The organism is Burkholderia sp. MS389 (assembly GCF_016899425.1).
Lineage (GTDB): Bacteria > Pseudomonadota > Gammaproteobacteria > Burkholderiales > Burkholderiaceae > Burkholderia > Burkholderia sola.
In genome coordinates this window covers 2,456,473-2,687,158 of record NZ_CP045995.1, presented here as the reverse complement: position 1 = coordinate 2,687,158, position 230,686 = coordinate 2,456,473, and the positions used below count along the sequence as shown (strand labels likewise).

General features: G+C 65.7%; 191 protein-coding genes, 1 tRNA gene, 2 pseudogenes and 1 riboswitch (1 of these 195 cut by a window edge). Of the genes and pseudogenes, 78 read left to right on the top strand and 116 right to left on the bottom strand.

The annotated features are described in order from the left end of the window. Positions 1-701, top strand: partial view of an AI-2E family transporter gene (locus tag GJG85_RS28390; protein WP_050017367.1) — the 3' portion only. 352 nt of this gene lie to the left of the window's left edge; 701 of the gene's 1,053 nt are visible here — the last part of the coding sequence; the start codon falls outside the window, past its left edge; the stop codon is at positions 699-701. Between the two features lie 43 nt (positions 702-744). Here the strand turns inward: GJG85_RS28390 and GJG85_RS35095 are convergent. From GJG85_RS35095 to GJG85_RS28365, 6 genes and pseudogenes are all read right to left on the bottom strand, one after another. Further along, positions 745-858: pseudogene (locus GJG85_RS35095) on the bottom strand (thioesterase); the annotation flags it as partial. Positions 859-942: 84 nt separating this feature from the next. After that, positions 943-1,959, bottom strand: a complete 1,017-nt coding sequence (locus GJG85_RS28385) for an NADP-dependent oxidoreductase (protein ID WP_050017368.1) — start codon at positions 1,957-1,959, stop codon at positions 943-945. Positions 1,960-1,996: 37 nt separating this feature from the next. Next, positions 1,997-2,785 carry an SDR family oxidoreductase gene (locus GJG85_RS28380; RefSeq protein WP_050017369.1) on the bottom strand — a complete coding sequence of 263 codons (789 nt, stop codon included), beginning with the start codon at positions 2,783-2,785 and terminating at the stop codon, positions 1,997-1,999. A gap of 521 nt (positions 2,786-3,306) precedes the next feature. Further along, a complete protein-coding gene (locus tag GJG85_RS28375) occupies positions 3,307-3,897 on the bottom strand; it encodes a phosphatase PAP2 family protein (RefSeq protein ID WP_050017370.1) in 591 nt (196 codons plus the stop codon). A gap of 80 nt (positions 3,898-3,977) precedes the next feature. Beyond that, the gene (locus GJG85_RS28370) at positions 3,978-5,294 is read right to left on the bottom strand and encodes an Nramp family divalent metal transporter (protein WP_050017371.1); all 1,317 of its coding nucleotides are present in this window, start codon (positions 5,292-5,294) and stop codon (positions 3,978-3,980) included. Continuing rightward, positions 5,243-6,307 carry a helix-turn-helix domain-containing protein gene (locus GJG85_RS28365; RefSeq protein WP_176015445.1) on the bottom strand — a complete coding sequence of 355 codons (1,065 nt, stop codon included), beginning with the start codon at positions 6,305-6,307 and terminating at the stop codon, positions 5,243-5,245. Before GJG85_RS28365 ends, GJG85_RS28370 begins: the two co-directional genes overlap by 52 nt. Positions 6,308-6,854: 547 nt before the next feature. Here GJG85_RS28365 and GJG85_RS28360 point away from each other — a divergent pair. Beyond that, positions 6,855-7,256 carry an OsmC family protein gene (locus GJG85_RS28360; RefSeq protein ID WP_069618571.1) on the top strand — a complete coding sequence of 134 codons (402 nt, stop codon included), beginning with the start codon at positions 6,855-6,857 and terminating at the stop codon, positions 7,254-7,256. 105 nt (positions 7,257-7,361) lie between these two features. On the opposite strand, the gene GJG85_RS28355 is transcribed toward GJG85_RS28360, so the two are convergent. Further along, on the bottom strand, positions 7,362-8,243 hold the full coding sequence (locus GJG85_RS28355; protein ID WP_050017374.1) for a Dyp-type peroxidase: 882 nt from the start codon (positions 8,241-8,243) through the stop codon (positions 7,362-7,364). Between the two features lie 489 nt (positions 8,244-8,732). Here GJG85_RS28355 and GJG85_RS28350 point away from each other — a divergent pair, with 489 nt between their 5' ends. Together GJG85_RS28350 and GJG85_RS28345 are read left to right on the top strand one after the other, a co-directional pair. Then, positions 8,733-10,595, top strand: a complete 1,863-nt coding sequence (locus GJG85_RS28350; protein WP_124553940.1) for an ABC transporter ATP-binding protein — start codon at positions 8,733-8,735, stop codon at positions 10,593-10,595. Positions 10,596-10,806: 211 nt separating this feature from the next. Beyond that, positions 10,807-11,520, top strand: a complete 714-nt coding sequence (locus tag GJG85_RS28345; protein WP_124631277.1) for a riboflavin synthase subunit alpha — start codon at positions 10,807-10,809, stop codon at positions 11,518-11,520. A gap of 18 nt (positions 11,521-11,538) precedes the next feature. On the opposite strand, the gene GJG85_RS28340 is transcribed toward GJG85_RS28345, so the two are convergent. The 5 genes from GJG85_RS28340 to GJG85_RS28320 all read right to left on the bottom strand — a co-directional run bounded on the left by GJG85_RS28340 (position 11,539) and on the right by GJG85_RS28320 (position 17,742). Then, positions 11,539-12,123, bottom strand: coding sequence for a hypothetical protein (locus GJG85_RS28340; protein ID WP_204384124.1), 585 nt, complete (start codon positions 12,121-12,123; stop codon positions 11,539-11,541). A gap of 77 nt (positions 12,124-12,200) precedes the next feature. Next, complete coding sequence (locus GJG85_RS28335) at positions 12,201-13,442, bottom strand: voltage-gated chloride channel family protein (protein ID WP_050017377.1); 1,242 nt, start codon at positions 13,440-13,442, stop codon at positions 12,201-12,203. Between the two features lie 79 nt (positions 13,443-13,521). Beyond that, positions 13,522-13,625: riboswitch (Fluoride riboswitch) on the bottom strand. A gap of 78 nt (positions 13,626-13,703) precedes the next feature. Further along, complete coding sequence (locus GJG85_RS28330; RefSeq protein ID WP_050017378.1) at positions 13,704-14,723, bottom strand: chemotaxis response regulator protein-glutamate methylesterase; 1,020 nt, start codon at positions 14,721-14,723, stop codon at positions 13,704-13,706. Beyond that, positions 14,720-17,035: a hybrid sensor histidine kinase/response regulator gene (locus GJG85_RS28325; protein ID WP_089489115.1), complete on the bottom strand. Its 2,316-nt coding sequence runs from the start codon at positions 17,033-17,035 to the stop codon at positions 14,720-14,722. The genes GJG85_RS28330 and GJG85_RS28325 overlap by 4 nt, the downstream gene beginning before the upstream one ends. Next, positions 17,032-17,742, bottom strand: coding sequence for a chemotaxis protein CheW (locus GJG85_RS28320; protein ID WP_050017380.1), 711 nt, complete (start codon positions 17,740-17,742; stop codon positions 17,032-17,034). Before GJG85_RS28320 ends, GJG85_RS28325 begins: the two co-directional genes overlap by 4 nt. Before the next feature lie 92 nt (positions 17,743-17,834). On the opposite strand from GJG85_RS28320, the gene GJG85_RS28315 reads away from it, so the two are divergent. Beyond that, positions 17,835-18,887, top strand: a complete 1,053-nt coding sequence (locus GJG85_RS28315; protein ID WP_089489114.1) for an RNA-guided endonuclease TnpB family protein — start codon at positions 17,835-17,837, stop codon at positions 18,885-18,887. Between the two features lie 64 nt (positions 18,888-18,951). On the opposite strand, the gene GJG85_RS28310 is transcribed toward GJG85_RS28315, so the two are convergent. The 7 genes from GJG85_RS28310 to GJG85_RS28280 form a co-directional block, all read right to left on the bottom strand. Continuing rightward, entirely contained in the window at positions 18,952-20,367 is a 1,416-nt protein-coding gene (locus tag GJG85_RS28310) for a CheR family methyltransferase (protein WP_089489113.1), read from the bottom strand. After that, a complete protein-coding gene (locus GJG85_RS28305) occupies positions 20,364-20,876 on the bottom strand; it encodes a chemotaxis protein CheW (protein ID WP_089489112.1) in 513 nt (170 codons plus the stop codon). Before GJG85_RS28305 ends, GJG85_RS28310 begins: the two co-directional genes overlap by 4 nt. Then, the gene (locus GJG85_RS28300) at positions 20,873-22,549 is read right to left on the bottom strand and encodes a methyl-accepting chemotaxis protein (RefSeq protein ID WP_050017383.1); all 1,677 of its coding nucleotides are present in this window, start codon (positions 22,547-22,549) and stop codon (positions 20,873-20,875) included. Before GJG85_RS28300 ends, GJG85_RS28305 begins: the two co-directional genes overlap by 4 nt. Before the next feature lie 124 nt (positions 22,550-22,673). Then, complete coding sequence (locus tag GJG85_RS28295) at positions 22,674-23,807, bottom strand: hybrid sensor histidine kinase/response regulator (protein ID WP_089489111.1); 1,134 nt, start codon at positions 23,805-23,807, stop codon at positions 22,674-22,676. A 474-nt stretch (positions 23,808-24,281) separates the two neighbouring features. Next, positions 24,282-25,865, bottom strand: coding sequence for a Na+/H+ antiporter (locus tag GJG85_RS28290; protein WP_050017385.1), 1,584 nt, complete (start codon positions 25,863-25,865; stop codon positions 24,282-24,284). Between the two features lie 228 nt (positions 25,866-26,093). Beyond that, entirely contained in the window at positions 26,094-27,527 is a 1,434-nt protein-coding gene (locus GJG85_RS28285) for an aldehyde dehydrogenase family protein (protein WP_204384123.1), read from the bottom strand. Between the two features lie 28 nt (positions 27,528-27,555). Continuing rightward, positions 27,556-29,196 (bottom strand): acetolactate synthase large subunit, encoded by a 1,641-nt coding sequence (locus tag GJG85_RS28280; RefSeq protein WP_089489109.1) that lies wholly within the window; start codon positions 29,194-29,196, stop codon positions 27,556-27,558. A 383-nt stretch (positions 29,197-29,579) separates the two neighbouring features. Here GJG85_RS28280 and GJG85_RS28275 point away from each other — a divergent pair, with 383 nt between their 5' ends. Both GJG85_RS28275 and GJG85_RS28270 read left to right on the top strand, forming a co-directional pair. Beyond that, on the top strand, positions 29,580-29,918 hold the full coding sequence (locus GJG85_RS28275; RefSeq protein WP_204384121.1) for a type II toxin-antitoxin system RelE/ParE family toxin: 339 nt from the start codon (positions 29,580-29,582) through the stop codon (positions 29,916-29,918). 3 nt (positions 29,919-29,921) lie between these two features. Continuing rightward, positions 29,922-30,221 carry an addiction module antidote protein gene (locus GJG85_RS28270; protein ID WP_050017389.1) on the top strand — a complete coding sequence of 100 codons (300 nt, stop codon included), beginning with the start codon at positions 29,922-29,924 and terminating at the stop codon, positions 30,219-30,221. Positions 30,222-30,274: 53 nt separating this feature from the next. Here GJG85_RS28270 and GJG85_RS28265 read toward each other — a convergent pair whose 3' ends face one another. The 5 genes from GJG85_RS28265 to andAc form a co-directional block, all read right to left on the bottom strand. Beyond that, positions 30,275-31,561 (bottom strand): DUF445 domain-containing protein, encoded by a 1,287-nt coding sequence (locus GJG85_RS28265; RefSeq protein ID WP_069618588.1) that lies wholly within the window; start codon positions 31,559-31,561, stop codon positions 30,275-30,277. Positions 31,562-31,672: 111 nt separating this feature from the next. Beyond that, on the bottom strand, positions 31,673-32,893 hold the full coding sequence (gene andAa, locus GJG85_RS28260; RefSeq protein WP_204384120.1) for an anthranilate 1,2-dioxygenase system ferredoxin--NAD(+) reductase: 1,221 nt from the start codon (positions 32,891-32,893) through the stop codon (positions 31,673-31,675). Next, positions 32,883-33,209 carry an anthranilate 1,2-dioxygenase ferredoxin subunit AndAb gene (gene andAb / locus GJG85_RS28255; RefSeq protein WP_124553930.1) on the bottom strand — a complete coding sequence of 109 codons (327 nt, stop codon included), beginning with the start codon at positions 33,207-33,209 and terminating at the stop codon, positions 32,883-32,885. The genes andAa and andAb overlap by 11 nt, the downstream gene beginning before the upstream one ends. A gap of 17 nt (positions 33,210-33,226) precedes the next feature. Continuing rightward, positions 33,227-33,703 (bottom strand): anthranilate 1,2-dioxygenase small subunit AndAd, encoded by a 477-nt coding sequence (gene andAd / locus GJG85_RS28250; RefSeq protein WP_006479528.1) that lies wholly within the window; start codon positions 33,701-33,703, stop codon positions 33,227-33,229. Between the two features lie 14 nt (positions 33,704-33,717). After that, entirely contained in the window at positions 33,718-34,989 is a 1,272-nt protein-coding gene (gene andAc / locus GJG85_RS28245; RefSeq protein WP_050017393.1) for an anthranilate 1,2-dioxygenase large subunit AndAc, read from the bottom strand. Positions 34,990-35,202: 213 nt separating this feature from the next. On the opposite strand from andAc, the gene andR reads away from it, so the two are divergent. Then, entirely contained in the window at positions 35,203-36,168 is a 966-nt protein-coding gene (gene andR / locus GJG85_RS28240; protein WP_089489106.1) for an anthranilate 1,2-dioxygenase regulatory protein AndR, read from the top strand. Between the two features lie 146 nt (positions 36,169-36,314). Here the strand turns inward: andR and GJG85_RS28235 are convergent, their stop codons facing one another. Beyond that, on the bottom strand, positions 36,315-37,205 hold the full coding sequence (locus GJG85_RS28235; protein WP_050017395.1) for a LysR family transcriptional regulator: 891 nt from the start codon (positions 37,203-37,205) through the stop codon (positions 36,315-36,317). Between the two features lie 91 nt (positions 37,206-37,296). Between GJG85_RS28235 and GJG85_RS28230 the strand changes: the two genes are divergently transcribed. From GJG85_RS28230 to catC, 3 genes are read left to right on the top strand one after another with little or no spacing between them, the layout of a single operon-like run. Further along, positions 37,297-38,430 carry a muconate/chloromuconate family cycloisomerase gene (locus GJG85_RS28230; RefSeq protein WP_204384119.1) on the top strand — a complete coding sequence of 378 codons (1,134 nt, stop codon included), beginning with the start codon at positions 37,297-37,299 and terminating at the stop codon, positions 38,428-38,430. Between the two features lie 32 nt (positions 38,431-38,462). After that, positions 38,463-39,365 carry a catechol 1,2-dioxygenase gene (gene catA / locus GJG85_RS28225; RefSeq protein ID WP_089489105.1) on the top strand — a complete coding sequence of 301 codons (903 nt, stop codon included), beginning with the start codon at positions 38,463-38,465 and terminating at the stop codon, positions 39,363-39,365. Between the two features lie 43 nt (positions 39,366-39,408). Continuing rightward, positions 39,409-39,699, top strand: coding sequence for a muconolactone Delta-isomerase (catC, locus tag GJG85_RS28220; RefSeq protein WP_050017398.1), 291 nt, complete (start codon positions 39,409-39,411; stop codon positions 39,697-39,699). Between the two features lie 99 nt (positions 39,700-39,798). On the opposite strand, the gene tssJ is transcribed toward catC, so the two are convergent. The 16 genes from tssJ to tssB all read right to left on the bottom strand — a co-directional run bounded on the left by tssJ (position 39,799) and on the right by tssB (position 61,498). Next, the gene (tssJ, locus tag GJG85_RS28215) at positions 39,799-40,317 is read right to left on the bottom strand and encodes a type VI secretion system lipoprotein TssJ (RefSeq protein WP_050017399.1); all 519 of its coding nucleotides are present in this window, start codon (positions 40,315-40,317) and stop codon (positions 39,799-39,801) included. A 13-nt stretch (positions 40,318-40,330) separates the two neighbouring features. Then, on the bottom strand, positions 40,331-41,434 hold the full coding sequence (tssG, locus tag GJG85_RS28210) for a type VI secretion system baseplate subunit TssG (RefSeq protein WP_239469003.1): 1,104 nt from the start codon (positions 41,432-41,434) through the stop codon (positions 40,331-40,333). Between the two features lie 17 nt (positions 41,435-41,451). Beyond that, entirely contained in the window at positions 41,452-43,266 is a 1,815-nt protein-coding gene (gene tssF, locus GJG85_RS28205; protein WP_089489104.1) for a type VI secretion system baseplate subunit TssF, read from the bottom strand. Between the two features lie 9 nt (positions 43,267-43,275). After that, a complete protein-coding gene (tssA, locus tag GJG85_RS28200; protein WP_089489103.1) occupies positions 43,276-44,859 on the bottom strand; it encodes a type VI secretion system protein TssA in 1,584 nt (527 codons plus the stop codon). Between the two features lie 8 nt (positions 44,860-44,867). Then, positions 44,868-48,656 (bottom strand): ImcF-related family protein, encoded by a 3,789-nt coding sequence (locus GJG85_RS28195; protein ID WP_204384118.1) that lies wholly within the window; start codon positions 48,654-48,656, stop codon positions 44,868-44,870. Then, positions 48,634-49,935 carry a hypothetical protein gene (locus GJG85_RS28190; RefSeq protein ID WP_235356299.1) on the bottom strand — a complete coding sequence of 434 codons (1,302 nt, stop codon included), beginning with the start codon at positions 49,933-49,935 and terminating at the stop codon, positions 48,634-48,636. The genes GJG85_RS28195 and GJG85_RS28190 overlap by 23 nt, the downstream gene beginning before the upstream one ends. 3 nt (positions 49,936-49,938) lie before the next feature. After that, positions 49,939-50,196: a PAAR domain-containing protein gene (locus tag GJG85_RS28185; protein ID WP_080334375.1), complete on the bottom strand. Its 258-nt coding sequence runs from the start codon at positions 50,194-50,196 to the stop codon at positions 49,939-49,941. A gap of 61 nt (positions 50,197-50,257) precedes the next feature. Then, on the bottom strand, positions 50,258-52,498 hold the full coding sequence (locus GJG85_RS28180; RefSeq protein WP_089489102.1) for a DUF2235 domain-containing protein: 2,241 nt from the start codon (positions 52,496-52,498) through the stop codon (positions 50,258-50,260). Further along, positions 52,491-53,282 carry a DUF3304 domain-containing protein gene (locus GJG85_RS28175; RefSeq protein ID WP_089489101.1) on the bottom strand — a complete coding sequence of 264 codons (792 nt, stop codon included), beginning with the start codon at positions 53,280-53,282 and terminating at the stop codon, positions 52,491-52,493. Before GJG85_RS28175 ends, GJG85_RS28180 begins: the two co-directional genes overlap by 8 nt. Before the next feature lie 122 nt (positions 53,283-53,404). Continuing rightward, on the bottom strand, positions 53,405-54,169 hold the full coding sequence (locus GJG85_RS28170) for a DUF3304 domain-containing protein (protein ID WP_089489100.1): 765 nt from the start codon (positions 54,167-54,169) through the stop codon (positions 53,405-53,407). A gap of 124 nt (positions 54,170-54,293) precedes the next feature. Then, positions 54,294-55,058, bottom strand: coding sequence for a DUF3304 domain-containing protein (locus tag GJG85_RS28165; protein WP_089489099.1), 765 nt, complete (start codon positions 55,056-55,058; stop codon positions 54,294-54,296). A gap of 124 nt (positions 55,059-55,182) precedes the next feature. After that, positions 55,183-55,923 (bottom strand): DUF3304 domain-containing protein, encoded by a 741-nt coding sequence (locus tag GJG85_RS28160; protein ID WP_089489716.1) that lies wholly within the window; start codon positions 55,921-55,923, stop codon positions 55,183-55,185. Positions 55,924-55,939: 16 nt separating this feature from the next. Next, entirely contained in the window at positions 55,940-56,932 is a 993-nt protein-coding gene (locus GJG85_RS28155; RefSeq protein ID WP_089489098.1) for a DUF4123 domain-containing protein, read from the bottom strand. After that, on the bottom strand, positions 56,932-59,283 hold the full coding sequence (gene vgrG / locus GJG85_RS28150; protein ID WP_089489097.1) for a type VI secretion system Vgr family protein: 2,352 nt from the start codon (positions 59,281-59,283) through the stop codon (positions 56,932-56,934). The genes GJG85_RS28155 and vgrG overlap by 1 nt, the downstream gene beginning before the upstream one ends. Positions 59,284-59,361: 78 nt before the next feature. Beyond that, complete coding sequence (gene tssC / locus GJG85_RS28145) at positions 59,362-60,912, bottom strand: type VI secretion system contractile sheath large subunit (protein WP_089489096.1); 1,551 nt, start codon at positions 60,910-60,912, stop codon at positions 59,362-59,364. A 73-nt stretch (positions 60,913-60,985) separates the two neighbouring features. Further along, positions 60,986-61,498: a type VI secretion system contractile sheath small subunit gene (gene tssB / locus GJG85_RS28140; RefSeq protein WP_050017873.1), complete on the bottom strand. Its 513-nt coding sequence runs from the start codon at positions 61,496-61,498 to the stop codon at positions 60,986-60,988. 580 nt (positions 61,499-62,078) lie between these two features. Here tssB and tssK point away from each other — a divergent pair. The 6 genes from tssK (at position 62,079) to tssE (ending at position 69,803) form a co-directional block, all read left to right on the top strand. Further along, on the top strand, positions 62,079-63,428 hold the full coding sequence (tssK, locus tag GJG85_RS28135) for a type VI secretion system baseplate subunit TssK (RefSeq protein ID WP_050017872.1): 1,350 nt from the start codon (positions 62,079-62,081) through the stop codon (positions 63,426-63,428). Next, entirely contained in the window at positions 63,428-64,183 is a 756-nt protein-coding gene (locus tag GJG85_RS28130) for a DotU family type IV/VI secretion system protein (protein ID WP_179233159.1), read from the top strand. Before tssK ends, GJG85_RS28130 begins: the two co-directional genes overlap by 1 nt. After that, positions 64,180-65,958, top strand: coding sequence for an OmpA family protein (locus tag GJG85_RS28125; protein WP_050017871.1), 1,779 nt, complete (start codon positions 64,180-64,182; stop codon positions 65,956-65,958). Before GJG85_RS28130 ends, GJG85_RS28125 begins: the two co-directional genes overlap by 4 nt. A gap of 90 nt (positions 65,959-66,048) precedes the next feature. Next, the gene (locus tag GJG85_RS28120; protein WP_006750272.1) at positions 66,049-66,534 is read left to right on the top strand and encodes an Hcp family type VI secretion system effector; all 486 of its coding nucleotides are present in this window, start codon (positions 66,049-66,051) and stop codon (positions 66,532-66,534) included. Positions 66,535-66,666: 132 nt separating this feature from the next. After that, complete coding sequence (gene tssH, locus GJG85_RS28115) at positions 66,667-69,384, top strand: type VI secretion system ATPase TssH (RefSeq protein WP_050017870.1); 2,718 nt, start codon at positions 66,667-66,669, stop codon at positions 69,382-69,384. Continuing rightward, positions 69,381-69,803: a type VI secretion system baseplate subunit TssE gene (gene tssE / locus GJG85_RS28110; RefSeq protein ID WP_050017875.1), complete on the top strand. Its 423-nt coding sequence runs from the start codon at positions 69,381-69,383 to the stop codon at positions 69,801-69,803. The genes tssH and tssE overlap by 4 nt, the downstream gene beginning before the upstream one ends. A gap of 10 nt (positions 69,804-69,813) precedes the next feature. Here the strand turns inward: tssE and GJG85_RS28105 are convergent, their stop codons facing one another. Further along, positions 69,814-70,599, bottom strand: coding sequence for an NAD(P)H-dependent oxidoreductase (locus GJG85_RS28105; protein ID WP_204384117.1), 786 nt, complete (start codon positions 70,597-70,599; stop codon positions 69,814-69,816). An 86-nt stretch (positions 70,600-70,685) separates the two neighbouring features. Here GJG85_RS28105 and GJG85_RS28100 point away from each other — a divergent pair, with 86 nt between their 5' ends. Continuing rightward, entirely contained in the window at positions 70,686-71,579 is an 894-nt protein-coding gene (locus GJG85_RS28100; RefSeq protein ID WP_050017868.1) for a LysR family transcriptional regulator, read from the top strand. A 137-nt stretch (positions 71,580-71,716) separates the two neighbouring features. Further along, the gene (locus GJG85_RS28095; protein ID WP_050017867.1) at positions 71,717-72,121 is read left to right on the top strand and encodes a DUF2471 family protein; all 405 of its coding nucleotides are present in this window, start codon (positions 71,717-71,719) and stop codon (positions 72,119-72,121) included. Between the two features lie 195 nt (positions 72,122-72,316). Here the strand turns inward: GJG85_RS28095 and GJG85_RS28090 are convergent, their stop codons facing one another. Beyond that, positions 72,317-74,350: an NADPH-dependent 2,4-dienoyl-CoA reductase gene (locus tag GJG85_RS28090; RefSeq protein WP_050017866.1), complete on the bottom strand. Its 2,034-nt coding sequence runs from the start codon at positions 74,348-74,350 to the stop codon at positions 72,317-72,319. Between the two features lie 75 nt (positions 74,351-74,425). Here GJG85_RS28090 and GJG85_RS28085 point away from each other — a divergent pair, with 75 nt between their 5' ends. Next, a complete protein-coding gene (locus GJG85_RS28085) occupies positions 74,426-75,508 on the top strand; it encodes an AraC family transcriptional regulator (protein ID WP_050017865.1) in 1,083 nt (360 codons plus the stop codon). A gap of 13 nt (positions 75,509-75,521) precedes the next feature. Here GJG85_RS28085 and GJG85_RS28080 read toward each other — a convergent pair whose 3' ends face one another. The 3 genes from GJG85_RS28080 to GJG85_RS28070 all read right to left on the bottom strand — a co-directional run bounded on the left by GJG85_RS28080 (position 75,522) and on the right by GJG85_RS28070 (position 77,844). Then, positions 75,522-75,971, bottom strand: coding sequence for a DUF126 domain-containing protein (locus GJG85_RS28080; protein ID WP_204384116.1), 450 nt, complete (start codon positions 75,969-75,971; stop codon positions 75,522-75,524). Beyond that, on the bottom strand, positions 75,964-77,211 hold the full coding sequence (locus GJG85_RS28075) for an aconitase X (RefSeq protein ID WP_050017863.1): 1,248 nt from the start codon (positions 77,209-77,211) through the stop codon (positions 75,964-75,966). The genes GJG85_RS28080 and GJG85_RS28075 overlap by 8 nt, the downstream gene beginning before the upstream one ends. A gap of 204 nt (positions 77,212-77,415) precedes the next feature. After that, a complete protein-coding gene (locus GJG85_RS28070; RefSeq protein WP_050017862.1) occupies positions 77,416-77,844 on the bottom strand; it encodes a MarR family winged helix-turn-helix transcriptional regulator in 429 nt (142 codons plus the stop codon). Between the two features lie 90 nt (positions 77,845-77,934). On the opposite strand from GJG85_RS28070, the gene GJG85_RS28065 reads away from it, so the two are divergent. From GJG85_RS28065 to GJG85_RS28050, 4 genes are all read left to right on the top strand, one after another. Next, positions 77,935-78,855, top strand: a complete 921-nt coding sequence (locus GJG85_RS28065; protein ID WP_050017861.1) for a LysR family transcriptional regulator — start codon at positions 77,935-77,937, stop codon at positions 78,853-78,855. 105 nt (positions 78,856-78,960) lie between these two features. Continuing rightward, on the top strand, positions 78,961-79,392 hold the full coding sequence (locus GJG85_RS28060) for a MarR family winged helix-turn-helix transcriptional regulator (RefSeq protein ID WP_011548253.1): 432 nt from the start codon (positions 78,961-78,963) through the stop codon (positions 79,390-79,392). 64 nt (positions 79,393-79,456) lie between these two features. Beyond that, positions 79,457-80,551, top strand: coding sequence for an HlyD family secretion protein (locus GJG85_RS28055; protein ID WP_204384115.1), 1,095 nt, complete (start codon positions 79,457-79,459; stop codon positions 80,549-80,551). Between the two features lie 13 nt (positions 80,552-80,564). Further along, positions 80,565-82,139, top strand: a complete 1,575-nt coding sequence (locus tag GJG85_RS28050) for a DHA2 family efflux MFS transporter permease subunit (RefSeq protein ID WP_050017859.1) — start codon at positions 80,565-80,567, stop codon at positions 82,137-82,139. 35 nt (positions 82,140-82,174) lie between these two features. Here GJG85_RS28050 and GJG85_RS28045 read toward each other — a convergent pair whose 3' ends face one another. Continuing rightward, entirely contained in the window at positions 82,175-83,227 is a 1,053-nt protein-coding gene (locus GJG85_RS28045; RefSeq protein ID WP_089489091.1) for an RNA-guided endonuclease TnpB family protein, read from the bottom strand. Positions 83,228-83,319: 92 nt separating this feature from the next. Between GJG85_RS28045 and GJG85_RS28040 the strand changes: the two genes are divergently transcribed. The 4 genes and pseudogenes from GJG85_RS28040 to GJG85_RS28025 all read left to right on the top strand — a co-directional run. Next, positions 83,320-84,762, top strand: coding sequence for an efflux transporter outer membrane subunit (locus tag GJG85_RS28040; protein WP_050017857.1), 1,443 nt, complete (start codon positions 83,320-83,322; stop codon positions 84,760-84,762). A gap of 298 nt (positions 84,763-85,060) precedes the next feature. Continuing rightward, complete coding sequence (locus tag GJG85_RS28035) at positions 85,061-86,380, top strand: EAL domain-containing protein (protein ID WP_050017856.1); 1,320 nt, start codon at positions 85,061-85,063, stop codon at positions 86,378-86,380. A gap of 324 nt (positions 86,381-86,704) precedes the next feature. Continuing rightward, positions 86,705-89,218 carry an EAL domain-containing protein gene (locus GJG85_RS28030; protein ID WP_204384113.1) on the top strand — a complete coding sequence of 838 codons (2,514 nt, stop codon included), beginning with the start codon at positions 86,705-86,707 and terminating at the stop codon, positions 89,216-89,218. A 56-nt stretch (positions 89,219-89,274) separates the two neighbouring features. Continuing rightward, a pseudogene (locus GJG85_RS28025) lies at positions 89,275-89,817 on the top strand (integrase core domain-containing protein); the annotation flags it as partial. A 70-nt stretch (positions 89,818-89,887) separates the two neighbouring features. On the opposite strand, the gene GJG85_RS28020 reads toward GJG85_RS28025, so the two are convergent. The 6 genes from GJG85_RS28020 to GJG85_RS27995 form a co-directional block, all read right to left on the bottom strand. Next, entirely contained in the window at positions 89,888-90,169 is a 282-nt protein-coding gene (locus GJG85_RS28020; protein WP_077179869.1) for a PAAR domain-containing protein, read from the bottom strand. A 9-nt stretch (positions 90,170-90,178) separates the two neighbouring features. Next, positions 90,179-91,066 carry a DUF4123 domain-containing protein gene (locus tag GJG85_RS28015; protein WP_089489088.1) on the bottom strand — a complete coding sequence of 296 codons (888 nt, stop codon included), beginning with the start codon at positions 91,064-91,066 and terminating at the stop codon, positions 90,179-90,181. Positions 91,067-91,103: 37 nt separating this feature from the next. After that, positions 91,104-93,284 (bottom strand): DUF2235 domain-containing protein, encoded by a 2,181-nt coding sequence (locus GJG85_RS28010; protein WP_050017853.1) that lies wholly within the window; start codon positions 93,282-93,284, stop codon positions 91,104-91,106. Continuing rightward, positions 93,281-93,904: a DUF3304 domain-containing protein gene (locus GJG85_RS28005; protein ID WP_124595204.1), complete on the bottom strand. Its 624-nt coding sequence runs from the start codon at positions 93,902-93,904 to the stop codon at positions 93,281-93,283. The genes GJG85_RS28010 and GJG85_RS28005 overlap by 4 nt, the downstream gene beginning before the upstream one ends. An 18-nt stretch (positions 93,905-93,922) precedes the next feature. Next, positions 93,923-96,445, bottom strand: coding sequence for a type VI secretion system Vgr family protein (locus tag GJG85_RS28000; RefSeq protein ID WP_239468958.1), 2,523 nt, complete (start codon positions 96,443-96,445; stop codon positions 93,923-93,925). A gap of 258 nt (positions 96,446-96,703) precedes the next feature. After that, positions 96,704-97,114 carry a TIGR02594 family protein gene (locus GJG85_RS27995; RefSeq protein ID WP_089489714.1) on the bottom strand — a complete coding sequence of 137 codons (411 nt, stop codon included), beginning with the start codon at positions 97,112-97,114 and terminating at the stop codon, positions 96,704-96,706. Between the two features lie 194 nt (positions 97,115-97,308). On the opposite strand from GJG85_RS27995, the gene GJG85_RS27990 reads away from it, so the two are divergent. From GJG85_RS27990 to GJG85_RS27980, 3 genes are all read left to right on the top strand, one after another. Next, positions 97,309-98,220: a LysR substrate-binding domain-containing protein gene (locus GJG85_RS27990; RefSeq protein ID WP_050017851.1), complete on the top strand. Its 912-nt coding sequence runs from the start codon at positions 97,309-97,311 to the stop codon at positions 98,218-98,220. 132 nt (positions 98,221-98,352) lie between these two features. Then, a complete protein-coding gene (locus tag GJG85_RS27985) occupies positions 98,353-99,669 on the top strand; it encodes an MFS transporter (protein WP_204384112.1) in 1,317 nt (438 codons plus the stop codon). 13 nt (positions 99,670-99,682) lie between these two features. Further along, positions 99,683-100,924: an amidohydrolase family protein gene (locus tag GJG85_RS27980; protein WP_204384111.1), complete on the top strand. Its 1,242-nt coding sequence runs from the start codon at positions 99,683-99,685 to the stop codon at positions 100,922-100,924. Between the two features lie 200 nt (positions 100,925-101,124). On the opposite strand, the gene GJG85_RS27975 is transcribed toward GJG85_RS27980, so the two are convergent. Continuing rightward, positions 101,125-101,478 (bottom strand): hypothetical protein, encoded by a 354-nt coding sequence (locus tag GJG85_RS27975; protein ID WP_239468957.1) that lies wholly within the window; start codon positions 101,476-101,478, stop codon positions 101,125-101,127. 415 nt (positions 101,479-101,893) lie between these two features. Between GJG85_RS27975 and GJG85_RS27970 the strand changes: the two genes are divergently transcribed. Together GJG85_RS27970 and GJG85_RS27965 are read left to right on the top strand one after the other, a co-directional pair. Continuing rightward, a complete protein-coding gene (locus GJG85_RS27970) occupies positions 101,894-104,098 on the top strand; it encodes an AAA family ATPase (RefSeq protein WP_204384110.1) in 2,205 nt (734 codons plus the stop codon). A gap of 594 nt (positions 104,099-104,692) precedes the next feature. Then, positions 104,693-105,811, top strand: coding sequence for a hypothetical protein (locus GJG85_RS27965; RefSeq protein ID WP_204384109.1), 1,119 nt, complete (start codon positions 104,693-104,695; stop codon positions 105,809-105,811). A 405-nt stretch (positions 105,812-106,216) separates the two neighbouring features. Here the strand turns inward: GJG85_RS27965 and GJG85_RS27960 are convergent, their stop codons facing one another. The 6 genes from GJG85_RS27960 to GJG85_RS27935 all read right to left on the bottom strand — a co-directional run bounded on the left by GJG85_RS27960 (position 106,217) and on the right by GJG85_RS27935 (position 114,204). Continuing rightward, complete coding sequence (locus GJG85_RS27960; protein ID WP_204384108.1) at positions 106,217-108,007, bottom strand: AAA family ATPase; 1,791 nt, start codon at positions 108,005-108,007, stop codon at positions 106,217-106,219. Positions 108,008-108,500: 493 nt separating this feature from the next. After that, positions 108,501-110,363 (bottom strand): methyl-accepting chemotaxis protein, encoded by a 1,863-nt coding sequence (locus GJG85_RS27955; RefSeq protein WP_204384107.1) that lies wholly within the window; start codon positions 110,361-110,363, stop codon positions 108,501-108,503. Positions 110,364-110,535: 172 nt separating this feature from the next. Next, a complete protein-coding gene (locus GJG85_RS27950) occupies positions 110,536-111,207 on the bottom strand; it encodes an OmpA family protein (RefSeq protein WP_204384106.1) in 672 nt (223 codons plus the stop codon). Positions 111,208-111,277: 70 nt separating this feature from the next. Continuing rightward, positions 111,278-112,042 (bottom strand): flagellar motor protein, encoded by a 765-nt coding sequence (locus GJG85_RS27945; protein WP_089436092.1) that lies wholly within the window; start codon positions 112,040-112,042, stop codon positions 111,278-111,280. Between the two features lie 13 nt (positions 112,043-112,055). Next, positions 112,056-113,303 carry a cyclic nucleotide-binding domain-containing protein gene (locus GJG85_RS27940; RefSeq protein ID WP_204384105.1) on the bottom strand — a complete coding sequence of 416 codons (1,248 nt, stop codon included), beginning with the start codon at positions 113,301-113,303 and terminating at the stop codon, positions 112,056-112,058. Between the two features lie 238 nt (positions 113,304-113,541). Beyond that, positions 113,542-114,204, bottom strand: coding sequence for a glutathione S-transferase family protein (locus GJG85_RS27935; protein WP_204384103.1), 663 nt, complete (start codon positions 114,202-114,204; stop codon positions 113,542-113,544). Between the two features lie 284 nt (positions 114,205-114,488). Between GJG85_RS27935 and phaZ the strand changes: the two genes are divergently transcribed. After that, the gene (gene phaZ, locus GJG85_RS27930) at positions 114,489-115,844 is read left to right on the top strand and encodes a polyhydroxyalkanoate depolymerase (protein WP_050018076.1); all 1,356 of its coding nucleotides are present in this window, start codon (positions 114,489-114,491) and stop codon (positions 115,842-115,844) included. A 200-nt stretch (positions 115,845-116,044) separates the two neighbouring features. Here phaZ and GJG85_RS27925 read toward each other — a convergent pair whose 3' ends face one another. From GJG85_RS27925 to GJG85_RS27910, 4 genes are all read right to left on the bottom strand, one after another. After that, on the bottom strand, positions 116,045-116,479 hold the full coding sequence (locus GJG85_RS27925; protein ID WP_050018075.1) for a cupin domain-containing protein: 435 nt from the start codon (positions 116,477-116,479) through the stop codon (positions 116,045-116,047). 82 nt (positions 116,480-116,561) lie between these two features. Then, positions 116,562-117,329, bottom strand: coding sequence for an ATP-binding cassette domain-containing protein (locus GJG85_RS27920; RefSeq protein ID WP_050018074.1), 768 nt, complete (start codon positions 117,327-117,329; stop codon positions 116,562-116,564). Between the two features lie 33 nt (positions 117,330-117,362). Beyond that, positions 117,363-118,076 carry an ABC transporter permease gene (locus tag GJG85_RS27915; RefSeq protein ID WP_089489082.1) on the bottom strand — a complete coding sequence of 238 codons (714 nt, stop codon included), beginning with the start codon at positions 118,074-118,076 and terminating at the stop codon, positions 117,363-117,365. Continuing rightward, positions 118,073-118,762: an ABC transporter permease gene (locus GJG85_RS27910; RefSeq protein ID WP_050018072.1), complete on the bottom strand. Its 690-nt coding sequence runs from the start codon at positions 118,760-118,762 to the stop codon at positions 118,073-118,075. The genes GJG85_RS27915 and GJG85_RS27910 overlap by 4 nt, the downstream gene beginning before the upstream one ends. Before the next feature lie 645 nt (positions 118,763-119,407). Here GJG85_RS27910 and GJG85_RS27905 point away from each other — a divergent pair. From GJG85_RS27905 to hutC, 3 genes are all read left to right on the top strand, one after another. Continuing rightward, positions 119,408-119,719, top strand: a complete 312-nt coding sequence (locus tag GJG85_RS27905) for a hypothetical protein (protein ID WP_080334418.1) — start codon at positions 119,408-119,410, stop codon at positions 119,717-119,719. Between the two features lie 135 nt (positions 119,720-119,854). Further along, positions 119,855-120,982, top strand: coding sequence for a porin (locus tag GJG85_RS27900; RefSeq protein WP_124554509.1), 1,128 nt, complete (start codon positions 119,855-119,857; stop codon positions 120,980-120,982). A 182-nt stretch (positions 120,983-121,164) separates the two neighbouring features. Further along, positions 121,165-121,860 (top strand): histidine utilization repressor, encoded by a 696-nt coding sequence (gene hutC / locus GJG85_RS27895; RefSeq protein WP_050018069.1) that lies wholly within the window; start codon positions 121,165-121,167, stop codon positions 121,858-121,860. Between the two features lie 15 nt (positions 121,861-121,875). On the opposite strand, the gene GJG85_RS27890 is transcribed toward hutC, so the two are convergent. Then, positions 121,876-123,117, bottom strand: a complete 1,242-nt coding sequence (locus tag GJG85_RS27890) for a glycosyltransferase (protein WP_204384101.1) — start codon at positions 123,115-123,117, stop codon at positions 121,876-121,878. 92 nt (positions 123,118-123,209) lie between these two features. Between GJG85_RS27890 and GJG85_RS27885 the strand changes: the two genes are divergently transcribed. Continuing rightward, a complete protein-coding gene (locus GJG85_RS27885; RefSeq protein WP_089489078.1) occupies positions 123,210-123,830 on the top strand; it encodes a TetR/AcrR family transcriptional regulator in 621 nt (206 codons plus the stop codon). Between the two features lie 250 nt (positions 123,831-124,080). Then, positions 124,081-124,434 carry a hypothetical protein gene (locus tag GJG85_RS27880; RefSeq protein ID WP_124631237.1) on the top strand — a complete coding sequence of 118 codons (354 nt, stop codon included), beginning with the start codon at positions 124,081-124,083 and terminating at the stop codon, positions 124,432-124,434. A 40-nt stretch (positions 124,435-124,474) separates the two neighbouring features. Here the strand turns inward: GJG85_RS27880 and GJG85_RS27875 are convergent, their stop codons facing one another. The 4 genes from GJG85_RS27875 to GJG85_RS27860 form a co-directional block, all read right to left on the bottom strand. Then, positions 124,475-125,302, bottom strand: a complete 828-nt coding sequence (locus tag GJG85_RS27875; protein WP_089489077.1) for an alpha/beta hydrolase — start codon at positions 125,300-125,302, stop codon at positions 124,475-124,477. Positions 125,303-125,411: 109 nt separating this feature from the next. Next, on the bottom strand, positions 125,412-126,329 hold the full coding sequence (locus tag GJG85_RS27870; RefSeq protein ID WP_050018064.1) for a LysR family transcriptional regulator: 918 nt from the start codon (positions 126,327-126,329) through the stop codon (positions 125,412-125,414). Between the two features lie 264 nt (positions 126,330-126,593). Then, the gene (locus tag GJG85_RS27865; protein WP_047901546.1) at positions 126,594-126,839 is read right to left on the bottom strand and encodes a DUF3717 domain-containing protein; all 246 of its coding nucleotides are present in this window, start codon (positions 126,837-126,839) and stop codon (positions 126,594-126,596) included. A gap of 264 nt (positions 126,840-127,103) precedes the next feature. Beyond that, entirely contained in the window at positions 127,104-128,639 is a 1,536-nt protein-coding gene (locus tag GJG85_RS27860; protein WP_124595218.1) for an amino acid permease, read from the bottom strand. A gap of 585 nt (positions 128,640-129,224) precedes the next feature. Here GJG85_RS27860 and GJG85_RS27855 point away from each other — a divergent pair. From GJG85_RS27855 to argG, 3 genes are all read left to right on the top strand, one after another. Continuing rightward, the gene (locus GJG85_RS27855; RefSeq protein WP_089489076.1) at positions 129,225-130,757 is read left to right on the top strand and encodes a sensor domain-containing diguanylate cyclase; all 1,533 of its coding nucleotides are present in this window, start codon (positions 129,225-129,227) and stop codon (positions 130,755-130,757) included. A gap of 178 nt (positions 130,758-130,935) precedes the next feature. Further along, positions 130,936-132,006: an FUSC family protein gene (locus tag GJG85_RS27850; protein ID WP_050018061.1), complete on the top strand. Its 1,071-nt coding sequence runs from the start codon at positions 130,936-130,938 to the stop codon at positions 132,004-132,006. A 317-nt stretch (positions 132,007-132,323) separates the two neighbouring features. After that, the gene (argG, locus tag GJG85_RS27845; RefSeq protein WP_050018060.1) at positions 132,324-133,661 is read left to right on the top strand and encodes an argininosuccinate synthase; all 1,338 of its coding nucleotides are present in this window, start codon (positions 132,324-132,326) and stop codon (positions 133,659-133,661) included. Positions 133,662-133,794: 133 nt separating this feature from the next. On the opposite strand, the gene GJG85_RS27840 is transcribed toward argG, so the two are convergent. The 9 genes from GJG85_RS27840 to GJG85_RS27800 form a co-directional block, all read right to left on the bottom strand. After that, positions 133,795-134,595 carry a hypothetical protein gene (locus GJG85_RS27840; protein ID WP_124631231.1) on the bottom strand — a complete coding sequence of 267 codons (801 nt, stop codon included), beginning with the start codon at positions 134,593-134,595 and terminating at the stop codon, positions 133,795-133,797. Positions 134,596-134,685: 90 nt separating this feature from the next. Then, positions 134,686-135,618, bottom strand: a complete 933-nt coding sequence (locus GJG85_RS27835) for a hypothetical protein (RefSeq protein WP_239468956.1) — start codon at positions 135,616-135,618, stop codon at positions 134,686-134,688. 551 nt (positions 135,619-136,169) lie between these two features. Next, a complete protein-coding gene (locus GJG85_RS27830) occupies positions 136,170-137,420 on the bottom strand; it encodes an IS256 family transposase (RefSeq protein WP_204384099.1) in 1,251 nt (416 codons plus the stop codon). A 27-nt stretch (positions 137,421-137,447) separates the two neighbouring features. Beyond that, positions 137,448-137,915 carry a VENN motif pre-toxin domain-containing protein gene (locus GJG85_RS27825; RefSeq protein ID WP_235356339.1) on the bottom strand — a complete coding sequence of 156 codons (468 nt, stop codon included), beginning with the start codon at positions 137,913-137,915 and terminating at the stop codon, positions 137,448-137,450. A gap of 101 nt (positions 137,916-138,016) precedes the next feature. Then, positions 138,017-138,280, bottom strand: a complete 264-nt coding sequence (locus tag GJG85_RS27820) for a hypothetical protein (protein WP_124595223.1) — start codon at positions 138,278-138,280, stop codon at positions 138,017-138,019. A 254-nt stretch (positions 138,281-138,534) separates the two neighbouring features. Beyond that, a complete protein-coding gene (locus tag GJG85_RS27815; protein ID WP_239469002.1) occupies positions 138,535-149,949 on the bottom strand; it encodes a filamentous hemagglutinin N-terminal domain-containing protein in 11,415 nt (3,804 codons plus the stop codon). A gap of 154 nt (positions 149,950-150,103) precedes the next feature. Continuing rightward, positions 150,104-151,024: a peptidyl-prolyl cis-trans isomerase gene (locus GJG85_RS27810; protein ID WP_124554501.1), complete on the bottom strand. Its 921-nt coding sequence runs from the start codon at positions 151,022-151,024 to the stop codon at positions 150,104-150,106. Positions 151,025-151,035: 11 nt separating this feature from the next. Then, complete coding sequence (locus GJG85_RS27805) at positions 151,036-152,862, bottom strand: ShlB/FhaC/HecB family hemolysin secretion/activation protein (RefSeq protein ID WP_204384095.1); 1,827 nt, start codon at positions 152,860-152,862, stop codon at positions 151,036-151,038. Continuing rightward, on the bottom strand, positions 152,862-155,000 hold the full coding sequence (locus GJG85_RS27800; RefSeq protein WP_239468955.1) for a filamentous hemagglutinin N-terminal domain-containing protein: 2,139 nt from the start codon (positions 154,998-155,000) through the stop codon (positions 152,862-152,864). Before GJG85_RS27800 ends, GJG85_RS27805 begins: the two co-directional genes overlap by 1 nt. A 244-nt stretch (positions 155,001-155,244) precedes the next feature. Between GJG85_RS27800 and GJG85_RS27795 the strand changes: the two genes are divergently transcribed. After that, a complete protein-coding gene (locus GJG85_RS27795) occupies positions 155,245-155,760 on the top strand; it encodes a shikimate kinase (RefSeq protein ID WP_089489073.1) in 516 nt (171 codons plus the stop codon). A 78-nt stretch (positions 155,761-155,838) separates the two neighbouring features. Here GJG85_RS27795 and GJG85_RS27790 read toward each other — a convergent pair whose 3' ends face one another. After that, positions 155,839-157,149, bottom strand: a complete 1,311-nt coding sequence (locus tag GJG85_RS27790) for an MFS transporter (RefSeq protein WP_050018244.1) — start codon at positions 157,147-157,149, stop codon at positions 155,839-155,841. Between the two features lie 169 nt (positions 157,150-157,318). Further along, positions 157,319-158,401, bottom strand: coding sequence for a tartrate dehydrogenase (locus tag GJG85_RS27785; RefSeq protein ID WP_050018246.1), 1,083 nt, complete (start codon positions 158,399-158,401; stop codon positions 157,319-157,321). Positions 158,402-158,509: 108 nt separating this feature from the next. On the opposite strand from GJG85_RS27785, the gene GJG85_RS27780 reads away from it, so the two are divergent. Then, the gene (locus tag GJG85_RS27780; RefSeq protein ID WP_089489072.1) at positions 158,510-159,430 is read left to right on the top strand and encodes a LysR substrate-binding domain-containing protein; all 921 of its coding nucleotides are present in this window, start codon (positions 158,510-158,512) and stop codon (positions 159,428-159,430) included. 225 nt (positions 159,431-159,655) lie between these two features. On the opposite strand, the gene GJG85_RS27775 is transcribed toward GJG85_RS27780, so the two are convergent. The 3 genes from GJG85_RS27775 to GJG85_RS27765 form a co-directional block, all read right to left on the bottom strand. Beyond that, positions 159,656-160,660 (bottom strand): LysR family transcriptional regulator, encoded by a 1,005-nt coding sequence (locus GJG85_RS27775; RefSeq protein WP_050014509.1) that lies wholly within the window; start codon positions 160,658-160,660, stop codon positions 159,656-159,658. A gap of 113 nt (positions 160,661-160,773) precedes the next feature. Then, positions 160,774-161,193, bottom strand: coding sequence for a hypothetical protein (locus tag GJG85_RS27770; RefSeq protein WP_050014507.1), 420 nt, complete (start codon positions 161,191-161,193; stop codon positions 160,774-160,776). Positions 161,194-161,313: 120 nt separating this feature from the next. Further along, positions 161,314-162,114, bottom strand: coding sequence for a helix-turn-helix transcriptional regulator (locus GJG85_RS27765; protein ID WP_050014505.1), 801 nt, complete (start codon positions 162,112-162,114; stop codon positions 161,314-161,316). 167 nt (positions 162,115-162,281) lie between these two features. Between GJG85_RS27765 and GJG85_RS27760 the strand changes: the two genes are divergently transcribed. Then, positions 162,282-162,908: a LysE family translocator gene (locus GJG85_RS27760; protein ID WP_089489071.1), complete on the top strand. Its 627-nt coding sequence runs from the start codon at positions 162,282-162,284 to the stop codon at positions 162,906-162,908. 13 nt (positions 162,909-162,921) lie between these two features. Continuing rightward, entirely contained in the window at positions 162,922-163,674 is a 753-nt protein-coding gene (locus tag GJG85_RS27755) for a class I SAM-dependent methyltransferase (protein ID WP_050014521.1), read from the top strand. A gap of 36 nt (positions 163,675-163,710) precedes the next feature. Here GJG85_RS27755 and rtcR read toward each other — a convergent pair whose 3' ends face one another. Beyond that, entirely contained in the window at positions 163,711-165,327 is a 1,617-nt protein-coding gene (gene rtcR / locus GJG85_RS27750; protein WP_050014502.1) for an RNA repair transcriptional activator RtcR, read from the bottom strand. A 339-nt stretch (positions 165,328-165,666) separates the two neighbouring features. Between rtcR and GJG85_RS27745 the strand changes: the two genes are divergently transcribed. The 3 genes from GJG85_RS27745 (at position 165,667) to GJG85_RS27735 (ending at position 167,136) form a co-directional block, all read left to right on the top strand. Next, a tRNA-Phe gene (locus GJG85_RS27745) sits at positions 165,667-165,739 on the top strand. Between the two features lie 21 nt (positions 165,740-165,760). After that, a complete protein-coding gene (locus GJG85_RS27740) occupies positions 165,761-166,018 on the top strand; it encodes a hypothetical protein (protein ID WP_124595474.1) in 258 nt (85 codons plus the stop codon). After that, positions 165,997-167,136, top strand: coding sequence for a slipin family protein (locus GJG85_RS27735; RefSeq protein WP_050014519.1), 1,140 nt, complete (start codon positions 165,997-165,999; stop codon positions 167,134-167,136). The genes GJG85_RS27740 and GJG85_RS27735 overlap by 22 nt, the downstream gene beginning before the upstream one ends. Before the next feature lie 79 nt (positions 167,137-167,215). On the opposite strand, the gene GJG85_RS27730 is transcribed toward GJG85_RS27735, so the two are convergent. Then, entirely contained in the window at positions 167,216-168,268 is a 1,053-nt protein-coding gene (locus GJG85_RS27730; RefSeq protein ID WP_204384094.1) for an RNA-guided endonuclease TnpB family protein, read from the bottom strand. A gap of 92 nt (positions 168,269-168,360) precedes the next feature. Between GJG85_RS27730 and GJG85_RS27725 the strand changes: the two genes are divergently transcribed. The 6 genes from GJG85_RS27725 (at position 168,361) to GJG85_RS27700 (ending at position 175,600) form a co-directional block, all read left to right on the top strand. Continuing rightward, the gene (locus GJG85_RS27725) at positions 168,361-169,584 is read left to right on the top strand and encodes an RtcB family protein (RefSeq protein ID WP_050014499.1); all 1,224 of its coding nucleotides are present in this window, start codon (positions 168,361-168,363) and stop codon (positions 169,582-169,584) included. Positions 169,585-169,639: 55 nt separating this feature from the next. After that, positions 169,640-170,455, top strand: a complete 816-nt coding sequence (locus GJG85_RS27720) for a nucleotidyltransferase domain-containing protein (RefSeq protein ID WP_089489067.1) — start codon at positions 169,640-169,642, stop codon at positions 170,453-170,455. Between the two features lie 262 nt (positions 170,456-170,717). Next, complete coding sequence (locus GJG85_RS27715) at positions 170,718-171,866, top strand: DUF1176 domain-containing protein (protein ID WP_200891625.1); 1,149 nt, start codon at positions 170,718-170,720, stop codon at positions 171,864-171,866. A 62-nt stretch (positions 171,867-171,928) separates the two neighbouring features. After that, positions 171,929-173,224, top strand: coding sequence for a nitrite reductase (locus GJG85_RS27710; protein WP_204384093.1), 1,296 nt, complete (start codon positions 171,929-171,931; stop codon positions 173,222-173,224). 192 nt (positions 173,225-173,416) lie between these two features. Next, the gene (locus GJG85_RS27705) at positions 173,417-174,712 is read left to right on the top strand and encodes an aminotransferase class I/II-fold pyridoxal phosphate-dependent enzyme (RefSeq protein WP_050014496.1); all 1,296 of its coding nucleotides are present in this window, start codon (positions 173,417-173,419) and stop codon (positions 174,710-174,712) included. A 162-nt stretch (positions 174,713-174,874) separates the two neighbouring features. Then, positions 174,875-175,600 (top strand): hypothetical protein, encoded by a 726-nt coding sequence (locus tag GJG85_RS27700; RefSeq protein WP_050014495.1) that lies wholly within the window; start codon positions 174,875-174,877, stop codon positions 175,598-175,600. Positions 175,601-175,622: 22 nt separating this feature from the next. On the opposite strand, the gene GJG85_RS27695 is transcribed toward GJG85_RS27700, so the two are convergent. From GJG85_RS27695 to GJG85_RS35090, 3 genes are all read right to left on the bottom strand, one after another. Continuing rightward, positions 175,623-176,126, bottom strand: coding sequence for a hypothetical protein (locus GJG85_RS27695; RefSeq protein ID WP_050014494.1), 504 nt, complete (start codon positions 176,124-176,126; stop codon positions 175,623-175,625). A gap of 63 nt (positions 176,127-176,189) precedes the next feature. Further along, on the bottom strand, positions 176,190-176,465 hold the full coding sequence (locus tag GJG85_RS27690; RefSeq protein WP_050014493.1) for a DUF4148 domain-containing protein: 276 nt from the start codon (positions 176,463-176,465) through the stop codon (positions 176,190-176,192). Between the two features lie 433 nt (positions 176,466-176,898). Further along, positions 176,899-177,228 (bottom strand): hypothetical protein, encoded by a 330-nt coding sequence (locus GJG85_RS35090; protein WP_235356240.1) that lies wholly within the window; start codon positions 177,226-177,228, stop codon positions 176,899-176,901. Between the two features lie 205 nt (positions 177,229-177,433). On the opposite strand from GJG85_RS35090, the gene GJG85_RS27680 reads away from it, so the two are divergent. After that, positions 177,434-177,721 (top strand): DUF4148 domain-containing protein, encoded by a 288-nt coding sequence (locus tag GJG85_RS27680; RefSeq protein WP_050014492.1) that lies wholly within the window; start codon positions 177,434-177,436, stop codon positions 177,719-177,721. Between the two features lie 79 nt (positions 177,722-177,800). Here GJG85_RS27680 and GJG85_RS27675 read toward each other — a convergent pair whose 3' ends face one another. From GJG85_RS27675 to GJG85_RS27655, 5 genes are all read right to left on the bottom strand, one after another. Continuing rightward, complete coding sequence (locus GJG85_RS27675; protein WP_204384092.1) at positions 177,801-179,225, bottom strand: heavy metal sensor histidine kinase; 1,425 nt, start codon at positions 179,223-179,225, stop codon at positions 177,801-177,803. Continuing rightward, complete coding sequence (gene irlR / locus GJG85_RS27670; RefSeq protein WP_006490455.1) at positions 179,222-179,905, bottom strand: heavy metal response regulator transcription factor IrlR; 684 nt, start codon at positions 179,903-179,905, stop codon at positions 179,222-179,224. The genes GJG85_RS27675 and irlR overlap by 4 nt, the downstream gene beginning before the upstream one ends. Further along, positions 179,905-183,117, bottom strand: coding sequence for a CusA/CzcA family heavy metal efflux RND transporter (locus tag GJG85_RS27665; RefSeq protein ID WP_204384091.1), 3,213 nt, complete (start codon positions 183,115-183,117; stop codon positions 179,905-179,907). Before GJG85_RS27665 ends, irlR begins: the two co-directional genes overlap by 1 nt. Positions 183,118-183,245: 128 nt before the next feature. After that, the gene (locus GJG85_RS27660; RefSeq protein ID WP_050014484.1) at positions 183,246-184,718 is read right to left on the bottom strand and encodes an efflux RND transporter periplasmic adaptor subunit; all 1,473 of its coding nucleotides are present in this window, start codon (positions 184,716-184,718) and stop codon (positions 183,246-183,248) included. A gap of 34 nt (positions 184,719-184,752) precedes the next feature. After that, the gene (locus tag GJG85_RS27655; RefSeq protein WP_050014482.1) at positions 184,753-186,063 is read right to left on the bottom strand and encodes a TolC family protein; all 1,311 of its coding nucleotides are present in this window, start codon (positions 186,061-186,063) and stop codon (positions 184,753-184,755) included. Between the two features lie 358 nt (positions 186,064-186,421). On the opposite strand from GJG85_RS27655, the gene GJG85_RS27650 reads away from it, so the two are divergent. Beyond that, positions 186,422-186,892, top strand: coding sequence for an OmpA family protein (locus GJG85_RS27650; RefSeq protein ID WP_080334287.1), 471 nt, complete (start codon positions 186,422-186,424; stop codon positions 186,890-186,892). A gap of 163 nt (positions 186,893-187,055) precedes the next feature. Here GJG85_RS27650 and GJG85_RS27645 read toward each other — a convergent pair whose 3' ends face one another. From GJG85_RS27645 to GJG85_RS27620, 6 genes are all read right to left on the bottom strand, one after another. Beyond that, positions 187,056-188,246, bottom strand: coding sequence for a phosphotransferase (locus tag GJG85_RS27645; protein WP_204384090.1), 1,191 nt, complete (start codon positions 188,244-188,246; stop codon positions 187,056-187,058). A 32-nt stretch (positions 188,247-188,278) separates the two neighbouring features. Further along, the gene (pnuC, locus tag GJG85_RS27640; protein WP_050014479.1) at positions 188,279-188,911 is read right to left on the bottom strand and encodes a nicotinamide riboside transporter PnuC; all 633 of its coding nucleotides are present in this window, start codon (positions 188,909-188,911) and stop codon (positions 188,279-188,281) included. A 59-nt stretch (positions 188,912-188,970) separates the two neighbouring features. After that, entirely contained in the window at positions 188,971-191,202 is a 2,232-nt protein-coding gene (locus GJG85_RS27635) for a TonB-dependent siderophore receptor (RefSeq protein WP_050014478.1), read from the bottom strand. A 626-nt stretch (positions 191,203-191,828) separates the two neighbouring features. Beyond that, complete coding sequence (locus GJG85_RS27630; RefSeq protein WP_050014477.1) at positions 191,829-192,032, bottom strand: DUF2970 domain-containing protein; 204 nt, start codon at positions 192,030-192,032, stop codon at positions 191,829-191,831. Positions 192,033-192,152: 120 nt separating this feature from the next. Continuing rightward, the gene (locus tag GJG85_RS27625; protein WP_050014476.1) at positions 192,153-194,216 is read right to left on the bottom strand and encodes a pyridoxamine 5'-phosphate oxidase family protein; all 2,064 of its coding nucleotides are present in this window, start codon (positions 194,214-194,216) and stop codon (positions 192,153-192,155) included. Between the two features lie 37 nt (positions 194,217-194,253). Beyond that, positions 194,254-194,898, bottom strand: a complete 645-nt coding sequence (locus GJG85_RS27620; RefSeq protein WP_050014475.1) for a glutathione S-transferase — start codon at positions 194,896-194,898, stop codon at positions 194,254-194,256. Positions 194,899-195,024: 126 nt separating this feature from the next. Here GJG85_RS27620 and GJG85_RS27615 point away from each other — a divergent pair, with 126 nt between their 5' ends. Next, positions 195,025-195,984: a LysR family transcriptional regulator gene (locus GJG85_RS27615; protein WP_124639324.1), complete on the top strand. Its 960-nt coding sequence runs from the start codon at positions 195,025-195,027 to the stop codon at positions 195,982-195,984. 24 nt (positions 195,985-196,008) lie between these two features. Here the strand turns inward: GJG85_RS27615 and GJG85_RS27610 are convergent, their stop codons facing one another. The 3 genes from GJG85_RS27610 to GJG85_RS27600 all read right to left on the bottom strand — a co-directional run bounded on the left by GJG85_RS27610 (position 196,009) and on the right by GJG85_RS27600 (position 197,354). Then, the gene (locus tag GJG85_RS27610; RefSeq protein ID WP_050014473.1) at positions 196,009-196,338 is read right to left on the bottom strand and encodes a type II toxin-antitoxin system RelE/ParE family toxin; all 330 of its coding nucleotides are present in this window, start codon (positions 196,336-196,338) and stop codon (positions 196,009-196,011) included. Further along, positions 196,335-196,607: a type II toxin-antitoxin system Phd/YefM family antitoxin gene (locus GJG85_RS27605; protein WP_050014516.1), complete on the bottom strand. Its 273-nt coding sequence runs from the start codon at positions 196,605-196,607 to the stop codon at positions 196,335-196,337. The genes GJG85_RS27610 and GJG85_RS27605 overlap by 4 nt, the downstream gene beginning before the upstream one ends. Positions 196,608-196,697: 90 nt before the next feature. Next, positions 196,698-197,354, bottom strand: a complete 657-nt coding sequence (locus GJG85_RS27600) for a TetR/AcrR family transcriptional regulator (RefSeq protein WP_124652072.1) — start codon at positions 197,352-197,354, stop codon at positions 196,698-196,700. A gap of 87 nt (positions 197,355-197,441) precedes the next feature. On the opposite strand from GJG85_RS27600, the gene GJG85_RS27595 reads away from it, so the two are divergent. Genes GJG85_RS27595 through GJG85_RS27585 form a run of 3 tightly spaced genes read left to right on the top strand, consistent with a single transcriptional unit; the run spans position 197,442 to position 200,933 of the window. Further along, positions 197,442-198,344, top strand: a complete 903-nt coding sequence (locus GJG85_RS27595; RefSeq protein ID WP_089489056.1) for an SDR family NAD(P)-dependent oxidoreductase — start codon at positions 197,442-197,444, stop codon at positions 198,342-198,344. After that, positions 198,341-199,942 (top strand): NAD(P)/FAD-dependent oxidoreductase, encoded by a 1,602-nt coding sequence (locus GJG85_RS27590; RefSeq protein WP_089489055.1) that lies wholly within the window; start codon positions 198,341-198,343, stop codon positions 199,940-199,942. The genes GJG85_RS27595 and GJG85_RS27590 overlap by 4 nt, the downstream gene beginning before the upstream one ends. Positions 199,943-199,949: 7 nt before the next feature. After that, entirely contained in the window at positions 199,950-200,933 is a 984-nt protein-coding gene (locus tag GJG85_RS27585) for an alpha/beta hydrolase (protein ID WP_050014468.1), read from the top strand. 57 nt (positions 200,934-200,990) lie between these two features. Here GJG85_RS27585 and GJG85_RS27580 read toward each other — a convergent pair whose 3' ends face one another. Continuing rightward, complete coding sequence (locus tag GJG85_RS27580) at positions 200,991-201,389, bottom strand: carboxymuconolactone decarboxylase family protein (RefSeq protein WP_050014467.1); 399 nt, start codon at positions 201,387-201,389, stop codon at positions 200,991-200,993. 364 nt (positions 201,390-201,753) lie between these two features. Between GJG85_RS27580 and GJG85_RS27575 the strand changes: the two genes are divergently transcribed. Both GJG85_RS27575 and GJG85_RS27570 read left to right on the top strand, forming a co-directional pair. Next, positions 201,754-203,721 (top strand): collagen-like triple helix repeat-containing protein, encoded by a 1,968-nt coding sequence (locus GJG85_RS27575; protein WP_204384089.1) that lies wholly within the window; start codon positions 201,754-201,756, stop codon positions 203,719-203,721. Positions 203,722-203,848: 127 nt separating this feature from the next. Beyond that, the gene (locus tag GJG85_RS27570; protein WP_204384088.1) at positions 203,849-205,132 is read left to right on the top strand and encodes an isoprenylcysteine carboxylmethyltransferase family protein; all 1,284 of its coding nucleotides are present in this window, start codon (positions 203,849-203,851) and stop codon (positions 205,130-205,132) included. 327 nt (positions 205,133-205,459) lie between these two features. Here GJG85_RS27570 and GJG85_RS27565 read toward each other — a convergent pair whose 3' ends face one another. Next, positions 205,460-205,708 carry a hypothetical protein gene (locus GJG85_RS27565; RefSeq protein ID WP_162484454.1) on the bottom strand — a complete coding sequence of 83 codons (249 nt, stop codon included), beginning with the start codon at positions 205,706-205,708 and terminating at the stop codon, positions 205,460-205,462. On the opposite strand from GJG85_RS27565, the gene GJG85_RS27560 reads away from it, so the two are divergent. Beyond that, a complete protein-coding gene (locus GJG85_RS27560) occupies positions 205,707-206,411 on the top strand; it encodes a histone acetyltransferase (RefSeq protein ID WP_179233156.1) in 705 nt (234 codons plus the stop codon). The two genes, GJG85_RS27565 and GJG85_RS27560, sit on opposite strands and share 2 nt — an antisense overlap. Before the next feature lie 52 nt (positions 206,412-206,463). Further along, complete coding sequence (locus GJG85_RS27555) at positions 206,464-207,036, top strand: NADPH-dependent FMN reductase (protein WP_050014460.1); 573 nt, start codon at positions 206,464-206,466, stop codon at positions 207,034-207,036. A 33-nt stretch (positions 207,037-207,069) separates the two neighbouring features. Here GJG85_RS27555 and GJG85_RS27550 read toward each other — a convergent pair whose 3' ends face one another. The 5 genes from GJG85_RS27550 to GJG85_RS27530 form a co-directional block, all read right to left on the bottom strand. Further along, complete coding sequence (locus GJG85_RS27550; protein ID WP_089489053.1) at positions 207,070-207,687, bottom strand: DUF2894 domain-containing protein; 618 nt, start codon at positions 207,685-207,687, stop codon at positions 207,070-207,072. After that, the gene (locus tag GJG85_RS27545) at positions 207,684-208,328 is read right to left on the bottom strand and encodes an OmpA family protein (RefSeq protein ID WP_050014458.1); all 645 of its coding nucleotides are present in this window, start codon (positions 208,326-208,328) and stop codon (positions 207,684-207,686) included. The genes GJG85_RS27550 and GJG85_RS27545 overlap by 4 nt, the downstream gene beginning before the upstream one ends. Before the next feature lie 3 nt (positions 208,329-208,331). After that, the gene (locus tag GJG85_RS27540) at positions 208,332-211,139 is read right to left on the bottom strand and encodes a DUF802 domain-containing protein (RefSeq protein WP_204384086.1); all 2,808 of its coding nucleotides are present in this window, start codon (positions 211,137-211,139) and stop codon (positions 208,332-208,334) included. 10 nt (positions 211,140-211,149) lie between these two features. Continuing rightward, entirely contained in the window at positions 211,150-211,956 is an 807-nt protein-coding gene (locus tag GJG85_RS27535) for a DUF3348 domain-containing protein (RefSeq protein ID WP_204384084.1), read from the bottom strand. Positions 211,957-212,382: 426 nt separating this feature from the next. Further along, a complete protein-coding gene (locus GJG85_RS27530; RefSeq protein WP_204384082.1) occupies positions 212,383-213,021 on the bottom strand; it encodes a LysE family transporter in 639 nt (212 codons plus the stop codon). A gap of 114 nt (positions 213,022-213,135) precedes the next feature. Between GJG85_RS27530 and GJG85_RS35085 the strand changes: the two genes are divergently transcribed. From GJG85_RS35085 to GJG85_RS27515, 3 genes are all read left to right on the top strand, one after another. Then, the gene (locus tag GJG85_RS35085) at positions 213,136-213,330 is read left to right on the top strand and encodes a hypothetical protein (protein WP_235356239.1); all 195 of its coding nucleotides are present in this window, start codon (positions 213,136-213,138) and stop codon (positions 213,328-213,330) included. 46 nt (positions 213,331-213,376) lie between these two features. After that, the gene (locus GJG85_RS27520) at positions 213,377-213,955 is read left to right on the top strand and encodes a hypothetical protein (protein WP_204384080.1); all 579 of its coding nucleotides are present in this window, start codon (positions 213,377-213,379) and stop codon (positions 213,953-213,955) included. 167 nt (positions 213,956-214,122) lie between these two features. Next, positions 214,123-215,502, top strand: a complete 1,380-nt coding sequence (locus tag GJG85_RS27515; protein WP_204384078.1) for an FAD-containing oxidoreductase — start codon at positions 214,123-214,125, stop codon at positions 215,500-215,502. Between the two features lie 81 nt (positions 215,503-215,583). Here the strand turns inward: GJG85_RS27515 and GJG85_RS27510 are convergent, their stop codons facing one another. Continuing rightward, the gene (locus tag GJG85_RS27510) at positions 215,584-216,477 is read right to left on the bottom strand and encodes an SDR family oxidoreductase (protein ID WP_050014515.1); all 894 of its coding nucleotides are present in this window, start codon (positions 216,475-216,477) and stop codon (positions 215,584-215,586) included. Between the two features lie 95 nt (positions 216,478-216,572). Here GJG85_RS27510 and GJG85_RS27505 point away from each other — a divergent pair, with 95 nt between their 5' ends. Next, entirely contained in the window at positions 216,573-217,430 is an 858-nt protein-coding gene (locus tag GJG85_RS27505; RefSeq protein ID WP_050014450.1) for a helix-turn-helix transcriptional regulator, read from the top strand. A gap of 166 nt (positions 217,431-217,596) precedes the next feature. On the opposite strand, the gene GJG85_RS27500 is transcribed toward GJG85_RS27505, so the two are convergent. Then, on the bottom strand, positions 217,597-217,980 hold the full coding sequence (locus tag GJG85_RS27500) for a hypothetical protein (protein WP_050014449.1): 384 nt from the start codon (positions 217,978-217,980) through the stop codon (positions 217,597-217,599). 360 nt (positions 217,981-218,340) lie between these two features. Here GJG85_RS27500 and GJG85_RS27495 point away from each other — a divergent pair, with 360 nt between their 5' ends. Further along, positions 218,341-218,862, top strand: coding sequence for a GNAT family N-acetyltransferase (locus GJG85_RS27495; protein WP_050014447.1), 522 nt, complete (start codon positions 218,341-218,343; stop codon positions 218,860-218,862). Between the two features lie 140 nt (positions 218,863-219,002). On the opposite strand, the gene GJG85_RS35080 is transcribed toward GJG85_RS27495, so the two are convergent. Continuing rightward, positions 219,003-219,140 carry a hypothetical protein gene (locus GJG85_RS35080; protein ID WP_235356241.1) on the bottom strand — a complete coding sequence of 46 codons (138 nt, stop codon included), beginning with the start codon at positions 219,138-219,140 and terminating at the stop codon, positions 219,003-219,005. Here GJG85_RS35080 and GJG85_RS27490 point away from each other — a divergent pair. Beyond that, positions 219,084-219,971: a helix-turn-helix domain-containing protein gene (locus GJG85_RS27490; RefSeq protein WP_235356238.1), complete on the top strand. Its 888-nt coding sequence runs from the start codon at positions 219,084-219,086 to the stop codon at positions 219,969-219,971. The two genes, GJG85_RS35080 and GJG85_RS27490, sit on opposite strands and share 57 nt — an antisense overlap. Positions 219,972-220,075: 104 nt before the next feature. Here the strand turns inward: GJG85_RS27490 and GJG85_RS27485 are convergent, their stop codons facing one another. From GJG85_RS27485 to GJG85_RS27470, 4 genes are all read right to left on the bottom strand, one after another. After that, positions 220,076-220,549 (bottom strand): DUF4440 domain-containing protein, encoded by a 474-nt coding sequence (locus GJG85_RS27485; RefSeq protein WP_089489051.1) that lies wholly within the window; start codon positions 220,547-220,549, stop codon positions 220,076-220,078. Between the two features lie 67 nt (positions 220,550-220,616). Continuing rightward, positions 220,617-221,471, bottom strand: a complete 855-nt coding sequence (locus GJG85_RS27480; RefSeq protein ID WP_124638434.1) for a DJ-1/PfpI family protein — start codon at positions 221,469-221,471, stop codon at positions 220,617-220,619. A 152-nt stretch (positions 221,472-221,623) separates the two neighbouring features. After that, the gene (locus GJG85_RS27475; protein WP_050014443.1) at positions 221,624-222,370 is read right to left on the bottom strand and encodes an SDR family oxidoreductase; all 747 of its coding nucleotides are present in this window, start codon (positions 222,368-222,370) and stop codon (positions 221,624-221,626) included. Between the two features lie 271 nt (positions 222,371-222,641). Beyond that, a complete protein-coding gene (locus GJG85_RS27470; protein WP_050014441.1) occupies positions 222,642-223,538 on the bottom strand; it encodes an IclR family transcriptional regulator in 897 nt (298 codons plus the stop codon). 294 nt (positions 223,539-223,832) lie between these two features. On the opposite strand from GJG85_RS27470, the gene GJG85_RS27465 reads away from it, so the two are divergent. From GJG85_RS27465 to GJG85_RS27435, 7 genes are read left to right on the top strand one after another with little or no spacing between them, the layout of a single operon-like run. After that, entirely contained in the window at positions 223,833-224,915 is a 1,083-nt protein-coding gene (locus GJG85_RS27465; RefSeq protein ID WP_050014439.1) for an ABC transporter ATP-binding protein, read from the top strand. Then, complete coding sequence (locus GJG85_RS27460; protein WP_050014438.1) at positions 224,916-225,896, top strand: ABC transporter permease; 981 nt, start codon at positions 224,916-224,918, stop codon at positions 225,894-225,896. After that, positions 225,893-226,687 carry an ABC transporter permease gene (locus GJG85_RS27455; RefSeq protein WP_050014437.1) on the top strand — a complete coding sequence of 265 codons (795 nt, stop codon included), beginning with the start codon at positions 225,893-225,895 and terminating at the stop codon, positions 226,685-226,687. Before GJG85_RS27460 ends, GJG85_RS27455 begins: the two co-directional genes overlap by 4 nt. Next, positions 226,687-227,034: a (2Fe-2S)-binding protein gene (locus tag GJG85_RS27450; RefSeq protein ID WP_089489047.1), complete on the top strand. Its 348-nt coding sequence runs from the start codon at positions 226,687-226,689 to the stop codon at positions 227,032-227,034. Before GJG85_RS27455 ends, GJG85_RS27450 begins: the two co-directional genes overlap by 1 nt. Then, positions 227,031-228,473 (top strand): NAD(P)/FAD-dependent oxidoreductase, encoded by a 1,443-nt coding sequence (locus GJG85_RS27445; RefSeq protein ID WP_176015507.1) that lies wholly within the window; start codon positions 227,031-227,033, stop codon positions 228,471-228,473. Before GJG85_RS27450 ends, GJG85_RS27445 begins: the two co-directional genes overlap by 4 nt. Continuing rightward, entirely contained in the window at positions 228,466-229,617 is a 1,152-nt protein-coding gene (locus GJG85_RS27440) for an FAD-binding oxidoreductase (RefSeq protein WP_050014434.1), read from the top strand. The genes GJG85_RS27445 and GJG85_RS27440 overlap by 8 nt, the downstream gene beginning before the upstream one ends. Next, positions 229,614-230,660 (top strand): ABC transporter substrate-binding protein, encoded by a 1,047-nt coding sequence (locus GJG85_RS27435; RefSeq protein WP_089489045.1) that lies wholly within the window; start codon positions 229,614-229,616, stop codon positions 230,658-230,660. The genes GJG85_RS27440 and GJG85_RS27435 overlap by 4 nt, the downstream gene beginning before the upstream one ends. Positions 230,661-230,686 lie beyond the last annotated feature (26 nt).

Genomic DNA, 230,686 nt, shown 5'->3' with positions numbered 1-230,686 from the left:
AGAACCTGCTGCAGAAATACGGGCTGACCAACATCCCGGGCATCCAGAAGAAGCTGACCGACGGCGCCGCGCAGATCAGCCAGTTCGCGGCCACCCAGGCGCTCAGCATCGGCCAGAACACGTTCCAGTTCGTCGTGAGCTTCGGCGTGATGCTGTACATGGTGTTCTTCCTGCTGCGCGATGGCGGCGAGATCGGCCGCCGCGTGCGCCGCGCGCTGCCGCTCGACGAAGAGCACAAGAACCTGCTGCTCGCGAAATTCACGACGGTCGTGCGCGCGACCGTGAAGGGCAACATCGCGGTCGCGCTCGTCCAGGGCGCGCTCGGCGGGCTGATCTTCTGGATCCTCGGGATCGAGGGCGTCGTGCTGTGGGGCGCGCTGATGGCGTTCCTGTCGCTGTTGCCCGCGATCGGCGCGAGCCTCGTGTGGGTGCCGGCCGCGCTCTACTTCCTGATGATCGGCGCGGTATGGAAGTGCGTGATCCTCGTCGCGTTCTGCGTCGGCGTGATCGGCCTCGTCGACAACCTGCTGCGCCCGATCCTCGTCGGCAAGGACACGAAGATGCCCGACTGGGTCGTGCTGATCTCGACGCTCGGCGGGATGGCGCTGTTCGGCATCAACGGCTTCGTGATCGGGCCGCTCGTCGCCGCGCTGTTCATGGCGAGCTGGGACATCTACGCGCGCGCCGAACAGGGCGAATGACGCGCGGCCGGCCGGCGATCCGCATGCGTGCGGACCTCGCCGGTCAAGGATGACGGATATGGATCACGACGGGCGCCACGGCGCCCGTTGCTTCATCCGCCGCATCCGTCATCACGCCGCCATACGGGCCGACGCGATGCGCGCGGCCCGGCGTCAGCCATGTGCAACTGCGGCCGGATTGATCGAACTCGGCTCGCTCGATACGCGCCCGCGGCCCGATCCGACAGGCGAGACGCGCCCGTCACGCGTCCGGATCGACGCGCAGCACCAGCTTGCCGCGATGGTCGCCGTCGAACAGGCGATTCAGCACGTCGGGCGCGTTTTCGAGACCGTCGGCCACGGTTTCCTCGGCCTTGAGCCGGCCGTCGCGCAGCCAGCCCGCGAGCGTCTGCACGGCTTCGCGGCTCTTGCGGTAGTCGAGGATCAGGAAGCCGCGCATCGTCAGCCGCTTCGAGATCAGCACGCCGACGTCGTCGGCCGCGCGGCCGCTGTTGTAGTTCGAGATCACGCCGCACAGCGCGACGCGCCCGCCGATCACCATCCGCGACAACACCGCGCGCATCACCTCGCCGCCGACGTTCTCGAAGTTCACGTGCACGCCGTCCGGCGTCGCCGCCTTCAGTTGCTGGCGGAAGTCGTCGGCCTTGTAGTCGACGGCCGCGTCGAAGCCGAGCGTCTCGGTCAGGTAGCGGCACTTGTCCGCGCCGCCCGCGATGCCGACCACCCGTGCGCCGTGGATCTTGCCGATCTGCCCGGCGATCGAGCCGACCGAGCCGGCCGCCGCCGACACGACCAGCGTTTCGCCCGGCTGCACCGGCGCGATGTCGGTCAGCCCGTAGTACGCGGTCAACCCGCTCATCCCGCACGCGCCGAGCAGCGTCGGCAGCGGCAGGCCCGAGTGCGCGGGCAGCTTCACGAGCTGCGCGGCCTGCTCGGCCGGCACCACCGCGTAGTCCTGCCAGCCGACGAGCCCCTGCACGAGGTCACCCTCCGCGAACCCCGCGTTACGCGACGCGATCACGCGGCCGATCCCGAGCGCGCGCATCACCTCGCCGATCGCGACGGGCGGCAGGTACTGCGGCACGTCGCTCATCCATACGCGGTTGGTCGGGTCCATCGACAGATACAGCACGCGCACGAGCACCTCGCCGTCGGCGAGCGCCGGCACCGGCGTCTCGACGAGCGAAAAATGTTCGCGGCCGACCCGCCCTTCCGGGCGCGTCTTCAATAGCAGCTGGCGGTTCACGGGTGTCGACATGCTGTTCTCCTCCAATCGTTGTGGTTCGGGATGCGCGTCAGACCGCGCACATGCCGCCGTCGATCACGAGTTCGGCGGCCGTCACGAAGCGGCTCTCGTCGGACGCGAGATACACGGCCGCATGCGCGACGTCGTCCGGCTCGCCGAGCCGGCGCAGCGGAATGCCGCGCGCGAGCTTGCGCGTCGCGTCGCGTTCGCCGAGCGACTGGAACAGCGGCTCGACGATCCCCGTGCGGATGAACGCCGGATGAATCGAATTGCAGCGCACGTCGATCTCGCGGCGCGCGCAATCGATCGCGACCGACTTCGTCAGCGACGCGACCGCCGCCTTCGATGCGTTGTACGCGGTGAAATCCGGTTCGACCTTGAACGCGGCGACCGACGAAATGTTGATGATCGATGCGGGATGGCTCTCGGCCAGATACGACAGCGCATGCTTGCAGCCGAGCACGATGCTCTCGACGTTGATCGCCATCACGCGGCGCCATTCGTCCAGCTCGATTTGCGCGGGCGAGCCGATCGAGCCGACGCCCGCATTGTTGACGAGCACCGACAGGCCGCCCATCGCATCGGTCGCCTGCACGAGCAGCGCCTGCCAGCGCGCTTCGTCGCGCACGTCCTGGGTCGCGGCGAACGCGACCGGCGTCGCGTGGCCCGCGTTGAGCTCCTGCGCGAACGCGTCGAGCACCGCCGCTTCCGCGATATCGGTCACGAACACGCGCGCGCCCTGCTCGACCATCCGGCGCGCGATCGCCCGGCCGAGGCCGCCCGCGGCGCCCGTGATGTATGCGCACTTGCCGGCGAGGCGCGGAGAAACGATTGTCATGTGTCTGCTCCTGTCTTGAATCGTCGTCGCGGAACGCTGCTGCGACGGGGTGTGCGTGCTTTCCGCGCCTTCAGTGCCGCTGCCGGCCGACGTGCGCCGATGGCCGGTGCGCCGACATGACGACGCGCCACACGGTTTCCGCGAGTATATCGAGACGAACGCGACGAACGCGACGCACGCGACGCACGCGTGCCCGGCCGGGCAGGCTGTCCGCGGTTGAACGACGGCCAGCGTACGCGAATGCACCCGATCGATGAAATGAATATTCGTTATGCCCGGTCATAGACAGCGTTGATGACTCGCGCATACCGGCACCGATGTGCGAGTCCACGCGCGCCGGTCGAGCGGACTGGCGAGCGGGTCGATTTTCGGGATGCCGGGCGTTGCGTCCGCACAACCGGGGAAGGCAATCGGGGAAATGAACCGGCGTGGCATCGTGCGACCCGCCGGAAAAACCGGAAAACGCCGGACGAACCCCAGCGGCAGAAAGGCGGCGCCGGCGCACCCGCCATCGGCACCGGTCAGAACCGGTCGCCCGACGGCGCGCGCACGAACGCGCAGAGCTGCGGCGAATGCGTGTCGATCATCTGCTGGAACGGCGCGCGGTGCCCGTACGCGATGCCCGACACCAGCAGCAGGCAGGCCGCCGCGACGCGCGGCGAGAACGCGCGCTGCCGCGCGCCGTCGTAGCCGCGCAGGAACACCAGCGCGACCAGCGCGCCGAGCATCCAGCCGGCGACGACTTCCGGCACGGTGTGCGAATGATCGAACACGCGCGCCACGGCCGTGATCGCGCCGACGGCCAGCCCGGCCGCGATGCCGGGCGCCCTGCCCGGCCGGAACGCCTGCCACAGCATCGACAGCGCGACCGTCCACACGGACGTCGACAGCATCGTATGGCCGCTGATCACGCGGAAATCGAATTGCGGAAGCTCGATCCCGCATCCGGCATAGAGAATCTTCGTCGCGCCGACGACGCCCATGCCGGCGGCCAGCAGCACGCCCCAGCGAACGGCGAGGCGCCAGTCGGTCAGCACGAGCCATGCCGCGCAGGTCAGCGCGATCGGCAAGGTCAGCGCGGCATCGCCGATATTGCTGATTTCACTCCACATAACGGACTTCGGGGTCGATCGAAAGGCCGCAGTTTACCGCATGCGCGCCGCACGCCTGTGTCAGCCTGTGACAGGCTGTATCAGCCCGCGACACCGGTAATCAGCAGCAGGTTCGTGCCGGTGATCACGGCGAACAGCGCCCATGCGGCCGCCTGCATCCCGCGGCCGATCGCGTGGTCGCCCATCGTGTTGCGGTCGCTGACCGAGCGGATCAGCGGCCACATCGCGAACGGCAACTGCAGGCTCAGCAGCACCTGGCTCCAGACGAGCAGTTGCCCGACCGAGCCGTCGCCGAGCCACAGCACGCCGATCAGCGCCGGCACGAGCGCGAGCCCGCGCGTGATCAGCCGGCGCTGGTAGCACGGGATCTTCGTATGCAGGAAACCGTCCATGATGACCTGGCCGGCGATCGTGCCGGTCAGCGTCGAGCTCTGCCCCGACGCGAGCAGCGCGATGCCGAACAACAGCGCGGCCGCGCCGCCGGCGATCGGCGTGATCAGCCGGTACGCCTGTTCGATGTCGGTCACGTTGTGCTGGCCCGTCGCATGAAACGCGGCGCCCGCGACGACGAGGATCGCCGCGTTGACGAGCATCGCGACGAACAGCGACACGCAGGTATCGATGCGCACGAGCCCCAGCGTGTCGCGGATCACGCCGCGCGCGCCGCCGACCACATGCCGCGTCTGCACGACCGACGAATGCAGATACAGGTTGTGCGGCATGATCGTCGCGCCGACGATGCCGAGCGCGAGCACGATCGCGTCCTTGCGATCGTGGCCCGGGTCGCCCGGCACGAGCCCGCCGATCACCGCGTGCCAGTCGGGCGGCGTGATCGCCACCTGCGCGACGAAGCAGAACGCCATCGTCGCGATCAGCCCGAGCACGATCGCCTCGATCTGCCGGAACCCCTTGCCCTGCAGGCCGAGCACGATCACCGTGTCGAGCGCGGTGAGCACGACGCCCCACGCGAGCGGCACGCCGAGCAGCAGCTTGAACGCGAGCGCGCAGCCGAGCACTTCCGCGATGTCGCACGCGATGATCGACACTTCGGCGGTGATCCACTGCACGACGCGGCCGACCCGGCCGTAGCGCTCGTAGCTGGCCTGCGCGAGATCCTTGCCCGCGACGAGGCCGAGCCGCGCCGCGAGCATCTGCAGGAAGATCGCCGCGAGGCTCGAGAACGCGACGACCCACAGCAGCGAATAGCCGAACTGCGAGCCCGCCTGGATATCGGTCGCCCAGTTGCCGGGATCCATGTAGCCGATCGCGACCAGCAGGCCGGGGCCGAAGAAACGCTTGAGCTTCTGCCAGCGCGGCGCGGCCGCGTCGATCGTGATGCTGCCCTTTACTTCCGACGGGCAGAAAGGGGCGGTGGCGGTAGAGGGGAGGAAGGGCATGGAAACCGGGAATCGAGGTCGCGACACGACGATTCTACGGGTATCCGTCCCGTTTTCCCGCGCGCGGTCGCGCACGCGTCGCATTCCGCCCCCTCGCCGTCGCAGCACGCGGCGGCCTGCCCGTCATCCGGGTCGGGCGACGCCGCGTCGTGCGCGAGGATTTTTTCCCGCTCGGCGACGCGAAATTCGGTCGGCGACATCAGCAGGCGCTGGCGAAACAGCTTCGCGAGCCGCTCGCCGCTGCCGAACCCGGTGCGCCGCGCGACCTTGTCGGCCGGCAGCGTCGTATGGATCAGCATGTGGCACGCCCGTTCGAGCCGCACGTGCTGGACGAACTCGGTCGGCGTCACGCCGATTTCCTTCTTGAAGCGCCGCAGGAAATTGCGCTCGCTCATCGCGGCCGCCTGCGCGGCGTTCGCGATCGAGATGCGGTTCACGCTCTGCGCGCGCAGCCGCTGCGCGGACATCCGGATCGACGGGCTCGCGCTCAGTTCGCGGAACGCCCACATCGACTGAACATAGCGCTGCTCGACCGGCCGCGCCATGTTGCTGGCGATCTCCCGCGCGGCGCCATCGCCGAGGTCCGCGCGGAACATGTCGAGCGCGGCGGCAAACACGTCGGTCTCGCCGGCCCGCGATTCGATGGTCGTGGCGGCGCGGCGCCGGGCGCTGCCCGGCCGCACGTCGATCGACGACGACGGCCGCTGCGTGGCGGCGAGCGCGGGCAGGTCCATCGCGTCGACGATCCAGCGCGCATGCTGGCGAATGTCGGCCAGGCGCCGTTGCAATGCGTCGTCCCAGTTGACGGCCGCGCGGTCGCCATGAAGATGAAAGAACGCGAGCGCGCGGCGGCTGTGTTCGTCGCCGAGCGGATCGGCCGCGATTCTCACGCCGGACGACGACTGCAACAGTCCTCCGCTTTCGGATACGTACTTGAGCTGGTAATCCACGCCGTACCCATGCAGGCGATTCGCCAGGTTGAAGGCCTCGCCGAGACGCGCGGCCTGGGCCAACGAAAACCCCGTACTCAAATAGATAATGACCCACCGCTGATCTGCTGCATTCACTGGCCAAGCCCCCGACTTGTTCGACTTCTTCTAATACCGTCGAACTGTCAGGCTTATATTTGGTTTGAATGCGTGCGACAGGACGGCTATCCCGAAATATGAAGCGACGGCATCTTAGCCGAACGGGTCGTGCCTTTGGCGCGAAATGGCCGACGGGGACAGCATGATGGCGGATTACTACAGGCTGCCGCATACCGCTGGTATGCCGATACAGAATCGCGTATGCGATGCGGCCGATTATTGCAGCCGTCATGCTTAATGACGTGCGTGTTTGATTGCGTTACATCGACAAAGCGAACGCTCGCGTATCGGCGCGAACGGCATCGACGTGCATCGAACGCGTGCGAACGCATCGCCGCGCGCGTGCGCAGCAGCGCCGGCATCGCCGACGCGTAGCGCGTCGCGCGCGCCCGCGCGGCCGGAACGGTATGCTGACGGCTGCACGCCGCCACGCGGCGCCCGCTTTCCTTTATTTGCTTCCCGGAGCCCTGCCATGTCCCTGATCCACGCCGCCGCCGTCCTCGATGCCGACGCGCCCGACTACGTCGTCCAGTTGCAGGCCGGCACGCATGCGCTGACCGGCGACGAAGCGCCGCGCGAAGGCGGCCAGGATCGCGGGCCGGCGCCGTACGAGTTCGTGCTGGCCGGGCTCGCGCAATGCACGGCCGCGACGCTGCGTATGTACATGCAGCGCAAGACGTGGCCGGCCGCGCGCATCGCGGTGCGCACCGAGTTGCATGCCGATCGCGAAGGCGTGCAGTACGTGCGCCGCGTCGTGACGCTCGACGGCCCGCTCGACGACGCGCAACGCCAGCGTCTCGCGGAAATCTGCGAGAAAACCCCGGTGACGCAGTTCATCAAGCGCGGCACGCGGATCGACACGACGCTGAACTGACGCACGCGGCAGTCCGCACGCACTGCCGCTTGAAAGCTTGAAAAACGAAACGGGCGGGCCGCGCATTCCGGCGCGACCCGCCCGTTCGTCGATCCCGCCCGGCGCTTACAGTCCGAGCGCGGCGAGGTCCAGCTTGCCGTCCTTCATCGGCGGGCACCAGAAATACGCGCCCGTCAGCGGCCGCGTGAAGCGGAACAGGCCGTCGACGATCCCGTCTTCCTCGCCGCTCATCCGGCGCATCTGCACGTCGAATGCGCGGAACGAGCAGCCGAACGCGACGAAGTACAGGCCCGCCCGGCGCGTGTCCGACCACGGCGACGAACGGCGCAGCATGAACGCCTCGGGCGCGAAGCTTTCCTGCGCGGTGCGCTTCACGTGCGCGAATTCGGGCGCGTCGTCGAGTTCCTCGTTGTCCGAACGGCGACGCCCGATGATGTGGTCCATGTCGCCCGACGGAATGCGCTCCATCTGGTCGAAGTCGTGCACCCACTGCTGCACCGCGACGAAACTCGAGCCGTCGAGCCCCGCGCCCTGCCCCGTGACGATCGCCGCGGCCACCGCGTCGTCGCCTTCCGGGTTCTCGGTGCCGTCCTCGTAGCCGGACAGGTCGCGATCGTTCGAATAGCGGAAGCCGTCGACGGCCTCCTGCAGCGCGAACGCCGGCGCGAGCGCGCGTTCGATCGCCCGCGCGCGCAGCACGATCTCGCCGCGGTCGTCCGAGCGCAGCCAGACCCACACGTCGGCCGGCGTCATCGGCAGCGTACGGTCGTTCACCGAGAACGCCGGATAGTCGGTCAGGCCCGGCACCGGGTGCCCGAGCCAGGCGGCCAGCGCGTGTCCGAAACCGACCACCGTGTCGCGTCCGTCGACGATCTCGCGCAGCGCGGCCAGCGCCGCGGCGATATTGCCGTCGTTCGACATCGTGAAAGTGAGGTATCGGGCTACCGTATCGATCGGAGCCAGGATGCCTTGCTGAACGTCGCTCATCGTTTCCTCGGGAATGGTTCGGAGTGAATCCGGGCGGCCGCGCGTCGTCGCGCGCCGCGGACGCGGAAGTGTAATCGATGCGCGCGCCGGCTCCGCACCCGCCATCGCGCAACGTACGCGAAAAGGGGCCAAAACCCGGAATACTCACCGTATCGACGCAGCAACGCCGTATTCGTCAGACGTTGCGGCGCGCGCGACTGTCCTGATAAAATCGCTGCACGTCTTTTCGGCGTCCTTTCATTCAACCGTTCACTTCAGGGAGGTGCAGATGTTCCGAATGCCAGCAACCTTCCCGAACGTGGTCTCGCGGCGCAGCTGATCCAGCCCGCCGTCCGCGCCGGCTCCCGAGTTTTCCGCTAACCCGTCAGCCGCGCTTTTCCCGACAGCCCGTTTCGTTCCGCCCCGCGTGTGTCGCGCGGCCCGGCTGTTGCGTTTTCGACGTTCTCCGAACCGGAAAGTCCCGTCGCGCGATGCGCCGGGCAACAATACATGACCAGAAAAAGCTCCCATCTGGGCGGCCACGCATTCCAGGCCGTCTTCGGCTTCACCATCCGTTACTGGCGCAAGCAGCCGGCGCGCATCGCCACGGTCGCGAGCCTCGCGCTGCTCGCCGCGCTCGCCGACGTCCTCACGCCGCTGTTCGCCGGCCGCCTCGTCGACGCGCTGTCGACCGGCCTCACCGACCGCGCCGCGGCGTGGCATTCGGCCCTCGTCGCGTTCGGCACGCTCGCCGCGCTCGGCATCGGCGCGACGGTGCTGCGCCAGGGCGTCTACCTGAACATCATCACGCTCACGCTGAAGATGATGAGCGAGATCGCCGCCGCGTCGTTCCACCGCGTGCAGCGCTTCTCGACCGACTGGCACGCGAACAGCTTCGCGGGCTCGACCGTGCGCAAGATCACGCGCGGGATCTGGGCGCTCGACCTGCTCAACGACACCGTGCTGATCGCGCTGCTGCCGTCGGTCGCGATGCTGGTCGGCGCGACCGTGCTGCTCGGCACGCACTGGCCGGTGATGGGGCTCGTCGTCGGCGCGGGTTCGCTGCTGTACATCGCGGTGACGGTCGCGGTGTCGCTCGGCATCGTCGCGCCGGCCGCCCGGCTCGGCAACCTGTGGGACACGCGCATGGGCGGCGCGCTGGCCGACGCCGTGAGTTGCAACGCGGTCGTCAAGGCGTTCGGCGCGGAAACGCGCGAGGAAGCGCGGCTCGCGCGCGTGATCGGCAAATGGCGGCAGCGCACGCGCCGCACGTGGGTGCGCGGCACGTTCAACGGCGGGCTGCAAGGCGCGATGCTCGTCGCGATGCAGGCCGCGATGATCGGCGTCGCGCTGCGGCTGTGGATGAACGACGAGGCGAGCGTCGGCGACATCGCGTTCGCGCTGACGATGTTCTTCATGCTGCAGGGTTACCTGCGCGACGTCGGCATGCACATCCGCAACCTGCAGCGCTCGGTGAACGACATGGAAGAGCTCGTCGCGCTCGAACGGCAGCCGCTTGGCATCGACGATCGCCCCGGCGCGCCGGCGATCCGGATCGGGCAAGGCGAGATCCGCTTCGAGCACGTGACGTTCCGCTACGGCAACCATCCGGTGCCGCTGTACGACGATTTCTCGATGCGGATCGCGCCCGGCGAACGCGTGGGCCTCGTCGGTCATTCGGGGTCGGGCAAGACGACGTTCATCAAGCTGATTCAGCGCCTGTACGACGTGTCGGGCGGCCGCATCACGATCGACGGCCAGGACATCGCGCAGGTGCGGCAGGATTCGCTGCGCAGCCAGATCGCGATCGTCCAGCAGGAGCCCGTGCTGTTCCACCGCACGCTCGCGGAGAACATCGCGTATGCGCGCCCCGATGCGAGCCGCGCCGACATCGAGCGCGCCGCGCGTCTGGCGAGTGCGCACGACTTCATCGCCGCGCTGCCGGACGGCTATGACACGCTCGTCGGCGAACGCGGGATCAAGCTGTCGGGCGGCGAGCGCCAGCGCGTCGCGATCGCGCGCGCGTTCCTCGCCGATGCGCCGATCCTGATCCTCGACGAAGCGACGTCGAGCCTCGACAGCGAAAGCGAGCTGCTGATCCAGCAGGCGATGGAGCGGCTGATGGTCGGCCGCACGACGCTCGTCGTCGCGCACCGGCTGTCGACCGTGCGCGCGCTCGACCGGCTGCTGGTGCTCGATCGCGGCAAGGTGATCGAGGAAGGCAACCACGACGCGCTGATCCGCATCGACGGCGGCATCTATCGCCGGCTGTTCGAACGGCAAGCGCTGGAGCTCGCGAAGGGGCTCGCCGATTCGCCTCGGCGCGTGGCGGATCGCGATGCCGGGGCGCTGGGGGAGCCGGCTGAGGTTTGATGCAAGCATGGCGCGATGCAGCCTGGCGGCGCGGTCATCGCCGCCGGGCCGTGTCGGCGAGCCAGCGGATCCGGATCGAGGCCGTGCCACGTGCACGGCCTTTTCTGTATCTGCGGCACGGGCTCGCCGGCGCCGGCCCGCGCGCCGCGGCATGTCCGGCAGCGGGATCACTTATCATGTCGACCAGGAAATTTGCGACGAGGGATCGATCATGTTTACAGGCATTGTTCAGGGTGTTGCCGTCATCAACGCCATCAAGGATCACGGCGAACTGAGGACGTTCAGCATCGAGTTCCCCGAACGGTTCACCGACGAGATCGAGATCGGTGCGAGCGTGTCGGTCGACGGCGTGTGCCTGACCGTGACGACCATCCATTCGCCGGCGCTGATCGACTTCGACGTGATGCTGCCGAGCCTGCGGATCACGACGCTCGCCGACCTCGCGACCGGCGCGCGCGTCAACGTCGAGCGGGCCGCGAAGGACGGCGCGGAGATCGGCGGTCATCCGCTGTCCGGCCACGTGGATTTCACCGGGACCATCCGGCACATCGCGATGTCCGAACACAACCGGATGGTGCGCATCGGCGTGCCGGAGGCGTTCAAGCGGTATGTGTTCGCGAAGGGCTATATCGCGATCAACGGTTGCAGCCTGACGGTGTCCGACGTCAACCGCGACGAAGGCTGGTTCGACGTCTGGCTGATTCCCGAAACGCGCCGCGCGACCACGTTCGACGCGAAGGGCGTCAACGACAAGGTCAACATCGAGATCGAGCGCAGCACGCAGGTCGTCGTGGATACGATCCGCGAGTCGGTCAAGGAAACGCTCGGCGAATTGAACGGCGTCGTCACCGCGTTGCTGGCGGAAAAAGGCATCGATATCGAGGAACTGCTGGCGCGGAACGTCGCGCGGCTGCCGAAGCAGTAAAGGCTGATTAAGCGCGTGCTAGGTGATCCGCTGGATCACCGAGTAACGGCCGCCGTCCGAAAACACCTCGACCCACGGTTCCGATTCCTCGAACGTCCAGAGGACGAGTTCGAGGTCGATCAGTTCATTCCAGTCGTCGTCGGGCCATGGCATGTGCCATCCGCCCGCGACGGCCACCACGCCACCCGTGTAGAGCGGGCATTGCGCCATCCACTCGCGCTCGTAGTCGTGCGCGGCCGCGCCCTTGAAGTTGCCGTTGAATCCCCAGTCGCGCTGCCATCCGTGTGTGTCGAGGTACGCGCCGATCGCGGCGGAGCCGAAGCGAAACACCGCGTCGACCGGCGGAAGCGACAGCGTGTCGGATCGGCACAGCGGGCGGCCGGAACGGACAGGTTGCGTGGAAGTCTCCACGCGGCCTGACGTGCCGCTATCTTCGAGATGGACGTTCAGCCAGACACCGTCGCGTTCGGTGGAAATGCACAACTCGCCGGCATCGACCCCATGCCAGTAGCCGGTGACGGGTTCGCCGTCAGCCGCGAAGCGGTACTGACGGCACGGCCTCGCAAGCCGCCTGGCTTCGGTCAGGAAATCGTCCGACGTCATTGGATGCCTCTCTTTTTAGCGTCCCGGGTATCGCATCGCGCCGCCGCGATCGAACGACATCGACCGCGCCCCCCACCTCACTCCGCCTCCACCCGCGCCCCCTTCCCCACCGCCACGCGCTGCGCGCGATAAATCCCCGCGTGCCCGGAAAACAGATACGCGACGACACAGGCGACGATCGCATACACGCCGATATCCGCGCCGAACAGTTCGATCGCCATGATCGTCGACGCGATCGGCGTGTTCGCCGCGCCCGCGAACACCGCGACGAAGCCGAGCCCCGCGAGCACGGGCACCGGCAGCGCCAGGACCTGGCCGAGCGCATTGCCGAGCGTCGCGCCGATGTAGAACAGCGGCGTCACCTCGCCGCCCTTGAACCCCGACGCGAGCGTGACGACGGTGAACGCGAACTTCCCCGCGAAATCGTAAAGCGGCAGCGGGCCGTGAAACGCGGCCTCGATCGTCGGGATGCCGAGGCCGAGATACTGCGGCACGTTCAGCACGGTCGCGGCCACCGCAACCAGCAGGCCGCCGAGCACCGGCTGCAGCGGCGCATAGCGGATCACGCGGCGAAACCACGCGGTCAGCGCATGCGTCGCGAACGCGAACAGCCGCCCGACCACGCCGAACGCGATGCCCGCAACGACCGTCACGGCCAGCCCGGTCGCCGATACGGCCGGCACGAACGGAATCGCATAGGCCGTGTGATGGACGCCCCACGCGCGGCACACGACGTCCGCGACGATCGCCGACGCGACGCAGGTCAGCAGCGCGTCGTACCGCACGCGCCCGATCGCGAGCACCTCGAGCCCGAACACGGCGCCCGCGAGCGGCGTGCCGAACACCGACGCGAAGCCGGCCGCGATGCCGCCCATCAGCAGCACGCGGCGATGCTCGCGATCAAGCCGAAACAGGTGCGTGACGCGATCGGCGAGCGCGCCGCCCATCTGCACGGCCGTGCCCTCGCGGCCGGCCGACCCGCCGAACAGGTGCGTGACGACGGTCGCGACGAGCACGAGCGGCGCCATCCGCTTCGGCACGAGCGCCTTCGGGTCGTGAATCTCGTCGATCAGCAGGTTGTTGCCGCGCGCGACCGACTGGCCGAAGCGATGGTAGACCCAGCCGGTCGCGAAACCGGCGGCCGGCAGCCCCCACAGCAGCCACGGATGCGCAACGCGCGTACCGGTCGCCCAGTCGAGCGCGATCAGGAACAGCGCGGAAGCCGTGCCGGCGAGCGCGCCGAGCAGCGCGGAAAGCGCGAGCCAGCGCCACACGTAGCGCACGGTCGCGAAAAGATCGGCAGAAGTGGTGAAGAACATGATTTCCAGATTCGACAGAACATCAAAACCTGGGCGGCAGAATACCGGATGGACGGCCTGCGACCTCCTGACGACCCAGGAACACGCAGGCATCATCAGCCGGGCAAACCGGCGGTTGAGGGCCGCACCGCGCGCCACGCGCCGGGAACGACCGCAGGGAGGCATGCCATCTCCGCAGGCCGCAATTGTACGCGACGCCGCGCCACGCATGCAATGCAGCGCCGGCGCACCACGCAACGACGGCGCCTGCCCGATGCGCGGTCAGTCGCGCGGCGCGAGCGCGATCCGCGCGATCAACTGCGGCGCGATCTGTTCGAGCGGCAGGATCGCCGACGCCGCGCCGACCGCCGCGGCCGCCTTCGGCATCCCGTACACGGCGCTGGTCGCCTCGTCCTGCGCGATCGTGTAGCAGCCCTTCGCCCGCATCGCCTTCAGGCCGAGCGCGCCGTCGCGTCCCATGCCCGTCAGCAGCACGCCTAGCGCGTCACCCTGCCAGCCGTCCGCGACGCTGTTGAAGAACACGTCGATCGACGGCCGGTACGGCGTTTCGACCGGATGCCGCGTATAGCCGAGCACACCGCGCGGCGACAGCATCAGATGGTCGTTGGTCGCCGCGAGCAGCACCGTGCCGGCTTCCGGCATGCTGCCCTGCCGCGCGACGCGCACCGGCAGCCGCGTATAGCCGTCGAGCCATTCGGCCATCCCGTACGCGAAGGCCTGGTCGACGTGCTGGACGATCACGATCGCGGCCGGAAAATCCGCCGGCAGCGCGCGCAGCAGCGCGGTGAGCGCGGTCGGCCCGCCCGCCGACGCGCCGATCGCGACGAGCGTCGGCTGTCCGCGCGCGGGCGTCGGCCCCGGCGGCACGAGTGCCGCGCTGCGGCTTTCGAGCAGCCGGCCGATCTGGTCGATCTTCGCGAGCAGCGCCTGCGGCGACGCGTCGGTCGACAGCCCGAGCGCGAGCGTCGGCGTATCGACCGCGTCGAGCGCGCCGGCGCCCATCGCCTCGTACACCGACGACGTGTTCGCGCTGACGCTCGCCGTCACGATCAGGATCGCGCACGGCGCGCGCGCCATGATCCGGCGCGTCGCGGCGACGCCGTCGACCTTCGGCATCACGAGATCCATCAGCACGACGTCGGGCGGATGCGCGACGCAGAAATCCACCGCCTCGTCGCCGTCGGTCGCGACCCACAGCACGCGATGGTCCGCGCGCAGCGCGATCACGCGGCGCAGCGCCTCGACGGCCAGCGGCAGGTCGTTGACGATGCCGATGTTCATGCGCGTGCGTCCCCGATCAGGTCGTGCACGGCGTCGAGCAGCGCTTCGTCGTGAAAGCTGCTCTTCGCGAGGTAGTAGTCGGCGCCGGCATCGAGCCCGCGGCGGCGATCCTCGTCGCGATCCTTGTACGACACGATCATCACCGGCACCCGCTTGAGCATCGGGTCGCCCTTGATCAGCGTGACGAGTTCGATCCCGTCCATGCGCGGCATGTCGACGTCGGTCACGACGAGATCGAACGCATCGCTGCGCACCGCGTTCCACCCTTCCATCCCGTCGACCGCGACCGTCACGTCGTAGCCGCGCTTTTCCAGCAGCTTGCGTTCGAGCTCGCGCACCGTCAGCGAATCGTCGACGACGAGCACGCGGCGGCGCCGGTCGGCCAGCGCGAGCTGCGGATCGCGCGTGACCCGCGCGAGCTGGCCGCCGCGCACGAGCTTGTCGACCGAGCGGATCAGGTCCTCGACGTCGACGATCAGCACCGGGTCGCCGTTCTCGAGCAACGCGCCGGCCGCGATGTTCTGGATCTTGTGCAGGCGGCTGTCGAGCGGCTGCACGACGAGCATCCGTTCGCCGAGGAAGCGGTCGACCGCGACGCCGTACAGCTCGGGTTCGGCGCCGACGACCACGACCGCCGTGCTGGCACGGGTCACGTCGGGTTCGCCCGCGTCGAGCAGCTGGTGCGCGGCGACGAGGCCCGCGCGCCGGCCGTCGAACGGAAAATGCGGCTGCCCTTCGAGCACGTCGATGTCGTCGTGCGAAAGCTCGAGCGTGCGGCGCACGTGGGCGAGCGGGAACGCATACGGCTCGCCGCCGACCTCGACGAGCAGGCTGCGGATCACCGACAGCGTGAGCGGCAACTGCAGCACGAAGCGCATGCCGGCGCCCGGCTCGTTGAAGATCCGCACCGCGCCGCGCACGCCGCGCACCATCTCCTGCACCGCGTCGAGGCCGACGCCGCGCCCCGATACGTCGGTCACCGCATCGCGCATCGAGAAGCCCGGCAGCAGCAGGAATTCGAGCAGTTCGGGGTCGGACAGCCGCGCGGCCGTCTCGTCGTCGGTCAGGCGCTGGCGCACGACGGCCGCGCGCAGCGCGTCCATGTCGACGCCCGGCCCGTCGTCGATCACGCTGACGAGCAGCGAGCCGGCGCTGTGGCGCGCCTCGAGCGTGACGCTCGCCTCGGCCGGCTTGCCGCGCGCGCGCCGCGCGTCGGGCGAATCGACGCCATGGTCGATCGCGTTGCGCAGCAGGTGGCCGAGCGGCGCGTCGAGCAGGTCGAGGATGTCGCGATCGACCTGCGTGCCTTCGCCGACGATCGAGAAACGCACCTGCTTGCCGAGCGAGCGCGCGAGATCGCGGACGATGCGCGGATACGCGCGCGTCGCGTCGCCGAACGGCCGCATCCGGCACTGCAGCGCCTCGTCGTACAGCTGCTCGGCGATATGCGTGCTGCGCCGCTCGAAGCGGTCGAATTCGTCCATGCGCTCGGCGAGCGAGCGCTGCAGGTCGTTGAGCATGTGCCGCACTTCGTTCATCGACGCGAGCATGCCGTCGTCGAGCTCGTCGGCGAACTGCTCGACCATCAGGTCGAGCGAACGGGCCGCGTCGCGCTGCGCGCGCTTCACGCGCAGCATCGATTCGGCGAACGGCTTGAGCCAGCGCGATTCGACCAGCGATTCGCCGGACAGGCTCAGCAGCCGGTTCAGCGTATCGGCGCGCACGCGGCGCATCGCGCCGGCGCCCGCCACCCGGCCGGCCTGGACCGGATCGGGCACCGGGCTCGACACGGCGAGCGGCGGCACCGCGGCGCTCGCGCCGACCGGCTCGTTCGCGGCGCCGTCGTGATCGCGATACGGCACGAACGACGGCGGCATCGGCACCGGCGGCGGCACGGCGGCCGGCGCCTGCATCGTCTGCGCGCCGTCGGCGCCCGTCAGCGCCGCCGCGAACACGTCGATCTCGGCCTGCGACACGGGTTGCCCCTGCGGATCGCCGACGCGCACCAGCAAATCGACGCCGGCCAGCAGTACGTCGACGTGCGTGGCCGTCAGTGCGATCGTGCCGGCCTGCGCGGCGACGAAGCATTCCTCCATCCGCCCGGCGATCTCGACGCCGAGCGGCACGCCGACGATGCGCGCGGCGCCCTTCAGCGAATGCGCGGCGCGCATGCACGCCTCGAGCGCGACGGAATCGGGCTCGCCCGATTCGAGCGCGAGCAGCCGCTCCGACAGCGCCTGGGTCTGCGTACGCGTCTCCTCGCGATACAGCTCGAGCAGCGACAGGTGGCTCAGGTCGTCATCGCCGCTCATCGCATGCTCCGCGTCACGGCATCGAACAGACGATCGTCGTCGAGCAGCCCCACCGACTTGCCGCGCCACGACAGCACGCCGCGCGACAGGCCGGCGCTCGCGCGCCCGACCGTCGCAGGCACCGGCACCCAGTCGGACGCGCCGAAGCGCAGCACGCCCTCGACTTCGTCGACCGGAAACACGACCGGTTCGCCCTGATGCGCGGCCACCAGCAGCCGCGTGAAACGGCCGTCGCCTCCGCCCCCGCCGTTGCCGGCCTTGCCGGCATCGAGGCCGAGCAGCGCGCCGATCGAGATCGCGATGCGCAGCGTGCCGCGGATGTTGACCACGCCGCGCACGGCCGAATGGCGGCGATACGGCAGCGAGTGGATCGGGCGCGTGCCGGCGATCTCGCGCAGCACGCCGATCGGCAGCGCGAGCCATTCGTCGGCCACCCGGAACGCGAGCGCCGCATGGCGCGTATCGCCGTCGTCGTCGCCCGCGCGCGCCGTGCCGAGCGCACTCATACGGCGCGTGACGTCCGCCATCTCGGCCACGTCGAGCGGACGCTCGAGCAGCTTCGCCGCGTGCGACGCGTAGACCGGGCAGTTCAGGCAGCGCAGGCAGTCGTTCAGCCGCTCGCACGAGCGGTCGCCGCGCGTGCCGATCCGGTTCCAGCAATCGTCGACGTCGAGCGTCGCGTCGTCAGTGGCAGCGGCGCGGTTCATCAGAATTTTCTCCGAGAGACCCCGCCATTGATGGCGGGAAGGAAAGGCGTGCTGTTGACAGGCAGCTTCTTCCACGAGTTAGGATCACCGGCATGATCCTTGTCTACCGCTACCGGGTGAAGTCGCTCAACGGACTGCTCAACAAGCAGAGCCGTGCGGTGAACTACGTCTGGAACTTCTGCAACGACACGCAGAAGCACGCGCTCAAGTGGGGCAAGAAGTGGCCGACGGGATTCGATCTGAACGTGCTGACGACGGGGAGCAGCAAGGCGCTTGGCATCCATTCCGGCACGGTCAACGCGACGTGCGAGCAATACGCGAAGTCGCGCAGCCAGCACCGTCGGCCCTACCTGCGCTATCGCGGCAGGAAATCGCTGGGCTGGGTGCCGCTGAAGGGCCGTGACCTGAAGCGCGAGGGTGACGCGTTCCGTTTCGCTGGCAACACGTTTCGCGTGTTCAACAGCCGAACGCTTCCCGAAGGCAAGATCAGGGATGGAACCAACTTTGCGCAGGATGCGCGTGGCAACTGGTTTCTCAACATCGTGATCGAGATACCCGATGTTCAGGCCCGCCCGATCCGTTCCGGCGTCGGCATCGATCTCGGCTTGAAAGACTTCGCCACACTTTCGACGGGCGAGAAGCTGCCCAATGACCAGTTCGGTCGACGAGCGGCGGAAAAGCTGGCGAAAGCGCAGCGAGCACGAAAGCACAAGCGACATATCGCGAAGCTGCACGCCAAGGTCGCGAACGCCCGAGCCGATTTCCAGCACAAGCTCGCGCTCGAGCTGGTGTGGCGCTTCGATTACATCGCGGTCGGCAACGTATCTGCCGTCAAACTTGCCAGAACCAGGATGGCGAAGAGCGTCTACGACGCGTCCTGGTCGTCCTTCCGAAACAAGCTCCGCTACAAAGCGATCGCGCACGGAGTCACGTTCGAGGAAGTCGACGAAAGCGGTTCGACCCAGTCCTGTTCGGCGTGCGGGTCGCAAGCCAGCACGACGCGGCCGAAAGGTATCGCGGGACTGAGAATAAGAGAGTGGACCTGCAGTGACTGTGGTGTCGAGCATGATCGAGATACCAACGCTGCGCTGAACATTCTCCGATGCGGACGTGCATCGCCAGGTGTGGGAATCTTCCGCCTTTAGGCGGAGGAGGACGTCAAGGGTTCCTCTGGTCATCGCGGTGTCGGTCCCATTTCCCGTCGTCGTGTCAGCCGGCCGAACGCCGGGCGCGTTCGAGCAGCCATTGCGCGCCCGCGCGATCGCCGCCGACGTCGAGCAGCGTCGCGAGATGCGTCAGCGCCTCGTGATGCGTGGGGCGCAGGTACAGCGCCTTCCGGTAGAAGTCGCTCGCTTCCGCGGCGCGGCCGCGCGCATCCGCGATCAGTCCGTTCAGGTAGAACGCATCGGCATGCGGGCCGACGCGCGCCGAGAACTGCGCGAGCACGCGCTCGGCCTCGTCGAACGCGCCCGCGTTCGCCAGGGCCTGCGCATCCTCCAGCGTCGGCGCATCGTCGATCGTCGGCGCGATCCCGTCGTAGGCCGGGGCGGCCGCCACGGCGGTCGCCGCCGCCAGAGAGGCCCGCGCGTCGACTGCGGCAGCCTGTAAGGCCGGCGCCGCCGCGAACGGCTGGCGCACGTCGCCGAGCCAGCCCGGCGGCGCGACGGCCACCACCGGGCGCGGCGCGGCGAGCGGTGCGACCGTGAAGCGCTCCGCGCGCCGGTCCGGCGCCGCCGCGGACAGCGGCGCAACCGACCGGGCCGCGCCTGCATCGGCCGCCGCACCGGCCGGCTCGCGATGAAACGCGAACGCGAGCGGCACGCGCGCCGAGCGCATCCCGTGCCGCATCGCGACGCCCGTCTCCGCCGGCCCGACGAACAGCATGCCGTCGTCGGCAAGACGCGCGTCGAGCGAGCGGATCGCGCGATCCTGCGCATCGCGGTCGAAATAGATCAGCACGTTGCGGCAGAACACGAAGTCGTAGCGAATGCCGTTGTCGGCCACCGGTTCGACGAGGTTCGCGTGACTGAACTGCACGCACGCGCGCACGCGCTCGTCGAGCAGCCAGCCGTCGCGGGTCGGCGTGAAATACCGCGTACGGAACTCCGTCGCCGTCCCGCGGAACGCATTGCGCCCGTAACAGCCGAGCCGCGCCTGTTCGATCGCGCGTGCGCTGAGGTCGATCGCGTCGATCGCGAAGTTCGCCGGCTCGAGCCCCGCATCCAGCAACGCCATCGCCGCCGAATACGGCTCCTCGCCCGTCGAGCACGGCGCGCTCAGCACGCGGATCACGCGGCCGGGCATCGCGGCGACCCGTTCGGCGGCCTGCCGCGCGAGCGTCGCGAACGCTTCGCGGTCGCGGAAGAACCACGTTTCCGGGACGACGAACAGCTCGATCAGCGCGCGCCGTTCGTCGGCCGACGCGTTGAGCTGCTGCCAGTACGCGTCGAGCGCTTCCGGCGTGACGGGCGGGCGCGCGGCCGACGGCACGCGCTCGCCGTCCGCCTGCAATGCATGCACGCGATCCGTCAGCGCCCGCATCAGGAAATCGTTGCCGAGCGAATCGGCGTCGATGCCGGTCTCGCGCAGCAACCAGCCGCGAAAGCGCGATTCGGACGCGTTCATGCGAATTCCTCTCCGTGGCCCGACGGGCCGTCGAACAGATACAGGCGCGCCACGTCGTCGATCAGGTCGGACACCGACAGCTGCTGCACGACGCCGTCGGGCGTGTTCGCGACCCGCCCGAGCCAGCGCGTGCGCGCGGTCGAGACGCCGCTGGCGCGGAATGCCGCGCGGTCGATCCGCATCGTCTGCGTCGCACGCTCGACGATCAGGCCGATCGTGCGCTCGCCATCGGCGTGACCGGAGCGATGACGGACCATCACGAGCCGCGTCGAGCGCAGCGCCTGCGCGCGCCGCCCAAGCGCCAGCATCGGCACGTCGATCACCGGCACCGGCTGGCCGCCGCGCATCAGCAGCCCGGCGATCCAGTCGGGCGCACCGGGCACCGCCTTCATGATGGCGAGCGGCAGCACCTCGTCGATGCCAGCCGCGTCGAGCGCATAACGCTCGCCGTCGAGCTCGAACATCAGGAACAGCGCGTGCGCGCCGTTCTGCGGATCGGCGCGCGTCACGCGTCGACCTTGAAGCGCGACACGCTGGTGCGCAACTGGTTCGCGACGAGCGTCAGGTCGTCGATCGCCTGCGACGACTGGCGCAGCGACTCGGCCGTCTGCTGCGCGGCTTCCGACAGTTGCGACAGCGCCTGCGTGATCTGCTCGGCGCCGTTCGCCTGCGTCTGCATCCCTTCGTTGACCATCTGGAAGCGCGGCGCGAGCGTCTGCACCTCGGCGATGATCTGCGACAGCTGGCCGCCCACCTGCTGCACGTCGAGCATCCCGCGGCGCACTTCCTCGGAGAACTTGTCCATCCCCATCACACCCGCCGACACGGCCGACTGGATTTCCTTCACCGTCTGCTCGATGTCGTAGGTCGCCACCGCCGTCTGGTCGGCCAGGCGGCGGATCTCCGTTGCGACGACCGCGAAGCCGCGGCCGTACTCGCCGGCCTTCTCGGCCTCGATCGCCGCGTTCAGCGACAGCAGGTTGGTCTGGTCGGCCACCTTGGTGATGGTCGCGACCACCTGGTTGATGTTCAGCGCCTTCTCGTTGAGGATCGCGAGCTTCGCGTTCACCGAGCCGGCCGCGTCCATCACGCTGCGCATCGTCTCGCCCATCCGCGTGAGCCCGCTCTGGCTCACGCCCGCGAGCGTCGCCGACTGCTCGGCCACGCCGGCCACCTCGTTCATCGTGCGCAGCAGGTCGCGCGACGTCGCGAAGATCTCGCGCGAGGTCGCGCCGATCTCGGTCGTCGTCGCCGCGGTCTCGTTCGCGGTCGCCTGCTGCTCGCGCGACGTCGCGGCGATCTCGGCCACCGACGTCGTCACCTGCAGCGACGACTGCTGCGCGCGCGACACCAGCTCGGTCAGCTCGTCGGCCATCCGGTTGAAGCCGGTCTCGAGCGTGCCGAATTCGTCGCGGCGGCGCAGATCGAGGCGATGGGTCAGGTTGCCGGTGCGCATCACGTCGTGCACCTCGACGAGCCGCGCCATCGGCACCGTCACCGAGCGGTACAGCATGTAGCCGAGCCCGAGCGCGGACAGCAGCATGAACGCCAGCGCGGTCGCGAGCACGATCTCGGTGTCCTGCACGGATTCGCGGATCAGCTTCGCGGACTGCTCCGCGAACTTGCGGTTCTCCTGCACCAGCACGTTCGCGTTGCGCACGACCTCGGTCCATGCAGGCAACGCTTTCGCGTACGCGGCGACCGCCTCGGCGTGCGATGCGCGGCTGTTCTGCACTGCTTCGTTCAGCAACGGCACGTAGTGATCGTAGGCGCCGCGGAACGCCATGAAGCGCTGCCGGTCGTCGTCGCGGAACGTCGTGTTCTGGTAGTCCACCGACATCGACTCGATTTCCTTCAGCGCGTCGGCGATCTTCGCGAGATCGCGCTGCGCGGCGTCGGGCTCGGTGTCGACGAAGATGCCGCGCTGCAGCAGCGTGAACGACTCGTTGACCGCGCCGCGCAGCGACGATGCAAGGTAGACGCCGGGCAGCGAGTCGCGCTCGATGCTGACGGCTTCGGCGTTGATCGCGCGCAGTCGCTCGTACGACACGCCGGCGGTCACCAGCATCAGCACGAACAGCACGCCGAAGCTGAGCAGGATGCGATTGCCGAGCGTCAGCCGGGCGGCGCCGATCGTCGGATGCAGGCTTTCATTGGTCGCGCGGGGCGTCAAGGTGGCCATGTTCGTTATGGGCTTTCTAAATTCAGCGTTGAAAAATCCGCGCCCGCCTGGCGCGCCGGTCGGCGCGCCACGAGCGCATCGGGGTCCCGCGGGCGGCGCGGCGCCGGCAGGCCGCGCCGCGACATCATCGCTCCGCTTGCGCCGGCAGCCGAAGCGCGACCATGAAGCCGCGCGCCGTATTGCGCATCAGGATCTGGCCGCGATGCCGCGCCGCCGTCGCGCGGACGAATGCGAGACCGAGGCCGAAACCGCTGCGCGCCGCGCCGTGCGCGGATTCGAGCTGCACGAACGACTCGGTCGCGGCCGTGCGCTGCTCCGGCGCGATGCCGGCGCCGGCATCCTCGACGCCGATCAGCCAGACGCCGTCCTCGCCGCTCAGCGTGCAATGTACGTCCATCCCGGCCGGCCCATACTTCAGCCCGTTGTCGATCAGGTTCGCGACCGCGCGCGTCAGCATCATGCGGTCGCCCATCGTCACGCATTCGGTATCGGGCACGCACGCGCTCACCCGGCAGCCGAGCCCGGCCGCCTTCTCCCACAGCTGGTCGACGGCGTCGAGCACGATCTCGTTGAGACTCACGACCTCGTGCGCGCGGCGCTCGGACTGCGCGCGGGTCAGGTGGATGAAGCCGTCGGCGAGCGCGAGCGCGCGCCGTGCATGGCCGGCGATGCGCTCCATGATCGCCGGCATGTCGCCGTGCTCGGCCCGGTAGACGTCGAGCAGCGCAAGGATCGACGTCTGCGGCGAACGCATGTCGTGCGACAGGAAATCGAGCGCCTCGTCGCGCTGCCGCGACATCAGGTACGAATTCGAGTGATAGCGGATGCGCGCGGTCAGCTCCATCGCGTCGGGGAGCTTCACCAGATAGTCGTTCGCGCCGGCGATGAACGCCTCGCGCTTGACGATCGGCTCCTCCTTCGCGGACAGCACGATGATCGGCACGCGCGCGGTGCGGGGGTCCGCGCGCCACGCGCGCACGAGATCGAGGCCGTCGATCTCCGGCATCACGAGATCCTGCAGGATGACCGTCGGCTTCACGTCGCGCGCGACCGCCATCGCCCGGTGCGCGTCGGTGCACACGTGCAGGTCGATGTCGTGCTCGCTGCGCAGCGCGCGGCGGATCACCTCGCCGACGAACGGCTGGTCGTCGACCAGGAGGACCGATAAGCCCGATTCGAGGCAATCCGAGGCATTATCACTGCTCGATTCTTTCATAAATACAGTTTCAAACGCCGAATCTCCAATCGATTCTTTCATAGGAGTTGTTTATCCGACTTGGACGCTATCTTATATTGGCAGTTGGAAAAACCCGCCTGATTCCGCCGATTTGGCCTGTCGGCACTTCCTTGCGGGGCTTTGGACGCCGCCTGTTTCCCCGTCGACGGCCCGCATTACCTCCGCATTCTTTCTCTCAATAAACATAACCGGCTGATTCTAAATGAAATTAGAACACAGCATCTATCTCCTTCCGGTTTAGTTTTGCCAAATATGCAGAAAGAGACGGAATCAGATAAATCAGATCATTTCCGGATTCGAAAGACGATAACGTTTGCGAGACCGGCGCCATGAGGTTTGCATGCGCTGCAAGGCTGGTGGCGGGCCGTATCAGGGTGTGTATTGGGGCCGGATTAAAACAGTCGCAAACGGCAGGCGGAAGAAGAAAAAGTCGCGCGACGCGCGCGTGCGACCCCGCCATTTGAGGGCCGACAGGACGCCGGCCCGTGCGCCCGCCTACCCGCGCGCGTGCTGCGCGGACACTTCCTGCAGGTCGAGGTCGCGTTCGAGCGTGTGCAGCATCTCGTCGTGGATGCGCCCCGACCGATGCAGGCGCAACAGTTCGGCGCGCCCGGCCCGGATCGCGGCCAGCACCACGTCGTAGTGCGCGGTGCGCACTTCCGCCGGATACGCGGGCTCGTTCTTCGACCGTTCGGTCAGCTCGGCGCGATACGTGTACTGCTCGAGCAGACGCGGATGGATCACGACGCCGTGCGCGTCGCGCACGAGCGGCTGGATCGCCGCGAGCTGCGCGGCCTCGACGTACGCCCATGTCTGCGGCTCGGTCAGGTGGTGCGCGGCGCGCTCGTCGCGCTGCGGCAGGCGCAGCAGCCGGATCAGCGGCCCGATCGTCGTGCCCTGCAGCAGCACGGTCACGAGGATCACCGCGAACGACGCAACCAGGATCACGTCGCGGCCGGGTAGCGCCTCGGGCAGCGACAGCGCGATCGCCAGCGTCACCACGCCGCGCATCCCGGCCCAGCTCATGATCGTCGCGGCCTTCCAGTCGGGCGCGTCGCCGCGCCGCACGAGGCCACGCACCGGCCACTTCAGCGCCTCGACCGCGTAGATCCACACGAAGCGCGACAGGATCACCGCCGCCAGCACCGCGAGCACGGGCGGCACCATCGTCGCGAGCACCTGCTCGAAGCCGCCGAGCCGGTGGATCGCGCCGCGCAGCGACAGCCCGATCAGCACGAACACCATCGCCTCGAGCAGGAACACGATGACCTGCCAGAACGCGGTGCCGCGCGTACGCACGGCCGCCGAGAACACCTCGTGCTGATGCCAGCCGACGATCATGCCGGCCGTGACGGTCGCGATCACGCCCGACACCTCGACCATTTCGCCCGCGATGTACGCGATCCAGCCGGCGATCACCGCGACAGTGATCACGAGATAGTCGTCGTCGAGCAGCTTCAGGAACCAAACCACAAGCTTGCCGACCACGAAGCCGACCACCACGCCGCCGAGCCCGAGTTCCGCGAAACGCACGACCGCATGCTCGAGGCTGAACGCGCCGGTGAGCGCGGCCGCGACCGCGAAGCGGAACAGCACGAGGCCGGCCGCGTCGTTCAGCAGGCTCTCGCCTTCGAGCAGGACCATCAGCCGGCGCGGCAGCGCGACCCGTTCGAGCACGGCCTTCGCGGCGACCGCATCGGGCGGCGACACGATCGCGCCGAGCGCGAAGCACGCGGCCCACGGCAGCGCCGGCACCACCCAGTGCACGGCGAAGCCGACCGCGAACGTCGTGAACACGACCGCGCCGATCGCCAGCATCAGGATGCCGCCGACGTTGCGCTTGAACTCTTCCCACACGGAGAAGTACGCGCCGTCCATCAGCAGCGGCGGCAGGAACACCAGCAACACCAGCTCGGGATCGAGGTTGATCGGCGGCAGGCCGGGGATGAACGCGATGCCGATGCCGCCGATCAGCAGCGCGGCGGCGGGCGGCAGCCTCAACCGCTTGGCGATGCATTCTAGCGCGACGATCGCGAGGAATGACAATAGAACCAGCTTGAATGCCGAGACGGGGGACATGAATCGACCTCGTGAAGAATGAATTTGCGCGTTCCGGCGTCGTACCCCGGTCGGCAGTTTCGCGCGATTACATCACGAGGGAAGGCCCGTAGTCGAGCCTGTTGCGAGCGGCCGCCGCGCGGGACACGCGCGGCGCCGCGCCGCTGCGCGCGCCGCCATGAAAACGGCACGCGGGCGGCCCGATCGCCCGCCCGCGTGCCGCCGCGGCGCCGCGCTGCCTGCCGCGCGTTACCGGCGCCGCACGACCATCAGCCGCGGCTCGGTCATGTCCTCGATCGCATAGCGAATGCCTTCGCGGCCGAGACCGGAATCCTTCACGCCGCCGTACGGCATGTTGTCGACGCGGAACGACGGCACGTCGTTGATCACGACGCCGCCGACCTCCAGCTCGTCCCATGCGCGGTGCGCATGCGTGAGCGAATCGGTGAACACGCCGGCCTGCAGCCCGAAGTCGCTGTCGTTCACGCGCGCGAGCGCGTCGTCGAAGCGGTCGAACTTCTCGAGGATCGCGACCGGGCCGAACGCCTCCTTCCGGTACAGGTCCTGCTCGCGCCCGACGTTTTCCAGCAGCGTCGCCTCGAACATCGCGCCGTCGACCTTGCCGCCCGCGACGATCTTCGCGCCCGCCGCGACGGCCGCGTCCATCCAGCCCGACAGCCGGTGCGATTCGGATTCGGAGATCATCGGGCCGACGAACGTCGACGGATCCTTCGGATCGCCCATCTTCAGCGAACGCGTCTTCGCGATCAGCTTCTCGCGCAGCGCGTCGTACAGGTCGGCATGCACGAGAATCCGCTGCACGCCGATGCAGCTCTGGCCCGACTGGTAGTATGCGCCGAACGCGAGCCGCTCGACCACGTAGTCGAGCCGGTCGCGCTGGTCCGCATCGACGATCGCCGCCGCGTTGCCGCCCAGTTCCAGCACGACTTTCTTCTTGCCGGCCTTCTCCTTCAGCGCCCAGCCGACGGCCGGCGAACCGGTGAACGACAGCAGCTTGAAGCGCTCGTCGGTCGTAAACAGGTCGGCGCCGTCGCGATGCGCGGGCAGCACCGAGAACGCGCCCTTCGGCAGGTCGGTTTCCGCGAGCACCTCGCCGATGATCAGCGCGCCGATCGGCGTGCGGCTCGCGGGCTTCAGCACGAACGGGCAGCCGGCCGCGAGCGCGGGCGCGACCTTGTGCGCGGCGAGGTTCAGCGGGAAGTTGAACGGCGAGATGAACGAGCACGGGCCGACCGGCACGCGCTTCATGTAGCCCGTATAGCCCTGCGCACGCGCGGAGATCTCGAGGTTGACGATCTCGCCGTCGATGCGCACCGATTCCTCGGACGCGACGCGAAACGTATCGATCAGCCGCGTGACTTCGCCCTTCGAATCGTTGATCGGCTTGCCGGCCTCGATGCACAGCGCCTCGGCCAGCTCGTCGAAACGTTCGCGAAAGCGCGCGATGCAATGATCGAGCACGGCCTGCCGCTTGTAGGCCGGCATCTCGCGCATCGGCTTCGTCGCGTCGACGGCCGCTGCGATCGCAGCATCGATCGCCTTCGCGTCGGCCAGCGCGACGCGCGTGGCGACCTTGCCGCTGAACTTGTCGGTCACCTCCAGATCGGTGTTCGCGTAGACGGCTTCGTTGGCGAGGTAGTACGGATAGGTTTCCTTCAACATGGAACGACTCCTTCCTGTGAACGGGAATTCAAAGTTGCGCCGACAGGCGCTTGATCTCGCGGTTCAACACGCGCTCGTTGTCCGAATAGTCGATCGGCACGTCGATCACGTGCACGCCCGGCGACGAGAAGCACTCGCGCAGCAGCGGCTCGAGATCGTCGGCCGACTCGACGCGGTGCCCGTGCGCGCCGTAGCTTTGCGCGTACGACACGAAATCGGGGTTTTGCAGCGTCATCGCGAAATCGGGGAAATTCATGTTCTCCTGCTTCCAGCGGATCATCCCGAACGCGTCGTCGCGCAGGATCATCACGACGATGTCGAGCTTCAGCCGCACGGCCGTTTCGAGCTCCTGCGAATTCATCATGAAGCCGCCGTCGCCGCACACGGCGATCACCTTGCGCTGCGGATGCACGATCTTCGTCGCGATCGCCGACGGCAGGCCCGCGCCCATCGACGCGAGCGCGTTGTCGAGCAGCAGCGAGTTAGGCTCGTGCGCACGCCAGTAGCGCGCGAACCAGATCTTGTACATCCCGTTGTCGAGGCAGACGATGCCGTCCACCGGCAACGCGTTGTACAGGTCGTTGACGATCCGCACCGGATACATCGGAAAGCGCGGGTCGTGCTGCCCTTTCTGCAGATGCGCGTCGAAATGCGCCTTGATCATCCTGAAGCGCTCGAAATCCCAGTGCGATTGCGGCGTCACCGCTTCCTTCATCTGCCACACCGCGTTCGCGATGTCGCCGACCACCTCGATCTGCGGAAAATAGACAGGATCGACCTGCGCGCCGAGGAAGTTCACGTGGATCACGGTCTTGTCGTCGGTGCGCATGAAGAACGGCGGCTTCTCGATCACGTCGTGGCCGACGTTGATGATGCAATCCGCGTGCTCGATCGCGCGGTGCACGAAGTCGCCGTCGGACAGCGTCGCGTTGCCGAGCCACAGCGGGTGCGTCTCGTCGATCACGCCCTTGCCCATCTGCGTCGTGAAGAACGGGATGCCCGTCCTGTCGACGAATTCGAGCAGCATCTTGCAGGTGGTCTTGCGGTTGCCGCCCGCGCCGATCATCAACAGCGGATGACGCGCGGCCTGGATCGCGTCGACCGCATGCGCGACCGCCTTCTCCTCAGCCACCGGCCGCCGGCTGTAGCTGCGCGGGATCGGCTTGCCGTCGCCCTCCTCGTGCGCGATGTCTTCCGGCAGTTCGAGGTGCGCGGCGCCCGGGCGCTCTTCCTCTGCGCGGCGGAACGCCTCGCGCACGGCCGACGGGATGTTGCCGATCGACACGATCTGCCGCGTGAACTTCGTGAGCGGCTGCATCATGTCGACCACGTCGACGATCTGGAAGTGGCCCTGCTTGCTGGACTTGATCGGCTTCTGCCCGGTGATCATCAGCATCGGCATCCCGCCGAGCTGCGCATACGCGGCGGCCGTCACGAAGTTCGTCGCGCCCGGGCCGAGTGTGGCAAGACACACGCCGGTGCGGCCCGTGAGGCGGCCGTAGGTGGCGGCCATGAACCCGGCCGCCTGCTCGTGCCGGGTCAGCACGAGCTTGATCTTCGATCGCCGCAGCGATTCGAGCAGATCGAGGTTTTCCTCGCCGGGAATGCCGAACACGTACTCGACGCCTTCGGCTTCCAGCGCCTTCACGAACAGATCCGATGCTTTCATGGGACTCTCGGTTATGCCGCCTGCCCGGCCTACGGACACGCGGCGTTCAGGACGCGCGCCGGCCTACGGCACGCGGACGCCTTACCTACTGGACACAAACCACGGCACTGCTCGCCGCGCAACACACGATGCTCGATGGTCGATGCGTGACGCGCGGCGGCGCCTCCGGATGCCGGAGGACGAACGGACTCGCCCGCACGCGGCGGGCGCGCACGGGCGGCAAAGACGCTTTTGATTGTAGACGGATTCGCGGAATTCCGGCTTCGACCGGATGGCCGGCTGCGGCCTCGCGACGGGATCGGCCTGACGGCCAATTCGACCTCAAACGACGCGCGCGGCGCTACGGTAGGCGCAACCGATTCCATTCATCGAACATGTGAACCATGGTTGACATCCTGCAATCCGTGCCCTACAGTGCGCCTACGTACAGCATCCGGACCACCGACGTCTTCGACGTCTGGTTTGCCGGCCTGCCCGATCGCCTTGCCCGGCGCCGCATCCAGGCGCGCATCGACCGCCTGTCGATGGGCAATCCGGGCGACTGGAAATCCGCGGGCTCCCCCGTCGTCGAAATGCGTATCGACCACGGCCCCGGCTATCGCATCTATTACGCGAGGCGCGGAACGATATGGGTGATCCTGCTCTGCGGCGGCGATAAATCGACGCAACGGGCCGACATACGCGCCGCGCACGCAATGCTCGCGCACCTCGACATGGAGTGAACGATGGACAAGATCAACACGCGGCCGTGGGATTCGGCCGAACACCTGAAAACCGAAGACGACATGGCCGAGTACTTCGACGCGTGCCTGCAGGAGGGCGGCGACGATCCGGCCTTCATCGCGCATGCGCTCGGCGTGATCGCCCGCGCACGCGGCATGTCGCAAGTCGCGCGCGATGCGGGCCTGTCGCGTGAAGGGCTGTACAAGGCGCTGTCGCACGACGGCAATCCGAGCTTCGGCACGATCCTGAAAGTCATCAAGGCGCTCGGCCTGCAATTGCACGGCGCGAAGGCGGCCGCGTAACCCGGCGACGCACCGCAGCGCATCGCGGCGCGGGCGCAACGCGCGTGCCCGCGTCAGTGCAGCCACCCGGCCGCCCAGCGCGGCGCGAGCGACACCAGATACAACCCGAGCCCGATCAGCCCGCCGACCAGCGTGCCGTTGATGCGGATGTATTGCAAGTCCTTGCCGATGTTCAGCTCGATCTGTCGCGACATCTCGCGCGCATCCCAGTTGCGCACCGTGTCGCGAATGTGACGCATCAGGAAATCGGCGAAATCGGGCGCCATCTCGTGCACGGCCTTCTCGACGTGCTCGTTCAGCGACGCGCGCAGCGCCGGGCTCTCGGCGAGCCGTGCGCCGAGCCAGCCGCCGAGCGTCGCGGCCTGCCGGTGCAGCGCCGAATCGGGGCGCGCGAGATCGGCCTTCAGCCACGCGCGCAACTGGTCCCACAAATCGCGCACGTAGTCGTTGAACGCATCGCCGTCGCGAATATAGCGCTTGATCTCCTCGCCCTTCTCGATGAACGCGGGGTCGTGCTTCAGCCGCTCGGTCAGCCGCACGACCGTCCGGTCGAAGCGTTGCCGCAGCTCGTGCTCGGGGTCGGCCGCGACGCCCTCGAGCACGCGGCTCACCGCGCTCGCGAGCATCCGCGCGCCGTTTTCGCCGAACCACTGCGTCGGCATGATCTTCTCGACCTTCGGATATTGCGTCTTCAGCCATTCGACGATGAAACCCGCGATCACCTCGCGGTTTTCTTCCTTGTCGAGCACGTCGACCACCTGTTCGATCGCGTCGTCGAGCAGCGCCTGGTGGCGGCCGTCCTTCGTCAGCGTGTCGAGGATCGCGCCGGCCGATTGCGACAGGTCGACCCGGTCGATCACCGCGCGGAACGCATCGTGGACGAACGACTGGATCCGCGCGTCGTCGGTCATGTCGAGCGCGAAGCTCATCAGCTTCGTCACGTAGCCGCCGAGCGCGTCGGTGTTCGCCGGCTCGCCGAGCCATGCACCGAGCTTCTGCGCGGGATCGTGCTGGCGGATCTGCGCGGCGAGCGCGTCGGGGCCGAGGAATTTCTCGCGCACGAACACCGCGAGGTTGTCGGCGATCTTGTCCTTGTTCTTCGGGATGATCTCGGTATGGCGCGACACGAACGGGATCGGCACGCGGCGAAACAGCGCGACGACCGCGAACCAGTCGGCGAGCGCGCCGACCATCGCGGCTTCGGCGACCGCCTTGAAGCCGTCGACCCACGGGCCGCGCGGCAGCAGGATGGTCGTGACGAACACCGCGACGGCGGCCAGCAGCAGCCATAGCGCGCGGCGCTTGCTGCGTTTCAGTTCGAGGGCTTTGTCTGGCGTCATGGAGGACGGGCGGATCGGCGATGCCGTTAATATCCCCGATTTCGCCGCCACCGACAAACCCGTAGCCGGCGCGGGCGTGCACGATGCATGCGTGCCGCCCGCGCCGCGCGGCTACATGAACGTCTTCAGATTGACCGCCGGGTCGGCCAGTTTCACCGGATCGGGCACCGCGCCTGCGGCGATCAGCCGCCGCGACGCGCCGATGTCGCGCCCGAGGTTCGCCGCGGCCACCGCGACGATCTTCCCGTCGTCGCCGAGCCCGAACACCGTGAACGGCCCGCTCGCCGGATCGCCGCGCACGACGATCGTGCGTTCGCTGCCGAACAGCCCGAGCATCTGCAGGTTGCAGTCGTACTGATCGGACCACAGCCACGGCAGCTCGGCATAGCGCTCGTCGGCGCCGAGCAGGTTCGCGGCCGCGACGACCGGCTGGTTTTCGGCCACCTGCCACGATTCGATCCGCACATGCCGCCCGAGCAGCAGATTGAAGTGCATCGTCACCTCGCCCGCCGCGAAGATCGCGGGATCGGCCGTGCGGCAGCCCGCGTCGACGCGAATCCCGTTATCGACGTCGAGCCCGGCCGCCTGCGCGAGCTCGACGTTGGGCACCACGCCGATGCCGACCACGACGATGTCGGCCGGCACGTCGCCGCGATCGGTCTCGACGATCGCGCCACCGCCCGGCGCGCGACGAATTGCACGCGGCAGCGTCGCCATCTGAAAGTTCACGCCACGCGCGTCATGCAACCGACGCGCATAAGCACCGACCACTTCCGGCAACGCGCGCTGCAGCAAGCGCGCGGCCGGGTCGATCACCGTCACGTCGCAGCCGAGCTGACGCGCCGCCGCCGCGACTTCGAGGCCGATGAAGCCGCCGCCGAGCACCGCCATGCGACGCCCGGGCGCCAGTTGCGCACGCAACGCACGCGCATCGTCGACCGTGCGGACGTAGTGCACGGCGACACCTTCGTCGATCGCCCCGCCGAACGTGCGCACGCGCGAACCCGTCGCGAGCACGAGCTTGCCGTACGGTAACGACACACCGTCGTCGAGCCGCACGCGCCGTGCATCGCGCTCGATCGCATCGACGCGCGTGCCGAGCCGCAACTCGATGCGCTGCGCGTCGTACCACGCGGCATCGCGGATGAACGCGCGCTGTTCGCCGCCGTCCGTCAGCAGCGCATCCTTCGACAACGCCGGCCGGTCGTACGGCAGCTCGCGCTCCGCGCCGATCATCACGATACGCGCCGCCGCATCGCGTTCGCGCAGCGCTTCGGCCGTACGCCGCGCCGCGTGGCCGGCGCCGACGATCACGAACGGGTCAGCCGACATTGACTTCCACCTGCCCGTCGACGATCCGGATCGGATAGGTCCGCACCGGTTCGGTGATCGGCGCGCATTTCGGCGCGCCCGTGCGAATGTCGATGAGCCCCTGGTGCAGCGGGCATTCGACGCAGCCGTCCTCTACGTAGCCTTCCGACAAGCGCGCGTGACCATGCGAACACAGGTCGTGCATCGCGAACAGTTCGTCGCCGATCCGGAACACGGCGATCGGCTTCTGGCCGGCGACGCGCGCCGCCGGTTCGTCTTCGGAGAATTCGTCGAAAGCGCCGAGCGGATGCCACTCGGCCAGCGTTGCTTCAATCATGTCGATTCCTTGCTTCGTCAGATCGGCGTCGCGAGCAGCGTCTGCACGCGCGACGTGTCGTAGATCACGCGCTTGGTCTTGTAGCGCAGCCCGTCCGGCGTACGCACGACCGTGTCGTAGTACTTGCCGGCCTGGTACACGTTCGACTCGCCGTTGCTGCGCGTCTGCACGACCACGTAGTTGCTCTCGGTATCGAACTCGCCGTCGCGTTCGGCGACGATCGTCAGGCCCGACGTCATGTGCCGGTACGTGTGCTCTTCATAGATGTTCGCGTGCCGCAGCGACACCACGCGGTCGCGCAGCATCCGCTGGTTCGTGCAATGGACGATCCCGACCGGCAGCCCGAGATCGGCGTTCTCCTTCGGCACGATTTCGTACGTACAGTCCTCGGTGAACATCTCCGGCCAGTGTTCGAGCCGATCGTTGTCGAGGTGCCCGATATAGCGGTTCTGGAGCATGTAAATCTCGAACCACGTCTTCATGTCTTCCGTCATTTTTTGCTCCCGCGTCAATAGCCCATCAGCTTCTGGTAGCCGACCCAGAACTTGCGGATCAGGCTCTCGGTGATCACCGTGTCCTGCTGGTCCGGATTGCCGCGCGACATCTCGATCACCGACGTCGCATCGGCGTCGCGCACCGTGCCGCGCTGCACGAGCTCGGTCGCTTCGGTGTCCTCCATCGAGATGTAGCCGGCCGGCCCGACGAGATTCGCCTGCTTGATGCGCAGCGCGCGCAGCTCGGGCGTGTCGTCCGCATAACCGAAGAAGTGGAAGATCAGCTCGAAGTTGTCGGGGCCCTTCGGCAAAATCTGCCGCGCGACCAGCGTGTTGTGGATCTGCTGGATCACGAGCTGCGGGAAGATCGGCTGGATATGGTTCGTGCAGTCCTCGTCGTATTCCGACACGAGATCGAGGATCGATTCGTCCTCCAGATGGAAGCCCTCGTCGAACGACCGAATGTTCTGCTGCTTGTACGCGGCCGACGTATCGTCGCCCGTCTTCGTCACCGTGATGATGCTGTGCAGCCCGTGATTCGCATCCGGAATCGAGCGCGCCTTCATCCCGACGCGGAAGATGTTGAAGGTCGTATGGAACAGATGCAGCATGCTCGCGTGATACGGGTCCTTCACGTTCTCCATGTACAGCTTCCAGTTCGACTTCGAATACTGGCGCGTGCAGCCGAGATACTCGATCGGCTTGTGGAAGATCCGGTCGATCCACGGACGCATCTGCTCGCCCAGATACTCGGGCAGCGGCGCGACTTCATCGCTGAAAGTCGCGAACACGAGCCCGCGATAGCTGTCGACGCGCAGCTTGCGCAGCCCGTGCTGCTTCGGATCGAAATCGGCCGGCATCCCGGTCATTCCCTTCTGGCCGCGCCGGAACGGCACGCCGAGCAGGTTGCCCTGGTTGTCGAAGCTCCACTGGTGATACACGCACGTGTGCGAGCTCGCGTTGCCGCGCGACTTGCGGCACACCTGCGCGCCGCGGTGCGCGCAGCGGTTCACCCACGCGGACAGCGCGCCGTCCTCGGTGCGCGTGACGACCACCGGCGTGTCGCCGACGAACGTGCTCTTGAAGTCGCCGGCGTTCGGGATTTCGGCTTCGAGCGCGACGAAATTCCACGTCGGCCCGCGGAAGATGCGTTCCTGCTCGCGATCGTAGACGGCCCGCGAGCTGAACACCTTGTACGGCACGCGCGAGCCGTCGTCGTGCGGGAAGCTCACGTCGGATGCGTCGCCGCGTGAGGCGAAAACGACGGGCGATTCTGTCTGCTCCATGTCGGACTCCTTGTCGATCCGTTGCGTTGAATGCATGGAGCCGATTTTTGAAAAGCTAATATTCGGCGTCTATCCGGAAAGTGCGATTGCGGCGGCGCAATATCCACTTTCGGCGGATTTCTGCGCTAGCATGACGGCACACGCGACCCGGCGCACGATCGCGACCCATTCGTCGGATCGAAGCGCGCGTCGTCCATACCAAGGCTGAGGCCCATGTCCCCAACGTCGTTCGAGCCGCTCGCGCTGCGCGCGCACCGGCTGTTCGAATCCCGCGATCTCGACGAGACGCGCGAGCGGATCTCGCGCGTGATGCAGCCGCACGCGCTGCTGCCGAGCGGCCGCGTACGGGGCGCGTCGCACATGGATTTCGTCCGGCTGGGCGGGCTCGGGATCGGCACGATCGCGTTCGGCGACGCGATGCGCGTGCAGGTCGACGCCGTCGACGGCTATTACCTGCTGATGTTCTGCCTGTCCGGCCAGGCCGAAGTGCGCGCGATGGGGCGGCAGCTCGGCGTCGACGGGCAGACCGGCGTGCTGTGCGCGCCCGGCGAACGCTTCGACGCGGTGCTGTCGGCCGATTGCGAGCAGTTCGTGCTGCGCATCGACGCGGCGACCGTCGGCGCGCTGACCGGCGACCCGCGCACGACGCTCGACCCGGTGCTGCACGTCAGCGACGCCGCGCTCGCCGCGTGGCGCCAGCAGCTGATGCTCGTCGCGCGGTCGCCCGAGTTGCTCGAACGCGCGAACGCGAACCCGCGTGTCGCGTCGCAGCTCGAGCATCTGCTGATCGACCTGCTGATCGAAGGCCATCCGCCGTCCGTGCTGCAGGCGTCGCACCGCGACCCGGCGCCGGGCTTCGTGCGGCGCGCGCAGGAATTCGTCGATGCGCACTATGCGCAGCCGCTGCAGCTTGCCGATATCGTCCAGGCCGCCAACGTGCCCGAACGGACGCTGCGCGACGCGTTCCTGCAATTCCGCGGGATGAGCCCGATGCAATACCTGCGTGCGACGCGGCTCGCGCACGCGCGCGAACTGCTGCGCGGCGCGGCAGCCGACCGGCGGATCGCCGATATCGCGCTCGATTGCGGGTTTACCCATCTCGGGCGGTTCGCGATCGCATATCGGGAAAGGTTCGGCGAGTCGCCGTCGGAGACGCTCGACGCGCAGCGTCAGGCGTAACGGTCGTCCCGCTGCGCTTGCGCACCACCCTCACCACGCGGCGGCTTACTCGCCGGCTTTGACCGTGCCGGAACGGCTCTCGTCGCACCGCCCTGTCGGAATTCGGCTGCGCGTCCGGGATCGACCGTTAGTTGCAGTTCATGACGTCACGCCGCCGGCACGATCATCTCCCGCGCGATCGCACAGAACGCGGCCGTCGCCGCGCTTTCGCCATGCAGCCGGCGGCTCATGATGATCGGCGACGTCGCGCCCGGCTCCGGCAAGCGCCGATAGACGACGCCCTTCACGCGCACGCCCTCCACGCTCTCCGGTACCAGCGACACGCCCACCTGCGCGGCGACGAGCCCGAGCGCCGTCTGCAGCTCGCGCACCTCGTGCACGGCCGCCGGCACGACCGCGCCGTCGCGCAACGCCGACAACTGCTGATCGGCGAAGCTCGGCCGCGGCGTGCTCGGGTAGACGATCATCGTCTCGTTCGCGAGATCCGCGAGCGTCAGCGGCCGGGCCGGATCGGCGAGCCGATGCCCGACCGGCAGCGCCGCGATCAGCTTTTCCTCGATCAGCGCCTCGCGCACCAGTTGGTCGTCGTCGAAGCGCAGGCGGCCGAACCCCACGTCGATCCGCCCGCCCTTCAGCGCGCCGAGCTGTTCGAGCGTGAACATTTCGATCAGCGACAGCTCGACGTCCGGCTGCGCCTCGCGAAACGCACGGATCACGTCCGGCAGCGCGCCGTACAGCGCCGACGGCACGAAGCCGATCACGATCCGCTCCGACGACTGCGCGAGCCGCCGCGTCAGCGGCCCCAGTTCGTCGGCCTGGTCGACCAGACGTTTCGCCTGCGCATAGAACACGCGCCCGGCATCGGTCAGTTTCAGCGGCCGCGCGCCGCGCTCGAACAGCGGCAATCCGATCTCTTCCTCGATCGCCTGGAGCTGGCGGCTCAGCGGCGGCTGCGTCATGTGCAGGCGCTCCGCGGCCCGCGTGATGTTCATTTCCTCGGCGACGGCGATGAAGTAACGGAGCTGGCGCAATTCCATTTCATGCCTCGAAGGTATGGAAGTAGTCGGAAAGAGTGTTGGACGACGCGGGGCGGGAATTCCTACCATGTGCACCAACAGGAGGAATCGCATGATAGCAACTGCCGCCACCATCGAACGCATCGAGACGTTGCTCGTCGACGTGCCGACGATCCGGCCCCACAAATTGTCGGTCGCGACGATGAATTGCCAGACGCTCGTACTGATCCGAATTCGATGCACGGACGGTATCGAAGGCGTCGGCGAGGCGACGACCATCGGCGGCCTCGCGTACGGCGAGGAGAGCCCCGAAAGCATCAAGGTCAATATCGATACCTACTTCGCGCCGCTGCTGCAAGGCATGGACGCGACGCGTCCGGGCGCCGCGATGGCGCGGGCACGCAAGCTGTTCCAGGGCAACCGCTTCGCGAAGTGCGCGATCGAGACCGCGCTGTTCGACGCGCAGGCGCAGCGTCTCGGCGTGCCGCTGTCCGAACTGTTCGGCGGACGCCGGACCGACGCGGTCGATGTCGCATGGACGCTTGCGAGCGGCGACACGCAGCGCGACATCGCGGAAGCCGAAGCGATGCTCGATGCCCGCCGCCATCGCGCGTTCAAGCTGAAGATCGGCTCGAACGCCGTCGCCGACGACGTGGCGCACGTGGTCGCGATCAAGTGCGCGCTCGGCGAGCGCGGCGACGTGCGGGTCGACGTGAATCAGGCCTGGAGCGAGACCGATGCGATCTGGGCCTGCGCGCGGTTGGCGGAAGCCGGCGTGAGCCTCGTCGAGCAGCCGATCGCCGCGACCAACCGCGCGGGGCTCAAACGCCTCACGCGACTCGCACAGGTGCCGATCATGGCCGACGAGGCGCTGCACGGCCCCGTCGATGCATTCGCGCTCGCGCAGGATCGCGCGGCCGACGTGTTCGCGGTGAAGATCGCGCAATCGGGCGGCCTGCAGGGCGCGGCGAGCGTCGCGTCGATCGCGGCGGCGGCCGGCATCGACCTGTACGGCGGCACGATGCTCGAAGGCGCGGCCGGCACGATGGCGTCCGCGCAACTGTTCAGCACGTTCGACTCGCTGAAATGGGGCACCGAACTGTTCGGCCCGCTGCTGCTCACCGAGGAGATCCTCGTCGAGCCGCTGCGCTACCAGGATTTCAAGCTGCATCTGCCGGCGACGCCCGGCCTCGGCATCACCTTCGACTGGGCCCGCATCGAACGGATGCGACGCGACGCCCGCTGATCCCCACACGACAACCGAAACCGGAGACACAGATGAACAAGCAAGCCATCGACGCCCTGCTGAAGACCTTCGACGACGCCGCCGAGAAGCCCGGCAACCCGCGCGTGCGCGCGATCGTCAACCGGATCGTGAAGGACCTCTGCTACACGATCGAGGACTTCGACGTGCAGCCGAGCGAGTTCTGGACCGCGCTCAACTTCCTGAACGAAGCCGGCCGCGAATTCGGGCTGATCGCCGCGGGCCTCGGCCTCGAGCGCTTCCTCGACGTGCGGATGGACGAAGCCGAGGCGAAGGCCGGCATCCAGGGCGGCACGCCGCGTACGATCGAAGGGCCGCTGTATGTCGCCGGTGCGCCGGAATCGGTCGGCCACGCGCGTCTCGACGACGGCACCGATCCGGGCCAGACGCTGATCATGCGCGGCCGGGTGCTCGGCCAGGACGGCGCGCCGCTCGCGAACGCGCTGGTCGAGGTGTGGCATGCAAACCATCTGGGCAATTACTCGTACTTCGACGCGTCGCAGCCCGCGTTCAACCTGCGCCGCTCGATCCGCACCGATGCCGAAGGCCGCTACAGCTTCCGCAGCGTGCTGCCGGTCGGCTACAGCGTGCCGCCGGGCAGCAAGACCGAGCAACTGCTCGACCAGCTCGGCCGCCACGGCCATCGCCCGGCGCACATTCACTTCTTCGTTTCGGCGGACGGTTATCGTAAGCTGACGACGCAGATCAACATCGATGGCGATCCGCATCTGTGGGACGACTTCGCGTTCGCGACGCGCGACGGGCTGATCCCGCCGGTCAAGCAGGCGGAGGGCGCGGAAGGCAAGCCGTACGGCGTCGACGGGCAGTTCGCGCTGATCGACTTCGACTTCTCGCTGCTCAAGGACAAGCAGGACGTGCCGGGCAGCGAAGTCGAGCGGGCCCGCGCGCAGGCGTGAGCGCCCTTCCCGTTCGACGAATCGACAACGCAAGGAGTGCAGGATGCTGTTTCATGTGGAAATGACCGTTCGCCTGCCGGCGGACATGGATCCGGTCAAGGCGGCCACGCTGAAGGCGGAAGAGAAGGCGATGTGCCAGCGGCTGATGAACGAAGGGACGTGGCGTCATCTGTGGCGAATCGCCGGGCAGTATGCGAACGTCAGCATCTTCGACGTCGAAAGCGTGCAGCAGCTGCATGACGTGCTGAGTCAGCTGCCGCTGTTTCCGTATATGGAGATGGAAGTGCGGGCGCTGTGCCGGCATCCGTCTTCGGTGCGGGAAGACGATCGGTGAGGCCCGTGCGGCCCATGATTGCCGGGAAACCGGCGCATGGGCCGAATTTTGCGTTCAACACACGTGCTGAGCGCTCCAGCGAACGCGAGAGCCTCGCAATCACTTCGGCGCATCCCCCGCCATCTGCAATCCGGTCGCCGTCAAACGAACGCGTAGCGGTTTGTCCGGATCGAGCTTCTTTTTCTCGATGACGCGCTTCCAGTTTTCAGCCGCGCCCGGGGCGCGGTACAGCGCAACGATCGCCACGTACTCGGTCTCGCGTTGCATCGGTTGAGACAGGCTCGACGAAGCCCCCGGATTCACGACAGCCGACATGCCGCCCTGCAGGTCTTGCGCGAGTATCGTGCGGTCGTTCTTCAACAGATCGTCATACGATGCCGCATCGACCATCTTGCGGTCCTTCAGCTGATAGACGCGGACGGCAACCGATGTCGGTCGCCCCGCATCGTCGGGGTTCAGCGCAGCACGTGCGATCAAGTCGATGTCCAGCACTTTCACCTGCTTGAAGAACACCGCGCGATAGGCATTCGTCGACGCATCCGACACCGACTGCCATGCACCGCACCCCGACAGCAGCAATACAGCGGCAGCGACGGCCGCACTCATTCGATAGAACATGAAAACTCCGGAATCAGGTGACGTGTGGCGTGAGATACGGATTGGGCGGCGGCACGGAAAACGCCTCGTACACCCCGAGCGCAATATCGATCAAGCGTTCATCGACTGACGGCAGCACGGTCGTCCAGCCGAGACGCGGCGCGGGGGCGGCACGTTCGACGCCGACGGTCGGGGGTGGAACGAACCGTGTCGATACTTTCATCCGCAAATGCACGTCGGCCTTGATGCCGACATACAGCTGGACGAATGCCATCACCTCCCGATGCAGCCACGCACCCGGCAGCAGGTCCTGAGCCTGCTGCGCATCAACGGGCCACAACGTCAAACGCACGGCTCGACTGCGATACGCGAGACGCCTGCCGAGCACGTAACCGCCGCCGAGCCCGCTACGCTTCCCATCCGAAAGCACATCCGCATCCGGCTTCGCCGACGTCAACGGCTTTGGCCGACCGCTACTCGTCGTCACCGCCCAGAATTCGTCCACCCGAACATCGGCGCCCGGCGCGGCGAGCGCCACCACGCCGGCGAGCCCTTCCGACGTGCGTGTCCGCTGGATCAGCAGCCCCAGCAACGAGAGCATCCGCGAATGGGGCAAGCCTGCCCGCAAAGGCTTGTCACCCCATCCGAATCCGGCGAGACATAACAGGCTCCGTGAATAATCGTCGACTCCGCCTGCCCGAAAACGCTCCGGATAGCGGTATTTCTTCCATGCGCGATACAGCAACGTCGCCGCCCGGTGGTTGAACGGATCGAGAAACGCCTCGACGGCTTCGTGCCCCTCCTCCCGCAGCACGATCTCGTCGATCATGTGCGACGGCATGGCCGCATCGACGCCATAAAGGCCCATGAAGGTCGTGCGCACGGTCGGCGGCGCATCGAGGTGCTCGTCGTCGAATTCGACAGCGGCCACCTCACCCGCCGGAAACCCCAACCGCGGACGCGGCCGGAATCGCACCGGCTCATGCTCCGGCGTATCGCGCGTACCAAACCCGGGACGTTCGGGCGCACAGGCTTCCAGCAGACGACAGAACTGCATGAAAGTCATCTTCGGCGCCCGCTCGAACAACCTCTCGGCCACTGCCGGCAGACCGTTCGCCTCAGCGGCTTCAGCACGCATCCGATCGATCGATGAACTCATAACGGCGCCCGCTGTGCCTTGCTGCGCGGCCACTCCGTCCGCGACCGGGACGGCAGACTGACGATCGCCAGCTTCGTGAACAGATTGAGCTCCGCATACGCGCCGAAGAACCGGTGCAGCAACTCGCCGAACAGCATCACGTCGCCTTCACCGGAGAAAGCGTGCGCATCGAGCGTGACCTCGATCAGCACGCCGCGCTCGACCGCCCCGCCCGACACCTCCTCGATCATTTCCTGCGACACGTGCAGGATGCCGGCGAGCCGCCGCCGGTTCAGCTCTTCGTTCGTCCAGTCGTACAGCGCCAAAGCGCCGCGCAACACCTCCGCGTTCATCATCGACAGGAAGTTCGGTGCGAGATGTGACAGCACGCGCCACTGGAAGCGATCCTCCGTCGGCGGATACAGCGGCAATGTCGGCGATACGAGATTGCGCACGCCCGCGACGTTCGGCGTGCTGGCCGCCAGCTCGTCGAGGCTCGCTTCGCGCAGCCCCTTGCGCGGCAGCAGCCCGTTCGTGCCGGTCACGCGCAGCGACAGGCTTTCCTCGGGCAGCGTGTCCATCGTTTCCCACGCGTGACCGCCGAGAATCACCCACATCTCATGCAAGCCCGATACCCCCGAACGCACGCGCGTGTGGAAATAACGTTCCGGCGCCTCGTGCCGCAACATGCCGCCGCGGTGCCGGAACGTCGCGAACGGCACATATTCGTATCGCTCGGCCGTATCGTGATCGAACGTCGCGATCGCATCGACCGAATACGTTTCGACATGCTCGCCCTGATGACCGGCCGGCACGACGCGATATTCGGTTTCGTGATGGTCGATCTCGATCGGCTCGGCATCCAGTTCGAACAGGTTGATGACCGGCGTACAGAACAACCGCACGTTCTCCGCGTTGAAACGCTGATCTGACGGATACGCTTCCTTCAGGAGAATCTCCAGCTCGAAGCGAGTCGATTTTTCGGGAAGCGTCGAGAGGTCCAGCCCGCATAGATCGATGAACAGGAATTTCTCGCGGAACGTGAAGTATTCGAGCAGCAGTTGATATCCCGAGAACGCCGCGTCGGCCTTGGGCCACAGCCGTTCTTCCGTCGAGAACCCTGCCGGCTCGATCGTTACGCCTGCGAGCGCTACCGGTTCGCCGTCGCGGACTTCCGGAACACGCAAGCAAATCGCATCGATCTGACGCGTCAGCGCAAGATGCATCGCGAATGCGGTCGGCAGATCCGCGTTCAGATGCAACCGCAACCGCGACAAGTCCGTTTCGCTGCGCAGCGCCGATCCCTGCAGTGAGAAGCCAAGACGAATCACCGAGCGACCGTCATGGCGCACGGTCGGCCCGGCATGCGTGATCGACACCGGCTGCAGTGCAACGGCCTGCGTCGTCCGGTACACACACTGCACCGTCCGCGGCGTCACGCCGTCTACTCCGCCCGGCGACGGCACGTTGATCGGCGCGGACCGCACCGGCACCCCGGCCGGCACGACTTCGGTTTTCTGCAGTTTCTCCGCGAACGGCGTCAACTCGACGATCGACAGCGAAGGAATCATCCGCAGATAGTGCGGCCACAGCAAACTGACGAGCCCTTCGGTCAGTTCGGGCAGTTCGTCGTCGAGCTTTTGCCGCAGCCGACCTGTCAGAAACGCAAAGCCTTCGAACAGACGTTCGACATACGGATCGCGATCGCCGACGCGATCGAGATTGAGCAGGCGCGCACGGTCGGGATGCGCCTTCGCGAACGCCTTGCCGGACTCGCGCAGGTATCGCATTTCGGCTTCGTAGTAGCGCAGGATGGAATCGTTGTTGTCCATGGAAATCCGTTACGAAAGGGTCAACGCGCGTGCGGGATCGAGTACCGTGAGTTCCGCATGCAGTTCGCTGATGCGACGGGCGAGCGCGGGCTTGTCGGCGTCCTTGCGGCTGCTCATCGCTTTCAGTGCTTTGACCAGTTGCTGCTTGACCTCGAACGTCAGCGCCGGCTCCCAGCGCATCATCGGCAGCGAGCGGGACGTTCCGTCGAGTTCGGCAAGCAGCGCGAGCGCCGCATCGTGACGGCCGACATGGTCGGCCAAGCGGGCCATCACGAGCCGCTGCAAATAGCGATGTCGATCGGTTTTCATGCCGGGCAGCGCTTCGAGCCACGCAAAAGCCGTCTCGATACCTTCACCGGCAGCCAGTTCGCGAGCCTGTGTTTCGATCTCCGGCCAGTCGCCCGCCGCATCGCTCTCGCTATCCGCGGAGACAGGCAGCGGCGCAACCGTCTCGCCCGCCTCCAGATCGCGTACCACCGCATGGCGGGCAATCCATTCGAGTGTCGTGTCGTCCGCGAACGGCGTGCCGTCGCTGAATGCCAGCCGTTCGATGCTCGGCAATCGTTCGAGAAAGAGTGCAAAGTCGGCGCGCAGCAATGCTCGCCACGCGTTGTAGGGCGTACCGACGTGATCGAGCGCCACGTGCTGGAAGTACTGGAGATCGAACCACAGGTGATTCACGCCTTCCATGAACGCGCCTTCGACGCGCTCCAGCAACTCGTGCCAGTGCTTCTGCAGCACGAGGCGCTTCATCTGCTGACGCAACTCGGCGCGTGGCGGCGCCAGGCGCGTATGCGAAGCGGCATCCGCGGGCGGCACGTCGTGCAACGTGTCCCACCGAATGCTTCTCACGAGACGTACCGAAGGCAAGTAGCCGTTTTCCTGATCGCGGAGCCACACCGACATCGCGCGGGCCTGATCGAGCAGATCGCGTGTGGACGCAATCGACCCCGCCGACGTTTTGCGCGGCGCAGCCGCTGCCGGCATCGCCTTGCCGGAATCGACGCTGCTTGCCGGCGCTTCCTTTTTCTCGAAGCGAGAAACGAGTGGCTGCAGATTCGGACGGGCAGCATCGGGCCACGCGGCCGTATGCGCCACGAGCACGTCGAGCGCGGCCAACGTACGTTCGAGATCAGCGGGCACAAAGTCGCCACGACTATCCAGCGTCTCGATCACACGCGCAGTCGCCAGCATTTCAAGCGCAGCCTTCTTGGCTTCGTGACGGACGGGCAAAGCCGCTTCGCCAAACCGGTCGACGAGTGCAGCGGCCAGCTCAAGTCCGTCGGCGAACCCGGCCGTGCCGTCCTGCCGCAGGCGTGCGAACGCGTAGTAGCCGGCGAGCCGCAAATCCTTGCCGGTCTCCTTGAGCAGGTGTTCGCATGCACGGACGATCAACCCGTCATCGATTCCCGACAGCTTTCCGGCTTCGTCCTTCAGTTCGAAGAATGCGTCTTCGTAGCCGGGATCGCGTCCGTATGCATGCTCGCCCGGTATCGGTGCAATCCATGTGGCCCAGGTATCCGCCCGTGCCCGCTGAAGCGAATCGATACGGGAGCCGCCGACGAGTGTCTTCACAAAATTGGCAAGCGTCATGGAGGATCTCAAAAAACGAATGCGTCGCCCAGCAGGCTGAGGGCGTGTCCGAACGGACTGGAGGAGGATTCGGAACGTCCCGACGTGGTCGCCAACGGCGAAATCGCGACCTTCGGCACAGTCGTTTGTTTCGCCATTCCACGCTCCGTGACCTGCGCTTTCGCCTGAGCAAGTTCGAGCGCGGTACGCTGACCGGATGCCTGCTCCGTCGTCGCCTGCATGACGGCGTCCGGCAAGGCGCCTCCGCCCGGCACCCCCGGTGGCAATGGCACGGCTGCATGCTTCGCGGCCTCGATCGCCGACATCGGCAGCGGCGGCGGGCCGCTTGCCGATACCCGAACCCCGGCATTTGCCGATCCCGTCACGAAAATACGTGCCGGCAACACGAAATTCCGCAACTGGAGAACATCGAGCGGACCACCGCCGGCTTCGCTGCGCAATTGCACCTTGAGCGGGATACCCTGGCTCGTGTCTGGCGTCCAGGTCAGCAAATAGCGCGCGTTGTCCTGCTGTACGACCTTCGCGCGCTCCAGCAACCGAACGAGACCGAAGCGCCCCTGCGAATCGAGTGCGGTGCGCAACCCGCCCTGCTCCGTCTGCCATTCGATATGTGACAGGTTCTCGAGCGATTGTCCCGGCCATTCGAACGGTGTCCACTCCTGTTTCTGGTTGAAGTAATGCAGTTCGCGGCCGGACAATACGAATCTCATGTCGGTGACGCCCGGCGTCGGCTCGGCCCGCAGTTCGTAACGCACGCGTGCATCGCCGGACGGGAACAGGACCGTCGACGTGCGTGTGAGCTTGTTCAACCCGTTGAGAAACGCCGGATCGATCGTCAATGCGCCGGAATCGGCTCCCTGCGACGCGACCCACCGGTCGCCCTGCCGTTCGACGACGCCGGCCAATTGCGACGTCACGAACTGCGCGATCACGCCACTATCCGGACGCATGAAGCGCGCCATCTCGGGCAGCGATGCGTCGTTGTCGGAATCCGCAAACGGATAGCGCCCACCGAACGTCTTGCTCCAGTCGGCGAGGATCGAGGTGCGCCAGATCTCGTTCAGGCTCGACGCGGCAGGCTGCACGATGACCTGCCACGACTGATCGAACGGCGCGCGGAACATGGCGCCGAAGCCCGACCATTGTTCGCCGAGGCTCGCAGCGACACGACTCGCGTAATCGCGACTGTCGGCGATATCGGACGTCTTGCCCTGCAGCACGGATTGCGCGGCCAGGCGTGCAAGCGCATCCGGATCCGGACTGGAGACGATCTGCGATGTCTTCAGGCGCATGGCCGTGATCCGCTCCAGATAGCGGGCCAGGCTCAGGTCGCCGGTTGCTGCCGGCGGGGCGTTCCCCTTGCCGCCGGATGGCGCCCCTGAAGCGAGATCACTACCGGTCAGACGCAGGATCGGACCGAATGCGGCGGCAAGTGGCGCCAGTTGAGGCTTGGCCTGCTTCGACGGATCCTTTTCGTCCGCGCCGATCAGTTGCTGTGCCTTGCTGACCAGCGTGTCGGACAGCGATTGGGCGTTGGCTCCCGTTCCCGCCTGATACGCGATCGCACTCATCAACGCGACGAGCGGCGAGCGTTGCGGATCGCCGAGCAGCGTCAACTGGTCGGCAGTGGCCGACAGCGTCGGCGCAGGTTGCCAGCGCAGGCTGTTGAGGAAGAGCGCCCATGCCCGCGCGTAGTCGTCGAAATAGCGCTGGCGCAGTTCGCCCTTCAATGTCGACGGGGATGCATTGGCGACCTTGGTGTCGGAGAGCACCCAGTCGCTTGCCACATCGCGTTGCTCGCCGGCTTCGTCGATTGCCTTCGAGATTCGCTCCTCCCACGCAGCACGTGTGAATACGCCGGGCACGGTCGCGGTCGTGCCGAACAGGCCACGACTCGTTGCACCGCCCGCGGAGGATTGCGACGCCGCGTCGCCGAGCAGCGTCGCGAGTGATAGCGGCGGGTATTTCGGTGTCGCTTCGTCGATGATCTGTTGGTAGATCGCGTCCCCGGAGTTCTGAATACCCCGGACACTTATGATCGTCTGTCGGGTAGACGCGACCAGGTTGCCATCCGGAACAATCGCCAACGCGGCTTGGCTGGATGCAGCGCCACGTCCAACGTGGTTGGCGAAGAACGCGATCGCTTGCTGACGCAGGTCTTCCCAGCTACCCTTCGACAGCTGCGAATGAGTCGGGCGTTCGGGTGCAGACGTCGCGACAAGTTGCGGCAGCAGGAATGCAGCCACTGCCCGCTCGGGTTTGGCGAGCATCATGTAGGTCTTGAGCGTATCGTAAGCGGCCTGTACCTGAGCATCGCCGCCGCTGGCGATTTCCGCGTCGGACAGCGACGCAAGCTGATGCAGCCTCGCGTCGAGCTTCTGGCGAATCGGGCCGACGAGGATGCGGTTCGCGGCACCGGCGTAGTAAGGCCAAAGGGCGTCGAGCAGCGCGTGGTCGCGGTTCAAGCCGAAACGGGCGATCAAAGGCGCACCGCTACGCTGGTGGATTTCGAGCGTATCCATTTGCCGGCCGAGGTCGGTAAGCGTTTGCAGCGACTGCGTCGGGTTCAGGGGCCCGGTGAGCTTGGTAGCCGTATCCGTTGCGCTTCCGATCGTTGCGCGGTTGGAGAAACCGGACAGCATCGTGCCGGCAAACCAGCAACTGATCAGGGCCGTCGTCATCCAGGCTGCGGTGGTCGACAGTGAAAAGCCAACGCGGCGGCCGTGGACCTTGCGGCTGTGGTCGGCGATGGTTTGCCAGAGGGTTCGGTGTTGAGGGTCGATCGCCGGGTCGCCATCATTCGAATCGCCACTCGGCAGATCGAAATCCGGAGACTGCGGCGCCCGCTCTTTGAATAACGGCGCAAACATCACCCCGTGAAGCGTATGCCTCGAAACAGAGGATTCAGCGGTTCGGTGCAGCAGGTCAGATAGCGCTCCGCGCAACCTCGAGACATGTTGCGCCAGCTCGGCAGGGTAACGATCATCGGCGTTCACTGCGAGGCGCACGACACCAATGTCCGACAGATTGTCGACGAGATTGCCCAGCGATTCGTCAATCATCTCACCGCTCACGCGTGAGTTCGCCCATGTGAAGCCCATCGCTTCATCCGGGCCGGCCCGGTCGCTGCCGAAATCCGTCACATCCAGCAGATACGCCGGTGCGGCCCAACATAACATGCGCGCGTGGCGAGCAAGCCGTGCAGCGAGTTCGTCCACGTCAAACGACGCATCGCCGGAACTCCGGTGACGGGTAATGGCCACAATCGCGTCGATCGGACGACGACGGCGCAAGCGACGAATCTGATCAAGCCATTCCGTGTCGAGTTTGTCGTCGATTTGCCGCGCATACAACACGACCGTATTGCCGAGAATCGCGTAGCCGGTATCGGCCAACCCCGGCGCGAGCCGCCGGACAAGCGGATAGTCGCCGGCGACAAGCACCCACCGATCGCGATAGCGCCATCGCCAGCCATGCCTCTCGCTCTGGACCTGCTTCAACGATTCGGCTCGCGTCGCGGCATTAACCGCCGAATCGCTTCCCGACGGAGCCGCCGTGCGACGCGTGTGATCCTTGACCCATTTCTTCACGGCGCGCCAGCCATTCGCCGGCCGAGACGAATCGCTGAAGCTGAAAATCAACAAGAGTGCCACGAATATGGCGCACAAAATGACGAGCGCCAACCCTCGATCCGCCTCGGTTATCCCAACCCAGTGCGGTCGCATCCATACGATCAGCCCAGGAAGGACGACAAAAACAATGGCCCCGAACCGGTCAATTTTGAATATCCGGTTCATGCGGAAATGCGTGTGTTGTTGATGCGTTATCCAAGGTCGTCACGACAGCGATGAACACATGGTTTTCGTCGCGCTGTGCGACCAGTTGCGGCTTTGGCGCTTGACCGGCGACGTACGTTGCACAAGCTGCGGCAAGCCATCCGGCTGAGGCCCCCGCCTTGCCGACGATTCGATCGAGTTCGAACTCTGGCACCGCTTCGTCGTTTTCCCCTTCCGGATTGCCCGTGCGTAACGCCGTGCGCAAGGAACCGGCCGTTCGGCTGTCGAATCCGCTCGTCCACAGCGCTCCGATGTCATCCGGCGCGGTACCGCCCCAACGAATCCCATAGGTCAGTGCATGGCCAGGATCGTCATTACCGGCTCGCCGGGGACGGTGGAATGCAGCGATCGGTCGCAACTCGAAGCGCGATGCCAGGGTCTCGGAAACCAGCAGCAATCCCACCCCGGCCTCGGCTGAACCGGGCGCCGGCGACTCGGCAATCACTGTGCCGAGCGCTATGGATACGAGTAACACCGCATGCTGATGCAACGGCCCGTTCCGATCGTCAAGCCAGGAATCGACCGTCATCAAATCGAGCGATTCGGGCGCTCGGTCCGTTCTGGCGAAGCGCAACGTGTGACGCCTCCATTCTTCCCGCCATTGCTCGACCACGTCGGACTCTCCGACATAGCCGGAAATGTCGAGCAAAACGCGCAGTGGCAGATCCGCAGGAAGCGCGTTCAAGGTTTCATGCAAGTCGTCGATGAGTCGCTCGTACAACCATTCAAGAACCTGATCCTGACGTTCCGCATCGTCAGCGGCCAGGCGGGCTTCAATCGGCTCGAACCATCTTGCCGAAACCGATTCGTTTGCTTGCCGCTCCGAAGCCTTGGCACGCAACTTCATCGCGCCATCGACGATCGGGTCGATACCATTGTCCGTATCGTCTGCGGTTACACGTGCAGCCGCTGCCAGGACAAGCATCGGCACGCTCTCTCGCGCAAAAGCCTGCGCGTTGTACTTCCTGCTTGCATCGTTCCAGGCCTGGACTTTCGCGCGTTCGAGTTCGTATGCCCGATATCGCCGGGAGACGACGAAGGCGGAAAAACCCGTCGGATATACGGACACGCATATCCAGAACCATGGCGTGTGAGTCGGCTCATCCTTCGGCCAGAGCATCAGCACAGCCAATACCCCGACCGCCGTGAGCACGATGAACACCGCAGCCCAGAGAACCCGCGACGGCGATTCATCAGGAACCGGCTTCTCCGGCGGGAGGGACGAGAAATCCAGTGCCATTGCTTAACGGCGCCCGCTATTCGGAAGAGAAGAAATCAACCGGCAACCGCACGCACACAAGTCATCGTGCTGAGCGACTTCGCGACCGTCATCGAATGCGCCCGAGGTCGCGGTTGCGATACGGTTGTCGCCGTGGCGCGGACAGGTCACCGGATCGTGGAGTCGAGCAAGCGGACGCCCCATGAAAAAGCACGTCGCCGACCCAGCCGTTACGTGGCCTTCGCCGGTATGAGTGTCTCCGACGCGAATGATGCCCGCCATGTGTATCCCCGAATTGAACTGGTATCGCCACTGCAGTTCGACAGCAAGCGATTGATGTTGGTTATAGGCGCCCTGGCACCCGGCCGGCAGGCTTCATCGCCTCGCTGGCCTGCCTGACGCGCTCGCCGTGCTTTTCGTCGCGCTTGCGTTTCTTGTCCTCTTCGACGTAATCGCTGGTTCCGAACGTGTCGATCGCTCGTGTCTGGAAGTACAGGTTCGACGACAGCACGTGGTCGTGCCAGCTCGTCAGCATCGTGTCGTGAACCAGCAGGTCGAACAGCGCCATGACCTTGGGCGGCAGCGGGTTCTTGCCGCTCAGGCCCATCTTCCATGCCTGGATCAGCGTCTCCTCTTCCGGCGTCATCATCCAGGCCTCGATCATCGATGCGCTGAACTCCGGATCCGCGTCCCACGGTAATGAACCGTCTTGAGCCTTTTCACGGATAAGATCCGCCGATTTTTGCAGGCCGGCTTGTCGGGATTCGCGTCGCATCAACTCTTCGGATTCGCTTTGGATGCGATCCCAGACGCCTACCGAAGGGCGATTCTTCTCGATACCTGCATCGCGATTGGAAAGCATCTCCGGCAGGACCGAATCCTGCCAGCGAGCCAAAGCTATGTTGAGCGTCACGCTGTCGGCCGGCGGTCGCTGGTTGCGTAATGCAACGTAGGCCGCCTCGGCTTCGTTGCGCTCCTTCAGCCGCTCCCGGTGCCGGGACGCGAGATCGTCGAAGCGGCTCGTTACGGTTGCGCGAAACTCGGGGGACTGGTAGCGAACCGCCATCCAGCGCAGGAATATCTGCATATGTTCGACGAAATTCAAACGTGCGACGTAGGGGACCATCTCACGGTAGGCGTCGATCAATTCTCCGATTTTGTAGGTGGATTTTCCGTCGGGGATGGGGTTTGCGAGGGTGAATTTCGCAAACGTCTTACCCTTGAACTTGAATAGATCTTCCATCGTGTCGAGCACTACGCCGTGCGCGATTGCTTCATTGAGCATGTCGCGCAACGCGACGCGCTGAAGTTCCGCGCGTGCTCCAAGCAATCCTGGCGGCGCTCCGCCGGTGATGTCTTCGCTCGTTCCCGGATAGAGATATTGAAGGCCGCGCGTGTTCTCGAGGCTATCGAGCCGCTGATAGAAGCGCAGCTCATGGGCCGCCGCAAAATGCACGCATCGCTGAACGGACGCCGGTACCGCGAGAGCGCGATCTCCGTAGTTCTGTTTGAGCAGGCCGAGAACCGGCACGATCCCGAGAAGCTTGTTCTCCTCCATCAACGACGATACAGCGTCGAGCAGCCCCATGAACTTGATTTCGATCGGAATCGCCGTCTGGTTCGAATCCTTCGGATCGACAAAGGCAAGCGTCGTCTCGCTCGGACGCTTGTAGCGCTGGGTCAGTTCATTCGCCAGCGCGCGGGCGAGAACACAACCGCGATCGGCGCCGAAGATGGAAACCTGGATCCGCTGGACCTTAGGCATTTTCTGCCTGACGTCGTCGATTGCGATCTCGAACTGCTTCATCGCGGCCGCCAGCCGATCATCGACGCCCGTTCCGAAAACTCGCGCGACAGCGCGGTTGTCACGAAACCACGGAATCGAATCGATCACCACGCCGAAGAACACCGACTTGGCGGCGCTTTGCGCGATGGACGGAAAATTCTTCTTCGCATCGTAAAGAACCGCGCGCGTGGCAGCACGACCGCGTCGAACCCAGCGGTTGTCACGCTGCAGTTGCAACACTCGGCCGATATTGCGGGGCACGGATTCGACGGAGTTGACCAGGTCTTTGAAAGACTGCACGACCGGCCGAAACGAAAACTCCTTGAGACCCTTCTTGAATCCTTCGGTGATAGTGTCTTGCGGGTTGATAGGAAGTCGTTTCATGCCGGTTACGCTCTCGCCGACACTAACTGCGATCGACGCGGCTGCATCGGCACCCTGCTTTCCGAGCTTGAATGCTGCGGACACGATTTGCCCCTCTCGAGCCTCCTTGTTCAGCTCCGTGCCGAGTCCAGAATAGTAGAGTCGATACCAAAAATGGTTAGGCTCCAGCTCTCTACGTCGATCTTCGTTATGGCGATGAGCCTCCCAAAGTCGGCAGATATTTGAGTATCGAGATGTTTTCTTATCGTCGTAGTCCCGATGACGACCGAATCCGTCGAAGAAAAAACCGACGTGCATGACGGCACCGCACGGAATGCAGTCATCTTGCGGATACGCCTTCCGCTTCTCCCCAATTGCTGCACGTACCTCAGGCGGAGTCCGGTCCGCCGGATCGAGCATGTGTTTGTCAGCCATGTTCCCCTCTCGAGGTATCTCGTTCAAAGCGACCCTTCTTGATTTCTTGCACAACCGGATCCGGCAATCGCTGCATCGCAGCACCAAAGGCGCCCGGCCGGTCTTTCGTCTCCTTCAGGATCCGCTGCACCGCTGGATGCTCATCGAATTTCGGATTAACGATCTGCCTGTAGTACACGTACTGCACGAGATCTGTCGTGTCGGTCAGGCGATACTTCAGCCAGCCCTGGGCCGCAATTCGTGCCGTGCGCCGATAGGCGACAGCCATGTCGGCATCGTCAGGGTTCGCCGCCTTCCCGTATTTGGTCTGAAACAAGTGGTCCACTTTTGTATAGGCGATCCTCGTCCCGCTCATGTCGTTCCGAATCTCGAACTCGATGTGATCGTCCGGATAAAAGTGTACGGCCAGCACGTCCTCCCCCGCCCCACCTTTGACTTTTGTCGGCGGAAACTTCACCTCGGTCGTCTTGTGGATCGTCTTGATCGGCGCGTACGGATCCTTCATGAACTCATCCTGGTCATATATCTCCCACTCGACAGTGAATTCCGTCCCCTTCAGCTTGTAGCAACAACTGAGGCTTCCCGCGCCCGTACCCGGCGGCAGGTCACCTCCTCCGCTGGCTCTGTTGCCATATTTGTCGCGAATTGTGAACTCGCTCAGATTGAACGGCGTGTAGTTGAGCCCCATGATGCTGACACCACGGTAGATCGGCTCGGCGGAAAATGCATCACAGCCAGCCAACGTCAATGCGGCAGCGAGGAAGACGACAACCCGTTTAATCATTGCTTAAACACCTCAAATTCAAAGACACAATACGACGTAACACGCGGACTTCGACGCGCAAACACGGTCACTATCAAGAACAGGGGTGTGGTCGAATAGCGATTTTCGAGTCGTGTCGAGGTCTAATCAAAGCGACCTCGCTCGATCTCTTGCACGACCGGATCCGGCAATCGCTGCATCGCGGCACCGAAGGCACCCGGCCGGTCTTTCGTCTCCTTCAGAATCCGCTGCACCGCTGGATGCTCATCGAATTTCGGATTAACGAGTTTCACGTAGTAGACATACTGTTCCAGATCTGCGGTATCAGTCAGGTGATACTTAACCACTCCTTGTGCTGCAATACGCGCTATCTGCCTGAACGCGATAGCCATATCTACGTCATCGCCGTCAGCCGCTTTCCCATGTTTTTTTCTAAACCAGTGATAGACTTCTGCATAAGATATCCTCGCCCCGCTCATGTCGTTCCGAATCTCGAACTCGATGTGATCGTCCGGATAAAAGTGCACGGCCAGCACGTCTTCCCCCGCCCCACCTTTGACTTCTGTCGGTGGAAACTTCACCTCGGTCGTCTTGTGGATCTTCTTGATCGGCGCGTACGGATCCTTCATGAACTCATCCTGGTCATATATCTCCCACTCGACAGTGAATTCCGTCCCCTTCAGCTTGTAGCAGCAACTCAACCGTCCGGCTCCAGCGCCCGGCGGCAAATCTCCCCCTCCACCCGCCCTGTTGCCATATTTGTCGCGAATTGTGAACTCGCTCAGATTGAACGGCGTGTAGTTGAGCCCCATGATGCTGACACCACGGTATGTCGGCTCGGAGGAAAATGCGTCGCAGCCGGCCAACGTCAATGCGGCAGCAAGGAAGACGACAACCCGTTTAATCATTGCTTAAACACCTCAAATTTAAAGACACAATCCGACGTAACACGCGGACTCCGACTCGCGAACACGACCTGACAATCAAGAAGGGCGCCTTTTCGAATAGAGAATCTCGTGCTCGTGTCGATGTCTAATCAAAGCGACCTCGCTTGATCTCTTGCACGACGGTGTCTGGCAATCCCCGCATAGCTGCACCAAAGGCGCCCGGCTTGCCTTTCGTCTCTTTCAGGATCCGTTGCACCACTGGATGCTCATCGAATTTGGAATTAACAAGCTGCCTGTAGTACACGTACTGCTCCAGATCCACCGTGTCGGTCAGGCGATACTTCAGCCAGCCCTGTGCCGCGATTCGAGCCGTGCGTCTATAAGCCACGAACATGTCGTCGTCGTCCGGATTCGCCGCCCTCCCGTATTTTGTTTGAAGCCAGTCGTCAACCTCCGTGTAATCGATCCTCGTCCCGCTCATGTCGTTCCGAATCTCGAACTCGATGTGATCGTCCGGATAAAAATGCACGGCGAGCACGTCCTCCCCCGCCCCACCTTTGACTTTTGTCGGCGGAAACTTCACCTCGGTCGTCTTGTGGATTTTCTTGATCGGCGCGTACAGATCTTTAATCGCTTCATCCGCGTCGTAGACTTCCCACTCAACCGTGAATTCCGTCCCCTTCAGCGTGTAGCAACAAGTTAGGCTTCCGGCACCGGCACTCGGTGGCAAGTCACCCCCTCCACCCGCTCTGTTGCCATACTTGTCGCGAATTGTGAACTCGCTCAGATTGAACGGCGTGTAGTTGAGCCCCATGATGCTGACACCACGGTAGGTCGGCTCGGAGGAAAATGCATCGCAGCCAGCCAACGTCAATGCGGCAGCGAGGAAGACGACAACCCGTTTAATCATTGCTGAAACACCCCGAATTCAAGGACACAATCCGACGTAACACGCAGACTTCGACTCGCAAACACGGTCTGACGATCAAGAAGGGCGCCTTTTCGAATAGAGAATCTCGTGCTCGTGTCGATGTCTAATCAAAGCGGCCCCGCTTGATCTCTTGCACGACGGTGTCTGGCAAGCTCTGCATCGCAACACCAAAGGCGCCTGGCTTGCCGCTCGTCTCCTTCAGAATCCGTTGCACCGCTGGATGCTCATCGAATTTCGGATTAACGATCTGCCTGTAGTACACGTACTGCACGAGATCTGTCGTGTCGGTCAGGCGATACTTCAGCCAGCCCTGGGCCGCAATTCGTGCCGTGCGCCGATAGGCGACGGCCATGTCGGCATCGTCAGGGTTCGCCACCTTCCCGTATTTGGTCTGAAGCCAGTAATCGATTTCCGTGTAGTCGATCCTCGTCCCGCTCATATCGTTCCGAATCTCGAACTCGATGTGATCGTCCGGATAAAAGTGCACGGCGAGCACGTCCTCCCCCGCCCCGCCTTTGACTTTTGTCGGCGGAAACTTCACCTCGGTCGTCTTGTGGATCTTCTTGATCGGCGCGTACAGATCTTTAATCGCTTCATCCGCGTCGTAGACTTCCCACTCAACCGTGAATTCCGTCCCCTTCAGCTTGTAGCAACAACTGAGGCTTCCCGCGCCCGTACCCGGCGGCAAATCCCCCCCTCCACCCGCTCTGTTGCCGTACTTGTCGCGAATCGTGAACTCGCTCAGATTGAACGGCGTGTAGTTGAGCCCCATGATGCTGACACCACGGTAGGTCGGCTCGGAGGAAAATGCATCGCAACCGGTTAGCGCCAGCGCCAGAACCAATAGGATGAAAAGCCGACTAATCACGCGACGTTCCTCCCGCCTCGTCCGAATCCGACGCGATGCGCGCCGTCTCCCGCAATACCTCCGCGTCGATATCACTCAATGCCTCTCGAAACGTCTGCTCACCGCTCATCGCGCGCTCCAATCTGCCCCGGATCACCGGATGCTCATCGAACCGCGGCGAAATAACGACGCCCTTTGAAACGTAGTTCAAGAGATCGTCATCGTCGGCTATACGGTATCGGCCAGCACGTTCGAGCTGTTCCGAAATACGGCGGTAGAGCGCCAGATCCGTAAAATCGTCGAGCATCGCGCCATACATCGTGCGCAACTGCATCGCAAGCTTGTCGGCACGGCCGAGATGCAGCAACGTCATGTGCTGCTCGATCGTCATCACCTGCTCTGCGTCGACGACTGCATCGGCGACACCGGCATCGTTGCGCCAGACGATCTCGTTCGAATCACGATCGCGATGCCATATCTCGACACATGGCGACAGAAACGCCTGAGCCTGTTCTGCGCTCCAGACTCCTCGTAACCGGGCAAGAATCCGGTTATCGTAGAAATGCAGAAAGTACGCGCGCTTGTCGGGCGTCGAGTAACGGCAGAACGAGCGAAAATGCGCGGCCAGTGACCGAATGGGAAATGGCGACCATATCCACGTCAGCATGTGCCGTCCGCTCGACTCTCTCCAAAGTCGCCGGACAAACCGGCTGCCGAGGTCGCGCGAATCATCGAATGCAAAGCGATCGATCCCGATCAGATACGGGGCGATGTCCGTATAGGACTCGAGAACGCTGCCGCCCCAGAGCGACTCCCATTCGAGCAGCGGCACCTGGACGAGCAGTTTGTCGAGCCCCGGATTGGCAAGCGCATCGGCGAGCATGTACAGGTACGCCGCAACGCCGTCCACGTCGAACGTGTCGAATTGCGCTACCAATCGATCACGCCACGCCTCCCATCCCGCGTCCGACTCTCGGGTTGGGGTCGCACGTCCGGTTCCGGCCATCAAGCGACCTCCGTCAACGCTTCGACACCACGGTGCGCATCCAGCAGGCACTCCTTGCATGGCCCAATGGGCATATTCGGCAGACGGGTGTCAAGCGACGCTGGGCCGGTCCAATGGAAATTTCCGCACTTGAGCGTGATATCCCCCGGGCATCCGAGCTCGATATTGCCGCCGTCGATCTTGAGGTAGGCGCCACCACTGGCGAGTGTCAGCGCACCGCGCGAGGCCACGAGAATCGCACCCTCACTACTAGTGAAGTTCAGGTCCTTCGACGCCGACAGCGCCATCGCTCCCGTACGGGCCTGAACGACAACGTCCTGTTTGGCGGCCGTCACCCGCACGCCCTGTGCTTGTGCGAAAAGCGATACCTGCTTCCCGGCCGCAACCGTGAAGTTGCGCATGACGCCGACGTCGAAATTCCCGCCGGCCGTCGCGATCAGATTCCGGTCCGCATTGAGCTGCAAATGCTCGCCGGACGTGAGGCCGATACCTGACGGTGCGCTCGCCAGAATGGCGGCACGCTTCAAACCATCCAGCGCTTCCGCATAGAACGACTTCTGTTGCTGCAACTCCGCGACGGTCGCCTCCGCCGCACGTACCGCCTCGGAAAGGGACTCCATGCGATCGATCGCCCGCTGCAACTGCGCGTGCGCGTCCTTCATGTCGAGTTGGTGCCCGGCAGCGCCCACCTGCGCCTCGGTACTCAACAGCATGCCCTTCGGACCACGCGCGGCAAGATGCCCGTCGGTACGTAGCTCGGCGCCTTGGCCGCGTTCGTGGCGGGCATCGTCGACCATATGCCCTAGATTCAGCTCACTCGTCTGGGTGGGCGTCGTCAGATGAATATGCTCGACGCCCTCCTTGTCCTCCATCCGCAACTCATTGCGCGCAGCCGTCCGAATCAGATTCCGCGTATGGTTCAGGTTATTGACCAGATCCGGATGCACGCTGTCATGCATTGCGCCGATGATCACCGGTCGGTTCGGATCGCCGTCCGTATGGACGATCGCCACCTCCGCCCCGTCGATCAACGGAAAGTGATGCCCGTAGTTGTCGCCGCTGTACGGCTTCGCAAACCGCACCGGCCGGCTCGTCCCACCGGGGCTCCATTCATCGAGATCGAACGGCAGCTTGATCACGTACCAGCCCTGCTCGGTCAGATACGCATACTTGTAGTTGCCTGGCGACGTAATCCGCGCCGGCAGGATCCCGTCGACCACCGGTCGCGAAATCGAGCCCATCGACGTGCGCCATACACGATCCGACGGAATCCCTTCGAACGCCACCCAGTACGACTCGTTACGCCCGCCGTGCGACTCGACCGACGTAACGAAGACCCCATGTTTCGCATCGGCCGGCTTCGGCTCGACACGCATCACCTCGCCCGCCTCGAGCCAGAACGGATTGCCGGTCCCCTTGAACGTGATCTGCCCGGCCAGATAGGCTTCATGCCGCAACCGCGCAATGCGCTTCCCCTCTTCGGGCGTCTCGTAATGTTCGCCCCAGCGATAATCGACCGAATGTGTCGTCGTGTCGTCGCGCGCCGCGTTTTCCTCGACCAGCAGCGATACGCCGGCCTGCCGATGGTTGTAGTCATGCAGCCGCACCGCCTCCGGCACGCGCTTCATCTCGCGTCCTAGCGTCTTGATCGCATCCGAACCGACACTCTCCAGCCCCGATTCCCGTCGATACGGCACCGTTCGCTGCTTGCGCGCATAGGCATCCAGATCGTCGCCGAACACGACCACCGCACGATCCTTCTTCTGCTCCCAGCGAAACCAGATGCCCTCTTCCGCACAAATGCGCTGAATGAACGCGAACGTCGTCTCGTGATACTGCGTCACGTATTCGCGGCGCTTGTATTGCCCGCGCAACTGGAACCGAAAGTCCACGCCCGCGCGGTAACCGTAATGTCGCAACGTGCCGGTCACGATCTCGTCGACCGACTGCTTCTGAAACAAGCGGCTCGTCACGCCGCGGGCGAGATCCGCCAGCGTCGGCTCCAGCACGACGCGGTAGCGGGTTTCGTCCGCCGATGTCTCCAGTTCGTCGAACTGCGTGATGACGCCATGGACCGTATACGCACTCGGCTTGGCACTGAACTGCGCGGCATTTTCCCCGAACATCTTCCGAAGATAGTCCATGTCGGGATCGACCGGATCGACCACGAATTTCGCCGGCCTGCCCAGTACCTGGTCCATCGGAATCCCGGCCGCCGGACTGGTGAATTCGATGTCGTATCGATAGAGCTGGCTCACGCGGTCCAGCCCGCTGAACTTCAGGATCGAGAACGGCGCCGGATGCGGCGCGAGCTTCAATTCATAAGCCTGCGAAGGCAGAATCATCGACATGGAATCTCTCGGTTGCGCGACTGCACGGCACGCCGGGGTGCCCCTGTCCACCCCGGCGCCACTGCGACTAACGTCAGATCAGTTCTTGGACTTCGGCATCTGCGACACGAGCGACAGCCCGATATCCATCCCTTCGACCTGGAAGTGCGGAACGATGAACAGCTTGATCCGGAAGAAGCCCGGGTTGTCCTCGATGTCCTCGACCGTGACCTTCGCCTCGCGCAGCGGATGCGACGCCTGCAGTTCGTCGCCCGGATCCTTCATCTCGGTCACGAGCCCCTTGATCCAGTTGTTCAGCTCGAGTTCGAGCAGACGGCGATCCTTCGTCGTGCCGATGTTTTCGCGCTGGATCAGCTTCAGGTAGTGCGCGATGCGCGACAGCAGGAAGATGTACGGCAGCCGTGCGTTGATGCGGCTGTTCGCGGTCGCTTCCCGGGTCTCGTACAGCGCGGGCTTCTGCGCCGAGTTCGCGGAGAAGAAGCACGCGAAGTCGCGGTTCTTGTAGAACGACAGCGGGATGAAGCCGAGATTCGCGAACTCGAATTCACGGGTTTCAGGGATCAGCACCTCGGTCGGGATCTTCGGCTGGTGACCGGTGCCGAGGTCGTACAGGTGAACCGGCAGATCCTCGACCTTGCCGCCCGCCTGCGGCCCGCGGATTTGCACGCACCAGCCGTTGCTAACAAAGCTGCGCACCATGTTCGCCGCGAACGCGAACGACGCATTCATCCACAGGTACTTGTCGTGGTCGGGGCCCTTGACGGCCTCCTCGTAGTTGAACGCGCGCACCGGCGCCGTATCCTTGCCGTATGGCAAGCGGCCGAGCACGCGCGGCATCGTCAGGCCGACGTAACGCGCATCGTCGGTATCGCGGAAGCTCTTCCACTTGATGTATTCGGCGCGATCGAAGTAGTTGCCGATGTCCTGGATCGCTGCGACTTCCTCCATCGACTGCTTGCCGAAGAACGTCGGCCCGACCGAGCCGATGAACGGCATATGGGCGGCAGCCGCCACCTTCGAGATATTGCGCAGCAACGCGACGTCCATCGGCGAATTCGCGAACTCGAAGTCGCTGATCATCGCGCTGATCGGCTGGCCGCCCGGCGTGTCGTATTCCTCGATGTACGTGAGGCGATACAGGCCGCTCTGGATCAGTTCGGGCGTGTCCTCGAAGTCGCGCTGCAGCGCGTCCTTCGACACGTCGAGCACCTCGATGCGTGCGTTCTTGCGGAAATCGGTGCGGCTCACGAGCATCTTCAGGCCGCGCCAGCGTGCTTCGAGCGCCTGAAATTCCGACGTGTGCATCACGGCGTCGAGCTGACGGCCGATTTGCCGGTCGATCTGGCCGATGTGGAAGTCGAGCAGCGATTTGTCGAGCCGGTCCACCGGCTGGCTCGTCTTCGCGACGAGTTCGAGGAACGCGCCCATCCCGCGCGCGATGCGCTCGTCGGCCGACGCCTCGGACAGCATGTCGTTGTCGCGGAACGCCTCGAGCGGGCGCGCTTCACGGATCGGCTTCAGGTTGATCTTGCTGCACAGCGATGCATAGACGCTGTCGACATCGCCCTGCGGGGCATCCAGCACGACGGTCTCGGTCGCGCCGGTTTGCTGCGTTTCAGTGGATTTCATCTCGGATCCTGTCTGCGATCGAATCGCTACGATGTTGCGGAATGCGCTGAATGCGCGCTTTGCCCGGCCTCGTTCACGCATGCCCTTCCGGCTGCGTCGCGGCGGTCGCGATCTGGGCGAGCTCGCCGCGCAGCTTCGCGGACAGGCGGTCGTCCTTCAGCACCTTCTCGAACTCGCGGCGGAACGTCCCGTTGTCGAGCAGGTTCGATTTCAGGTCGCGCAGCAGATTGCGCATCGCGAGGAGCGCCTGCAGCTCGGGAATCTGGCGCGCGACCTGCTCGGGCGCGAAATCCTTGATCGACCGGAACGACAGGTTGACGGGCAGTTCCGAACCGTCACCGGCCAGCGTATTGGCCGCGGCGATCCTGAGATCCGGCGCGTAGTCCGCCAGCACGGCATCGAAGTTGTTCTTGTCGATGTTCACCTTCTTGCGCTCGGCCAGCGGCGCCTGCTCGCGCCCGGCACTGAAGTCGCCGGCGACCAGCAGCTTCAGTGGCAACTCGACCTTCTTCTGCGCTCCACCCGTATGCAGATCGAGGGTGATCGACACCCGGCTTTTCGGGATCTCTCGCTGAAAGCTATCCAATTCGTTCTCCTTATTTCAGGAAGCTTGAAGACTCCGCGACACGCACCCACGACTCAAGGATGCTCCGTCGTCCTTATCGCCCATGCGGAACCCCGCAACGTGCATCGACGAACGACCGAGTCGAATATGCGCGGCCCGATATCCGACTCAGGCGGCAGAAAATATCACGGCCTTTATCGACGAGTAAACCGGCAATGCAAAAAATTGGAAACGAGCGACAGCTCGGTTTTTTTAATAATAAGACACATCCTAATTTTTGCGCCGCTTCTTCATACGCTCTGCCGCGCTCACACTCCGGCCATCCATGCTATCCAAAAAGTCGTCAATTCCAACCCATCTCATTGATATATTTACAAAAACTTCACGCCCCTCAAAAATCACAATCCCGATAAACAACCCCTCGCAAACCGTTCTCAATCACAAAACACGTCCCACGCAGAGAATCTCAAAATAAATATCACGCTTATCTCAATTTAAAAGACACATTTTTCAACACTCTCCAATAAACCCGGGTATACGAAATCGGAAAACGATGTATAGAATCGGCGCCTCATCATTCCTGGATCGTGACGACCACACCATGCGGATCGACAAACCGCTCTGGCATGAAGGGCTCATTCTGACGCAGCAGCATTTCCAGCAGCAGGAGCGCTGGAACGGATTCGCGCTGCAACAACTCGCTTCGGCGCTGACCGTGGCGCCGTGGGGAACGCTGTGTGTCGACATCGACGAGGAGGCGCTATCGTCCAGTCGCCTCAAGCTCACGCGGTTGCAACTGCGCTTCCCCGACGGTTCCCCGATCGATACGACCGTTGCCGATGCGTTGCCGCCGGCGCGCGACCTCGTCGGCGAAATTCCCGCGGATACCCAGACGGTCGACGTGCTCGCGGCGCTCGCGTTGCCCGATGCGAACGGCAACAACTGCCGCTTCGACGAGACGGCGCTGGCCCGCCCGCGTCGCGCCTATCGCGAGTTCGTCAAGGTGACGGACCTGAACGGCACCGGAGACACCGAAATCGCCGCCGAGCGCCACGCGGTGCGGGTGTTGTTCGGCTTCGAGTCGCATGCGGACGACACGGTGTGCGCGATCGCGCGCCTGACACGCTCGACGAGCGGGCAGTTCCAGGTCGATCGCCGCTACGTCCCGCCTTGCCTCGCTCTGTCGGGGCATGCACTGCATATCGAGCGCATCCGGCGGCTCGCCGATATCCTCGCCGCCAAGAGCGTGCTCCTTGGCGAGCGCCGCAGCGAGCGCATCGAGCAGGTGGCCGAATACGGTGTCGCCGACGTCCAGCTGTTCTGGCTGCTGCATTGCATTCACCAGGCATGGCCGCAGTTGCGCTTCCTCGCGTCGCATCCGGCGCAACCCACGGATCGCCTGTACCAGGTGCTCGCGCAATTGGCAGGATCGTTGACGACGTTCTCGACGCGCGTGTCGCTGGCGGACATCCCGCCGTACGACCACGCCGCCGCACATGACGTCTTCGCGACGCTCGAATCGCTGATCCGCGACCTGCTCGACGCGATCATCCCGTCGCGTGTCGTTCCGATCGGGCTGTCACATACGACATCGACCACCTGGGCCGGTCAGTTCGTCGACGAGCGCATCGTCGAGGGCCCGGCTGACTGGTATCTGTCGGTGAACGCGGCCCTGCCGGCATTCGAGCTCGTCGAACAGTTCCCGCGCCTCTGCAAGATCGGCGCACCGGACGACGTCGAACACATCGTCAGTTCCGCGGTCGCCGGCATCCCGCTGAAGGCGGTGCAACGAGTGCCGGGCGCCATTCCGGTCCGGCTGGACAATCACTATTTCGCACTCGACGCACACGATGCCGCGCATGCAAGGATGTTGGCCGCACGCGCGTGCCAGATTTATTTGCCGGCTTCGGTTCCCGACGCATCGATCGAACTCTACGCGGTGCTGCGCTGATGAATGCCATCGTCTCCAGCCGTCACGAATCCGCGCTGCTCGCGTGGGAGCCGTCATCCGGTCATTCGGCCCGACCGTCCATGCGTGCGTTGCTGCGCGATACGGCGTTACTCGTCTCCCATCTGTCGAACGGCGGGCGAGTCGACAACCCTGAAAGCCTCCGTCTGCAGTGCATGCAGCTCGTGGCGCAATTCGCGGCTGCGCTCGATGCGCAAGGGGTGGCCGCCGACGTACGGGACGATGCCGCGATCGCGCTGTGTGGGCTGATCGACGAAGCTGCGCTGCGCCATCTTCCAGCGGCCGACAAGGCGAACTGGGAACAGACGCCGCTACAGGTCGACCGATTCAGCATTCACGACGCCGGCACGCGCATTTACGAACGAATCGAATACCGGATGCGCGAATCCGCACCGAACGTCGACCTGCTCGAATGCTACGCGGCCGTTCTCGGCCTGGGATTTCGCGGCTGCTACGCCGCCCGCTCGCGCTCGTCCACGGGCGCCCACGACGGTGAAGCGAAACGGCAGGCACTGATCGCGGCGCTGGCGACGCAGATCGACCAGTTGCGGCCTGCCGCGCGGCCGAGGTTCGTCGTCGATCGCGCGAACGTGCGTCTGCTCGACCGGCTCACGCATCTTTCGCCATGGGTGATCGCGGGCGCCGCCTGCGTGATCGCACTCTGCGCGTGGTTCGCCTGGGATCGCATGCTCGACGCGGACCTCGCCCAACTCGTTCAGAAAGCCAACCAGCCGTGACGTCGGAAACCGTTCTTCCACCGTCAGCGACGCGCGCGGATGCCGACGCCGCGCGTGCCGCCCTTGCAGGACTCGGCTATCCGTTGCGCACGGTCGTGACGATATCGACGTTGCTGGCGCTTGGCGTCATCGGATGGATGGTGCCCATCGACCGCGACGTCATGTGGGGGCTGATTGCGAGCGTTATCGCACTGGCCCTGCTGATCGTCTGGCTGTATTCGCGAAGCATAGCCCGCGCTCGCGAACGATACGTGCACGTGATCGCGCAACTCGGCGCAGCGACGGCCGACCTGCCCATCGCGTTGCGCACCGGAATGCCGCTTGCGCTCGTCGTCGGCGACGGCTTGCCCGCGCTGTTCGATCGCGACAGCACTCACGCGCGTTTCGTGCACGTCGGCGACGGTGCAATCTGGCTGCGGGTCGACCGGCCGAAGGATCTGGCTCGTCTCGCCGTCGCGGTCCGCCAGTGGCGCGACGGCAATGCGCCGGATTGCATCGTGTTGTCGGTGGCGCCCGCCAGCCACGCGAACGACGACACGCTGTCGCAGGCGCTGCGCGTGATCCGGCAGGCAACCGCGGATACGTCGCGCATGCTGGGCTTGTCGTTGCCCGGTTACGTTGCGATCTACCAACGACTGTCGAACGCACACGCTGGCGATAGTCCGGCAAGCGGCCCGTTGGCACCCCGGTGGTATGGCCTGTCGACCGGCTTGCGGATCGCGAATATGCGTGACTTCGACACGGCAATCGATGCAGCCGAAACGGATGCGTGTCATGCCGACGCAAGTCCGTGGGCGGCCGCACACGCGGCGGCGCTTCCATCGATGATCGGGTGGACACGCCGTATCGTGTTCGACACGCTGACCGAAGGCCGCCAGCCCGCTTCTCCCTGGCCGTTGTTCGGTGCCGGCTGGATCGACCATGGCCCGGCGACGAGCCCCGACACGCCGTGGGAACGCGAAGCACACGCGCGGACCGGCATCGCCCCGCCCGCGCTTCCTGCCTCGGCGCTGCCCTGGCCGCTGCCCCAGCCGCTGATCGACGCAGTGCCGCGGCAGGCGAAGCGATCGCCGCGCGTCACCGCCGTCGCCCACGTCGTCGCGATCGCCGCTTGCGCAGCCACGGCCGCCATCTGCGCAGCCGCCGTCAACAACGCAGCGCTGATGGCGCGAATCGGCGCGCATCTCGAGCGCTACGCCCTCATCCCCGCGACACAAGACGCCGCCAAGCGCGACGCGCTCCGGTCGCTTGCATCGGATCGCGACCAGCTCGACCGTTATGCCCGTATCGGCGTTCCGCTCCGGCTGTCGTTCGGCACGTACCGCGGCTCGCCCCTGTTGCCGTTGCTCGACGATGCAATCGCTTCCTACGAACCGCCTGCGCCACCACCCACGGTCGTCACACTCGACAGCCTGGCTCTTTTCGACAGCGGCAAGGCGCAGCTCAAGCCCGGCACCACGCGCGCCATGGTCGGCGCGCTGGCGCTGATCAACGCACACCCCGGCAAACGGGTACTCGTCGCCGGCTACACGGACGATCAGGGCCGCCCCGAACGCAACCTCAAGCTGTCGCTCGATCGTGCCGCAGCGGTGCGCGACTGGCTCGTCGACGCGTCGGGCATGCCGTCGACACAATTCGCGATCCAGGGCTACGGCGATACGCGGCCGATCGCGGACAACACGACGTTCGACGGACGGGCGAAGAATCGGCGGGTCGAAATCACGCTCGTGCCCGATACGCCGTCGCCTGCCGTATCGACCGGACCCTCGAGCTAACGCGTTGGGTTCCCGGGCATCTGCTCCGGGTTTATCAGCGCCGGAATCCGTTTCCGGCAATTCGCAGTACGAAGAAGAAGGAGTGAACAAATGGCAATTCCGGCTTACATGTGGCTCAAGGACGACGGTGGCGCAGACATCAAGGGGTCGGTGACCGTTCAGGACCGCGAGGGGAGCGTCGAGCTGGTCGCGTTCGATCACGGCGTGCACATCCCGACCGACGGCAATACGGGCAAACTGACCGGCACTCGCGTGCACAAGCCGATCACGCTGACGAAAGAGACGGACGCATCGACGCCGTATCTGTACAAGGCCGTGACGAGCGGCCAGACGCTGAAGTCGGTCGAGATCAAGTGGTACCGGATCGACGATGCGGGCAAGGAGAAGGAGTACTTCAACACGAAGCTCGACAACGTGAAGATCGTTGCCGTGAAGCCGAAGATGCTCGACATCAAAAATCCCGACTACGAAAAGCACAACCATCTCGAAGACGTCGAACTGCGCTACGAGACGATCACGTGGTCGTACAAGGACGGCAACATCATCCACAAGGACACGTGGAACGAGCGCTCCTGATGGTTTGAGCGGCTGGCGGAACCGGCGCGTGCATGCGACGGGCTCCGCCACCGCTTGGCTCTGGTCCACTTGCCTGCCGCCGCCGATTCGCATGGCCTCGACGGCTCCCTCCCCCTCCTGATCGCTATCGACATGACGCCGCCTCTCCGCGATGCCTCCCACCTCATTCGCCGTCTCAATCCTCACTGCACGCACGCACTCGAAGCCGCCGCCAGCCTGTGCCAGACCCGGCTCGCAGATGAAATCGCAGTCGAGCACTGGGTGCTGAAACTGCTCGAGGCGGACGACGGCGACATTCCCGCGGTGCTGCGCCACTACGATCTCGACATCGATGCCGTCTGGGAAGCGCTGGTCGACGTGATCGATCGTATGCCGCGCACATTGCGCGGCATGCCCGCGCTTTCTCGTCAACTGGCCACGGTGATCGAGGACGCATGGGCGCAAGCGGTGTCGGACGATCCCGACGGCGTCATTCGGTCCGGCCATCTGCTGCAGGCAATCGTCGATGCCCCGCATGTGCTGCGCACCCAGCGCGCGTGGCCGCTGCTATCGGTTTCGAGTGCGCAAATCCGGCGCGTGCTGCCGCGGCTCGGGCGGCGTTCTTGCGAGAACGCGCGCGACCACATCGTATCGGAGCAGGAAGCCGACCGGCCCGGCGGCGCGTTCGACGACGACACGCCCCTGTCGCCCGAGGGCGACGGCGCGCGGCCCCACACGTCGCAGCGGGCGAGCGACGGCAGTGCGCTCGCACGCTTCGCGCTCGATCTGACCGACAAGGCGCGGCGCGGCGAAATCGACCCGGTGCTCGGTCGCGACCGCGAAATCCGCCAGATGATCGACGTGCTCGCACGTCGCCGCAAGAACAATCCGATCCTCGTCGGCGAACCGGGCGTCGGCAAGACCGCGCTCGTCGAAGGGCTCGCGCTGCGCGTAGCTGAAGGCAGCGTGCCCGAAACGATCCGCGATACGCGCATCCTCACGCTCGATCTCGGTTTGCTGCAGGCCGGTGCGGGCGTCAAGGGCGAATTCGAACAGCGCCTGAAGAACGTGATCGACGAGGTGCGCGCCGCCACCACGCCGATCCTGCTGTTCGTCGACGAAGCGCATACGCTGATCGGCGCAGGCAACACGGCGGGCGGCGCCGACGCAGCGAACCTGCTCAAACCGGCGCTTGCGCGAGGAGAATTGCGGACGATCGCAGCCACCACGTGGGCCGAGTACAAGCAATACTTCGAGCGGGACGCCGCGCTCGAACGGCGCTTCCAGGTCATCAAGGTCGACGAACCGGACGATACTGCCGCGTGCCTGATGCTGCGCGGCCTTGCGAGCCGCTATGCGCAGCATCATCGCGTTCATATCCGCGACGAAGCGATCGTCGCCGCCGTGCGGCTGTCGCGTCGCTATATTCCGGCGAGGCAATTGCCGGACAAGGCCGTCGACCTGATCGACACGGCCGCCGCACGTGTGAGGATGGCGCTCGATGTACCGCCCGCGGAACTGCAACAGGCGCGCGCCTCGGTCGCCGCACTGGAACTGGAGCGCGATGCGCTCGACGCGGACATCCGCGCCGGAATTGCCGGCGTGGCCGAGCGGCGTGCGTCGATCGACATGGAATACGACACCGCATGCGCCGCCGCCGACCAGGTACTCGCTCAGTACTCGCGCGAACGCGATCTCGTCGGCGTCGTGCATTCCCTGCGCGATGCAGCCGATCGAGCGGCCAATCCCGCGGCCATCTCGGGCGCACTCGGCGCATTATCGGCCGTTCAACGAAAGCCGCCGATGATGGCGGCCGACGTCGATGCGCAATCCGTCGCGCGTGTCGTCGCCGAATGGACGGGCGTTCCGGTCGGCAATCTCGTCGAGGACGAACTGCAGAACCTGCTCACACTCGAGACGGCGCTCGCGTCGCGTGTCGTCGCACAGGACGACGCGATCGCGGCATTGGCCGAAAGCCTGCGCACCGCGAAGGCCGGCCTTAAAAGCGAACACGCGCCGCTTGGCGTGTTCCTGTTGGCGGGACCGTCCGGGGTGGGCAAGACCGAGACGGCGCTCGCGCTCGCCGACGTATTGTTCGGTGGCGCGGGAGCACTGACGACGATCAACCTGTCCGAGTACCAGGAAGCGCATACAGTTTCGCAGCTCAAGGGGTCGCCGCCCGGCTATGTCGGGTACGGTCGCGGCGGCGTTCTCACAGAAGCCGTGCGTCAGCGCCCTTACAGCGTCGTGTTGCTGGACGAAGTGGAGAAAGCGCATCGCGACGTACTCGACATCTTCTATCAGGTGTTCGACCGCGGCACGATGCGCGACGGCGAAGGGCGCGAGATCGATTTCCGCAACTGCGTGATCGTGATGACGTCCAATCTTGGCAGCACGCAGATCTACGATGCGACGGACAAGGATCCGTCGATCACGCAGCCAGCATTGCGCGACACCATTCATCCGCAACTTGTCGCGCATTTCCAGCCGGCGTTGCTCGCGCGCTTCCAGACGCTCGTCTATCGGCCGCTCGATGCCGCGGCGCTTGCGTCGATCGTACGCCTCAAGCTCGACAAGATTGCCGAGCGCCTGCAGCGGCAGCATGCCGCGACACTGGCGTATGCGGACGACGTGGTCGAATCGATCGCGCAACACTGTGTGTCCCGAGAATCCGGCGCGCGCAGTGTCGACGCATTTCTGAATCAGCGCGTGCTGCCCGCCTTGTCGCACGAACTGCTCGTGCGCATGGCATCGGACAGCGCACCGCGTCGGATCGCGTTGTCCGTCACTGCCGAAGGTGCGTTGACGATCGATTTCGTCGATGCATCGACGGCCGCCGATGACGCGGCCGGACGATGGAGCCGCCGATGACCGCCGGCCCTTCCCTCTACGACATGCTGCTCGGTCAGATCGACGGCGTGCCGATCGGCGCGTACGACGACCGAACGCTCGAATGCCTGAGCGTGCAGCAGAACGTGCGCCGCATTCTCAATACGCGGGCAGGCGCGCTCAAGCACCTGCCGGACTATGGCCTGCCCGACCTCACGAACATCTACAAGGCATTGCCCGCATCGGCGCACTTGCTCAAGCAGCAAATGGAGGCGACGCTGTTGAAGTACGAGCCGCGCATTCGCTCGATCGACGTCGCGATCATCGACAACCGCGATCCCGGCATCCTCGTCAGCTTCGAGATGACCTGCCACCTGAAGAACGCGGGGCTCGTGCGCTTCGGCACTTACTTCGAGCCACCCGGTCGCCTGCGCATCGAACGGTACGTCGCCCGCTCATGATCGAGCGCGATCAGCCCTCGTGCGCCAGATGCGCCGCAAACCCCACTTTCCCCGGCGCGACTTCTTCCTTCAGCGTCAGCGCCGGAATCTCGTAATCGCCCGCGTTCTGCTGGCGGAACGGAATCGGCGGCGTGGTCCACAGATCGTCGAGACGCTGGCCGAGTGCCGTACACGTTTCGTCGAAGCGCGCGGCGTTCATCTTGCCCGTCCGGTAGATCACGAACGGCGGCAGCACGTCGAACCCCGGGTAATACAGCACCCCGTGCTGGATCGGGAACAGCAAGTCGTCGATCGGCCCGTTGATGCCGCGCGGGCTGTAGTGCGGCTCCCACCCGCCCGTCGTGACGACGATCATCGCCCGCTTGCCGGCCAACATCCCTTCGCCGTAGCGGTCGCCCCAGTGCGTATCGGAATGCTCGCCGACACCGTACGCAAAGCCGTATGCATACACCCGCTCGAACCAGCCCTTCATGATCGCCGGCATCGAGAACCACCACAGCGGAAACTGCAGGATCACCGCATCGGCCCACTTCAGCTTGTCCTGTTCGCGCGCGATGTCGTCGCGCTGCGTGCCCGCCTCGAACGCGCGCTTCGAATCGAGCGCCGGATCGAAGCGATCGTCGGGCGCGCGATCGGTCACGTCGTTCTCATCCAGCACCGCCTTCCAGTTCATCGCATACAGGTCGCTCACCTGCACCGCATGGCCGGCCGCTTCGAGATGCGCGACCGCGAAGTCGCGCAGCGCGCCGTTCAGCGAACGCGGTTCCGGATGGGCATACACGATCAGCACATTCATGTTCGTCACTCCGTGGATTGAATGACTGCAGGATGCCGCCTTCGACGGTATATTTGAAATGAATTCCTGATATTCCAGCTATAGCCATGAATAATCTCAGAAGGCTCGATCTGAACCTGCTCGTCACGCTGGACGTGCTGCTCGCCGAGCACAACGTCACACGCGCGGCCGAGAAGCTGAACATGTCGCAGCCGTCGGTCAGCGTGCAGTTGCAGAAACTGCGCGACGTATTCGGCGATCCGCTGCTGCTGCCGGGGCCGCGCGGGATGCGGCCGACCGCGCGCGCGGAAGCGCTGCGCGAGCCGTTGCGCGAAGCGCTCGAGGCCGTCGAGCGCGCCGTGATTCCGGCCACGCCGTTCGACCCTGCAACCGCGAAGAACACGTGGCGCGTGGCCGCGACCGACTACGGCGAATCGACGATCGTGCTGCCCGCGCTGCGCACGCTGCGTTCGACCGCGCCCGGCACGCGGCTGGCCGTCCTCGAGCTCGTGCCGCCGCGTATCGAGCAGGATACCGAACGAAATGGCATCGACCTGGCCTTCCACATGACCGAAGCGTCGCCGCCCAGCATGCGGCGCTTGCCGCTGTTCGTCGAGCGTTACGTGCTGATCGGCCGCGCCGACCACCCGAAGCTGAAGCGGCGCCCCACGCTCGCGCAATTCGGCACGCTCGAGCACGTGATCGTGTCGCCCGACGGCGGCGGCTTTTTCGGCGTGACGGACGAAGTACTCGCGAAGATGGGGGCCACACGGCGCGTCGTGCTGTCGGTGCCGCACTTCCTGTTCGTGATGTCGGCCGTCGCGAGCACCGATCTCGTCGCGATGCTGCCCGAGCGGCTGGTGCGCGACGTGCCCGCGCTGCGCGTGGTGGATGCGCCGGTCGAGGTGCCCGGCTATGAAATGTCGATGCTGTGGCACGAGCGCGTGCATCGCGATCCCGCGCATCGGTGGCTGCGGGAGACGATCGCGGCGGCGGTCTGACACGCCGGTCGCGACGCGGCTGACATTTACTGTCATCGGGGGCTTGAAAGTCCACCAATCACTGTATATATTTACAGTGTTTCTGCGTCATTTGACCCGAATTCCGTCATCCCGAGACGGTCTTTAGTGAGGCGACCATGTTCCAGTCATCCGCATTCGATCCCGAGCAACCCGGCTTCAATCCCGTCCACTTCGAGCGCGCAGCGCAGCGTGCGGTCGTCGATCTGCAGCGTGTCGTCGGCGGCCCCGCGCAGCGAGCGCTCGGCCTGCGCCGCCGCACGCATCCGGCGGCCGTCCGCACGATGAGCTGGCAGGCGCTGCTGAACGTCGAAGAGCTGGCGTTCTCGAATCCCGGGTTCCTGAACCGCAACGATCCGACCGTCGTCGACGCGTTCATCCGGCTGCGCGACAGCCGGCTGGTCGCCGCGGACGTCGAGGAGCCGGTCGACTGGCGCCGCGACGACGACGACCTGCCGGCCGTCTACCTGATCGTCAAGGCGATGCTCGAAGCGGAAGAGGAAGAACGGGCCGAGGCAGCCTGACGCTCGCTGGCCGATCGCCGCGGGCACGGCCTGCGGGGCTCGCGCCGCCACGTTGGGTGGTGGCGCGGTCGGCCCTGTGGCTCGTTATGATTTTGCGCCGCGAATCGGCGCATCCTGCGGCAAGCCGCGAACCGTCGCTTCAGCCGATCATCGCGACGCGACGACCGTCCGAACGACCATCGCAGCGCCCGCCGGTTACAACCGCGCCGCGAGCCGCGCCCCCTGATCGATCGCGCGCTTCGCGTCGAGTTCGGCGGCCAGTTCCGCGCCGCCGATCAGGTGCACCGAGCGACCGGCCGCCTGCAGCGGCGCGAGCAACGCGCGCTGCGGCTCCTGCCCCGTGCAGAGCACGATCGTATCGACTTCGATCAGTTCGTGATCGGTGCGCTGCTCGCCGTACGACACATGCAGCCCGCGCGCGTCGATCCGCTCGTAGTTCACGCCGCCGATCATCTTCACCTGCTTCATCTTCAGCGTCGCACGGTGAATCCAGCCGGTCGTCTTGCCGAGCCCCTTGCCGAGCGGCGCGGCCTTGCGCTGCAACAGCGTCACTTCCCGCGCCGGCGCCGACACCTGCGCACGCGTCACGCCGCCGCGCGTCGCGGCAGGGTCGGTCACGCCCCACTCGACCTTCCATTCGTCCAGATCGAGTGCCGGCGATTCACCGTCCTGCACCAGATACTCGGCGACATCGAAGCCGATCCCGCCCGCACCCACCACCGCGACCCGCCGCCCGACCGGCTGTTTGCCCGCGAGCACGTCGATATAGCTGAGCACGTTCGGCCCGTCCTGCCCCGGAATCTTCGGGTCGCGCGGCGCGACGCCGGTTGCGAGCACGATCTCGTCGTAGCCGCCCGCGATCAGGTCGCTCGCGTCGGCGCGACGGTTCAGGTGCAGCTTCACGCCGGTCAACTCGACCTGCCGGCCGAAGTAGCTCAACGCTTCGTGAAACTCCTCCTTGCCCGGAATCCGCTTCGCCATGTTGAACTGGCCGCCGATTTCCGCGGCGCCGTCGAACAGGTCGACCTGATGGCCGCGCTGCGCGAGCACGGTCGAGCACGCGAGGCCGGCCGGCCCCGCGCCGACCACCGCGATCCGCTTCGGCTGCGGTGCGGGCGTGTATTTCAGCTCCGTCTCGTGGCACGCGCGCGGATTCAGCAGGCACGACGCAATCTTGTTCTTGAACGCGTGATCGAGGCACGCCTGGTTGCAGCCGATGCAGGTGTTGATCTCGTCGGCCCGCCCCTGCGCGGCCTTGACGACGAACTCGGCATCCGCGAGCAGCGGGCGCGCCATCGACACCATGTCCGCGCAACCGTCCGCGAGAATCTGCTCGGCCACTTCGGGCCGGTTGATCCGGTTGGTCGTCACGAGCGGGATGCCGACCTCGCCCTTCATCTTCTTCGTCACCCACGCGAACGCGCCGCGCGGCACCGACGTCGCGATCGTCGGCACGCGCGCCTCGTGCCAGCCGATCCCCGTGTTGATGATCGTCGCGCCCGCGCGCTCGACCGCCTTCGCGAGCTGCACGGTTTCGCTCCAGTCGCTGCCGTCCGGAATCAGGTCGAGCATCGACAGCCGGTAGATCAGGATGAAGTCGCGGCCGACCGCTTCGCGCGTGCGCTCGATGATCTCGATCGGCAAGCGGATGCGGTTCTCGTACGACCCGCCCCACTGGTCGCTGCGCTTGTTCGTATGCATCGAGATGAACTGGTTGATCAGGTAGCCCTCGGAGCCCATGATCTCTACGCCGTCGTAACCGGCTTCGCGGGCGAGCGTCGCGCAGCGCACGAACGCACGGATCTGTCGCTCCACGCCGCGCGCGCTCAGCTCATGCGGCGCGAACGGCGAAATCGGCGACTTGATCTTCGACGGCGCGACCGCGAACGGGTGGTAACCGTACCGGCCCGTATGCAGGATCTGCAGCGCGATCTTGCCGTCCTCCGCATGCACGGCGCCCGTGATCTCGCGATGTCGGCGCGCGGCGGCCGACGTCATCAGCGTGCCGCCGAACGGCTTGGTCCAGCCGGCCACGTTCGGCGCGAAGCCGCCCGTCACGATCAGGCCGACCCCGCCGCGCGCGCGCTCGGCGAAATATTCGGCGAGGCGCGGCAGCGTCTTGCGGCTGTCCTCGAGGCCGGTGTGCATCGAGCCCATCAGCACGCGATTCTTCAGCGTCGTGAAACCGAGATCGAGCGGTGTGAGCAGATGGGGAAAGGGTGTCGTCATGATGATTCGGGCAAGAAGCGATGCCTGCCATCGTAGGCGTGCGCCGCCTTGAACGTGAGGGGGCAAACAGCCATAATGCTTGTCATTTCCGGCCAAATCGACATGACTTCCCCGTCTCGCAAGGATCGCCTCGGGCTGCGCCGGCCAACGATTCCGGTCGCCTATACGCGCCTGCTGCTGCAGGCGCTGGCCGCTCGCGGCGTCGATCTCGCCGCCGTGCGCGCCGGCACCGGCCTGCGCGACGCGGTGCTGGCCGAACCGGACGCGCGCGTCGCGCCGTCGCAATGGGGGCGGCTCGTGCTCAACGCGATCGAAATCGGCGGCGATCCGGGCATCGGGCTCGCGTTCGGGCTGCTGCTGAAACCGACCGTGCACGGCTTTCTCGGCTACGCGACGCTGACCGCGCGGGACATCCGCGACGCGCTGTTCGTCACGCAGCGCTACTTCCGGATGCGCAATCGCCAGTACCGGCTGACCTATGCGGAAGACGAGCGTGGCGCGACGCTCGAACTGCACGGCGTGCAGGCAAACCCCGTGCTGCAGCATCACGTGATGTTCGAATTCGTGCTGACGGGGCTCGCGCAGAACATCTCGCAATGGTCCGGGCGCACGTCACCGCCGATCAGGCTGCAATTCGCGTGGCCGGAGCCCGCGTATTTCGCGCGCTATCGCGACCAGTTGCCGCCGGTGGCATTCGGCTGCGCGGCCAATGCGCTGTGGATTGCGCCCGACGTGCTCGACTGGCCGCTGCCGCTCGCCGACGAAGTCGCGCACCGGCAGGCGCTCGTGCAGGTCGAGCGCGAATATGCGCAGGTGCGGCAGGAGGAAGGCGATCTGGTCGAGCGCGTTCGCGCGGAACTGGCGCGCGCCGCCGGCGATTATCCGGGGCCGGATACGCTCGCCGATGCGCTGCTCGTGTCGACGCGCACGCTGCGACGCCGGCTGGAGGAAGCCGGGTCGAGCTATCGGCAGTTACTCGATGAAGCGCGGTTTCGCGATGCAAAGCAGTTGCTTACCGCGTCGGATCTCGACCTGAAAACGATCGCCGAACGGCTGCAATTCACCGACCCGGCGAATTTCACGCGCGCGTTCCGGCGCTGGGCCGGGCAGACGCCGAGCGCGTTTCGGGAAGCGGCTGCGGGGACGGGACGCGAATGACGTGCGCGACGTATCAGCGCCCGATATAAATCCGCGCGCCGCCGTCCCCCTCGCCCGCGTCGATCCGCACGTCACCCGTTGCGGCGACGATCGCGTCGTACGCGTCATCGCTCACGCACACCACCGGCACCGCGATCGCATACAGCTCCGCTGCCACGATCGCGCCGATCGAGATGATCAGGTCGCGCTCCTTCAGCACGATCCCGACCGGCCCCGTGCCGTTGCGCACCGCTTCCGCGAGCACGCTGCTGCTCGAACTCGATCCCTTCGCGTGCGGCATCACCATCACCTTGCCGGCGAGGCTCGCGCCGGCCTGCGGATGCCCGCGATCGACGATCCTGCCCGCGCCCGAGTCGTAGCCGCCCCAGAAGCTGAGCGGCTTGTCGAGCACGAACGGACGCGCGCACGCGCTGCCCGGCACGAGCGTGTCGCCCGTCAAGAATGTGTCCGTCGCTTCAGTCATCGAATCGCACCTTGCCTTCGTACGCGGACCGCACGCATTCGCGCATGCTGCCGTACGCGACCGTCACGCCGATGTTCGCGGGCGCATACGACGCCCATTTCCCCGAGTTAGTCATCACCAGCCCCGACAACCGCTTCATCACCGGCGTGATGTACGTGCAGGTATCGACGACGATCTGCACGCCGCGCGCGGCGAATTTCTCCGCGAGGCCGGCTTGCTCCAGCTCCCACAGAATGAAGCGGCTCGTGTTCACGTAGAAATCGCAGGCCGGCTTGCCGTCGAACGCGTCGAGCAACGTGTCGAGCGTGCGGAATTCGGCCAGCGAGAAATGCGGTGTACCGAGCGCGACCGCGACCAGCGCGTCGCCGGCCGCGCCGTGATTCAGCGTGCGGCGAATCTCGTCGAGATCGGCCATCGTGATGTCGATCGTGCGAAGCGCTGCGCGCCCGTGCAACGCGGCGTCGAGCGTCGGCGCCTCGGGCGTCACGCCGACCGCATGGAACAGCGCGACGGCCCCGCTCGACGCGGCGGCCGCGCCGAGCGCCTTGAGTTCGTCCTCGGTGGTGTCGGCCGGCAGCCCGACGATCGCCGGCACGACCGCGCCCGCGATCTTGCCGACCGCCAGACCGAGCGCGGCGAAATAGATGTCGCGCGACGGCAGGCCGGTGAAATCCGGCGCGTTGAACACGATTCGCGCGGCGCGGTTCGCATCGACATGCAGCCCCGCATACGGCGCACGCCCGGTGATCGCGGCGGCCAGGTCCAGAAAATCGCCGTAGCGGCTCGTGCGCGCGCCGAGCACAGAGTTCGCGAACACGATCGCATTCGATTCGGCCCACGCGATCTGCTCGCCCAGCGCGGGACGATGCTTCAGTTGATACGGCGCGCACGTGAAGCTCGATTCGCAGCCGAGCAGCAAGTGCGCGTCCATCAGGCGCTGCGCATCGCGCTGGATCGTGCGGTCGCCGTGGTACAGCTCGGGATGGATCAGGTCGAGCGAGCCGACGTTCAACGTGGTCGGCACCGCGACCTTCGCGCCCGTGTCGACGAAATAGTCGACGAAGTCGAGGCTCGTCTGGCCGTGATACAGACAGCCGTCGATATGGGCCGACGTAATGTCGATCAGGTGCGGCGCGGACATCACTTGCGCGGTGCGCGCGACGATCCGCATCGCGCGGGCGACGCCGTGCCCGAAATCCCCGCGCAACATTGCGTCGTCGCGGTCACTCAACTGCAGCATCGGTTGCTCCTCGTGACGCGTGCCGGCGGCCGCGCCGGCTCGTGAATTCCGTCAGAGGACTCTACAACTGGAAACAAAAACTGTCCAGATTGGAACAAAACCGGGCAGCATAAAAACCAATTTTCACAACCGGAAGCTTCGGCGGCGGCCAATGGCTTGCGTTCCGCACCAGTTGACCGCCACACCGACCCGCCCGCCCCTCGCCTAACGTTCCGCCGTCAGGCTGAACAGCTCTGCGCGCAACGCCTTCGCGCGATCGCGGCCGAACTGGGTGTCGAATTCGTCCTGCGCGGCCTGCCACGCGACCAACGCCCGCGCGAACGTGCGCTCGCCGAGCTTCGTGAGATGGAGCGCATGCGCACGCGCATCGTGCTCGGATGCCGCCGTCGCGACGAAACCGTCGCGCTGCAACGGCTTCAGCGCACGCAGCAAGGTCGTGCGATCCATCACGAGCGCATCGGCGAGTTCGCTCATCAGCAGGCCGGGCCGGCGTTTGAGGTTCACCATGATCGAGAACTGGGCGGGCGTGACGCCAACCGGGGCCAGATGGCGCTCGTACAGTTGCGTGACGAAGCGCGCCGCCTGACGCAGCGCGAGGCAGTTGCACGCCTCGGAAATCGGAATGTCGTTCATGTCGTCGAATCTATATGTGCATATGCATAAAGTCAATGTACACTCCGCCGTAACATGGCCGGGGCCGGCCATCGCGTCAAGGAGACGGACATGGACTACATCGACAAGCTGCGCATCTTCCGGTCGGTGGTGGAGATGCGCAGCTTCACGCGCGCCGCCGACATGCACGGCCTCGCGCGGCCGGTCGTCTCGCGCGCGGTCGCGGATCTGGAGGCGCGTTTCGGCAGCCGGCTGCTGCACCGGACCACGCGCCAGGTGTCGCTGACCGAAACGGCCGAGCGCATCTATGAGCGGTGCGCGGCCGTGCTCGACGAACTCGACGCGCTCGAAGTGGAAGCGCAGACGCACACGCGCGAGCCCGAGGGCCTGCTGCGCCTCGTCGCACATACGACGGCCGCGCTGAACCGGCTCGTGCCGCTGATCGCCGGCTTCAAGCGCGCGCATCCGAACGTGCGCCTCGACGTCACGCTGACCGAGCGCCCGGTCGATCTGGTCGGCGAAGGCTACGACATCGGCATCGTCGTGCCGTACATGCTGACGAGCGAATCGACCGTCGTGCGGCTGGTCGAGCGCATTCCGGTCGTGATCGTCGCGACGCCTGCATATCTGCAAGCGCATGCGCGCCCCGAGACGCCGGCCGACCTCGCCAATCATCCGTTCGTGCCGATCTCGCCGTCGCTGCGCCGGCCGGCGCTGTCGTTCCGTGTCGACGGCAACATGCTCACCGTGCCGTTCCGCTTCGACATCTCGTCGAACAGCCCCGTCTTCAACCGCGAAATGGTGATGCACGACTTCGGCATCGGCGTCGTCCCGAAAACGCTCGTCGAGGCCCAACTCGCGTCGGGCGCGCTCGTGCAGCTGCTGGAAGACGCCGATCTCGTCGATGCGTTCGTCGAAATCAAGCTCGCGTACGCGAACCGCGCGCTGCTGCCCGCGAAGGTAAAGGCGTTCATCGACTACACGGCCGCGTACTGCGACCGCGAAGGCTGGATCGTTCCCGCGGCGGCGTGACCGGGCGCGAGCGCGCCGTTCCGACGCCGATTGGTACAGCCACGACACCAATCTGATCCTGTCCCGCCGCTCGCTTCACGCCGTCCCGCCCCCTAACATGTGCACATGCACAAGACCACGCTCACCGATGACGATTGCTTCGCGGTCCGGCAAGCCGCCCGGCGGATCTCGCAGTTCTACGAGCGTTACCTGTCGCGAGCGGGCGTGACGCCGTCGCAATACAGCATCCTCGCGCTGCTGCGCGAGCGGCCCGGCCTGACGATGGCGACGCTGTCGAACGTGCTGGTGATCGAACGCACCGCGCTGCTGCGCGCGCTCAAGCCGCTCGTCGGCGCGGCGCTGGTGACGGGGCGGATCGAGCCGCCATGTCGTGGTCAGACGTTTGCACTGACCGCACACGGCGAAACGAAGGTCGCCGACGCGCACGTGCACTGGCTCGCCGCACAGGAAGCGTTCGAGCGGTGCTTCGGGTCGACGCAGGCGGCCCGCCTCAGAGACGAATTGTTCCGGATCACGCACAACCTGCCGGAACGCTAACCCTTTTCCCGATCGGCACCACGTCGTCGATCGCTTTGATTAGTGCATATACATAGGTGAATCGATGGATACGACCCAAGCCGCTGCCTCGTCACGCGAAGCAGCCACAACCGAGCGGCCCGCGAAGCAACGACGCCGCGTGCCGTGGATGCGCATCGCGGTGGGCGCCGTCGTCGTCGTGGTCGCGGCCGCCGCGCTCGACTGGCTGTTCGTGCTGCGCTTTCAGGAAAGCACCGACGACGCGTATGTCGGCGGCGACGTGACGGTGCTCGCGCCGAAGGTCAACGGCTTCGTCGACAAGATCCTCGTGACCGACAACCAGCGCGTGAAGGCCGGCGACGTGCTCGTGCAGCTCGATGCGCGCGACTACGACGCGAAGCTCGCGCAGGCCGGCGCCGAAGTCGACAGCGCGCGCTCCGCCGTGACCGAACTCGAAGCGAAGCAGCAACTGCAATTCGCGGTGATCGGCCAGCACGCGGCGGACAAGAACGCGTCGTCCGCCGAACTGACGCGCGCCGCATCGGACCGCGTGCGCTACCGCGAGCTCGTGAAGTCGGACGCCGTATCGAACCAGATCGTCGAGCGCGCGGACGCCGATTATTCGAAGGCCGGCGCGGCCGTCGAACGCAGCGACGCCGCGCTGCTCGCGTCGAAGCGCCAGCTCGACGTGCTCGGCGCGCAGCTCGCCGATGCGCGGGCTCGTGTAAACACCGCGCTCGCCGCGCAGCGCGTCGCGGCGCTCAACGTCGAATACACGACGATCCGTTCACCGGTCGACGGCTACGTCGGCAACCGCACGGGCCGCGTCGGGATGCTCGCGAACGTCGGCGTGCCGCTGCTGACCGTCGTGCCGGCCTCCGGGCTGTGGATCGACGCGAACTTCAAGGAAGACCAGCTTCGCAAGATGCGCGCGGGCGACCGCGTCGACGTCGCGCTCGATGCGTCGAGCACGCGCCTGCATGGCCGCGTCGACAGCCTCGCCCCCGCGACCGGCGCGACCTTCAGCGTGCTGCCGCCCGAGAACGCGACCGGCAACTTCACGAAGATCGTCCAGCGCGTGCCCGTGCGCGTGCATCTCGATCCGCAGCCGGGCATCGAGCACGTGCTGCGCCCCGGGCTCTCCGCGGTCGTGACCGTGCATACCGACCACCAGCACTGAGCGGGAGCCGACGATGACCACCGCGTTTTCCGGCGACCCCGCGTCGCAACCGACCAGGCAGCGCGTGTTCGCGTTCGCGCTGATGTGCGTCGGCTTCTTCATGGCGACGCTCGACATCCAGATCGTCGCGTCGTCGCTGCGCGACATCGGCGGCGGGCTGTCCGCGAGCCAGGACGAATTGTCGTGGGTGCAGACCGCGTACCTGATCGCCGAGATCATCGTGATCCCGATGTCGGGCTGGCTGTCGAAGGTGATGTCGACGCGCTGGCTGTTCGTCGCATCCGCCGTCGGTTTCACGATCACCAGCATGCTGTGCGGGCTCGCGTGGGACATCAACTCGATGATCCTGTTTCGCGGCCTGCAGGGCGCGCTCGGCGCCGCGATGATCCCGACCGTGTTCACCACCGCGTTCGTGCTGTTCCCCGGCAGGCAGCGGCTGATCGCGTCGACGACCATCGGCGCGCTCGCGTCGCTCGCACCTGCGATCGGCCCCGTGATCGGCGGCTGGATCACCGACCAATGGTCGTGGCACTGGCTGTTCTACCTGAACCTCGTGCCGGGCATCGCGGTGGCTGCGCTCGTGCCGCGCTACGTGCACATCGACGCGCCCGATCTCAGCCTCATCAAACGCGGCGACTATCTCGGCATCGTGCTGATGTCGGGCTTCCTCGGCTGCCTCGAATACGTGCTCGAGGAAGGCCCGCGCAAGAACTGGTTCGGCGACGATGCGATCGTGATCTGCGCGTGGATCTCCGGCATCTGCGGCTTCCTGTTCATCGTGCACGCGCTGACCGCGAAAGATCCGATCGTCGACCTGCGCGCGCTCGCCGTGCGCAATTTCGGGATCGGCAGCCTGCTGTCGTTCGTGACCGGCATCGGGATTTTCGTGACCGTGTTCCTCACGCCGCTGTTTCTCGCGCAGGTGCGAGCGTTCAGCTCGCTGCAGATCGGTATCGCGCTGCTGTCGGTCGGTGCGTTCCAGTTGATCGCGCTGTGCGCGTATGCGTTCGCCGCGCGCTACGTCAGCATGCGTGCGCTGCTCGTGTTCGGGCTGATCTGCTTCGGCCTCGGCTGCTACCTGTACACGCCGATCACGCACGACTGGGGCTGGCGGGAACTGCTGCTGCCGCAGGCGCTGCGCGGTATCGGCCAGCAGTTCAGCGTGCCGCCGATCGTGACGATGGCGCTCGGCTCGCTGCCGCAGTCGCGGCTGAAATCGGCGAGCGGGCTGTTCAACCTGATGCGCAACCTCGGCGGGGCGATCGGTATCGCGGTAAGCGCGACGATGCTCAACGACCGGCTGAATTTTCATTACCTGCGGCTGAACGAGCACGTGAGCGCCGGCGAACCGCAAGTCGCGTCGCTGCTCGATCGCCAGGCCGCGTACTGGGGATCGGTGGCCGGCAATACGCTGAATACCGCGCAGGCCGGGCTCGCGAACCTGCATCGTCTGATCTATCGCGAAGCGCTGACGCTGACCTATGCGGATGCGTACTACGCGCTGTCGCTGTGCTTCGTCGTCGCGTTGCTTGCCGTCGTGTTTTCCAAACCCATTACGTTGAACGCGCCGCCGCCGGACGCGCACTGAGGCCCACGGATCATCATCTTGACGTCCTCCTCCGCCTAAGCGCGGAGGATTCCCACATCTGGCGATGCACGTCCGCATCGGAGAATGTTCAGCGCAGCGTTGGTATCTCGATCATGCTCGACACCACAGTCACTGCAGGCCCACTCTCTTATTCGCAGTCCCGCGATACCTTTCGGCCGCGTCGTGCTGTCTTTCGACCCGCACGCCGAACAGGACTGGGTGGAACCGCTTTCGTCGACTTCCTCGAACGTGGCCCCGTGCGCGATCGCCTTGTAACGGAGCTTGTTTCGGAAGGACGACCAGGATGCGTCGTAGACGCTCTTCGCCATCCTGGTTCTGGCGAGTTTGACAGCCGACACGTTGCCGACCGCGATGTAATCGAAGCGCCACACCAACTCGAGCACGAGCTTGTGCTGGAAATCGGCTCGGGCATTCGCGATCTTGGCGTGCAGCTTCGCGATATGTCGCTTGTGCTTTCGCGCCCGTTGCGCTTTCGCCAGCTTTTCCGCCGCTCGTCGACCGAATTGGTCATTGGGCAGTTTCTCGCCGGTCGAAAGTGTGGCGAAGTCTTTCAGGCCGAGATCGATGCCCACACCGGAACGGATCGGGCGAGCCTGAACATCCGGCATCTCGATCGCTATGTTCAAGAACCAGTTGCCGCGTGCATCCTGCGCAAAGTTGGCCCCGTCCTTGATCTTGCCTTCGGGAAGCGGGCGGCTATTGAACACGCGGAAGGTGTTGCCGGCGAAACGGAACGCGTCGCCCTCGCGCTTCAGGTCACGCCCCTTCAGCGGCACCCAGCCCAGCGATTTCCTGCCGCGATAGCGCAGGTAGGGCCGACGGCGCTGGCTGCGCGACTTCGCATATTGCTCGCACGTCGCGTTGACCGTGCCGGAGTGAATACCGAGTTCCTTGCTGCTGCCGGTGGTCAGCACGTTCAGGTCGAATCCTGTAGGCCACTTCTTGCCCCACTTGAGCGCGTGCTTCTGCGTGTCGTTGCAGAAGTTCCAGACGTAGTTCACCGCACGGCTCTGCTTGTTGAGCAGTCCGTTGAGCGACTTCACCCGGTAGCGGTAGACAAGGATCATGCCGGTGATCCTAACCCGTGGAAGAAGCAGCCTGTCAACAGCAATTCTTTCCTTCCCGCCATCAATGGCGGGATTTCTCGGAGCAAATTCTGATGAAGAAGCTACTCGTCGCGCTGGCCGTCAGCGCATTCGCCGCCGGGTGTGCGGTGCAGCCCGCGCAGCATCCGGCGCTGAACGATTCCGTTCAGACGCTCGCGCCTACCGCATGGGACACCGACGTGCCGCGCGCGGACATCGACGCCGCCGCCTGGTGGGCGCAATTCCACGACCCCGTGCTCGACCGGCTGATCGCGACCGTGCTCGACGGCAATCTCGATCTGCAGGCCGCCGCCGAACGCGTGAAGCAGGCGCAGGCGCTGACCGTGCAGAAGCGCGCGGTGTTGCTGCCCGAACTCGACGCGACCGCGCATGCGGCCGACGCACGGCAGAACACGCCGCCGCCGCTCGGTTATGTGCGGCAGGCCGGCGCGGGGCTCGCGCTCAGCTGGTCGCCCGATGTGTTCGGCGGCGAACGGCTCGATCTGCTCGCCGCTCAAGCGGAGTTGGTCGGGCAGAAGCATGCGGAAGATGCGATGCGCCTCGCGCTCGCTGCCGATGCGGCATCCGCGTATGTCGATCTGCGCTGGGCGCAGCAGGAATTGAAGATCCTGCAGGACAACGCGAAGATCCGGCAGCATGCGCTCGAACTCACGCGCAAGCGACAGGCGTTCGGGCTGTCGACGGAACTCGACGTCACGCGCGCACAGAACCAGCTCGATGCGCTCGAAGCCGGGATTCCGCCGACGCAGGCGCAGATCTCGCATCAGCTGAATCTGATCGCCGTGTATTCGGGGCGGACACCGGAATCGGTCGATCGGCTCGTGCTGGCGCAGGCCGGAGAGATTCCCGCGCCGCCGGTCGGCGCGCCGGGAACGTTGCCTTCGCAAGCGTTGCTGCGACGGCCCGATGTGCTGACTGCTTATGCTCAAGTCGAGCGGCGTGCGGCGCAAGTGGGCGTGGCGAAGGCCGAACGGTATCCGAAGTTTTCGTTGAACCTGACGGACGGGATTCTCGCCGCTTCGTATCTCGGGTTGCCGACGTTGACCGATAACCTGTTCAGCGCGGCGTTGAGTGCGACGAGCCCGATCTTCAACGCGGGACGGATTACCGCCGATATCTCGCAGAGCGAAAGCCGGATGCGGGAGTCGGAACTCGGGTTACGGCAGACGATGCTGCAAGCGCTGCGGGAAGTCGAGGATGCACGCGCGAATCTCGTCAGTTCCGATGAGGCGACGCGGCGGCTCGATAGTGCATTGGCGGCTTCCGATAAAGCGCTCGGGTTGGCGAATCAGCTTTACAAGGGTGGCGCGACGGACTTTCTGGACGTGCTGTCGGCGCAGGAGGTGTATCTGCGCGATTCGGATTCGCTGAATCAGGTCAAGCGCGAGCATGCGCTGGCGGCGGTGGCGTTGTATCGGTCGCTTGGGGGTGGGTGGAGCCGGAATGATGCGGCGGGTGGGCCGCAGACGGAAACGGACGCTGTGGCGAAAAACTAGGCGGCTCACGCAATGCGAAGTCAGCCGCCCGGACACGCACCCCACTGCGGCTCCTCCGACACGCATCCGCCCCCCGGCGGGGGAATGGGACAACTTCTAGCCGGCCACCCGTGCCGCGAGTAAACTGACAGGTGGAGCAAACCGCGAGGGTCGGCGCCGACCCGGAAGGGCCGCGCGCATCTTCGTGAACGTTGAAGAAGCCGGCGAGGGCGTCAGTCATCGGCACAACGAACTCCCCGGATGCGACGGATGCCCGCCTGGCGTCCGCGAGACCTCAACTCAAAGGGAACGTTCAAGATTGAATACGAGCGCACCGTCGCCCCGCCCCGCCGGCGATCAACCGGAGTCGGGCGGCAAAGCCGCCGCACCGGAATACGTCTACCTCGGGCGGCAACCGATTCTGGACCGCAGCGGAGCGTTGATCGCATTCGAACTATTGTTCCGCTCGGGGACAGCCAATCGCGCCCACATCACGGATGACGCTGCCGCCACCGCGCAGGTCATCGGAAGACTCATCGGGGATATCGGCCTCACCGCCGCACTGGGCGATCGCACGGGCTATGTGAACATCGATCGAACGGTGCTGATGTCCGACATCGTCTGGTTGTTGCCACATGAACGCTTCATACTCGAAATCCTCGAAACGGTGACGTTCGACGACGCGCTCTGCAAGCGCTGTAGCGAACTGCGGCGCGCGGGCTATCGGCTCGCGCTGGACGATGTTTCCGAGGTTTCCCCCCGCCTGTTCGAATTTCTCCCTTACGTCGATATCGTCAAGATCGATTTTCTCGAATGTCCGCGCGAGCACCTTGCCGAACTGATCGGCACCGTCAAGCAGCACGGGAAGATGTCGGTCGCCGAGAAAATCGAAACGCCGGAGGACCATGCCTCCGCCATGCAAGCGGGCTTCGAACTGTTTCAAGGCTACTACTTCGCGAAACCGCAGGTGCTGACCTCGCGGCGCGTCACGCCATCGCGCGACGCGCTGCTGCGCCTGCTCGTGCTTCTGGGCGGCGAACCGGAGATCGTTGAACTCGAAGCCGAACTCAAACGCATTCCGAACCTCGTCATTCCCCTTCTGATGCTGCTCAATTCAAGCGCGGTGGGGCTCAGCCGGCCCGTTTCGTCACTGCGCGAGGCGATCATGCTGGTCGGCACGCGGCAAATTACGCGCTGGACCCAGTTGCTCCTGTTTGCCGATGAGCGCCTGGACGCGTTGCGCTCCGATCCGCTGGCGCAGCTATGCGGCGCGCGGGCGCGATTCATGGAACTGGCCGCGGGCCGGCTGCGGCCCGACGATGACCGGTTCGCCGCTACCGCGTTCATTGCGGGCGTGTTCTCACTCGTTCATGTGCTGTTCGGCAGCACGATCGAGGACGTCGTCACGACGACGCCGATTCACGCCGATATCCGGCGGGCACTGCTCGAACGGCATGGCGAGCTGGGTTGGCTCCTGAACGCCAGCGAGGCAGCGGAATCGGGGGACTTCGACGTCATCCGCGCAGCGTGCAACACATTGCCGATCTTCACCCCGAACGACCTGACCACGCTCTGGCTCGCTGCCACCACGTGGTACGACGATCAGGTGCGCGGGCTACCCGCATACCGCCCTCAGTAAGCCTTGCAATGGGCGGCGCGACGGCCGCGCCGCCAATCTCGCCCAGCCCGCAGCCGCTCGACTTGCCGACGTACGGCCCGAATGGGGTCATCGCACTCAACTCTTGACCGAATCTGCCGTTAACTCAGGGCGGCGGCCCGTGCGAGGGCGATGCGCCGGCGTGCGGTTTCGCCGGACAACCGGGCATCGATTCCGCGTGGGCGAGTTCGATGCGTGCGCAACCCGTCGAGGCGAGCAAGATCATGCCTTGCCGGCCGGCGCGGGCGCGCCCGAAGGTTGCCGGATCGAAGCGCGCCGGCAAGGATTTTTCGTCTTGGTCAGAGAATGTACCCGAACAGCTACGATGTTCCGATTGCGCGCCTCGTCGCGCGCCAGATTCTGTCCTGCGCACCCGCCACGCCGGTGCGGGAGGCCGCGCGACGCATGTTCGCCGAACGGTGCAGCTCGATCGTCGTGATGAAGGAGGAACAGGTCGTCGGGATCTGGACCGAGCACGATGCGCTGTCGGCCGGCGACAATCCGGGCGAGCTCGATCGGCCGGTCAGCGAGGTGATGAGCCATCCGGTGATGACGCTCGAGGCCGACACGCCGCTCGGCGAAGCCGCGATGAAGTTCAAGCAGTCGGGCGTGCGGCACTTCGTGGTGGTGCGGGATGGCGCCGCGATCGGCGTGCTGACGCAAACCGACGTCGTCGTGAACCAGGGCCCGGAATTTTTCCTGCACCTGAAGCCGATCGAGTCGATCCGCGTCCATCCGCCCGTCGTGGTGCCCGAGCAGGCCGGACTGCACGACGTCATCGCACAGATGCGCGCGCAACGGCTCGATGCGATCCTCGTCGGCTACGACGACGGCGAGCACGGCATCCTGACCGAACGCGACATCGTCCGGCTGCTGGCGGACGGCGGCGCCCAAGGCGCGGTCGGCGCCCATGCGAGCAAGCCGCTGCAGATGCTGACCGCCAGGCAAAGCCTGTATGCGGCGCAGCGCTTCATGACCGAACACAACATGCGGCATGTCGGCATCCGCGACGACGATGGCAGGCTGACCGGCCTGCTCTGCTTCGCGGACGTGCTGCAGAGCATCGAGCACGAATACGCGAACGAGCTGCGCAGCGCGTTGCGCGAGCGCGACGAAGCGCTGGGGCTCGCGCGCTTCAACCTGCGCATGGCGGATCGCGTGTTCGAATCGGCGCTCGAAGGCATCATGGTGACCGACCGGCGCGCGCGGATCGAGCGCGTCAACCAGGCGTTCACGCGCCTGACCGGGTACAGCGAGGATGAAGTGATCGGGCGCAACCCGGGCTTGCTGAGTTCCGGGCGCCAGACGCCCGATTTCTACAAGCAGCTGTGGCATTCGCTCACGACCGATGGCCACTGGCAAGGCGAAATCTGGAATCGCCGCAAGACCGGCGAACTGTTTCTCGAATACCTGACGATCACCAGCATTCGCGACAGCAATGGCGAGATCTCTCACTACGCGGCGATCTTTTCCGACATCACGCAGCGGCGCCAGGCGGAGGAGCGGCTGGGCTATCTCGCCACGCACGACGTGCTCACCAATCTCGCGAACCGGATGTTGTTCGAGGAGCGGCTCGCGCACGCGATCAGCCATGCGAAGCGGTTCGGCCGCAAGGTCGCGGTGATGTACCTCGATCTCGACCGCTTCAAGCTGATCAACGATACGCTCGGCCACAACGCCGGCGACGAGGTGCTGAAGATGGTCGCCGAGCGCATCGTCGCCAATGTGCGCGCGAACGACACGGTGGCGCGCATGGGCGGCGACGAATTCGCGCTCGTGCTCGAGGAGATCGACGACGTCCGCGACGTGGGACGCGTCGCGCGCAAGCTGCTGGACGAAGTGGGACGGGCGATCGATATCGGCGATCGCGAGATCTTCGTGACGCCCAGCATCGGCATCAGCATCTATCCGGACGACGGCACTGCGGCGGAGGACTTGATCCTGCTCGCGGACCAGGCCATGTACGGCGCGAAGAGCCGCGGCAGGAACGTGTTCCAGTTCTTCGAAAGCAAGATGACGTCGTCGGCGATCGAGCAACTGGAGACGCTCGGCGAATTGCATCGCGCGCTCGAGCAGAACGAATTCCGCCTGTTCTACCAGCCGCAATACGATCTGGCGAGCGGCCGGATCGTCGGCGTGGAAGCGCTGCTGCGCTGGCTGCATCCGCATCGCGGCTTGGTGCCGCCGGGCGACTTCATCGGGCTGGCGGAGCGATCCGCGCTGATCGTCCCGATCGGCAAATGGGTGCTGCACGAAGCCTGCCGACAGGCGCGCCGCTGGCTCGACGAGGGCTTCGAGTTCGGACGGGTGTCGGTGAACGTATCGGCACGGCAGTGCTTTACCGACCACTTCCTCAGCGACCTGACGACCATTCTCAGCGAAACCGCGTTGCCGGCCGAATACCTGCAGCTCGAGTTGCTTGAAAGCATGGCGATGAACACCCGCGAGGAAATCGGCATCCTGCTGCGCGAACTGGCGACGCGGGGAATCAGCCTGGCGATCGACGATTTCGGCACGGGCTATTCGTCGCTGGTGTATCTGAAGGATCTGCCCGTCGATACGCTGAAGATCGATCGGTCGTTCCTCGCGGACTGCGGCTCGGGCAGCACGGACGACGCGATCGTGCGCGCGATCGTGGCGATGGGGCGCGCGCTGGGGCTCGATGTCGTGATGGAGGGCGTCGAGACGGCCAAGCAGTTGGCCTTCCTGCAGGAGATCGGCTGCCACCAGGGGCAGGGTTTCCTGTTCGCGCGGCCGCAGCCCGCCGAGCAGTTGGTCGGCATCTCGTCGCGCCGCGGGGCTGAACTGCTGACGGAGTGAGGCGGTCGCGGGGCGCGGGGCGCGTCGCTCGATATGCAAGACCGCCTTGTCGTTGAAGTGTATTGATCGCTCGAGGTGCGTACCAGCACACACCAATTGACGACTGCTCGCGGTTCCGGGGTACTGACGATCTACCCACGTAGAATTGCCCGAAATATGCTGCTCTTTCTTGATCGCGTTATCGAGGAAAGCCGTTCTCGATCCAGCGCATCCAAACCGACCGAGGCGGCGAGTTCTTCGCTGAGCCGGTGCAACGCCGTTTGACGAGCGAGTGCATCAAATTCCGACCTATTCCGCCACGCTCGCTACACCTCAATGGCAAAGTAGAACGATCATAGCTCACTGACATCAACGAATCCTGGTCGTATCGTTCGCCGACGGAGGACGCGATCGATCAACGAATTGAGGAGTGGAAGTTCGACTACAACTGGCAGCGCCCGCACGGCTCGCTCGGTGGCAAGACACCCGTCGATCGTATCGCTGATCTGACAGAAAGCCCACCTCCCGCGGAGGAGGTGGGCAGTGCCTTCGACGAAACGAAAGAGCGAATTCGGCACCGCGAATGGCGCGTCGACAAGGCCCTCGCCGAACATTGTCGGCACCTTAAGAAGTGAAACGATGTCCGTGAATCGCACACCTCGACACAACCGACGTGATCCTACGCATCGTTCAATCGCCCACACGAGCAGTCATACTGCCAATTAACGTGCACCCGCACTCGGTATGATGGCCGTGCAACGCAACGCGTTGGCCATCGATCGTTACCGTCGGATGCGCCTCGATTATCTTGTTAACTCCATGTGGTCGTCCATCCGGATATTTTTCAGGACAGTCCACCAGATCGTGCAAACGCGCAATCTTTTTGCCATCGATGCTATGTGTTTCCGATCCGGTGATCACGCGTCCGCCATGTGAGGTCGCATCACCGACCACGATCATCTGCAATGCCATACATACTCCCTATAACATAACGGGCTGAGAAGCGCTCCCGGCGTCGTGCGGACCCATCCGCTCAATCTCGGCCCATACACTTTCCGGAACGCCAGTGATAGCGACACTAAACGACTCATCAGACTGCTGACGCTGAATCAGCAAATCATGAACAAACCGATGCCGATCGAAATCCTGCCCGTACATATAGGTATGCTGACAGAACGAAAGGCGATCCCCCGGCTCGCGGATCCCCCACTGCACCGCACGGAGGTAACGAGGAATAAAATCCTCGAAGCGGTCAAGGTAGGTATGCTCTCCGTCGACATCGCCGGACTCGATCAGTGCAGCCAGAATCTCGTCGGGTTCCGTGTGCGCCGTGAGGGCATTAACGTCCTCCGGCCCAAGCTGAACCATGACAGAACGGCAGATCCTCGCGCTCGCCATCGATTCGTTTCCGATGTGCTGCCACTCCTTGTGACGCCCGCGGTACATCCATTGCTCGATAGGGCTCATGAACATGGCGCGAATCTGCTCTCCCCACGTGTTCAAAACCGCCGTCGTGTTACGCGGATCAAAGAACCGGACCATCGCGGTCATGTTGTCGCCAATATCCGCAAACAGGAAGGCTTGCAGATGCGTGACGAGCGCATCCATCTCGACCCGGCTAGAGATCAAGGACAGGCATGGACTTTGACGATCGAGCTGATCGAGTTCTACAAACCAATCCGCCTCCGTGTCATCTACCGAGACCAAAAATAATGAAGCCGGCCCGAGTTCCTCTTCAGGCAGACCAGCGAAAACGGAGAGAAACGGTACGCCAGCACGCTGCAGCAAAGGCACCACTTTCGGTGGACATACCGCCGCGTCGATCAGCCCCATCAGGCGCGCTTGCGAGGGTATAGCTTGTAGTTCCATCTGCAATCCTGTTTATCGGCTTGTTTTCCGATCCGCCTCAGGCCCAACCGGCTTGGGTCCTGCCATTACCCAAGTCGAGCTGCGAAGCGTTTGACGCAAGGCCGAGATATGCCTTGCGCTGATCTCCTCCTACAAACACGACTCGCGGGAAACCATACCCACCGGGCGCGTACTCGTGAAAATACGGCACTCGAAACCAACAGCGACTATCGTGTATATAGTCATCAAATAGAGTGATGGCCCCAACTGGCAACTTGTTCACGGCGTCGGAAGATGTGTGCTGGCGCAGGAATGATTCCACGCCAGGTAATGGTGCAGCCATAACATCGTCCTCTACGCGGTAATTCTGCACAAGCGTCGACCAGACCGTGTTGAGCAGTATTCCGCTATACGCGAGCGTCACGCAGGGGGAATCACTCCCGGGCTGATCATGTTCGACGACAAATGTCGGTGGCACCTTGATCACGTCGCCACCGCGCGTCACTATTGGGCGATGATCCGTGCGCTTCACCTTCCACCGTTCACACTGGTCCGGATACAGGTACCCGAGAAGCAGTCGCATTTCCTCCGCGCCTTGCCGAAGGTCGGTCTGATCGTTGGTCACAACATCGAGCGGTCCCTCCCCTGGACGGGCAGGTTTCGGGTTAGCGACACCAGGATGAGCAATCGCACCGCACAGCTGCTCGTTGCGCCGGTCCATGGCTTCGTTCAGCGCCGTCACCTGTCCCTTTTGCGTGCTCATGTACGACGTATATCCCGCTCCCATCGACAGGGCGTTCGCCTGGAGCAACTGAGATTGCGACCTGAGCTTACTCATGGTCGGATCCTTTTCCGACGCCTTTGAAACCGCCTGCTGTACCTTGTGCGGCGTCATCTTGTCTTCGTGCGCGCGTTTGAAGAAAGACTGTCCCGTAACATAGCGCTGCGGATTACCAATGTCTGCGCGCAGCGTACGCCACGCCAACATCTGGCCCAATCCGACCTTCAGCGCGCCCTCCACAGTGTTAACGTTCTCGACGGTCTTTCGCCAAGCGTTAAATGCATCGATCACCGACTGGTCGAGAGCAAAGTCGGCGACCAGATCGGCACGTTTACTTATCGCATCGCTATCCATCAGTGGCACACCATACGAGGCGGCCTTAAAATACATATCGTGCAGCGGGATCTGACTAAGCTTGTAGCTGTCGTCCCCAGCTTTCGCTGCAGCTCCTCCTTTACCCTGTTCGCACGGCGCATAGCCGCCACCCACGTCCGAATGGACCCCCGGATAAGCCACCTCGTCACGGATACCGCCGCCGTAGCTGTCCCCGTTACGGATTGAATCAAGCGGAAAACTCATACGCTGCTCGTGCACCGAGAACGCGTGGTAACAGAATCGCACATCCTTAGGAATATCGAGCCGACCGTCGTTAGCAAACGCGAAGTGCCCATCAAACGTGCCAAAGTCCACGGTCGCACGAGTCGAGTCGGGAGGGCCAACGGAGGCAACTGTATCGAAAAGACCGACGAAGTTAACCTTGTAATTCAGCGCATATTTACCAGTCTGATATCCAATCCGTCCGTCCCGTGCCCATTCATTCATCAGCTTGTTGACGAATACGCGTGCGCATGCCGCCCCCCGCGAGAAACCAATTACGTTGATCCAGATCTGCTTGATCGTCTGGGGATATCGCCCCTCGTCGATCGCCTGCTTGTGAGCGAGACCTAATCGATCGGTGTAGCCAACCAGCGGGAGTTTGTGACCATCGGCCACTTCCGTGCAAACTCTTTGGACGTCGCTATCCGGAATCAGATTTCGCGTCTTGTCGGTAGCAATAGCCCGATATATAGCATTCAGTACTCTTGTGTAGCCCCACACGCAACGACTTCCAAAACCGGATGCCATTGACTTGCCGGAAGTCGAGTATGTCTGCTCACCAATACTCTTGAACGGTGTACCCACACCCGCAATATAGAAGCGAAATATCCCTTCTTCTGATCGGTCCAGTGCCGCGTTATACAGACGCGCAACATTGGAATGTGTGTGAACAAGCGAATCCCGGAATGGATTTGTCTGTTCGTCGTTATTGTTCGTGCCGTCAAAGAACAGCGTGATATGAAGTGTCTGAGGACAAGACATTAGAGCGTCGCACACCAGCGTGCGCCCTTTTCTCAACGCCGTGATACTACCCGCTATACGCCCGCCCTGAGGCATCGGATCCGCCCATCTGAGGCTCATTTTGCGCCCCCTCCATTCCGGTATAACCGATTCCACTCTTGATCCAAAACCCCGTGCACAATGTACGGATCGGTGTCTGGAGGGCGTATGCCGGGGTCGTTTAAGTCACCTTTCTGACCGTCGGCAACCATGATACGGACCCGGTCATCCGGCAAAAAGACCGCCCATAGACCGCCCATAATTTTTCCGTATTTCGGGATCCGAACGTTTTCCGCCTTGTACCAGTACCCCGGTGTCTTTCCGTCCTGCTTCTTGTCAACCAACCAGCGCACCGTCAGCCTCAGGTCCGGCTGCCATACAGAGGGGATGTCGCTGCAGCACATATCACCGCCACCACCGGACGGCTTGTTGTCTGCTTCAACGGGTAATACGTTGGGGCCACCACCGCTTACCCCCGATCCCTCCGGTCCCTCAAATCCCCACTTATGGATGTACCAAGGGGAGTAGTTCAGGGTCGAGGCGCCAACACCCAGCGTATCGTAGTGCTTCGGCAGGCTCGACAGATCAAGCGGCTGTGCCATAGCGCCAGGATGCTTATCGCATGCCCCGAGGAAAAAAACGGCAGCAAAGGCGACGGCCTGGATCGCACGTCGCCGGAAATGGGAAAGTCGGTCTGTCATCGTGGATAAGTCTACGGATTAACGGGGCACCAGGGCCGCTCCGCCCCGGGCTGCCTTAAGCATGCATTCGACACAGATCTTCTTCGGAGACAAATCGACCATCTGATCCTTCGGGCCGGGCAAATCATGAGAAGCTGCGTACGCGGTAAATTTTCCTGTTGTTCCGCTCACCACACCGCTCGCATCCATATTCAGGAAGCTGCCGTTTACCTCGACACGGAATTTGTGAGCACGCAGCAGAATCTCCTCGCTCTCCAGCAGGATCTGCTTCTGTGCTCGCGCCACGATTGACTTTGTCAGTGCGTTCAATACGATGTCGCCCGCAGCCGAGACAAGATGCATAGGGCCAGTCTGCGCAAACAAACGAAGCGTGTCTCGCACCGTCGCGAAAAGGCTGCGTCCACTTGCAATACCAATATGACCTTCTGTTGTGATCGCGGCCTGCTGAGACGCCACATGCACGGTCGCTGGTGTGGTGATCTCGATACCCGCCTTGCCGTCGATCACCAGATGCGGTTCCGACAACTCCGGAAACTCGTTGTTACTGCCAGCGCCCGTGCCACGAATTTGTTCGTTCTGTGCCGCGATGGTATTGACGATGTCGGCTTGATGGCCGTCCGCATCCTGTGCCTCGCTCTGCTGCGCGATCTTCGTCAGCGCGTCGTGCAGTTGCTGCGCCTTTCCGAGTCGGTCAACGGTCTCGCTCATATCTTTCGCGGCGGCCGTTGCACCCGCGCGCGTCTCGGTCGTCACTAGCATGCCACGGTTCGCGCGCAACACGCCCCAGGAATCCGTTGCCAGCTCCCACCCGGTGCCGCGAGCTCCGTTTCGCCCCGCGTTGCCATCAATGCGTGTGTTGTAGCCAACGACGAGGCGTGAATGCTCGTAGTCGCTCGATACTTGAACCTGCAGTTTTCCTGGTGTGTCGTCGGCTACAACTTGATTCGCCTGCGTTCCCTCGAGATCTCTGGAACGCAGCCCCGATAACGCCTGGTTATCTGGCAGTTTCCACTGCACGAAGTTATTTCCGTTCGACACCCGACCTGTAATGAGCGGGCGGTCCGGTGCCCCGTCCAAAAACGACACTACGACTTCGTCGCCGATTCGAGGAACATGGATCATCCCAAATCCCTCGCCTGCCCAAGGATGGCTCACCCGGACCCAGCAGGAACTACGCTCGTCACGCTGACCGATGCGATCCCAATGAAACTGAACCTTTACTCGGCCCAACTCATCCGTATAAATACGACGACCTTGCGGACCGACAACTGTCGCCGTCTGCATCTGCATGACGGGTTTATGGTGTTCGTACGGGCTACGGAAGGGCACCGATTTACGGTGTGCCTCGATTTCAACCAAGAAGAAACCCTCGGCCCCGTCGAAATGAGTAATCCCAGAGGTCGGTTGCCCGTCGAAGGTAGCTTTCGCTTTAGCCAAACGCCCATTCAGGCTGTGAGGAAGGTCCCCGTGATGATTCGATCCCGGCAGGTTGTTCTCGATCAGCCATATCACTTCGACGACTGCGAATTGGCTGCGCTCGCTAGACTCCCGGTCATGCTCCGGATGGCCAACGAGCTCAAACCACCGCCCAGCGTCGATACCGCGCAGTCCCCCCGTACCGTAAAACCGCTTTCCGCGTGATTCCCACTCCTCCATGCGCACCTTGGTGAGATGATCGCCGCGCTCTTGATCAAGATACGTATAGGGGCCGGTATACTCATACACCTCCAACTGCTCCGGCAGCTGATGTGACACAGTCGGGATATTGGTGCCCTTCGGATTCGCGAGCGGCGACGGATACTTATAGTCGAATGTGCGAGTTGTCAGAGCCGCGCTATGGAGGGTTCGCAAGCCGGACCAGTGAACCAGCGCGTCAACCTCGCTGTTAGTACCGTATCGAGAGAACTGAACCGACCGCGCGGCGAGGGGCTCACACGTGTCTAGGTGATCCGTGATAGTCAGTGTATGGGAGTTACCATCGTCGGCCTGCTTCCAGATGCTGAACAGTCCTTCCTCTTCCATCAACCGGTGGACGAAATTCCAATCATCTTCGTATTGAGTACAGTACGACCTCGACGGAAGCTGCCTGGACAGTGCGAATTCAAATCGGCCTTTCGCCTGCGGATGCGCGTTGAATACATCCCGGAGGATCTCATCAACAGGCTTGTCCTGCCAGATACGCTGATCGCGGCGAAACTTCAGAAAATGCATCCATGATGCAAAGCTGATCTGGTAGCTGGTCAGTCCACCCTCTGATCCCAGTCTTCGGGCGGCATAGACGTAACCGTTTCGTGGCTGATAGGACCGATCTGCCTGCTGAATCCAGAGCGTAACGGATTGACCGATCAGGTCTTTCAGCTTGAGATCGCTTCGTGTCGACAGGACGTCGACCGCAAAGTCGAAATGTCGGCCGATCCGAGACCAGCCCACAGTGCGCTGGGGTAGCAATACATTTTCCCCAAAGGGAGTGTCGAGTTTCAGCAGCCGATCTTGCTGAAGCAATCCGCCCTGCATCGCCCTCACGATGTCTTGCGCATCCATTTCCATCCTTTTATTACTTTTTGCTTACTTTATTGTCAGTAGTATGACACAAGCTCTCTCGCGCGATTCTACAGTCAAATGCCTCGCCAGCACGGTGAACTCACGCGCATGGATTTGAGGTGCGTCCACGCGCGAGCGCCATACATCGTGGGGGAACTCGCCGACGGGGCTCCAGGTGGGTCAGTGCGGTGTGTTCGACAGATTAGCAACGGCGGGAATGTCCGCATTTTGGATTTTTCGTGTGCTACCGCCGCACGGTCAGTCCGTGGACGGCCAGCGGTAGCCGATCACTTCGTTCAACGGATACGCGAGTTCGCGCACTTCTTCCAGTTGGTTGCCGCCGAACAGGTGAACGTGTTCGGCATCGTGACGCAGGTAGAACCCGACGTGCCCTTTCCAGCTCGTCGGATCGTCGCGCGTCAGGATCGCGATGCAGCCGTAGACCGGACGCTCCAGCGGTTTGCCCCATTCGAGCCACGAGCGTGCGAGCGCGGAGCCGGTGCCGCGGAATCCGGCGTGCGCCATGCACCAGTTCACGAACGACGAGCACCAGGAAATCTTGTCGTCGTAGCCGATCAGGTTCGTCTGGTTGTTGTATTCGACGATGCGCGGGTTGATGCTGCCCGGCGGGTGGCGGCGGATGCCGAGTTCGGCCAGCGCGACGGGCATCCACGGCGGGTGGACGGCTTTCACTTTGCTCTCAGGGTTTGATAGGGTCACGTCGTTCTCGGGTACGTGTCGGTGCAGTTTCGCTCAATCTTCGCACGATTGAATTGGGCGAATCCAGCGTGCCCTTCACGGGTTGCGATTTTCGCCGGGCCCACCCGTATCATGGAGGCAGCGCCCCCGACTCCCTGCCCGCCATGCGCATCACGCCCCTGCCGCCTCTTCAGTGCCTCATCGCGTTCGAAGCCGCCGTGCGGCATGCGAGTTTCACGAAAGCCGCCGCCGAACTGCATCTGACCCAAAGCGCGATCAGCCGCCAGATCCAGCAGCTCGAGGAATTCCTCGGCCGCTCGCTGTTCGTGCGCGAACACCGTTCGCTGCGGCTGACGATCGCCGGCGAGCAATACGCGGCACAGGTCCACCACCTGCTCACGCAATGCGCGCAAGCCACGCACGACGTGATGAAACCGTACGGCAATCTCGAACTGACGATCGCGTGCTCGTCCGGCGTCGCGCTGCTGTGGCTCACGCCGCGGCTACCGGACTTTCGCGCTGCGTATCCGAACATCAAGCTGCGCCTGATCGTGCGCGACGGCCTGGCATCGATGTCGCCCGCGGAATTCGACGTCGGCGTCTACTACGTGCGCCAGCAGGCGCCGGCCGAATACACCGCACGCCGCCTGTTCGACGAAGAAGTGTTCCCCGTCTGCGCGCCAGGCTATCTGGCCGGCCGCACGCTCGATGCGGCCGATCTCGCGAACGAAACGCTGCTGCGCCTCGAAGACGGCCAGCGCCAATGGATGTCGTGGTCCGAATGGTTCGACATGAACGACGTCGACCGGCAGAAGGCGCAGCCGCAGGACATCACGATCAACTCGTATCCGCAGATCGTGCAGATGACGATTCTCGGTCAGGGTGTTTCGCTCGGCTGGCGCTACATGATCGACGCATGCCTCGAAGCCGGGCTGCTCGTGCGCGTGACGGAAGCGTCCGCGAGCCACGGCGGCGGCTATTACGTGATCTCGCCGAACGACCGCGCGCAGAACCAGGCCGCCCGCCTGTTCACGCGCTGGCTGTTCGACCAGGCGGAGCAGCAGACCGCGCCCTGAATGCCGCGGGCGCGACGCATGCGTGCAGCGCATGCAGGCATGCGAATCTTTCGTTTCAAAAAAAAATGCGGCTCTCCTTAGCATGGGATTCACGCGGGGCAGCCGTCCCGTCTTCTGACCAAGGAAGAGACCATGCAAGGAACGCTTTCCCCGCGCGCCGCGCCTTCCGTCGATGCGGCAGTGCAACAGCGCCGCCGCGCCATCGTCGCGACCGTGATCGGCAACGGCCTCGAATGGTTCGACTTCACCGTCTACAGCTTCTTCGCGGTGATCATCGCGAAGCTGTTCTTCCCGACCGGCAACGAACTGACGTCCGTGCTGCTCACCGTCGCGACGTTCGGCGTGGGCTTCTTCATGCGGCCGGTGGGCGGCATCGTGCTCGGTGTCTATGCCGACAAGGTCGGACGCAAGGCCGCGCTGTCGCTCACGATCCTGCTGATGGCGGCCGGCACCGCGCTGATCGGCATCGCGCCGACCTACGAACAGGCCGGCATCGCCGCGCCGCTCCTGATCGTCGTCGCGCGGCTGCTGCAAGGCTTCTCGGCCGGCGGCGAGATGGGCGGCGCCACCGCGTTCCTCACCGAATACGCGCCGCCGGAGAAGCGCGCGTATTACTCGAGCTGGATCCAGTCGAGCATCGGCTTCGCGGTGCTGCTCGGCGCGGCGACCGGCACGTTCGTCACGACGTCGCTCGACACGCAGGCGCTGCATAGCTGGGGCTGGCGGCTGCCGTTCCTGCTCGGGATTATCGTCGGGCCGGTCGGCTACTTCATTCGCAGCCATATCGACGAGACGCCCGCGTTCAGCGCCGTCGAATCGCAGGCGAAGGAAAGCTCGCCGCTGAAGGAAGTACTGCACACGTATCCGCGCGAGACGTTCGCGAGTTTCTCGATGGTCATCCTGTGGACCGTCTGCACCTACGTGCTGCTGTTCTACATGCCGACCTATTCCGTGCGCACGCTGCATCTGCCGCAATCGACCGGCTTCACGGCCGGCATGGTCGGCGGGCTGATGATCATGTGCTGCTCGCCGATCGTCGGGCGCCTCGCCGACGTGTGGGGACGGCGCGTGTTCCTGTCCGGCTCGGCGCTTGGGATCCTCGTGCTCGCGTGGCCGATGTTCTCGTGGATCAACCATGCGCCCGGGTTCGCGTCGCTGATCGTGTTCCAGGCCGTGTTCGGCGTGCTGATCGCCACTTACACCGGGCCCATTCTCGCGGCGTTCGCGGAGCTGTTTCCGACCAAGGTGCTGTCGACCGGGCTATCCGTTGCGTACAACTTCGCGGTGACGATCTTCGGCGGGTTCGCGCCGTTCCTGATCACGTGGCTCATCGCCCGCACCGGCAGCAACATGGCGCCCGCGTTCTACGTGATGCTCGCGGCGGCCGTCAGTTTCGTCGGCACGCGCTTCGTGAAGGATGCGAAGCGTGCGGCCGCAACGACTCGATAAGGATTTTTCTCTCATGACCATTACCGTGCTTCAAGGCGGCAACGTGCTCGACCTCGAACGAGGCGTGTTGCTCGAACATCATCATGTCGTGATCGAAGGCGAGCGGATCGTCGAAGTCACCGATCGGCCGGTGGATTTGCCGAATGCGCAGGTGATCGACGTGCGCGGCAAAACCGTGATGCCGGGGTTCATCGATTGCCATGTGCATGTGCTGGCGTCGAATGCAAACCTGGGCGCGAATGCGACGCAGCCGAATATTCTCGCGGCGATTCGGTCGCTGCCGATTCTCGATGCGATGTTGTCGCGGGGGTTTACCAGTGTGCGGGATGCGGGGGGCGCGGATTGGAGTTTGATGCAGGCCGTTGAGACAGGGTTGATTCCGGGGCCGCGGATTTTTCCGTCGGGGAAGGCGCTGTCGCAGACTGGTGGGCATGGGGATTTCCGGCCGCGCGGTGATGTGCTGGAGCCCTGCTCCTGCTGTTTTAGGACGGGGGCGATTGCGCGAGTGGTCGATGGCGTCGAAGGCGTGCGGCTCGCCGTGCGTGAGGAGATTCAGAAAGGCGCGACGCAGATCAAGATCATGGCGTCAGGCGGCGTGGCTTCGCCGACCGATCCGATTGCGAACACGCAGTATTCGGAGGACGAGATTCGGGCGATTGTTGACGAGGCCGAGGCTGCGAATACTTATGTGATGGCGCACGCGTATACGGGGCGCGCGATTGCGCGGGCTGTGAGGTGCGGCGTGCGGACGATCGAGCATGGGAATCTTGTGGATGAAGCGGCTGCGGTGCTGATGCATGAGCGGGGGGCGTTCGTGGTGCCGACGCTGGTGACTTATGACGCGTTGGCTAAACATGGGGCGGAGTTTGGGATGCCGGCCGACTCCATCGCGAAGGTGGCTTCCGTGCAGCAGAAAGGACGCGAGTCGCTTGAGATTTATGCGAAGGCCGGCGTGAAGATGGGGTTCGGGTCGGACCTGCTCGGCGAAATGCACGCGTTTCAGTCCGGGGAGTTTCGGATTCGGGCGGAGGTGCTGGGGAATTTGGAAGCGCTCAGGTCGGCGACGACGGTGGCGGCGGAGATTGTGAATATGACCGGGGAGCTTGGGGTCGTTGCGGTTGGGGCGATCGCCGATCTCGTCGTGCTGGATGGGAATCCGCTTGAGGATATCGGGGTCGTGGCTGATGAAGGCGCGAAGGTCGAGTATGTGTTGCAGCGGGGGGCGGTTGTGAAGCGGCGGGCTGGCGGGCGGTGATTTGACGCCATTCTGGTATTTCGGCAGGCGCGGTGCGGCCTCCCTGGCCTTGCGGTCGTGACAGTTGTTGAAGGTCGCTAGAGGTGTGAATCGCGGCGTTCGCGGCCATGGCCGGGGCGGTGTCGCCCCGGCGGCCAGTCGTGTTCATGCAACGCCTGCGTTCCACTCGCTAGAGCCGCATCAAGCGGCCCTTGCAGGTGTTAGAGCGGCGACGGTCCCCGGTCAGGATCGTGGTACGGCTGCTCTCGCAGCGCCAACTGGCTGTAGTCCGGCGTGATCGTGATCGATCGGTCGACGTCGCTGACTCTCAAGTACACGCGGTCGCCGGGCTTGAAGCCGAAGATCTTGAAATTGATATCGATCGCCTTCATCCACGGCAGATACGGCCAGCCTCGTTTGGGAAGGTCCGGGTAGTTGCGAAGGACCAGCTCAAACGTCTTCTGCATGTTGACGGGTTTGTTCTTTCTACGACGTGGCTTAGTATTGGCGTCAGCCATTTCCGACTCCTGTGGCGAGTTGGTGGTGGTCAGCGGGTCGTATGGGTTGCCGCCCATGCGGCCCGCGCTTCTTTGATGCCTCGGGTTTCCCCTTCTTTCTCCCCCTCTTCGCTGGGTCTTGTTGGGCAAGACGGCGTTCTTTCGACCATCGGGGCGGAGAGGGCTGCGGTCAACTTCCGATGGCGAGAAGCAAGGCTTCATGACCAGTGTAGTCGGGCTGGCATCTCAGAATTAGGGAATTGAGGGGATTGGCCGTTAGGTATAGGCGTGCGCAACACAAGATGGATGTTGCGAATTCGTCAGGTTGGATGTTCGCCGAGTCGCTAAAACCGAACGGTGCAGATACGGTTGATCGTTACCGCCCCGAAGCGGTTGCTAGTCGGCAATTGGTAGTGGTAGCGAAGGCAGTGCGGACTGCAGTAAATTGTCGGAAGATGAACGCTGATGAAAAGCCATACTGGAAGGGGAAAGTATGTTTCGACGTATTGAATCCATTGCAAGCGCGGCGGTATGGAGCGGCTACGACGGGCGAACGAGTACCGCGCCAGACTTCGAGCGCTACAACCTGATCTATGGCTGGAACGCATCGGGCAAGACCACCCTTTCTCGTGTCATCGGGTTGTTCAGTGGATCTGGTGGTACGCGACTGCCGTCCAGCGCCCGCGTTCGTGTAAGTGTCGGGACCGAGGTCCTGGACAGCGCGAGAGACCAGGACCGTAGTCGTATCCCGGTACGGATCTTCAATCGCGACTTCATCGACGACAACCTGCAGCGAGATGACTACACACACGCGCCGGCGCTGTTCATCGTTGGCCAAGAGAACATTCGGCTGAGCAACCGTATTGCGTCGTTGGCGCGACGACGGGAACGATTAGCCGCGATGTATCGGACCGTCCAGAAGAAGCAGAGCGACGCCAACGGAACCAGGGAGAAGGCGGCAACCGATCTGGCCCGTGACTGCGGAACGATGCTGGGTATCCGAGATTTCAGGGCCCCAAATCTCAAAGGACTGGCGCAAGGCTTAGCAAACCCGGCCGAACATCTACTCGACGAAACCACACTACAAGCAGCAGTCGCTCAGGCACGTGATCAGAGTGAATTTACGCCATTTCGCAATTTTCCGGTCATGACACTGGCCCAGCCCATCGGGATCAATAATGTTGCCCAGTTGTTGAAGGAGGCGCCCCAGCAGAACGCCATCAAGCGCCTGACCGAGACCCCTGCTCTGAGCGACTGGGTGCGCTCCGGCCTGCGGTTCCATGAGCATACCGCCACCTGTGCCTTTTGCGGAGGCGACGCGACGCAGGCGTTGGGAGCGTACGCCAAGCACTTTTCCGATGAGTATCGCCGCCAGCATGCAGCCATCCAGGCCACGATCGAGCGCTTGGAACAGCAAAGGGCATTGCCAAACTTCCCACATGAGAAAGAGTGGGTGCCCGGCGTACGGGCCAAAGCCCAAGAGGCGCTTCGCCGGCTTGAAGCGTGGAATGTCCGAGAGAGTGAAATACGATCCTATTGGACACGACTGCTTCGCGAGAAGCTGGCGAACATGGAGGCCGTGTTGTCTGTAGAGCCGATTGACGACGAGGCCCCCACGCTGCAGGCTATCCTCGCAGACCTCCTGCAAGCGAAGGATGAACATAACCGAGCATGTGACGAATTGGCAGCCACGCGCCGGAGTGCGGCTGACAAGGTCAAGGCTCAATTCGCGGCCCGCTACCTGCTCGACCCGGGAGCAATGGAAGCGCGCGAAGCACTCAATCAGGCGGACGCACTTTTGGACCGAGTGCAGAAGGTCGGCCAGAAGATCAAGGCGCAATCGGAAGCAGCACTTGCCGAACTACAGCGTAGCTCGGTGGCAGCAAGCCAGATCAATGACCTCCTCAAGCGGCTGCTCGGTCCGAGAATCTCCGTCGAGCAGGCCCAGGACAAGCGGATTCGGTTCATTCGAGAGGGGCAGCCGGCAACCAACATGAGCGACGGAGAGCGCACGGCGATCTCGCTTGCGTACTTCCTCGCCAGCCTAGGGCAGAATGGGCAGCGGCTTGAGGATCAGGTCATTTTCATCGACGATCCGATCTGTAGCCTAGACGCCAACCATATCTATGACGTGGCCTATCTACTCATTGCGAACCTGAAGGCCTGCCGGCAACTCTTCATTTCGACGCATAGCTCGGAATTCTTCAACACCATCAAGCAGGACTGGGCCGACCGCGCAGGGAAGTTCAAGAAAGAGCACGCGGCGTTCCTCGTTCACCGAGAAAGTGACGGCGACAGTCAGCTGCTAGCGCTTCCAGCGCACTTAGCGAAGTTCCGGTCCGACTACCACCACATCTTCTACTGTCTCCGAAAGTTTCAAGTGAGCACCAACCAGGACATCGATGCCTACCTGAGCTGCCCAAACCTGCTTAGGAGGTTTCTAGAAATGTACTTGGGGTTTAGGAGACCCACGCCCAAGCCCTATCTGACCAAGCTGGACATTCTGTTCGACGACGAAGTGGAGCGTGGAGCGGTAGCAAGGTACGTGGACGAGGGGTCGCACAGCGCTTCAACGCTTCGTCTACTGGAGTTCTCGGACTTCCCCGCGATGTCACGGGGAATGGTGGCACGCGTCATGCGAGCGATGGAGCGTGCGGACCCCGATCACTATGCGGTGCTGATTGCGGAAACGACCTAGACGTCCTCAACTGTTCCCGGCCACATGAACGCCTATTCTGTATAGGCCGAGACCTAACCGGTCAGTCAACGTCAGATTAGATCTCACATAATACGCCCGCTCGTTGCATCGACGGGTTGAATCCGCAACCCTTAGCGGCACGTTCAACGTGTGCGGAAACCCATTGGCGGTTTCCAACTTGCTATGACCATTCGATTTAAAAGACGTCAGAACGGCAACGAAGTGTGCTGATCTTGCAAAAACAACCTCGAGGTTGAGTCCGGTTCGTTGCACCGTTTCTATTCGTATCGTCTGATGTAGTAAGCTAACAGCACTGCGAGCGCCGCGGGGTTGGGTCGGGCTTCGGCAATAGGCTTAATTATTGTGTTGGAACATCTAGAAACAATGAACAACATCATTTAGAAAGTACGCAGACAGGAATCACACCTCTCCTTTCTATGCAGCGAGAAGAATCGGTGCAATTGATGTCGTTATTTTTGCGCATACGTTGCGGAGACGTACGCCGCGTTCTTACCTCATTTATAGAATGTATTTTTTACTTTACAGCGCACCCTCGCGTGTTGACGAAAACACCCAAAACAAGGAAAACAAATCATGCTGAACATAAATCCAAGTGGACAAATACAAATGGCAATAGGTCATTTGCGAGATGACGTACCAACCAATATCGAAGAAATTATCAATCGCTACAAGTCAATCGATGGCACATTATTTCACCATATAATAAGCTCGCCGACCTGTCGCTATGAGAAAGGGTATGGTGCCGGAAGAGTTCCTCCGCACATTACGCAAATGAACGCAGAAGAGCGATTTAAAAATATTTTGACGGAAAGATGCATTACCGGCAACCCCAAAAGCTATTTCGTCAACAAGCACGCCAACTCCCTTACTGCCTCGCAAATAGATGATATAAAGTCAGTCAGCTTTGCACTTGCTCCACACTCAAAGGTCGGCGATCACTTCGCCGCACGAGGATCAGAATATGGTATTGTTTTTTACCACGACTTTCTAGAAGAAAATGGGCTGCGCCCAGTTGTATACTTAAACGACCACTCCGATGAAGAGATAGGGCAAATTGTCTACTCATCACCATACCTCGTCGAAACTTATTCAAAAAAATACGACATGCGATGGGAAAATGAATGGAGAATTAAAGGAAAGCTCAAATTCACCCCGGATGATGTGGCATTTCTCATTGTCCCCGACGCCGCGTACATGGCTATTTATGAGTGGATCGAGAGGAATGTGCAAGAGGAGGACTCCTTCGGGTGTGACTACACATTGATCCCATCATCAATATTTTCGGACCCACTTTCGTATATTTATATGGCACCAGTTCTGCAACATCAGTCATGGCATCAAATTAGACTTTACGGCGGCATGCTGATGGATTTTGATGATTTTGAGCCTCCCACGAAGGAGGATCGGGATTACATGAATTCTGATGGCGGAGAGCTTCTAGAGTGCCTTGCAAAAGCCTCATTAATGGAGGTATATGAACAAAAATATGTTCAGCGTTTTTTCAAATTTGTTGGCAGCCTCGATGACAAAACAAAAAATACATCAATGTTTCACAATATTGATAAAATGAAAGAAAACGCAAAAGAACCTTGGGGCAGTGTTCGAGATTTAACCATCCTCGCATATGAGCGGCTTTTCGAGGCGCAAAAAGGGCGTATTACAAAACACTGGTATGAGAGAGATGAAGAATAGTGCGATACGGCGACAGCACACGGCAATCAATGCCCCGTTTTCTTGAAAAAAATTGACTTCGGGCCAGCCATCCTTCAGAAGGATGGTGAACCCGGGCGCACGATCATAACGACATCTGAGGAGCTTGATCCGACTGGGCGCCTGGTAGGAGAGGCTGGCAGCATGCATGCTCGACCTTGAGTCGCTCAAGTCGCTAGCTGCCTGCAAAGGCCGTTTATGGGATGCAGCGACACAGGGATGTCCACGAGACGCTTCGAGCGAAAATCTCTTCATGGCCGAACTGATCTCGTCCTCCTTTTACACCTATTCCACCGAAGTACTTGCACACCTACCCCACTTACCGAACCAACTCATCTCCAGTATCGTCAAGGGCTACCACTCTAGAGCGTTTCCGCAGGGCATTTCTCAATAATTCGATTTTCGAATGAACTCAGCCAGCGACTCAATACGATTGCGTAGATCTAGAATATCCAATGTTATATTACCTGAACAAACCAATCTGGCCACCCTAACCTTATCGACATTTTTTTCCAGAATCGCTTTAGACCGGCCAACACCATCCACATCAATTTTCACCCTCCGATAATAGAGTGCATGATCAAATCGCCCGCCCTTCTCCGCTTTAACATACGATGCACCATACACAGCCCTCACCGCCGCCTGCAACTCATTATGCGGGATATAATTTTCAATCTCCCTGCCTGCCGTAATCCACGAGATCCCGCCATTTTTCTCAAATTCGACCATCAGCCTCTTCTTTGTTGAATTTATTTCATCATCGATCGCCGTTTTATCGCTATCCATCACAAGTACCACATTGCGATTCAATGCCCGCAATGCTATGAAATCCCCCACTTCATCCTCCTTGTCGTCCGCGGCCGACAAATGGCTAAGGAGGCGCCCCCCGTAGAACATTATTGAGTAATGTATCCCCTCGATCAGATCCGGCGCCACCTCCTTCAGCCATCGAGAAATATATATGCGATCTGAAGGACCTTCCACCCACACAACCGAATTCGCCTGAACAAGATCAGACGCCTTATAACCAAGATCGACACATATGGAAAATCTCTCACGATCAAGAACACTCTCTCTAATCGCCGTTTGACCATCCACATTAGAAACATGAAATATAGCCGCATCCTGAGTATCAATAAAACTCGCGGAGTGCGTAGCAATAAAATACTGATTGTCCGTATTTTCCTGAAGATATTTTATCAACTTTCTTTGCAACAAAGGATGCAAGTGAATCTCCGGCTCCTCCATGCAAATAATTGAGCGCTGACTTAATGTGCAAAACGAGGCCAACATAATAACCTCATGAATACCGGTCCCTAGGGATGAAAGTGGAAGGACCTTCCCATCCATGTGCACGAGAATATGTTCTCGCGTATGCGGGATATCGATTCTTGCGTCGTCGACTCCCGTAACCGTTGCCAAAAATCTATTGATATTATCAAACAACTTTCGATCATCAAGGCGATCATGATCGGGACTTTGTATTTCAGCCAATCTTTGAATCAAACCATTCCCACTGTAATCAACCAATTCACCCGGAGTGTATGCCCCTGAGGTCTGCACCTCCCGAATCGCCGGAATTATATATATCTCAGGCAAATTAATATCCTGCAACGAGACAATACGCTTAATTAGCTCATCAATCCAGACATTGACCGCCCCACCCTGTCTATTACAAACGACCGTCCAGATCCATCGCCACGCGTCGTGGCTCATCAGCGGGCGGATTTCCTCGATTTCGTACTCAATATCCAAATTCTCTCCATATGGAAGCTTCGAAGAAAGCCAAACATGATCTGCATCGGCAAGAAATTCGACAATCATATCGAGTATCTTCTCTGCACTTTTCACTTGAGATCGATCCATCAAAGTCATCAACACGGATCGAGAAAACGTTTTTCGTGGAATTCCAATCGCCATAGATGCAGACGCTGCACGCATCCCGCCACTAGAATGCAACTCCAACTTATCGAGTTCAGCAGCTTTTTCAGATTTTCTATATGCACTAGCCAAGCGAATCGGCAAGTAACGATGAATAAACTGCAGCACCGCCGATTTTCCGGAATTGTTTGCACCAATGAAGAAATTGAAATTTCTAAACGGTGCCATTTCCTGAGAAACAGGACCAACTCCGCGATAATTGGCGATCCTCAGGCCATGCAAATAAATATTAGACATATATTTAATTTAGTATGATTTTCAGGACAACAACAAGCAAAAAAACCACCGAAATTTTGACTCCGGTAACGAATACATAAAAGCTGCGGTGCACTCCTTGAGCAAAGTACTACTTTGGCACACCGATCAACTTGGATGGACAATTGTTATCGATTTCTGATCACATGTCGACTGACTGCTCCTACCCGGATGCTGCTCGACGCCCTTGGTTGTTGCCGAACGCGGACAATGATCCGACAACCCGGTATCGGAACAGTGCTTCCTATTGACAATGTCATTTAAGATAAGAATCCGTCGGCGATCCAACCACCTTCGCTCTCACCGCAGCAATGGCGGCTTCAAGCACGATCGTCCCGCCCCAACCCTTCAATCTGGAAATGCGTTTAATTTCTATAAATGCCACCAAATCCCACACTGACAAACAAAAAGGGGCTGCCGTGACCCCACGGCAGCCGCCCTTAGAAACACCCAACCCCAAACCTCAAACTAACCCTTACTCATCCACCTTAAAAGCCGAAACCAGCTTGGTCAATTCCGCCGCCTGCTGCTTCAAACTCTCTGCCGCAGCCGCGCTTTCCTCGACCAAAGCCGCATTCTGCTGCGTCATTTGGTCCAAAGACTGCACTGCATCCCCGATCTGATCGATCCCGGCACTCTGCTCCAGGCTAGCCTCCGCAATCTCGCTCATCATCGCGCTAACGCCCTGAACCTGCGAGACAACGTCGCTCATCACCTTCCCCGCCTCCCTAACGAGCCGCGACCCCGCACCCACCGTCCCCGCGCTATGCTCGATCAGCGACTTAATCTCCTTCGCAGCCTGCGCACTACGCTGCGCCAGATTCCGCACTTCCGAAGCGACAACAGCGAACCCACGCCCCTGCTCCCCCGCCCGCGCCGCCTCCACCGCGGCATTCAACGCCAAAATATTCGTCTGAAACGAGATACTGTCGATCATCACGATGATCTCGGAGATCCGCTGCGATGCATCGCTGATCTGCTCCATCGTCGTCACGACCTCACCCACCACCTGCCCACCGCGCGCCGCCGTATCCGCCGCACCATTGATCATCTTCGCCGCGGTAGTCGCCGTCTCGGTGTTGTTGCGCACCACGGCCGTGATCTCTTCCATCGACGAAGCCGTCCGCTCCAGGTTGCTCGATTGCCCTTCGGTGCGTTCGCTCAGATCCGCATTCCCCGAAGCAATCTGCGCCGAGCCGGTCGCAATCGAAGCCGAAGCCGCACGAATCCGATGAACCAGCGTCGACAACGACGACACGAACCGGTTGAACGCATCCGACAGCTGCCCGATCTCGTCCTCGCTCTCGACCGCCATGCGGCGCGTCAAATCGCCCTGACCGCTGGCGATCTCCGACAGCAGCGTCGCCGCCCGACGAATCGGCGCAGCAATCGCGCGCCCGACCAGCCAGATCACGAGCAACGCAACCCCAAGCCCCACCACCGCTGCAACCAGCGCCGCACTGCGAATCGCACGCGTCACCGGCCCGAGCAGTTCAGCCTCCGGCACCTGAACGACCACATACGCATTCAGCTCCGGAATGAACGACGTCGCGATAAACCGCGCGCCGCCATCACCCTCGTAGCTGAGGTACGCATACGGCTTGCCCGCAAGCAGCGTCGACGACGCCTCGCCCGGCAGCCCCGGCTCATCCTTCAGAAAATGCTTGCCGTCGATCAGCGACGTATCGCGATGCATCATGATCGCGCCGTCGGGGCGCACGAGGTACGCAAACCCGGTCTCGCCGATCCGGTAAGCCGAGATCCCCTTCGCGAGCGCATCGACGGACAGGCTCATGCTCGCCGCGCCGATCGGCACGCCGTCCAGCTCCACGCGGCTGTTGATGAACATCATGTAGCCGCCGACGGTCACCTCGCGATCCATGTTCACGTCGTACGCCTTGCCTGACGACAGGAAGCTGGTCAGCCACTGATCCTTGTCGGTCACCTTCCGCTGCAAGCCGGCTTCGTTGTAGTAGTTGCCGCTCTTCACCGACACCCACTGCACGGACGCGGCCATCTGCTCGTCCTTTACGTTCTTCGCGAGCTGGATCCAGTTGCGCGTGCCGGCATCGGGTTCGCCGTCGGCTTCCCATTGCAGCAGGAACGCGTCGCGCGCGAGAATGCGCGACGCGGCGATCGGGCCGGCCATCTGGCGCTGCACGTCGGCGCGAATGCCGTTCACGGCGGTCGGCAACTCTTCGCGGACGACGCGATCGCGCACCGCGTTGCCGATCAAACGAACGCTGAGCCCGCTCGAAATCGCGACGAACACGAGCAGGCAACTCGTCATGCTGAGAATCAGCTTGTTCTGAATGGAAAGCTTGCGCCAGAAATGCATGGGGAACCCTCGATAACCGCTCGGTCTGAGCCAGATCGGGTTATCGGCAGGCGGGCGCAGAATCGCATCGCTGATTTCAGATAGCGATCATTCGAGATTCGTTATGTTGTTAAAGAGCGGGCATATGCGGCCGCCTATATGCACGCGGAACAACGCAAATACAACGCGCTGGTCAGTAAGCAACGAAGATCGTGACGCGCCGATTGCGCGCCCTTGAAGCCGCATCGTCCCCCGCGACGAGCGGCTGCGTATCGGCCCGCCCGATCGCCGCCAGCCGATGCGGCGCGACACCGCGCTCGGTCAGGTAGCGCACCACACTCCCCGCGCGCGCCGACGAAAGCTCCCAGTTCGATTCGTATTTCGCGTTCGCGATCGGCACGCTATCGGTGTGGCCTTCGACGAGGATGTCGCCGGTTGCATGCGCACTCAATGCCTGCGCGATCTGGTTCAGCACTGGCGACGAATCGGGCAGCAAGCGCGCATCGCCCACGTTGAACAAAATCTTCGCATCGATACCGATCTCGACGCCATGCGGCGCCTTCACCAACGAAATGCGTCCATTCGACTTCAACGAATCGAGCAACGCCAGCCACGGCCGCGCTGGGTCGGACTTGGCGGCATCGACCGCGGCAGTCGCAGCACCACCGGCCTGCCGCGCAAGCGTCTGATACCGCGCATCGAGCGCGTTGTATTTCGCGAGCTGCAGCACATACAGCGCGAGAAACAGCACCATCAACGTCGTGATCAGATCCGCGTACGAAATCAGCCAGCGCCCGGAGTGCGCGCCTTCGAGTTCGTGATCGTCGCGATCGGCAGCGGATGCGCCATCAGTTCGAGCAGTCATGCTGTCGGGAATCCGGGTTCGTCAAACGGTACAGATACAGGCCCAGGCGTAAGCACAAAGCACACGAACATCACGCCAGCGTTTCCGCCGCCCGCCCGCGCACGTCGCCGGTCAACCGCGTCTCGATCGTATGCGGCGACTCCTTGCGCGAAATCGCGAGCAAGCCGTCGAGATACAGCTTGCGAAACCGCATCTCGCTGTCGATCTGCGCGCGCAGCTTGCCGTACAGCGGCAGGAACACGAGGTTCGCGAACGCGAGCCCGTACAGCGTCGCGACGAACGCCATCGCGATGCCCGGTCCGAGCTGCGCCGGCTCCAGAATATGACTCGTCACCTGCACGAGCCCGAGCACCGAGCCGAGAATGCCGAAGGTCGGCGCATAGCCGCCGGCCTGCTGCCACACGCGCACGGCTGCCAAGCGGCTGCGTTCGTACGCATCGAGTTCGCGCTGCAACGCATCTTCAAGCACCGCGGTCGACACGCCGTTCGCCAGCAGTTCGAGCCCGCGGCGCGCGAACGGATGAATCCCGCTCACGTCCATCGATTCGAACGCGAGCAGCCCGTCGAGCTTCGCCCGGTCGCCCCATTCGAGCAGATCGGACAGGTTCTTGCGATCGACCTCGCGCGCCCTCACGAACGCGAGCCGCAGCTGCTTCACCGCGTCGAAGAAGCGCGCCCATGTGTTCTGGATCATCACCGCGCCGAGCGTGCCGCCGAGCACGATCACGAGCGCCTCGAACTGAAACAGCATCGAGAAATGCCCGCCTTCCAGCGCGAACCCAAACACGATCGCCGCGCCGCCCAGCACCACACCGACCAGGGTCAACAGATCCATATGCGCCTCCGTATCACGCGTCAGACGACAATGTCGACGCGACGGACATCGCACCCGCCGCCGGCGCCTTCGCAGCACGTACAGCCTCCAGCACGCGCTGTTCGATGTCCTCGATCTCGACCGGATCGAGCTTGAGTTCGCGGCGCATCACCCACGACACCTCGTTGCGCCGCGCCTCGGTCATCACGGAAAACAGTTTGTCGGCCACCGCGCGATCGTCGAGATTCGCGATCAGTTTCGCGAGGTCGTACGTATCGAACGCGCTGATCACGTCGAACAGCGTGCGCTGGTCGATCCACACGAGATCCTCGAGCGCGCGCACGTCGCCGCCGCGGCGCCCGTTGCGGCGGGAGAAGTACGCAACGCCTTTCTGTTCGACGTAGTTGAGCACCTTCGATTTGCGAAACGCGAACACTTCTTCCGCGATCTCGCCGTTCGACAGCTTGTTGAGCAGCAGCGTCTTGTCGACGCCGATCAGCGATTCGAGATCGGCCAGTTCGATGAGTTCGAGTTCGCTGTTGATCGACACGTCGAGATCGTGATCGGCGACCTGCTGCGCGCGGTCGATCACGCGTGCGGCGTCGAACGTGACGACCTGGCGCGCATCCGACGACGTCGCGTGATCAGTCGCGCCACCAGCGTCGCCCTGCGCGGCTTCGATCGTGACGAGGTTGAGTTTCTCCATGCGCCGCAGCATCGCGAGCACATGCGGCCGCGAGTGGCCGGCAATCGCGCGGCATTTGCGGATCACTTCGGCGAGCGGCACGGAGGTCTCGGCCGCATGCACCTGCATCGGCCGGCGCGCCCATGTGTCGCCCGATTCGCGCGCATCGGCGCCGGCCATCAGCGACAACACGTGCGCATACGACAGCACGCCCGGCATGAAGTCGGCATGCGTATAGGTCGCGAGTTGGTCATCCTTGCGTTTCACGCGGCGGATCATCGTTCGCATGATATGACGCAGCAGTGCGGACACGCGCTCGATTTCTTCATCGAGGATGCCGGCCGGCACGACCGTGAGCTGACAGAACGACAGCGCCTTCGCGGTATGCGCTCGCGGTTCGGCGGCGAGCAGCGCCGATTCGCCGAAGAACTCGCCGCGGCCGAGCGTCGCGACGATCACGCGCTTGTCGTCGCAGCGCGTGGACAGCTCGACCTTGCCGTCGGTAATGAGGAAGATGACGGGCTCGCCCGCGAAGCCCTCCGAGTAAATGATTTCCCCGGGCGCGGCGGTACGCGTCCACGATTGCTGACGATTCACAAGTCGATCCCCCTGCTGCGCTGGTTATTGCGGACTGCGCGTCGCACGTCTGAAGCATGCGATCGCGAGTCATCCCCGTGACTTGTTTACGTCATCGGGCGCAACGCCCTTTAGGACATTCGTGCTCGTTTTGAACCGAAATCAAGGTGAAACGTTTGCGAGTTGCGCACGTCCATCGATCGTTCGTTTCGTCGCGTGCGCCTGTAGTGAAATTGAAAGCGCGCCGCGATCGCGCGCGTCAGAACTCCATGTCGAGTTCGTCGATGTCTTCGTGCTCGGCCTTCGCCGCGTCGATCCACTCGCCAACGAACGGATGCGCAAGCACGCGCATGCAGTACTCGGCGACATCCGGTTCGAGCTTCACGTCGTAGGTCAAAAAGCGCGTGACGACCGGCGCGTACATCGCATCGGCGATGCCGATCTCCGCGCCGAACAGCCAGGGGCCGCCATACTCGGCCAGACACTCGCGCCAGATCGTCACGATCCGCTCGATGTCGTGCTGCGCGCGCGACCAGATCCGGAAGCCGGGGAAATGTCCGCGCAGGTTCATCGGCAGCGCGGATCGCAATGCGCTGAAGCCGGAATGCATCTCGCCGCAGATCGACCGGCAATGCGCGCGTGCGTGGCGCTCGTCGGGCAGCAGCCGCGCCTGCGGGCGGATCTCGTTCAGGTATTCGGCAATCGCGAGCGTGTCCCACACCGCGTTGCCGTCGTGCGTCAGGCACGGCACGAGAATCGATGGCGACAGCAGCAGCAGCTCGGCGCGCGACGTGGCATCGATCGGCACGCTGATCGTCTCGAACGCGAGGCCGCTCAGCTTCGCGAGCAACCAGCCGCGCATCGACCACGACGAGTAATTGCGACTGCTGATGGTCAGCGTCGTTCGTGCGTTGGATTCCATATCACTCCCCTGCAGAATGTCGTTCGTGCCCCTGCACCGTAAACGGACGCGCCCTCGGACCGCGCACCACGCCTGTGCGGTCCGTACGCCGAACTGGCGCAACGTCGCACGGCATCGCCGCACGTGTCGCGCGCCCGACCAGCAAGGCAACGCATCGCCTTCGCCCTGCTCACTACGTACCGCGCGCATCGCCACGCTCCCGAACCGCTGCAACGCGCGTGCCAGCCGCATGCTGGCATACGGCTTGCCTCGTTCATTGCAATGCGGCGTCACGAGCGAAGGTCATGAATCTGCTTGCCTATCCGTTTTATCAATGGTCTGCGGAATGTCTGCGTCCGGCGCGTGCATGGGCGGCCGCGACGCGCGCAACGATGTCGCTGTGGCCACCGGCGACATCGACGCCGACAGGCCGCATGGTCGATGCGCTGTGCGAACTGCTCGAATGCTGCGCGTTCTCGCACCGGCGGCCGCCGTTCGGGATCGCGTCGGTCGTCGTCGACGGCGAAGCGGTGCCGATCGTCGAGGAAGCGGCCACGGCCACGCCGTTCGCGACGCTACTGCATTTCCGCAAGGCGCGGCCGGTCCCGCGCCAGCCGCGCGTGCTGATCGTCGCGCCGATGTCCGGGCACTTCGCGACGCTGCTGCGCGGCACGGTGCGCACGATGCTGGCTGATCACGACGTGTACATCACCGACTGGCACAACCCGCGCGACATCCCGCTGACGGCCGGACGTTTCGGTTTCGACGAATACGTCACGCACGTGATCGACTTCATTCGCCACATCGGCCCGGACGCGCACGTGCTCGCGATCTGCCAGCCGACCGTCGCGTCGCTCGCGGCAGTCTCGCTGATGGCGGCCGGCGGCGATCCCGCTCAGCCGGCGAGCCTCACGCTGATGGCCGGCCCGATCGACTGCCGCGTGAATCCGACGAAGGTCAACGAACTCGCGACGAGCCAGCCGATCGAGTGGTTCGCGCACAACCTGATCAGCGTGGTGCCGACGGGCTTCGTCGGCGCGCAGCGGTGCGTGTATCCGGGCTTCGTGCAGGTGGGCGCGTTCATGTCGATGAACCCGGACCGGCATGCGGCGTCGTTCGCCGATTTGTACTACGAACGCGCGAAAGGCGACCCCGCGAAAGCCGATACGTTGCGGCATTTCTACGACGAATATTTCGCAACGGCCGATCTCACCGCGGAGTTCTATCTGGAAACGGTCGAGAAGGTGTTCCAGCAGTACGCGCTCGCGCGCGGCGAGCTGACGGTGGGCGACAGGCTCGTCGAACCGGCAGCGATTCATCGCACCGCGCTGTTGACGGTCGAAGGCGAGAAGGACGATATCTGCGCGGTGGGCCAGACGGTGGCCGCGCAGGAACTGTGTTCGGGATTACCGTCGTACCTGAAGACGCACCATGTCCAGACGGGCGTGGGGCACTACGGCGTGTTCAACGGCAGCCGCTGGGAAACGCAGATCTATCCGATCGTGCGGGCGACGATCCACGACAACGAGCCGTACGATCGCACCGCGGATGCGGAAGGTGACACAAGCGGCACCCATTACGTCACGCTGCGCGCGCTGCTCGATGCGCGCACGGCCGGGATCGATGCGGCGACCGAAGCGCAATCGGATCACGCGCACTGAACGCGGGTAGCGACACAGTGAATCGCCACGCCGGAGAGGCGCGGCGACGTTTGCCGCAACATCCGGACGACGCGCGAGCGAACCACTCGCGCGCCGGGCCGGCTAGGCGGAAGCGGAAGGCAAGTCGCGGATGTCGGCGCACCAATAAAAAACCGCCTGAATGCAGGCGGTTCATCAAAAACTCACACCGAGCCGGCACGCTACGCACCGACCTCGCCCCACGGCGTCGGCTCCGGCACTGCACACGGGCCGTCGACGTCGATCGATTTGAAGTCGGCAGGCCCGACGATCTCCAGATACTCCATGTCCGGCGAGTAGTCGAACAGGTAGTGAACGATTCCCGGCGCCTGGTGCACGCAGTCTCCTGCCGCCACCAGCGTTTCCTGTTCGCCGTACATGAAGCGCGCCCAGCCCTTCAGCATGATCACGATATGGAATTCGGCCTCGTGACGGTGCCAGCCGGTGCCCGCCGCCGGTGCATGATTGGCCCTGACGAGTTGCGCGACGACCTTGCCGTTCGTCGCGGCGGCGATACCGAGATCGCGGTACAGGAAGAAGTCGCGCAGGCCCTCGCCTTGATAGGCGGTGTCCTGCGGCTTCACGTGGGAAAAAGCGGTGGTGGTCGGCGTGCTCATCGCGATGCTCCTTCATCGAAAGGATCACGCGAGACAAGCATTAAGCGTTCCAGTTTGCGACGGCGCGAAACCGTGCGCTTCCTTACTTCAACCGCCCCGACAGAAACTGCCCGAGCCGCTCGCTCTTCGGATTCACGAGAATCTGCTGCGGATCGCCCTCTTCCTCGATCTTCCCCTGATGCAGGAAGATCACGTGGTTCGACACGTTGCGCGCGAAGCCCATCTCGTGCGTGACGACGACCATCGTCCGGCCTTCTTCGGCGAGCTTCTGCATCACCTTCAGCACTTCGCCCACCAATTCCGGGTCGAGCGCTGACGTCGGCTCGTCGAACAGCATCACTTCCGGCTCCATCGCCAGCGCGCGCGCGATCGCGACGCGCTGCTGCTGGCCGCCCGACAGGTGTGACGGATACATGCCCTCGACGCGCGGCGCGAGCCCGACCTTCTCCAGATACTGGCGCGCCCGCGCGATCGCCTCGTCCTTGCCGACGCCGAGCACGGCCATCGGCGCCTCGATCACGTTCTCGAGCACCGTCATGTGCGCCCACAGGTTGAAGTGCTGGAATACCATCGACAGCTTCGTGCGCATGCGCTGCAGTTGCTTCTGGTCGGCCACGCGCAGCGAGCCGTTGCGATCGCGCAGGGTTTGGATCGGCTCGCTGCCGATCGTGATCTGCCCCGAGCACGGCTGCTCGAGGAAGTTGATGCAGCGCAGGAACGTGCTCTTGCCGGAGCCGCTCGAGCCGATGATGCTGATCACGTCGCCGGCCTTCGCCTTCATCGACACGCCCTTCAACACCTCGTTGTCGCCGAATTTCTTGTGCAGGTTGTCAACGGTAAGCTTGTACATGCGGGGTCCTTCGTTGCGGATCTTGCGAATGCGTTAATGGCCGCGCGGCGCGAGGTACGCGAGCCAGCGCGTCTCGAGCTTGCGGAACGCCCAGATGAGCGCGAATACGACGACCGCGTACAGCACGGCCGCGATGCCGTAGGCCTGGAACGACATGTACGTCGCCGAATTGACGTCGCGCGTGACCTTCAGGATGTCGGGCACGGTCGCGGTGAACGCGAGCGTCGTCGCGTGCAGCATCAGGATCACTTCGTTGCTGTAGCTCGGCAGCGAGCGGCGCAGCGCGGACGGCAGGATGATGCGCGTATAGAGCTTGAAGCGCGACATTCCGTACGCCATCCCGGCCTCGATCTCGCCGGCCGACGTCGCCTTGATCGCGCCCGCGAAGATCTCGGTCGCATACGCGCATTCGTTCAGCACGAACGCGAGCAGCGTGCAGTTCATCGCGTTGCGGAAGAACGTGTCGAGCAGCACGTGGTCGTGCACGACCTGCAGGCTGTAGATGCCCGTGTAGCACATCAGCAGTTGCACGTAGAGCGGCGTGCCGCGGAACACGTACGTATAGAGCCACACGGGGCCGGAGATCCAGCGGTTCGACGACGCACGCGCGATCGCGAGCGGCACGGCGAGCGCGAAACCGAGCGCGATCGACACGACCAGCAGCCACAGCGTGATCGCGAGGCCGCTGAAGCGGTAGCCGTCGGAATAGAGATAGTTTTGCCAGTACTGGCCGACGAGTTCGATCACAGTGCAAGCCTCCGGACACCGACGGAATAACGCTTCTCGAGGTGGTGCAGCACGACGTTGGACACCGTCGTGATCGCGAGGTAGATCGCGCCTGCCGCGAGCGTGAAAAAGAAGAAATCGAGCGTGCTCTTGCCCGCGTCCTGCGACGCCTTCACGACGTCGGCGAGGCCGATGATCGACACGAGCGCGGTGGCTTTCACGAGCACCTGCCAGTTGTTGCCGATGCCCGGCAGCGCGAAGCGCATCATCTGCGGGAACAGGATGCGGTAAAACACGCGCCAGCCGCTCATCCCGTACGCGAAGCCCGCTTCGAGCTGGCCGCGCGGCACCGCGAGGAACGCACCGCGGAACGTCTCGGTGAAGTACGCGCCGTAGATGAAGCCGAGCGTCACGACGCCGGCCACGAACGGGTCGATGTCGATCTGGTCCCAGCCGAGCACGTCGGTCACGTCGTTCAGCAGGATCTGGATCCCGTAGAACAGCAGCAGCATCAGCACGAGGTCGGGCACCGCGCGGATCAGCGTCGTGTAGAACGTGCCGACCGACTTGAGCGCGCGGTTGGCCGACAGTTTCGCGGCCGCGCCGGCGAGGCCCAGTATCAGCGACGCGGCGAGCGACAGCACCGCGAGCTTCACGGTCTCGACCGTGCCGGCCCACAGCAGCGGGCCAAATCCTTGGAAGATCATATTAGGGATCCAGAACGATGTGGCTGGATTGTCAATAGCCATTAAGCGCGTATCAAACGAGTTCTGCGCACGACGTGATGCGGCCTGCTCATCAAGCCGGGCGCGTCACGCGAAGGGCGTGGCGAGGGCAATACCGAGCGCGAGTTTCTTCATGGCGTTCCTATCAGAGGCGAACTGGTGCGGGCTCCGGTCAAGCTGAGCGCCGTGAACCCTTCCAACCGGGGAAATCGCCCGTTCCGGCGACGCCCCAAGTTGTACAGACAACTTTGCCTTTTCAGGGCGAGGCCAGCAATCCGTGTTTATCTCTAATTGTCGGCGGATTAGGAGCACTAGGCCGCATTTTCCTTAATTTTCAATTACTTATTGATTAAACGAAGCGGAATGATGGCGCTCTCGCGGCGTACGGGCGGGCCGCGGCAGCTGTCTAGACTTTCGTCGACTGAGCCGCTCATCCAACGATAACTCCGCCAGCGCGCGCTCATCATGCCTTGGGCCGTTGGCCGGCGCGGCACGGCGCGTTTACGCATCCTTTGCACGCGTGCGGCGAGTCTATACACCGTCTCGCCACGGCGATTTCTAGAATGGGGGCCATGTCCATCACGAGATCTCCGCGATGCGGAGCCCGCTGTGACCGGGGATGAGCCCATGAAACCGACCACAACCGATTCCGCTGCTTCACGCCATCTGCCGCCCGATCGTTCGCGGCGTCGCTCTCCCACGGACGCACTCGTGCTGCTGTCAGTTCGCGTCGAATCGGACAACCTCGCGATCGTGCGGCGCCAGTTGCATCAGGCCGTCGGCGCCGCGCTCAACGGCTACACGGCCACGATCGACAGCCGCACCGGGCGCGCGTGCATCGAACTCGAAGTCGCGCGGTCGCAGGCGTCGCCCGCGATCCTGTCGATCCTGCGCGCGCTGCCGGCCGCCGAGTTCGGCACGATCCGCCTGCTGCACTAGCCGGCGTTCGCCGCCGCCGCGCGTGAACACGCGTCACGCGCTCCCCTTTCATCGATTCGCACACGCGTGTTCGCACGGGCACGCGTGACGGGTCGCCGTTCCCGTCGCAACGGGCCTTTCCAGGAAATACACACAATGAAGAAAGCAGTCGTCGGTACCCTGTCGTTCGCATTCATCGGCGCCGCCGCGCATGCGCAAAGCAGCGTCACGCTCTACGGGATGCTGGATGCCGGTATCGCCTATACGAACAACCAGTCGGGCAAAAGCGCGTGGCAGCAAGGCAGCGGGCTGCTGTCGAACACGGTCTTCGGGCTGAGCGGCAACGAGGATCTCGGCGGCGGTCTGCATGCGCTGTTTCGACTCGAAAGCGGCTTCAACCTGAACAACGGCACGCAGTCCTATCGAAATACGATATTCGGCCGCCGTGCGTACGTCGGCCTGCAGAGCGACCGGTACGGCACGCTAACGCTCGGCCGCCAGTACGACGCCGTGGTCGACTATCTCGGCCCGCTCGCGATGGCGAACAACGGCGACGGCAACAACCTCGCATCGCATCCGTTCGACAACGACAACCTCGACGATTCGTTCTACATCGACAACGCGGTGAAATACACGAGCCCGACGCTCGCCGGCTGGCAGTTCGGCGGCCTGTACGGGTTCGGCAACGCGGCCGGCGGCTTCGCGAACAACCGCGCATACAGCGCGGGCGTGTCATATGCGAACGGGCCGGTCAATCTCGGCGCCGCGTACCTGCAACTCAACCGCGGCGGCCTGACGACCGGCGGCGCATTGTCGACGAACGACGCGCCGAACTTCCCGGCCGTCCGGCAGCGCGTGATGGGCGCCGGCGGCAGCTACGCGTTCGACCGGCTGACGATCGGCGCGTTGTGGACGCATACGATGTTCGACGAGACGGCCGCGTCGTCGCTGCCCGGCGCGCTGAATGCGCTGCGCTTCGACAACTACGAACTCAACGCGCGCTATGCGCTGACGCCGGCCGTCTCGTTCGCGGGCGCCTATACGTTCACCGACGGCCGCTACGACGACGCCACCGGCAGCCACCGGCCGAAGTGGCACCAGGTGACGCTGATGGCCGACTACGCGCTGAGCAAGCGCACCGACGTGTATGCGGAAACCGTGTACCAGCACCAGTTCGGCGTGCCGTCGGACGCGACGCTCGGGTTCGCGAACGTCACGGGGGTCGCGGCTTCGTCGACCCGCACGCAGGTAGTCGCAACGATCGGCATCCGGCATCGGTTCTGACCGCGCGCGGGCCGTCGACTGGCCGGCCGCTCTGTGCAATCCCGCATGGACGCGCGCCGGCCGAACAGGGATCATTCGGGGAATCCGGGCCGGCGCGCTCGCGAAACCGGTACACTCGGCGCCGGGCGCGCGCCGGACCGGCATTCGGCGGCGGCCCGCTGCCGACTCTGAATCGTGATCCCATGACCACACCGATCTATCAGGAAATCAAGGACTTCATCCTCGCGCGCATTCATGCCGGCGAATGGGCGGAAGGCGACCAGGTGCCGTCGGAGAACGAGCTCGCGCGCGAATTCAACGTCGCTCGGATGACCGTCAACCGCGCGCTGCGCGAGCTGACCGCCGAACAGGTGCTCACGCGCACGCGCGGCTCCGGCACGTACGTCGCGTCGCCGAAATACGAATCGACGCTCGTCGCGATCCGCAGCATTTCCGACGAAGTCGCCGCGCGCGGCCACGGCTATCGCGCGCAGGTGCTGCTGGTCGGCGCGGCCGTCGCCGATGCGAAGCTCGCCGACGAACTGCAACTCGACACCGGCAGCCCGATCTTCCATTCTCGCGTGCTGCACTTCGAGAACGACACGCCCGTGCAACTCGAGGAACGCTGGGTCAATCCGGCCTGCGCGCCCGAATACGCGTTGCAGGACTTCACGGCGACGACGCCGAACCAGTACCTGACGCGCGTCGCGCCGCTGCAGCGCGTCGAATACCGGATCGAGGCCGCGATGCCCGATGCCGACACGCGCCGCCACCTGACGATGGACGATCGCGAGCCGTGCCTGCTGCTGCATCGGCGCACGTGGTCGCAGGGGCTGGTCGCGTCGGTCGCCAATCTGTGGCACCCGGGCAGCCGCTATCGGTTCACCGGGCATTTCTGATGCCGACGCGCGGGCTTACCGCGCGCGCGGTTGCGCCCATCGTTCGATCGCACTGACCGCCCGCTTCAAGCCGTCTTCTTGCGCGATGAGCGTACCGAGTTCCGTCGCACGCGCCTTCGTCTCATCCCGTTCGGCAAACACGATGGCCCGCGCCAGCGCCGCAGCCTCCATGCGCCGGCCCGGCACCGGCGCATCCGCGACGCCGAGCCGTTGCAGCCGGTTCGCCCAGAAGAACTGATCGCCCGCGAACGGCACGACCACCGACGGAATACCGGCCCGTGCGGCCGAATGCGTGGTGCCCGAGCCGCCGTGATGGATCGCCATCGCGACGCGCGGGAACAGCCAGTCGTGCGGCGTGTCGCCGATCACGCGAACGTGCGCCGGCAGCAGCGACGCATCGATGCCGCTCCAGCCCGGATAAAGCAGCGCGCGCCGGCCGGCCAGCGCCTGCGTCAGCGCCGCGGCCATCGCCGCGCGATCGAAGCCGGCCATGCTGCCGAAACCGACGTACACGGGCGGCTCGCCCGCGTCGAGAAACGCCGCGAGTTCGGGCGGCGGCGCCCACGCACGCGCATCGATTCGCCACTGGCCACAGGCTTGCACGTTCGCCGGCCAGTCGGCCGGATCGGACAGCAGCACGGGCGACACGCCATACAGCATCGGATGATCGGTCCACACGCGCTTGCGCGGCGGCAATCCGCCTACGCTGGCGCGCGCGGCATTGGTCGACTTCCTGAACGCCTGCCACAGCAGCGCATTCACGAGCCGATGGGTCGCGCGATTCAGCCCGCGCGGCAACTTGCCCGGCGGCAGGAACGGCGACGCGAATTCGGCAGTGGGCGTGATCGGGATCATGCCCGCGCCAATCGCCGGGATGCGGCGATATTCGGCGACCGACAACCCGACGAACGACGCGAGTCCCGACACGAGCAGCGCGTCGCAGCCGGCCGACGCGTCCGCCACTTCGCGCATCCACGCGGCCGTGTTCGCATTCGCGATCGCCGCGAGCGCCTTCGACGTATCGGCGAAGCCGCCGCGCCCGCGCACCGCACCGGCCAACACGCCTTCCGGCGCAATCGCGCGACGGATATCGCCGGACAGCGGCGCCGACGGCACGCCGAGCGCGGCGGCCGACCCGAGCGTCACCGCGTCGGCGAGCAACCGGACGTCATGGCCGGCATCCATCAATGCGCGACCGAGCGCCGCGAGCGGGCGCGTGTCGCCTTCGGTGCCGTAGGTGGCGATGACGAGTTTCATGCGGGGCTCCCCGTGCATGGCGGAAAAGGTTGGATTCAAAAAAGTGCACGTCGTATACTAATGCAATCCGTACACTTTCAGTCAACCCCGCCATGACGATTCCGACCGACGATCCGGGCCGCCGCGCGCGCAAACGCATCCAGATGCTCGCGCATCTCGCCGCGACCGGCGCGCGCCTGTTCGACGCGCACGGCTACGATGCCGTCACGATGGAGCAGATCGCCGCGCAGGCCGACGTCGCGAAGCGCACGCTGTACAACCACTTTCCGACGAAGGAAGCCGTGCTCGCGCACTGGCTCGAGGGCGAACTCGCGCGCGATCTCGCGCATCTGCAGCAGGACGTCGCGCGGCGCAAGACCTTTGCGTCGCGCATCGGCTGCGTGCTCGACGCGTCGGCCGCGTGGTGCGAACAACATCCGGTGTATCTGCTTGCGTACCTGCGGCACCGCTTCCTGAGCATTGGCGCAGCCGAACCGGAGCGCGCGGGAGAGAACGGCAGCGACATCGCGCTGGTGTGGCAGCAACTGATCGCAGCCGGCCAGCAGACCGGCGAACTGGACCGCACGCTGCAGGCCGATCAGCTCGCGACCTGGTTCCATCACCTGTATCTCGCGGCGATGCTGCGCTGGCTGACCGTGCCGGGGCTGTCGCTGAAACGGGAGTTTCAGTCGGTCGCGAAGCTGTTTATCGAAGGCGCGGAAGCGAAACGGTGACGCATGCACAAACGCCCGGAAGGACGTCGCGGCGCCATGCAACGCAGCGCAACGGCCAGCGGGAGGCCGCCAACGCGTCGCGCATCGCGCACACATTGTTACAACGAACGCACACTTCGCATGCCAAATTTCCCGCGCAGCAGTATGCTGATGCGGTACGGCTGCGCACTGTGCATCGGGCAATCCCCTAGTTTGCACGCGACACGCGCCGCCGTCGCGACCGCAATCATGCGTTGCAAGGAGGGTTGTGATGGCCACCACGCATCAGCACTTCCACCTCGAACTACGGCACGCCACCGCGCCGACCTACTTCATCAGTTACCTGTTCCCCGCGTTGCTGTTCGTCTACGAACTGCTGCGCGTCGGCCAATGGATCCGCGATCACGGGATGCAGTTCGTCGCGTTCAAGCAGATGGGCTACGAGTATCTGCTGATGCTGCTGTTCGTCGGGCTGCAGATCGTCGTCGAGGCGATCTTCCTGCTCGGCGCGGCGATGCGCAAGGATCATCGCGATTTCGAGCACCGGTTGCCGAACGTGATTCTCGGCATCGGCCTGTCGATCGTGCTGCTGGCGATCGATCTCGGGATCCAGCTTTCGTTCTGACGGCCAGCGGGCATACGCCCGCTGGCGACGTCGAGCGCGTTCAGGCGCCCGCGTCGCGCAGCAACGTCGCGACGGCGGCCAGCACGTCGTCCGTCCGCTCGCGGTGCGGCATGTGTCCGCAGCGGGCGAGCAACAGGAACGACGACGGCCCCGCGACGCGCGCGGCGATCCGCTTCGGATGCACGTCGGACCCGTATTCGTCGTCCTCGCCGTGAATCGCGAGCGTCGCGCACTGCACGCGCGGCAGGTCGTCGTCGAGAGTCCAGTCGCGAAACGCCGGCGACAACCACGTGTCGACCCACGCGCGCAGCACCCATTCGGCCTTGTCGCCGTGATAGCGCGCGAGCCGGTCGAGCTGCCCCGGCTCGTCGAACTGCCGCCCGGCGTCGCGAATGCCGGCCAGCGTGCGATCCTCGACGAACGCCTGCGCGGCGACCGTCACGAGCGCGCGGCAACGCGCCGGCTGCGCGGCCGCGCAGCCGACCGCCATCCCGCCGCCGACGCTGTGTCCGAACGCGACGAACGTATCGACGCCGAGTCGATCCAGCACCGCGACGAACGCATGATCGGCCTCGTCGCGCACGAACGTCGTGGCGAGTACCCCGGGATGACGATCCGAACGGCCGAAACCAAGACGGTCGTATGCGATCACGTCGCGTTGCGTCGCGCTGGCGAGTTGCGCGGGGAAATCGCGCCACAGATCGACGCAGCCGAGCGAATCGTGCAGCAGCACGATCGGTGCGGCCGGCCCAGGTGCGGCCGGCCCAGGCGCGGCCGCGTGCCGCACCGGCCCCGCACCCCAGCGTTTCGCAAAGAGACGCCCTTGCGGCGTCTCGACGGTCATCTCCTCGGTCACGATATCGGTCATGTGTCGGTCGTCTGCATGAAAGCGGCCGCCCGTCGGCGGCCGCATCGAATCCGGACATGGTGGCCTGCCGGCGCGCGCAGCGTCAAGCAAGCCCCTATCGGCCGCGCGTTCATTCGGGCTGCGGCGGCAGATACTCCATCTGCGCTTCGTCGTACAGCCGGTAGATCAGCGCCTGCATCGCGCGAATGTCCTCCGACTCGTCCAGCATCCGCATGCTCATGATGATCGGCGACACGAGGTTCGGATCGTCGAGCGGCTTGTAGCTGATGTCGTCGCGCTTGAGCCCGTACACGCTGTGCGGCACGACCGACACGCCCTCGCCCATCGCGACGAGGCCAAGCGCGATCTGCAGTTCACGCGTCTCGTAGATCCTGCGCGGTTGCAGCGCGCGATCGTGGAAGGCCGCGAGCACCTGGTCCGCGTAGCTCGGGCGCGGCGCCTTCGGAAAGATGATCAGCGTGTCGTTGACGAGATCGTGCAGCGACAGCACGGGCTTCGCGCTGTCGAGCACGTGGCCGACCGGCAGCGCGACGATCATCCTCTCCTCGCGCAGCACGACGCGCCGCACGCTCGGATCCTCGTGGCGGATGCGCCCGAACCCGACGTCGATGCGCCCTTCCTTCAGCGCCTTGATCTGGTCCATCGTCGACATCTCGTGCAGGCTCAATTCGACGGCCGGATATTCGCTGCGAAAGCGCCGGATGATCTTCGGCAGCATCCCGTACAGCGTCGAGCCGACGAAACCGACCGACATGCTGCGCTCGATCTTGCCGACCCGCTTCGTCATCGATTCGAGTTCGGTGGTCTGCGCGAGCAACTGCACCGCGTGCGAATAGAAGAAGCGTCCGGCATCGGTCAGCTTCAGCGGCCGCGCGGTGCGCTCGAACAGCGGCACGCCGAGCGCTTCCTCGAGCTGCTGGATCTGCCGGCTCAGCGGCGGCTGCGCGATGTGCAGCCGTTCCGCCGCCCGCGTGAAATTCCGCTCTTCGGCCACCGCGACGAAGTAGCGGAGGTGTCTCAACTCCATGTTCGAATCCTCCCGGGACAGGCGACGGACGCTCATCCGGCACCGCGCGGGCAGCGCCCGCACCGCTCACCCTTGCCGGCTATCCGTACCGGCCTCCTCGATCGCCTGCTTGCCGATCCCGTCACGATACCTCAGCCAGCGCCGATCCCGGCTCGAGCAGCGTCGTGCTGGCGGCGACGTCAGGGGCCGCGCAAAGCAAAACGGGAAGCCGCGAGGCTTCCCGTTCGTTCACCGACGCCGCGCCGCGGCATCGTGCGCACCGCATCACACCTCGGTCGCATACAGCGCGTCGCGCTGCTCGTTACTCAGCGTGTCGAGCGGCACGTCGGGCAACTGATAGCAGATCATCGTGCCGTACAGCTCGGCCAGGCAGTTGCTGCCGGCGTCGAGCGCGTAGCCGTCCTCGCCGTCCGGCGCCGGCGGATACACTTCGCGCCACGCGTTGATCGCGGCTTCGATTCGCACGATGGAAACGGGTCCGGCCTTCCGCTCGGCGGGTGATGCGCTCATGAATTCCTCTGGGTTGCGCGCTCCGCGGGCCATGCCGGCCCGGCTGGAGCGATGAAAACGCCGGGCATCTCGCCGGCCGCCGCGCGCCGCGCGCGCCGGATGCCGATCCGCGCCGCGCCTGTCGCGCCGGCCGGGCCGCGGCCCGGTAGGGTCGGGCAATATAACCGGCTTTGACCCCGCGCAGGCAAAAGCCGGGCAAAAAAAACGGGAAGGCGCGCGGCTTCCCGTTTCGTCGCCATCGCGCGGCTGCCTGCCGCGCCGGCGTCAGCCCGCGGTTTCGCGGTTCGCCACCGGCTGCCGCTGCGCGCCGCGATTCGCGGCGATCCACGGCGCGATCTCCATGTCCTCGTAGCGTACGAACCGGCTCTTCTTCAGGAGCCGGAAGCCGAGCCACACGACCACGAACAGCGGAATGCCGACATAGGTCGCGGTCACGCCGGCCCAGTCGATCCGGTTCGCGAGGAACGCCTGGTAATCCTGGCCGAGCGCGATCACGAGGCACAGCACGAACGCGAACAGCGGGCCGAACGGGAACCACTTCGACTGGTACGGCAACTGGTCGAGCGAATAACCCTGCTTCACGTACCCCTTGCGGAACCGGTAGTGGCTGACCGCGATGCCGAGCCACGCGATGAAGCCCGTCATCCCCGACGTGTTCAGCAGCCACAGGTACACGGTCTTGTCGCCGTACAGCGACGTGAAGAAGCACAGCGCGCCGACGGCGGTGGTCGCGTACAGTGCGTTGCGCGGCACGCCGCCCGGCGACAGCTTCGCGAACACCTTCGGCGCGCGGCCTTCGGTGGCGAGGTTGTAGAGCATCCGCGTGGACGCGTACATGCCCGAGTTCCCGGCCGACAGCACGGCCGTCAGGATCACCGCGTTCATCACGCCGGCCGCGAACGCGAGGCCGGCGTGGCGGAACACGAGCGTGAACGGGCTCACGCCGATGTCGGTCACGTCCGTCTTCAGCAGGTTCGGGTCGGTATACGGAATCAGCACGCCGATCACGAAGATCGCGAACACGTAGAACAGCAGGATCCGCCAGAACACCTGGCGCACCGCGCGCGGAATCGTCGTGCGCGGGTGCTCCGATTCGCCGGCCGCGACGCCGATCAGCTCGGTGCCCTGGAACGAGAAGCCCGCGATCATCGCGACGCCCATCAGCGCCGGCAGGCCGCCCGCGAACGGCGCGTCACCGATCGTCAGATTGCCCCAGCCGTTCGCCGGCGCGCCCTTCAGAATGCCGAAGATCATCAGCAGGCCAACGCCGATGAACGCGACCACCGTGACGACCTTGATCAGCGCGAACCAGTATTCGGCCTCGCCGAAGCCGCGCACGGTGAGCGCATTGAGCAGGAACATCACGGCGAGGAACGCCGCGCTCCACCACACGCCCGGCACGTCCGGAAACCAGTAGTGCATCACGAGCTGCGCGGCGACGAGCTCCACCGCGATCGTCACCGCCCAGTTGTACCAGTAGTTCCAGCCGAGCGCGAAGCCGAAGCCTTCGTCGACGTATTTCGCGCCGTAGGTCGCGAACGAACCCGACACCGGCATGAACGCGGCCATCTCGCCGAGGCTCGTCATCAGGAAGTAGACCATCAGGCCGATCAGCATGTACGCGACCATCGCGCCGCCGGGGCCGGCCTGGGAGATCGATGCGCCGGACGCGACGAACAGGCCCGTGCCGATCGAGCCGCCGATGGCGATCATCGTCAGGTGGCGCGCCTTCAGCGCGCGATGAAGCTTGGGTGGGTTCGCGGGCGAACCGGGTGGGTCGGAATTCGGAATGGCGGACATAAACGAGACGAACGTTGAGCGGGCCGGCATCCGTAGCCGGCGCATGCGGAATCGGAGCGCGGTGCGCGTCCTGCGATGCATTCGATGCGGCCCCGATACGCGTTGCGCGGCGGGCGCCTGCGGCGAAGCGCGGATTCTACCTGATTCGATAGGGGGACAGCTGAGGTCGCGCCGCCCACCGCCATGCCGGAGATTTTGCGGAATCAACGGGTTGGCCGCGCCGGCCGTCGCCCTTTCGCCACACGTCGCAAAAACCACGACTCCGATCGGGTCATTCGATTTTCGATTCTTCGGAGACCCTGTAATCCTGTCCCGATCCGCCAAATGCCGCGGCAATAGGCAAAATCGACTGATGATTATGCGATTAATCAGACAAAAAGGCCGACACTGCCAATTGATTCAAATCAAGTCGCCCGCACGCCATGAGGTAATGATGCGTAACCGTTTCGAATCGCCGTCGCCGCATGCATGTTTTGCATGTGCGGGCGAAATGCACGAATTCGCGGGATAATGACGCTTAATTCGAAATAATCCGCGCGCGGAACCGCCAACGACGCGAGTAGCCGCCGCCCGTGCCCCCCGAGGATGAAGTCATTCCCGCTGCCCGCCACGCTGCGCCGCCATACCGCGTCGATCGTGGCACGCATTCTGTCGCCCCGCGGCGTACTCGTGGCGGGCATCGTCCTGCTGATGTTCAGTTGGGGACTTTCCACGTCGCTATTAATCGAGGCACGGCGCGACGCGTATGGCCATGCGGTCGAAAATGCGCGCAACCTGATGCTGCTGATCGAACGCGATATCGCGCGCAATATCGAACTCTACGATTTGTCGCTGCAAAACGTCGTCGACGGCCTGGCCGATCCGGAACTGATGACCTTGCCGCCGCGCCAGCGCCACCGGCTGCTGTTCGACCGCGCGGCCACCGGCGCCTATCTCGGCTCGATTTTCGTGATGGATGCGCACGGTAATATCGCGATCGATTCGAGCGTGTCGCCCGCACGGCAAGGCAATTTCGCCGACCGCGACTATTTCGCCGTGCATCGCGACCGGCTCGCCCCCGGCCTCTACATCAGCCGGCCGTACGCGTCGCGGCTGCGCGGCGGCGCGCTGACGATCGCGCTGAGCCGCCGGATCAACCGGCCCGACGGCACGTTCGGCGGGATCGTCGTCGGCACGCTCAGCATCGACTACTTCCGCGCGCTGCTCGACGGTCTCGCGGTCGGCCGGCACGGGAGCGCGGCGATCGTCGAGGACAACGGCACGCTCGTGTCGCGCCTGCCCTACGACACGCGGGTGGTCGGCCTCGACCTGCACGATTCGCCGCTGTTCATCGACGCGCAGCGCGGCCGCGCCGGCGAGCTGACCGGTGTCGGCGCCATCGACGGCGTGCGGCGCATCTATGTTTACAAGCATCTCGCCGGGCTGCCGCTGATCGTCGACGTCGCGCCCGCCGAGATCGACGTCTACGCGGCGTGGCGCCATCGCGCGATCTGGACCGTCGTGCTGATGAGCCTGTTCACGGCGTTCATCGCGTGGGGCTCGCTCGCGCTGTCGCGCGAGCTGAAGCGCCGGCAGGACGCCGAATCGAAGCTGTACCGGCTCGCGCACACCGATTCGCTGACGGGCCTCGACAACCGCGGCACGTTCGACACGGTGCTCGCGAAAGAGGCCCAGCGCGCGTCGCGCAACGGCCGCCCGTTGTCCGTGCTGTTCGTCGACGTCGACCACTTCAAGGCGTTCAACGACTACTACGGCCACCCGGCCGGCGACGACGTGCTGCGCCAGGTCGCGCAATCGCTGACGCGCAGCCTGCGCCGCGACAGCGACCACGTCGCGCGCTACGGCGGCGAGGAGTTCGTCGTCACGCTGCCCGACACCGACGCGCCGGGCGCGGCCACCGTCGCCGAGGGCATCCGGCGCGCGATCGCGGGGCTCGACATCGAACACGTAAAGAGCCCGTACGGGCGCGTCACGGCCAGCATCGGCACCGCAACCGCCGCCGACGGCCGGACGAACGCCGCGGCGCTGCTGCGGCGCGCCGACGAAGCGCTGTACCGCGCGAAATCCGGCGGCCGCAACCGCGTGCTGGACGCGCAATCGAGTGCGGCCGACGCTTGACGCGATGTGATCCGGCAGGCCGCGTGACACGAAGCGGCCGCCTGCCGCCCAGCCACGGCCCGGCGGCCTCGCCGTGGACAGCCCGCGCGCGTTCGGCTAGCGTTACGTCAGCTGCGCATGCGGCGCGGCGCCGGCCCGCGCACGCCGCCGTGCGCGTTCCCGCCACTCCCGCTCCGTCATGACCGCCCCGCTCCCGACCCGACTGCCGCCGCTCGTGCGCCACGCGCTCCGCCCGCTGCTCGACCCGTACCGCCGCTACCGGCACGCGAAGCTGATCCATGCGGCGCGCGTCGCGCTCGCGATTCTCGTGTCGATCGCGCTGTCCACGGGGCTGAACGTGCCGCATGGCGAATGGTCGACGATCACCGTGCTGATCGTCGTCGGCGGGCTGCAGCATCACGGCAACATCCGCAAGAAGGCGGCCGAGCGCGCGCTCGGCACGTCGATCGGCGCACTGGCGGGGCTCGGGCTGATCCTCCTCTACTCGTTCCTGCACGCGCCGTTCGCGATCTACCTGCTGATGGCCGTCGGGTGCGGTATCTGCGCGTATCACGCGATCGGCAAGGCCGGCTACATCGCGTTGCTGTCGGCGATCACGATGGTGATCGTCGCCGGGCACGGCGACAACGAGATCGTCGACGGCCTGTGGCGCGCTGTGAACGTGCTGGTCGGCATCGCGATCGCGCTGGCGTTCTCGTTCGCGTTGCCGCTGTACGCGACCTATTCGTGGCGCTACAAGCTCGCCGACGCGCTGCGTGCGTGCGCGGCCGTGCATGCGCGGCTCGCGGGCGACCGCCACGTGAGCGACGATGCGCACCTGAAGGAAATGGCCGCGCTGAGCGCACTGCTCGTGCAGTTGCGTTCGCTGATGCCGTCGGTGTCGAAGGAATGCGATATCCCGGTCATGCAGCTCGAGGCGATCCAGCGCAGCCTGCGCCTGTGCATCGGTTATCTGGAGATCCTGTCGAGCGCGCTGCCGGCCGCCGACGACGCGGCGGCCCGCGAATACGTGCGCGTCGAGATGAAGGGCGTGAACCGGCGCATCCGCGACACGCTGGTCGGCGCGAGCCGCGCGCTGAAGTTCGGCACGCCGAGCCGGCTCGCCCCGCGCCGCCGGCCGGTCGACCCGCCGCACGACGCGCCGCCGCCGCAGTTGTCCGGCTATGTGTCGATCACGGCCAAGCTGGCCGGCGAAGTCGACCAGTTGCGCGAGCGGCTGCTCGATACCGCGCAGGCGTGGAATATCTGAGGTTCCGGTTTCGTGCGCCAGTCTTTCATATGCCTTTCTGTGTGGAGGGGTGCGCACTGACGACGGCGACCCCTGCCTGACCGCCGATCCGGCCCTGAAATTCGGCCGCAGCCCGGCCCTTCAGCACGCGTTTCGGCAGCGATGCAACGCCGTCCAGCCTTGCGTTCTCCAGCCGGTTAACCGCCCGTCAGGCCCGCCGCGACAGGCGCGAGGCCGGTTCCGCAGCAAAATCAGCCCTTGCCCCAACTTCCCGGACAGCCGATACTCGCATATTCCGCGAAATACGATCCCACCGGCTTCAATCCACGGTAATTCCTATGAGCACGATTCTCGAAAGCCTCCCGACCGGCCAGAAGGTCGGTATCGCCTTCTCCGGCGGCCTGGACACCAGCGCCGCGCTGCACTGGATGAAACTGAAGGGCGCCGTCCCGTACGCATACACGGCGAACCTCGGCCAGCCCGACGAAGACGATTACGACGCGATCCCGAAACGCGCGATCGAATACGGCGCAGCCGGCGCCCGCCTGATCGACTGCCGCGCGCAGCTCGTCGCCGAAGGCATCGCGGCGCTGCAAAGCGGCGCGTTCCACATCACGACCGCCGGCGTCACGTACTTCAACACCACGCCGATCGGCCGCGCCGTGACGGGCACGATGCTCGTCGCCGCGATGAAGGAAGACGGCGTCAACATCTGGGGCGACGGCAGCACGTACAAGGGCAACGACATCGAGCGCTTCTACCGCTACGGCCTGCTCGTGAACCCGGATCTGAAGATCTACAAGCCGTGGCTCGACCAGACGTTCATCGACGAGCTCGGCGGCCGCGCCGAAATGTCCGAATTCATGAACCAGGCCGGCTTCGCGTACAAGATGTCGGCCGAGAAGGCGTATTCGACCGACTCGAACCTGCTCGGCGCGACGCACGAAGCGAAGGATCTGGAAAGCCTCGAAAGCGGCATCAAGATCGTGAACCCGATCATGGGCGTCGCGTTCTGGCGCGACGACGTGAAGATCGCCGCCGAAGAAGTGACGGTGCGCTTCGAAGCCGGCCAGCCGGTCGCGCTGAATGGCGTCGAGTTCAAGGATCAGGTCGAGCTGCTGCTGGAAGCGAACCGCATCGGCGGCCGCCACGGCCTGGGCATGAGCGACCAGATCGAGAACCGCATCATCGAGGCGAAGAGCCGCGGCATCTACGAAGCCCCGGGCCTCGCGCTGCTGTACATCGCGTACGAGCGTCTCGTCACCGGCATCCACAACGAAGACACGATCGAGCAGTACCGCGAGAACGGCCGCCGCCTCGGCCGCCTGCTGTACCAGGGCCGCTGGTTCGACCCGCAGGCGATCATGCTGCGCGAAACCGCGCAACGCTGGGTCGCCCGCGCGATCACCGGCGAAGTGAAGATCGAACTGCGCCGCGGCAATGACTACTCGATTCTCAGCACGAAGTCGCCGAACCTCACGTATCAGCCGGAACGCCTGTCGATGGAGAAGGTGGCGTCGACGTTCTCGCCGCGCGATCGTATCGGCCAGCTGACGATGCGCAATCTCGACATCACCGATACGCGCGACAAGCTGCGCGTGTATTCGCAAGTCGGGCTGCTGACGCCGGGTGAAGCGTCGGCGCTGCCGCAGATCAAGGGCGATAGCGACAAGTAAGCCCGTCGCTTTCGCGAGCGGCCGGGCGGTGTGACAACCGCCCGGCTGCGTGCAGTCCTTCCCTTCCCGCTTTTTCTTCAAGCACTGCCGGATTCGGAACGCGTATCGCGACGATCCTGCAGGCGCGTCAACGTTATTTCGATGCCGTGGCCGTCGCGGTGGCCGCAGTCGTCGTCAATGCCGTCGAAGCAGCAGCAGTGGCCGGCGCCGGCGTACGTGCCAGATCCCGACCGATCAGGTCCGCGACCAACTTCTCGCACGACTTGATCCCTTCCACCGACTTGTCGAAATTCTTCTCGAGATCGCTGAAGCTGCCGTACTTGTAGGCAAAATCGCTGTCGACGTGGACGCTGTTCGCCTTGATGTCGTAGCCGCACGCGAACGTCTTGTAATAGAGGTCCTGCTTCGTCTTCGCGTCGAGAATGCGCGCGCGGATGACGACCCACGGGACGTAGTCGAGCTGGTTGGGCGGCGAGATATAACCGAACGACGTGAACCACACGTTCATGATCGCGTCCGCGTCGGTCTGGATCGCCGAGTAGTCGTCCGACTTGCCGTCATCGGCGAGCTTCACCTTCTGGCCGTCCAGCTTCACGACCTGATAGCCGTTGCCGGTGAGGCGGCCCGCCACGCCTTCTGCAATGTCCGGCGCGAACACGATCTTGCCGGCCGCGACGTGATCCGTATAGGTGCTCGTATGGCTTGCGTTGACGGCGCCTTGCGCGAGCGCGCCGATCAGCCCGAACCCGCCCGCCGCGCCGCCGAAATTGACGACCGCGACACGCTTCGGCTCGATGACGTCGAGCATCGCGATCGAATGCAGGTTCTGACGCGCTTCGGGTTTCATGTCGGTATTCGGCACCGTGGCGCAGCCGGACAGCAGCGTCACGAGCAGGCCGCAACCGAACAGGGTGGCTTTGGAGGAGTTCTTCATTGGATCAGTGGCTTTCGTTGTTGACGGAACGTGTTCATCGGGCCGTCGCACACAGCGCGTCGACACGCCGTGTGCGGTTCGGCCGTGCGTTTATTGTTTGATCACCTGACCGTACGCGATGAAGCTGTAATCAGCCGCGCGCAGCACGTAGAGGATCGATCGCTTGAAGCCGTTGGTTCCCGTGATCGGCACGAACATGATCGCGGCGCTGCCCGACAGCGGAACGCCGGCCGGCAGCTTGCAGCCCGTCGATGCGGAGGCCGTCACCGTCATGTCGTACATGTTCTGGTTCGAGCCGGGCGTGGAAAGCAGCAGCGTGCCGCTCAGGTTGCAACCGCTCAGCGTGCCGGTCAGCGTACCGCCCGATGCAATCGCGAACGACGCGTTGGTCGTCGCCCAGGTGCCCACCACGCTGTCCTGCGTGACCGCAAGTGCGTTCGCGGCGTTGTAGGTCCACGTGAAATTCGACGCCGTACCGTTGCGGGTGATCGTGCCGGACAACGTCTGCTTCGGGCTGTATGCGCCCGAGCCCGAATCGATCTTCGTGACGATGCCGCTCGTTCCTGCAAAGTTGATACCCGGCGCGAGCGACCACGTCGAACCGTTGACGGTCAGGGTCGAGAAATCGTCGGACATCACGAACGATCCGAGCAGGTTGAGCGTGCTCAGGTTGTTGTGCGGATCGACCAAGGCGATCGTCGAGTAGCCGAGGTTGCCGGACGCCGACCAGATCCCGACCGGGCCGGTTGCCGTTGCGGCCGTCGAACCGGTTTGCGGGGTCGTCAGGCTGGGCAGTGCCTCGCCGACCGTCACCGGCTGCGACGATGCGACGGGGGCGCTTGCGGGGGCTGCCGCGAGCGGTGTGGACGCGACGGCCGGTGCGCTGGCTGCGTTATTGGCGCCGCCGGTGTTGGCGGGCGTGCCGCTGCTTGCGTTCGACGAGCCGTCGCCGCCGCCGCAACCGGCGACGACGAATACCGAGATTGCGGCTGCCGCCAGCAGACAATGGGAATGCTTGTTCAATTCAATCCTCGATTTTTTTGATGCGTTTTTTTAGTGGTCTAGATTCGAATCGCGTTACTTTTCTGGTGTTTTGTGTGGGCCTCCTCGAGCGATGTTGGATGCTTGGTGTGATGTGTTGGGGAAGCGCGATGAGAGGGGCGTCGGTTGCCGGATAGTCGGCACGGCGGGTACGAGCGTGGAGGTGTGGTCGTGCGGGAACGCGCACGCAGTGGTGAGAACCCCGTGCAGCAGTAGGCATGCTGCGGCAAGGCAAAAAGCGCAGCGCGCGCAGCCCCCGGTGCCTGCGCGCCCCATCGAATCGGTGCATCCCATCTTCTGATACTGCGCACGGCTTCGACGGCCGGGCGCCCCCTCGTTATCTGGTCGTGTGGTTTGGTTGTATGGCGCTGGTAATGCTTTTTTTGAGCTACCGAAGAAGGTAACGGCGGTGGGGGGGATTTCTTTAGGGGGCTTTGTCGAGGGGATTTTCTAGGGGCTTTGTTCCGGCGCTCCGTAAGCCCTCTCGCTCGGCGGGGGTGTCAGGATTTCCGTGTTCAAGGCGGGTTGAGTAATTACACGGAAGGCCGGACGAATCGATCTGCGTAAAGGATAGCGAATTGGTTCATGGCGGTCTTCCAGTCATGAGCTGCACTACCCCAATTCGCCGTGATGTTGCGCAGGGCCAGCCAGATGAGTTTGGTGGCTGCCTCGTCGGTCGGGAAGTGCCCGCGGGTCTTGATGATCTTGCGCAACTGCGAGTTGATATTTTCAATCGCGTTTGTCGTGTAGATGATCTTGCGCACGCCCGGCGGAAAGGCAAAGAACGGGATCACGCGATCCCAGGCGTTGCGCCACGCGCTACTGACGGTTGGGAATTTCTGACCCCACGGACCATCGGCAAACGCATCGAGTTCGGCCTGGGCCGCTTCCGCGCTGGGCGCGGCGTAGATCGGTTTGATCGCGGCGGCCAACCCTCGGCGGTCTTTCCAACTGGCGTAATCGAGGCTGTTGCGGATCAGATGGACGATACAAGTTTGCAGTGTGGTCGCCGGAAACACCACCGCCAAGGCCTCGGGCATACCCTTGAGACCATCGGTGACAGCGATCACGATGTCGTGAACGCCGCGCGTCTTCAGGTCATTGAACACCTTCATCCAGAACTTGGCCCCCTCGGTGTTCTCGATCCAGAGGCCCAGAATGTCACGGGTGCCGTCGGGCAGCACGCCCAGCGCCAGGTACACCGCCTTGTTGCGCACGACGGCGTCTTCGCGAATCTTGACCCGAAGGGCGTCGAAGAACACGACCGGATACATCGGCTCAAGCGGTCGGCCCTGCCAGGCAGTCACTTCGGCCATGACCTCGTCGGTCACGGAACTGATGAAGTCGGGCGAGACCTCCGTGCCGTATTGCTCCAGCAGGAAGCCCTGAATCTCGCGCACGGTCATGCCCCGGGCATACATGGCAACGATCTTGTCGTCGAAGCCGGTGAAGCGCCGTTCGTGCTTGGGTATCAGGATGGGTTCGAAGCTGCCGTCGCGGTCGCGAGGCACCTCGATGCGAATCGGGCCGTCTTCGGTCAGGACAGTCTTGGCACCTCGGCCGTTGCGCTGATTTGTGGCGTTGGCCGGCTTGGCCGCACCGGCAGGGTAGCCGAGATGATGACTCATCTCACCGCTCAGCGCTCGCTCGATCAGCGCCTTCTTGAGCGCCAGCGTCGCGGCATTGATGGCTTCGGCGGTCATCGGACCGTTGCCAAACTGCTCAAGCAGTTCGACCGGAATCGCCGGCAGATCCACCGGCTGGGCTTTCGATTTGCGAGGCATACACTCTCCTTGAGAGCATGTTATGCCTTAAACACGAAATTCCTGACAGGCCCCAAACCCACGCTTTAATTCAATCTGTCGATCGAGAAAATGCTTCACTTTCAACAGCATGTCATTTTTCGGCCCAACATGCTGCATCGCGTTGTTCCGCGCCTCGCTCTGTGCAGCCGTCGTCCCGGCCATCGCATTTCGTCCAGCAAGACGGGCAAGACCGCCACCAGCGAGTGTCGCCAGTGCGATGATTGCAGCGATCTGCCCTTGATTCAATGGCGCTCCGCTCGGATCAATGGCGTCAATCACTGCCGGCGACAGCACCGCGCTCGTCGCGCCCCCACTCGCCCCATTGGGGCCGAATTGTGCGCGAGCATGACGACGGACGAACCAGCGCGCCGAACCCGGCACCGCTTCCGCGCCGAACATGTCGTGGTGCACTTTGCACCGCACCGGAAAGCCTTGCCCCGCTTGGCTTTCCGGCCGGTCGACAGTTTCCGGCATCGCTCGTTACACTTTTTCGTGCACCGCCTCAAACCCAATACCAGCAAGGCTTGCAGCCCGAGCGGCACGGGTTTTGGTACGTGCGTCATGTCTGTGCCATTTCAAGGGGAGATTTCGATGACGATCCATAACGAGCAATTGACCAATTGAGCAATTCCACAGCCGCGCCAGCCAACCGGCAGCACGACCAACATCGCATCATTGCCGATGCGCGACTCCGGCGTGCGATCGACGGAATTCGGCAAATGCACTTCGACGAGGACGTGCGCCGCGAAGTAGCGAGGGGGATCTTCTAGCGGCCGCGCCTTTACGCTCGCCACGCCATAAAGCACAAACCCGGCACGTGGCCGGGTTCGTCTCAACACTGTGGATTTTCATTTACTCGGCTTCGTCGGCAAAGCCATCCCCATTTTTCTCGCCGCTTCTGACAGAAAGTCCGGATGTGCTACCTGCTGCTTATCGAGCACAAATTCCAACAGCTCGTACGCGACTCCGTACTCGCCGTGGTCCAGATACTCGGACACATCACCCCTGTCCCTGTCCGGTATTTTCGACGCGACTAGATCGAGTGCCCTCCGTAGCAAACTCTCAATCTCGTTAAAGTTCGGTCGCTCCACAGTCATTTCGGGTTCCTCGGAACGTTAGTCGGGTATGCGGTTACTATGCCGCCCCCCTTGCTTACAGGTTCAATCACGACGCGAATATCGATGCCATCGCGCGTGCCGTTCTTTACTATCCGCCCATTAGATTGAACCGTCTCCGCAATAGCCGGGTCAGTCGCAATGTCAGACACGTCATTCATGATTTGCGTAGGTGACCAACTCTGCGGAAATGCCGACTTGCCGGGAGCGCCGGGCCAGAGGTGCCCACCGCCAGTGGCATCGCCGTTCAATATATGGTTTGTACGATCAGGCGACGCCAAGTTTACACCGCCCGTGTTGCTGGGCATTCCCGCAGGCGGCGTTCCCTTCCCCGCCACAATAGTTTCACCGGCCTGTTCTTCATCAATCGGCCCGCCACCTTGCGGCAGAATCTGATGCGTGTACGTGTGCTCGTTCAGTTTTTGCCGATCTTCACCGCAGTGATGGCCATCCGCACATGTATTGTTCAGCGTCTCGTTCTGCGCCGCCGTCATCGCGGCCAACGCGTTCTGTCCCAGCAAGCCCGCCGCTGCGCCTCCGAGCAACGAGGTCGCCGTCACGATCGCCGCAAGCTGTCCCTGATCGGTGACGCCCTGTCCGCCCGTCGCGGCCGTGGCGATGCTATTCGCCGTCATCGCCGACACGGCCCCGCCAATCGCTCCACTTGCACACCCCGTTCCCTTCGCCGCCGACAATGCGCATCCCAATCCGGCATGGGCCAATACGTATCCAGGACTCCCGGCTGCGAGCATTGACGTGTTGTCTGTGGAAGCAACACCGATCGCACCTGCGCCGACCATACCGAGATCGCTGATCATGCTGTTCGTAAGCGCACTGCCGAAGCTGCCTCCGGATACTGCCGTATTGATTGCGGCCGACACGACGCCGCGCTCAACAATCTTCTCCAACACCTGGCCGAGTTGCCCCATCGAAACCGCTCCACCGGTTCCGATTGTTCGACCGAGATCCTGCAAACCCTGAAGATTAGCAAGACCCGTCCCAGCCATGACGCCGGCCGTCAATGCGCCGAGCGCTCCCGCCTGGAGGATCCGCCCGAAGTTCAGCCCATCCCCCGAAAACGCTTGACTGGTAATGCTTCCAACCATGCCGCCAAGTGCGCCGATCATTACCGAACCGACCGACAGCTGCGTCATCACGACGCCCGCGGCGGCAGCGGCGGCGCCCGCCGTCATGATCGACGCTGCAATCGCGATGGCCGCGATGGCAAACGTCGGCAGCCCGCCGCCCTCCTGCACGAAGTCCGAATGCAGGTGATCACTGACTGACGTCTGCGTAAAGTTCACGCCGAGTTGCTGCTGCAGGTTTGCGAGTGCCTGCTGCGTACCTGCCTGATCGACCGTGCCGTCTGCATTCAACTTCTGCAGCGCTCCACCAATCTGGTTGAGCGTCTGCACGTTCAGGTCCATGTTCGCCGCACTCATGAACCCACCGGGCTGCACCACCGTCCCGGTCGTTTTCAGATACCCACCATCGACCTTCTGCCAGATCTCGCCGACATCAACCTGATTCGCCTGGTTCGTCAGCGTGTGCGTGTCGACGCTCAGCGTCCCCGACGCGGTGATGCTCCCCGTATTGAGAATGCTGCCGTTACCGTCCTGATTGAACTTGAGCGTGACATCCTGACCGGAGATGTTGCCGCCCGCCGACAGCGCCTGCGTGTCCTGCGGCAGATACACCTGCGGCATCAGCGCGGTAATCGTCGGGCACGTCGCCGCTCCCGTCGCATGACACGTCGGGTCCGGCACCGTCTGCTCGACGTACCACAGCATCGGCTTGTCGAGCGTGTTGATCTGCTCCTGCGTCAGCGCCGCGCCCAGTTGCAGGTCATGCGCCTTCGAGTAATCGATCGCGTTCTGGTACAGGTACATCTTTTCCTGTGCCGTCACCGACAGGTTTTTCTCGTTGTCGTACGTCAGCCCGTCGACGAAGCTCGACTTGCCGGTCTGCTTCAGCGCCGCCTGCTGCAACAGCAGGTCCTCTTCCTGCGGGTTGTAATAGAACAGCGTCGACGACGGCTGCAGCGCCGACGGCAGATTGTTCAGCAAGTCCTGCGGCCCGAGCGAGCCGAGCACGGAACCGCCGAGCGACGCGTCGACGTACGACGCAGCGCCCGCGACCGGTGTCGGCAGCTTGCCGGTACCGACGGCACGAGGCACCGACAGGTTCAGCCCCGGCAAGTCCACCGGGCTCAGCGAAATGACCTGCGACGGCGCATTGACACGCGGCGTGTAGGTGTTCGCGGTCGTGATGCCGTTGATGAGCTTCTGGCCCGTCAACGACACATACGTGCCGATCACGTTGCCGACGTTCTGGATCTGTCCGCTCGACGAGATCGACAGGTTCGGCGCCTGGATCGTCGCCGCGATGTTGCCGACCGGCGTCGGCGGATCGATGGTACCGCCCGTGCTCGTGTATGCGCTCCCGTACAGCGCCTTGCACTGCTCCGGCGTGCCGCACGCCCAGATGTCGTGACGCTTGTCGCTGCTGAACATGCCGGTTTCCTGCACCCAATGCGAGTGCCAGTAGGCATTCAGCACCTGCGCCTCGTTCACGACGGGGCCTGCGACGGCGATCGTCGCGTTGTTGCCGGCCGCGATCAGGCTGCCGATGTTCGTCAGGCTGCCCGCGTTGATCTGCAGGTTGTTGCCCGCGCTGATCACCGACGAACTGCCCGACTGCTGGTCGACATAGCCCTCGCAGTAGCTTTCCTTGTAGCCGCCGGCTGTCATGCAGCCCGAATATTGCTCGTGCTTGCCGTAGTTCTCGTGAACCGGCACGGGCGGCGGCAGATTGTTGGTGATCGCGCCCGATACGTTGAGCTTGATGTCGTTGCCCGCGACGATGTTGCCGGACGTGTTGTTCAGGCTCTGTGCCGGCGTGGTCGATCCCGCGGTCGTGCCGACACCGCCGATGACGATGTCGTGGCCCGCGAGCAGGTTGCCGTACGTATTGTTGATCTGGCCGGCTGCGATCACGAGATCGTGGCCCGCATAGATCGTCGCGTCGTTCTGGCTGTAGCCGAACGTCGTCGTGGTCGGGTTGTTGCCGCGCGGTTGGCCTGCGTTGCCGCAGGCGGAGTTCGGCACGCCGGATGCGCAGCCGACCTGGCTCGCGTAGTTCTGTTGGTTGCCGCCCTGGTTGGTGAGCGTGCCGGACGTAATGGCGACGTTGTTGCCGGCATACAGCAGACCCTCGTTGGTCAGATCGCCGCCGCCGACCGTCAGGTTGCTGCCCGCCGCGATCATGCCGGTCGGCGTCGTGAAGGTCACCGTGCCGGTAGTGGCAGGCGCAGCCGCGCCCTTGTTGATCTGGAACGCGGTCGGCAGATAAGACGGACCCACCTGGCAATAGTTGCCCCCGTCGCAATTGAACGCGCCGGTCGGGTTGCCCGTGCCCTGGACCCCGATCGTTCCGAGCGCCGCCAGCTGCGCCAGAAAATTCGCGTACTGGGCCTGATCGACATAGGTGGAGCTGTTGACCGTCATGGTCGGCGCAACCGCGCCGTTGCTCAGCGACTGGACGTTGAGCGCGATGTTGCCTTGCGCCGCGATCTGCCCGCCTTTATTCGACAAGGTGCCGGCTGTCAGCGAGATTGAGCCGCCGGCGGAAATCACACCCGATGTTCCGGCTTGCTGGTTCGTCGCCGTCTGATAGACCGTCGGCAATGTGAACGTCGCGGATTTGAGTGCGCCGGCCTCGGGCCCCGTTCCGACGAACCAGTAGTTCGAATACTGCGAAACGCCGTGGTCGTTGATACCAGTCAGGACGCTGTACTGATTGAACGTCACCGTGCCGGATGTCGCGACCGGGTTGGACGCCGACAACAACCCGCTGTTCGTGGTCGAGCCAGTCGGCGCCAGCAGGCCACCCAGCGTCGCGGGCGACGTCTCGTAAGCTGCGGATACCGTGTGCTCATGGCCAGAGGTCTTTTCGTAGCCGGCCGTCACCCAGCCCACCGCCCCTGACATCAGGAGCGCCGGGTCGCTGACCTGCGTGGTCGTCGTGACGGCCCCCTGCGGCGCAGTCTGATCGTTGATCACCTGCGCCGCGGAGATGCCAATGTTCCGGCCGGCGAATATCGAGCCGCCCGTATTGAGCAGCGAACCGCCGAGATTGAAATTCGCGTCCCCCTTCGACTGCGTCGTCGCACCCTGGTTGTCATAATTCCCGCCGTTCACGGTCAGCACACTGCCCGCCTCGACCGTCCCGCGGTTCGTCGTATCTCCGTTCAGCGTCAACGCGTTATCCGCATGCATCACCGCCCCGGCCGCATTATTCAGCGTGCCGTTGAACGTCACATCCGCCCCGGTGACCTGCCCGTGATTCTCGAAGCTGCCGCCTGCCGTCAGCGTCAACGGCGACGTCCCGGTGATCGTGCCGTTGTTCGTGATCCCGTTCAGCCCCGTCAGCGAAACGCTCTGCCCGCCGTAATTCCACGTGCCGCCGACATTCACGTACCCGGCCGTGATCGACAGGTTGCCGCCCTGGCTGATCGTCCCCTGCGACGGATCGAACGCCATGTTGACCGCACTGATCCCCATGTTCCGTTGCGCGAGCAACTGTCCGCCCGCGTTATAGAACGCGCCGTTGCCGCCATTGATCGTCAGCGACACGTCGCCGGTCGCACCGGTCGCGGCCTTCGGGTTGCCGGCAAAAACGATCCCGTTCTGGTTGTTCAGCGTCCCGGTATTGACGTTGAGCGCGTTCACCGCCATCAGCGAGCCACCCACGTTCGTCAGCGCGCCGCCGACGGTGACGTTGGTCGTCGTCCCGTTCACCAGCCCGGCGTTCGCGAAGCTCGATGCATTGATCGTCGTCGTGCCGATCGACGCGAGCGACGCACCGGCCGCATTCGTCAGGTTCGGCGCCGACACGTTGAGCGATCCGGCCAGCACGTTCGCGGCGTTATACAGCCCGTTCTGCGAAGCCAGCGTCGCGTTGCCGACGACGTTCACCGCCTTGCCGCCCGCCAGCGTGAGCTGGTTCGACGCCTGCGCGGTAAGCGCGCCGCCGACCGTTGCATTGCCGAGCGTCACGTTCGAGCCGTTCACCTGCAGGTTCTGCGACGCGACGAGCGATGCATTGCCGGCATCGACCGTTCCCTGCGCGGAAACGGTCACGTTCTTCGACCCGACGGCCGAACCGCTCAGCGTGACGTTGCCGCCCGACACACCCAGTTGCCCGGCCACGATGCTGTTGCCGGTCAACGCGACGGTTTGCCCGGCATGCACCGTCGCGTCGCTGTTGGCCGACACGCCCGCGACCGACACGTTGCCGCCGATGCCATTGACGTCGACCGTCCCCATCGAACCCACACCGCCCGTGAGCGACACGTTGTGCGCGGCCTGAACCGCGACATTGCCGCCCGACTGCAACAAGCCACCGAACGACACGCTGCCGGCTGTCGACTTCGCCGACACGTCGCCGACCGCGGTGGTCGCACCGAGCGACATGTCGCCGCCGGACACCGCCGTCAGCTTGCCGGCACCCTGAATCGCGCCGAGCGTGATGCTGTTTCCGGCATTGACGGCGATGTCCTTGCCGTACGTCAGTGCCGCGCCGCCGCCGAGCGCACCGCCCGCGTTGATACTGGCGGCCCCGAGACCGAACAGCGCGCCGCCGAGCGTCATCGCACCACCCGACGTCAACGTCGTATCGCCGTTCACGAGCCCGCCGGAAAGCAGCGCGAGTCCGCCGCCAGCATTGGCCCGCAAACTCCCGGTCGACACGACCGCGCCGCCGACGCCGAGATTGCCCGCCGTCGCAGTCAGCGTCGCGTCGCCGGTCGCATTGATCGCGCCCGCGACACCGAGGCTGCGTCCGGCCGTCACGTTCAGCGCACCGCCGCTGGACGCCGCACCGATACCCGCATCGCGCGCGGCCGCGATCGTCGTCGCGTTGCCCGACGTCACCGCGCCGTTCACCATCACGTCGCCGGCGCCGTTGTGGCCCTGCGCCCGCAATCCGATCGCGCCGCCCGCCTGCACCGAGCCGGCCGACAAATCGTTGCCGGCGGTCATCGCGAGATCGCCGTTGGTCGCGACGTTGCCTGTCACCGCGATATTGCCGCCCGCGGTGACGCTCGCCTGGTGCGCGAACGCGATCGCGTCGGCCGTCACCGAGCCACCCGCCGTCAACGTGCCGTTTTGCTGTGCGCCGACGCCTGCGAGCGTCATGTCGCGGCCCGCGTTCAGCGAAGCATTGCCGCCCGCGACACTCTGCCCCGTCACAGCGATGTCCTGTGCGGCGCCGACGTTCAGGTTGCCCTGCGTCGTCAGGCTCGTCGCACTTGCGTTGCCGCCCGAAGCGGTTACGGCGAGATCGCCCGCCGAATTGACCGCCGACAGCGCGACACTGCGCGCCGCATTGATCGTCGTCGTGCCGCCGGTATTGATTGCGCCCGCAACGGAAACGTCTCGTGCGGCTTGCAGTTGCATCGCGCCGAATGCGGTGGCCGCTCCGCCGAGCGTCACATCGCCGCCGCCGGCACCGCCCTTCGCCGTGACGTCGAGATTGCCGTTGACGGCCTGAACCGTGCCGAGCCCCGCATTGTTGCCGCCCGTCACGTTGACGGCCGCAGCTTGCAGCGCACCCGTCAGCGCGACGTCGTGCGCGGCATCGAGCGTCGCCGCCTGGGCGAATGCCGCGGAGCCCGCACCGTTGATGTCGCGGCCCGCGCTCAGCGTGCCGTCGCGTTGACCCGCCAGTGTCCCCGTCAACGCGATATCGCGGCCGGCCTGCACGTTCGTCGACTTCGCCACCGCAATCTGGCCGCCGAGTTGCGTATCGAGCCCGGACAGGCTGCTGAACGCACCCGCGGTCGTGGTCGCCCCCGTGAGCATGACGCTACCGTTCGTGGCGGTTGCCTTCAGATCGCCGTTCGACTCCACGCCGCCGTTGACCGTCACGTTACGTTGCGCGGTCAATGCGAGCGCATCGCCGCTGCCGAGTGTGCCGCCGATCGACACATCCCGCGCCCCCGTCACGTTCGCCGCCCCCTGTGCGGACGCCGCACCCGTGATGCCCGCATCGCCTTCGCCGGCGTTGCCGTTCGCCGTCAGCGTCAACGTGGTCGACGACGACGCATCGTGCAACGTCGCGTTGTTCCCGCCCGTCACCGCGATCGCGGCCGCCTGCATGCCGCCGGTCAGCGCGACGTCATGCTGCGCCGCATAGTTCGCGGTCGCGGCAAACGCCTGCTTGCCGCCGCCGTTGATGTCGCGCGCGGCCGTCACCGTGCCGTTCGCCTGTCCGACCATCGTGCCGTTCAGCGTGGCATCGCGGCCGGCCGTCAGCGTCGCGTCGCCGATCGCGCTGGTGCTCGCGCCGAGCGACAGGTCGAGGCCGGTCGCGATGGCGAGCTTGCCGCCGCTGTTGATGCCGCCGGTCGCGTTGAGGCTGCCTTGCCGCGCGGCCAGCGCCGTATCGCCGACCGACTCGATCGCGCCGCTCACGGCGATGTCCCGCTGAGCGGTCACGCCGACCGTCGAACCGCTCGCAACCTTGCCGCCGATCGCAACGTCGTTCTGCGCGAATGCCGTGATCGCGCCCGCGGCGGCGACCGAACCGTCGATGCGCAGATCGCCCGCACCCGTTGCGGTGTTCGTACCGTTCGCGCGCAGCGCGATCGTGCCGGTCGACTCGACGTTGTTCACGGCCGCATTGCCGGCCGCCGTCACGCTGACCGACTGCCCCTGGATCAGCCCTCGCTGCGCGACATCGCGCCCGGCTTCGAGCGTCGCCTGCTGACCGAACGTCAACGTGCCTGCGCCGACGATGTCGCGCGCCGCATTGACGATGCCTTGTCCCTGCCCGGCCAACGACCCGCTCACGTTGACGTCGCGTCCGGCCGCGAGCGTCGTGTCGTGCGACACGGTCGTGTTGCCGCCAAGATTGATGTCGCTGCCTGCCTGCGCGTCGAACGCACCATTGCTCGCGATCGCACCGGTCGATCCGATACTGCCGGTCGCCCGCAGCGACGTGTTGCCGGCCGACTGCAACGAACCGCTGATGCCGATATCGCGCGCGGCGGCCAGCACTACGTCCGCGCCGCCCGTCACCGCACCGGTCACGCTCAGGTCGTTCGCCGCGCCGAGCGCGAGCGTCGACGCAGCCTGCACGTCGTGCAGCGTGGCCGAGCCGCCGGCCGTCGTCCGCACGTTGCCGCCGCGCAGCGAGCCGGTGAGAGTCGTATCGCCGCCGGAACCGACATTCGCCGCGAGCCCGAACGCAACGGCGGCCGCACCGTCGATCACGCCGCCGGCGTTCAGCGTGCCGTTGCCCTGCGCGACGACGGAGCCGTTCATCGTCAGGTCGCGTCCCGCGTTAACGGTGAGGTCGCCGAGCGACGACGTCGAGTGCGTGCCCAGATCCACCGACTGCGCGGCGTTCACCGACAGATTGCCGCCCGACTGGATATTGCCGGTGCTCGTCAGCGAACCGGCCGCATTCGTCAGCGCGACGTCGCCGTTCGACTGGACCGTCCCGCCGATCGACGTATTGCGGCCGCCGCCGATGACCAGGCCGCTTGCCGTGCGCAGCGTGCCATTGACGATCACGTCGCGCGCCGCGTCGATCGTCCCGTTCGTCAGCGAGTTCACGTTGCCGCCGATCGAAACGTCGCCCGTGCGCGTCGCAAGCCGAAGCCCCGCGTTGGCCTGCACGTCGTTCAGCGCGATCGAACCGGCTGCCGTCATCGAGACGGCGCGCCCCTGGAACGCACCGGTCACGCCGATATCGCGCCCCGCGCTCAACGTCGTGTCCTGCGCGAAGCCGCTGGTGCCGCCGGCGACGATGTCGCGCGCGGCCGTGAGCGTCGCGACACCCTGCCCGGCCAACGCGCCGCCGATCACGAGATCCCGACCGGCCGTGGCGGTCACGTCGCCCGTTACGGTCGTCGCGCCGGTCAGCGAGACATCCTGCGCGCCCTGCACCGTCAGCGCACCCGCGCCGTTCAACGTGCCGGCCGACGCGACGCTGCCGCTGGCCGCCGTGATCGCGAGATCGCCGACGGCCTGCACGGTGCCACTGCCGCCGACGATCACGTTGCGCTGCGCGGCAAGCGCGACCTGCGCGCCACCGGCCAGCGTGCCGTTCACGACGACGTCGCGTGACGCGCGCACGTCGGCGGCGCCGAGTGCCGCCGCGTTGCCGTTGAATACGACGTCGCCGCCGCCGGCGTTACCGTTTGCCGTCACACCGAATGCGCCGCCCGCCTGGACCGTCGCGAGATTCGCGCTGTTGCCCGCGCCGACCTGCAGGCCATTGGCGAGCAGCTTGCCGGTCAGCGCGACGTCATGCGCGGCATTCAACGCGCCGTTCTGGCCGAATGCGATCGAACCGCTTCCGGTGATGTCGTTGCGTGCGCTCAGTAACCCGTTGCGCTGGACGATCACGACACCGGACGTATCGACGTTGTGCCCCGCGTCCACGCGCGCGTCGGTCCCGACCATCAGCGAGCCGCCGAGCGACGCGTCGCGCGCGATATCGGCGGCGAACGTCGTTCCGCTCGCGAGCGACCCGCTCACGCTCAGGTCGCGCCCCGCCTGCACGCTGACCGCGTTCTGCGCGGTCGCCTGCGACGCGACGACGGTGTCCTGTCCGGCCGTCAGCGCAAGATCGCCACCGCTCTTCACCGTCGCATGCGTGACGACGTTGCCCTGCGTCGCCGTCAACGCCAGCGCGCCGGAGGTCTGCAGCGCCGCGTTGACCGTCGCATCGCGTTGCGCGGTCGCGCGCAGCGTGTCGCTATTGGTCTGCCCGTTCACGTTGACGTCGCGGGCCGCCTGCACGGTCGTCGCGCCGGTCACGACCGACGTGCCGTTCAGGTTCACGTCGCCCGTGCCGTCGGCGCCGCGCGCGGTAACCGACAATGCCCCGCCGCCCTGTACGTCGCCGAGCGTGACGTTCGTGCCGCCCGCGACCGTCATGTCGCCGTGCGCCTGTGCATTCGCGACGTTCACGTTGCCGCCTGCCGCCACGGCGAGCTTGCCGCCGGACTGGATCGAGCCGGTCGACGTCACGTCGCCATTCGCGTCGATCGCGTAACCGCCGACCCCGATGTGCGTACCGGTCATCGACACGTTGCCGGCGCTATGAACCGCCGCCTGCTGCTGCGCGGCCGAGCCTGCGACCGATACGTCGCCGTTCGCCGACAGCAGCAAGTCGCCTGCGTTCGCGGCGAGCTGCGCGTCGGATCGCACCCCCATCCCCGCCGCGGTGCTGACCACCTGGATCTGCCCGGCCGTCATCGCGCCGAACGCGGTCGCGTCGATCGCGAGCGAACGATTCGCGCCGCCGTTCGCGGCATTGATCGCCGCGGCGGAGTTGTCCGAGCCGTTCGACGCGGTGCCGTACGTGGTGCCGTAGGTATCGACGGCGGCCGGCGTCACGAACTGACGCCCGGCGATCACGTTGATGCGCGTGCCGGCATAGAGCGGCGCGTTGATGCCGATCGTCTCGCCGATCAGGTCGATCGTGCCCACGGTCCCCTCGATCCCCGCGCCGGGCCCGTTGACGCCGGCATTGCCTTCGATCTGCAGGTGACCGCCGGTCACGTTGTAGCCGAGCGCCTTCGCGTTCGCGAAGTCGGTCGCGCTGCCGCCCACGCCACTGAGGAACTGCGGCGCGCCGGTCGACAACGTCACGCCGATCGTGTTGGTGAAGCCGGTGCCGCGTGTCGTGATCCCGTTCGGATTCGCGATCACGACGGCCGCGGGTGCGCCGAATACTTCGAGCGGACCGTTCAGCAAGCTCGCGTAGGCATTGCCGGTCGACGTGACCTGGTTGACGATCACGCTCGCCGTGCGGCCGTTCAGGTTCGGGTTGGCCTGCACGTTGCCGCCCGTCAGCGACGTGCCCGACATCAGGCTGTTGTTCAGAATCAGCCCGACCGGATCGATGTTGAATTGCTGATACTGGTTCAGCGAAATACCGGCCGCGTTCGGCGCGGTGATATTGACGACCGGCACGCCGCCGCCTGCGCCGGTCGACTGCGTGATGGCAGGCTGAAACGAGATCGGCGCCGTGGGATCGACGATGGGCGCGGCAGCCGCGAGCTGCATCGAGAATCGGACGCGCAGCGACGCGAGATCGAGCAGCCGCTGCCATGCGTCGTCGTCGATTCGACGATTGCCCGCGCCGAGCACGCCGGCTGCATCGCGGCCCTGCTCGACGGTGACCGTGATCGGTCCGATGAACATCGCCAGCGCGAGAAGCGCGCTCGTCGCACGCTGCCACCAGCGATACGATCCCGCGACCTGCTCGACCGCGAAGAACCGCGGCGCACTTGCCGCCGACCGCGCACGTGCACCGATTCGCGCCGCACCGGCGGCGGCAAGCTGCTGCAAGGTCTTACGCTTGGACGTGTTCATCTTCTGTTGTTCGCTTCGTTTCATGGCCCCGCGCCGTACGCCATCGGCCGGCGGACCGTGGCGCCGAGCGATGCCGGGTTTCCCCGCCCGGCATCGCGTGCGTGTTCGCCGGGCGGCTGCCCGACGCTGCTACTGGCGGCTTGCTGCTTGCCGCCTACTGCTGGATCCGCGCGTTGCGGATCAGATCCGCCACGACCTGCGCGGTCGCCTTCTCTATCGCGACCTGCTCGAGTTGTTGCCGCAGCGTGTCTTTCGCCTGGTCGAACGGCGGCACCTGCGTCGGGCGCTTGTCGTCGGCACGCACGATCCAGTACGTATCGCCGACCTGCACGGGCTCGCGCGTCAGTCCGCCCTGCGGAAGCTTCACGAGCGCTTCGGCGAGCGGTTGCGGCCAGTTCTGCGTGTGGCCTGCTTCGATCGGCGTCTTGAACGAGATCCAGTTCAGCGCGCCGCCTTGCGCCGCGGCCGGCCCCTTGCTGAACTGCCGCGCGAGCCCGCCGAAGTCCTCGCCTTTCTTGAGCCGCGAAAGGATCTGCTTGGCGGTGTCCGCGTCGTTGACCGCGATCACGCTCGGCTTGTATTCGTTCTCGCCGAGCGTTGCGACAACCGCGTCGTAGCGCGCCTTGACGTCCGCATCCGTGACGGGCGCCGGCTTGACCTGATCACGCAGGTACGCCTGCGTCATCGCGAGCGCCTTCGCCTGCTCGGCGGCGGCAACGACCTGCGGCTTCGTGTCGTAGTGCTGCTTGAGCGCCGCCTGTCGAAACAGCTCGCGCGCGATCAGCTGGTTCTTCAGCGCCGCGCGCAGCGCCGGCGTATCGGGCGCCTTCGACGCGCGCACGGCTTCGTCGACCTGCGCTTGCAGGATCGGCACGCCGTTCACGCTCGCGATCGCATCGGCCGGCATCGCGGCGGTTGCATCGGCCGGTTTCTTCGCCGCCTTGGGAACCGCGTACGCGTGCGGGACGACAGCGCCGCACAGCATCGCCGCGACGAGCGCGACGCCGATCTTGCGAATCCGCGCCGACAGGTTGGGTTGCATCGCGATCTCGCGACCGTTCGACAGGCGATCCATGAAGTTCTCCATCAGTCCGTCCAGTTGAGTGTTGCCAGCAACACGCTGGCCTTCTTGCCGAGTGCGGCCGGTTGCACGAGCGCCTGCCCGACCAGCACTTCGGTCGACAGCGTCCCGCCTTTCAAACGCCATTGCGCACGCGTGCCGACACCCGTGCCGACGAGCGACGGCCAGCCGCCCTGCGCGTTCAGGTGCGTCTTGCCGCCGTCCAGAAACACGTACGGTTCGATGCGCGCGTCGTGCCATGCCGGCACGTTCTGCCAGGCCAGCTCGTTGCGCACGAATGCGCCGCTGTCGCCCGCGATCCCGCCTTCGGTAAACCCGCGGACCGAACCCATGCCGCCCAGAAAGATCTGCTCGTTGCCGAACAGCGCGACGCGGCTGTACTGCGCGCGAAGCGTGCCGCGATACGCCCAGATGGAACCGGCGAAATCGCCGAGCGTGAACTGCAGCGTGCCGGTGGCATCGAGCTTCGTGAACTGGCTGTGTGCGTCGTCGATACCGATGTCCGACGCATCGTGGTTGGCTGCCAGCCAGGGCAAACCCTGCGACACGCCGACATCCCAGGTCGCGGCTGCGCCCTGATCGCGCATGACGAAGCGGGACAGCCCGTTCAGCGCGACACGCAACACCGTCAGGTTCTGCGGCGACAACGGAATGCCGTTGAGATCGCGCTCGGTGCGCAGCTTGTTGAGCGTCACGTCGACGCTCATGCGCCCGCGCGGCGAACGCATCAGCACGTCGTTCCAGCCGAGCATCTGGCTGAACGTGCGCCCCGCGAGCAGCGCGACGTCGCCAATCGCCTGCTGGTACTCGGACATCGACGCCGTGTAGCTGAAAGTCTGATAGCCGTACGGCACCGCCGCCGACAACACGACCGCGTTCGTGTCGGTCGTCCCGACGTAGCTGAACGACAGCGATTCCTGCAGTCCGATCACGTTGTCGGCTTCGACACCGGCGCGATAGCGTGTCTTGCCGGTCTGCGAGCTGCCGTAGTTGTCGATGCCGAAATCGTAATGAAGACGGTCGCCGTAGCGGTTCGAGATCGCGACGATCGAATCGCCCGGCGCTTCGCCGGGGAGAATGCGGATTTCGGCCTGATTGCGCCGCAACCGGTTGATCTGATCGACGCCCTGCTCCAGATCGGGCAGACGCAGCACGTCGCCCGGCGTGCTCGCGAACGCCCATGCGGTGCCGGCTTCGGTCAGCAACCCGCCGCCGCGCACTTCGTACCACTTCTCGCCGGGATCGCGCGGCCTCAGCGGCTTGCCGTTCAGCGTCAACGCGGCCACGCGGCCGGGAACGAGATTGATCTTCAGCGTGCCGGACGCGAGATTCTGCGGCCCGAGGTACGCACGCGTCGTGATGTAGCCGCGCGAGATGAACGCTTCCGTCAGCCGGCGCAGCAGCAGGTTGATCCGGTTGCGCCCGAGTTGCTTGCCGATGAACGGCGCCGCGATACGGTCCAGTTCGCGCTGCCCGAGGATCGCGTCGCCGGTGAATTCGACCCGCTCGATCAGGAACGTCGGCGCGACGTCCGGCAGCGTGTCGACGTCGGCGCCCGGCGGCAGGTCGGGCATCGTCGGCTGCTCGGGCACCGCGATCTGCGCCGGCGGCTGCGCGATCTCGTCGCGGCGCTGCCGGTCGCGCTGCTCCTGCAGCAGACGCTGCGCGGGATCCTGTTCCGCACGCGGCACCGCGAGCCCGGCCGGCAGCGCGCCGAGGCCTGGAAGCGCGCCGGCCGGCGGCCCGCCCGCGAGCTGGGCATGCGCGCACGGCGACATTGCGCCGATCGTCAATGCGAGCGCGGCGGCGATGCGGTGATCCTTGTGCGACATCACAGGCCGAACCACGACACGAGACCCATGTGATTGCGGTTGCCGATCGTCACGAGATCGCGATGAGGCGGCCGGATCGTCACGACGCCGCCCGCGGCGAGCACACCTTCGGGCGCGCTGTACGCGCCGCCTTCGATGTCGGCCTCGCCGGTCAGGCGCACCTTGCCGGTTCCGCCGGTAAACACGCCACCGGTGTCGGCCGCATAGATCGCCGCCCAACGATTGCCGAACCACGCTTTCAGGTCGTGGTCGCGGTTGATCACCGTGTAGCCCGGCACGCCCTGCGCGAGCGTCTTCGGCGCGTCGAGCGTCAATGCGCCGAGCGCGAGCACGGTTCCGCCCGTGTTCGTGATCTGCGTACCGGCTTTCAGCTGGATGTCGGCGTTGGCCTCGATCACGCCGCCGAACGCCTGCACGTTCGACGACGCGCTCGCGCGGCAGAACACGAAACACGAGCGCCGATACGCTGCCTGCCCGGTGAAAACGGCCTGCGTGAGGATGTTTTCGCGCGCGGCGATGTCGATCGCGCCGCCATTCGACAGGATCGATCCGCCGATATTCGTCACGTTCGCGGCACGCACGGTCACGTTGCCCGCATCGGCCGTGATGTACGCGAGTTTCGATGCGTCGGCCAGCGCGCCATAGTCGACGGTGAAGCCGTCGCTACGATGCTTGAAGAACAGGAAGCGGCCGCCCTGCTCGGAGAAGCCGACCACCGCACCGTTCTGCACGCCGGTGCTGTGGTCGACGATGTTCTGCAGATCTCCGCCCGCGTCGATCGACACGCTCCGGTTCGACAGGATCCGTGCATTCCGGTTGACGATATCGGCGCCCGCGGTCAGCGACACATCGCCCTTCACGCCGAACAGGATGCCGATCCCCGTTTGCGGCAGCGACTGGTTCAGGATGCGGCCCGCCGCGTTCAGCGTTACCGCGCCCGCAGAATCCGGATCCGCGTCGATCGCGGTCTGCCCTTGTACCAGTGAGCCGACGTTCACGATGTCCGCCGCGCTCTTGAGCACCACGCCGCTTTGCGACGATGCCACGGTGGCGCCCTTCATCGCGTCGTCGGGATTCAGCGCGATGCCCGCGCCATTCAGCTTGACGCTGCCCGACGCCATCAGGCTGCTGCCCGTCAACGCGATCGCATCGGCTGCCGACACGTTCGCGTGGCCGCCGCGCGACTTCAGGTCGGTGTCGGTCAGCGTCATGCCGCCTTGCACGGTGACGTCGAGGTCTCGCGCGACGTCGATCTTCGTATTGGACATCTCGACGTTGCCGTTCGACGTCAACGTGAAATCCCCGAGCGACGCATTCATCGCGCCGGCGCTGCGCACGCCGGGGCCGCGGTCCGTGACGATCAACTGCACGCGCCCGCTCGTCACGCTGCCTGCGGCGGTGATGTCGATCGCGTAGGACGATGCGGTGTCCGGCTGGGTCGTCGCGGTACGCGAGAGCCAGTCGTTGGCGTTGTCGTTCGGCGACAGCCCCGTGTTCAGTTCGACACGGCTGCGTCCGGCCAGCAGGCGCACGCCGGCCGTCGCCGACGAAAACGCGTTGTCGATCGCGCCGTCGACGACGATGTTCTTCGCGATCAGATCCAGCCCGATCAACGCGCCGGCCAGGCCGCCCGGACCGACGACGATCGTGCCGGTCGACGTATCGAGCACGATGTTGCGCTGGATCACGCCGGGGGCGATCTGCAGGTCGTTGAAGTTCACGGTGCCGGTCGACAGCGCGACGTGCCCGGTATTGACGAACGATCCGCCGTTGACGGTGATGCCATTCGGGTTCGCAAGCACGACGTTCGCGCGCGGCCCCGCCACGGCGATCTCGCCTTCGATCAGGCTGCGGTTCGTGCTCGTCACCTGGTTGACGATCGTGCGCGCGTTGATGCCGGCGTTGTTCAGCGTCGCGCCGGCCGTCGTCACGTTGAACGACGAATACGTGTTGCTCGATACGCCGGCGACTGCAGGCGCAAGATTGACGAGCTGCCGGCCATTCGGCCCGATCGACACGCTCGTGGGCGTGCCGCCGTCCGCGACGATCCCCGTGGCGGCGGCGCAATGCGGCAGCAGTCCCGTTACGGCAAGGCAAAGGCACAGCGCGCGCCAGCCCCCGCTGCCTGCGCGCCCCATTGAATCGGTGCATCCCATTCTGATCCCGCGCACGGCTTCGCTGGCCGTGCGCCCTCGGTTTTTTGGTCGTGTGGTCGTACTGCTTTCGTCATACTTTTTTGAGATACCGAGGAAGAGTAACGGCGGGGCGACGCCTTTCTTTAGGGTGCTTTATCGAATAATTTCTCTAATCGCTTCGGAGTCGACATTACAAATCGATTTCACGTCGAGGCACAATGAAGGCGTCCCATCAATCCCGCTCCTCATGTCCTCTACATCGACGAACACACCGCTCACCGTCATCCATCTGAACGGACCGATCAACAGCGGCAAGACGACGATCGGCCGCGCACTCGCACGCGTGCTGCCCGATGCGCGCTTCATCGACGGCGACGATCACGACGCGCCTGAAGATGCGCCGTTCGACGTGCAATGGGCCATTGCGCTGGAGCGACTGGTCACGCAGATCGCGCAAGCGCGCGAACGCCACGTCGTAATCGCCTATCCAATCGGCGGGGCGGAATTCGAGCGGCTGCGCGCGGCGTGCGATGTACGCGATGCACGATTGTTCGTCGTCACGCTGGCACCGCCCGAAGCGGTCGCGGCATCGAATCGCGGCACACGTGCACTGACGGACTGGGAGCGGCAACGGATCGCGCAGATGTATCGGGAAGGATATGCATCGCGCGCGTTCAGCGATTGCGTGATCGATACGTCGAACGCGTCGGCCGACGCGTGCGCGGCGGAGATCGCTCGCCTCGCGGCACTTCCCGCGCATTGACGCGGCTGCTTCGGTCGTGCGCCGTCGTCAGCGCACCGTATGCACGTCCGGATGCATGCCCGCGGACGCGCACCACGCTCAATGATGCTGCCGCACCCCCGACACGACCTGCTCCCGCGCCCCCTTCCGGCTCAACATCAACGTCACCACCGCCGACACCGCGAGCGTCCCCGCGACCACATACAACCCCGCCGCATACCCGCCCGTCACATGCTTGAGCCAGCCGATCGCGAACGGCCCGACGAACCCGCCGAGATTGCCGATCGAATTGATCATCGCGATCCCCGCCGCCGCGCCGGCCCCCGACAGGAACGCGCTCGGCATCGCCCACAGCGGCGCCTTCGCGGCACTGATCCCGATGTTGACGACCACCAGCGCCAGCACGGTCAGCAACGCCGTGCTCGCCTGCCCCGCGAACACGAAGCCGACGCAGGCCAGCACGCACGGAATCACGACGTGCCACGTGCGCTCGGCGGTGCGATCCGAATGCCGCGCCCACCCGATCATCGCGACCACGGCGGCGATGCTCGGAATGCCGGTCAGCAGGCCCGTCTGCAACGCGGTGAAGCCGAACTGCTTGACCATCAGCGGCGCCCACAGGCCGAGCGTATAGAGCCCCGCCGACGTGCCGAAGTAGATCAGCGCGAGCGCCAGCACACGCGGGTCGCGCAGCGCCTGCCACGCACCGGCCGTATGCCCGGCATGCGTGTGGCGCGCGTCCGCTTCCGCCTTCAGCTTCGCGATCAGCCAGTCGCGTTCGTCGGCGCGCAGCCACGCGGCCTGCGACGGCGCATCGGTCAGGCGCTTCAGCACGACGAAGCCGAGCACGACCGCCGGCAGCGCTTCGACGATGTACAGCATCTGCCAGTCGGCCAGCCCGAACATCGGCGGCATCTGCATGATCGCGCCCGACAGCGGCGAACCGATCGCGGTCGAGATCGGCGCGGCCGCCATGAACCACGCGGCGGCCACCGCACGCTGCTTCGCGGGAAACCACAGGCTCAGGTACAGGATGATGCCGGGGAAGAAGCCGGCTTCCGCGATGCCGAGCAGAAAGCGCAGCACGTAGAAGCTCGTCGGTCCGGCCGCGAACGCGGACACCGCCGACACGATTCCCCACGTGATCATCACGCGTGCGATCCAGATGCGCGCGCCGACGCGATGGAGAATCAGGTTGCTTGGCACTTCGAACAGAAAGTAGCCGATGAAGAACAGGCCGCCGCCGAACCCGAATGCGGTCGGCGACAGGCCGATCGCCTTGTTCATCGTCATCGCCGCGAAGCCGACGTTGACGCGATCGAGAAAGCTGACGAAGTAAAGCAGCATCACGAACGGAATGATGCGCCACATCAGTTTCCGCGCGACGCGGGTTTCCAGATCCGCTTGCATGTGTCTCCTCCTTCGAGGTCGGGCCGTGCGCCGTCGGTCGATGGACCTCGAGCGCCGGCCGGCGCCCGGCTCGCGTCGCATGCGCGAGTCGCGGGCTGAAAATGCGTGAGTGGAGCGAGCGGGCGGCGCTCGGCTGCGCGCACGCGCGGCCGTCACCGCGTCGCTGCCGTCAGGCCGCGACCGCCGCGTTCGCGACGCGCTCGCAGACGGCCGCCGTCACCTGCGCGGTCGTCGCGCTGCCGCCGAGGTCGCGCGTGTGCAGCGACGGGTCGGCCGTCACGGCCTCGATCGCGTGCATCACGCGCGCGGCGGCATCCGCCTCGCCGAGATGTTCGAGCAGCATCACGACCGACCAGAACGTGCCGACCGGATTCGCGAGTCCCTTGCCCATGATGTCGAACGCGGAGCCGTGGATCGGCTCGAACATCGACGGATAGCGGCGCTCGGGATCGATGTTGCCGGTGGGCGCGATGCCGAGGCTGCCCGCGAGCGCGGCGGCGAGATCGCTGAGGATGTCCGCGTGCAGGTTGGTCGCGACGATCGTGTCGAGCGACGCCGGGCGGTTGACCATGCGCGCGGTCGCCGCGTCGACGAGTTCCTTGTCCCACGTCACGTCGGGGAATTCCTGTGCGATCTGCTTCGCGATCTCGTCCCACATCACCATCGCATGCCGCTGCGCGTTGCTCTTCGTGATCACGGTCAGCAGCTTGCGCGGCCGCGACTGCGCGAGCCGGAACGCGAAACGCATGATGCGTTCGACGCCGGCGCGCGTGAGGATCGACACGTCGGTCGCGGCCTCGATCGGATGGCCCTGGTGCACGCGGCCGCCAACGCCCGCGTATTCGCCTTCGGAGTTCTCGCGGACGATCACCCAGTTCAGGTCGTCCGGCCCGCAGCGTTTCAGCGGCGCGTCGATGCCCGGCAGGATGCGCGTCGGGCGCACGTTCGCGTACTGGTCGAAGCCCTGGCAGATCTTCAGGCGCAGGCCCCACAACGTCACGTGGTCGGGTACGTCCGGGTCGCCCGCGGAGCCGAACAGGATCGCGTCCTTGCCGCGCAGCGCGTCGAGACCGTCGGCCGGCATCATCGCGCCGTGCCGACGGTAGTAATCGGCGCCCCAGTCGAAATCCTCGAACGCGAACGCAAAGCGGTCGCTGCCGCGGGCCAGCGCTTCCAGCAACTGCTTGCCGGCAGGCACCACTTCCTTGCCGATGCCGTCGCCGGGAATCGTTGCGATACGGTAGGTCTTCACGCGGACATCCTCCATTGATCGTGAGCGTGAACGCACTTTATCGAACTGGAAGTACATAAACCGGGGCTATACTCAAAGCATCTTTAACTTCAATTCACGAATCCCGTCATGGCGGATACCGTCCAGCCGGCCGATCTCGGCTTCTTTTCGACGCTGGCTGCGTCGGGCAGCCTGAGCGCGGCCGCGCGCGAACTCGGGCTGACCGCGGCGGCCGTCAGCAAGCGACTCACGCAGATGGAGCGGCGCGCGGGCGTGACGCTCGTCAATCGCACGACGCGGCGGATGATGCTGACGCCGGAAGGCGACGTGTACCTCGACTATGCGCGCCGGATCCTCGATCAGATGGACGAGCTCGGCGAACTGCTCGGCAGCGCGAAGCAGCGGCCGAAAGGCCTGCTGCGCGTGAACGCGACGCTCGGTTTCGGGCGCAGCCACGTCGGCCCGGCGATCTCGCGCTTTGTCGCGCGCTATCCGGAGGTATCGGTGCAGCTGCAGTTGTCGGTGATGCCGCCGCCGCTCACGGACGACGCGTTCGACGTGTGCATCCGCTTCGGCGAACCGCCCGATACGCGCGTCGTCGCGCGGCGGCTCGCGCCGAACCGCCGGCTGCTGTGCGCGGCGCCCGCGTATCTCGCGCGGCACGGGACGCCCGGCACGCCGCACGACCTGACGCGGCACAACTGCATCGGCATCCGGCAGGGCGACGAAGGTTACGGCGTGTGGCGCCTGACGAGCGGACGCGGTGCGGCCCGCCACACGGAAGCCGTGCGGATCAACGGCAACCTGACGACGAACGACGGCGAGATCGCGGTGAAGTGGGCGCTCGACGGACACGGGATCCTGATGCGCGCGGAATGGGATCTGCGCGACTATCTCGCCGACGGCAGGCTGGTCGTCGTGCTGCCCGAGCACGAAACGCCGAGCGCCGACATCTACGCGGTGTATGCGCAGCGTCACCAGATGTCCACGCGGATTCGCGCGTTCGTCGATTTCGTGGCGGAGGATTTGCGGCGGTTTAGGGTGGTGTAAGGCGGGTATTCCGCACCCCATGCGGGTCGACTGTCGGTGCTGCGGGCATGCGCACGCCTGCGCCTCTCCGCATGCCGCTGCACTGCTGGCCCCGCAGCATACGATGTAAATATTCCGGCGAATTTCGTGCCAAATCGCCAAAATATTTACATCCTCCGATACGGATCAAAGGCCAGCGCCTGCCACCTCGCAACCGCTTGAGGACCTTCCGTCCGCATACCGCCGTCAAGCCACCGCTACGAGCCCGCTGTAGCGATCGCCGGCAGCGACTGCACCCGGCAGCGCCGGCCGCCACCCCACCGCCCCCGCCGCCGCCAGTCCCGCCTGCTCATACCCGGCCTGCACGAAGCGCTCCGCGATCCAGTCGACGAACGCCCGCACGCCGGGCGACACATGCGGGCGCTTCACATAGACGGCCGACACCGCGAGCGCATCGGGTTGCCAGCGCGGCAGCACTTCCCGCAACCGCCCCGCGTCGATCAGCGGCTGCGCGGCGACGCGCGTCGGCTGGATCAGCCCGAGGCCGTGCACGCCGCAGGCGAGATACGCCTGCTCGTCGTCCACGCTGACGATGCCGTCGAGTTGCACCTTGCGCACCGCGTCGTCCATCACGAATTCGAGCTCGGCCGGACGCTGGCCGAACACGTGCGACCCGGCTACCGCGCGATGCGCGTCCAGATCGTCGGGCGTGCGCGGCACGCCGAAGCGCTCGAGATACGCGGGGCTCGCGCACGTCACGCGCTCGAGCGAGCCGAGCCGGCGTGCAACGAGCGACGAATCGGGCAGCGCACCGAGCCGGACGCTGCAGTCGATCGCGTCGCCGATGCGATCGCCCGCGCGCCCGGCCATGGCGAGCATCAGTTCGAGATCGGGATGTCGTGCATGAAATTCGCCGAGCGCGGCCAATACGATCGCGCCCGCCACCGACGCCGGCAATTCGACGCGCAACGGCCCGCTCGGATGCAGCGCGGCGCCGCGGATGCTCGCTTCGAGCTCGTCGACGTCCGCGGTGATGCTGACGCAGCGCCGGTAATACGCATCACCTTCGGGCGTCGCCCGCAACGCGCGCGTCGTGCGCACCAGCAGCGGCATGCCGAGCGCCGCTTCGAGTTCCTGCACGGTGCGCGTCGCGGTGGCGCGCGAAATGCCGAGCGCCTGCGCCGCGCGCGTGAAGCTGTTCATTTCGACGATGCGCGTGAAGATGCGCATCGCGCGGATCGGATTGTCCACCCAACACCTCTGCGTGGTTGCGATATGCCGCGGCGCGCGTTCGCGCACCGTGCGTGCGTGTCAATATCGACGTCGATGTCGACGCAAGCCGCGCGACCCGCGCGGCCGTCGGGTCAGGCGTTCGCCGCCGCGACGCCGGGCGCCGGTTCGGCGAGCAGCCGTTGCGCGAGCGCCAGTGCGTCGTCGCGGCTCGCCGCCGCGTTCAGCGGATAGCCCCAGACCTTCTCGAAGGCGCCCGAAAAGGCATTGAGCGCCACGCGCCGCGCCGCGTTGGGCTCGATCGCGATCATCCCGGGGATCCGTTCGCGCGACAGCGCACGGTTGGCCTTGCTCCACTTCGCGAGCTGTTTGCGCATCTCGTGATCGTTGTCCGCGCGATCGTCGCCGGACGGGGCATCGTCGGTCAGCAAGACGAAGCGTTCGCGGCGCGCGAGCAGCGCGTCGAGTTCGGCAATCAGGCGGGCGGGATCGGTGTGGGTCGAGCCGCTGTAACGCAGCCAGACAAACGGGAATTCAGTCGTGACGATTTGCATGTCGACCTCCAGATGAGAACGATTCTCATCTTATGGATCGAGACCCGATGCGTCATTTCTCATCCCGGCCAACTGCTTTTTCAATCCGGCCAAACGTGTGCGAGCGCGCAGCGTAGGCGTTCAGCGTTGCCGGTCGGTCAGGTATTGCGTCGGCGACTTGCCGGTCGCCTTGCGGAACATCGTGACGAAACTGCTCGCGCTCTCGTAGCCGAGATCGATTGCGATCTGATGCACGCGGCGGCCGGTCGTCAGCATCCGCAACGACAGCGCGACGTGCAGCCGACGGCGCCAGTCGCCCAGGCTCATGCCGAGTTCCTTCGTCGCGAGCCGCGTGAGGCTGCGCTCGCTGATGCCCGCGCGCCGCGCGAGTTCGGCCAGCGGCGACTTGTCGGCCGGATCGTCGAGCAGATGGTCGATCAGCTTGCGCAGCCGGCGGTCGGCCGGCATCGGCAGGTACAGATCCTCGATCGGCGCCGCGACGAGTTCGTCGAGCAGCGTCGCCACCAGCCGCCCCTGCGGCCCGTCGACGTCGTACAGGTTCGGGAAGCTGGCCGCCTTCAGCAGCAGTTCGCGCAACAGCGGCGACATGGCCAGCGTGCAGCAGCGCGTGGGCAGCTCGAGCGCCGCGTCGGGTTCGACCAGTACCGCGTAGAAAGTCGCGCCGGCCGAGCCGCGCGCCGCATGCGGGACATCGCCCGGAATCCAGACCGTGCATTGCGGCGGCGCAGTCCACACGCCGCCGTCGATCTCGCAATAGACGACGCCGCTCAACGTGTAGAGCAGTTGCGCCTGACGATGGCTGTGCCGCTCGAGCCGCCATTCGGGCTCGACGACCGAGCCGCCGAACACGACGAGCGGACGCGGCACGTGATAGACGTCGGCGTCCGCGGCGGGATCGGTGATCGGTGGAAGGTCGCGCATGGAACGACGGGCTGTAAAGAAGGCCGGACGCCGGCGCGCCCTGTCGTGCTTATACCAGAAAGGCGCCGGCGCGGCCGCGCCGTTTGAAAACGGCCGTCTGCGGCCGCGCGCCGAACCGAATACAATGCGCCGATCCCCTGCCGCTGCGCCAACCTGCCGGAGCCGCCATGTTCGACCTGACCACGCTGACCACCTTCACGGCCGTCGTTCTGGGCCTGTTCCTGATTCCCGGTCCCGCCGTGCTGCTCGTGCTGAGCCGCACCGTGCAGGGCGGCCGCAAGACCGGCATCCTGACTGGCCTCGGCGTCGCGAGCGGCGACTTCGTGCATACGCTGTTCGCGGCCGTGGGGCTGTCCGCGCTGCTGATGACGTCGGCACTCGCGTTCAACGTCGTGAAGCTGGCCGGCGCCGCGTACCTGATCTACCTCGGCGTGCGCGCGCTGCTCGAGAAGGCGGCCGACCCGTCGCTGCCGCAGGTGTCGCCCGTCACGCCGCTCAGGGCGTACTTGCAGGCGATTCCCGCCGAAGTGCTGAATCCGAAAACCGCGCTGTTCTTTCTCGCGTTCATGCCGCAGTTCGTGCATCCGGAGCGCGGTTCGACGTTCGTGCAGTTCGCGGTGCTCGGGCTGATCTTCGTCGTGCTCAGCTCGCTCTACACGACACTGATCGCGTGCTCGATCCGCCCGCTCGGCCGCATCGTGAAGCGGCTCACGTGGCTCACGCGCTGGCAGGGCAAGATCATCGGCTCGATCTTCATCGCGCTCGGGCTGCGCGTGGCCGTGCAGCAGCGCTGATGTGCGCGGCTGCATGACGCGCGCCGACGCGGACCTGCTCTACACCGACCCGCGCCTCGTCGCGGTGTACGACGTGTTCAACGCGGGCGATCGGGACTTCGCGTTCTACGCGGCCACGATCGGCGCCGCCGGGCAACGCATCCTCGATCTCGGCTGCGGCACCGGCACGTTCGCGCGACGGCTCGCGGCAGCCGGGCATGACGTCGTCGCGATCGATCCCGCACCGGCGATGATCGATTACGCGCGGCGCCAGCCGGGTGCCGACGCGGTACGCTGGCTCGCGTGCGCACTCGACGGCCTGCCGCCCGGCGCGCCGTTCGATGCGGTCGCGATGACCGGGCACGCGTTCCAGTGCCTGCTGACCGACGACGACATCGATGCGACGCTGCGCGGCGTGCGACGCGTGCTCGCCGACGGCGGCCGCTTCCTGTTCGACACCCGCAACCCGCGTATCGAACCGTGGCGAACATGGACACCCGCGCAGTCGGCACGCAGCGTCGAGTCACACGCATTCGGCATCGTCGATCTCCATCACGCGGTGCGGGCGATCGACGGCGCGATCGTGACGTTCGACACGCATTACCGCTTCCGTCGCGACGATACGGTGCTGACGAATACGAGCCGGCTGCGTTTCATCGCTCGATCCGAATTGCAGGCCCGCGTGACGGCGGCCGGCTTCGCGTCGGCCGACTGGTGCGGCGATTGGGACCGTGCCCCGTTCGACGAGGCGACCAGCGCGGAGATCATCGCGATCTGCCGCGCGTAACGGGCGCAGCGCAGACATCACGCGCCCCTCTCGTCATCACACGCCGTCGAGCGCGCGCCGCACCCCGTCCCAATCGAGCCCGAACCGCGCGAGATACTTGCGCAATCGGTCCGCATCATTCGGCTGCTTCTTGCTCTTCCGCGACACCGCGAACAGCGTGCGCCCGGCTTCCGACAGGCTCGCCGACGTGCGGCACACGTCGAGCACGCGTTCGAGCTGCGCGCGGTCGAACAGGTCGAGCTCCGCCGCCCGCGCACCGAATACCGCGTCGACGCATGCATCGGACGCCCCCGCACCACCCGGCGACGACCACGTGCGCGTCAGCCGCTCGACTTCCTGCTCGGCGAGCGCCTCGGTAATCCGCCCCGCATCGGCCAGCGTCGCCATCCGCGTGACCGAGGCCGACAGCTCGCGGAAGTTGCCGGCCCACGTCGCGCGCGGCGACGCCGCGAACGCGAGATAGCGCCGCTTCGCCTCCACGTTGAACCGCACCTGCTCGCCCTGCTCGCGGCCGAAACGGTCGAGCTCGAATTCGAGGTTCGGCTCGATGTCCTCGCGGCGCTCGGCGAGTCCCGGCAGTTCGTAGGTCCACAGATTGATCCGCGCGTAGAGATCCTCGCGGAACGTACCGGCAGCCACCATCTGCCGCAGGTCGCGATGCGTGCCCGCGATCAGCTCGAAATCGCTGCTCGCCTCGACGTCCGCGCCCACCGGCAGGAAGCGCTTTTCCTCGATCGCCTTCAGCAGCATCGCCTGTTCGTCGAGCCCGAGTTCGCCGATTTCGTCGAGAAACAGCAGCCCACCGTCCGCTGCGCGCAGCAGCCCCGCGCGCGCCGACTGCGCGCCCGTGAACGCGCCTTTCACGTGACCGAACAGCGTCGACATCGCCGCGTCGCCGCGCAGCGTCGCGCAGTTGACCTCGATGAACGGCCCCGCGAGCCGGTGCCGGCCGCGCTTCAGTTCGTACACGCGCTTCGCGAGAAACGACTTGCCGGCACCCGTCGGCCCGACCAGCAGCATCGGCGCGCGCGACCGCACGGCCACGCGCTCCAGTTGCTCGATCAGCGCGTTGAAACGCGCGTTGCGCGTCGCGATGCCGGCCTTCAGGAACGACACCGTTTCGTCGCGCTCGCGCGTGAAGCGCTGCGCGATCCGGTTGTAGCGCGACAGGTCGAGATCGATCACCGAGATCGTGCCCGGCCCGCTCGGCCCTTCGTCCGTCCGCTGCGGCGGCCCCGTCTGCACGAGACGCGCGGGCAGGTAGCGCGCTTCCGCCAGCAGGAACCAGCAGATCTGCGCGACGTGCGTGCCGGTCGTGATGTGGATCAGGTAATCCTCGTGCTCGAGGTCGAACGGATACGCGCGTGCGTAATCGTGCAGCGTCGCATAGACCTCCTCGAAATCCCACGGATCGTGGATCGTGACCGGCGTGAGCCGCACGTCGGTGTGCGGCGACACGCGCGCGAGATCGTCCCGCACCTGGTTGGCGAGACGCGTGTAGTCCAGCGAATGCAGCAGTTCGAGCCGGTCGATCGGCAGGCCGGGCTGCTCGCACAGCGAAATCGTCGGCCGCCATTTGCGGTAACGGCGCGGCGCGCGGCCGCCCTGGTCGAGTACGGTGCCGAGAAAACCGATCGCGACGGTTTTGCGCATGTTTATCTCATGGGATAAGAAGCGATCCGATTGTATCGGATATTCATGGCGGCGCGGTGCAACGAGCGTTGCCAGCAGGCCGCGCCAAATAAAAAAATTCCCTTTATTTTCAATCGCCTGGGAAATTTCACGAAAGCCCACGCCCGCACTGGCACGCTCCTCGCTAAATAGAAGACGCCGGATGTCCCGCTGGCCCACGAGCCAGGGTTCAACAAGCCCTGCTGGTGCGCCGCCGCCGAACCTCGTTCGTCGCGGCAGCGCATGCCGCCATGGACAGACGAAGGCAAAGGGGCGCGCGCCAGGATGCTTCGCCCGGGTTCGAATCCCGGGGCGCCCCATTGTTCGGAAGCTCAGTCAGGTGGAGCAGCCGGCGAAAGCCGGCCGGTGGCGGGTTCGAATCCCGCTCGAACGCTGTCCGCAAGGACGGTCTCGTATGAAAGCAGTACCCGCCGGTGCGGGCCGCAAGGCCCGCCGCGCGTCCGACCGGTTGCGGTTCCGCGCGATCGCGCCGGGCGGCCGCACGGCCCGCGCGAATGCGCACGACGACGCGATGCAGGACGCGTCGCCATGCGCTTCGACGCCGGCCAGCGTGCCGCCCGCCCGATTGCGTCGCACCGCGATCCGCCCGATGCGCGTCACCCGGCGGCCATTGAAGAAAAGGACAAGAATATGTGGATGCGACATGTCGTAAAAAAGAACGAACGCGCGCTGCTGATGAGCGAAGGCGATTTCGTGAAGGTGCTCGAACCGGGTGTGTTCAAGGCCTTCGATCCGTTCAAGCGCCTGTCGGTGCAGACCGCGCGTCTCGATGCGCCGCTCGCCGACGAAGCGCTGGCCGATTACCTGCGTCACGACGCACAGGATGTGCTCGCGCAGCATTTCGTCGCGATGGATCTCGCCGACGACGAAGCCGGCCTGCGCTACGAAGACGACGTGCTCGTCGAGATCCTGGCGCCCGGCACGCGCCGGCTGTACTGGCGTGGCCTGACCGCGCATCGGCTGGAGCGCATCGATCTCGCGCAGGACAGCATGCTGCCCGCCGCGCTCGTGAAGCGCATCGCGCAACCGTCGCTGCGTGCGCGCGGCGTGGCGGGGCTCACGAGCGTGCTGCTGGCTCAGGTGCCGGCGTACCACGTCGGTGTACTGAAGATCGACGGCAAGATCGAGCGGGTGCTGGACGCGGGTACGTCGGCGTTCTGGCGCTTCAACCGCGACGTCGCGGTCGAACTCGTCGATCTGCGCTTGCAGGCGATCGAAGTCGGCGGGCAGGAAATCCTGACGCGCGACAAGGTCGCGCTGCGGCTGAACCTGTCGGCGACGTGGTGCTATGCGGACGTGCTGCACGCGTTCGGCCAGTTGCAGAAGCCGGTCGAACACCTGTATCGCGAACTGCAGTTCGCGCTGCGTTCGGCGGTCGGCACGCGCTCGCTCGACGCGCTACTGGAGGACAAGCAGTCGCTCGACGACGTCGTGATTGCGCAAGTACGCGCCCGCCTCGACGATTCAGGCGTGGACGTGCGCAGCGTCGGCGTGAAGGATATCGTGCTGCCGGGCGACATGAAGACGATCCTCGCGCAGGTGGTCGAAGCGGAGAAGTCCGCGCAGGCGAACGTGATTCGCCGCCGCGAGGAAACGGCGGCCACGCGTTCGCTGCTGAACACCGCGAAGGTGATGGAAGAGAACCCGACCGCGCTGCGACTCAAGGAGCTGGAAACGCTCGAGCGCGTCGCGGAACGGATCGACCGCATCTCGGTGTTCGGCGGTCTCGACCAGGTGCTGAACGGACTCGTCAGCATCAAGGGCGCGTAATGCAGGAGCCGGCGCGGCGCACGTGTATCGCGCCGGACCCCGAAATGAATCAGGTGAAGCAATTAACGTCCTCGTCCACCTAAAGGCGGAGGATTCCCACACCTGGCGATGCACGTCCGCATCGGAGAATGTTCAGCGCAGCGTTGATATCACGATCATGCACGAGACCACAGTCACTGCAGGCCCATTCTCTTATTCTCAGTCCCGCGATACCTTTCGGCCGCGTCGTGCTGTCTTTCGATCCGCACGACGAACAGGACTGGGTCGAACCGCTTTCGTCCACTTCCTCGAACGTGGCCCCGTGCGCGATCGCTTTGTAGCGGAGCTTGTTTCGGAAGGACGACCAGGATGCGTCGTAGGCGCTCTTCGCCATCCTGGTTCTGGCGAGTTTTGCGGCCGACACGTTGCCGACCGCGATGTAATCAAAACGCCGCACCAGATCGAGCGCGAGCTTATGCTGGAAATCGGCGCGGGCATTCGCGACCTTGGCGTGCAGCTTCGCGATATGCCGCTTGTGCTTTCGCGCCCGTTGCGCTTTCGCGAGTTTCTCGGCCGCGCATCGACCGAACCGATCGTTAGGCAGCTTCTCGCCGGTCGAAAGTGTGGCGAAGTCTTTCAGACCGAGATCAATGCCCACACCGGAACGGACCGGGCGGGCCTGCACATCGGGCATCTCGATCACGATGTTGAGAAACCAGTTGCCGCGTGCATCCTGCGCGAAGTTGGTGCCGCCCTTGATCTTGCCTTCGGGAAGTGGGCGGCTGTTAAACACGCGGAAGGTGTTGCCGGCAAAGCGAAACGCGTCGCCCTCGCGCTTCAGGTCACGCCCCTTCAGCGGCACCCAGCCAAGCGATTTCCTGCCGCGATAGCGCAGGTAGGGCCGACGGTGCTGACTGCGCGACTTAGCATATTGCTCGCACGTGGCGTTGATCGTACCGGAGTGGATACCGAGCGCCTTGCTGCTGCCGGTGGTGAGCATATTCAGGTCGAAGCCGGTCGGCCACTTCTTGCTCCATTTGAGCGCGTGCTTCTGCGTATCGTTGCAAAAGTTCCAGACGTAGTTCACCGCGCGGCTCTGCTTGTTAAGCAGTCCGTTGAGCGACTTCACCCGGTAGCGGTAGACAAGAATCATGCCGGTGATCCTAACCCGTGGGAGAAGCCGCCTGTCAACAGCACCCCTTTCCTTCCCGCCATCAATGGCGGGGTTTCCCGGAGCAAATTCTGATGAATGACATCGAATATCAGGTGATGGAACTGGCGAACGGCAAGCCGGTGAAGATGTGGACGCAAGGCGTCGCCGTCGAAGAGGAAGCGCGCACGCAACTGCGCAACACCGCGCAGATGCCGTTCATCTTCGGCCACGTCGCGGTGATGCCGGACGTTCACCTCGGCAAGGGCTCGACGATCGGCAGCGTGATTCCGACGAAGGGCGCGATCATTCCGGCCGCGGTCGGCGTCGACATCGGCTGCGGGATGATGGCCGCGCGCACGACGCTGACCGCGTCCGACCTGCCGGATTCGCTGGGTGGGCTGCGCAGCGCGATCGAGCGCGCGGTCCCGCACGGCCGCGCGCCGGGCCGCCGCGATCCGGGCGCATGGGGCGATCGCACGCCGGCCGCCGTGACCGACGCGTGGAAGTCGCTGCAACCGGGTTTCCAGCGGATCGTCGACAAGTATCCGAAGCTGGAAAAGACGAACCACTACGCGCATCTCGGCACGCTCGGCACCGGCAACCACTTCATCGAAGTGTGCATCGACGAAGCGGACCGCGTGTGGTTCATGCTGCACAGCGGCTCGCGTGGCGTCGGCAATGCGATCGGCAGCCTGTTCATCGAACTCGCGCAGGCCGACATGCGCCAGCACATCGCGAACCTGCCGGATCGCAACCTCGCGTATTTCACCGAAGGCAGCCGGCACTTCGACGATTACGTCGAGGCGGTCGGCTGGGCGCAGGACTACGCGCGACGCAACCGGCAGGCAATGATGGACGCGGTGATCGGCGCGGCGCGCGGCGTGATCGGCACACCGTTTTCGGTCGACGAGCACGCGGTGAACTGCCACCACAACTACGTGCAGCGCGAACGCCACTTCGGCGAAGACGTGCTCGTCACGCGCAAGGGCGCGGTGTCCGCGCAGAAGGGGCAGCTCGGGATCATCCCGGGCTCGATGGGCGCGAAGAGCTTCATCGTGCGCGGGCTCGGCAATCCGGAAAGCTTCTGCTCGTGCAGCCATGGTGCGGGCCGGACGATGAGCCGCACCGAAGCGAAGCGCCGCTTCACGGCCGACGATCAGGCGAAGGCGACGCAGGGCGTCGAATGCCGGAAGGACGCGGGCGTCGTCGATGAAATCCCGATGGCCTACAAGGACATCGACGCGGTGATGGCGGCCCAGCGCAGCCTCGTCGAAGTGATGCATACGCTGCGCCAGGTGGTGTGCGTGAAGGGATAGTGCGGTATGCGGCCGATGGCCGGCGGCCGCGCACAACGAAAGGAAGACGACAACGATGAAAACCGACAAGACGATGACGACCGTACGCAGCGCGCATCCGGTCGACCCGGCGGTGCGGGCGCGCGTGATGGCGGAGCTCGCGGAAGTCGAGCGCCGCCACGATGTAAGCGTGCTGTTCGCGTGCGAATCGGGCAGCCGCGGCTGGGGATTCGCGTCGCCGGACAGCGATTACGACGTACGCTTCGTGTACGCACACCGGCGCGACTGGTACCTGAGCGTCGAACCGCAACGCGACGTGATCGAACGGCCGCTCGACGACGAGCTCGACGTCAGCGGCTGGGAATTGCGCAAGGCGCTGCAACTGCTGCGACGCTCGAATCCGACGCTGCTCGAATGGCTCGACTCGCCCGTCGTGTATCGCGAAGACGCGCGCTGGGCGCCGCGGCTCAGGTCGCTGGCATCGGCGTTCTTCTCGCCGGTACGAGGGCGTCATCACTACCTCGCGATGGCGAAGAAGAATTTTCGTGGCTATCTGCAAGGCGACACGGTGCGTTACAAGAAGTACCTGTACGTGCTGCGGCCGCTGCTCGCGGTGCGCTGGATCGACATGGGGCTCGGCATGCCGCCGATGCGTTTCGCGGATCTCGTCGACGGCACCGTGCATGAGCCGGCTGTGCGCGCGGAGCTCGATGCGTTGCTCGCGCTGAAGATGAGCGCGAACGAAAGCGAATACGGGCCGCGCCGACCGGCGATCCACGCGCTGGTCGAGACGATGCTCGCCGATGCCGAACACGACCGCGAATACAAGCGGCCGTGGGGCGACGTGGCGATGCTCGACGCGTTCCTGCGCGACGTGGTCGACGGCCGATGAAACGTGAACGGCGCGATGCCTCCGGGGATCGCGCCGTTTTTGCATCGGCACTCGTCCGATCTATGCAGGCCAGGCAGCAACGTCCGTGCCCGCATACTACGTGTCGTCGTCACGATCGCAGCGCATGGCGGCGGTATACTCGATGCCGTTCGCCAATGCGCGCCGCTGCATGCGCCGCAGCCTTCGACCTGCCCCGCTTGCTGACGATGCGCTTGCAGTCCGACGTCTTCCGCCCGCCCATCCACAGTCGATACGAACCGTCATGTCGCACCGCCTTTCGCTCGCCATCGCCGCCCTCCTCGCCGTTTCCCCGTTCGTTGCCGAGGCTCGCCCGCTCGCGCGGCCGCCGGTCGAACGCGACTTCAAGAACTGGTCGGTCGTCTGCGACAACGGCAACCGCTGTATCGCGGAAAGCCACGCCGACGATATCGACGACGCACGCACCGGCCTGATCCTCCGCGTGACGCGCGATGCCGGCCCGGACGCGCAAGCCTCGCTCGACCTCTACGCGTCGGCGCCGATCGACTTGCGCACCGCACGCGTGGATGGCCGGCCGTTCGATGCGATGCCGGCGCAATGGCATGCGTTCGGCGACAAGAGCGACGACGACGCCCGCCCGCTCCGGATCCGGACCAGCGATCCAGCAACGGTGGCCGCGTGGCTGGCCGCGGCGCGTAATGCGCAACTGCTGAGCGTCGGCGATCCGGCCACGACGTCCACCGCACGCACGCCGTTGTCGGGATTGAATGCCGCGCTGCTGCTGATCGACGACACGCAGGGCCGCGTCGGTACGGTCACGGCACTGCTGCGCCCCGGCACCCGGCCGGCATCGTCGGTGCCGGCCGCGCCCGCGTTGCCACACGCCGTCACGCCCGCGCCGCCGGCCGCCTCGGCCCTGTCGGCCGCCGAACAGCGTCCGCTCGTCGATGCGGTACTCGCGAAATTCGGTGCCGACGTGAAGCAATGTGCGGCCGATGTCGAAGACGAAATGTCGGCGAGCGACCGCAGGAAAGCATCGCGAGCCGTCGCGATTTCGTCCGACGAGGCGCTCGTCGCGATCCCGTGCCAGACCAGCAGCATGTATAACCACACCGATCTGTGGTATCGCGTGCGGCGAACTGCGCCGTACGCGCCGGCCGCGATGAACTTCGGCGAGAACGCGAACGCGGGCCTCGATTCAGCGTCGTTCGCAAACGAATTGACCGACGCCGGCTACGATCCCGCCAGCGCGACGCTGTCGAGCAAGGTGAGGCTGCGCAGTGCCGGCGATTGCGGCTCGACCGCATCGTGGATCTTCGACGGCCGGCGCTTCATGCTCGGCGATATCGCGACGCACGGCGCATGCAACGGCCTGTTCGACGATCAGTGGCCACGCCTGTATCGACGGGCCGATGCGGCCGGAAGCCGCTGACGCACGTATCGCACCGAAACACGCCTGCAGAGATAACCCATAACAAAACGAGGGGCCGAACCATGCATCACCCATTCATCGCCGCGTCGGGCCACACGGCCGCGCCGCGGGGCACGCGCGGCTGGCGCAGCGCGCTTGCGTTCGCGCTGATCGCCATCACCGCATTCGTGTCGACACCGGCGCGCGCGGCAGACGCCGACGAGTCGGTCGAGATCCCGTTCTGGTCGCGCGACTGGACCGGCACGATCGGCAATCGCCATGTCGAAGTGTCTTTGTCGCGCGTCGCCGATACGATATCCGGCTGGTACTGCTACGCGCCATGCGCGTCCGACAAGCGCTATCGGCTTGCGTTGAAGGGTTCGCTCGATCCGCACGGCACGACGCTGTCGGAACGCGACAGCGGCGCGAAGACGAATGCCGATCGCGTGACGGGCACGTGGCGCGCCGCTTCGTTCGACAATGCGGTCACCGGCACATGGACCGCCCCGGACGGCAAGCGCACATTCCCTGTCTCGCTCGCGCAGAAGCGCGTAGGCAGACCATTCCCCTACGACATCCGCCTCGTCGCCGACCATCTGCCGGACGATGGCGGTTCGTGCAACGACACGCCGCAGGTCACCGCGATCCGCTTGTACGATCACGACCGTCTCGTGCAGACGCTCAAGACCGATTCGCGAGGCACCTGCAACCTGTTCACACCGGATTTCGCCGACGTGAACTTCGATGGCTGGCCCGACCTGATGCTCGCACAGTCGATGGGGGCCGGCCCGAACATTCCGTATCAGACGTGGATCTTCAACCCGAAGACGCGGCGCTTCGTCGATGCGCCGCAGGGACTGCAAGACATCACGTCGCCGGATTTCGATCCGGTTCACCGGATCATCTGGACGGGCTGGCGCGCGAGCTGCTGCGAGCATGGCGTGACGACCTACCGCTGGCAGGGCAACGACGTGAAGGAGGTCGATTCCGCCAGCAGCTACTTGCTGCCGGTGCTCGACGGGAACACGCGCCGCTATTGCTACGTCGTGCCCGGCTACGACAACGGCCATATCGAGTATCCGCAACGCATCGAGCAGGCCGATACCGGGCTGCGCTCGACGCTGGGTGCGCTGAAGGACTGCGAAGTGGGTGATTCGCCGCAGATGTCGCGCGTGTATATCGACATCTGGAAACCGGGTGCGCCGGGCAGCGCCCCGACGCTCGTGCGTACCGAAAAGGTCGCTTGGAAACGTACGTCAACGCGCGCCGGCACGAAGTTCTGCCCGGACGTGCCGTTCTACGACAATGGCCGCATCCGCCGCATCCTGTTGCGCGACGATCCCGACCAGTGCAGCGACTCGAATCCCGACAAGAGCTAGTGCGCGGTGCGCCCGCGAGGGCGTACCGGCGTCGCGTCACGCGGTGCCGACGATCGTCTGCGGAAAAACGCATTCTATGCGGCGCGTCCCCATAAGCAACCAACGATTCGTTCTAAGGGCAGCCGCACACGTGCTCCTATAATCGCCGGACGGCAGGCCCCCTCGACCTTCACAACAACAAACGGAGCAACCATGACCGATCAGGCCCATTCGAACTGGCGTCTCGAAACCATCGCCGTGCACGGCGGCTATCGTCCCGACCCGACCACGCGCGCGGTCGCCGTCCCGATCTACCAGACCGTTGCGTACGCATTCGACGACACGCAGCACGGCGCCGACCTGTTCGACCTGAAGGTCCAGGGCAACATCTACACGCGGATCATGAATCCGACGACGGACGTGCTCGAGCAGCGGATCGCCGCGCTCGAGGGCGGCATCGGCGCGCTCGCGCTCGCGTCGGGGCAGTCCGCCGTCACTTACGCGATCCAGACGATCGCCGAAGCCGGCGACAACATCGTATCCGCGAGTTCGCTGTACGGCGGCACCTACAATCTGTTCGCGCACACGCTGCCGCAGTACGGGATCACCACGCGCTTCGCCGATCCGCGCGACCCCGCGTCGTTCGAGCCGCTGATCGACGCGCGCACGAAGGCGATCTTCGCGGAATCGGTCGGCAACCCGCTCGGCAACGTCACCGACATCGCCGCGCTCGCCGAGGTCGCGCATCGCCACGGCATCCCGCTGATCGTCGACAACACGGTGCCGTCGCCGTACCTGCTGCGCCCGTTCGAGCACGGCGCCGACATCGTCGTGCACTCGCTGACGAAGTATCTCGGCGGCCACGGCACGAGCCTCGGCGGCGCGATCGTCGATTCGGGCAAGTTTCCGTGGGCCGAACACGCGGACCGCTTCAAGCGACTGAACGAGCCGGACGTCAGCTATCACGGCGTCGTCTATACCGAAGCGTTCGGACCGGCCGCGTATATCGGCCGCGCCCGCGTGGTGCCGCTGCGCAACATGGGCGCGGCGATCTCGCCGTTCAATGCATTCCAGATCCTGCAGGGCATCGAGACGCTCGCGCTGCGGGTCGAGCGGATCAGCGACAACGCGCTGAAGATCGCGCAGCATCTCGCGCGCCACGAGCACGTCGAATGGGTGAACTACGCGGGCCTGCCCGATCACCCCGACCATCCGCTCGTCGCCCGCTACCTGTCGGGCCGTGCGCCGGGCATCCTGACATTCGGCGTGAAGGGCGGTCGCGACGGCGGCGCGAAGTTCCAGGACGCACTGAAGCTGTTCACGCGGCTCGTCAACATCGGCGATACGAAGTCGCTCGCGACGCACCCGGCATCGACCACGCACCGTCAGCTGTCGCCGGCCGAGCTCGCGAAGGCCGGCGTGAAGGAAGAAACGGTGCGGCTGTCGATCGGCATCGAGCATATCGACGACCTGCTCGCCGATCTCGACCAGGCGCTCGCGCAGCTTTGAGCGGAACGGGCGCACCGGCTTGCCGGTGCGCCCGCATCGAACCGCTTGACCCTGGAGCGGCTTCAAGGTGTTCAATCTCCGGTTGATGCCCGGGCGACGCCCGGCGCGTACGATCGTGCCACGCAGCGTCCGACTGCGACGCGCCAACCGCCGAGAGGACTCATGACACCGACCGCAAAGCTCGCGCTGCTCACGTTACCGCCCGTGCTGGCGGCCTGTTTCGGCGCGCTCGCGGCCGCGTGGCGTGCGCCCGGCCCGAAAACGTCGAGCGTGATCCAGCATTTCACCGGCGGCATCGTATTCGCGGCCGCCGCGCTCGAACTGCTGCCGCAGGACCGCGCGCATGCGTTGTTTCCGGTCGTCGTCGGCTTCGTGCTCGGCATCGCGCTGATGCTGGCGATCCGCGCGCTGTCGGGCGCGATCGAGACGCGCTTCGAGCAAGCGCGTTTGCCGGTGAGTCTGATCATCGTCACCGCGATCGACCTCGTCGTCGACGGCCTGGTGCTCGGCATCGCCTTTTCCGCGAGCGACGAAAGCGGCATCATCCTGACCGTCGCGCTGACGCTCGAGGTGCTGTTCCTCGCGCTGTCGGTCAGCGCGGCGCTGGCCGCGGCCGGCATCGGCCGCATGCTGTCGATCGTCGTGCCGGTCGCGCTCGCGGCGCTGCTGAGCGTCGCGGCCGTGGCCGGCAATGCGGCGTTCGCGGGGTTGCCCGCGAACGTCTATGCGGTGCTCCTGGGATTGGGCACCGTCGCGCTGTTGTACCTCGTCACCGAAGAATTGCTGGTCGAAGCGCACGAGGTGCCGGAAACGCCGTTCGCGACGGCAGCGTTCTTCATCGGCTTCATCGTGTTCTTCCTGATCGAAGGATCGGTGAAGGCCGGGTAGGCCGCGCGCAACGGCGTGGTGGCTACCATGTCGTCGCGCCGGTCGGATAAGTGTCGACGATACGCGTGCCGTTGACCGGCGTGACACCCGCGTTGCGCAGTGTGGTCCACAGGTCGATCGCATGTTCGCGCGATTTGCGGCTGCCATCGTCGGTCAATACGTTCAGCGCGATCACTTGATCGCGCGTCGTCAGCTGCAGTTGTTCCTTCAGCTTGCGCGACTGATGCGACGCAGTGCGGACGTCACCGAGCATGATCCGTTTCTCCGTGATGGTCGGCTCGTCACCGGGATCGGCCGGCACGAACGTCAGCCGGCCGTTGTCGATCTCGCATTGCCCGCGCGCGAACGTCGTGGTCCACGCGCCGGCCGGCACGGCCGCGAACTCGCAGCGCATTTTCTCGTTCGCGCGGATGCCGAGGTCGTGCGCCGGCGCGTGCGACAGCGCACGTTCCGGCCAGCCAGCCGCCATCGCGGCCGTCGACGTCAGGCACGCCGCCAGCACGATTCCTTTCGCGATATTGCGCATCGCACGCTCCTTTTCCGTAAATGCGGCCGACGGGCGTCGTCCCGGTCGGCCGCGAATCAACGATCAAAGCACCGCGAAGCGGTTGTCGTGCGCGTCGACCATCGGCGTCTTCTCGCCGCGATGAACGGTCGAGCGATGAATTTCCCGATTGCGCGCGACGGCGGCCGGACTCGCCGGATAGTCGTGATTGGGGCTCGGGATCACGCCGTCGTGGCGCGCGCGCACCAGCTCCTGAATCACTTCCTGACGGCTTTTCGGCTGCGCGACCACGGCTTGCGAGAAGGCTGCTATCGACAGCGCGCCAGCGGCCATGGCGATCAGCGAGTGCGGAATGTTCATGTGGTTGGCTCCTTACTGGAATTCCGTGACAGAAGCCTTCACTTTGATCCCGAGGCGGTGCGGATTCGTGATCGCCTGATGACGGTTTCGTCACCGTCCCGACGATGTTTGATGTCCGCCGACCATGCGCTATCGACGCACACCCATCTTCATGCGGTCGGCGCGTGGCGGCGCGCGAACGGGGAACCGCGCACGCTGGCCGGTGGCACGCGTACGACGGGCATCGTCAATCCCTCGGCGGCTGCCCATGCGCACTGCGTGACGAAAATTTCATGTTCCGATCAGGTTCACGATGCGTCGCATCGCTACGATCGGAACGGTAGCGGGCCCTGCCCGTTCCTACCCACGCAGCGGGTCGCTGCCGCACGGCACGATCACGCATTAGGCCCGGACTCGTCGAGCGCCGGGCCATTTTTTTACGCGTGTCCGACCATCACCGCGGGGAATTGCGCTGCGGGTACACGCACGGATGCGTTTTCACATACAGGTTCGGATTGCCGCACCGGTGCCCGGCATAGTCGACCGGCTCGCCAGGCGTCAGGTCGGTCGGCGCGGGCTTGCGCGCGGCGGCAGAAGCGGTGGCCGTGGCGCCGGAACGTGTCGATGCGCAGCCCGCGAACAACGGGACGATCAGGACTGCGATCAAGGCAAGGCAAATAGCGGGACGATGCAATTTTCGATCCGGAAGAAGGTCTGAACGGCGCCGCCCGCTATCGATGCTGCTGTCGCGGTCGGCACGTATTCCGTCGGCACGCTCAGCCAACGGCAGACTGCATGTTCCGCTTCCCGCTCATCCCACCCATGACGCGAACATGACGGTTGCGTCATGTCGATCGAGTCCGCACGGCGCACCTCCACGCCGGCAAGCTGACGCATTTTTCATCTCGCGATCACGATCACGCACGGCTGCTTTCGCATACTGGGTCCACGGTTCGCCACCCGGCGGCCCTGATCAAGGAGAGCACTCGATGAAAACGGCAAAACTCGCAGCACTGTTCGTCACCGCCACGCTGTCGCTCGGCATGGCCACGCAGGCCGCGTTCGCCCAAACGCAAACGCAGGGCAAGTCCCGCGCGCAGGTCGTCAACGAACTGAAGCAGGCGCAGCACGACGGCATCGTGCCGATCAGCAAGACGCAGTACCCGCCGACCGCCGACGTCGTCGCGCGCAACAAGGAGCTTCACGGGATTTCGGTGCATGGCGGCGAGAAAAAGCAGCAGACCGACAACCACGACGACCTCGCCGCGAAGCAATGATGCGCGGCCAGACGGCCACCGGCAGCGCACCGCGCGCGGCTGCGTGGCGGCGAACGCGCGGGCGTGTCCGCCCGCGCTGTCAGGTGCTGACGGCGGCCGGCCGTTCGGGCTCGGCCGGCCGTCGCGGAAAGCGCAGCCAGAAGGTCGTGCGGCGGCCCGGCTCGCTGTCGACGCCGCATTCGCCGCCGTGATTGTCCATGATCGACCGGACGATCGCGAGCCCGAGCCCCGTGCCCGACGCCGAATTGTGTCGCGACGGATCGATGCGATAAAAGCGCTCGAAAATCCGCCCGACATGTTCCGCGGGAATGCCCGGCCCCGTATCCGACACGGCGATCGTCGTCGCGCCACCCTGCTCGACACAGTCGATCGTCACGACGCTGCCGCGCGGCGCATAGGTCAGCGCGTTCGACAGCAGGTTGCTCAACGCACGCTGGTACAGCGTCAGATCCGCATCGACCCACGCGTGGCCGTCGACCTTCACCGTCACGCCTTCATCTTCCGCCAGCGCCTCGTAGTAGCCGGCCACCCGCTCCGCCTCCTGCGCCGCATTCAGCCGCCGCACGCCGATCGACGTGCCGGCCTGCTCCGAGCGCGCGAGAAACAGCATGTCCTCGATCATCCGCGACAATCGCTGGTATTCGTCGATGCTCGACTCGATCACGCTCCGGTATTCGTCCGCATTGCGCGGTTGCGACAGCACGACCTGCGCGGCCGCCTGCAGGTTCGTCAGCGGTGTGCGCATGTCGTGTGCGAGATTCGACGAGAACTGGCTCAGTCGCGTAAACGATTCGTTCAGCCGCGCGAGCATCCCGTTGAACGCGTGCTCGAGCTCCTTCAGCTCGCCTGACGTATCGAGTTCCGGCAGCGGATGCGCGAGCCGGCTCGTCGACATCTGCTCGGCCCGCGCCGCGAACCGCCGCAGCGGGCTCAGCCCGAGCGCGGCGATGCCGTATGCGATCGCGGCCGCGATCACCACGCCGAACACCTGGATTACGACGATCGTATAAGCATGCGTGCGCAACAGCAGAACGTCGGCGCTGCGGTCGTACTGCACGGCGACGCGCACCACGGGCGCACCCGCACCGGCGAGCGGCACGGTCGTCAACAGATACTGGTGCCGCGCGCCGGGCGGCGCGACGCCGAACGGCGCGCGTCCGACGTTCATCGACAGCAGCGGCGCGTATGGACGGAATCCGGGCGTGCCGACGAGGCGCGCGCCATCGGCATCGAAGATCGCGAGATCCATGTTCGGATGACCATGCAACTGGTCGATCCAGATGTCGATGTTGCGCGCGACGTCGGCCGTCGTGCGCGCCTCGGCCAGGTGCGTGCCCAATGCGGCGGAAATGCCGGCCATCTGCTCGGCTGCCGTCGTGTCGACGCGGTTGCTCAGCGCTTCGTACAGCGCGACGCCGCTCGACGCGAGGATCACCGACGTCGACAGGATGATCAGCGCGGTCAGCCGGCCGCGCAGCGTCCGCGGCAGCAGGCGCGCGATCATGCGGCCGCGCCGCCGCGCGCTTCGAGCACGTAGCCCATCCCGCGCACCGTGTGGATCAGCTTCGGTTCGTACGCGTCGTCGATCTTCGAGCGCAGACGCCGGATCGCCGAATCGACGACGTTCGTGTCGCTGTTGAAGTTCATGTCCCACACCTGCGACGCGATCGTCGCGCGCGGCAGGATCTCGCCTTCGCGGCGCATCAGCAGCCACAGCAGCGCGAACTCCTTCGCGGTCAGCAGGATCGTGTCGCCCTGCCGCGTGGCCTTGCGGCGCGTCAGGTCGAGTTCGAGATCGGCCACACGAAGCGTGTTCGAATCGCGCGGCTGGCCGCGCCGCAGGATCGACTTGATGCGCGCGGTCAGCTCGACGAAGTCGAACGGCTTCGCGAGATAGTCGTCGGCGCCGAGCTCGAGCCCCTTCACGCGATCGCCGACGTCGTCGCGCGCGGTGAGGAACAGCACGGGTGTCGACTTGCTGCGCCGCAGGTTCTGCAGCAGCGTCCAGCCGTCCTGCCCGGGCAGCATCACGTCGAGCACGAGCAGGTCGTACTCCTCGGTTTCGGCCTGGTGCTGGCCCGTGATGCCGTCCTCGACCCAGTCGACGACGTAGCCGGCCTCGGTCAGCCCCTTGCGCAGATACGCGCCCGTCTTCGGTTCATCCTCGACAATCAGAATTCGCATCACGCATTACCCTTGAAGAAACCCAGCCGGCGCATCATGCCCGCGGCGAAACCGCCGCGCAGTGCCGCGCGCCACGACACCGCATGGCTCACGCGGTACAGCACCGGCAGCACCAGCAACGTCAGCGCGGTGGACGACAGGATACCGCCGATCACGACCGTCGCAAGCGGACGCTGCACCTCGGCGCCGGTGCCGGTCGCGAACGCCATCGGCAGGAAGCCGAACGACGCGACCAGCGCGGTCATCAGCACGGGCCGCAGCCGCGTGAGCGCGCCGTCGCGCACGGCCGCGTCGAGCGGCATGCCTTCGTCGCGCAGGTTGCGGATGAACGAGATCATCACGAGGCCGTTGAGCACGGCCACGCCGGACAGCGCGATGAAGCCGACCGCCGCCGTGATCGACAGCGGAATCCCGCGCAGCCACAGCGACACGACGCCGCCGCTCAGTGCGAACGGAATGCCGGTGAACACGAGCAGCCCATCCTTCACGTTGTTGAACATCACGAACAGCAGCACGAACACCATGAACAGCGCGAGCGGTACGACGAGCTTCAGACGCTCGCTCGCGCTTTGCAGCTGCTCGAACTGGCCGCCCCACGACACCCAGTAGCCGGCCGGCACGCGCACGTCCTGCTGCAACTGCTCGCGCGCGTCCGCCACGAACGAGCCGACGTCGCGGCCGCGCACGTTCGCGCTGACGACCACCCGCCGCTTGCCGTCCTCGCGGCTGATCTGGTTCGGACCCGGCGCCACGTCGATCGTCGCGAGTTCGGCCAGCGGCACGTATGGCGCCGCCGCGAGCGGCGCACTGGCGCCGGCCGCGGGCGCCGGCAGCGCGATCGGCAGCCGCTTGATCGCCTCGATGTCGGTACGCAGTTCGTCGGGCAGCCGCACGACGATGTCGAAGCGGCGGTCGCCCTGGAACAGCGTGCCGGCCTTCTGCCCGCCGACGGCCGCGGCCACCGAGTCCTGCAGGTCGGCGACGCTCACGCCGTAGCGCGCGAGCTTGTCGCGGTCGAGGTTGACGGTCAGCACCGGCAGCCCCGTGGTCTGTTCGACCTTCACCTCCGACGCGCCCGGCACCTTCTGCAACGCGGCCGCGATCTGCTCGCCGGTCTGGTTCAGCACGGCCATGTCGTCGCCGAAGATTTTCACGGCGACGTCGCTGCGCACGCCGGAGATCAGTTCGTTGAAGCGCAGCTGGATCGGCTGCGAGAACTCGTACGCATTGCCCGGCAGTTCGGCAAGCGCGTCCTCGATCTCGCGCACGAGCTGCTCGCGCGGCTTGTTCGGGTCGGGCCACGTGTCGGCCGGCTTCAGCATGATGTAGCCATCCGACAGATTCGGCGGCATCGGGTCGGCCGCGATCTCGGCCGTGCCGGTGCGTGCGAACACGCGCTCGATTTCGGGGAAGCGCGCCTTCAGCGTCTTCTCGATCGACTTCTGCATCTCGACCGACTGCGACAGGCTCGTGCCGGGAATCCGCAGCGCGGCCACCGCCAGGTCGCCCTCGTTCAGGCTCGGGATGAACTCGCTGCCGAGCCGCGTCGCGAGCCCCAGCGTGACCAGCACGATCGCGGCCGCCCCGATCATCACGCGCATCGGGCGCGTCATGAACGCGGCGAGCACCGGTTCGTACGCGCGCCGCGCCCAGCCCATCAGCCGGTTCTCCTTCTCCTCGACCCGCTCGCCGATGAACAACGCGACGGCCGCCGGAATGAACGTGACGGTCAGCACCATCGCGGCCGCGAGCGCCATCACGACCGTGATCGCCATCGGGTGGAACATCTTGCCTTCGACGCCGGTCAGCGCAAAGATCGGCAGGTACACGACCATGATGATCAGTTGCCCGAAAATCAGCGCGCGGCGCGCCTCCTGCGATGCGCCGAACACTTCGGCGAAACGCTCGTCGCGCGTGAGCGGGCGCCCCGCCGCCGACTGTGCATGCGCGAGCCGCCGCACGCAGTTCTCGACGATCACCACCGCGCCGTCGACGATGATCCCGAAGTCGAGCGCGCCGAGGCTCATCAGGTTCGCGCTCACCTTCGCGTTGACCATCCCGGTGAAGGTCATCAGCATCGACAGCGGAATCACGAGCGCGGTGATCAGCGCCGCGCGGATGTTGCCGAGGAACAGGAACAGCACGGCAATCACGAGCACCGCGCCTTCGAGCAGGTTCTTCTTCACCGTCGCGACCGCCTTCTCGACGAGCACCGTGCGGTCGTACACCGGAATCGCCTTCACGCCGGCCGGCAGCGTGCGGTTCACGTCGTCCATCTTCGCGGCGACGGCCTTCGACACCGTCCGGCTGTTCTCGCCCATCAGCATGAACACCGTGCCGAGCACGACTTCCTCGCCGTTCGACGTCGCGGCGCCGGTGCGCAGCTCGCGGCCGATGTCGACCACGCCGACGTCCTTCATGCGCACCGGCACGCCGCCGACGTTGGTCAGCACGATGTTCGCGATGTCGTCGACGGTGCGCGCCTGGCCCGGCACGCGCACGAGATACTGCTCGCCGCGCTTTTCGATGTAGCCGGCGCCGACGTTGTCGTTGTTGCGCTCGAGCGCCCGCACGACGTCGGCGAGCGTCAGCCCGTACGACATCAGCTTCGCCGGATTCGGCGCGACGCGGTATTCCTTCACGTAGCCGCCGATCGAGTTGACCTCGGTCACGCCGCGCACGTTGCGCAACTGCGGCCGCACGACCCAGTCCTGCAGCTCGCGCAGGTCGGCCGCCGTATAGCGCGTGCCGTCGGGCTTGCGCGCGTTGGCGTCGGCTTCGACGGTCCACAGGTAGATCTCGCCGAGGCCGGTCGACGTCGGCCCCATCGCGGGCGCGATGCCGGCCGGCAGCTTGTCCTTCGCCTCCTGGATGCGCTCGTTGACGAGTTGCCGCGCGAAGTAGATGTCGGTGCCGTCCTTGAAGATCACGGTGACCTGCGACAGCCCGTAGCGCGAGATCGAGCGCGTCTGTTCGAGCCCCGGCAGCCCGGCCATCACGGTCTCGACCGGATACGTGATGCGCTGCTCGGCCTCGAGCGGCGAGTAGCCGGGCGCGGACGTGTTGATCTGCACCTGCACGTTGGTGATGTCGGGCACCGCGTCGATCGGCAGCCGCTGGTAGCTGAACACGCCCAGCGCGGCCACCGACGCGATCGCCAGCATCACGAGCCAGCGGTGCGCAATCGCAAAGCGGATCAGGCGCTCAAACATGTCGGGATTCCTTGAAGCGGGGAACGGTCGTCCGCACCGGGCGAGCCGCGCGGCCGGTCACCCGGCCGATTGGAAAGCGGGCCGCATGGCGGGCCGCCAGTCGCGCCACGGCGCATGCGTATTGCTGTTCATTCATGTTCCGCGCTCCCCTTGCCGAGCTCTGCCTTCAGCACGAAGCTGTTCGACGCCGCGTATTCCTGGCCGGGCTTGAGTCCCTTCAGCACTTCGGTCGCGCGTTCGTCGCGCCGCCCCGTTTCGACGGCCTGCGCGACGAAGCCCTTCGGCGAGCGCACGAACACCGACGGCGCACCATCGACGTCCTGCAGCGCGTCGCTCGCGACCGCGAGCAGCACGCGTTGCGTGCCCGCGTCGACCGACACGTTCACGAACATCCCCGGGCGCCACACGCGGTCGGGGTTCGGCAGCACGACGCGCGCCGGCGCGGTGCGCGTCTGCTCGCCGAGCAGCGAACCCACGTACGCGATCGGGCCGCTCGAACGCGATTCGAACGCGGTCGCGATGACCGTTGCATCGCGACCGACCCGCACATCGTTCAACCGCTGCGCCGGCACGGCCATCTCGGCCCATACCGTCGACAGGTCGGAGATCACGAACATGCTGGCGTCGGCGGCGATCGCTTCGCCCGGCGTCGCGTGCTTCTCGACGATCGTGCCCGCGAACGGCGCGCGCAGTTCGTAGCGATTCAGCGCGCCCCCGCCGACCGGCGCATTCAGCGCGGCGAGCTTCTGCCGCGCGTTCTGCACGGCGATCTCGGCTTCACGCAACTGCACCTGCGCCTGCTGGTAGTCCTGCTCGGCCGAGATGCGCTCCTGCCACAGCGTGCGTTCGCGCTCGTAGGTCGCGCGGGCGCCCGACAGCCGACGCTCGGCCGTCAGCAGCTCGCTGCGCCGGTCGGCGAGATCGGTGCTCGCGATCACGGCCAGCACCTGCCCCTTCGCAACGTTCTGCCCGAGCGACACCGATACCTGCTCGACGATGCCGGCCACGCGCGGCACCACGTGCGCGGTGCGATCCTCGTTGAACTTGATCTCGCCGGGGAGCTGGAACGGCGTCGCGATCTGCGCGGGGCCGGCCTTCGCCAGCGCGATCTTCGAGGTCGCCAGCTGCGCGTCGGTCAGCGCGATCGCGCCGTCGGCGCGGGCGAACGGGAACGACGCGGCTTCATTGCCCGCCTTCACGTCGATCGTCGCGTCGAACACGTGCGGCTTGCCGATCGACTGCGCGGACACGAACTTCTGGCCGGCCGCGTCGAAACGCAATGGTTCGTGCGTGCGGTCGTAGCGAACCAGCGTGCCGGACACGGTGACGCCCTTGTCGGCCGGCTTGCCGTCGACGAACGGATAGACGATGAGGCGCGCATCGCCGGGCTTCTCCGTCATCACGATTTCGACGGACAGCCTGCCGCGCTTGAGCACGACGCCGCCGCGCTCGCCGGCGGCTTCGGCGGACGAGGCGGCGGCAGCCGCCGATGCGGACGCGCCGTTGCCGCCGCCGTTGCGCGTGACGCCGAGTGCGCCGATGACGATCCCGGCACTGCCGAGCACGACCGCCGCGATGATCAGGATTCTGTTGCGTGACATGGTGATCCTTCAGGTAAAAGAGGCGTCCGTTGCGCTATTGCGCGACCGGTGCAAGCGATGCGAGCGGCGTGCCGACGAGCCGGCCGATGTCGGCGCGGGCTGCATGGGCGTCGGCGAGCGCACGCACGTATTGCGACTGACCCTGGAACAGCGTGCGCTGCGCGTCGAGCACGTCGAGGAAGTCGAACTTCCCGAGTTCGTAGCCGCGCGACATCGCATCGAGCGCGAGACGCGCGGCCGGCAGGATGTCGGACTTCAGCCGCTGCGCTTCCTGTTCGGCGGCCTCGAAATTCGCGTATGCCTGCGTCAGCTCCAGCCGCAAGCGCGTGCGTTCGCGATCGAGATCGGCGTTCGCGCGCGTGGCCTTGTGCGTCGCCTCGAGCAACGCACCCTTGTTCGTGTCGAACAGCGGGATCGGGATCGACACGCCGACCACCGCCTGGTTGTCAGGCACGCCGCCCGTGGTCACGCGCTTCACGCCCACGCTGACCGTCACGTCCGGCATGCGCCGCGCACGCTCCAGCGACACGGCCGCGTTCGAGCGCAGCATTTCGGCGCGCGCGACCCGCGCGAGCGGAGCATCGTCGAGCTGCGCGGTCAGCGCGGACAGCGGCTCGACCGGCGGCACGGTTTCCAGGTCGCCGCGCGCCGCGAGTCGGTCGTTGCGCGCTTCGCCCATCACCGCGTTCAGCTTTTCGCGCGCGACGTCGACACGGCCGCGCGCGGTCACGACTTCGATCTGCACGCCGGTCGCCGCCACCTGCGCCTTGGTCGCCTCGACGGGCGACACCTTGCCGGCCTGCGCGCGGCGTCCTGCAAGCTCCGCGGAGCGCGCGGCGATCGCGGCCGACTCCTCGGTCACCTGAAGCTGGCGCTGGGCGGCGAGCAGCCCGTAGAACGCGGCGATCACATCGGCGCGCACGGCCGCGCCCTGGTCGTCGAGCGATGCGTTGGCCGCCTCGCGGCCATACGATGCGACGTCGAGCCGCGCGCGGCGCTTGCCGCCCAGTTCGATGGTCTGGTTGATCAATGCGGTCGACGTGCGTTCCGCGCGGCTGAAACCTTCCTGCAGGAACGAGATTTCGGGATTGGGGCGCGCGCCGGCCTGCATCAGTGCGCCGGCCGATGCATCGACGTCCGCGCGCGCGCCGCGCAGCGCCGGATTGTTTTGCGCCGCGGCCGCGAGCGCCTCGGATAGCGTCAGTGACGATGCTGGAAGTGCGTCGGATGGCGGTGCGCCGATCGGCGCGGCGGCGGCAGCCGGAGCCGGCGACAGCGCGGGCTGCGCATGAGCCGTCGCGGCCATCGCAAAGACGATGGCCGCGGCGAGGTTGAGCTTGAGCATGTTCGGTTCTGCGGTAACGGTTCGCGACCGATGCTACGGACCGGCCGCAGTGCGAACATGAGGCGAAGATGATATTTCCGTCATGTTGGGCGCGGTGTATTCGCCGAACCGGCGTGCATATCCGCTCGGATGGTCACGTCAGCATAAAAAATATGCTTCGAAATTTAGAACTAGTTCTATAGACGTATTCGCTCGAAAAGATGACTGTTCAAGGTCCCGGCAACACGAACGAAATCATGCTGCTTTATGACCTCAAGGTCGTGCTGCCTCCTTGAAAACCTACGAATCGAGACTTTGAATCAATGAAAAACCTCTTCGATCACGACAAGTATGACTTTGACGCTGACGAAGACAAAGAATGGTTTCTCGTTCACTCCCCATGAGAATTTTTATTACTTCACTAACCGTAAATATCGCAGCGTCGCTCCTTTTCCCGGCAAGCTCTGCGGCGGAATGTCAGGGGTCACAAAATCTGCCGTCACAGCAATTTTTCGTAGCCTTCCCCCACAACAGCCACGAGATCTCCGAATCCGAGCAAATACGAATTGGACGATGGGTTTCGGCAATGAATTCCGATTATCCAATACAAAACTGGATCACTATAATTGGGAGCGCTTCCAAGATTGAGGCCGATCCGGAACGACTTGCAACGATGCGCGCTTCCGCGACGGCGAAAGTCGTCATCGACGACGGGCTGATAAACGCACCGTTTCAGATAAAAACGCAAATTTATCCAGCCAACAGTGCAGCCGGATCGACGTCGGAAACCCGTGAGGTCACCATTCAAGTGAGCCCCGGCTGCCTCGACAACTGCTGTACCGGCCATTGACATGAAGTCGGCTCATTTACCGCCGCCGCGCTTGCGTTGACCCGTGTACCTCCAACGCTCGCGCGCGACGGTCCATCGAATCCATCCGGACGAGAGTTCGATGTTCGATTCGAACGATATGTCAATCGCCGAACCCGGGAAACTATCCGCGTATTCTCGAAAATCAAACGCGCCCTTGCTTCCCCCGCCGCCGCTGCACGAGCCAGTCGAGCAGTTGCCGCCCGTCGCGTTCGCCGAACCAGCGAGCATGCCCGATCAGGTAACTGTCGTACGCGATATCGACGATCCCCGGCGCATCGATGATGCAGCCGAAATACGCAACCTCCGACAGCGCGAACTCCGTATGCACGATCGGCAGCAGCGCGACCAGCGCCGCATACGCATCATCGCTCAGCGGTTCGAGCGATTCGTAGCCGTCGAGCAGCGCGTCGATCTGGTCGTATTCCACGCGCCGCGCATCGGCCGGCGCCATCCAGTCGACCGTATTGCGCTCGATCGCCAGCGCGACGTCCATCACCGCGCAAGTGCGGTCCGACAAGCCGAAATCGAGCACCGTCCGCACCTGCGCACCAGGCCCCGCATCGGTCCACAGCAGGTTCGACGCATGCCAGTCGCCGTGCGTCCACAGCGGCGTCAACGTGGGCAGCAACGGCACGAGGCGCGCGTGATACGGCCCGATCGCGTCGGCCACATCGCCGCGCCAGTCACGCGAGCCGAGCGCGCGCACGAGCAACGGCTGCGCATCGATCCAGCGTTCGAGCGCACCCGCCAGATCGGCGGACGACAGCACGCGAAAACTCGACAGCAGCGTCCGCACCGGCCGCGCGGGCGCATCGTAGCCGGCCGCCGCGCGATGCAGTTCGGCCAGCGCGCGGCCGGCCGCGTACGCATGCGACGGATGCGTGAACGGCTGCCACGACATCACGCCGCGATACGGATCGACACCGGGCGCGAGCACATGCACCTCGTACGTCCACTCGTCGGATGCAAACGCGGTCGCACCGTGACGATCGGCCAGCACGTCCACCACCGGCATCCCGCGTTCGCGCAGATGCGCGACGAAACGATGCTCTTCCTCGAGCCCCTCGACATCGCGCAGGCTTGCGTGATGTCGCTTGACGAACAACCCGCGGCCGTCCGCCATCCGCACGAGCACCGCTGCCGCGAACTGCCGCGGGCTGTGCCACGTCAGCCGCACCGGCTCGCCCACGCCGTCGATCCGCGCGAGCACGGCCGCCACTTCGTCGTGCGTGATCAGCGGCCAGTCGCGTTCGGCTTGCTCGCCGTCCACGCCGAATTGCGGCGGCGCGACGTCGCGCGACAGGGGGCCGTCCGGCTCGAGGGGGAATGACATGAACGGCGTTGCTCCGTGGTTGAATCCGTGAATCAGCGTGTGCCGCCGCCCGACGCGAGCGGGCCGCCCGATGCTGCCCGCAACGCGGCGGCCGTCCGGCTCCAGTCGCGCCAGCCGACGACGGCCAGCCCGATGAACAGCGCATACAGGCCGGCCGTCAGATACAGTTCCTTGAACACGAACATCCCGACGTACACCACGTTCACGACGATCCACAGCCCCCACGACGCGATGTAACGCCGTGCGGTCCAGTATTGCGCGACGAGGCTGAACGCGGTCAGCGACGCATCGACGAACGGCAGCGCCGCATCGGTCCAGCGCGCCATCATCCCGCCGAGCAGCGCGCTGCCGATGACCGCCGCGATCAGGTCGGGCAGCATCGTGAGTGGCCGCACGCCGGTGACAGGCGCGACGTCGCCGGCAGGCGCCGCCTCGCCGCCGGCCTCGCTCGCGCGCTGCGCGAGCCAGCGCTGCCAGCCGTACACCTGCAGCACCGCGAACGCGCCCTGCAGCAGCATGTCCGAGTACAGCTTCGCATCGAAGAAGATCCAGCCGTACAGCGCGACCGACGCGAGGCCGACCGGCCAGCACAGCATGCGCCGCTTCGCGGTCAGCCAGATCGCGAGCGCGCTGACGATCACGCCGGCGATTTCGAGGGGGGACATCGTCTGTGCTCTCCTGGTGGGCTGCCGGGGCCGCGCGTCACGCGGCCGGTTCCGGTCGGTCAGAAATCATAGGTCAACGATATGCGCGCGGTGCGCGGCGCACCCGGGAACAGGTATGCATCGCCTTGCTGCTCGCCTGCGTCGCGCCAGTAGAACTTGTTGAACAGATTGTCCACCGACACGCGCAACACCGTACGATGGCCGCCGATCTTCGTCGTATAACGCGCGCCGAGATTGAACACGAACCACGACGGCACGCGCGCTGTGCCTTCCTCGTTCGCGTTGCGCGCCGCGCTGTATTCCACACCGCCGAGCACGTTCAGGCCCGCGACGCCCGGCACCGCGTAGTCCGCATACAGCGACGCGCGCAGCGCGGGCACGTTGATGATCTGGTGCCCTTCGTAGGCGGGCGACCCCGAATCGTAGGCCCGGGCGCGAATCGCCGCGACGCTGGCCGTGAGCCCCAATCGCTCGGTCACGCGCCCGGCCGCGCCGAGTTCGATCCCCTGGTGCCGCTGCGTGCCGCGCTGCACGAACGTGTACGACGTGCCCGACGCGTCAGGGTCGGCGAACTGGAACGGCTTGCTGATCGAGAACACGGCGGCCGTGAGGCTCAACCGGTCGAACCAGTCGTATTTCGCGCCGACCTCGATCTGGTGCGATTCGACGGGCGGCAGGAACGCATACGCGTTGGTCGCGCGCACCGGCGCCTGGTCGCCGAGCGACAGCGCCTTGCTGTACGACGCGTACAGCGACAGCACGTTCACCGGCTTGTAGACGAGCGCGACTTGCGGCAGGAACACCGAACGGTCGGTATGCGTCGTCTCGCCGTCGAGGCTGCTCCAGCTGCGCTGTCGCAGCAGCACTTCCTTGCCGCCCGCGAGCACCTGCCAGTGTTCGCCGAGGCTGATGCGGTCGAGCCCGAACACGCCGTACTGCCACGCATCGAGGCGCGGATACGACGACCCCGGCGCATTCTGCGACGGCGGGAAAGTCAGGTCCGGCCCGTAGATATTCTCGCTGCCCACATAGTCGTACACGGCGTCGGCCATGTGCACGACGCGGCGCTGCACGCTCACGCCGAGCGTCAGTTCGTGCCGCAGCGGCCCCGTCGCGAACTTGCCGGTCGCGACCGCGCGCAGATCGTCGTTGCGCCGGTATTCGCCGGGGCTGCGGAAGTCGTACACGTCGTAGTCGCCGTTCGCGCCGAAGAAGAACGGCGACGTCGCGCCGGCCGCGCAGCTCGCCGCGTACGAGCAGCCGTACGCGAACGCGCTGTTGTCGTCGATCATCGTGCGGCTGCGACCCGCGGCGATGTATGCCTTCCAGTCGTCGTTGAACTGGTAGTCGAAACGCGCGTTCAGGTTCAGCGCATCTGTCGTCACCGGTTTCGCCCACGGCTGCGTGCCGAGCGCCTTCGACGTCGTCTTCACCGACGGCACGACGGTGCCGCCGAGCAACTGGTAGCCGGGTGCGGAACGCTGGATCCACTGCTGGAATTCGGCGTTCAGCTGCAGGCTCGCGCGGGGGCTGATGTCCCAGTCGGCGGCGATCGAGCCGAACGTGCGTCGTCCGTTCGTGCCGTCGATATACGAGTGCATGTTCTCCTTCGCCGCATTGATCCGGAACCCGAACTGATTGTCCGGGCCGAAGCGGCGGCCGAGATCGACGGCCGCCGACGTCGAGCCGCGGCTGTCGACGCCGCCCGTCACGCTCGCGACGTTCGCGGAGCGCTTGGTCACGAAGTTGATCACGCCGCCCGGCGCGACGACGCCGCTGTCGATGCCCGCGAGCCCCTTCAGGATCTCGACGCGCTCCTTGTTCTCGAGCGGCACGTTCTGCTCGCCGGACACCGTCAGCCCGTCGATCCGGATCGCGCTCGCGAGATCGACCGGAAAGCCACGGATCGCGAAGCCCTCGAAATAGCCGACCGGCGCATAGTCGTTGACGACCGACGCATCGTTGCGCACCACGTCGCTCAGCCGCTTCGCCTGCTGATCGTCGATCAGCGCGCGCGTGATGACGTTCACCGACGCCGGCGTGTCGCGCAGCGGCGCGTCGTCGAGCCCCGCGACCGACGCTTCGCGCGCGCGCAACGCGTGGCCGCGCTCGCCGCTCACCGTGATCGCGGGCAGCGTCGCGCTGCCGGTTGCATCGGCGCCTGACGCAGGTGTGTCGCCCTGAGCCGCTGCGGCCTGCGCCGCGAAAAGCGTGACGCCGAGACCGACACCGAGCCCGACCTTCGCGCGCCGCCGACGTGCGCGTGCCGCTGTTGTTCTATTCACCGTCATTGTTCTGGATGGAAAACTCGCCATTCGACCTGTCGAAACCCGAAACCCAAAACCCGTTAGGAAGCTGCGAAGCGCGCGTCAGCGAACGCCGCCGCGCCCGTCGCCGGACGCGTTCCGTCGACACGATATTCATCGGACGAACCCGACCCTGCGGCGTGCAAGCGGGCCGGCCGGTCGGGACAACGCAGGATGGGACATCGGATTCGGATGACGCGCCGCAAACCGATGCAGCGGCCGACGGGTTCGTCGGGTGCCTGTCGGGCGGCCGGCTGCGTCGCGCGGTCGTGTCATGCGGGGGACGCTTCGAACGCCCCGGTTCGGGCGGCGGGCAGTCGGGCCGGCCGTTCATCGGAACGGCGGCCTGTCCGTCGCGCGACATCGCGGCGTGGCGCGCATTTTACCCCGGGCGGGGCATAGAGCCGCGGAATCGGGCGGAACGGGAAACGGGAAGGCGGGAACGGGGACGAACGGTGCGGGCGGCACGATAACGGCGGCGATGCCAACGATGCGGTCGCGATTCGCCTCGTGCGTGCCGGCCACTGAGGCCGGCGTCATCATGCGCCGGTCACGCGGCCTGGAACCGGAGCGGGAATGGCGGCCCCGCTACCGGTTCATCAGTCGCTCGCTCAAAACCCCTGCATCGTCACGGTCGGATCGACGACCAGATGCACGACGCCGTAAATCACCGCGCCGACCAGCAGCGCAAGCAGGAGCGCCACGAACGGCAGCAGCGTGAAGTTGGCGTTCGCGAGATCGTTCGCGTGCGCCTTGCTGTTGCGTACGCCGAAAAAACTCCACAGGACCAGGCGAACCATGCCGAGCAGTTTCATGATGGGCTCCTTTATCGAATCGGTTGGCGCTATCGTCGATCCGGACGGCATTCGAAAAAAGCAGCAGTTGCGTGCGCTTTTCGCGCAGCAGGCCATCTGCGGCGGCATGTCGCACGCACGTCAGCGGTCGAGTACGAGCGGCTCCGTCGCCCCTTCTGCGGGCCGTGCGACGCACAGCAGCGCGCAGCCGGGTTCGATCGCCGCATCGGGCGTTTGCGCGTAGTCGACCGCGCCGGACAGCACGCGCGTCGCGCACGCGCCGCACGACCCGGAGCGGCATTCGAACGGCACGGCCACGCGCTGCCCTTCCGCGAATTCGAGCAGCGTGCCGTCGGCGGGCGTCCACGCGGCTTCGCGCGCCGTGCGCCGGAACACGACCGGCACGCTTTCCGTCGCAGGCTTGGCAGTTGCCCGGGTTGCACTGCGCGAAACGCTCGACGGCCCGAACGCCTCGAACCGGATGCGTTCGTCCGGCACGTTCAGCGCGCGCAGCCCGTCGTACAGGTCGCGCATGAATGCCGACGGCCCGCACAGATAGAAATCGTAATCGTCGAATGAAAGGGCCCGCTTCAATTGCCCGATGTCGATGCGACCGGCCCGCGCACCCGAGCCTTCTTGAGGATGACTGTCGAACCAGTGAAGCGACACGCGTGCATCGGTGGCCGCGATGCGCACCAGTTCCGCGTCGAACGGCCGGTCGGCCGCTTCGCGGGCGCCGTGCACGAACACGACACGACGCGACGGCGTGTCGTCGGCCAGTGCCCGGCGAAGCATCGCGACCATCGGCGTGATGCCGATGCCGGCCGACACGAGCACGGCCGGGCGCGGGCTTGCGAGATCGAACGTGAAGCGTCCGCGCGGCATCTGCGCGTCGAGCGTCATGCCGGCCTGCGCATGATCGTGCAGCCACGCCGATACGCGTCCTTCGCGCTTCACGGTGATCCGGTAGTGTGCGCCGCCCGGCGCGTCGGACAGCGTGTAGCTGCGCATCGTCGGCGCGTCGCTGCCCGGCAGCGCGATGCGCAACGTCAGGTGCTGACCGGCTTCGTAGGCAGGCAATGTGCTGCCATCCGCCGGTTCGAAATGGAACGACCGGATCGCGCGCGCTTCGTCGACGATCTTCGCGATGCACAGCGACCGCCATGCGGGCGCCGATGCGGATGCGGGCGCGGACGGCGCAGATCCGGCCGTTGCCGCCACGCCACTCGACGCCGCCGCCATCGCCGCGAACTGCGGCGCGCGCTCGACGGCCGACCACCGGAACGGCAGCACCGCCCGCATGCGCCGCACTTCCCGCACGTGGAAACGCACGACGCGCTGCGCGCCGTCGAACGATGCGACGACCGGCCCGTCCCACACGATCTCCGCGTGCGCGGCGACATACAGCACATCGCCGGTGTCGAAATCGACGAACAGCAGCCCCGCTCGCGGATCGTGCCGCAAGTTGCCCAGCGTATTGAAGAACCGGTTGCCGCTGAAATCGGGCGTCGTCAGCGTGCGCGCATCGTCGACGCGCACGAAGCCAGGCATCCCGCCGCGATGCGACACGTCCGCGCCGCGCGCCGCGCCCGCCTCCGCCGACGTGTTCGCACTCGCGACGAAGAACGTATCGGCCTGCGCGAGCAGCGCGCGGTCCGCGTCGCTCAGCGCATCCGATACGTCCGGCGCGACGGACGCCCCGACGTCCCGCGCGACGAAAGTCGGCTTGCGGCCCTGAATGTACTTCGCACAATTGCCGAAGCTCTGCTCGACCGCGATCGTCAGCGCATCGCCGGCGACCGCGCGCACGACGCCGTTCACGCGATTGCGCCGCCGCGTATCGAATTCGATCCCGAGCCCGCCGAGCGGTGCGCCCGCCTGCCACGCGCCGGCCAGCGGATCGCCCGGCAGCGCGCGCGCCGCGATGCGCAGCGTGCGGGCGTCCGGCGACGTGACGAAACCCGGCGCACCGGCCCGCAGCGTCGCCCACGGCTGGCCGCTTGCATCGACGCCGCCGAGCACGAAGAACGGCAGTTGCGCGAAAAACGTCCGGTGCTGGTCCGGCATGAAGCGCCGGATCCCGCGCCGGCCGGCCGCGCCCGCCGCGTCCGTCACGCCTGCGCGCTGCTGCACGGCAAGCTCGCCCGCGTGAAACGGCGCGGTATCGAGTTCCCAGCCCGGTACGACGGCGGTCGGCGCATTCATCGCGTTCTCTCCTGAACAAGCGCGGCGGCAGTGAGCGTCAAGCGGCGAGCAGGCCCGCGCGCGTCGTCGGCATCGCGACGAAGCCCGGCAACGCCTCGATACGGGCCAGCCAAGCACGCACGTGCGGATACGGTTCGAGCGACACGCCGCCTTCCGGCGCGTGCGCGATGTACGTGTACGCGGCGATGTCCGCGATGGTCGGCTGCGCGCCGGCCGCGAACGGCTTGCCGGCCAGTTCGCGATCGATCACGTCGAGCACCTTCGCGGCCGTGCGCTTGGCCGTTTCCGGGTCGAGCTGCGCGCCGAACACGGTCACGAGCCGCGCGGCCGCGGGGCCCGATGCGATCGGGCCGGCCGCGTACGACAGCCAGCGCTGCACGACGGCCGCGCCGACCGGGTCGTCCGGCAGCCAGTGCGCATCGCCGTAGCGCTTCGCGAGGTACACGAGGATCGCGTTCGAATCGGCGATCACGGTGCCGCCGTCGTCGATCACCGGCACCTGCCCGAGCGGATTCAACGCGAGAAACGCCGGTTCGCGCTGCGCGCCGGCCGCGAGATCGACGTCGATGGTCTTCGACGGCAAACCGAGCAGCGACAGGAACAACCGGACGCGGTGCGCGTGCCCGGACAGCAGGAACGAATAGACGCGAATGGGCGAAGCGGGCTTGCTGGCGGCAGACATGGAAACACTCCGGAATCTCGCGCCGCCGGGGATCGGCGACGAACGGCTCCAGCGTAGCGCTCGCCGTTCGTCGCCAGAAGACGGATAATCACGGAAACATCATCCTCTTCCATAGGACAATCGACGATGGCCGATCTGCGCGACGTGAACCTGAACCGGCTGGCGATCTTCGTCGCGGTGGTCGACGCCGGCTCGCTGACGGCCGCGGCCGAGCGGCTCGGCCTGGCGAAGACGGTCGTCAGCACGCACATGCAGCGCCTCGAATCCGAGGTCGGCGCGAACCTGCTGGTGCGCACGACGCGGCGGCTGAGCGTGACCGACGCCGGACGCGTGTTCTACGACGCGTGCCGCGACATCGTGCGCGCGACCGAAGCCGCGCTCGACGCTGTGTCGTCCGACGCGGGGCCGCTGCGCGGCACGCTGCGCGTGAGCGTGCCGATCGACTATGGCGCACTGATCGTCGCGCCGGCCGTCGTCGCGCTGCGCGACCGGCATCCGGCGCTCGCTGTCGAACTCGTCGCGAACGACCGCGTCGTCGATCTCGTCGCGGACAACCTCGACGTCGCGATCCGCATCGGCCGTCTCGCCGATTCCAACTATCGCGCGGTGCAGCTCGGCACGTACGAGAAATGGCTGGTCGCGAGCCCGGCGTTCGTCGCGCGACACGGGCTGCCGCGCGATCCCGATGCGCTCGCCGCGCTGCCGTTCGTGATGCTGTCGTCGCTGCCGCGCCCGCATACGCTCGAACTCGATAACGTGCGCGGCGGCCGCGCGTCGGTGCGCTGCGTCGCGCCGGTCGTGTCGAACACCGCGACCGCGTGCCGCGCGATCGTGCTCGCGGGCGGCGGCTTCGGATTGCTGACGGATTTCTCGACCGCGGACGACGTCGCGGCCGGCCGGCTCGTGCGGCTGCTGCCGGGCTGGCATACGGCGCCGGCCGGGATCCATGCGGTGTATCCGTCGACGCGGCTGCCTTCGCCGAAGGTGCGGGCGTTCATCGAGGCGATGAAGGCGAGGATCGGGGTGACGGCGGCGGCACCGATTATCCGGCGCGCAAGTTCGAAACCACGGAGGGCGGGATCGTGAAACGAGGAAGAATGGCGATCGCGCTCAATGAGCGACCACAAGCCGCCTCATCAGCAAGGACTTCAGATCCCTGCGCGTATCGCAAACGATATGCACGTGAATGGTGTCGCCTCGCACGTCATAAATGATGCGGTTCATTCCGGCAATGACTTCGCGATACTGACCGAGGCTGATATTCGCGAGTTCATCAGGAATCCTGCCGTGATTCGGAAAAGCGCGAATCGATGCAATGGCGTCCTTGATCTGCCGGTAGCTCGTTTGCCAGGTAGCCGAACCGAAATTCGATACGAGATAGCGCTTCAACCTCTTCAGATCTTCTTCCGCCGAACGAAGAACGACAACCCGCAGTGTCATTGATCGTCGTCCTTGTCGAGGTCCGCAAAGACATCCTCGACTGGACGGAAGTGGCCCTGCTCGATCTCCCGATTGCCGAGTGCAAGCAGCCGAAGAAGCGCAAGCGTCTCTTCATGCTCCTCATACGACTTGACGTCCATGACAACGAGCTTCGCCTCTCCGTTCTGGGTAATCAGCATCGGCTCGCGGCTTTCCGAGATGTCCCTGACGATATCGGCGGCGTGGCTCTTGAGATAGCTGATGGGCTTGACCTGGGTAGAGAATTTCATGGAACACGTCCTGTGCCAGTCCATAACAAGACTGATTATAGTCCGAATTTGGTCTCATCCGGCCAATGAGCCCCGTTTTCCCGCGCGTCCCTAGTCGCGCGCCTGCAACGTCCCCAGCAGCACCTTCCGGCAACTGGCCACCACCTGCGCCTCCGGATCGCGATAGTCGGTCAGCAGCCACGCCGCGCCGACGTTCGTCATCGCGCCCACCAGCGCGAGCCCGATCAGCCGCTGCTCGGTGCGCTCGGCAGGCGTCGCGGCCTCGCGCGGCGCGCCAATCGCCATGATCAGCTTGCCGAAGTCGATCAGCATGCGCTGATACGTCATGTCGGTATCCGCGCTCACGCCCATCACCTCGAGCAGCAGCACGCGCGCCGCGCACGGGTCGCGCAAAAACGCGAAGAACGCCGCGAGCCCCGCGTCGACGCGCTCCCGCAGATCGCCGCCGCGCGCGGCGACCGCCTGCGCGACCGCGTCATGCAACTGCTGCGCGTGATGCAGGTAGGTGCAGCGCAGCAAATCCTCGGTGCTGTCGAAGGCCGCATAGAAATAGCGATCGTTCAGCTTCGCTTCCTGGCAGATCGACCGCACGGTCGCCTTGCGAAAACCCACCGTGCCGAACACGCGCGTCGCCGCGCGGATCAACGCGTCGCGCCGCTCGGCGGCCCGCACCTCGGGTGCCACGCCGCCATACGACCGGCCCTTTTTTTCCGTTTCGAGTGCTTTCTCCATTCCGCTATTTGACATCAGGACACCCGAAAACTAAAGTGGTGACGATCAACACCACAATAGATGCGCCGCCGGTGCGGCGCAAGCGGAACGGGAGGACGACGAATGAAGGGGTTTTCCGGCAAGGTCGCCGCGATCACGGGCGCCGGTTCGGGCATGGGCCGCAGCCTCGCGGTCGAGCTTGCGCGGCGCGGCTGCGAGGTCGCGCTCGCCGACGTCAACGACGTCGGGCTCGCCGGCACGGCAGCCGCCTGCGCACGGCACGGCGTGCGCGTGAGCACGCGGCGGCTCGACGTCGCCGATCGCGATGCGGTGTTCGCGTGGGCCGATTTCGTGCGCGCCGAGCACGGCAAGATCAACCTGATCTTCAACAATGCGGGCGTGTCGCTGGCCGCCAGCGCCGAAACCGCGCGTCTCGTCGATCTCGAATGGATCGTCGGCATCAACTTCTGGGGTGTCGTGCACGGCACGCAGGCGTTCCTGCCGCATCTGCGCGCGTCGGGCGACGGCCACGTGGTGAACACGTCGAGCCTGTTCGGGCTCGTCGCGATGCCGACGCAAAGCGCGTACAACGCGACCAAGTTCGCGGTGCGCGGCTTCACCGAGGCGCTGCGGATGGAACTCGAACTCGACGGCGCGCCGGTGAGCGCGACCTGCGTGCATCCGGGCGGCGTCGCGACGAACATCGTCGATGCGGGCCGCGTCGACACTAGCATCCACGCGCTGACGGGCCAGGACGAAGCGACCCATCGCCGTCAGGCGAACCGCCTGATCAACGCGACGACGGCCGACGAGGCCGCGCGGCAAATCCTCGCGGGCGTCGAGCGCAATGCGCGCCGCGTGCTGGTCGGCGCCGACGCGCGCCGGCTCGACCGGATCGCGCGGCTGCTCGGCGCCGGTTACCAGTGGCTGATGCTGCGCCACGTGCGCCGCGCCCGCGCACGCAACCTCGAACGCGCGCACGCGCCGGCCGCGCGCCCGACCACGCCGACCCAGGACCCCGCATGATCTCGACGACGACCGACCGGCGGGACGCGCCGCCCGCCTCCGACGCCCGCCGCGACAGTGGCGATAACCGCGACGATCGCGACCTTCGCGACCTCGACGTGCTGATCGTCGGCGCCGGCCTGTCCGGCATCGGCGCCGCGTATCACCTGAAGCAGCGCTGCCCGCATGCGAGCGTGGCGATCGTCGAGGCGCGCGACGCGATCGGCGGCACCTGGGACCTGTTCCGCTATCCGGGCGTTCGTTCGGATTCCGACATGTTCACGCTCGGCTACAGCTTCCGGCCGTGGCACAGCGACAAGGCGATCTCCGACGGCCAGACGATCCTCGACTACATCCGCGACACCGCGCGCACCTACGGCATCGACAAGACGATCCGCTACGGCCGGAAGGTCGTCGCGGCCGACTGGGATTCGAACCGCGCGCGCTGGACGGTCCGCGTCGAGCGCACGCGGGACGGCGCGACCGACACGCTGGTCTACACCTGCCGCTTCCTGTTCATGTGCAGCGGCTACTACGATTACGATGCCGGCTACCTGCCCGACTGGCGAGGCATGGACACGTTCGAGGGCAAGCTCGTGCATCCGCAGCACTGGCCGAAGGACCTGTCGTACGCGAACCGGCGCGTGGTCGTGATCGGCAGCGGCGCGACGGCCGTCACGCTGGTGCCGTCGATGGCGGCCGACGCGCGGCACGTGACGATGCTGCAGCGTTCGCCGACCTACATCGTGTCGCTGCCCGCGCGCGACAAGATCGCGAACGCGCTGCGCCGCGTGCTGCCGTCGCGGCTCGCGCACCGGCTCGTGCGCGTGAAGAACGTGCTGCTGACGATGTACCTGTACAACGTGTCGCGCCGCAAGCCCGACCGGACGAAGCAATTCATCATCCGCGCGGCCAGCCGGCAGCTCGGCCCCGACTTCGACGTCGCGAAGCACCTGACGCCGCGCTACATGCCGTGGGACCAGCGCGTGTGCCTCGTGCCGAACGGCGACCTGTTCAAGGCGATCCGCGCGGGCCGCGCATCGATCGTCACCGACGAGATCGAACGCTTCACGCCGACCGGCCTCCAGCTGAAGAGCGGCCAGCAGCTCGACGCGGACGTGATCGTCACCGCGACCGGGCTGAAGGTGAAGATGCTCGGCGGCGCGCGCGTGACGGTCGACGGCCGCGCGGTCGATTTGCCGGAGACGGTGTCGTACAAGGGGATGATGTACAGCGACGTGCCGAACCTCGCGTCGTCGTTCGGCTACACGAATGCGTCGTGGACGCTGAAGGCCGAGCTGATCGCACGCTACGTGTGCCGGCTGCTCAACCACATGCGCGCGAACGGCTACGATACGTGCGTGCCGCGGCTCGGCGCGGGCGATCTCGGCGACGTGCCGGCCGTCAACCTGAGCTCGGGCTACATCCAGCGCGCGGCCGGCATCCTGCCGAAACAGGGGCACCGCAAGCCGTGGAAATTTCATCAGAATTACGTGCTCGATCTCGCGTCGCTGAAGTTCAGCGCGCTCGCCGATTCCGCGATGCATTTCGAACGCCGCGCAAAAACCGGCCCGGCCGCCGCCGCGCCGGCAGCCGAACCCGCACTCGACACCCGCTGAGGCCGACATGACTCCTACGCTCCATCTGATCCAGAACGTGCTGCTCGGCGTCGTCGCGGTACTCGCCGCGCTCGCGCTGTTTTCCGGCTACGTGGCCCGTCGCGTGACGCGCGCGTTTCCGCCCGAAGGCCGCTTCGTCGACATCGACGGCGATCGTATCCACTACGTCGAATACGGCAACGGCCCGCCGATCGTGTTCGTCCACGGGCTCGCGGGGCAATGGCGCAATTTCGCGTACCTGCCGCTCACGCGGCTCGCGCAGCAGCATCGCGTGATCCTGATCGACCGCCCGGGCGCCGGCCGCTCGCTGCGCGGCGCGGCCTCGCAGGCGAACGTGTTCGCGCAGGCCCGCACGGTCGCCGCGTTCATCGACGCGCTGCAGCTCGACAAGCCCGTGCTGGTCGGCCACTCGCTCGGCGGCGCGATCGCGCTCGCGGTCGGCCTCAACCATGCGGACCGCGTGAGCCGGCTCGCGCTGATCGCGCCGCTGTCGCACGAGCAGACCGAGCCGCCCGCGCCGTTCAAGCCGCTGATGCTGCCGTCGCCGCTCGTGCGCCGTTTCGTGTCGTGGACCTTCGCGATCCCGCTGACGATCCTGACGGGCCGCCAGGCCGTGCGCCAGGTGTTCGCGCCGGAGGACGTGCCGCGCGACTTCCCCACCAAGGGCGGCGGCCTGCTCGGGATGCGCCCGCACGTGTTCTACGCGACGGCGACGGACCTGCTGTCGGCGCCCGTCGACCTGCCCGCGATGACGCGCCGCTACGCGGAGCTCGCGCTGCCGGTCGACGTGCTGTACGGCCACGCCGATCCGATCCTGAACTGGCGCGAGCACGGCGATGCGCTCGCGAAGAAATCGGCGCGCGTGCGGCTGAAGGTGGTCGAGGGCGGGCACATGCTGCCGGTCACGATGCCCGAAGCGACGGCCGACTGGCTCCTCGAAGTCGCCGCCGCGCCAGTCGACGTGGCGGCGCAGCCCGTGCGCATCGCGTAGATCGCGGCGGCGAAGCGCAGCCCGATTCCGTGGCGGGCAGCCGACGCCGCGACGGAATCAGGCTTCGTCGTCGGGTAGCGACAACCCGCGCTCCGACAGCACCTCGCGCGCGCTGCGAAACGCCTCGACCGCGGCCGGCGCGCCGGCATACAGCGCGCTGTGCAGCAATACCTCGCGGATCTCGACGAGGCTCGCGCCGTTGTTGAGCGCGCCGCGAATGTGCCCCTTCAGTTCCGTGCTGCGGCCGAGCGCCGCCAGCATCGCGCACGTGCACAGGCTGCGCGTCTTCAGGTCGATCCCGCCCCGCTGCCACGTGCTGCCCCACGCATGCTCGTTCAGCCAGTCCTGCAGCGGGCGCGAGAATCCGTCGAGATCGCTCATCGCGCGCTCGACGAACGCCTCGCCCATCACGTCGATGCGCCGCGCCTTGCCGTATTCCCTGTCCTGTTCGCTCATGTCGGTGTCCTCGTGGTCTGGAGTCGTGGCCGCTGCGCCGCCGCCGGCGGCCGGGGGGTTTCGCGTCATGTTCGGCGGGACGACGCGTTTCGTCAAAGATGCGGGCCTCGGTTCCCGGCCGTGCGCGTCACGTGCGGTCGAACGCTACGTAACATCCCGTCGCGCGTTACGGCGCCTTACGGGAACATCGCAGCCGCGACGTTCGGGGATCACGCGCGCCTGTCGCGCGAAACCGCCATTCCTCCGTTTAAATCGCATCGATAGCCCCGATTCCCGCAACAAATCGCGACACCGTTTCGCGAAACACGCCGTGGCGCGGAATTTGCAGTGAAGGCTGGGACACACTTCCAATGTCGAGGCCAACATGCACATTCTCATCAAGAAGACGACGGTAACGATGGCCGTCTCGTCACTGCTCGCGCTGTACGGCTGCGGCTCGGTCGATGGGCCGACGACGCCGACCATCAAGCCGAGCACGTCCGGGACAAGCGGCACGTCGGGGACTTCCGGGACGTCGGGCGGCGGTTCGTCGGGGACGTCGGGCGGCGGTAGTTCGGGGTCGTCGGGTACTTCCGGTACGTCGGGTACTTCCGGCACCTCGGGCACCTCCGGTACGTCGGGTACTTCCGGCACCTCGGGTACTTCTGGCACCTCGGGTACCTCCGGCACCTCGGGCACCTCCGGTACGTCGGGTACTTCCGGCACCTCGGGTACTTCTGGCACGTCAGGTACTTCCGGTACGTCGGGTACCTCTGGCACCTCGGGTACTTCCGGCACCTCCGGCACCTCGGGCACCTCCGGTACGTCGGGTACTTCCGGCACCTCGGGTACTTCTGGCACGTCGGGTACTTCCGGTACGTCGGGTACCTCTGGCACCTCGGGTACTTCCGGCACCTCCGGCACGTCGGGCACCTCGGGCACTTCCGGCACGTCGGGCACTTCCGGCACCTCGGGTACGTCCGGCACCTCGGGTACGTCCGGCACTTCCGGCACCTCGGGCACCTCCGGCACCAGCGTCACCCCCCTCGGCAATGTCCTTCAGCAATCCGGCAACCTCGTGACGGCGCTCGGCACGACGGTCGTGAACGGCGGCAGTCAGATCGGCGGCGTGCAGATTCCCGGCACGAACGCGACGACGGTCAACAGCGTCGGCAACGCGGTCAGCAGCCTCGGCAACGGCGTGCAATCGCTCGGCAACGGCGTCGCGGCCGGCCTCGGTTCGATCGGCGTGTCGCCGAACCCGCTCGGGCCGACGCTCACGTCGACCACCGGCCTGCTGACCGGCGCCGGCGGCGCGGTCAACAGCCTCGGCAATGCCGTGACGAGCCTCGGCACCGGTCCGCTGTCGCCGCTCGCGCCGGCGACGACCCTCGTCGGCAGTCTCGTCAACACGGTCGGCACCGCGGTCAACTCGACCGCATCGGCGCTGAATACGGCGCTGAACAGCGCGCCGGTGCAGCAACTCGAGACGCAGCTCGGCAGCGTGATCAACCCGATCACGAACACGCTGACCGGCGGCGTCACGACGCCGGGCGTCACGCAGACGCTCGGCAACGCGACCCTGCTCGGCGCCCCGCTCAGCGGCTTGCTGAGCACGCTCGGCAGCGGCCTCGGCCTCGCCGGTTCGCAGGTCGGCGGCGCAACCGGCAATCCGGTCGGCACGAGCGCCGGCAGCAGCGTGTCCCAGCTCGGCAACACGGTGACATCGGCCGGCGGCCTGCTGTCCAGCGGCAGCTCCAGCAGCGGCACCAATCCGCTCGCGCCGATCACGGGCGTGCTCGGTTCGCTGACGGGCGCACTCGGCGGCGGCGGCAGCTCGAGCGGCTCAGGCGGCACGAGCGGTACCAGCGGCGGCCCCCTCGCGCCGATCACCGGCCTGCTCGGCACGGTGACGGGTGCGCTCGGCAGCATCGGCTCGAGCGGCACCGGCGGCACCAGCGGGACGAGTGGGACAAGCGGCGCAGGCGTCGGCGGCCTGCTCGCGCCGGTCACCAACCTCGTCAACTCGCTGACGCCGCTCGGCGCGAGCCTCACCGGCACCGTCACGACGCCGGGCGGCAACCTGTCCGGCACGCTCGGCGGCGTGCTGACGAGCGGCCCGGTCGGCACGCTCACGGGTGCGCTGGGCACGCCGGCCGGCTCGGCCGGCGCCATCGGCACGGTCAGCCCTGGCGGCGCAACGGGCACCGTGACGACGCCGGGCGGCAGCGGCTCCGTGGTGACCGGCCTGACCGGCGGCACGAGCGGCGGCACCGCAAGCGGCACCGGCAACCTGCTGTCGCCGGTGACGAACCTGCTCGGCGGTCTGCTGGGCGGCGTCACCAAGAAGTAAGCGTCAACGCAACACGTATCAGAACGACAGGCCAATGGCCGGGCGCGCATCCATAAACAGCCCGGCCGACGGCCGGCGTCACCCGCCAAGCGGGGGCGCCGGCCCTCATCCCTACGAGGATCCGATCATGAACTCCACGCTCGACGGCATCGTCGCTGCCCCGGACCGCCCACCCCGTTCCGCCACGCCGTTGCGCGCCGGCCTGCTCGGCATCGCGGCCGGACTCTTCGCGCTGTGGGTCACGCGCGACCACCCGGCTCTCGACGCGGCCACGCGCGCGGTCATCGCGAGCCTCGCGATCATCGGCACGATCGCGCTGCACGAACTCTTCATCTCGCGCGTCTACCTGCGCCCGAGCGCGGGGCTGTCGCGGCAGGCCGTCCGGCCGCTCGGCATCGCGCGCGTGGCGACGCGGCTCGGCGCGCTGACGTCGATCTACGCAGGTATCGGCGCGATCTACTGGCTGCTGCCCGAATACCACGGCGCGTTCTACCTGCCGTTCTGGTCGCTGCTGCGCTCGCTCGCGCCGTACGTGATCGTCGCCGCGCCGTTCTACTTCGCGTGGATGGACCGCCACCAGCGCGAGACCGACGACGCGTATCTGCTGTGGGGCCGCTTCCTGTTCCGCCGCGCGCGGCCCGCGAGCTGGAAGCCGGTGCGCGAGATGCTGGCCGGCTGGGGCGTGAAGGCGTTCTTCCTGCCGCTGATGACCGTCTACCTGTCGAAGGATGCCGATCACCTGAGCGCGTCGCTCGCGAACGCGATGCATGCGCCGATGACGATCGCGACCTTCGTGTTCATGTACGACCTGTCGTTCACGATGGACCTGATGTTCGGCACCGTCGGCTACCTGTGCACGTTCCGCATCCTCGACAGCCACGTGCGCACCGTCGAGCCGACGACGCTCGGCTGGGTCGCCGCGCTGATCTGCTACCAGCCGTTCTGGTCGCTGATCTCGAACAACTACATCCGCTACGAAGGCTCGCTGTTCTGGGACAACTGGCTGCTGTCGGCGCCGACGCTGCGCGTGATCTGGGGCACGACGATCATCCTGCTGCTGCTGACCTACGCGCTGTGCACGATCTCGTTCGGGCTGCGGTTCTCGAACCTCACCAACCGCGGGATCATCACGTCGGGCCCGTACCGCTTCACGAAGCATCCGGCGTACATCACGAAGAACCTGTCGTACTGGATGGTGTCGGTGCCGTTCGTCGAACCGCTCGGCTGGCAGATCGGGCTCATGCACTGCGCGGGGCTCGTCGCGGTCAACCTGATCTACTACACGCGCGCGAAGACGGAAGAGCGTCACCTGATGCGCGATCCCGACTATCGCGCTTATGCGGAGTGGATCGCGCAACACGGGTTGTTCGCGCGAATCCGGCGCGCGTTCGGCGGGCGGCTGGCGGCCTGACGCGTCAACCGGGGCGGTCGTCCACGCCGCTCCTGTCCCCGCGCGGATGTCGACCTGTCGCGGCGTTCGCCCCCGCAACGACACGTTTGCACGTACGCGCGCTGCCGGTTGACGATGCGCTTTCGCGTGGATCTCCGGACGTTTCAACGCGCCCCATGCGGCCAATTGTCGCGAAACACCGCGATTCGTCGCGTTTCATCGCTTTTCTCCGCCAGTCCGATTGCCCGCTCGTTGCCCGTCGCGTATGGTGCTGACCGTCCGCGTGCGCCCGTCGCCCGGACGCCGACCGTCGTCCCGCACGACGGCCGTGCGGGCCGTGCCCGCCGCTCACCGTCTCCGCGACACCGCCCGTCGGCGCCGCGCATTCAAGAGGAAAGAGGCGTGATCCACAAAGTCCTGATCCTGTTCGCACTCTGCATCGCGGGCCTCGCCGCGATCGCCGCCGGTTTCCAGCACATTCCCAGCTGATTCGCGGCCCCGGCTCGCTTCGCCGAGCCCGGGGGCCGCTTCCATTTCTATTTCCCCATTGTCATGAACCCCTTTCTCGATGCGCCCGAGACGGGCGCCTTTTGCCATGCGTATCGACGTACAGCATTCCCAACACGACATCGACGACGAACTCGACACCCTTTATGACCGCCTGCATCAGCCGCGCCATCGCCTGTACGGACTGCCGGCCGTCGCGCTCGGCCGCTCGGGCCTGGTCGTCCGCCACCGCGAAGCGGACGGCGAATACTTCCTTTACGTCGAGGATCCGGCGGCCCGCCAGCTCGCCGGCTATACCGTGTTCAACCGGCTTCCCGAACTCCCGCGCCGCGCCGACCGCTACCTGCGCGCGCCGCATACGCGGCTGCGCGGGTCTGCCCAACGCAAGGGCCTTGCGACGACGCTGTATCGATGGGGGCTCGACGCGGGCCTGTGTCTGATCAGCGGCGCGCGCCAGTCGGTCGGCGCCGCGCAGTTGTGGACGGCGCTCGCGCGGGATTACGCGCATGGCTTCGTCGATGTCGAAGGTCGCGCGCTGCGTTATCTCGGCGAAACCGTCGCCGACGACGTGCACGGTGCGCTGCATACGCGGCGGCTGTTGCTCGGGAATGGGTGGGGAATCGGAGAATTCGCGCGTGCGGTCGGGATGACCGGCGTCGATGCCGCCGAATATGCGAACGCGAATGTGCGGCGCAGCGAACACGAACGACATCCCGTGCGGAGCGCCGGCCACGCGTGGCTCGTCGCTCACGCGGCTCACGTGACTCATGTGGCTCACGCACCGATGCGATAATTCGCCGGAGCCGCGCGCCGCCGCCGCGCGAGCCACCTACCCACGTTCCGCGATGGCCAACGAAACCCGAACCGCTTCCCAGCGCCGCATCGACATCGTCGCGCTATGCGGCAGCCTGCGCGCGCAGTCGTACAACGCCGCATTGCTCGACGCAGCCGCGCGCGTCGCACCGCACGGCATGCGCATCACGCGCTTCGATCGTCTCGGCGAATTCCCGCTGTTCAATCCCGATGCCGAATACCCGACGCCCGTCGCGGTGCGCGATCTGATCGACCGCCTGAACGCGGCCGACGGCATCCTGATCGCGAGCCCCGAATACGCGCACGGTGTGACGGGCGTGATGAAAAACGCGCTGGACTGGGTCGTGGGATGCGAGGCCGTCGTGGACAAGCCGGTCGCGGTATTGAACGCGTCGCCGCGCGCGACGCATGCGGACGCGGCGCTGCGCGAAACGCTGTCGGTGATGTCGGCGCGCATCGTCGAGCCCGCATCGATCGCGCTGCCGATCCTCGGCAGCCAGCTCGACGCGGCGGGCATCGCCGCACATCCGCCGTTCGCGTCGGCACTCGTCGAAGCATTGCACGCGCTGCGCACGGCGATCGACGACCCGACTGCCGACCAATAAGCGATCCACACGCTGAACGCGTGCGCCGTGGCGTTATCGCGCCTTCGCGCGCGTCGTCTTTCTCGCCGGTTTGGCCGCCTTCGCGCGCGGCGCTTCCTTCTCGGGCTGCGCGCCGCCGCCCGCGAGATCCTCGAGCCAGGCGAGCGCATCGACGTACGACAGGAACTGCTGCAGGTATTCGGGCGACAGCTCGCGCATCGTCGCGAGCGACCGGTGCACGAGGCTGTTCGAATTGAGCGGCCCCGCGTTGCGCGGCACCTGGTCGAGCGACTGGCGATACTGCTGCTCAGTGCGGACCTTCGACCACATCGCGCGGAAGTAGTCGACCAGTTCGGGATCGAGCCCGCGCCGGTCGGCCTGCGCATCGCGGCCGAGCCCTGCGACGAGCGCGGCAAGCGCGCCACGCGCCGGCGCACCTGCCGACGTCTCACACGTGGCTGCGGCTTCACCGGCGCGCGCGACGATCTCCGCAAACCCTTCGATCAGCGTTGCAAGTCGCGCATCGAGCAACGCACGCGCGTCGCCATCGAGCACGGCCGCGCGCTTCTCGAGCGCGTCGATCCGGTGAAAGCGCACCGGATCGAGCCGGTCTGCGCCCTGCTCGCGCCATGCGTCGAGCGTCGCGCGCGCGTGCGTCGCTTCGCCCATCACTTGGCCTTTCCTCCGTTCGACGCCGACTTGCGCGGCACCGGCGCGATCTCCACGCGGCGGTTCTTCGCGCGGCCTTCATCGTCCGCATTCGAGCTGACCGGCTGTTCGGAACCGAACGCGGCCGCAAACACCGACGAGGCCGGCACGCCGGCATCGATCATCGCGCGCGTGACCGTCAACGCGCGCTTGGCCGACAGTTCCCAATTGTCCGCGAACAGGCGGTTGCCGGCGTGCACCTGCTGGTCGTCCGCGAAGCCGCTGATCATCAGGATCTCGTCGCGCGTCTTCAGGTAGGTGGCGAGCGGTACCGCCAGCGTCTTCAGCAGGTCGCGGCCCGCGGGCTGCAACTGGTCGGAGTTCAGTGCGAACAGCACGTTGCCGCTGATGCCGATGCGCCCGTTCACGAGGGTCACGCGGCCGGCCGCGAGCGGCCCGGCGAGCGCCTGTTCGAGCGACTTGCGCTGCTGCGCCTCGAGCTGGCGCGCGCGCACCGCTTCCTCGAGCTTCGACGTGAGCTGGAGCTGCATGCCGATCACGCCGACGAGGATCAGCACGAACGCGCCGAGCAACACCGACATCAGGTCGGCGAACGCGGGCCACACCGGCGCCGATTGCGCGCCGCCGTCGATTTCGTCGTGCATGCGTTACGCTCCGACGGGCGCTCGCCGGCCGGCGAGCTGCTGCAGGTCTTCGACGATCTGCTTCTGCGACATCACGCTCAGGTCGATCACCTCACGCGCCTGCGCGACGTAGTACTCGAGCTGTTCGTCGCTGCGCGCGAGCGATTTCTCCAGCGCGGCCTCGATGCGCTGCAGATGCGTCAGCAGCTTGTCGTTCGATTCGCCGAACACCTGCACCGCCATCCCGAACGCATCGCCGAGGCTCGCCACTTCGACGGCGCCCGCCGTGACCTGCGCGGCCACCGAATCGAGCTTGCGGGTTTCGGCGTCGACGGTGTCGTTGAAGCGCGCGCCGACGCGGTCGAGCAGATCGGCCGACGTGCTGACGAGCGCGTCGATCGCGGTGCGTTGTTCGGTCGACGCGTGGTTGACCGCGCCGAGCAGCGTTTCGAGCGTCGCGAGCAGGCGGCTGCGTTCGTCGAGCATCGCGGTGTCGCGCACCATGCTGTCGGACAGGCGCTGGCGCAGCTCGGCGACGACGTCGGCCGCGGCCTTCGGCGCTTCCGACGCGGCCTGCACGAGGCGCGAGATTTCGTTGATCGTGTCGCTCGCATGCACCTGCGCCTGCGCGGTGATGGCGTTCGCGGTGCGGGTCAGCGTGTCGCAGATGTCCTGCTGGCGCGCGGCGGCTTGCGCGCTCGTCTGCGCCCATTCGTCGCGCAGCGCGGCGGCCATCGCGGCGAGCGAATCGTTCCATGCCGACAGACGTTCTTCGTCGCGTGCAGCCAGTTGCGATTGCAGGCCCGTATGCGAATCGCGAATCGTCGACAGCAAATCGTTCGAGCGTTGTTCGAACGTCGACGCTTGCGCGGCGAGATCGCGCGTCGTTTGCGCGAGCGCGTCGCAGATTTCCTGCTGACGGCCGGCACTGTGCACGCCTGCGCGCTGCCATTCTTCGCCGAGCTTCGCGGCCATCGCGGCGAGCGAATCGCTCCATGCCGACAGACGTTCTTCGTCGCGTGCAGCCAGTTGCGATTGCAGGCCCGTATGCGAATCGCGAATCGTCGACAGCAAATCGTTCGAGCGTTGTTCGAACGTCGACGCCTGTGCGGCGAGATCGCGCGTCGTTTGCGCGAGCGCGTCGCAGATTTCCTGCTGACGGCCCGCGCTGTGCACGCCTGCGCGCTGCCATTCTTCGCCGAGCTTTGCCGCCATCGCGGCGAGCGAATCGTTCCATGCCGACAGACGTTCTTCGTCACGTGCGGCCAGTTGCGATTGCAGACCGGTGTGCGACTCGCGGATCGTCGACAGCAGGTCGGTCGAGCGTTGTTCGAACGTCGACGCCTGTGCAGCAAGGTCACGCGTCGTTTGTGCAAGCGCGTCGCAGATTTCCTGCTGACGGCCCGCGCTATGCGCGCCCGCACGCTGCCATTCTTCGCCGAGCTTCGCGGCCATCGCAGCCAGCGAATCGTTCCACGCGGACAGACGTTCTTCGTCGCGTGCCGCCAGTTGCGATTGCAAGCCGGCATGCGACTCCTGCATCGCGGCGAGCGTCGCGGCCGAATGGCGTTCGAACGTCGCGGCGGCCTCACCCAGCGCGCGCGCATGCTGGCCGGCCAGCGTCTCGCCGACCTGCTCCTGGCGCGCCAGCGCGTCGCGCCATGCGTCCGACAGGCGGCCTTCGGTCGATTCGAGACGCATCGCGACGCCGTCGAGCAGATCCGACGAACGCTGCGCGAACGTGTCGGTGAACTGGCCGAGCGTCGTCTGCAACTGCTGCGCGACGGCGTTGCCCGCCTGACGTTGTTCGTCGATCGCACGGTTCCAGACAGCCGTCACGTGGCCGGTGGTCTTCTCGAAGCCTTCGGTCAGCCCGTCGAGCTGACGCTGCACCGCGCCCGTCACGGTATCGCGCAGCGCGGCCATCTCCTGCGCGAGCCCCGTCATCGTCGCGGCGACGACCGGCTGCAACGCGGCGCCGGCCACCCGCGCGCTTTCGGCGGCGCTTTCCTTCAGCGCGTCGCCGACGTTCGACGCCAAGCCCGCATAGGCACGCTCGGTCCGGTCGAAAAACGCCTGCTGGCTTTCGAGCTGACGATCGTGCAACGCGACGCTGCGCGCCTCGAGCGTCGTCATCATCGTCTGCAACCGGTCGACCAGCGCCGGCATCACGTCGGCCTGGCGCTGCAGCAGCCGGAACGATTCGTCGCGCTGATGTGCGGACGAATGCACGCGCAGCGTCGTCGCGATCTTCGCGTCGAGCTGCTGGGCCGCGTCGATTCGTTCGCGGCGCACGAGCGCGGACAACAGCCCGAGCATCGCGGACGTCGCGACGCCGGCGATCGACGTGCCGAATGCAAACCCGAGCCCCTTCACCGGCGCGATCAGCGACGCGCGGATCGCATCGAGATCGGTCGCGCTTTCGAGCGCGGCGCCCGTGCCCTTCAGCGTGACGACCATCCCGAGCAGCGTGCCGAGCATGCCGAGCAGCACCAGCAGGCCGACGAGGTAAGGCGTGAGCGCCGGCCCCGGCAGCGCGACGCGCGCGCCTTCGACCCGTGTGCGCACCGCGCCGCGCAGGCCCGGATGCAGCGTGTCGAGCCACGTGTCGAGCTTCGCCGGCGGCTCGGTCAGGCCGGCGACCGCGCGCGACAGCGTGGCGGTCGCCTGCCGGAAGCGCAGCAGCTCCCATGCGCCGGCGACGTAGCACGCGCCGATCAGCAGCGTGACGGCCGCCGCCGGCGGGTTCGACGCGACATAGCCGGCACCGATCCAGCCCACTGCGAGCAGACCGGCGACGAAGACAACGAGATCAAGGCGAATTCTGGACATAGCGTGTTGATTAGCAGGTGCGAAGGGCCGCGAGCAGCCCGTCTACCGTTTGAAACCGGACTTCGAGTTCGGCAAGCAGGATGCTTTGCATCTCGTCGCGAAACGTATCGAGCCATGCGCCGGGCACGATCGCCGCGACGGTCGGGGTGTCGGCCACCGCGCCTTCATCGGCCGGAGCGGACGCGTCGGCGGCGTCGGGCGCAGCGTCGGGCGCAGCGGGGGCCGCGGCCACGGCGTCAGCCTCGGCCAGCGCCTGCCGCTCCGCGTCGCGCAGCCGCGCGAAGCGCGTGCCGAGCAGCGCGGGCACGGCCGACAGCAGGCTGCGCTCGCGCGCGCCGAGCACGCGCTCCATGATCGTGTCGAGCGTCGCGAGCCGCGCCATTCCGGACGAGCGCGCGGCGAGCGCGACCCGCAGGCGGCCGCGCAATTGGCCGATCGCCGTTTCCATGTCCTGCTGCAGGGTCAGATACCGTTGGCGAAAGTCCGCGAAATCGGCCGTGTCGGCGGCCGGCGGCGGCAAGTCGCCGGGCCGGCGCCGCGCCCGCAGCCGGTTGGTGGCCGTGATCGCCTGCGCGAGGTCGTGGCGCACGCGCGCGCAGTCGCGCTCGGCGTCGTAGCCGCGCACGCCGGCCGCGACGCCCGGCGGGCTCGCAGTCAGCGCGGACGACAGCGTGATCGCGTCGGTCCAGCCGAGCCACTGGCTCAGCCGGTCGGACAGCGTCTGCCGGGATTCCGCGACGTCGGCATCGGCCAGGCGCGCGAGCAGCCGGACGAGCGTCGGACCGCTCAACGCCGGGCGCGGAGATGCTTGCACCATGCTGCAAACCGTCAAAAAAGGCAGCAGTTTACACGTCGTCGGGCGCTCGACCGCCAGAATCGGGGATGCGGTGCGGTTCGGCGTGCTGGGCGACACACGGGAACACCCGTGGGGCAAGGCTCGGCGGGCGGTGGTGAGGGGCGAGAAACACGGTCGGCGGCGGCCGGCGAGCGGCCGCGCCATCGGGAAGTCATGCGTTGTGTGTGGCGTGCCAGCCCGGCACGAATGATGAACGGGCCGAGCCGCCGCGACGGGTGCGGGCGTTCCGCAAGCCACGCGTGACCATGGCCTAACGATGAATCGGTAATCTTGGAATTCGGGATGCCGACGCGCGCTGGGGCGAGCGGCCCGGGCGGGCCGGCCGATTCCCGCCGCTTCCCGGCGACGGCCATGGCCGGTCGCCGCCACGTGCCGATAAAGAAGCGTTCAGATCCCCGCTTTCGGCGCATTCAGGATCAGCCGCAGCCCGAGCAGCGTGATCGCGGCGGCCGCGATGCGATCGACCCATTTCTTCGCGCGCAGGTAGAGTTCGCGCGGCCGGCGCGTCGAGAAGCACAGCGCGACGAGCGTGTACCAGCCGAATTCGACCGCGAACACGAGCGGCGGCAGCACGAGGTAGCACCACAGCGGCGGATGCTGCGGGAGCAGCGCCGCGAAGATGCTGCCGTACCAGATCGCCGTCTTCGGGTTGCTGAGCTGGGTCGTGAGGCCGGTCCAGAACGACTTGCGCGCGCTGCCGCCCGCCATTGCCTGCGGATCGTCCATCGCGATCGGCCGGTCGGCGCCGCGCCAGATCTTCGACGCCATGTAGATCAGGTACATGCCGCCCGCGACCTTGAGGCCCACATACAGCCATTCGACGGCCTGCAGGAGCGTGTAGAGCCCGGCCAGCGCGACGCCGCCGAACACGATGCCGCCGATGCCCATGCCGAGCGCGGTGGCCAGCCCGTCGCGACGCGACAGCCCGATCGAATTGCGCGCCACCAGCACGAAGCTCGGGCCCGGAATCATCGCGCCGAGGAACAGCGCAGCCAGGATGGCGAGTACGGCAGCCGATGCGGTCATCGAAGTCTCCTTGGTCAGCGACGCCGCTGCGCCGGCGCCTGCGTGTCGTTTCCGACGGTCGAGCCGTCGATTCTGGCACGCTTCGCGCCTGGCCGAAAGCGGCGGTGCGCTGCTATGCTGGCCCTCTTTCCCGTCATCCCGCGCCGCCCCATGATCGAGATCCGCGTCGCCCGCTATCCCGACGGTGCCGCCGCCGTCGAAGCGATCTTTCGCGAGTACGTCGTGGGCCCGACCGCCAGCGTCGAATTCCAGGACGATGCGCGCCGAAATCCGGCGTCTGGCGCCGAGTTTCCCGGGCGCAATCTGTAACGCCGCGCGGCTCATCCCCTTCATCCTTTCGATCAAACCGCCCGCCATGCGCGCTCTTCGCCTTTCCGCCCTGCTGCTACCGCTACTCGCCGCCCTCTCGTTCGGCGTCCACGCCGACACCCTGCCGAAGTCGATCGCCGCGCAACTGCCGGCCGGCTACCAACCGCTGATCGCGCACGCCGGCCCCGATCTCGACAACGGGCGGCACAGCTTTCTCGTCGTCGTGCATCACGCGATCGATACGCGCGAGCAGCCGTCGCCGCGCCCGCTGCTGATCTACGAGGAACAGGCCGACCACACCTACCGGCTCGCCGCCCGCAACGACCAGGTCGTACTGCGCGCGAACGAAGGCGGCCAGTGCGACCCTTTCGATCCTGAAGACGCGGCCGACAATGGCTTGTCGGTGAAAGGCCGCTATTTCACCGTGCAGAACTCCGTCGCGTGCGGCCAGCACTGGACCGACTACATCACGTTCCGCTACGACCCGCGCACGCACGGCTGGCTGTTTTCGAGCCAGATCGTCACCGAATCGTTTCCGCTCGACGACAAGCCCGACCACGTCACCGTCACGCGCGCCGACGCGCACCGGCCGGTGTCGTTCGGGCAGTGGAAACGCAAGGACTAGCCGCCGCACGCGGCGGTGCCGTTTTTCAATACGGCGCGTCGCCCACCCGCCGCTCGCGGCCCCCGGCCAACAGGTCTACCATAGGCGCTCGTCGCCCGCGCGACCGCCGGCACGGCATGCGGCTTGCGCCTGCCCCTTTCCTCGTTGCCCCCGCACAGGAGGACGTCATGACGCAACACTTCGATGCGATCGTCATCGGCACCGGCCAGGCCGGGCCGCCGCTCGCCGCACGGCTCGCCGGCGCCGGCATGAAAGTCGCGATCGTCGAGCGCGGTCGCTTCGGCGGCACCTGCGTGAACACCGGCTGCATCCCGACCAAGACGCTGATCGCGAGCGCGTACGCCGCGCAGCTCGCACGGCGCGCCAGCGAATACGGCGTGTCGGTCGGCGGCCCCGTCACCGTCGACATGAAAGAGGTGAAGGCGCGCAAGGACCAGATCTCGGGCCGCTCGAACCACGGCGTCGAGCAATGGGTGCGCGGCCTCGACCACGCGACCGTCTTTCAGGGTCATGCCCGCTTCGAACGCGCGAACGCGGTGCGCGTGGGCGATGACGTGCTCGAAGCCGAACGCATCTTCATCAACGTCGGCGGACGCGCGCAGGTGCCCGCGATGCCGGGCCTCGACTCGGTGCCGTACCTGACCAACTCGACGATGATGGACGTCGACTTCCTGCCCGACCATCTCGTGATCGTCGGCGGCAGCTACGTCGGGCTCGAATTCGGCCAGATGTACCGCCGCTTCGGCTCGAAGGTCACGATCGTCGAGAAGGGTTCGCGCCTGATTCGCCGCGAGGACGAAGACGTGTCGCAGGCCGTGCGCGAGATCCTCGAAAAGGAAGGGATCGACGTGCAGCTCGACGCGAACTGCCTGAGCGCGCGCCGCGACGGCGACGGCATCGTCGTCGGCCTCGACTGCGCGGGCGGCGGCCGCGAGGTCGCGGGCTCGCACCTGCTGCTCGCGGTCGGGCGCGTGCCGAACACCGACGATCTGGGGCTCGACCGCGCGGGCATCGACACCGACGCGCGCGGCTACATCACCGTCGACGAGCAGTTGCGCACGAACGTGCCCGGCGTCTGGGCGCTCGGCGACTGCAACGGGCGCGGCGCGTTCACGCACACCGCGTACAACGACTACGAGATCGTCGCGGCGAACCTGCTCGACGACGATCCGCGCAAGGTGTCCGACCGCATCATGGCCTATGCGATGTACATCGATCCGCCGCTCGGCCGCGTCGGCATGACGCTCGCGGAAGCGAAGCAGACGGGCCGCCGGCTGCTGGTCGGCACGCGCCCGATGACGCGCGTCGGCCGGGCGGTCGAGAAAGGCGAGAGCCAGGGCTTCATGAAGGTAATCGTCGACGCGGACAACCACGCGATTCTCGGCGCGTCGATCCTGGGCGTGACCGGCGACGAGGTCGTGCACGGGATTCTCGACGTGATGGCCGCCGGCGCGCCGTACACGACGATCAGCCGTGCGATGCATATCCATCCGACCGTGTCGGAGCTGCTGCCGACGCTGCTGCAGGACCTGCATCCGGTCGAGTGACGCACGGCAGGCGGGCGGCCGCGACGTGAATGGGGTTCGTCGCGGCCCGAGCCGCGCATGCTGCGCGCCGCGCGCCGTCCGTCAGCTTTCGAAATACCGCGGCCGGTCGATATCGGCCAGCAGCCGCGGCTGCGTCGGCGCCCAGTCGAGCGATGCTCGCGTGCGCTCGCTGGTTGCGGGCGCATCCATCCCCGCAAACATCGCGAACCAGCCGAAGTGCTCGCCGGCCTCCGCCACCGACTTCGCGACGACCGGCACGTTCAGCCGCCGGCCGATCACGTCGGCGATCTCGCGGAACGGCACGCCCGTATCGTCGACCGCGTGATAGCGCGCGCCGGCCGTGCCGCGTTCGATCGCGAGCCGGTACACGCGCGCCGCGTCGAGCCGGTGCACGGCCGGCCAGCGGTTCGCGCCGTCGCCGACGAACGCCGATGCGCCCTTCTCCCTCGCGAACGCAATCAGGCGCGGCACGAAGCCGTGATCGCCGTCGCCGTGCACGGACGGCGGCAGGCGCACGACCGATGCATGCACGCCGCGCGCTTCGAGCGCGACCGCGGTCGCTTCGGACGCACGCGGATAGTGGGCCGACACCGGCACGTGCGGATCGTCCTCGGTCGCCGCGCGACCGGGCGCCACGAGCGCGAGGCCCGACGTGACGACCAGCGGCCGCGCCGAGCCGGCGAGCACAGCACCGATCGTGTCGATCGCACGGCGGTCGAGTTCGCAGTTCTGCGCGAAGCGCGAGAAATCGTGATTGAATCCCGTGTGGATCACCGCGTCGGCGGCTTCGGCGCCGCGCGTCAGGCTGTCGAGATCTTCCAGCGACCCGCGATGGACGTCCGCGCCGGCTGCGGCAACCGCTGCCGCGGCCGCATCGGACCGCGCGAGCCCGAGCACCGAGTGCCCGGCGGCCACGAGTTCGGCGACGACGGCCGAGCCGACGAATCCCGACGCTCCCGTAACAAAGACACGCATGTTCAGCACCTCCGGATGAAATGGAGGCTTACTATCGGTCGATGGCCGCTCGCGGTGAAGCCGTGACGGTTTACTGGTAAACGAACTAACAGGATATGGCTGACGCCTCCGACAACCTGCTCGGCGCGTACCTGCGGGACCGCCGCGAGAAGCTCGACCCGGCCGCGCTCGGGCTGCCGGCCACGCGCCGCCGCACGCCGGGCCTGCGGCGCGAGGAAGTCGCGCAGCGCGCGCACGTGAGCGCCGCGTGGTACACGTGGCTCGAACAGGGCCGCGGCGGCGCACCGTCGGCCGACGTGCTCGACCGGCTCGCCCGCGCGCTGATGCTCAACGACGCCGAACGCGAACACCTGTTCCTGCTCGGCGTCGGCCATCCGCCCGAAGTGCGCTATCACGCGCCGGCCAGCGTGACGCCGCGCCTGCAGCACGTGCTCGATTCGCTCGACGCGAGCCCCGCGATCGTCCGCACGGCGACGTGGGACGTCGCCGCGTGGAATGACGCGGCGGCCGCGACGCTCACCGACTATGCGACGCTGCCGCCAGCCGCGCGCAACATCCTGCGGCTGATCTTCGTCGACGCGGGTGTCCGTTACGCGCAGCCTAACTGGGAGCGCGTCGCGCGGTTCGCGGTCGGCGCGTTTCGTGCGGACGTCGCGCGCAGCGGCGCGACGCAGAGCGTGCAGGCGTTCGTCGACGAGATGCGCGCGACGAGCGCCGAATTCGATGCGATGTGGCGCGACCACGATATCCGTACGCACGACGAAGGCACGAAGGAGATTCGCCATCCGCAAGCCGGCCGGATCGCGCTTGAATACTCGGCGTTCTCGGTCACCGGCAGCCCGGACCTGAGCCTCGTGATCTTCACGCCGGTCACGCCGGCCGACCGTGCGCGGATCCGGGAACTCGTCGCGGCCCGCGAACAGGCACGCGCGGTGCAGGCGCCGGCTGCGTGACCTTACGCGGCTTTCTCGCACGCCGGATTCAGAGCGGCACGTCTCAGCGGATCGGGAAGCCATCCTTCTCGTTCGATGTCGACCACTGACGAACGCGCGCGGAAATCGCAAAGGGGCGTCGCGCACGAATGCGCGACGCCCCTTGTTCGTTCACGGACACTGCCGACTATGCCACGCGCTGCAGCAAATCCGTCGCGAAAGACTTCGCATGCGCGACGGCTTCCTGCGCGTCGCCGAATACGCCGAGCTGATCCCAGTGCTCTTCGGCCGCGTAGGTGCCTTTCACGGCGAGCGCCCGCTGGACGCTCAATTGCGCCGCGTATCGGCCGTCATCCAGCGGTCGGGCCGTCGCGACGACCCTGTGCGGTGGGCTGGCCCGCTCCGGCTGAACCAGCTCGACGGGGCCGCTGACCGTGCCGACATTCATCAACTCGTTTCGGGTGTTGCAGTCCGGGCAGTAGAAGCACCAGCCCGCCCCCTCCTGATGGTGCCTGACCTGTCCGCGAGCCAGCACGGCACGACATTCGACGTTTTCGCAGATGAACGGCATCGCAGTCTCCGGAGTTGTTTGACGGAAATCCTAGCATGTCCGACGGCGGTCAACCATCGGCATCCGCATGATTGCCGCACCGGCGGTTTCGGCTGGTTCCGCGTGCGCGGCAGGGGTAAGCGTCGCCGCGTTTCGCTGCGCTGCAAAATCGGCGCTTTCCCGCCGAATCGTGATGCCGACTGCGCGACCATGCGCAGCATCGCTGCTCGAACCGGAAGCGATCGCGCAACCTGCGAATGTCCCCATGAACGAGATCGTCGCGCGTCCGACTGCAAGGTCGCCGGTTAGCACGTGACGACGCGTCTGCCCGACATCGCCCGCGATAAACTGACGGCCCGACACCGAACCGAGAAAAGCTCAATGTTGATCCGCGTTGCGACCCTGGCCGATGCCGTCCCGCTTGCCGAATTGAAGCGCGATACGTTTCGCGAAACCTTTCTGCAGGACGGATTCGGCATCGACTACCCGCCGGACGATCTGGCCGAGTACGAAGCCCGTACCTACTCGGTGGCCGCGATCACCGGGCAGCTCGGCGACCCGCGGTGCCGCACGTGGGTCGCGGAAGGCGACGACGGCACGCTGGTCGGGTATGCGCACGCGGGGCCGTGCAAACTGCCGCACCCGGAAGTCGCGGACGGTTCGGGCGAGATCCATCAGATCTACCTGCGCCGCGGCACGCAGGGCACCGGCGCCGGACGCGCGTTGTTCGACACCGCGCTCGCGTATCTCGCCGCGACGCGCCCCGGCCCGGTATGGCTGGGCGTGTGGTCGGGCAATGCGAAGGCCATCGCGTTCTACGAGAAGGCAGGCTTCAAGCGTGTCGGTACGTACGATTTCAAGGTCGGCGAATCGACCGATCTGGAGTTCATCTACCGTCGCTGAGCGTCGCTTTCTGTCGGCATCGCATCGATGCGACGCAAACGAATACAGTTGATTGATGACGGCGTAAACGACGTTTTTCCCTCGTTTCGCGTCAAACGACACATTTCGAGGGGCCCCCGGTAAAATCCGCCATTCCGGGGTTATCGATCAATTGCTTCGTCATGCATCGAATTGGATTCTTCGTTTGCCGCGGCTATGATGCGCTCGATCTTGGCGGCCCATTGTCGGCCTTCAATCAAGTCGCCACGGCCGCCGGCCACACGCCCTACGATCTTCACGTCATCTCGCCGTCCGGCGGCCCGATTCCCGGCAATACCGGCCTTTCGATCGACACGAAGCCGGTCGGAAGGCGTGCGTTCGACACCGTCGTGTTCGTCGGCGGCGATATCGCGCCGATGCAGACATCGGACAATATCGCCGCAGCCAGCAAACTGGCCGCCAAGGCGTCGCGCGTCGCCAGCGTGTGTACGGGCGCATTTCTGCTTGCGGAAACCGGCTCGCTCGACGGGTTGAGAGCGGCAACGCACTGGCGCTACGCCGCGCAATTGCAGTCGCGCTTCCCTCGCACGCGGGTCGACGGCGACAGTATCTATGTCGTCGACGGCCGCGTCTGGACGTCGGCGGGCATCGCGTCCGGCATCGATCTCGCGCTCGGCATGATCGAACGCGACATGAGCACGGAGATTGCGCGCGAGGTCTCGCGGCTGCTGGTTGTTCCGTATCGTCGGCCCGGCGGGCAGTCGCAGTTCTCCGCGATGTCGCAGATGGAGCCGGAATCGGATCGCATCCGCATCGCGCTGAATTTCGCGCGCGAACATCTTGCCGAGGCGTTGCCGGTCGAGCGGCTCGCCGATGCGGCGAGCTTGAGTGTGCGGCAGTTCGGGCGCGCCTTTCGCCGGGAAACCGGTGAAACACCCGCGAGGGCCGTCGAGCGCTTGCGCGTCGAAGCCGCGAGGCTGCGCCTGCAGGGCGGCAGCGAACCGATCGAGCAGATTGCGCTGGCGGTCGGCTTCACCGATCCGGAACGGATGCGCCGAGCCTTCATCAAGCTGCTCGGACACCCGCCGCAAGCGGTTCGACGCGAGAGCAGGTCGAAGGCAGCGCGCTGATCGACCGCCTGCCGATCGGCGCGCCGCGTGGTTGACGTCTTGCCAACGGGTGAGTGGCGCGTGGGTACACAACGCGCCGTTTCTCCGGACGTCGATAACCGTCGTCAATCCTTGACGGGCGGATAAGCGTTCCACATGTCGCGATGCAGCTTCCACGTACCGCCCTGCTTCAGGAAGACGAGCGTCTGCTTCGCGCGGACCTTGAGCTTTCCGTCGTGATCGCGAACCTCCGCATCCGATACCTCCGTCACGACCCGGTCGTTACCGTAGAACTCATAGTTGCTGAACGATACGGTGCCGGGCTTCGATCCCGCATATCCGTTGATGAAGTAGTCGGTGATCGCGCGGTGCCCGGTGACTTTGTCGCCCCCCGGCGGCAAGAGCGTGCCGTCGTCGGTATAGAGGCGGCCGATCGCGTCGTAGTCGCCTCGCGCAAAGGCATCCGCCCATCGCGCGTTTTCGGCCTTGATGGCCGCTTCGGGCAGGCGTTGCGCGCCACCGGCGACAGCCGGCGCCGTGAATGCAAAAAAGGACACGCACGCTGCAAGCGCAGCCGTACAAAGATGAATCTGTCGCATCGAATGATTTCCGAATCGGGTTTGAATTGAAGAGGCGGCGACGCTGCACGCGTCGCCGGCAAGCGTGTCAGCGGACGCCGGGAACGCGTGCGAGTCCCTTTGATGCGCCGGGCAGCTTCTTGTCGACCAACGCGACGAGTTCGGGTCGTGCATCTCTCGGATGACCGGAGTGGAACGGCGGGTCGGGATCGTATTCGACGACGAGCTGCGTGTACTCGGCCGCCTGCCGGCCGCGCAGCTTCGACGCCACGCGCAGCGCGAAGTCGATGCCCGCCGTCACGCCGCCGCCGCTCATGAAGCGGCCATTGTCGTCTTCGACGAAGCGTTCGGGAACGGGAATCGCGCCGTATTCGGCCAGCTTGTTGACGAACGCCCAATGGCACGCGCTGCGCTTGCCGTTGAGCACGCCCGTCGCGGCGAGCACGAGCGAGCCGTTGCACACCGACGTCACGTGTTTCGCGCTTTCCGCGAGACGCCGGATCTGCGCCTGATACGCCGGCCGCATCGGCGCCGACAAATCGGAGCCGCCCGGCACGAGGATCACGTCGGTCTTGTCGATATCGGCCAGCCGTTCGGTCTTGCCGTACACGACGCCGAATTCGAGCGTCACGTTGCCGCCATCGAGGCTCGCGTAGCGAACGTTCGTATTCGGCAGCCGGTGGAAAATCTCGCTGGGGCCCGCGAAGTCGAGCAGCGTGCCGCCGTCGTAGTTGACGATCAGGATGTCGAGCGGCGCGTTCGGCGCGAGCAGCCCTGCGCGGCTCGTTTGCGCCGGCGCAGGCGTCGCGTGCCCGAGCAACGCGCCGCCGCCCAACACGGCGCCGAGCGTGGCGGCGCAGCCGAACTTCAGGACATCGCGGCGCGAACGGCCTGCCCGCGTGAGTTGTCCGGCGGACACATGGTTATCGCTACTGTCGGTCAAGATGATTGCTCCTTGCACTTCGGCCCATGGGCGAGTGCAACCCCGCCGGGCCGGATCGAATAACCGCCACCGCGAACGGCGTGGCGGACGTGAAATCGGGATGGGGATGAGCCGGGATGGCGTGCCGGGCTCGGGAAGCGTGACGCGCCGGCTTAAAGCTGCGACGCACCGCCATCGACGACCAGTTCAGTGCCGACGACGTACGACGATTCGTCGCTGGCGAGATAAAGCACCGCGTACGCGATATCGTCGGCCGTGCCCATGCGGCCCGCCGGATTCGCTTCCGCGAATTCGGCCTTGCGCTCGCGCACCCATTCGTCGGGCTTGCCCCACCTGGAGAGCAGCGGCGTATCGATCGGGCCTGGCGCGATCGCGTTGAACCGGATTTTCCGGTCGAGAAATTCGTACGACCAGCTGCGGGCCAGCGATCGCACGGCGGCCTTCGCCGCCGCGGTCAACGAGATGCCATGCTTGCCGGTCTGATCGACGAACGAGGTATTGAGGACCACCGACGAACCTTCGCGCAAGTACGGCAGCGCTGCTTGAAGCGTGACCACCACGCCCTTGACGTTGACGTCCATGATGTCGTTGTAGAGCGTGTCGTCGATGTCGTTGACGGCGGACGGGAAAGCCCAGCCCGCGTTGGCGAACACGACGTCCAGGCCGTCGAACGTCTCGTCGACCTCGGCGGCAATCGCGCGCATGTCGTCGAGCGACCGTACGTCGCCCTTGAGCACGACCGCACGCTCGCCGAGCGCTGCCCTCACGCGCTGGAATACCGCCTCGTCGCGCCCCGTCACGGCGACGCGCGCGCCTTCTGCAATGAACAGCTTCGCGGTGGCCAGACCGATGCCGCTGGTGCCGCCCGTGATCAGCGCCGATTTACCCTTGAGTCGCATCTTCCGTTCCTTTTCATGTGGTGAGTGACCAGGCCGGATACGCGACACGCGATGGTGGTTGCGTGCTTGTTCCGGCTCGATCGTTCACGTGAAGTATGGAGCGGGAGGTAGAGGGCTCAAAGGTCGTATAACCCTCGAAAAACGTCATTCAGGGTGCGCAGCGACGCCGCTAAAAAACAAAAGCGCGCAGGTCCGCTGGACCCTGCGCGCGTCGATCGGACGTGAATGGTTTGCTCGAGTAAGCCGATGAAACGGCAACGCGCGACGCGCGCTAGATGGTTTTCCCCGATAACCCGTGCATCGGCCGCCGCAACGCGGCGTCGAACGGATTGGTGCGCGGCCCGATCGCATCGGCCTGCCGCCGCAGCAGTTCGACGACCATCGGCATCCGATCGTCACCGAGCCGCGACGCGAGCGTGCCGACGCTCAGCGCGCCGACCGGATAGCCGGTGCGATCGAGGATCGGCACCGCGACGCCGGCCATCCCGTCGAGCACGCCGCTGTTGCGGCCCGCGTAGCCGAGTTGCCGCACGCGTTCGATCTCGGTGCGCAGATACACCTCGTCGAGCACGCCGTAGCCGCGGATGCGCGGCACGTTGAAGCGGATCACCTCCTCGCGTTCGGCCTCGGGCAGGAACGCGAGGATCGCGAGGCTGCCCTGCCCGACACCGAGCGCGATGCGCCCGCCGATGTCGCCGGTAAACGAGCGGATCGGAAACGGCCCTTCGCACAGGTCGAGACACACGGCGTCGAAGCCGCTCTTCACGAGCAGGAAGATGGTTTCGCCGAGGCTCGCGCACAGTCGCAGCAGCGCGGGCCGGCACAGCGTGCGCATGCTGCTCGGGTTGCCGGCCAGCGCGGCGAGCGCGAAGAAGTCGACGCTCAGCCGGTACAGCTTCGACTGCTCGTCCTGTTCGACCATCCCTTCGGCGATCAACGATTGCAGGATCCGGTGCGCGGTGCCCTGCGTGAGGCCGACGGCTTTCGCCAGATGCGTGACGCGCACGCCGTCCTGCTGCATGCCGGCCAGCGCGCGCAGGATCGCGAACGCACGCTGCAGCATGCCGGTGCCCGGCGCGCCGGCCGCATCGGCCGGGTCGACGGCGTCCTCGTCCGGGCGCGGCGTCCGGGCTGCCGGCGACGTTCCGGTCGAATGGGGTTCCTGCATGCCGGCTCTCCTCGACGATTTCATTGAACGGAATACGCTAGCCGCCATTGTCGTCCGGTCGAAAATCCGCGGGCATCCGGGTGTGCACGGGATTGACGCGCACGTTTTGCGGCTCGGCCGCCCCTCACCCACCGGAATGATTCGCAGGCGATTTTCGCATTCGTTCCATTCAATGGAATTTTTCAGAAATTCATCCCGTTCAGCAGAATTCGAAATTGACGCTCCCAAATATGGCTGGCTAGAGTCCGCGTCATCGGCGCACCGGCCATGCGGTGTGCGAACCCGGAGCTCCCCATGTCGTTTCTCACGCTTACGGATCTGACGAAAACCTTCGGCGAACTCACCGCCGTCGCGGGCGTCAACCTGTCGGTCGAACAAGGCGAATTCGTGTCGCTGCTCGGGCCGTCCGGCTGTGGCAAGACCACCACGCTGCAGATGATCGCCGGCTTCGTCGACGTCACGCGCGGCCGCATCGCGCTCGACGGGCAGGACATCACGCACCTGAAGCCGAACCGCCGTGGGCTCGGCATCGTGTTCCAGAGCTATGCGCTGTTTCCGCACATGAGCGTCGCGGAGAACGTCGGCTTCGGCCTCGACATGCGCGGCGTCGACAAGGCCGAGCGCACGGAGCGCATCCGCGCGGCGCTCGCGCTCGTGCGCCTCGACGCGCTCGCACACCGCTTTCCGCGCGAGCTGTCGGGCGGCCAACGGCAGCGCGTGGCGATCGCGCGTGCGGTCGTGATCGAGCCGCCGGTGCTGCTGCTCGACGAACCGATGTCGAACCTCGACGCGAAGCTGCGCGAGGACATGCAGTTCGAGCTGCGCGCGATCCAGCGCAAGATCGGCACGACGACGATCATGGTCACGCATGATCAGTCGGAAGCGCTGTCGATCAGCGACCGCGTGGTCGTAATGGAAGCCGGCCGCATCACGCAGACCGATACGCCGTACCGCGCGTACGAACGCCCGGAGAATCATTTCGTGTCGCAGTTCATCGGCAAGGCGAACCTGCTGCCCGGCACGATCGTCGCACACGACGGCGACGCGATCCGCATCGACCTCGGACACGATCTCGCCGAGACCGGCCGCACCGCGCACCTGCCGCCACGCGAACGCGACGTGCGCGTGGGCGACGCGGTGTCGGTCTGCATCCGCCCCGAGAAGCTGCGGCTGTGCGCGCCCGACGCCGGCCGCTTCGCCGCGACCGTCACGAGCCGCTTCTTCCTCGGCAGCCAGTGGCTGTACCGCGTCGACAGCGCGCTCGGCGAAGTGCTCGTGTGCTGCCAGAACGAAGGCGCGGAGCCGCTCGAGGAAGGCGCGCCGGTCGGCATCGACTGGCACAGCGACGCCGTGCGCGTGATGCGCCGGGAGGCCTGAATGGGACAGCCTTCCCGCCCGCTCTCGACCGACGGCGCGCCGGCCGGGCTCGCGGCCGCCCCGGCCGCCGCCGATGCGGTATCGCTCCGCACCGTCGGCGGTAACGCGCCGCGTGCGAGCTGGCGCGCCCACGCGCCGCTGTGGCTGATGTGCGCGCCGGCCTTCGCGCTGTTCGCCGCGCTCGTGCTCGCGCCGCTCGCGATGACGTTCGTGCTGACGTTCTACCGGTTCGACCCGGCCACCGGCCCGATCGCCGCGTTCCAGTTCGGCAACTACGCGGAAGTGCTCGGCTCGTCGTACTTCCACACGATCTTCGCGCGCACGTTCGGCATCGCCGCGCTGACGACCGCGATCTGCGTCGCGATCGGCACGCCGGAAGCGTACGTGCTGTCGAAGATGCGCGACCCGTGGCGTTCGCTGTTCCTGCTCGCGATCCTCGCGCCGCTGCTCGTGTCGGTGGTCGTGCGCGCGTTCGGCTGGAGCATGCTGCTGAACACGAGCGGCCTCGTGAACCAGGCGCTCGGGCTCGTCGGGCTCGGGCCGTACAAGCTCGAATACACGACGTTCGCGATCGTGGTCGCGCTGGTGCACGTGATGCTGCCGTTCATGGTGATTCCCGTGTGGACCGCGCTGCAGCGGCTCGATCCGCAGACCGAACACGCGGCACTGTCGCTCGGCGCGTCGCCGTTCACGACGCTGCGCCGCATCGTCGTGCCGCAACTGATGCCCGGCGTGCTGTCGGGCAGCCTGATGGTGTTCGGGCTGTCGGCGAGCGCGTTCGCGATTCCGGGCCTGCTCGGCGGACGCCGGCTGAAGGTCGCGGCCACGGCCGTCTACGACGAATTCCTCGGCTCGCTGAACTGGCCGCTCGGCGCGACGATCGCGGTGCTGCTGCTCGCCGCGAACCTCGTCGTGATGCTCACCTACTACCGCGTGCTCGAACGCCGCTACGCGCGCAGCCTCGGAGGCGCATCGCGATGAGAAAGAACGGCCCCTTCGCCCTTGCCTTCCACACGCTCGTGATCCTGTTCGTGCTCGCGCCGCTCGCGATCGTCGTGCTGGTCGCGTTCACGCCCAGCGAAACGCTGACGCTGCCGACCCGCGGCGTGTCGCTGCGCTGGTTCCGCGCGATCCTCGACTATCCCGACTTCGTCACCGCGTTCGTCAACAGCGTGAAGCTCGCGTTCGCGTCGGCAACACTGTCGCTCGCGATCGCGTTGCCGGCCGGCCTCGCGATCGGCCGCGCGACGTTTCCCGGCCGCGCATTCCTGAACGGGCTGCTGCTGTCGCCGCTCGTGATTCCCGGTCTCGTGCTCGGCATCGCGCTGCTGCGCTTCTTCGCGCTGATCGGCGCGACCGGCTCGTTCGCGTGGCTGGTGCTCGCGCACATGATCGTCATCACGCCGTTCGTGATGCGGCTCGTGCTCGCGTCCGTCGCGGGCCTCGACCGCAGCATCGAGCAGGCCGCGTGCTCGCTCGGCGCGGACCCGTGGACGACGTTCCGCCGGATCACGCTGCCGATGATCGTGCCGGGCATCACCGGCGGCTGGCTGCTCGCGTTCATCAACAGCTTCGACGAGCTGACGATGTCGATCTTCGTCACGTCGCCGCAGACGGTCACGCTGCCCGTACGCATGTACATGTACGCGACCGAATCGATCGATCCGATGATGGCGTCGGTATCGGCGCTCGTCATCTTCATCACCGCCGGCGCGATGCTGCTGCTCGATCGCGTGTACGGCCTGAACCGCATCCTGATCGGCCAACATTGATGACGACTCCCGTTTCCCGTTCCCCCGGCATCGCGGACGACGGCGCGCAGTTCGTGCGCGTCGCCGAACGCGAGCGCGCCGCCGTCGCGTTCATGCTCGACGGCCGGCCTGCGCACGCGCTTGCCGGCGACACCGTGCTCACCGCGATCCTCGTCGCGCAGCGCCGCGTGCGTACCAGCGAATTCAGCGGCCTGCCGCGCGCGGGCTTCTGCCTGATCGGCGCATGCCAGGATTGCTGGGTGCGCACCGAAGCCGGCGCACGCGTGCGCGCGTGCTCGACGCCGATCGCCGACGGCATGCGGATTCTCACGGCCGCCCGGCCGGCCGCGACCGGAGACGCATCGTGAGCGCCGCACTGCAACCGGTGATCGTCGGCGCGGGGCCGGCCGGCGTGCGCGCGGCCGAGGCACTCGTCGACGCCGGGCTGCGCCCGGTCGTGATCGACGAGAACGCGCGCTGGGGCGGACAGATCTATCGTCAACCGCCGGCCGACGCCGCGTTCGTGCGCGGCAAGCGCACGCTGTACGGCTTCGAGGCCGCGAAGGCCGACGCGGTGCACCGGACGATGGCCGCGCTGCTGCCGCACATCGACTATCGGCCGAACACGCTGGCGTGGTCGTGCGGCGCGGGCCGCGTCGACACGCTGCAGGACGGCCGCGAAGTGACGGTGCCGTACTCGCACCTGATCGTCGCGAGCGGCGCGACCGACCGCATGCTGCCCGTGCCCGGCTGGACGCTCGCGGGCGTCTATACGCTCGGCGGCGCGCAGGTCGCGCTGAAGGCGCAGGGCTGCGCGATCGGCCGACGCATCGTGTTCGCGGGCACCGGGCCGCTGCTTTACCTCGTCGCTTACCAGTATGCGAAGGCCGGCGCACACGTCGCGGCCGTACTCGACACGAGCCCGCTGCGCCGCCAGGCCGCCGCCGCGCCCGCGCTGCTGCGCATGCCGTCGATCTTCGCGAAAGGGCTCTACTACAACGGCTGGCTGCGTGCGCATGGTGTCGCGATCGAAACGGGTGTCACGTTCGAACGCGTGCTCGGCGACCAGCACGTGACGGGGCTCGCATGGCGCGCCGCCGGAGACGACGCGCAGCCCACGCCACCGCGCGTGCTCGACTGCGATGCGCTCGGCCTCGGCTTCGGCCTGCGCGCCGAAACGCAGCTCGCCGATCTCGCCGGCTGCCGGTTCGAATTCGACCCGCTCAATCGCGCGTGGCTGCCCGAACGCGACGCGGCCGGTCGCACGTCGGTACGTGGCGTCTACGTCGCCGGCGACGGCGCGGGCATCGCAGGCGCCGACGCGGCCGAAGCGTCGGGCCGGCGTGCGGCGCTCGCGCTGCTCGACGATGCCGGCGTCGCATCGCGCTCGCCGCCCGGCCAGCCCGACGCGGCGGCGCTCGAGCGCACGCTCGCCCGCATCGGCGCATTCCGCGCGGGCCTCGAGGCGGCGTTCGCGCCGCCGGCCGAACAGGTTGCCCGCTGCCCCGACGACACGATCGTGTGCCGCTGCGAGGAGATCGACGCGGGCACGCTGCGCCGCTGCGTGCGCGAAGGCGCGGCGACCGAATTGAACCGGCTGAAGGCGCTGACCCGCGTCGGCATGGGCCGCTGCCAGGGCCGCATGTGCGGCGACGCGGCCGCGCTCGTGCTGGCCGCCGAAACCGGCCGGCCGCTCGCCGACGTCGGGCGGTTGCGTGCGCAACCACCCGTGAAGCCGTTCCCGATCTCGGCCGCGCTCGCGGGCGACGACGTCGCGGCGATTCCCGACGAGGCCCGCGATGAGTGAGATCCGGCATTACGACGTCGCGATCGTCGGCGGCGGCCTCGTCGGCGCGTCGGCCGCACTTGCGCTCACGCACCGCGGACTGCGCGTCGGGCTGTTCGAGCGGCGCGACTGCGGCGCGCAGGCGAGCGGCGTGAACTACGGCGGCGTGCGCTGCCAGGGCCGCCCGGCCGAGCAATTGCCGCTCGCGCTGCGGGCGCGGCGCATCTGGAATCACCTGCCCGAACTGATCGGCATCGACGGCGAATTCGTCGTGTCCGGCCACTTGCGGCTCGCGCGCAGCGATGCCGATCTCGACGCGCTCGACGCATACGCCGTGCTCGCCGGCGAACACGGCTTGCCGCTGCAGGTAATGCGCGGCGACGCGTTCCGCCGCCGCTACCCGTGGCTCGGCCGCGCGGCGCTCGGCGGCTCGCTGTGCGAGACCGACGGCCATGCGAACCCGCGCCTCGTGTCGCCCGCGTTCGCGCGCGCGGCCCGCGCAGCGGGCGCGGACGTGTTCGAGCACACGCCCGTCGACGCGGTTCATCACGATGGCGCACGTTTTCACTTGCAGGCGGGCGGTCGCGCGCACACCGCGACGTGGCTGATCAATTCGGCCGGCGCATGGGCGAACACGATCGCCGAACGCTTTGGCGAGGCCGTACCGATGGAGCCGATCTACCCGAACATGTGGGTGACCGAGCCGCTACCGCCGTTCATCGCGCACAACCTCGGTGTGTATGGCGGCGGCGTGTACGCGCGTCAGGTCGCGCGCGGCAACTGCGTGATCGGCGGCGGCCGCGGCCGCGGCGACGGCGAGTTCGGCCAGCCGTCGGTCGACACGACGCGCGCGGTGATGCGCGACGCCTGCGCATTGCTGCCCGCATTGCGCGACGCGCTGCTGATCCGCACGTGGAGCGGCGTCGAAGGCTGTACGCCCGACCACAACCCGATCATCGGCGCGAGCCGTACCACGCCGAACCTGCTGCATGCGTTCGGCTTTTCCGGCGGCGGCTTCCTGCTCGCGCCGGGCGTCGGCGACGTGCTCGCCGATCTCGTCACCACCGGCGAAACCGCCACGCCACTCGATGCATTCTCGATCGGCCGCTTCTTCCCCCAAGCCATGCCGGCCGCCCCTTTCCGTCAAGAGGAAACACAAAGATGAAACTGCTCGGAACGATCGCGGCCGCCGCCGCCCTCTGCATCGCAGGCGTCGGCGCGCCCGCGTGCGCGCAAACGAAGACGATCTACGTCGGCATGAACGGCGGCCCGATGGAAAAGGCCTATACGAGCCAGGTGCTGCCCGACTTCGAGAAGGCGAACAACGTAAAGGTGGTGATCGTGCCCGGCACGTCGTCGGACGTGCTCGCGAAGCTGCTCGCGAACCGCAACAAGCCGCAGATCCACGTCGCGTTCCTCGACGACGGCGTGATGGCGCGCGCGGTGAGCCTTGGCGTGTGCCAGAAGCTCGACGATTCGCCGGTGCTGAAGGAGCTGTACCCGTTCGCGCGGATGAAGGACGACGTCGGCGCGGGCGTGCAGCTCGGGATGACCGGCATCGCCTACAACAAGAAGCTGTTCGCCGAGAAAGGCTGGGCGCCGCCGACGTCGTGGATGGATTTCGCCGACCCGAAATACAAGGGCAAGGTCGTGTTCCAGTCGGCGTCGAGCAGCACGTTCGGGCTGCACGGCTTCCTCGCGATCAACCGGCTGCTCGGCGGCAACGAACAGAACGTCGAGCCCGGCTTCGGCAAGTGGGCGAGCACGGTCGGGCCGAACGTCGTCGAGTACATCCCGAACTCGGCGAAGATCTCGGAGATGGTGCAGACCGGCGAGGCCGGCCTGTTCCCGCTGACGCCGACCGGCGTCGGCGACCTGCAGGACAAGGGCATCCCGGTCGCGTATGCGAACCCGAAGGAAGGTCCGGTGCTGCTGCTCGTCGACCTGTGCGTGGTCGCGAACAATCCCGACCCGCAACTCGCGCAGAAGCTCGCTCAGTTCCTGTTGTCCGCGCCCGCGCAAACGAAGGCGGCCGAGGCCGGCAAGCAGATCCCGACCAACCGTCTCGCGAAGATGCCGGCCGCGATGCAGCAGAGTCTCGGCAACGTCGACGACCTGGTGCGCAAGGTGACCGTGGTCGACTGGACCGCGATCAACGCGCGCCGTGCGCAGTGGGATACGCGGTGGAACCGGCAGATCGAGCGGTAACGCGAGACGGCGTACGGGCGACGTGG

Bases quoted from the DNA above. Each gene is read 5' to 3' on its own strand.
- GJG85_RS27810 (WP_124554501.1), bottom strand. From the start codon at position 151,024: ATGGATCGCCTGTCGAACGGTCGCGAGATCGCGATGCAACCCAACCTG.
- GJG85_RS28045 (WP_089489091.1), bottom strand. From the start codon at position 83,227: ATGATCCTTGTCTACCGCTACCGGGTGAAGTCGCTCAACGGACTGCTC.
- GJG85_RS27885 (WP_089489078.1), top strand. From the start codon at position 123,210: ATGACGATTCCGACCGACGATCCGGGCCGCCGCGCGCGCAAACGCATC.
- GJG85_RS28015 (WP_089489088.1), bottom strand. From the start codon at position 91,066: ATGGAACTACAAGCTATACCCTCGCAAGCGCGCCTGATGGGGCTGATC.
- GJG85_RS28285 (WP_204384123.1), bottom strand. From the start codon at position 27,527: ATGTTGAAGGAAACCTATCCGTACTACCTCGCCAACGAAGCCGTCTAC.
- GJG85_RS27605 (WP_050014516.1), bottom strand. From the start codon at position 196,607: ATGAAATTCTCTACCCAGGTCAAGCCCATCAGCTATCTCAAGAGCCAC.
- GJG85_RS27665 (WP_204384091.1), bottom strand. From the start codon at position 183,117: ATGTTTGAGCGCCTGATCCGCTTTGCGATTGCGCACCGCTGGCTCGTG.
- GJG85_RS27500 (WP_050014449.1), bottom strand. From the start codon at position 217,980: ATGCCGTTCATCTGCGAAAACGTCGAATGTCGTGCCGTGCTGGCTCGC.
- GJG85_RS27925 (WP_050018075.1), bottom strand. From the start codon at position 116,479: ATGAGCACGCCGACCACCACCGCTTTTTCCCACGTGAAGCCGCAGGAC.
- rtcR (WP_050014502.1), bottom strand. From the start codon at position 165,327: ATGCGCAAAACCGTCGCGATCGGTTTTCTCGGCACCGTACTCGACCAG.
- GJG85_RS28020 (WP_077179869.1), bottom strand. From the start codon at position 90,169: ATGGCATTGCAGATGATCGTGGTCGGTGATGCGACCTCACATGGCGGA.
- GJG85_RS27955 (WP_204384107.1), bottom strand. From the start codon at position 110,363: ATGCATTTCTGGCGCAAGCTTTCCATTCAGAACAAGCTGATTCTCAGC.
- phaZ (WP_050018076.1), top strand. From the start codon at position 114,489: ATGAATCTGCTTGCCTATCCGTTTTATCAATGGTCTGCGGAATGTCTG.
- GJG85_RS27740 (WP_124595474.1), top strand. From the start codon at position 165,761: ATGAAAGCAGTACCCGCCGGTGCGGGCCGCAAGGCCCGCCGCGCGTCC.
- GJG85_RS28235 (WP_050017395.1), bottom strand. From the start codon at position 37,205: ATGGAATTGCGCCAGCTCCGTTACTTCATCGCCGTCGCCGAGGAAATG.
- GJG85_RS28375 (WP_050017370.1), bottom strand. From the start codon at position 3,897: ATGTGGAGTGAAATCAGCAATATCGGCGATGCCGCGCTGACCTTGCCG.
- GJG85_RS28295 (WP_089489111.1), bottom strand. From the start codon at position 23,807: ATGAAAGAATCGATTGGAGATTCGGCGTTTGAAACTGTATTTATGAAA.
- GJG85_RS27910 (WP_050018072.1), bottom strand. From the start codon at position 118,762: ATGATCTTCCAAGGATTTGGCCCGCTGCTGTGGGCCGGCACGGTCGAG.
- GJG85_RS27815 (WP_239469002.1), bottom strand. From the start codon at position 149,949: ATGAACACGTCCAAGCGTAAGACCTTGCAGCAGCTTGCCGCCGCCGGT.
- GJG85_RS27975 (WP_239468957.1), bottom strand. From the start codon at position 101,478: ATGGGCGGCAACCCATACGACCCGCTGACCACCACCAACTCGCCACAG.
- GJG85_RS27720 (WP_089489067.1), top strand. From the start codon at position 169,640: ATGAAAACCGACAAGACGATGACGACCGTACGCAGCGCGCATCCGGTC.
- GJG85_RS27990 (WP_050017851.1), top strand. From the start codon at position 97,309: ATGCGCATCACGCCCCTGCCGCCTCTTCAGTGCCTCATCGCGTTCGAA.
- GJG85_RS27755 (WP_050014521.1), top strand. From the start codon at position 162,922: ATGACGCGCGCCGACGCGGACCTGCTCTACACCGACCCGCGCCTCGTC.
- GJG85_RS27900 (WP_124554509.1), top strand. From the start codon at position 119,855: ATGAAGAAAGCAGTCGTCGGTACCCTGTCGTTCGCATTCATCGGCGCC.
- GJG85_RS28315 (WP_089489114.1), top strand. From the start codon at position 17,835: ATGATCCTTGTCTACCGCTACCGGGTGAAGTCGCTCAACGGACTGCTC.
- catA (WP_089489105.1), top strand. From the start codon at position 38,463: ATGAACAAGCAAGCCATCGACGCCCTGCTGAAGACCTTCGACGACGCC.
- GJG85_RS28050 (WP_050017859.1), top strand. From the start codon at position 80,565: ATGACCACCGCGTTTTCCGGCGACCCCGCGTCGCAACCGACCAGGCAG.
- GJG85_RS27570 (WP_204384088.1), top strand. From the start codon at position 203,849: ATGAACTCCACGCTCGACGGCATCGTCGCTGCCCCGGACCGCCCACCC.
- GJG85_RS27865 (WP_047901546.1), bottom strand. From the start codon at position 126,839: ATGAGCGCATCACCCGCCGAGCGGAAGGCCGGACCCGTTTCCATCGTG.
- GJG85_RS27555 (WP_050014460.1), top strand. From the start codon at position 206,464: ATGGCCAACGAAACCCGAACCGCTTCCCAGCGCCGCATCGACATCGTC.
- GJG85_RS27485 (WP_089489051.1), bottom strand. From the start codon at position 220,549: ATGCGACAGATTCATCTTTGTACGGCTGCGCTTGCAGCGTGCGTGTCC.
- GJG85_RS27530 (WP_204384082.1), bottom strand. From the start codon at position 213,021: ATGACCGCATCGGCTGCCGTACTCGCCATCCTGGCTGCGCTGTTCCTC.
- GJG85_RS27575 (WP_204384089.1), top strand. From the start codon at position 201,754: ATGCACATTCTCATCAAGAAGACGACGGTAACGATGGCCGTCTCGTCA.
- GJG85_RS27945 (WP_089436092.1), bottom strand. From the start codon at position 112,042: ATGGATCTGTTGACCCTGGTCGGTGTGGTGCTGGGCGGCGCGGCGATC.
- GJG85_RS28300 (WP_050017383.1), bottom strand. From the start codon at position 22,549: ATGGCCACCTTGACGCCCCGCGCGACCAATGAAAGCCTGCATCCGACG.
- GJG85_RS28325 (WP_089489115.1), bottom strand. From the start codon at position 17,035: ATGAGCGGCGATGACGACCTGAGCCACCTGTCGCTGCTCGAGCTGTAT.
- GJG85_RS35085 (WP_235356239.1), top strand. From the start codon at position 213,136: ATGCTGGCCCTCTTTCCCGTCATCCCGCGCCGCCCCATGATCGAGATC.
- GJG85_RS27595 (WP_089489056.1), top strand. From the start codon at position 197,442: ATGAAGGGGTTTTCCGGCAAGGTCGCCGCGATCACGGGCGCCGGTTCG.
- GJG85_RS28385 (WP_050017368.1), bottom strand. From the start codon at position 1,959: ATGTCGACACCCGTGAACCGCCAGCTGCTATTGAAGACGCGCCCGGAA.
- GJG85_RS27705 (WP_050014496.1), top strand. From the start codon at position 173,417: ATGACCGATCAGGCCCATTCGAACTGGCGTCTCGAAACCATCGCCGTG.
- tssA (WP_089489103.1), bottom strand. From the start codon at position 44,859: ATGACGCTTGCCAATTTTGTGAAGACACTCGTCGGCGGCTCCCGTATC.
- GJG85_RS27905 (WP_080334418.1), top strand. From the start codon at position 119,408: ATGAAACCGACCACAACCGATTCCGCTGCTTCACGCCATCTGCCGCCC.
- GJG85_RS27850 (WP_050018061.1), top strand. From the start codon at position 130,936: ATGACCGCCCCGCTCCCGACCCGACTGCCGCCGCTCGTGCGCCACGCG.
- GJG85_RS28010 (WP_050017853.1), bottom strand. From the start codon at position 93,284: ATGAGCCTCAGATGGGCGGATCCGATGCCTCAGGGCGGGCGTATAGCG.
- GJG85_RS27950 (WP_204384106.1), bottom strand. From the start codon at position 111,207: ATGACTGCTCGAACTGATGGCGCATCCGCTGCCGATCGCGACGATCAC.
- GJG85_RS27965 (WP_204384109.1), top strand. From the start codon at position 104,693: ATGCTGAACATAAATCCAAGTGGACAAATACAAATGGCAATAGGTCAT.
- GJG85_RS27995 (WP_089489714.1), bottom strand. From the start codon at position 97,114: ATGCCCGTCGCGCTGGCCGAACTCGGCATCCGCCGCCACCCGCCGGGC.
- andAd (WP_006479528.1), bottom strand. From the start codon at position 33,703: ATGACGGAAGACATGAAGACGTGGTTCGAGATTTACATGCTCCAGAAC.
- andAa (WP_204384120.1), bottom strand. From the start codon at position 32,893: ATGTCGGCTGACCCGTTCGTGATCGTCGGCGCCGGCCACGCGGCGCGG.
- tssC (WP_089489096.1), bottom strand. From the start codon at position 60,912: ATGAAATCCACTGAAACGCAGCAAACCGGCGCGACCGAGACCGTCGTG.
- GJG85_RS28280 (WP_089489109.1), bottom strand. From the start codon at position 29,196: ATGAAAGCATCGGATCTGTTCGTGAAGGCGCTGGAAGCCGAAGGCGTC.
- GJG85_RS27440 (WP_050014434.1), top strand. From the start codon at position 228,466: ATGAGTGAGATCCGGCATTACGACGTCGCGATCGTCGGCGGCGGCCTC.
- GJG85_RS28370 (WP_050017371.1), bottom strand. From the start codon at position 5,294: ATGCCCTTCCTCCCCTCTACCGCCACCGCCCCTTTCTGCCCGTCGGAA.
- GJG85_RS28175 (WP_089489101.1), bottom strand. From the start codon at position 53,282: ATGATTAAACGGGTTGTCGTCTTCCTCGCTGCCGCATTGACGTTGGCT.
- vgrG (WP_089489097.1), bottom strand. From the start codon at position 59,283: ATGTCGATGATTCTGCCTTCGCAGGCTTATGAATTGAAGCTCGCGCCG.
- GJG85_RS28075 (WP_050017863.1), bottom strand. From the start codon at position 77,211: ATGCTGCAGTTGAGTGACCGCGACGACGCAATGTTGCGCGGGGATTTC.
- GJG85_RS27650 (WP_080334287.1), top strand. From the start codon at position 186,422: ATGGTTTCTCGTTCACTCCCCATGAGAATTTTTATTACTTCACTAACC.
- GJG85_RS27580 (WP_050014467.1), bottom strand. From the start codon at position 201,389: ATGAGCGAACAGGACAGGGAATACGGCAAGGCGCGGCGCATCGACGTG.
- GJG85_RS28040 (WP_050017857.1), top strand. From the start codon at position 83,320: ATGAAGAAGCTACTCGTCGCGCTGGCCGTCAGCGCATTCGCCGCCGGG.
- GJG85_RS28345 (WP_124631277.1), top strand. From the start codon at position 10,807: ATGTTTACAGGCATTGTTCAGGGTGTTGCCGTCATCAACGCCATCAAG.
- GJG85_RS28105 (WP_204384117.1), bottom strand. From the start codon at position 70,599: ATGAATGTGCTGATCGTGTATGCCCATCCGGAACCGCGTTCGCTGAAC.
- GJG85_RS27790 (WP_050018244.1), bottom strand. From the start codon at position 157,149: ATGCAAGCGGATCTGGAAACCCGCGTCGCGCGGAAACTGATGTGGCGC.
- GJG85_RS27655 (WP_050014482.1), bottom strand. From the start codon at position 186,063: ATGCTCAAGCTCAACCTCGCCGCGGCCATCGTCTTTGCGATGGCCGCG.
- GJG85_RS28340 (WP_204384124.1), bottom strand. From the start codon at position 12,123: ATGACGTCGGACGATTTCCTGACCGAAGCCAGGCGGCTTGCGAGGCCG.
- GJG85_RS27935 (WP_204384103.1), bottom strand. From the start codon at position 114,204: ATGGAATCCAACGCACGAACGACGCTGACCATCAGCAGTCGCAATTAC.
- GJG85_RS27560 (WP_179233156.1), top strand. From the start codon at position 205,707: ATGCGTATCGACGTACAGCATTCCCAACACGACATCGACGACGAACTC.
- GJG85_RS28070 (WP_050017862.1), bottom strand. From the start codon at position 77,844: ATGAACGACATTCCGATTTCCGAGGCGTGCAACTGCCTCGCGCTGCGT.
- GJG85_RS28335 (WP_050017377.1), bottom strand. From the start codon at position 13,442: ATGTTCTTCACCACTTCTGCCGATCTTTTCGCGACCGTGCGCTACGTG.
- GJG85_RS27800 (WP_239468955.1), bottom strand. From the start codon at position 155,000: ATGGGGCGCGCAGGCAGCGGGGGCTGGCGCGCGCTGTGCCTTTGCCTT.
- GJG85_RS27465 (WP_050014439.1), top strand. From the start codon at position 223,833: ATGTCGTTTCTCACGCTTACGGATCTGACGAAAACCTTCGGCGAACTC.
- GJG85_RS27520 (WP_204384080.1), top strand. From the start codon at position 213,377: ATGCGCGCTCTTCGCCTTTCCGCCCTGCTGCTACCGCTACTCGCCGCC.
- GJG85_RS27970 (WP_204384110.1), top strand. From the start codon at position 101,894: ATGTTTCGACGTATTGAATCCATTGCAAGCGCGGCGGTATGGAGCGGC.
- tssJ (WP_050017399.1), bottom strand. From the start codon at position 40,317: ATGTTCTATCGAATGAGTGCGGCCGTCGCTGCCGCTGTATTGCTGCTG.
- GJG85_RS27730 (WP_204384094.1), bottom strand. From the start codon at position 168,268: ATGATTCTTGTCTACCGCTACCGGGTGAAGTCGCTCAACGGACTGCTT.
- GJG85_RS28000 (WP_239468958.1), bottom strand. From the start codon at position 96,445: ATGGATGCGCAAGACATCGTGAGGGCGATGCAGGGCGGATTGCTTCAG.
- GJG85_RS27715 (WP_200891625.1), top strand. From the start codon at position 170,718: ATGTCGCACCGCCTTTCGCTCGCCATCGCCGCCCTCCTCGCCGTTTCC.
- tssK (WP_050017872.1), top strand. From the start codon at position 62,079: ATGCGGATCGACAAACCGCTCTGGCATGAAGGGCTCATTCTGACGCAG.
- GJG85_RS27545 (WP_050014458.1), bottom strand. From the start codon at position 208,328: ATGCACGACGAAATCGACGGCGGCGCGCAATCGGCGCCGGTGTGGCCC.
- GJG85_RS28190 (WP_235356299.1), bottom strand. From the start codon at position 49,935: ATGGCACTGGATTTCTCGTCCCTCCCGCCGGAGAAGCCGGTTCCTGAT.
- GJG85_RS28060 (WP_011548253.1), top strand. From the start codon at position 78,961: ATGCACAAGACCACGCTCACCGATGACGATTGCTTCGCGGTCCGGCAA.
- GJG85_RS27470 (WP_050014441.1), bottom strand. From the start codon at position 223,538: ATGCAGGAACCCCATTCGACCGGAACGTCGCCGGCAGCCCGGACGCCG.
- GJG85_RS27980 (WP_204384111.1), top strand. From the start codon at position 99,683: ATGACCATTACCGTGCTTCAAGGCGGCAACGTGCTCGACCTCGAACGA.
- GJG85_RS28275 (WP_204384121.1), top strand. From the start codon at position 29,580: ATGGTTGACATCCTGCAATCCGTGCCCTACAGTGCGCCTACGTACAGC.
- tssE (WP_050017875.1), top strand. From the start codon at position 69,381: ATGACCGCCGGCCCTTCCCTCTACGACATGCTGCTCGGTCAGATCGAC.
- GJG85_RS27830 (WP_204384099.1), bottom strand. From the start codon at position 137,420: ATGCCTCGCAAATCGAAAGCCCAGCCGGTGGATCTGCCGGCGATTCCG.
- GJG85_RS27680 (WP_050014492.1), top strand. From the start codon at position 177,434: ATGAAAACGGCAAAACTCGCAGCACTGTTCGTCACCGCCACGCTGTCG.
- GJG85_RS28130 (WP_179233159.1), top strand. From the start codon at position 63,428: ATGAATGCCATCGTCTCCAGCCGTCACGAATCCGCGCTGCTCGCGTGG.
- tssH (WP_050017870.1), top strand. From the start codon at position 66,667: ATGACGCCGCCTCTCCGCGATGCCTCCCACCTCATTCGCCGTCTCAAT.
- GJG85_RS27475 (WP_050014443.1), bottom strand. From the start codon at position 222,370: ATGCGACTCAAGGGTAAATCGGCGCTGATCACGGGCGGCACCAGCGGC.
- GJG85_RS27795 (WP_089489073.1), top strand. From the start codon at position 155,245: ATGTCCTCTACATCGACGAACACACCGCTCACCGTCATCCATCTGAAC.
- GJG85_RS28195 (WP_204384118.1), bottom strand. From the start codon at position 48,656: ATGAACCGGATATTCAAAATTGACCGGTTCGGGGCCATTGTTTTTGTC.
- tssF (WP_089489104.1), bottom strand. From the start codon at position 43,266: ATGGACAACAACGATTCCATCCTGCGCTACTACGAAGCCGAAATGCGA.
- GJG85_RS28310 (WP_089489113.1), bottom strand. From the start codon at position 20,367: ATGAACGCGTCCGAATCGCGCTTTCGCGGCTGGTTGCTGCGCGAGACC.
- argG (WP_050018060.1), top strand. From the start codon at position 132,324: ATGAGCACGATTCTCGAAAGCCTCCCGACCGGCCAGAAGGTCGGTATC.
- GJG85_RS28100 (WP_050017868.1), top strand. From the start codon at position 70,686: ATGAATAATCTCAGAAGGCTCGATCTGAACCTGCTCGTCACGCTGGAC.
- GJG85_RS27695 (WP_050014494.1), bottom strand. From the start codon at position 176,126: ATGCGCAATATCGCGAAAGGAATCGTGCTGGCGGCGTGCCTGACGTCG.
- tssG (WP_239469003.1), bottom strand. From the start codon at position 41,434: ATGCGTGCTGAAGCCGCTGAGGCGAACGGTCTGCCGGCAGTGGCCGAG.
- GJG85_RS27600 (WP_124652072.1), bottom strand. From the start codon at position 197,354: ATGTCAAATAGCGGAATGGAGAAAGCACTCGAAACGGAAAAAAAGGGC.
- GJG85_RS27505 (WP_050014450.1), top strand. From the start codon at position 216,573: ATGGCTGACGCCTCCGACAACCTGCTCGGCGCGTACCTGCGGGACCGC.
- GJG85_RS27660 (WP_050014484.1), bottom strand. From the start codon at position 184,718: ATGTCACGCAACAGAATCCTGATCATCGCGGCGGTCGTGCTCGGCAGT.
- GJG85_RS27765 (WP_050014505.1), bottom strand. From the start codon at position 162,114: ATGCGCGACCTTCCACCGATCACCGATCCCGCCGCGGACGCCGACGTC.
- GJG85_RS27675 (WP_204384092.1), bottom strand. From the start codon at position 179,225: ATGATCGCGCGCCTGCTGCCGCGGACGCTGCGCGGCCGGCTGACCGCG.
- GJG85_RS27645 (WP_204384090.1), bottom strand. From the start codon at position 188,246: ATGTCATTCCCCCTCGAGCCGGACGGCCCCCTGTCGCGCGACGTCGCG.
- GJG85_RS28055 (WP_204384115.1), top strand. From the start codon at position 79,457: ATGGATACGACCCAAGCCGCTGCCTCGTCACGCGAAGCAGCCACAACC.
- GJG85_RS27610 (WP_050014473.1), bottom strand. From the start codon at position 196,338: ATGACACTGCGGGTTGTCGTTCTTCGTTCGGCGGAAGAAGATCTGAAG.
- GJG85_RS27450 (WP_089489047.1), top strand. From the start codon at position 226,687: ATGACGACTCCCGTTTCCCGTTCCCCCGGCATCGCGGACGACGGCGCG.
- GJG85_RS27855 (WP_089489076.1), top strand. From the start codon at position 129,225: ATGAAGTCATTCCCGCTGCCCGCCACGCTGCGCCGCCATACCGCGTCG.
- GJG85_RS27805 (WP_204384095.1), bottom strand. From the start codon at position 152,862: ATGTCGCACAAGGATCACCGCATCGCCGCCGCGCTCGCATTGACGATC.
- GJG85_RS28165 (WP_089489099.1), bottom strand. From the start codon at position 55,058: ATGATTAAACGGGTTGTCGTCTTCCTCGCTGCCGCATTGACGTTGGCT.
- GJG85_RS27890 (WP_204384101.1), bottom strand. From the start codon at position 123,117: ATGAAACTCGTCATCGCCACCTACGGCACCGAAGGCGACACGCGCCCG.
- GJG85_RS28265 (WP_069618588.1), bottom strand. From the start codon at position 31,561: ATGACGCCAGACAAAGCCCTCGAACTGAAACGCAGCAAGCGCCGCGCG.
- GJG85_RS27700 (WP_050014495.1), top strand. From the start codon at position 174,875: ATGACACCGACCGCAAAGCTCGCGCTGCTCACGTTACCGCCCGTGCTG.
- andR (WP_089489106.1), top strand. From the start codon at position 35,203: ATGTCCCCAACGTCGTTCGAGCCGCTCGCGCTGCGCGCGCACCGGCTG.
- GJG85_RS28180 (WP_089489102.1), bottom strand. From the start codon at position 52,498: ATGGCTGACAAACACATGCTCGATCCGGCGGACCGGACTCCGCCTGAG.
- GJG85_RS28085 (WP_050017865.1), top strand. From the start codon at position 74,426: ATGCTTGTCATTTCCGGCCAAATCGACATGACTTCCCCGTCTCGCAAG.
- GJG85_RS27435 (WP_089489045.1), top strand. From the start codon at position 229,614: ATGAAACTGCTCGGAACGATCGCGGCCGCCGCCGCCCTCTGCATCGCA.
- GJG85_RS28320 (WP_050017380.1), bottom strand. From the start codon at position 17,742: ATGAACCGCGCCGCTGCCACTGACGACGCGACGCTCGACGTCGACGAT.
- GJG85_RS27770 (WP_050014507.1), bottom strand. From the start codon at position 161,193: ATGCAAATCGTCACGACTGAATTCCCGTTTGTCTGGCTGCGTTACAGC.
- GJG85_RS27960 (WP_204384108.1), bottom strand. From the start codon at position 108,007: ATGTCTAATATTTATTTGCATGGCCTGAGGATCGCCAATTATCGCGGA.
- GJG85_RS27825 (WP_235356339.1), bottom strand. From the start codon at position 137,915: ATGCCGGAAACTGTCGACCGGCCGGAAAGCCAAGCGGGGCAAGGCTTT.
- GJG85_RS27515 (WP_204384078.1), top strand. From the start codon at position 214,123: ATGACGCAACACTTCGATGCGATCGTCATCGGCACCGGCCAGGCCGGG.
- GJG85_RS27880 (WP_124631237.1), top strand. From the start codon at position 124,081: ATGGCCACCACGCATCAGCACTTCCACCTCGAACTACGGCACGCCACC.
- GJG85_RS28170 (WP_089489100.1), bottom strand. From the start codon at position 54,169: ATGATTAAACGGGTTGTCGTCTTCCTTGCTGCCGCATTGACGTTGGCC.
- GJG85_RS28120 (WP_006750272.1), top strand. From the start codon at position 66,049: ATGGCAATTCCGGCTTACATGTGGCTCAAGGACGACGGTGGCGCAGAC.
- GJG85_RS28290 (WP_050017385.1), bottom strand. From the start codon at position 25,865: ATGTCCCCCGTCTCGGCATTCAAGCTGGTTCTATTGTCATTCCTCGCG.
- GJG85_RS27760 (WP_089489071.1), top strand. From the start codon at position 162,282: ATGTTCGACCTGACCACGCTGACCACCTTCACGGCCGTCGTTCTGGGC.
- GJG85_RS28355 (WP_050017374.1), bottom strand. From the start codon at position 8,243: ATGAGCGACGTTCAGCAAGGCATCCTGGCTCCGATCGATACGGTAGCC.
- hutC (WP_050018069.1), top strand. From the start codon at position 121,165: ATGACCACACCGATCTATCAGGAAATCAAGGACTTCATCCTCGCGCGC.
- GJG85_RS27620 (WP_050014475.1), bottom strand. From the start codon at position 194,898: ATGTCTGCCGCCAGCAAGCCCGCTTCGCCCATTCGCGTCTATTCGTTC.
- GJG85_RS27840 (WP_124631231.1), bottom strand. From the start codon at position 134,595: ATGAAGAACTCCTCCAAAGCCACCCTGTTCGGTTGCGGCCTGCTCGTG.
- GJG85_RS27455 (WP_050014437.1), top strand. From the start codon at position 225,893: ATGAGAAAGAACGGCCCCTTCGCCCTTGCCTTCCACACGCTCGTGATC.
- GJG85_RS27635 (WP_050014478.1), bottom strand. From the start codon at position 191,202: ATGACGGTGAATAGAACAACAGCGGCACGCGCACGTCGGCGGCGCGCG.
- GJG85_RS28330 (WP_050017378.1), bottom strand. From the start codon at position 14,723: ATGAACATCGGCATCGTCAACGACCTGCCGCTGGCCGTCGAGGCGCTG.
- GJG85_RS28090 (WP_050017866.1), bottom strand. From the start codon at position 74,350: ATGACGACACCCTTTCCCCATCTGCTCACACCGCTCGATCTCGGTTTC.
- GJG85_RS27585 (WP_050014468.1), top strand. From the start codon at position 199,950: ATGACTCCTACGCTCCATCTGATCCAGAACGTGCTGCTCGGCGTCGTC.
- GJG85_RS27870 (WP_050018064.1), bottom strand. From the start codon at position 126,329: ATGGAGTTGAGACACCTCCGCTACTTCGTCGCGGTGGCCGAAGAGCGG.
- GJG85_RS28350 (WP_124553940.1), top strand. From the start codon at position 8,733: ATGACCAGAAAAAGCTCCCATCTGGGCGGCCACGCATTCCAGGCCGTC.
- GJG85_RS27780 (WP_089489072.1), top strand. From the start codon at position 158,510: ATGGCGGATACCGTCCAGCCGGCCGATCTCGGCTTCTTTTCGACGCTG.
- GJG85_RS27615 (WP_124639324.1), top strand. From the start codon at position 195,025: ATGGCCGATCTGCGCGACGTGAACCTGAACCGGCTGGCGATCTTCGTC.
- GJG85_RS28065 (WP_050017861.1), top strand. From the start codon at position 77,935: ATGGACTACATCGACAAGCTGCGCATCTTCCGGTCGGTGGTGGAGATG.
- GJG85_RS27590 (WP_089489055.1), top strand. From the start codon at position 198,341: ATGATCTCGACGACGACCGACCGGCGGGACGCGCCGCCCGCCTCCGAC.
- GJG85_RS28230 (WP_204384119.1), top strand. From the start codon at position 37,297: ATGATAGCAACTGCCGCCACCATCGAACGCATCGAGACGTTGCTCGTC.
- GJG85_RS27625 (WP_050014476.1), bottom strand. From the start codon at position 194,216: ATGAATGCGCCGACCGCCGTCGTACCGGGCTGGGAACTCGATACCGCG.
- andAb (WP_124553930.1), bottom strand. From the start codon at position 33,209: ATGATTGAAGCAACGCTGGCCGAGTGGCATCCGCTCGGCGCTTTCGAC.
- pnuC (WP_050014479.1), bottom strand. From the start codon at position 188,911: ATGTCCCCCCTCGAAATCGCCGGCGTGATCGTCAGCGCGCTCGCGATC.
- GJG85_RS27875 (WP_089489077.1), bottom strand. From the start codon at position 125,302: ATGACCGATATCGTGACCGAGGAGATGACCGTCGAGACGCCGCAAGGG.
- GJG85_RS27460 (WP_050014438.1), top strand. From the start codon at position 224,916: ATGGGACAGCCTTCCCGCCCGCTCTCGACCGACGGCGCGCCGGCCGGG.
- GJG85_RS27985 (WP_204384112.1), top strand. From the start codon at position 98,353: ATGCAAGGAACGCTTTCCCCGCGCGCCGCGCCTTCCGTCGATGCGGCA.
- GJG85_RS27630 (WP_050014477.1), bottom strand. From the start codon at position 192,032: ATGAAACTGCTCGGCATGGTTCGCCTGGTCCTGTGGAGTTTTTTCGGC.
- GJG85_RS27690 (WP_050014493.1), bottom strand. From the start codon at position 176,465: ATGAACATTCCGCACTCGCTGATCGCCATGGCCGCTGGCGCGCTGTCG.
- GJG85_RS27495 (WP_050014447.1), top strand. From the start codon at position 218,341: ATGTTGATCCGCGTTGCGACCCTGGCCGATGCCGTCCCGCTTGCCGAA.
- GJG85_RS28185 (WP_080334375.1), bottom strand. From the start codon at position 50,196: ATGGCGGGCATCATTCGCGTCGGAGACACTCATACCGGCGAAGGCCAC.
- GJG85_RS27540 (WP_204384086.1), bottom strand. From the start codon at position 211,139: ATGTCCAGAATTCGCCTTGATCTCGTTGTCTTCGTCGCCGGTCTGCTC.
- GJG85_RS27860 (WP_124595218.1), bottom strand. From the start codon at position 128,639: ATGTCCGCCATTCCGAATTCCGACCCACCCGGTTCGCCCGCGAACCCA.
- GJG85_RS27510 (WP_050014515.1), bottom strand. From the start codon at position 216,477: ATGCGTGTCTTTGTTACGGGAGCGTCGGGATTCGTCGGCTCGGCCGTC.
- GJG85_RS27535 (WP_204384084.1), bottom strand. From the start codon at position 211,956: ATGGTGCAAGCATCTCCGCGCCCGGCGTTGAGCGGTCCGACGCTCGTC.
- GJG85_RS28080 (WP_204384116.1), bottom strand. From the start codon at position 75,971: ATGACTGAAGCGACGGACACATTCTTGACGGGCGACACGCTCGTGCCG.
- GJG85_RS27920 (WP_050018074.1), bottom strand. From the start codon at position 117,329: ATGTACAAGCTTACCGTTGACAACCTGCACAAGAAATTCGGCGACAAC.
- GJG85_RS28380 (WP_050017369.1), bottom strand. From the start codon at position 2,785: ATGACAATCGTTTCTCCGCGCCTCGCCGGCAAGTGCGCATACATCACG.
- GJG85_RS28270 (WP_050017389.1), top strand. From the start codon at position 29,922: ATGGACAAGATCAACACGCGGCCGTGGGATTCGGCCGAACACCTGAAA.
- GJG85_RS28155 (WP_089489098.1), bottom strand. From the start codon at position 56,932: ATGGCCGGAACCGGACGTGCGACCCCAACCCGAGAGTCGGACGCGGGA.
- GJG85_RS27725 (WP_050014499.1), top strand. From the start codon at position 168,361: ATGAATGACATCGAATATCAGGTGATGGAACTGGCGAACGGCAAGCCG.
- GJG85_RS28005 (WP_124595204.1), bottom strand. From the start codon at position 93,904: ATGACAGACCGACTTTCCCATTTCCGGCGACGTGCGATCCAGGCCGTC.
- GJG85_RS27735 (WP_050014519.1), top strand. From the start codon at position 165,997: ATGTGGATGCGACATGTCGTAAAAAAGAACGAACGCGCGCTGCTGATG.
- GJG85_RS27710 (WP_204384093.1), top strand. From the start codon at position 171,929: ATGCATCACCCATTCATCGCCGCGTCGGGCCACACGGCCGCGCCGCGG.
- andAc (WP_050017393.1), bottom strand. From the start codon at position 34,989: ATGGAGCAGACAGAATCGCCCGTCGTTTTCGCCTCACGCGGCGACGCA.
- GJG85_RS28360 (WP_069618571.1), top strand. From the start codon at position 6,855: ATGTCCCTGATCCACGCCGCCGCCGTCCTCGATGCCGACGCGCCCGAC.
- GJG85_RS27565 (WP_162484454.1), bottom strand. From the start codon at position 205,708: ATGGCAAAAGGCGCCCGTCTCGGGCGCATCGAGAAAGGGGTTCATGAC.
- catC (WP_050017398.1), top strand. From the start codon at position 39,409: ATGCTGTTTCATGTGGAAATGACCGTTCGCCTGCCGGCGGACATGGAT.
- GJG85_RS28030 (WP_204384113.1), top strand. From the start codon at position 86,705: ATGTACCCGAACAGCTACGATGTTCCGATTGCGCGCCTCGTCGCGCGC.
- GJG85_RS28095 (WP_050017867.1), top strand. From the start codon at position 71,717: ATGTTCCAGTCATCCGCATTCGATCCCGAGCAACCCGGCTTCAATCCC.
- irlR (WP_006490455.1), bottom strand. From the start codon at position 179,905: ATGCGAATTCTGATTGTCGAGGATGAACCGAAGACGGGCGCGTATCTG.